Origin of the sequence: Stutzerimonas stutzeri, from assembly GCF_024448715.1 — a bacterium.
In the GTDB taxonomy this organism is placed as follows: domain Bacteria; phylum Pseudomonadota; class Gammaproteobacteria; order Pseudomonadales; family Pseudomonadaceae; genus Stutzerimonas; species Stutzerimonas stutzeri_AR.
In genome coordinates this window covers 1-224288 of sequence record NZ_JAMOHZ010000003.1, presented here as the reverse complement: position 1 = coordinate 224288, position 224288 = coordinate 1, and the positions used below count along the sequence as shown (strand labels likewise).

The following is a 224288-nucleotide window of genomic DNA, read 5'->3' as shown; positions in this document are numbered from 1 at the left end:
CCGGCAGGTCATGCTGCTGCGCCCGGACCGCCTGCATTACTCGATACAGGTCCTTGGCATCGCCAGGGCTGTAGCCTGGGGTGGCGTAGCGCGAGGCGGCGGCGATGAAGTCGAAGCTGGTCGGCGAGGACAGCTGTACCACGTGGTAGCCAGCCCCGTAAAACAATCGCTTCAGCGACTCGGTTTTTGCCGACGCGTAGCTCGCACCAGTGCCGGAAATGATGAACATCAGCGGGGCAGGGCCGGGTTGCCGAGCCAAGCGGTAGGTCAGCCGCGTAACTGCCCAGAAGTTTTCCGGCAGGATGAATTCGCGTTCGGGGCGCAACCGCAGGCTGTAGTCCGCCTGATCGATGTCGTCATCGCTGGGTACGTCGGCGCGCAACGCGGTGGGAGTCGTGGCGATCGTCGCTTCGAATGGGTTGCTCAACGGGTAGCCATACTCCTCGATGCTGATATCCGCAGCGTGGGCAGGCATTACGACCAGCGTGAGCAACGCGGTCAGGCACATCAGCAATCGCATGAAGGGTTTCTCCGGTGACGGCTTTGAGTGGTCGAAAAGCTCGGGATGCTTCGGGTTCAGCCGCTGATTGTACGGGTTGTAGTCGTCGCCGAATCTTGGCGTGGCAGGCTTCGGGCGACGCCATCAGCGTTCTGGTCATTGAGCCCTTGCGATAGCACGCTCGGCGCAAGCGCGCCCATCATTGACCACAATTAAGCCGTCTGGTTGCGCTGAGTGCCAGCCGAGATGGCAAAAAGCCTGTTCACGGTGCGCTACGACTGAGACCGTAGCGATTAACGAAGCTGGAAGGCTAGGGCGCATCTACCCAAGCCGCGTCCTATTTGCCGCCGCTGCGAACCGAATCAGGCCTGATGATGCAGCCAGGCATGGGCGGGAATTGCGCCGCGCGCGCGCTGACGCTTATCCAGGCGCTGCCAGATCTTCTCGTGAAAATAGAAGCCCACCGAATTGCAGAGCGGTTCGATCGCTGCTACCAGACCACCCGCAGCGAGGCTTCCAGTCAAGGCATAGGTCACCGAAAAGGCGATGCAGAAGTGCATCAAGGTGAAGGTTATGGTCTTGGTCATGGGCGGCTCCGAGCAGTAATCGAGAATTGTTCTCTGTTGTTGTGAAGTCTGGCCCCGCCATGCTGCGGTGAGAAATCGTCGCGTTTGATGGCCGGCATAGGCGTGTTCTATGCCGACTCGCAATGCTGCTAGATGCGTCTATTCCGGCTGTTTCGCAAAAGAAAAACCAGACTATGGTCGAGTGGTGTTCGCTCTGTCGGGCTCTAAAGTAGCCACCTGCCCTCATCAGTGGGCGGAGATCGTGTGGAGACAGTCAATTGAATAACGAAAATATCTACCGGCAGATCTATGCCAATCCGCGCTTCCAGGAACTGGTCACAAAGCGCAACCGTTTCGCATGGCTGCTGTCGGCCGTCATGCTCGGTGTCTACCTCGCCTTCATTCTTGTGATCGCGTTCGAACCCGCGATTCTCGGTGTTCCGCTTGCCGCCAATACAGTCACCACCTGGGGCATCCCGGTGGGCGTCGGTGTGATCTTCATGGCGTTCATTCTCACGGGCGTTTACGTCCAGCGCGCCAATGGCGAGTTCGATCGTATCAACCAGGAAATCCTCAACGAGGCTCAGCAATAATGATTGTGCGTCTATTGATGGCAGCCGCTCTGCTGGCTGCCTCGCCCGTGTTGTTCGCCGACGCCCTGACCGGCGACGTGCAGAAGCAGGCGATCAACTACACGGCGATCGCCATGTTCGTTGCGTTCATCGTGTTCACCATGGGTATCACCAAGTGGGCGGCCAAGCGCAACACGTCCACCTCCGACTACTACACCGCTGGTGGCAGCATCACAGGTTTTCAGAACGGTCTGGCGATTGCCGGCGACTTCATGTCCGCGGCGTCCTTCTTGGGTATTTCTGCGCTGGTTTACACCAGTGGCTACGATGGTTTGATCTACTCAATCGGATTCCTGGTCGGCTGGCCGATCATCCTGTTTCTGATGGCCGAACGCCTGCGTAACCTGGGCAAGTTCACCTTCTCGGACGTGGCGTCCTATCGCCTCGGCCAGACCCAGATTCGCATTCTGTCTGCATTCGGCTCCCTGATCGTGGTGGCCTTCTACCTGATCGCGCAGATGGTTGGCGCCGGCAAGCTGATTCAGTTGCTGTTCGGCCTCGACTACTACGTCGCGGTGGTTCTGGTTGGCGTGCTGATGGTCATGTACGTGCTGTTCGGCGGCATGCTGGCAACGACCTGGGTGCAGATCATCAAAGCGGTTCTGCTGCTGTCCGGTGCCAGTTTCATGGCAATCATGGTGATGAAGGCGGTCAACTTCGACTTCGGCAGCCTGTTCGCCGAAGCGGTGAACATCCATGAGAAAGGCGCTGCGATCATGAGCCCTGGCGGCCTGGTTTCCGACCCGATCTCCGCAATCTCTCTCGGTCTGGCGTTGATGTTCGGCACCGCGGGTCTGCCGCACATCCTGATGCGCTTCTTTACCGTTGCCGATGCCAAGGAAGCGCGCAAAAGCGTGTTCTACGCCACCGGCTTCATCGGCTACTTCTACATCCTGACGTTCATCATCGGCTTCGGCGCGATCCTGCTGGTCAGCACCAATCCGGAATTCAAGGACGCAGCGGGCGCCATCGTTGGCGGCACCAATATGGTTGCCATCCACCTGGCCAACGCCGTTGGCGGCAACCTGTTCCTCGGCTTCATCTCCGCGGTGGCCTTCGCAACCATCCTAGCGGTGGTGGCTGGCCTGACCCTGGCGGGCGCCTCGGCGGTTTCCCATGACCTTTACGCCTGCGTGATCAAGAAGGGCAAGGCCAAGGAAGCGGAAGAGATGCGCGTCACCAAGATCACCACGCTGACTCTGGGCGTCGTCGCGATCCTGCTGGGCATCATCTTCGAGAAGCAGAACATCGCGTTCATGGTGGGCCTGGCGTTCTCCATCGCGGCCAGCTGCAACTTCCCGGTGCTGTTCCTTTCCATGTACTGGAAAGGCCTGAGCACTCGCGGTGCGCTGATCGGTGGCTCGCTGGGCTTGGCTACTGCGCTGATCCTGACCATCATCAGCCCGACCGTATGGGTCGACGTGTTCGGTTATGCCGAGGCGATCTTCCCCTATAAGTATCCAGCGCTGTTCTCGATGATCGTCGCGTTCGTGGGGATCTGGTTCTTCTCGGTCACCGACAAGTCCAAGGCGGCGGGTCTCGAACGCGAGCGTTTCTTCGCGCAGTTCGTCCGCTCCCAAACCGGCCTGGGTTCCAGTGGCGCAGTAGCCCACTGATAGCGGGTCGAGCATCGAACGAAAGGCAGCCTGCGGGCTGCCTTTCGTCGTTTTCGGCACTGGCGAAGACGCTCTGGGCTGAATGTCGGTAGCGTCAATCGGGTGCGGAACATGCCTGTCATTCAGCATTTCGATAGAGGCCGGAGCCGGCGTCCGCTTTCGCTAGACTCGGTGCAACCCAACGAACAAAAGGTTACAAACGATGCAAAACCGCATGATGGTCACTGGCGCCGGTTCCGGTCTGGGTCGCGAGATTGCCTTGCGCTGGGCGCGTGAAGGTTGGCAACTGGCGCTTTCCGATGTAAATGAGGCCGGCCTGGCCGAAACCTTGAAAATGGTTCGTGAAGCGGGTGGCGATGGCTTTACCCAGCGCTGCGACGTGCGCGACTACAGCCAACTGACGGCGTTGGCTCAAGCCTGCGAGACCAAGCTCGGCGGTATCGACGTGGTGGTGAACAACGCCGGTGTCGCATCTGGAGGCTTCTTCGAAGAGCTGTCGCTGGAAGACTGGGATTGGCAGATTGCAATCAACCTGATGGGCGTGGTCAAGGGATGCAAGGCCTTCCTGCCACTGGTTCAGAAGAGTCAGGGCAAAATCATCAATATCGCGTCCATGGCGGCGCTGATGCAGGCGCCGGGGATGAGCAACTACAACGTGGCCAAGGCCGGTGTGGTGGCGCTGTCCGAGAGTTTGCTGGTTGAGTTGAAGCAGCAGGACGTCGGCGTCCACGTGGTCTGTCCCTCATTCTTCCAGACCAACCTGATGGACTCCTACCGGGGCCCGACGCCGAACATGAAGGCGCAGATCAGCAAGTTGCTCGAAGCGTCACCGATTACCGCCGCCGACATCGCTGACTACATGTACCGTCAGGTTGCCGAAGGTGTGTTCATGATCCTGCCTCACGAAGAGGGGCGCATGGCCTGGAAAATCAAACAGCAAAACCCGCAGGCAATCTACGATGAGATGGCCGCGCTGGCGCAGAAGAAGCGCAGCAAGAGCAAAACCTGACTGGTGAGTCGATTAGGGTCTGTTGCCGTTTCGTTCGCGGCCGCGCCGGAGCCTGTTTTTTCGCGAGGCAAGGCCGCGCCCGCTCCCGGCGGGCTTGCGGCATTCACTCCATCCATGGAGATCGCACAAGAAGCGAAGTTTGGTCGTTCCAAATAAGCGACGAGAAACGCAGCAACGCGGCTAGCGACGAAACGGCAACAGACCCTAGGCTTGCCCGAGCAGGGGGGCGGGAGTAGGGTTGCCAGTCCGCTCCGCTCCTAACCTCATGGATTAACAGTGAAAAACCCATCCCGCTGGCTGCTCATGCTGGCCTTGGTGCTTGCCGCCATCAATCTTCGTCCCGGCATCACGTCCTTTGCGCCCCTGATCGAGCGCATCGCCGAAGCGCTCGACCTCAGCCGCGGACTGATCAGCCTGACCACGGCCTTGCCAGTGCTGCTGATGGGCTTGCTGGCACCGCTGGCGCCTCGCCTGGCAGTGCGGTTCGGCCTGGAACGGACCATCGCGATGTGCCTCGGTTTGATCGGCGTGGCGCTGACCCTGCGCCTGTTTGGCGATAATGCTGTGGTGTTAATTGGTACCGCGGCCATGGTCGGTGCCGGTATCGCCATCGCCGGGCCGCTGCTGTCGGGCTTCATCAAGCGCCACTTCCTGGAGCGTATGGGCAAGACCGCCGCGTTCTATTCGCTGAGCATGGCGGTGGGCGGCACCATCGGCGTGGTGCTGACCGCACCGGCGACGGAGTTGCTGGACCAACGCTGGACCTGGGGGTTGGCGCTCTGGGCCATCCCGGCCGTGCTGGCGCTGGCAATCTGGTGGCGGTTGCCGAATCAGCCGGAAGCGGCCGTCGAGCATCGCGCCGGATTGCCTTGGGGCGAGCCGCGCGCCTGGCTGGTCAGTATCTACTTCGCGCTGCAGGCCGGTTTGTTCTACGCCCTGGCCACCTGGTTGGTGGCGCGCTACCACGAGGCCGGTTTCAGCTTGCTGCAAAGCAATGCATTTTTCAGTGGCTTCATGTTGATCGGTTTGCCGAGCGCTTTCGCTATGCCCTGGTTGGCCCAGCGCTTCGGCAAGCGGCATCTGTTGATGGCCTGTTGTGGCGTATTGGCGACGGTTTGCTTGTTGGTGATCGCCTGGGTTCCGCAGCTCCAACCACTAGTGGTCTGCATGCTGTTGGGCGTGGCCCTGAACGGCACTTTTTCCATGTCGCTGGTGCTGCCGATGTATGAAGCAAGCACGCCGCTGGCGGTGAGTCGCCTGACCGCCATGATGCTCTGTACCGGCTATTGCCTGGCCTGCTTCACGCCGGTGCTGACCGGGCTGGGGCGGGACATAGCTGGTGATTACCGCTGGCCCTTCCTGGTGTTGGCGATCATGTCGGCGGTAATGTCGATCCTTGCCTTGCGCCTGGCTCCGCGGCACGATCTGGCTGCCGCTACTGCCGCCTGAAGAGACTGACTACAGTTGCGCGGTGTGGCCTGCGTCACTACTGCGCAGCACGAAGGTGGCCATGTCGGCACCGGGTGCTGGAACGCAGCGCGTAATTGTTTGAACATGTTGGGCTTTCGCCTGGAGTGAGTGACCCTGTGGAGCCGGAATCCATTGTCTACGGCAGCATCCGTGACTGGCCATCAACCGACGCAGAGCAGTGCCGGCTGCGCCGCGCGGTCAACCGCCGTGCACTGGACGGCCTGCCGCAAGGGGAGGGCTGGCCCTTCATCGGCCGGGAAATGTTTTCCTGCTGCGCGGACGAGGGCGTGTATCAGACGCAGGTGATCCATTTCGGCGCCAGCTATCGCGCCGTGGAATACGAGTGGGCGCTGTGGGTACGCAATTTCGAGGCGTTGCTCGATGAACTCTACTGGACCAGCGCAGTGGTGCATCTCGAGACCGAACTCAACGGCATCCATACCTTCCGCTGGGAAACCGAAAGCGGCTCGCACAGCCCCCACCAGCGCGATCTGCGCATGCGTTGCGCGTGGGAGCGCGACGGTGGCGTGCTGGGCTGAGGCTCGGTTTTCAGAGACTTAGTCTTCGAGCCACTCCTTCGGCACGTCGCGCCTGAGCGCCAGTTGACATTGCTGGTAATCCGCATCGAAGACGATCACGGCTGTACCCTTGCTCAACGCCTGGCGTACCCGTTCGACACGAGTCTCCAGCGGCGTCTCGTCACCGTTGTCGGTGCCGTCGCGCGTAACGAAGTCTTCGATGAGACGGGTGAGTGTGTCGGGTTCGAGCTGGTCGTGAGGAATGAGCATGAATTCACATCAGGTGGGATGGCGCAAGTCGGGTTCAGTGATCGGAGCGCCGAGAAAACGATCCAGGCAAGCATACAGCTGCTCGCTATCCAGGGGCTTGCCGATGAACTCATTCATCCCTGCATCGCTACCTTGCTGGCGGTGATCTTCCAGGACATGCGCGGTGAGAGCGACGATCGGCACTGGCATGAGCCCCTGCTCAGCTTCGAGGCGGCGAATCTGTCGGCTAGCCTCGAAACCGTCGAGCTCCGGCATTTCGCAGTCCATCAGGATCAGCTGAACGGCTGCAGGATTCTCACTGTAGGCCGCGACGGCCTGACGACCGTTTTCTGCGACCACGACGTCATAGCCTCGCTTGCGCAGCAAGCTCGAAACCACCATCTGGCTGACCGGGTTGTCCTCGGCGGTAAGGATTCTTGGGCAGGACGCCATCTCGTTGCCTTCGAACGCAATCGAATCGGATTGTGCAGTGCGCGGGGGTTGATAGAGCCGATGCAGCGCATCGCGCAGCGGGCCGAGCAGCAATGGCAACGGCAGGCTGGCCAGGCGCAAGGTCGGCGCCAACACCGGATACTCGCTCTGCGGTGGATAGAGAAGCATCACGCGTTGGTTCGGTTCGAGCTGGTTGCTCAGCGCGGTCAGCCAGTCCTGCGGCTTGCCGCGCCATGGCGCCATGACGACTAGCAGCGGAGCTGTGGCGTGGTCGTCGAGGTAGTGCGGCAGTCGTTGCGGCTCTTCGCAGCGCACGACCCGCATGCCCCAGCGTGTCAGCAAATTGCTCATGGCATCCAGCGCGTGGACATCCTGAGAGGCGATCACGGCGGTGCGACCTTCGAGCAGCGCCGTGAGCGGGTCATGGTTGCCGCCCGCACCGCGCAGCGGAATATCGAAGCTGAAGCGGCTGCCTTGACCAGCCGTGCTCTGCACGTCGATTTGTCCGCCCATCATTTCCACCAGTTCCTTGCTGATCACCAGCCCGAGACCGCTGCCACCATAGCGCCGCGTGGTGCTGGAATCGCCCTGAGCGAAGGATACGAACAGCTGAGCGAGCACCTCGGCACGCATGCCGATGCCGCTATCGATAATGGAGAACACCAGACGTCGTGCATCGGCCGGCCCTTGGCGATTGATCTCCAGCATGACGCCGCCGTTCTCGGTGAACTTCAGCGCGTTGCTCAGCAGGTTCAGCACGACCTGCTTGAGCCGGGTCGGATCGCCACGTACCCGCCGCGGCACGCCCGCCGCAAAGCTGACATGCAATCTGAGTTGCTTTTCCAGTGCCTGGGCTGTGAACAGGCTGACCGCCTCGGAAACCAGCGCTTCGAGATCGAACTCGATATCTTCCAACACCAGCTTGCCGGCACCGATTCGTGCGTAGTCGAGGATGTCGTTGATGACCGACATCAGTGAGGAGCTGGAGCTGGAAATGGTGTCGAGGTAAAAGCGTTGATTGCGATCCAGCGGTGTTTCGCGCAGCAGTTGCAGCATGCCCAGAACGCCGTTGAGCGGTGTGCGGATCTCGTGACTCATCTTCGCCAGGAAGCGGCTTTTTGCCTGATTTTCACTTTCCGCCCGCTCGGCTGCCTGGCGCGATCGAAAGCCTTCTTCCTTGAGCAGGTTGATACGGTCGGCAAGGCCGATGGACAGAGTGATCAGCTCGAAGGCGATACCAATCTTCACGATCGAAGCGCCATACAAGCCAAGCAGATTGACGCCCAGGGAGCCGGCCGTGACGATGGCGAAGGTTGCCAGCAGTACGCCCCATGCCAGTGTGTAATAGAGCCCGTAACGAACGCCGCGCCGCCAGACGAAAGCGCCCGTCAGCAATAGCCCGATGGAGGTGCTGATTACCATGACGCTGGCCAGAATGCTCCAAACCTGCAGCTCCAGGACCAGCCCGGACAGCAAGGCGCCGAAAGATGTCAGCAGCGCCACACGCAGCGCGAAATCAAGGCGTGGAAAATATTCGCGGGTGTGCAGGAAGTGGCGGCTGAACTGTATAGAGACCAGGCAGTGGCTCAGCATCAGCGCATAGATGCCCACAGCCACCACGCCGCCGACATCGGTGAGCCACTTGACGAGCATGCCGTCAAAGCTGAGCGCGAATAGCCCGACATTGAGGTTGTAGATCAGATACCAGAAATAAGCCGGTTCACGAAGCGACAGGAACAGGAACAGGTTGTAACAGAACATCGCGAAGAGGACGCCGTAGAAGGCACCCGCGAGACCCATCGAGTCTTCCATGGCGGCAGCGTTCGCCCCGTAGCTGCTGAAGTACAACGGGACATACAGAGTGCTGGTGCTCTTCACCCGCAATAGGAGCGTCGAGGTGCCGGGTTCCAGGTCGACGGGAAACCAGAAATTGCTCACCTTGACCGCGCGTTCATCGAATGGATGGCTGTCGCCGGCTTGCTGCCGGATGAGACGGCCGTCTGGGTGCTGTAGGTACAGCTCGATCTGGTCCAGCAGCGGATAGTTGATTTCGATAAAGCCGCCGACGGGTTTGCTCAGCTGATTATCCAGGTCTACTCGAAACCACCAGACGGCGTTGTTCTTGCCTTTGTTGGCATGCACGCCGGTGACCGGCTCGAAGGTCTTTTCCGGCAGACCGAACACCTCCGCAACGCTCAGCTCGGCGGCAGGATCGCGGAGGAAATAGGTCCAGTTGCCAAGCGATTGGCGAAAATCCTCCGACTTCACCGGTACGGGGTCGAACGCCCAAACTTGCGTGGAAAAGCAGTACAGGAAAATGGCCAGGCAAAGACGCGGCAGCATGTTAGAACCCGGATCGTGCAAAGTCGCAGGCGGATCAAGCGGAACAGCGCTAATCACGGACGATGCGCGGTTTTCAGTTACGCGAAATGGCAAGCCAGGTTCGCCTGATGCCTAGCGTGGCCAGGCAATCCATAGATTTCAGATACTTGCGACTTTGCCTTGATCGAAGCCGCCTCGCAATCGGCAAATGCGTCAACTTGGCGGCACATCATGAAACTCAAAGCTCAACTGGTCGAATCGTCGGCCTGCTTATGAAGAATCGAATCGACTGGCGGCACACGGGTGTCATTTTCCATCTGCGTCTCGTGTTCGAGTTGGTGGCTGAAGCTCTCGAGTGAACCCTTGCCTGCGTGAGCATCGCTGGCAAACACCGGAGGGCTGAGCAGGTAGGCGCAAACCAGGCGGCTCATTGCCGCGAGGCTGTCGATGTGAGTCCGCTCATAGCCATGAGTGGCATCGCAGCCGAACGCCAATAATGCAGTGCGAATATCGTGGCCGGCGGCGATCGCCGATTGCGCGTCGCTGTGGTAGTAGCGGAACAGGTCGCGGCGCACCGGTATCTCGTGATTATCGGCCAGCTTGATCAGATGTCGCGACAGATGGAAATCGTAGGGGCCACCGGAGTCCTGCATCGCGACCGTGACCGCATGCTCGCTGGATTCCTGGCCTTTAGCGGTCGGTGCGATATCGATGCCGACGAATTCGCTGACATCCCATGGCAGCGCGCCCGCCGCGCCGGAGCCGGTCTCTTCGGTAATGGTGAACAATGGGTGGCAGTCGATCGGTAGCTCATGGCCGCTCTCGACTACGGCTTTCAGTGCGGCCAACAGCGCGGCAACGCCGGCTTTGTCATCCAGGTGGCGCGCGCTGATATAGCCGCTATCGGTGAATTCCGGCATGGGGTCGAAGGCGACGACATCACCGACATTGATCCCTAATGCAACCGTATCGGCGCGGCATTTGGTATAGGCATCCAGACGCAGTTCAACGTGGTCCCAGCTGATTGGCATCTCGTCGACTGCCGTATTGAATGCGTGCCCCGAGGCGAGCAGCGGTAACACGCTGCCGCGAATTACGCCGGTATCGGTAAAGACGCTGACACGGCTGCCTTCGGCAAAGCGGCTCGACCAGCAACCGACCGGTGACAGTCCAAGACGACCCGTTTCATGAATTTCGCGCACGCTGGCGCCGATGGTGTCCAAGTGTGCTGCGATCGCGCGATCCGGGCTGTCTTGGCGCCCTTTCAACGTGGCTCGAATGGTACCGCGGCGGGTGAGTTCGAAAGGAATGCCCAGTTCTTTCAGGCGCTCGGCAACGTAACGAACGATGGTATCGGTGAAGCCGGTGGGGCTGGGGATCGCGAGCGTTTCCAGCAGCACGCGTTGCAGATAGTTGAGATCGGGTTCGGGGAGCTTTGCAGACATGGTCACTCCTTGGGACAGGTGATGGCTGCCGCCGTGCGTTCAATGAATGCGAGCTGTGATGCCGCAAGCGGGCTGGCGCAACATGAGGCGACGCAGGGCCGCCTCCGTGATGCGTTCTGCCTAATTGGTGTTATGGCTTAGCGGGAACAGCAGGTCGATGAAGCGCTCCGCGGTGGGTTGCGGATGATGGTTGGCGAGGCCGACGCGCTCGTTAGCCTCGATGAACACGTACTCCGGCTGGTCTGCCGCAGGCACAAGAAGGTCCAGCCCGACCACCGGAATATCCAGCGCACGGGCTGCGCGGACGGCCGCGTCGATCAGCTCCGGATGCAATTGATCGGTCACGTCATCGAGCGTCCCGCCGGTATGCAGATTAGCGGTACGTCTAACCGCCAGATGCTGGCCGCGCGGCAGAATACTGTCGTAATCGAAGCCGGCATCTTCGATGCAGCGCTGGGTTTCTTCATCCATCGGAATTCGGCTCTCGCCGCTAGTGGCGGCCTGGCGCCGACGGCTTTGGGTTTCGATCAATTGGCGAATGCTGTGATTGCCGTCACCGGCGACTTCAGCCGGGCGACGGATAGCAGCGGCGACGACTTCATAGCCGATCACCACGATGCGCAGATCGAGCCCGGGATGGTAGCTTTCGATCAAGACACGCTGGTCGAACTGCCGTGCGCGGGTAATGGCCTGTTCGACGTCTTCGATGCTACGCAAATCCACCGATACGCCATGGCCCTGTTCGCCATCGACCGGTTTGACCACCACGCTGCCATGCTTCGCAAGAAACGCCTCGTTATCTTCGGCGGGTCCCGCCAGTTGCTGGGCGGGTAGCTTGAGGCCGGCGCGCGCAAGGGTGCGGTGGGTCAGGCATTTATCCTGGCACAGGGTCATGCTTACGGCCGAAGTCAAATCCGACAACGACTCACGGCAGCGCACACGGCGACCGCCTTGGGTAAGCGTGAACAGACCGGCCTCGGCATCGTCGATAGTGATCTCGATGCCGCGTCGCCGAGCCTCGTCGACGATGATTTTGGCGTAGGGATTCAGTTCCGCTTCCGGGCCTGGGCCGAGAAACAGCGACTGGTTGATGGTGTTCTTTCGCTTGACCGTGAACGTTTGTAGATCGCGGAAACCGAGCTTGGCGTAGAGCGCCTTGGCCTGCTTGTTGTCGTGCAGTACCGACAAGTCGAGATAGGCCAGACCACGACCCATGTACTGCTCGATCAAATGGCGGACCAGCGCTTCGCCGACACCGGGGCGGGTACAGCTCGGTGCCACCGCCAGACACCATAAGCTGGAGCCGTTCTCGGGATCGTTGAAAGCCTTGTGATGGTTGACGCCCATGACGCTGCCGATGATCTGTCCCGCGTCGTCATCCTCGGCCAGCCAGTAGACCGGCCCGCCTTCATCGCGTGGTGTGCACAGCTCCGGATTGACCGGTAACATGCCGCGTGACTGGTACAGGCAATTGATCGCTTTCCAGTCCGCCTCGCTCTGCGCTCGGCGAATGCCGAAGCCGCGAAAGCTGCGGTGCGCCGGACGGTAGTCGGTGAACCAGATACGCAAGGTATCGGACGGATCGAGAAATAGCTGTTGCGGTGCATACGCAAGCACTTGGTGAGGGGCGGCGACATAAAGGGCGATATCGCGCTCACCAGCCTGCTCGTCGAGCAGGTCGGCGGCCAGATCGGCTGGATCAGAATAGGTGTGGCCGACCAGAATCCGGCCCCACCCACAATGCAGCGTTACCGGACCTCGGGACTCTTCCTGCCCGTCCTCGGCGAGGCGCGCCTGCAGCCGTTCGTAAGTCGGTGTCTGGCCGCGCAACAATCGCTGTCCGTAAGCTTGGGACTTCTGCATGGTGCTTTCCTTGGGGCTTTTCATGGCGCGGCGGATGGCAGGCGGAATGCCAGCCTGCGCACGGAACCGCGCCATCAGGTTCTTATAGGCCTTGTTCGCTCAACCATAGGTTGACTGCCGCCAACTGCCACAGTTTCGAGCCGCGCAACGGCGTCAGCTGACCCTCTGGATCGTTGAGCAGCTTGTCGAGCATCGCTGGGTTGTACAAACCACGATCCTGGCTCGGGTCTGTCAGCAGTTCGCGTACCCAATTCAGGGTGTCGCCCTGCAAATGTTTGAGCCCCGGCACCGGGAAGTACCCTTTCGGCCGATCGATCACTTCCGCGGGTATTACCTTGCGTGCCGCTTCCTTGAGCACGTACTTGCCACCGTCGGGCAGTTTGTACTTGGCCGGAATGCGCGCAGAGAGCTCAGCCACGTTGTGGTCGAGGAACGGCACCCGCGCTTCCAGGCCCCAGGCCATGGTCATGTTGTCGACGCGCTTGACCGGGTCATCCACCAACATCACCGTGCTATCGATCCGCAGGGCTTTGTCGACCGACGCGTCGGCCCCCGGTTGGGCGAAGTGCTGGCGAACGAAGTCGCCGGAGAAATCACCCTTGGCCCACTGCTGCTGCATGGTCTCGGTGTATTCCTCATAGCTGCGATCGCGGAACGCCGCTAGATAGGCCGCGACCGGATCCTCGGCACCGTCGACCTGCGGATACCAGTGATAGCCGGCGAACAGCTCGTCGGCACCCTGACCGCTCTGCACCACTTTGCAGTGCTTCGAAACTTCGCGGGACAGCAGGTAGAAAGCAATACAGTCATGGCTGACCATCGGCTCGCTCATGGCGCGGAATGCGGCCGGCAACTGCTCGAGAATTTCCTTCTCTTGAATGCGCAGCTGGTGGTGGCGCGTCTGGTAATGCTCGGCGATCAGGTCGGAATATTTGAACTCGTCACCGCGTTCACCCCCGGCATCCTCGAAGCCAATTGAGAAGGTCAGCAGATTATCCGCCGCCCCGGCTTCACGCAGCAGGCCGACCAGCAGGCTGGAATCGACGCCGCCCGATAGCAGCACGCCGACGTCGACCGCTGCCCGCTGACGAAGCGCCACGGACTCGCGCAACGTCGTCAAGGTACGTTCCTGCCAGTCCTCGAAGCTGTACTGCTGTTCTTCTTCTGAAGCGCCGAACTTCAGTGTCCACCAGCGGTGTTGGCTGGCCTTACCATTGGCGTCGACGCGCATGAAGGTGCCCGGCGGCAATTTTTCAATGCCAGCGATCAATGTGTCCGGTGCTGGCACCACGGCATGGAAGCTCATGTAGTGATTGAGCGCCACGGGGTTCAGCACGCCAGCAATATCGCCGCCCTTGAGCAGTGCGGGCAATGTCGAGGCGAAGCGCAGGCGCTCGCCGTTTCGCGACAGATACAGCGGCTTGATACCCAGGCGATCACGCGCAATGAATAGCTCCTGCACGTCGCGCTGCCAGATGACGAAGGCGAACATGCCATTCAGCCGGGGCAGCAGAGCTTCCCCCCAGGCATGAAAACCCTTGAGCAAAACTTCGGTGTCGCCACCTGAGAAGAAGCTGTAGCCCAGCGCCTCGAGCTCGGCGCGCAGTTCGGGGTAGTTGTAGATGGCGCCGTTGAAGACCATCGAAAGGCCCAGCGCCGAATCGATCATTGGTTGGCCGGAGGCCTCGCAAAGATCCATGATTTTCAGCCGCCGATGCCCCATGGCCATTGGGCCGGCGCTATGGAACCCGCTCGCATCGGGACCGCGGGCGGTGAGGTGTTGGGTGATGCGTTCAATCGCCGCTAAATCAGCGGGACGGTTATCGAAACGAAGTTCTCCAGCTATGCCACACATAAGATCCTTACCGGTATTGCCGTTGGGGAGTGTGACTGACGCGCGGATTGCGAAGTTCAGGTTTTCGGACCAGCGTGCGCCGCTCTGGAGCGCTGCTCGCCGGTGCGATCCGCGCCGCGCGGATCGCGTCCTGCGGTGTCAGTCGGGCTTTACACCAAAACAGACAAGCGCGCTCAGGTCAAACCAGATCGCTCCTAGGGTGGGCCGGGCGGCGCTCAGGGTAGGGTGGGCTTCAGTTCGTAGGGTGGGCTTCAGCCCACCAAGCCGCAACGATCAGTCCGGCAAATGACAGCCGGCGTGGTGGGCTAAAGCGGAGCGCCGCCCGGCCCACCCTACAGGTGATGCCGCAGCCAAATAGGGTGAGCCTCAGCCCATCGCACTAGGCCTAGATACGAAACCCTTCGACGATATGCTCGGCCAGGGTTTCGCTCACCTGCGATTGGTTATGTTCGCTGCGTAGCAGGACGATGCTGCTCAGCGGCAGCTCCGGCATTCCCTCGGCTTCGCCCAATTGGCGCATATCCGACGACACCAGGCTTTGCAGTTGCGCGGTCACCGCCAGCCCCGCATTGACCACTGCCATCAGCGCCGACAGGCTCGGGCTCGTATAGGCAACTCGATAAGAAATATCCAGGCCGTCCAGAGCATTGCATGCCCAGGCTCGGCAAAAGCAGGTGGTATTGAACATCGCCAGCGGCATCGGCCGTTGCTCATGGGTATTGAAACCCGGAGCTTCGGCCCAGACGAAGCGCTCACGACGCAGCAATTGGCCGATCTCCGTGCCTGGTTCACGAGTGACGATGGTCAAATCCAGATCGCGGCGTTGGAGCAGTTGGTAGGACGGCTCGCAGTGCACCTCCACTTGTACCAGCGGATAGGCCTGGGCGAAGCGCGAAAGAATCCCGGGCAGAAACCGCATCACGTAGTCGTCCGGCGTGCCAATGCGCACCGAGCCGACCATATGCGGCTCGCGCAGCGTGGTGAGCACTTCGCCGTGCAGCTTGAGAATCCGTCGCGCATATCCGAGCAGTATTTGCCCCTCTGCCGTGAGGCGAACCTGACGACCGTCACGCTCGAACACGGCCCGCTGCAGCACATCTTCTTCCAAACGCTTCATCTGCATACTGATCGCGGACTGCGTGCGATTGACGGCATCGGCCGCGCGGGTGAAACCGCCGTAATCGGCAATGGCAACGAAGCTGCGCAGCAGTTCGGCATCGATACTAGGATAGTTGGCCATTGATCAATCTCCGAGATGTATGCCATCAGAAACATTCGTTGGATTGATCTTAAACTCAGCAGGAAACTGGCGCCATCCAGAAGGAGGTGCATCAGATGAAAAGCCATGCTGAGGTTTTGAAAGTTCGCCACCTGCGTTACGCCGATGGCGTCTCGCTTGCCACACTTTTGCACGCGTCCTGGCAACAGGTACGTCGCTGGCAGGCCCTATATCGCCAGAGGCAGCAGCTTGCCTCGCTGAGTGACGGCATGCTCAAGGATATCGGTCTGAGCCGAGCCGATATCGAAACGGAATCGAACCGCCCGTTCTGGGATGATCCATTGCGCCGCGGCTGATATTTGCCGAGCTGTCGCTGCCCACCCGGACCGCGGTTCGTGGTGGGCAGTAACGTCGGCTCAATTGGTTCGGCGGATGACCTTGCGCAGCAGGAATCGATTCGGGTGGCAGGCCTCGGCGATAGCCCGCGGCAGCGGCAGCGGTTCGCCGTCGAGCCAGGCGGCCAGCAGCTCGCCGGCAAGCGGCGTGGTAATCACACCGCGCGAGCCATGAGCTGTATTGACGTAAAGCCCATCGAGCCAAGGGCAGGGCGTGTCGGGCACTTGACGCGCGTCTTTGCCCAACGCCGCGTAATCCCTGGCAAATTGTGCGGCTTCGGCCAGCGGTCCGACGATCGGTAGATAGTCCGGGCTGGTGCAGCGGAAGGCGACGCGGCCGTGCAGGTCGTCAGTCGGTCGCGTATCGGCTCGCAAGCGTTGATACAGATCAGCCGAAATTTCCTCGAGCATGTCTAAGTTGGAGCGGTGTTCTGCTTCGCTAGGCGCCGGGTCGTTAGTGGCAAAATTAAAGCTCGCGCCAAGCGTATGCAGGCCGTCGCGCGCCGGCGCGACATAGCCCTTGGCGCACACTACGGTGCGCAACGCGGCGCTTTGTTCGGTAGCAGAAAGCCCCGTGATCTGGCCGCGAATGCGTTTGAGTGGCAGCCAGGCGCTTTGACTGAAGCGCGAAGCATCCGCTGCGCCTGCCAGAATCACCACGGGCGCTTCGCCCAGAACCTCGTCGCCATCCAATGCCAGCCAGTTGTCACCATCGCGGCGCAACTCGACGGTCTGTTTGTGCCGAATCAGTTCTATGCCGGGATGCTCAACCATCCACCGGCACAGCGCCGGCGGATGCACCCAGCCGGCGTCGGGGTAGAACAGGCCTCCTTCGGCCAGGGCGACACCAGCCAACTGCTCGGCCTGAGTGCGATCCACCGTATGCAGCAAACTGGGAGGAAAGGCACTGGCTACCTCTTCCTGGCGCGCGGCCTCTTTGTAGTCAAATGCAATTTGCAGTACGCCGCAGGCGTCCCAGTCGCGACCTTGTTGCAGGTTGCTCAGCAGTCGGCGGGTATAACCGAAGCCGCTGATCACCAGTTGCGAAAGCGCCGTGCCGTGCGCCGATAGTTTCAGATAAAGCACGCCCTGGGCATTTCCGGAAGCCTCTTGGGCAACATCGCCGTGCCGCTCCAGCACCGTTACGTGCCAGCCGCGCGCCGCCAGACTCGCGGCACTGGCGCAGCCGGCGAGGCCGGCGCCAATCACTAGAGCCTTGCGCTGCGCCGGCTTGAAGGTGGGACGGGCATACCAAGGCTTGGCAGATTGAATCGGTTCGCCGGCAAATCGTCCTTGCAGACTTTCCCATTTATGGCCGAAGCCGGGGATACGCTTGACGACGAACCCGACCTCCTTAAGCCCGCGGCGCACGTCTCCGGCGCTGCTGAAAGTGGCCAGCGTCGCTGCGAGTGCGGACAGCCGCGCCAGTTGAGCGAATAGCTCCGGTTGCCACATCTCCGGGTTCTTCGCCGGGGCGAAGCCATCTAGGAACCAGGCATCGATTTGCGCGTCCAGGCTGCTAAGACAGTCGAGTGCATCGCCTACGAGTAGCGTCAGCACCACGCGTCCGAAACGAAATTGCTGGAAGCCAGGATTTACCGCGACGTACTGCTTGAGCAACTGCTGTGCCTGGTCTTGCAGTTCGGGCCATAGCGCTAGAGCGCGCTGCAGATCTTCGCGCTTCAGCGGATGCTTTTCGACGCTGACGAAATGCAGTGCGGCGTCTGGCGGCGCGGTACGTTCGAACAGCTGCCAGGCGCAGAGAAAATTCAACCCGGTGCCGAATCCCGTCTCGCCGATGACCAATCGCGCTCCCGCCGCCAGAGCCGTGAAGCGCTCGGAAAGTGCGTTCGGTTGCAGGAAGACGTGATGGGTTTCTGCAATGCCCGAGGTGCGGGAAAAGTACACGTCACCGTACTGACGCGATTGCGGCTGACCGTTCGCGTCCCATTCAAGCTCGGCATGCTGGAAACCGGTGGTGGAGTGGGCGGGCATCGTGCGCATCCGAACGAAAAGTCGCGATTCTAACAGCCGCGCGAAACCTGCCGCGGGCAAGCTTTGTCCATCAGCATGCCTGCTAGGTTTAGCATGGTCGACCGGACCAGCACCAAGATCGCCCCTTGGGCGTTGGTTGAGGCCAACGACAAACGCTTGCGCCCTCAACGATGCGCTGGCGGCTGCCATCGGAGAAAAATGACGGAGCGATGGTTGACCATATCCCCGCTGAATGGTCGTCGCCTTTGGCGAATAGCTGGAACTATGCTCAGGCCATCACCAACAGGCAGATCGCTGAGTAGCGAGCGCGGTGGCGTTGCGGTCTGCCCAACAATTCGAGGTATGCCATGCGTGAAGTAGTGATCGTCGACAGCGTACGGACCGGCCTGGCCAAGTCCTTCCGCGGCAAGTTCAACATGACCCGCCCTGATGACATGGCGGCCCATTGCGTCAACGCGCTGCTGTCGCGCAACGATCTGGATCCCCGGTTGGTCGAGGATTGCATCGTCGGGGCCGGCTCCAACGAAGGTGCGCAGGGTTACAACATCGGCCGCAACGTGGCGGTGCTGTCGAATCTCGGTATTCAGTGCGCGGGCATGACGCTCAATCGCTTCTGCTCGTCCGGCCTGCAAGCGATCGCTATTGCGGCGAATCAGATCGCCTCCGGCTGCAGTGATGTCATCGTCGCCGGTGGGGTTGAATCCATCACCCTGACGGCCAAGAGCAAGAACACAGACAATCTGTTCAATCCTGTTTTGCAAGAGCGGGTACCAGGCCTATATCACAGCATGGGCCAGACCGCCGAAATGGTCGCGCGTCGCTACAACGTGACCCGCGAGCAGCAGGACATCTACTCGCTGCAGAGCCAGCAGCGCACCGCGCGCGCGCAGGCCGAAGGGCTGTTCCAGGACGAAATTGTGCCGATGAACGTCCGTTACTTCACCGAAGACAAGGCCACCGGCGAGCGCACCGAGCACGAGGGCGTGGTCGACCGTGACGATTGCAACCGTCCCGACACAACTCTGGAAAGCCTTTCGGGCCTCAAGCCGGTGTTTGCTGACGACGGTTCGGTGACCGCTGGCAACGCCTCGCAACTTTCCGACGGCGCCTCCATGACGCTGGTGATGAGCCTGGACAAGGCCATCGAACTGGGCCTCAAGCCGCGCGCCTTCTTCCGTGGCTTCACCGTGGCCGGTTGCGAGCCGGAAGAAATGGGCATCGGCCCGGTGTTCTCGGTGCCGCGTCTGCTCAAGGCCAAGGGATTACAGGTCAGCGACATCGACCTGTGGGAACTCAACGAGGCCTTCGCCTCGCAGTGTCTTTATTGCCGCGACACGCTGGAAATCGACAACGAGAAATTCAATGTCAACGGCGGTTCGATTTCCATCGGCCACCCGTTCGGCATGACCGGCTCGCGCACCGCCGGCCACCTCATCCGTGAGTTGCAGCGCCGCAATCTGCGTTACGGCGTGGTGACCATGTGCGTTGGCGGCGGCATGGGCGCCTCGGGGTTGTTTGAGGCGGTGCGTTGAAGGCAGCGGGAAGTCGCAAGATGCAAGCTTCAAGTGGATGTGCGTAGTTGAGCCGTCGTTCGTGCTGGACGGTGGCGTATTGGTGGGCTGAAGCCCACCCTACAAAACTACGGCGCCGTAAGGTGGGCCGGGCGGCGTTCCGCTTCAGCCCACCGTCTACTTAGCTGCGGCTGGATTCCAGCATGGTTTCCGGCCGCACCCACTGGTCGAACTCTTCATCGGTGAGGTAGCCAAGCTCCAGCGCCGCTTCACGCAAGGTACGGTTTTCGGCGTAGGCCTTCTTGGCAATCTCCGCAGCTTTGTCATAACCGATATGCGGATTCAGCGCGGTCACCAGCATCAACCCACGTTCCAGATGCTCGGCCATGCGCGCGGCGTCCGGCTCCATGCCGACGATGCAGTGCGTATTGAAATTACGGCAGCCATCGGCCAGCAGCCGGATCGATTGCAGCATGTTGTGCACGATCACCGGTTTGAATACGTTGAGCTGCAGATGCCCCTGACTGGCGGCGAAACCGATCGTCACGTCGTTACCCATCACCTGGCAGGCTAGCATCGACAGCGCCTCGCATTGGGTCGGATTGACCTTGCCCGGCATGATCGAACTGCCTGGCTCATTGGCCGGTAGCCGTACTTCGGCGAAGCCGCCACGTGGCCCCGAGCCCAGCAGACGCAGGTCGTTGGCAATTTTCATCAGCGCCGTGGCCAGGGTTTTCAGTGCGCCGGAGAGGGCGACCAGCGGTTCATGCCCTGACAGCGCCGCGAATTTGTTTGGCGCGGAGACGAAGGGCAGGCCGGACAGTGCGGCGAGCTCGGCGGCAATCGCTTCGGCAAAGCCGTGCGGCGCGTTGAGGCCGGTACCGACCGCGGTGCCGCCCTGCGCCAGTTCAAAGACCGCGGGCAGGGCATGACGGATCGCCTGTTCGGCGATGTCGAGTTGTGCGACGAATGCTGATAGCTCCTGGCCGAAGGTCACTGGCGTGGCGTCCATCATGTGCGTCCGCCCGGTTTTGACCAGTTGCCCGTGCCGCGCGGCTTGCTCGGCGACACCACCGGACAGCTCGGCAATCGCCGGCAGCAGGTCGTCGTGGATCGCTCGCGCGATGGCAATGTGCATGGCTGTTGGAAAGCAGTCGTTGGAACTCTGCGCGCGGTTGACGTGATCGTTGGGGTGCACCGGGTTCTTGCCGCCGCGAGTGCCACCGGCCAGCTCGTTGGCCCGCCCTGCAATCACTTCGTTGACGTTCATGTTGCTCTGGGTGCCGCTGCCGGTCTGCCAGACCACCAGCGGAAACTGGTCGTCATGTTGGCCATGAAGGATCTCGTCGGCGGCTTGTTCGATTAGACGGGCAATGTCTGGAGGCAGATCGCCGATGCGGTCGTTGACCCGGGCGGCGGCTTTCTTGATCAGCGCCAGCGCGTGGCAAACGGCGAGCGGCATGCGTTGATCGCCAATGGCGAAGTTGCTCAGCGAGCGTTGGGTCTGCGCGCCCCAGTAGGCCTGCTCTGGTACTTCCACTGGGCCCAGGCTATCGGTTTCGGTACGTGTCATGCCGTGCTCCATCGATGAGGTCTCCCTGTTAGGTCGCCGGCTGACGATACTGGTTCAATCTGCCGGCCTGCTGTTCCTTGAGCGATTGGAACTCCGCGCGCAGAATGTGTCCATTGAGGCTCACCTATCATTCGACAAGGATTATCCAATGCACACTCTCGGGATAAATGGGCTTCGCACATTCGGGCTTTGTGGTGCCTTGTCGATAGCTCTGCTCAGTGGTCAGGCCAGCGCCGACAGCGCCAGCCATGCGACCCAGGCTGAACGCTTCCTTGAATTGGTCAACGCTGACCGCCTGGCCGTGCCGGTGTATGCCCAGGTGCAGCAAATGTTTGCCGAGCGCTTCGCGCAGACCCAGGCTCCGGAGAGCAAGCGGGCGCTGCTGGAAAGCTATCAGTCCAAGGCGGATGCCGCGCTCGACAAGGCGATCGGCTGGGAAAAGGTCAAGCCTGACCTGGTCGCGCTATACATCGAGGAATTCACCGAGCAGGAGCTCGGTCAATTGAATGAGTTCTACGAGTCTGAATTAGGCAAGAAGATGCTCACAAAGCTGCCGAAACTCAACGCCCGCTCGGCGCAGGTGACCCAGGCCAAGCTGGAAAGCGCTGTGCCGCAGGTGAACAACTTACTGGCCGACATGACGGCTGAACTCGACACTCAGAAGAAGCCCTGACGGAGTCTGCTAGGCATGACCAAACTATTCGCGATTGAAACCGCGCTGCAGGCCGCCCTGCAACCTGTGCATCTGCAAGTGCTGGATGAAAGCCATATGCACAGCCGCGGGCAGGAAACTCACTACAAGGCCGTCGTCGTCAGCGAGCAGTTCGCTGGACTGAATGCGGTCAAGCGCCACCAGAAGGTATATGCCGCGATGGGCGAGCTGATGCAGCAGGTGCATGCCCTCGCGGTGCATACCTATACGCCGGAGGAATGGGTTCAGAAGGGCAGCGCGCCGGCCTCGCCAGTGTGCGCCGGCGGGCACAAGTAACCACCGCCCGATGGCTTGAAGCCTGCCGCTGGTTTATTGATAGAATGCGCGCCGCGCCGGCTCACGCCGGCGTTGTCGTTTTCGCATTCCCGGTCCGCCCTTTACGTGGGCGACCACTGGAGGAAGTACCGCATGACCCAGAACATCGTCGTCGCGGCGCTGTACAAATTCGTCTCCCTGCCGGACTACGTCGCCCTGCGTGAGCCCCTGCTCGAAACTCTCAATGCCAATGGCATCAAAGGCACGTTGCTACTTGCCGAAGAAGGCATCAACGGCACGGTATCCAGCAGCCGCGAAGGCATTGATGCGCTGCTCGCCTGGTTCGGGACTGACGCGCGGCTGGCCGACATCGACCATAAGGAGTCGTATTGTGAGGAGCAGCCGTTCTACCGCACCAAGGTCAAGCTGAAGAAGGAAATCGTCACGCTCGGCGTACCGGGCGTCGATCCTAATCAGCGCGTCGGCACCTATGTCGAGCCGCGTGACTGGAACGCGCTGATCGACGATCCGGAAGTGCTGCTGATCGACACCCGCAACGATTACGAAGTGTCCATCGGCACTTTCGACGGTGCGATCGACCCGCAAACCAAGTCGTTCCGCGAGTTTCCCGAGTACATCAAAGCGCACTACGATCCGGCCAAGCACAAAAAAGTCGCGATGTTCTGCACCGGCGGCATCCGCTGCGAAAAGGCTTCGAGCTACATGCTCGGCGAAGGGTTCGAGGAGGTTTATCACCTCAAAGGCGGCATTCTCAAATACCTCGAAGAAGTCCCGCAGGAAGATACTCGCTGGCGCGGTGACTGCTTCGTCTTCGACAACCGCGTGACCGTGCGCCACGACCTCAGTAAAGGCGATTTCGACCAGTGTCATGCCTGCCGTACGCCGATCTCGCTGGAGGATCGGCAGTCGGAGCACTACGCTCCAGGTATCAGCTGCCCGCATTGCTGGAACACCCTTAGCGAGAAGACCCGCACCAGCGCGCGTGAACGGCAAAAGCAGATCGAATTGGCGCTCAAGCGCAATCAGCCGCACCCGATCGGTCACAACTACCGCAAGCAGGGCGCGTAGCAGCACCTGCATTGCTGAATTACGGTGCGCAACGTGCGCTCCACCCGATAGAACCGGAGCCTCGATGAGCACTCGACTGATCTACGTGATGGACCCGATGTGCTCCTGGTGCTGGGGCTTCGCTCCGGTGGTGCAATCGCTGGTCGCTCAGGCACAGGAGCAGGGAGTCGGCGCTGACCTGGTAGTCGGCGGCCTGCGCCAGGAGCGAACCGCGATGGATCAGGCCGGCCGGGAGCGCACCGCATCGTACTGGCGCGCGGTGCATGAGGCGAGTGGTCAGCCATTCAACTTCGATGGCGGGCTGCCGGAGGGCCTGGTCTACGACACCGAGCCTGCCTGCCGGGCGCTCGTAGCCGCACGCAGTCTCGATGCGAAATTGGCCTGGACATTGGCCGGGCTGATCCAGCACGCGTTTTATGTCGAAAGCCGCAACGTCACGCTGCCGCCGGAACTGGTCGACTTGGCGGAGGCGGCGGGCATCCCGCGTATCGAATTCTCCGACCGTTTCGATTCTCAACCGGTGCGCGACACCACCGCAGCCGATTTCAACTGGGCGCGCAATCTCGGCATCGCTGGCTTCCCCACCTTGCTCGCCGAGCACAACGGTCAGCTGGCGCTGTTGACCAACGGCTTTCAGCCGCTCGACGTGCTGTCGCCCTTGCTGGCACGCTGGTTGGACCACAACGCCCATGCCTGATCAGCTCAGCTGGGCGGAGATCCGCCGTCTTGCGCTGCATCATCGCAAGGCGCTGATCCTCGCCAATCTGGTCGCCGTATTAGCAACGCTGTGCAGCGTGCCGATTCCCTTGCTGTTGCCGCTGCTGGTCGACGAGGTATTGTTGGGGCAGGGCGATACGGCGCTGCAGATCATGGACAGATTTCTGCCGACGGGCTGGCAGACGGCAATTGGCTATATCGGGCTGATGCTCTGCGCAACGCTGCTCCTGCGGGCTTCGGCGTTGATTTTCAACGTCCTGCAGGCGCGCTTGTTCGCTCGGCTGTCGAAGGATCTGGTCTATCGCATCCGTATAAGGCTGATCGAGCGGCTCAAGCGTATCGCCCTCAGCGAATATGAAAGCCTCGGCGGCGGTACGGTCGCCGCGCACCTGGTCACCGATCTGGAAACCATCGATAAATTCATCGGCGAGACGCTTAGTCGTTTCTTGGTGGCGCTGCTTTCAATCGCCGGCACGGCGGCGATTCTGCTCTGGATGCACTGGCAGCTGGCGCTGCTGATCCTGTTGTTCAACCCGCTGGTGATCTACGCCACGGTGCAGCTGGGCAAACGCGTCAAGCATCTGAAGAAGTTGGAAAATGACAGCACTTCGCTGTTTACCCAGGCGCTGACCGAGACCCTGGATGCGATCCAGGAAGTGCGTGCCGGCAATCGCCAAGGGTTCTTTCTGGGGCGCCTCGGCCTGCGCGCCCGCGAGGTACGTGACTATGCCGTGGCCTCGCAGTGGAAGACCGATGCCTCCAACCGCGCCAGTGGACTGCTGTTTCAGTTCGGCATCGATATTTTCCGGGCGGCGGCAATGCTCACGGTGCTGTTATCCGATCTGTCGATCGGCCAGATGCTGGCGGTGTTCAGCTACCTGTGGTTCATGATCGGGCCGGTGGAGCAGCTGCTGAATCTACAGTACGCCTTCTATGCTGCCGGCGGCGCGCTCAGCCGCATCAATCAGTTGCTGGCGCGTGCCGACGAGCCGCAGTACGCCGGCGGGCAGGACCCGTTCGTGGGGCGGGAGACGGTAGATATCGACGTTCGCGGACTGCGATTCTCCTATCAGGATGAACCCGTGTTGGAAGGCCTGGATCTGTCGATCGCGGCGGGTGAAAAAGTTGCCATCGTTGGCGCCAGCGGTGGCGGCAAGAGTACGTTGATCCAGTTGCTGCTGGGCCTGTACCAACCGCAGGCGGGGCAGATTCGCTTTGCAGGGATCGATGTGCAGGATATCGGTTTGGGCACGGTTCGCGACAATGTCGCGGTGGTGCTGCAACACCCCGCATTGTTCAACGACACGGTGCGCGCCAACCTGTTGATGGGGCGGGAGCGGGACGATAAAGCCTGCTGGCAGGCGTTGGAGATCGCCCAGTTGGCCGACACGATTCGGCAATTGCCGGCCGGGCTGGACAGTATCGTCGGACGTTCGGGAGTGCGCCTGTCGGGCGGCCAGCGACAACGCTTGGCGGTTGCGCGGATGGTATTGGCCGAGCCCAAGGTAGTAATTCTCGACGAGGCAACATCCGCCCTGGATGCCGCCACCGAATATGCCCTGCATCAGGGTTTGAACCGTTTCCTTCAGGGCCGCACGACCTTGATCATCGCCCACCGTCTGTCTGCGGTTAAGCAGGCCGATCGGGTATTGGTATTCGACGATGGACGCATCGCCGAACAAGGTGATCATCAGCAGCTGATTGCCGACGGCGGGCTCTACGCCAAGCTTTACGGGCATTTACAGCAATATTGACGCGGCCTTTTTCGCTCTTGATGTGCGCCCCCTCCAACTCTGTAGATTGATCGCTGGCGAACGGCCATCATGCCCTGTTTAATTTGTTCCGCTTTTCGCACTCAACTTTGGTCGCGACCTGCCGACTCCATAAGCGTGCTTACTTTTTTCTAGGAATTCTCTGATGCAGTCCGTCGATATATTCGCCAACCTTTCCGTGGGCAAGAAGCTGCTGCTCGGCTTTGCCATGGTGCTGTTGCTGACCCTGGGAGTCGCCGGAACCGGCTTCTACGCCGTGGATTCGATCGTGAGCCGCTCGTATCAGACGAACCAGCTGTCCAGTATCAACGCCGAGATCCTCAGGGCGCGCGGTCAGGAACGCGATTACGCCCTGACCCGTAGCGAAGACTCTGCAACGGCGTTGCGCGATACGCTCGACAAGCTCAATAAGAAACTGGACGAGCTCGCTGACAATTCTTCCGCCGAGGAGCAGGAGCTCCTGCAGCAGATCCGCAGTGATGCGGCCGTATATGCCGGAGAGTTCACCGAATATGGCCTGCTGATCGGCAGAGGTGCGGAATTGCGTAAGCGCATGGCCGATGCGGCGCAGGCCAGTCGCGAGGAATTTGAATACATCGAATTGGATATGTACGACGCGGTGCGGGTATTGCGGCTGGAAGGTGACCATCTCAAGGGCAGTGATCCGCTGACGATCGCCGAAGCCGCGTCTGGTCTGACCAAGCGCATTCTCGATCTGCGCACGTTCGAAAATATTTTCCTCGGCGACAACACCCAGGCGGCGGTAGACAGCTGGAACGAGGTCTACGGTGACGTGACCACCATCGGCAATAGCTTGAAAACCTGGCTCAACGACGAGCAGAAGACCACGATGGACGGCGCTCTATCTGCTCTTGCCAACTATGAGAAGGCGTTCGCCGAGTTTCGCCACAACCGGACTGAACGGATCACATCGGAACAGACCATGATCGGCCAGGCACAACGTATCCTCGATACCGCCAACCAAGCCTTGGCCGATGCCAACGAGGCGACCGAAAGCCAGCGCAGCAATGCGTACTTGTTGCTCGCAGCCATCACTGCCCTGGCTATCATCGTTGGCCTAGCGGCGGCCACCATGATCTCCCGCATGATCGTCGTTCCCCTGCGCTACACCGTGCAACTGGCGCAGCGGGTTGCCGAAGGCGATCTGACTCAGTCGCAAAAGACCACCCGGCGTGATGAACTGGGGCAGTTACAACAAGCCATGGGCGACATGACCCAGAGCCTGCGTACCTTGATTGGCCGTATCGGTGGCGGCGTCGGGCAAATCGCCACGGCGGCCGAGCAGCTGTCGGCGGTCACCGCGCAGACTAGCGCTGGGGTGCAAAAGCAGCGTGAGGAGACCGACCAGGTCGCCACCGCTATGCATGAAATGGCCGCAACGGTGCAGGAAGTCGCGCAGAACGCCGAGCAGGCATCGCTCGCGGCCCGACAGGCTGACCAACAGGCCCGTCAAGGTGACTTGGTCGTCAAGGAAGCCATCGGCCAGATCGACAGCCTGTCCGGCGAAGTGGAACAGTCGGCCCATGCCATCGAAGAGTTGAACACCGAGAGCGGCCGCATCGGCAGCGTTCTCGAAGTGATTCGTGCGGTTGCCGAGCAGACCAACCTGCTAGCGCTCAACGCTGCGATCGAAGCTGCCCGCGCCGGCGAACAAGGCCGCGGCTTTGCCGTGGTGGCTGACGAGGTCCGCGCACTGGCTCGCCGTACTCATGATTCCACCGAAGAAATCGAAGGGTTGATCAGCAATCTGCAGCGGGTTGCACAGAAAGCCGTCGAGCAGATGCAGACCAGCCGCGATCTGACCCAGCGCACGGTCGATCTGGCTAGCGAAGCGGGTGCCGCGCTTGGCCGCATCACCGATTCGGTGTCCACCATTGAGCAGATGAACCAGCAGATCGCGGCAGCTGCGGAAGAGCAGAGTGCAGTGGCGGAAAATATTTCCGAGAGCGTGACGCGCGTGCGTGACATCGGCGAACAAAGCGCCAGCGGCAGCGAGCAGACCGCGGGTGCGAGTGCTGAGCTTGCACGACTCGGCGTCGAGTTGCAGGGACTGGTCGCCCGTTTCCGCACCTGATTCGCTGCGTGCAACCAAAAGCCCTGGCCCGCGCCGGGGCTTTTGCGTTTCAAAGGCTGAACTCCCTCGGACCGGGCCAATCTAGAACAGGAATGCGGCTGTCGCCGTGCGCCCGGGAGTTCTTCCATTGCAATCGTTGATCGCAACCTCTTTCGCCGAGGCGGGGGAGGGTCATTCATGAAAACTACGGCATTCGTTGCCGGCGAATCTCGTCTTCGGCAGGCAATCACAGGTCCCGCACTGTTTCTCTTCATTCTCGGCGATGTGTTGGGCGCTGGTGTCTACGCCCTGGTGGGCAAGATGGCCGGTGAGGCGGGTGGCGCAGTCTGGGTACCGCTGCTGATCGCCCTGGGTTTCGCCATGCTTACCGCAGCGTCTTACGCGGAGCTGGTAACCAAGTATCCCAAGGCGGGCGGTGCGGCCGTGTTTGCCGAGCGGGCATTCGGCATGCCGCTGGTGTCTTTTCTGGTCGGCTTCTGCATGCTTGCAGCGGGGGTCACCAGCGCGGCCGGATTGTCGCTGGCATTCGCCGGCGACTATCTCGGTGCGTTCCTCGACACACCGGCGGTGCCGACGGCATTGGTGTTTCTGGCAGTGATTGCTCTGCTCAACGCACGAGGCATCAAGGAATCGCTGGGTGCCAATGGGGTGATGACCGTGATCGAAGTGTCCGGTCTGTTGCTGGTGGTGTTGCTGGCTGCATGGTTCGTCATGGATGGCAACGGTGAACCGTCGCGAGTTGTGCAATTCACGCCGGGTGTTTCTCCGGCAGTCGCGGTGCTCGGTGCGGCATTGATCGCCTTCTATTCATTCGTTGGCTTCGAGGTATCGGCCAATGTGGCCGAGGAGGTCAAGAATGTCCGGCGCAACTATCCGCGCGCGCTGTTCGGCGCTTTGCTGGTGGCGGGGCTGGTTTACATGGGCGTGGGAGTCGCCGCTACAGCGGTGCTATCACCGGAGGTGTTGGCTCAATCCTCGGCACCGCTGCTGGATGTCGTTCGCGCAACTGGTTACGCAGTACCGGACTGGTTGTTTGCTGCCGTGGCGCTGGTTGCCGTGGCCAACGGCGCACTTCTCACCATGATCATGTCCAGCCGTCTTGCCTACGGCATGGCAGACGAGGGCCTGTTGCCCACGTCCCTGACGCGGGTCTTGCCGGAGCGGCGTACCCCTTGGATGGCGATCCTGATCACCACGTTGCTGGCGATGATTCTCACCGTCACGGGGACCTTGACCGCGCTCGCCGAAACTGTGGTTCTCCTACTGCTGTTCGTGTTCATGAGCACTAACGTCGCGGTGTTGGTGCTGCGCAAGGATCGGGTCGCCGAACCGCACTTTCGTACGCCGACTTTTCTGCCGGTTCTGGCGATCGGGTCCTGCCTGTTGCTGCTCTCCCAGCAGAGCGGCGGCACCTGGCTGCGTGCCGGTTTGCTGATGGCACTGGGCGCCGTTCTATACGCGCTAGGCCGCTGGCAGAAGCGCCGACGGTCTAGCGCGCGTTGAGATCTGCCGCCCACTCGGCGAGCGGCAGGTCGGGTTGTTGTTGCCAGATGCGTCGCCAGATGAGCTTCAAGCGGCTCATGTCGCCGCGTTCGGCGGGCAACCGCTCGACATACGGAATCAGCCGCCAGTTCTCCCCATCGCGCTCGGCAAGGGCAAAACGAAAGGGGTGGAAGCCGGTCATGCCAAGTCGCAGATCCGTAACCAAAATCTGATCGTCGACTTCGTCGTAGCGCAGTACATCGCCGGTGAACCACTGCAGACGGGCATGCTGCGGTGAGTCAGCGATAATGGAGGCGAGTCGCTCGCCACGCGGGATGCGCACCAGCTGCGGTGGCGTATCATCGAACCAGCTCACCAACGCTTCGTAGTAGACGTCGCCGTCCACCAGAATCACTCGCCACAGAAAACTGTTGAAGGGCGTCGGTGTGCTGAAGATGCGGGCGTGCTCAATACCGCTGTGGGCCATAGCGTCTTCCACCCGTTTCTCGGCCATCTGCTTACCTGTCAGGGTGAAGCCCAGGTATAGCGACGACACCACCAGCGCGACGGAGGGCCAGCGGACGTTGCGTCCCTGCAGGCCGAAGATTGCACCCGCCAATACCGCCAGCAGCAGCGGCACGCTGTACAACGGGTCGATGATGAATACGCTGGACCAAGCCACTGGCGGCGTCGTCAGCGGCCAGAACAATTGAGTGCCGTAACTGGTGAAGGCGTCCAGCACGACGTGCGTCACCAGCACCAGCCAGATCGTGAGAAACAGGCGCATGCCGGTGTAATTCGGATCCGGGCGTATTCGCCTGGCCAGCCATGCCAGCGCAACGGCAAGCACGCTGAGAACGAATAACGAGTGACTGAAGCCCCGGTGATAAGTCATGTCGGCGACCGCATCGCCGTAATCGATCACGACGTCGAGGTCGGGGAGGGTGCCGAGCACCGCGCCATAAAGCAGCGCCTTGCGGCCTTGCCAGCGGCCAAGCAGCGAGGCTTGAACGGTGGCGCCGAGTAGGGCCTGGGTTATCGAGTCCATGCAGGAATCCGCCTGTTGCGAGCGGGCTACAGTAGCCGAACCGACTCGCCTGTAGCGGCTCGAAATCATATAAAAACGTGTCCGCGCTGCCCTGCTCGTGGACAATGCCTGTTCATTTTTGATTCATGAAGGGCCGATGCTCGACATATCCAACAGCGTGCAGCTACCCGACAGCGAGATCGAGCTGACCGCCATCCGCGCCCAGGGTGCCGGCGGCCAGAACGTCAACAAGGTGTCCAGTGCGCTGCATCTGCGCTTCGATATCAATGCCTCCTCTTTGCCGCCGTTCCACAAGGAGCGCCTGCTGACGCTGCGTGACAGCCGCATTACCAGCGACGGCGTAATCGTCATCAAGGCGCAGCAGTATCGTACTCAGGAGCAGAACCGAGCCGATGCGCTCGAGCGGCTGGCCGAGCTGATTCGCAGTGTGGCGAAAGTCGAAAAGGCGCGACGCCCGACCCGACCGACGCTGGGTTCGAAGAAGCGCCGCCTGGAAGGCAAAAGCAAACGCGGCGCGATCAAGGCCGGGCGCGGCAAGGTGGAATTCTAGTGCCTGGGCCAGGGTGACGTGGGCCCGGGCCGGGCGCCCGCCATCCTGCGTTAGCTCTGTATGGCCGTTTTGAGCCAGCGCGCTGGAGCAGGTGTGGACTCAGCAGATGGACTCATGTCACTTCGCTCAGTGCGTTCCCGTGCGCTGTTCGACGATGTCATCGTCGAGCGTGTCGTCGACGCTCTCTGATTCGGTGGTTTCGCCTTCCGGCGTATCGGGCATCAACTCCAGCACGGTATGGCTGGTACGCAGCATCGGCGTGAAATGGCCGTGGGGCTCGGTGACCAGATCGAATACCCGACGAGAGCGAAAGTAGGAATAAATGGCCAGAAATGCCAGCGTAACGGCGAAGAACACCGGCAGGGCCTTGGGCCCGAAAAAGCTCATCAGGCCGCCGGCGACCACCGGGCCGAAGGCGGCACCGAAGCCGTTAGCCAGCAACAGGCCGCTGGAGCCGGAAAGGATTTCGTCCGGGTGCAACTGGTCGACCATCTGCGCCACGGCGATCGAGTAGATCGAAAAAGCCAGTCCGCCCCAGAGAAACATCATTCCGAGCAGGAGCGGGCCGGAGGTCAACGGTGTAATCAGGCCGCCGAGCACCGCTGCGATCGCGACGACCCAGAGCATTACCAGGCGGCGGTCATGCTTGTCGGAAAACAGCCCGATCGGCCATTGCAAAACGGCACCGCCCAAGATGGTGATACTCATCAGCAGACCGACGCCAGACGCATCGAAGCCACTCTGCGAGGCGTAGACCGGCGCCAGTCCCCAGAAACCGCCCAGCGTCAGACCCGATACACCGGCGGCCATCAAGGGTAGCGGCGCGATGCGAGCCAGTTGCAGCAGGTCGGTGGCCGGCATGTCCGGCTGTGCCGGCTGTGCCTGGCGGGTCAGAGTGATGGGCATCAGTGCGGCGCAAATAAGGATGGCAGCGAGCGCGAAGAGCGTGAAATTCATCGGGTTGTCCAGACTCAGCAATTGCTGGGCCGCCGCCAGCGCGCCGAGGTTGACCGCCATGTACAGCGCGAACACCTGGCCGCGTTTTTCGCCGCTGACCTGGGCGTTGAGCCAGCTCTCGATGACCATGTACAGCGTCACCAGTGCAACGCCATAGAGCACTCGCAAAACCAACCATACCCAGGGATTGACGATGAGCACATGCAGCAGCACCGCAACTGCGGCGAGAGCCGCATAGAAGGCAAAGGTACGGATGTGACCAACGCGCCGGATAAGCGACGGAGCGAGCCAGGTGCCGACGAGAAATCCGGCGAAATAACCCGACATTAGCAGGCCGATCATTCCGGTGGAGTAGCTCTCCGCGATGCCGCGGAGCGTCAGCAGAGTGTTCAGCAGGCCGTGGCCGAGCAGTAGTAATGCAACTCCGCCCAGCAGCGAACTGATGGGGGCTAGTAAGGACGTCATGGCAAACAACCTTAAGCAAGTAAATCTGAAATGGCGAGCTGACTTATCAGGGATGCTCGCCGTTAAAGCATGTAAGCAACTGAATTTACTAAGTTATTCTTAGTTGTTGCGCTCAGCACATGCAGCTTGGGCAGCATTTTCCGCTGAGGATTCAAAACCCTGGATAATTTCCAGCGAAGCGTGCTGGACGATTTCGCGCGCCATTCGTGCTGCGGTCCTTACCGGTCACGCCTGACGAATATCACTGCTCATGCGTTCAGCTTGGCTCAGGCTTTCATGTTTGTCCCGGCATGAGCGTTGCGATCAACGCCCTGACACTGCCAGGCAGAGCGTTCAGTTCGCGGACCAGAATGCTGCGTTCACGCACAGCCCAGGGCTCATCCAGCTCGACCATGGCCAGGCGCATGGTGCGGCTATGCCGGCAGGCGGCGGATTCGGGGATGATGCCGATACCGACATCGGCCTCGATCATCCGGCACACGGCTTCGAAACTCGATAGCTGGATACGCAGGGAAAGACTGCCGCCGAGTTTCTCCACCTGATCGCGCAGAAAGGTCAGCAGTGTGCTGCCTTCGTGCAGACCGATATGTTGGTAGTTCAGCGTCTGGCGCAACGTCACGCGTTTTTCCGCGGCCAGCGGATGGCCGACGGGCACCGCCAGCAACAGGCGATCGGTGCTGAAATGGAGGACTTGCAGTCCTTCGGCCTGTACTGGCCCGGCGATGATGCCCATGTCCGTGCTGCCATCCAGCACGCCGCGAACGATGTCACGGCTCAGACGCTCCTGCAGATCGACCGTCACACCAGGGCGCTTTGCGAGAAAGCCTGCCAACACTTCGGGAAGGAATTCGGTCACCGCCGTGGTGTTGGCGAAGATGCGGATATGCCCGGTCGAATCGGTACCGTATTCGGTGAACTCGCTTTTCAAGTAGTCCACTTGGCGCATGATCAGCCGCGCGTGTTGCAGCAGTTTGTGCCCAGCCGGCGTCAGTTCTACGCCACGGCTGTCGCGGTATAGCAGGCGGCTGTCCAGCTGCGTTTCCAGCGCCTTGATTCGTGCGCTCGCGGATGCCGGTGACAAATGCGCACGGCGTGCGCCCTGGGTCAGGCTGGGAGATTCGGCGATATGAATAAACAGGCGCAGATCGGGCAGATCGAAATGCATGGCAGGTTCCATAGGTTTTTGTAGGCGTCAGGGAGACGTTGAGTCCTTGCTGGCGAAGCTTTTGCGTGGCTGCGATTCGCGAGCAAGCTCACTCCTACAGATGGGTGCGAGGTGAGTGAGTGTTCAGAATATCCGAACACTGGTGTAGGTAAATACAAATTCTCAGAACGCTTGCGTCGTTGCATGCTGTGGCGAAACAAAACAGCCGGAAATCCGCCATGACCGACGTATCTGCCTGGATAGGCCGCACCGAAGAAGTTCACGATCAGCTCAGCCGCAATTTGCTGATACGCGTCGCCGCGACGCTGGGCGAGGCAGTTCCGGCCGATGGCGAGGCACTGCCTCCGCTGTGGCAGTGGTGCTTCTTCCAGGAGCCGATCGCCGAAAGCGGTCTTGGTGAAGATGGCCACCCGGCCCGCGGCGGCTTCCTGCCGCCGGCCGATAATCGCAATCGCATGTGGGCAGGCGGGCGTGTCGAGTTTTTCGAGCCGCTCACCGCAGGTGCCGAAGCGACGCGTGTATCGACCATCAAGCACATCGAGGAAAAGCACGGGCGCACCGGCGCGCTGCTGTTCGTCACCGTGCAGCACGACTATCTACAGGACGGCCGCCTGGCCATTCGCGAAGAGCAGGACATCGTCTATCGCGAGCCTAGCCCACCGAAAGCCAGCAGCGGCGAGCCGATGGTCGCCGGTCATTGGCGCGAGGCGGTAACGCCGACTCCGACGCTGCTGTTCCGCTATTCGGCAGTCACCTTCAATGGCCATCGCATTCATTACGACTGGCCCTACGTCACTGAAACCGAAGGCTATTCCGGGTTGGTAGTACACGGCCCGCTGATCGCCACGCTAAATCTGCGCGCCTTCTGTCGCGGTAATCCCGAGGCGCGGGTCAAGCGCTTCGCCTATCGCGGGCTGCGGCCTCTGGCCGCGCCGGAGCCTTTCGAAGTGGGTGGGCGCATCGTCGCTCCCGGCAAGGCAGAACTGTGGGCCGGCGATCACAACGGTTTGGCGCAGAAGGCCGAAGTGGAATTCGAGTAATACCAAGTCTTACAGCGTAGGAGCGAGCTTGCTCGCTAACCAGGCGAACGTGATTCGCGAACAAGCTTGCTCCTACACGCGCATGAATCCGAGGAACCGAGATGAACCCGAGCAAGATTGAAGAACTGAATTTCATCCGCGAAGGCGTGCGCGCCCTCTGCGCCGAATTCCCCGCCGAATACTGGCGCAAGATTGACGAGGAAAAGGGCTTTCCTGAAGCCTTCGTCAAGGCGCTGACCGAAGCCGGCTGGCTGTCGGCTATGATTCCGGAAGAGTACGGCGGCTCCGGCCTGGGTCTGGCGGAGGCCTCGGTGATCCTCGAGGAAGTGAACCGCTGCGGCGGTAACTCCGGCACCGTACACGGGCAGATGTACAACATGTTCACCCTGCTCCGAAACGGCAGCGAGGAGCAGAAGCGCTATTACCTGCCCAAGCTTGCCAGCGGCGAGCTGCGCCTGCAGTCCATGGGCGTGACCGAGCCGACTACCGGCACCGACACCACCAAGATCAAGACAACCGCAGTGAAGCAGGGCGACAAGTACGTCATCAACGGGCAGAAGGTGTGGATCTCGCGTATCCAGCATTCCGACCTGATGATCCTCCTGGCCCGCACCACGCCGCTGGCCGAGGTAAAGAAGAAATCGGAAGGCATGTCGATCTTCCTGGTCGATCTGCGCGAAGCCATCGGCAACGGTCTGACCGTCCAGCCGATCGCCAACATGGTCAACCACGAAACCAACGAGCTGTTCTTCGACAACCTGGAAATTCCCGCCAGCAGCCTGATCGGCGAAGAAGGTAAGGGGTTCCGCTACATCCTCGACGGCCTCAACGCTGAGCGCACATTGATCGCCGCCGAATGCATCGGTGACGGTCGTTGGTTTATCGAAAAGTCCGCACAGTACGCCCGCGACCGCGTGGTGTTCGGCCGCCCGATCGGGCAGAACCAGGGCGTGCAGTTCCCGATTGCCGAGGCGCATATCGAGATCGAGGCGGCGGACCTGATGCGCTGGCGCGCCTGCGAGGAATACGACAGCGGCCGCAACGCCGGCGCGGCGGCCAACATGGCCAAGTACCTCGCGGCCAAGGCCAGCTGGGAAGCGGCCAATGCCTGCCTGCAGACCCATGGCGGCTTCGGCTTCGCCAACGAATACGACGTCGAGCGCAAATTCCGTGAGACGCGTCTGTATCAGGTAGCGCCGATCTCGACCAACCTGATCCTGTCGTACGTGGCAGAGCATCTATTGGAGCTGCCGCGCTCGTTCTAATGGGTCAGAAGCTGTGGGCTGAAACGGAACGCCGTCCGACCCACCCTACAAATTCGACATTCGTAGGGTGGGCTTCAGCCCACCAAAACGGGCGAAACGCCATGCAGATCAACCACCTTGACCATCTCGTCCTGACCGTCGCCGATATCGACGTCACGATTGATTTCTACCGTCGCGTGCTTGGCATGCAGGCGGTGACCTTCGGCGAAGGGCGAAAGGCGCTCGTCTTCGGGCTGCAGAAAATCAACCTGCACCAGGCAGGTCGCGAATTCGAGCCCAAGGCCGAGCGGCCAATGCCCGGATCGGCGGACCTCTGCTTTATCGTCGCCACGCCTCTGGATGAGGTGATTGCTCACCTCGAAACGCAGGGCGTTGCCATTATCGAAGGGCCGGTGAAACGCACTGGCGCCACCGGGGCGATTCGTTCCGTCTATGTGCGTGACCCCGACCTCAATCTAATTGAACTGTCCAACCCGCTGGAGACCACCGTATGAGTCAGCACACCCAGGCCCTTACAGAGTTTCTTGCCGGACTGCGCTATGAGCAGATCCCCGAGCCGGTGCTCGCCCGCACCGAAGACCTTTTTCTCGACTGGCTGGGCTCGGCTTTGGCCAGTACCGGTTCGCATCCGATCCCGCTGTTCGAGCGCTACGCGCAGAAAATGGGGCCAGCCGATGGGCCGGCGCGTGTCTTCGTCAACCGCACGGGTAGCTCGGCTTATTTCGCCGCGTTGGTGAACGGGGCGAGTTCGCACCTGGTTGAGCAGGATGACTTGCACAACAGCTCCGTACTGCATCCGGCTACGGTGGTGTTTCCGGCCGCGCTGGCGGCCGCGCAAGATCTGGGCAAATCCGGTCGCGAGCTGCTGTTGGCTTCGGTTGCCGGCTACGAGGCGGGGATTCGCATAGGCGAATTCCTCGGCCGTTCTCATTACCGCATTTTCCATACCACGGCGACGGTCGGCACTCTGGCCGCTGCGGTCGCAGTGGGCAAGCTGCTCGACTTCAACCAGGCGCAATTCACCGACTTGCTGGGCAGCGCCGGGACTCAGGCTGCCGGGCTCTGGGAGTTCCTGCGCGACGCCGCTGACTCCAAGCAGCTGCATACCGCCAAGGCGGCCGCCGATGGCCTGCTCGCTGCCTACCTGACTGCGGATGGTCTGACTGGCGCGAAGAACATCCTCGAAGGCGAGCAGGGCATGGCTGCTGGCATGTCCAGCGATGCTGATCCGACGAAGCTTTCCGACCGGCTCGGCACGCGCTGGGCGCTGGCGGAAACCTCGTTCAAGTTCCACGCCTCCTGCCGCCATACGCATCCGGCGGCCGATGCGCTGCTCGATCTGATGCAGCGTGAGGGGCTCAAGGCCAACGACATCGCCAGCGTCACCGCTCGTGTGCACCAAGGCGCCATCGACGTGCTCGGCCGCGTGACAGTCCCGCAGACCGTGCACCAGGCGAAGTTCTCCATGGGCACCGTACTCGGGTTGATTGCTGTGCATGGCAAGGCGCAGCTGACTGAGTTCCATGGTGTGGCGTTGACGGATCCGGACGTCTCGGCTTTCCGCGACAAGGTATGCATGCAGCTCGATCCAGAAGTGGACAGCGCCTATCCGGCGCGCTGGCTCGGCCGGGTCGAGGTGAACACGGTCGATGGCCGCCAACTGAGCGCTGCCATCGACGAACCTAAGGGCGATCCGGGCAATACGCTGAGCCGCGATGAGCTGGAGGACAAGTTCCGCCGGCTGGTGGCTTTCTCCAGTGCACGCAGCGCGCATGAGGCGGGCGAGTTGATCGACAAGGTTTGGCGTTTGCGCAAGATGGATCGACTAGACCAATTGGCTTGACGGCATTGCAGTGACTCGGTGGGCTGAAGCCCACCCTACGGAGCTAAGCGCGGAAAGCGGTGGGCTGAAGCGGAGCGCCGCCCGGTGGGCTTCAGCCCACCAAGACGGCGATAGACGAACAAAAGAAAACAACCCGTAGGAGCGACCTTGGTCGCGAATGGGAGCTGAAGCGTTTGCGAACAAGGACTCGGCGTCCCCCTGGCTCCTACAAAAAGCCCGGTGCGTGAAGCACCGTCTGGCCTGAACCGAATTAGCAGGAAACGATATGAATACAACCCAGCAACCCCGCCCGCTAGACGGCATTACAGTGGTCAGTCTCGAACACGCCATCGCCGCGCCGTTCTGCACTCGTCAGTTGGCCGATCTTGGCGCACGCGTGATCAAGATCGAGCGGCCCGGTTCCGGCGATTTCGCCCGCGGCTATGACGAACGCGTCGATGGCCTGGCCTCGCATTTCGTCTGGACCAACCGCTCCAAGGAAAGCCTGACCCTGGATGTAAAGCAGGATTCCGCCACCGAGGTGCTCGACCAATTGCTGGCCAAGGCGGACGTGCTGGTGCAGAACCTCGCACCGGGCGCGGCGGCGCGCATGGGACTGTCGTTCGAGACGCTGCATGAACGCTTCCCGCGGCTGATCGTCTGCGACATCTCCGGCTATGGCGAAGGCGGGCCGTACGAGCAGAAGAAGGCCTACGACTTGCTGATTCAGAGCGAGGGCGGCTTTCTTTCGGTTACCGGCGGGCCCGGCGAGACCGAGATGGCTAAAGCCGGCTGCTCCATTGCCGACATCGCCGCCGGCATGTACGCCTACACCGGCGTGCTTTCGGCACTGATGCTGCGTGACAAAACCGGCGAGGGCAGCCGAGTCGACGTCTCCATGCTGGAAAGCCTGGTGGAGTGGATGGGCTACCCGCTGTATTACGCCTACAACGGTGCGCCGCCGCCGCCGCGTGCTGGCGCCGCGCACGCCACCATCTATCCGTACGGGCCGTTTCCCACTGGCGATGGCGGCACCGTGATGCTCGGCCTGCAGAACGAGCGTGAGTGGCTGCTGTTCTGCGAGAAGGTGTTGCGTCAGCCAGAGCTGGCCAGCGATGAACGCTTCTCGGCCAATTTCAAGCGTTCAGAGAACCGCGACGCGTTGCGCGCGATCATTGTCGAGACCTTCGCCAAATTGAGTGCTGAAGAAGTCATCGCTCGCTTGGACGACGCCCCGATCGCCAACGCCCACGTCAATGATATGGCGGGCGTCTGGGCGCATCCGCAGCTCAAGGCACGCCAGCGCTGGAGCGAAGTGGATAGCCCATCGGGTCGCCTGCCGGCCTTGCTGCCGCCGGGCCGCAACGCAGCCTTCACGCCGCGCATGGACCCGATCCCGGCGCTCGGTCAGCACACCGATATGCTCCTGGCGGAGTTGGGCTACGCATCGGCCGATATCCAGCGATTGCACGAGCAGGGCGCGGTTTAGGCCGCTGCGCTACATTTAATCCGATAGGGTGGACGCGGCTCACCTGAACAGGCCGATGAAATCCAATTGTGAAGCCGAAGCAAGCGTTGTCCGGCTCACCATTAAGAAAAAGAGATAGCCATGATTCCAGGTATTGTCCGCTCCGCATTGTTCGTTCCGGCCACTCGTCCGGAACGGATCCCCAAGGCATTGGCCACCGGGGCCGACGCGGTGATCGTCGATCTTGAGGATGCTGTCGCCGAAAATCTGAAGCGGGACGCGCGTGACCATCTCGACGCCTTTCTCACTGGCGATTCGGCTGCCCGCGTGTTGGTACGCATCAACGCGCCGGGGCATGCGGAGCAAGCCGAAGACCTCAAAGTGTGCGCTGCCCATCCTGGTGTTATCGGTGTGCTGCTGCCTAAGGTCGAAAGTGCGGCTCAGGTGGCGGTCGCGGCTGCATGCGGCAAGCCGGTATGGCCGATCATCGAGAGCGCGCGAGGCCTGGTTGCGCTGGCTGAAATTGCGGCGGCCGAGGGTGTCGAGCGGCTGTCCTTCGGTGCGCTGGATCTGGGCCTCGATTTAGGCTTGACCAGCGGCAGCGCGGCGGCTGAGCGCATACTCGATCAAGCGCGCTATGCACTTTTGCTGCACTCACGGCTGGCGAATCTGGCGCCGCCGCTCGATAGCGTATTTCCTGATATCAAGAACCTGCATGGCCTAGCCCAGATGGTGGCCGATGCCCGCGACATGGGCTTCGGTGGGCTGCTGTGCATTCACCCCAGCCAAGTGGCTGTGGTGCACGAAACGTTGATGCCCAGCGCCGATGAACTGGCCTGGGCGGAACGCGTCCTCGCTGCCGGAGCTTCCGGCGATGGGGTCTTCGTGGTGGACGGACAGATGGTCGATGCCCCAGTGCTAGGCCGTGCCCGCCACCTGTTGCAACGTGCCGGGCAAGCGGTTTCCTGATCGCTGCCATCGCTCATAAAAGCGTACCAACCGACAAAAACAAAAGGGGTGCTACCAAATGTTAAAAATGAATCTCAAGGCGCTCGCCTGCGCGCTTTCCCTGACCATAACCGGCCTCGCTCAGGCCGCCGAGACGGCGTCCGCTCCCATTGTTATCAAGTTCGCTCACGTGGTGGCGGATAACACGCCGAAAGGGCAAGGGGCGTTACTGTTCAAAAAGCTTGCCGAGGAGCGTTTGGGGGATCGGGTCAAGGTCGAGGTCTATCCTAATTCCTCATTATTCGGCGATGGCAAGGAGATGGAGGCACTGCTGCTCGGTGATGTACAGCTGCTGGCGCCTTCTCTGGCCAAGTTCGAGCATTACTCCAAGCCCATTCAGATCTTCGACCTGCCGTTCCTGTTCGACGATATCGCAGCGGTTGACCGCTTTCAGGCAAGCCCGCATGGTCAGGGGCTGCTGAGCAGCATGGAGGACAAGGGCATCACCGGCCTGGCTTACTGGCACAACGGTATGAAGCAGTTGTCATCCAACAAGCCAATGTACGAGCCCAAGGATGCGCGCGGTTTGAAATTCCGTGTGCAAGCCTCCAACGTGCTCGACGAGCAGTTTAAGGCACTGCGCGCTAACCCGCGCAAGATGAGCTTCGCCGAGGTTTACCAGGGACTGCAGACCGGTGTGGTTAACGGTACCGAAAACACCTGGTCGAACTATTTCAGCCAGAAGGTGCATGAAGTGCAGCCGTACTTCACCCACTCCGAGCATGGTGTGATCGACTACATGGTGATCACCAATACCAAGTTCTGGAAAGGGCTACCAGATGACGTTCGTAGCGAGCTGAAAGCGATCATGGAAGAGGTCACCGTCGAGGTGAACCGCCAGGCGGACGACCTGAACCGCGAAGCGCGTGATGCGATCGCGAAGGCAGGCACCAGCGAAATCATCGAACTGACCCCCGAACAGCGCGCCAAGTGGCGCGAAGCGATGCAGCCGGTGTGGAAGAAGTTCGAAGGCGAGATCGGTGCCGATCTGATCAAGGCGGCGCAAGCGGCTAACAAGCCGTAAGGCGAAGAAGGAGCCGCGGTGCATACCGTTGCACTGCGGCTCTGGATGTCGGAACTCCGATAAAAAATTCGTCCGCTCGACGCGGAACCGGCGGTCGATCCGATGTAGCGAAGGGCTTGGCCTAGCCGTTGATCGTGGTTTGACCGCCGTTGCCGCGTAACACCCAGCGCTCTCAGAAAATCGTCACCGCTTTCGCACTTGCGGATTCCTGCGGTGGGTTTTGATATTCCCGTCATCATTTCCAGCAGAGCCTTCAGAGCTCTCGGAGCGGCTTGGACCGCGCCATTAGAACACGCGACGCGGCATGGCTTATGGCTATGGCTTAGTGCCGGGGGCTTTCTTCGGGCATGGTCAGCAGTTGCTTTTCCATATTCCAGTCGAACGGCTCTTCGTTCTGCTCGGCTTCGTAGCGGCGCTCTTCCAGCCTTTGGAATACTTCGATTTCTTCATCTGGCATGAAATGCAGGCAGTCACCCCCAAAGAACCACAGCAGGTCGCGCGGGACGAGGTGAGCGATTTGAGGGTAACGATGGAAAACCTGGCAGATCATGTCCTGGCCCATATGCCTTTCCTCTGGCACATCTTTGAGATTCATGATCAGTTCGTCGAAGCGTTCGAGAAACAGCGCATGGCTCTCTTCGGATACCTGTTCTGTTTCACCCATGGCAAGCAGGATGCCGCGCAGATGGGCCAGTAATGCCAGGTTGTGATCGTGATAGGGGTTGGCCATGGTTCACCTGTGTCGGTTGGGCGCGCGATTATAGAGGCTCGGCGCGTTTGGTTGGATGTCTTTAATTGACCCGCGAGCAGGGCGCGGGGTTCGGTGCGCGTGGGGCGTTGTAGTCGCGGTGTGACCGATGGACGACCGAGGTGCCTGGCTTGCATGCCCACGGGCGTGGGCACAATCAGGCAAGAGCGCGGCATCACCTCGGGGCGAGGCTTTGCTTTCCGAGGCAAGCCGAACAGCTATCGAATCCGGCCGGCTGGTAGTTCAAGCTCCTCCTTGCTGAAATCGTCTACGTCGATGACTCTGCGTCTGGCGGCTTCGGCGCTGCGCAATTGTGCAGCTTCGTCATCGTTGAGTACGCCGGCCGCCACAGCTGCAGCGACCGGGTCTTGCGCCGCAGTCGGTTTGAAATTTCCATCCTTGAGCGCTTTGTGCAGCTTTTTCTGTATTGGCTGTGTGGCGGCTAGCGTGTCGAACGCGTTTCGCAACGCTCCGAAAGCCTCATCGTTGCCTTGCGGGCGGTATACGCCGTCAAGAATTTGCTCCAATGCTGAATCTCCTTCCGGGCGTCCGAGGATGGCGGCAACTTCGGCATCGAGCTCATCGGACGGCCCCTTGTGTCGTGCACCGAAGGGGAACACCAGCACGTGTAATACGCCACCAAGCAACCGGTTAGGGAAGTTGGCCAGCGTGCCGGCCAGCGCTTCCTCGGCTTTGCACAGGCAATCTTCCATAGCCCAGCGCAGCAGCGGCGCTTGCTCCATAGGATGGCCAAGATCGTGGTAGCGCTTGAGTGCCGCGGATGCCAGATACAGGTGGCTGAGTACATCACCGAGACGGGCCGACAGGCGTTCGCGGCGCTTCAGGTCACCGCCCAGGAGCATCATGGAAAGATCCGCCAGCATGGCGAACGCCGCTGCAATCCGATCTAGCGCGCGGAAGTAGGGGCGGGTCAGCTCAGTCCCCGGCGCTTTGCCGAACAGACCGAAGGTCAGCCCGAGCACCAGAGTGCTGGCGGTGTTGCTGACAGCGAAACCGATATGCTGCATCAATAACTCGTCGAATTTCGCCACCGCAGCATCGCGGTCGGGCTCGTGAACCAGCTCCATTTCGCGCAGCACGAACGGATGGCAGCGAATCGCACCCTGGCCGAAAATCATCAGGTTGCGCGAGAGAATGTTCGCGCCCTCGACAGTGATGGAGATCGGCGCAGACAACCACAGGCGGCCAAGGTAGTTGTTCGGGCCCAGGATGATTCCCTTGCCGCCATGAATGTCCATGGCGTCGGTGACGCATTCGCGGCCACGTTCGGTGAGGTGATATTTGAGGATGGCCGAGAGGACCGAGGGTTTCTCGCCCAGATCGACCGCGTTGGCCGTCAGGATTCGAGCGCTGTCCATCAGCCAGGCGTTGCCGCCGATGCGAGCCAGCGGTTCCTGGATACCTTCGAACGCGGCCAGCGGCACGTTGAATTGCTCACGGATCTGCGCATAGCGGCCGCTGACATAGCTGCATGCCTTGGCGGCGCTGACGCCTGTTGCCGGCAGCGAGATGGAGCGGCCAACGGACAGGCAGTTCATCAACATCATCCAGCCTTTGCCAATCATATCGCGGCCGCCAATGATGGCTTCCAGCGGTACGAATACGTCCTTGCCCCAGTTCGGCCCGTTCATGAAGGCGGCACCCAACGGCAGGTGTCGACGTCCGATTTCGACGCCAACGGTATCGGTCGGAATCAACGCAAGGCTGATGCCGAGCTCTTCTTCATCACCGAGCAGATGTTCGGGATCGTAGGTCTTGAAGGCGACGCCCAGCAAGGTCGCGACCGGGCCGAGCGTGATATAGCGTTTTTCCCAGTTCAAACGCAGGCCGATGACTTCCTCGCCTTGCCATTGGCCTTTGCAAATCACGCCGCTGTCATTCATGGCGCCGGCGTCGGAGCCGGCATAGGGGCCAGTCAGGGCGAAACAGGGGATGTCCGTGCCGTTGGCCAGGCGTGGCAAGTAATGGTTGCGTTGTTCATCGGTGCCGTAGTGCATCAGCAATTCGGCCGGGCCGAGCGAGTTGGGCACCATCACGGTGCTGGCGAGATCACCGCTGCGTGTGGCCAGCTTCATCACGATCTGCGAGTGCGCATAGGCTGAGAAACCTCTGCCGCCGTATTCCTTGGGAATGATCAGCGCGAAGAAGCCTTCGGCCTTGATGTAATCCCAAGCTTCCTGCGGAAGGTCCAGGCGCTGGCCGACGTCCCAGTCGTTGACCATGGCGCAAAGCGTCTCGGTCGGGCCATCGATGAATGCCTGTTCTTCTTCGGTAAGTGTTGCTTTCGGGTAGCCGAGGAGGGTGTCCCAGTTCGGTCGGCCGCTGAACAACTCGCCATCCCACCAGACGCTGCCTGCATCGATGGCGTCGCGTTCGGTATCGGAGATGGGTGGCAGGACTTTCTTGAACCAGTCGAACATCGGCCCGCTGAAATATTTGATGCGCAGGTCGGTGAGCAGCAGCGGCACCGCGACGGCGATCAGTGCTAGCCAAAGGATCACCATCAGCCAGGCTGGGGGTTCGTCGGCTGCGCCCATAAGCACCAGATACGCCGCCACCATGGCCAGCGCGGGTACGGGCGACACTCGAAAATGAGCGATCAGGGCGATGCCGAGCAGTAATACGAGCAGCCAGAGCAGGGTCATAAGATTTCCTTGTGAGCGAATGGCGTCCTACTTGAGCATAGGCTTTCGGGGTAAATCGGATAAGAACGGTTGATGCGATTGATTTCAAGTAATGACCGGACCGGCCAAGATGAGTTCTGAAATGACCCGAGGGGTGGGACGATAACTACAGAAGCGAGCGGATCAGAAGCGAGAGGAGTTGCGGCGAAACGGATTTTCCATTGCATTCAGCGACGCAGAGCATCTCGGCTTATTCCGAGAATCAGCAAGTGGCTGTGGGAAATCCAATCTCGGTGGAAGGTTTGGCATGGCTGGGTATTGTCGAAGGGGCATCGTGGTTGCAATCGATCGCTGCAGCCCTTATCTATTCTGAATCTCTCCGCGTTGTGTGTATTTTTCTATGAGTACTGCTCTGTCCATTCGGCAGTTGACCAAGATTTACGGAAATGGCTTCGAGGCCCTCAAGGGTATCGATCTTGATGTGGCCGAAGGCGACTTCTTTGCGTTGCTCGGGCCTAACGGCGCTGGCAAGTCCACCACCATCGGCATCCTTTCTACCCTGGTAAACAAGTCGGGTGGCACAGTGAATGTCTTCGGGCATGACCTTGATCGTGACCCCGGCAAGCTCAAGCGTTGCCTGGGTGTGGTGCCGCAGGAATTCAACTTCAACCAGTTCGAGAAGGCCTTCGATATTCTCGTCACGCAAGCGGGGTACTACGGCATTCCGTCGAAGGTCGCCAAGGAGCGCGCCGAGCAATACCTCAACCAGCTGGGCCTGTGGGACAAGCGCGACGTATCTTCGCGGATGCTCTCCGGCGGTATGAAGCGGCGCTTGATGATCGCGCGCGCGCTGATTCATCGTCCGCGCCTGCTGATCCTCGACGAGCCCACCGCTGGTGTGGATATCGAGCTGCGCCGCTCGATGTGGTCGTTCCTCACCGAACTTAATCGCGAAGGCATCACCATCATTCTCACGACGCACTACCTGGAGGAGGCCGAGCAGTTGTGTCGCAACATAGGCATCATCGACCACGGCCAGATCGTCAAGAACACCAGCATGCGCGAGCTTCTTAAGCAGCTGCATGTCGAGACCTTCCTGCTCGATCTGAAGGAGTCGCAGCTGGTGCCGCCGGAGCTGGGCAATTATCCGGCGAGGCTGGTCGACCATCACACGCTCGAGGTGCAGGTAGACAAGAGCCAGGGCGTGACCGACCTGTTTCGCCTGTTGGCGGCGCAAGGCATCGAGGTACTGAGCCTGCGTAACAAGACCAATCGGCTGGAGGAACTATTCGTGTCGATGGTGGAAAACAATTTGCCCAAGGTGGCCAAATGAACGCTGAATTTCGGCCCAACCTGGTTGCCCTGCAAACCATCGTTCATCGCGAGATCCGTCGTTACACGCGCATCTGGCCGCAAACCCTGCTGCCCCCGGCCATCACCATGGTGCTGTACTTCGTGATCTTCGGGAATCTGATCGGCGAGCGAATCGGCGAGATGGGCGGCTTCACTTACATGGAGTACATCGTGCCCGGGCTGATCATGATGTCAGTGATCACCAACTCATATAGCAACGTGGTCTCCAGCTTTTTCAGCAGCAAGTTCCAGCGTTCCATCGAGGAATTGCTGGTCTCGCCGGTCTCGCCGCATGTGATTCTGATCGGCTTCGCGCTGGGCGGTATCACCCGCGGCCTGGCGGTTGCGCTGATTGTGACCTTACTGTCGATGTTCTTTACCGATCTGCAGGTCCATCATCTCGGCGTCACACTTCTAGTGATTATGCTGACATCGACAATCTTCGCTCTGGGCGGCTTCATCAATGCAGTGTTTGCACAAAATTTCGATGACATCTCCATCATTCCGACCTTCGTATTGACGCCGCTGACCTATCTGGGCGGCGTGTTCTATTCGATCAATCTGCTATCACCTTTCTGGCAGACGTTGTCACTGGCCAACCCGATCCTGCACATGGTCAATGCGTTCCGTTACGGCATTCTGGGCGTGTCGGATATCCGTATCGGTATTGCCATCACCTTCATGGTGGTTGCCACGGTGCTGATGTATCTGTGGTGTATCCGGCTGCTCCAGAGTGGCCGTGGAATGCGCCAATAGCAACGTTGGCTAATGTCATGTTTAGTTGCTAAGGGGCGATGCAATCGTTGCTTCGCCTCACAGCTATGTGCAGCCTTTCGACTGGCTTCGCGGTGATAAACCTGGCGAGAACCGCTACACTTGCGATCGTTTTTCGTACAGGTTCCTGTCATGCAGCACCCCGCCGAACTCTCGCCGCTGGGTAAATCCAGCGCCTATGTCGCGAACTACAGCCCCGAGCAACTGTTCCCCATACCGCGCGCGCCCAAATGGGCCGAACTAGGACTGACAGCCGACACGCTGCCATACCGCGGCGTGGATATCTGGAATTGCTACGAGCTGTCCTGGCTGCTGCCATCAGGCAAGCCGGTCGTTGCCATCGGTGAATTCGCAATTCCGGCCGACTCGCCGAATATCATCGAATCCAAGTCGTTCAAGCTCTATCTCAATTCGCTGAATCAGTCAGTATTCGAGAGCCGCGAGGCCTTGGTTGCGGTGATGACGAACGATCTCTCCGCGGCGGCTGGAAAGCCCGTCGAGGTACGGCTGCGCACGCTGGATGAAGTTGCGGAAGAAGGGATTGCGCGGCTACCTGGACGGTGCATCGATGAGCTGGATGTAGCGATGGATCACTACGACTCGCCAAGAACCGATCTGTTGCGCTGCGATGCCGAGCGTCAGATTGAGGAGTGTCTGCATAGCCATCTGCTCAAATCCAATTGCCCAGTCACCGGGCAACCGGATTGGGGCACAGTTGTGGTCGATTATCGCGGCGCAGCGCTAGAACCGGCGAGTCTGCTTGCTTATCTGGTGAGTTTCCGTCAGCACGCGGATTTCCATGAGCAGTGCGTGGAGCGCATCTTTCTTGATCTTCAGCGTCTGCTGAAGCCGGAGCGGTTGAGCGTTTACGCGCGTTATGTACGACGCGGCGGACTGGACATCAACCCTTACCGTAGCAGCGAGGCTATGTCGCCAAGCAATGGGCGGCTCGTGAGGCAGTAATCAAACGGGAGGCGAGACGATCGCAATAGGCCTTGCGCCATTCCCGTCCGGCTTTCGTGCTTATATCCCCATATTCGCCAGTGTTTGCATGATGTTGCGCAGCGTCATGGCGGTATTGGGGTGGCTGACCTCGAAGCGCTCTACCGCCAGGTTGACGCCATCGACCAGCGAATCGTTCTGGTCTACTACGCCCTGGTTCGCCAGGCGCAGCTCAATGTCCTGGGCAATCGCTTGCAGCGACGCACGTTCCTCTTCTGTCAGTGGTGCGTCCTGGGCCAGTTGACTACGCAACTCTAGAAGCTGCGACTGCAAATCATGTTCCGGCATATTGCTTCCCTCTGGTGGTTTCGGGGCGATTATTCCCCAGCTTTTGATGGAAGAAGGGTAGACCAGCGGTTGGGGCCTGTCTTTTCTTTGAGGGGGCGAGGGGCAATGAAGTTCGTCGACGGTCGGTCCGCGTATCTGCCGGCTGCCGGAAACCTTCGGAATGGATTTATACTGCTGCGCTTTGATGGGCAGACGCCACCATTCGAATAAGGGGAAGGCAGCGATGCAAGTGATCAGCAAGGATTGGATCGGATATTTCAAGGTCACGCTCGTTGCAGCGCTGGCGGTGCTTGGTGCATCGTCGTTGCAGGCTGCCGAGGAAGATCCGTGGGAAGGCGTCAACCGCGTGGTGTTTCGTTTCAACGACAAGCTAGACACCTACACCCTCAAGCCGCTGGCTCAGGGTTACCAGAAAGTAACCCCGAACTTCGTCGAAGACGGCATCGGCAACGTATTCAGCAATCTGGGTGACGTCGTGGTGCTGACCAACGACCTGCTGCAGGGCAAGATCCGCGACGCTGGCATCGACACCAGTCGCATCTTGTTCAACAGCACCTTTGGCGTGCTGGGCTTCTTCGACGTAGCCACCCGTATGGGCCTGCAAAAAAACGACGAGGACTTCGGCCAGACGCTTGGCGCCTGGGGGCTGGGCAGCGGCCCCTACGTCGTGTTACCGCTGCTAGGGCCTAGCACCGTACGCGACGCGACGGGACGTGTGCCTGATTCGTTCCTGCAGCCTTACCCCTACATAGATCACGTGCCGACCCGCAACGTGACGCGAGCGGTGAACGTGGTCGATTTGCGAGCAGGCCTACTCTCGGCCGAGAAGATGATTACTGGAGACAAGTACATCTTTGTCCGCAACGCCTATCTGCAAAACCGCGAGTTCCGCACGCAGGACGGTCAGGTCGAAGACGACTTCTGATCGACACGCCGCCCCCAAACGACTGGTTCACCAGCGCTTTGGGGGCGGGGCACGACTCAAAAACGCCTCGGCGCGGAGTGTTCATTAGCTCATCGACAGGATCGCCAGGCCGAGACTTTGCCGGCCATCGTCATGCGAGCCGACCCGCACGACTTCGGTTTCAGCGTTCAGTCCCTTCAGTTCGTTGTGCTCGGAAGGGATATATACTCGGACCTTGTCCCCCATCTGCAAGCTGGTCGCGGCGATCACCTGCATGCCTGTGCTTGAGAGGTCCAGACAGACCGCATCGTAGCTCTGATCGCCCTGCATAAGGCTAATTGCCGTCTCGATCTGCATACGGATGAAGTCGCGTTTTTCGCTGTAGTCCCGATCACCCTGGGTCATTATTTTTGTCCTTCACGTTTTGGTTTCGCCAGTTCTTATAACGCCCGTTGATTGAGCCTGTAAAGCACAGGCGGAGCGGCGGCGCCTGGCTTGAAACAGATGTCGTATGGGAGTACCGTCTGCGCCTTGAAAAGATCCCATGCCCAGCGCTCGCGCGGGGCCGATGCTTTCGCCAATCATCCTGGCGATACCGCCTGGTAGGAACATGCACAACCCAAGCGCGACGCTACTGATCATAGATGACGACGATGTGGTACGAGCCAGTCTGGCCGCCTATCTGGATGACAGTGGTTTCAAAGTTTTGCAAGCACCCAACGGGCCGCTGGGCATGGAGCTGTTTGACGCCGAGCACCCGGATCTGGTGATTTGCGATCTGCGCATGCCGCAGATGGATGGCCTGGAGCTGATCCGGCTGATTAGTGAACGTCAGGCCGACCTTCCCGTCATTGTAGTGTCCGGCGCCGGCGTCATGAGCGATGCTGTCGAAGCGCTGCGACTCGGCGCGGCCGACTACCTGATCAAACCCCTCGAAGATCTGGCGATGCTCGAACATGCGGTTCGTCGCGCGCTGGATCGTTCACGGCTGCGTCTGGAAAACCGACGCTATCGCGAGCAACTAGAAACGGCCAACCGCGATCTTCAAGCCAGCCTGCATTTATTGCAGGAAGATCAGGATGCCGGTCGGCAGGTTCAAATGAACATGTTGCCGGTCACTCCTTGCAGCCTCGATGATTTCCAGTTCGCCCACCAGATCATTCCATCTCTCTATCTCTCCGGCGATTTCGTCGATTATTTTCGGGTGGACGAGCATCGCATTGGCTTCTATCTGGCCGATGTTTCGGGCCACGGCGCCTCGTCGGCATTCGTTACGGTCCTGCTGAAATTCATGACCACGAGGCTTCTGTACGAGTCTCGTCGGGGCAGGACGCTACGTGAATTCAAACCGTCCGAGGTGCTCGATCACATCAATCGCGGGTTGATCAACTGCAAGCTTGGCAAGCACGTCACCATGCTTGGCGGGGTGATCGATCAGGAGCGCAACGTGCTGCATTACAGCATCGGTGGCCATCTGCCGATGCCGGTGCTGTACACCGGTGATACCGCGAGCTATCTGGAAGGACGGGGATTGCCGGTTGGCCTGTTCGTTGAAGCGACCTACGATAACTATGAGATCGAGCTACCGGGTTGTTTCAGCCTGACCCTGCTATCGGATGGCATTTTGGACCTTTTGCCGGGGGAGGCGCTCAAAGATAAGGAGGCAGGGCTGCCTGGGCTGATTCTTGAAGCAGGCGGTACGTTGGATGGACTTCGGCGGGTGTTTGGCTTGGCCGATCTGGAGGATATGCCCGATGACATCGCGTTGCTGGTATTGAGCAGGAACCTTGCATGAGCACAGGTAAAATCCAGTTCGCCGAGCAGGACGGCACTTTCGTTCTCAAGTTCGTCGGCGAAATCAGGCTGACGCTTTGCTCGGCGTTGGACGCGACAATCGAGAAAATTTTCTCATCGCTGAATTTCTCATCAATCGTTATCGACCTCACCGAAAGCCGTAGCATCGACAGCACGACACTCGGCCTGCTAGCCAAGCTATCGATTCTCTCTCGGCAGAAGGTCGGCCTGCTACCGACCCTGGTCACCACCCACGCGGACATCACCCGCTTGCTGCAGTCGATGGGTTTCGATCAGGTCTTCAATATCGTCGACCAGCCGTTACCGTCGCCCGAGCAATTGGCGGACCTGCCCAGCCAGGATCAGTCGGAAGAGATTGTAAAAAACAAGGTGCTTGAGGCTCACCGTATCCTGATGAGCCTCAATGAATCCAACCGCGAGGCTTTTCGCGACCTCGTGACTGCGCTGGAACGCTCCTGATTTAGCGTTTGGCCTCGAGCAGAGCCTCGAGCTTTTCCTGATCACGAGCGAACTGACGGATACCCTCGGCCAGTTTCTCGGTCGCCATTGGATCTTCATTCAGCCCCCAGCGGAAGCTGCCTTCATCCATTGCAATGCGCGCCTCGGATGGACGGCCTGGCGACAGCTTACGTTCCAGAGGGCCTTCTTCCTGCGCTAACTGCCCGAGTAATTCGGGACTGATCGTCAGACGATCGCAGCCTGCCAGCGCTTCGATCTGCCCCGAATTGCGGAAACTCGCGCCCATCACCACCGTTTTGTAACCGTGCGCCTTGTAATAGTCATAGATGCGGCTGACCGACTGTACGCCCGGATCTTCATCGCCGATGTAATCGCGGCCTTCATGTTTCTTGTACCAATCGTAAATACGACCTACGAACGGCGAGATGAGGAACACGCCAGCTTCGGCGCAGGCTACTGCCTGGGTGAAGGAGAACAGCAGCGTCAGGTTGGTCTGGATGCCTGACTTTTCCAGCTGCTCGGCGGCACGAATACCCTCCCAGGTTGAAGCCAGTTTGATCAAAACCCGATCTCGGGATACGCCAGCCTGCTCATATAGGCCGATCAGGCGTTCGCCGCGCTGCACCATCGCCTGGGAATCGAACGAAAGTCGTGCGTCGACTTCAGTAGAAATTCGTCCAGGAATCAGCTTGAGCACCTCCTGGCCGACCGCGACGGCAAACAGGTCGCAACCTAGGCCGATGTCGCCAGCACAACGAGACATCGCTGCTTGCAGATGTTCGGCGTAACGGGGCAGGGCAGCGGCCTTGAGCAGTAGCGACGGATTGGTGGTGGCGTCGACCGGCTGCAGACGGGCGATGGCATCGAGGTCGCCAGTATCGGCGACGACGGTGGTGAATTGCTTGAGTTGTTCCAGTTTAGACGTCATGGGTGCGCTTCATCCTCTGAGTTGGCATGACCTTAACCCTAGGCGACCGAACCGCTCAACGAGCGGGCGGCCGGGCGGGACAGCAGTTGGATTGAAAATGATCCCGAGTGTTCCTTGGTTGCAAGTTATCAGCGGCCTTCGAGCAAGCTAGTCGCCTGGTCTAGAAGCGCCAGAGGATCCTTGGTCTTGTGAATGTCGACGGAAAGCAATTGGCGAAAACGTCGCGCACCGGGAAAGCCTTGCCCCAGCCCCAATACGTGGCGAGTGATGTGATGCATCGAACCGCCGGCATCCAGATGCCGTTGAATATACGGACGCATCCGTCTTAACGCATCGGCGCGGCTGATGACCGGCTCGTTGTTGCCGAACAGTCTGGCATCCACCTGCGCGAGGAGGTAGGGGTTGTGATACGCCTCGCGTCCGAGCATCACACCATCAAAGTGCTCCAAGTGCGTTTCGCATTCATCCAGGGTTTTGATGCCGCCGTTGAGAATGATCTCCAGATCCGGAAAATCCTCCTTGAGCTTGGCAGCGACGTCATAACGCAGCGGTGGAACCTCACGGTTTTCCTTCGGCGACAATCCTTCGAGAATGGCGATGCGTGCATGCACGGTAAAGCTCCGACAGCCCGCTTCACGCACCTGGCCGACGAAATCGCACAGCTCGGCATAACTGTCGCGCCCGTTGATGCCGATACGGTGTTTGACTGTTACATCGACCTCTACAGCATCGCGCATCGCTTTCACGCAGTCGGCAACCAGTGCCGGATGACCCATGAGGCACGCGCCGATCAGGTTGTTCTGCACCCGGTCGCTGGGACAGCCGACGTTGAGGTTAACCTCGTCGTAGCCGGCGTCTTCGGCCATCTTCGCACACGCTGCGAGATCCGCCGGCACGCTGCCACCGAGCTGCAAGGCGAGGGGATATTCCGTCTCGTCATGACGCAGAAAACGCTCGGCATCGCCATTGATCAGCGCGCCAGTCGTAACCATCTCGGTATAGAGCAAGGCATGCCGGGATAGCTGCCTGAGAAAGAAACGGCAGTGCCTGTCAGTCCAGTCCATCATCGGTGCGACAGAAAACCTCCTATCTACCGCAGGCCGCGCCGTTGCTGGGTTTGAAAGGTATTTCATAAATATTATACTGGTTGAAAATCGGTTGAATTTGCGAGGTTTTTGGTGGAATCAAGTGGGTTTTTTAATTTCGGTGGTACGCTGTACCACTCAACCCCAGATTTGTACCACTCGCTAGGAGGGCATACCGCCGTGGCCACTATCAGACCGCGAAAGAGAGCGGACGGAACGGTAAGTTACACCGTGCAGATACGCATCAAAAAGGACGGTGAACAAGTTTATCAGGAGAGTCAGACGTTCGAACGGAAGAAGGCCGCCGAGGTCTGGGCGAAGCGCCGCGAGACGGAGCTGAATGAGCCAGGTGCAATCGAGCGCTCAGCGCGATCTGGTCACATTCTGGCCGATATAATCGACCGCTATTTGCAGGAAGTCGGAAAAGCTCAGCCTCTCGGTAAGACCAAGGAGGCGACCCTGAATGCGATCCGCCGGAGCTATCTCGGTCAGCTGACGGACAAGCAGGTCACCAGCCAAACCTTAGTCGACTTCGCACTCTGGCGGATGGGACCTGAAGGGGGCGGCGTGAAGCCTCAGACGGCAGGAAATGATCTGGCCCACCTGGGAGCCGTCATGTCGGTGGCCAATGCCGCCTGGGGCTACGAGATCGACCCTGTCGCCATGATGCGGGCACGGCTGGTACTCAAGAAGCTCGGCTACAAGATGAAGAGTCGCGAGCGCGATCGTCGGCCCACCATGGAAGAGTTAGACAGGCTGCTTGGAGCGTTCTTCCGCAGCCATTCTTCACGTCCCACATCCATGCCGATGGCCAAGATCGCCGCGTTCGCTCTGTTCAGCACGCGCCGGCAGGAGGAGATTGTGCGAATCCGCTGGGCCGATCTGGACGAGAAGCGGCGGGCGGTGCTGGTGCGGGATATGAAGAACCCTGGTGACAAGTGGGGTAACGACGTTTGGTGCAATCTACCGGACGAAGCCTGGGGAATCATCCAGAGCATGCCGCGGGTCTACGAAGAGATTTTCCCCTACACCGTCGATGCTATTCAGGGGGCGTGGGCGCGGGCAGTGGAGGCCGAGCAAGTGGTGGACCTGCACTTCCATGATCTTCGCCACGAAGGCATCAGTCGCCTGTTTGAAATGGGCTGGGATATTCCGCGCGTGTCGTCAGTATCCGGGCACCGGAATTGGAATTCGCTTCGCCGCTATACCCACCTGCACGCTCAAGGTGATCGGTACGGCGATTGGGAATGGCTACCTAAAGTCCTTGCTGTGAAGGTGCAGTACGGCGAGTGGGTGGGGCGGAAAAAGGCCAAGTTAACCTAAGCGTCGACCGTTGAGCTGGGCTTCCTCTTTCACTGCGGCGGCATGGCGGTCGTCGATATACTTGGCCAGGTCGGTGAGGAAGATGCCCTTGGCGCTCTTCTGGGTGCCGGCTTCCATTCGGGTGATTGGGATCTGGATAATGCCGGCGTTGGCCTTGCGCTGAAACTGGTCGATAGTGAGGTGGCGGAAATAGTCCTGGCACACTCGATCGAGCGGGATGACAGCGAGCCCGTTGTACTGGGCCATCAGCAAAAATAGCGTATTCATCGACTGCGGAACTCCAAGGCAGCTTTCTTGATGTCTCGCAGTATATTCAACTATAAGTTGAATTGCCAACGCGATATCAACTTGATGGTGGCCGTTCCGCCGACCAGTTCAGCTCACTCTAGACCTTCGTCGCTGAACACAACGCTACCGCTTTTGTTAAAAGTGATGGGGCCGCAGAGATAGCGATCCGGCAGCTCGACACAGACGCGATCCGCCCCTTCCGCTGCCTTCGCGTTGACTGATCCGAACATCATTTCGAACGTACCTGGCATCGTCTCGGACAGCAGGACCTCAATGCCTGTCAGAGCGGTTTCCTGATCGCCGCAGATGAAAAGTACGTCGGCTATGCCGCGGGTAGTTATGGTCATGGCAGTCATTCACCGTTTCGAGGAAACCCAGCTGCTCCCGAAGCAACCCTCAGGATGGACTTCAGCGTCGTCAGCCAACTCTATGGATAAGTCTGTGAGTATGAACCCGTTCACCTTTCCCGCCTCGGTGTGTAATACGATGTCTAAACCAATCGTAGACGGCCACCGACCCGTTTCCTTCTGAAGGCGACGCAGCCGGTCATTGATAAATTCGGCTATGTCTTCGCTGGCCTGTTGAACAGCACTGTTTTCTTCCATTGCTAAATCTCTCAAGTGTCGTGGGTAGCATACCTTCGATCCAGCCGACCCCAGGTTTGGTGATCGGCTTCGGACATGTGGCTGTCGAGCGCGGACGCACGGGCTTCCTCGCGCTGCAACTCCGGGAGGTGCCCCTGGCAGGCACGCTTCGAGAGTGTCAGGCGGTTGGATCTCCAGGTGGCGCGAGCTGTGACCCCATTGGCGTGGCAGTACGTGCAGTTGCGCACGTCCGCCTCCTTCAGCTTTTTCATCCGGGGATACCCTTGTTTGGCGACAACTCCTTCGAAAACGCTCGGCGCTGAAGGTCTAGCATTCGCGCCTTCCTCAGTGCTTTCCGGTTTACGCTACGCTGGCGACCGAGCCCTTGGGCTGGGAAATCCAACTCGTCGAATATCCGATTCTGATCTCGGAGTTTGGCAACACTCTCGTCGTCCAGTATCACCACCTTGTCTGCCATTTCAGGACCAAGCACCTTCACCAACGCTGCCGTGAGCGTGACCTTCCCATGGTCGATGTGACCAATGGTGCCGACGTTCACCTGTTTTGGTTCAGCCACGGTCGACCTCCTTCTGGGCAGCATGCAGGTCGGCTGCAATCTGATCCGCGGCTTCAACGGATTCGTCACTTGCGTAGCCTAGATCGCCGTAACCGCTGACGCTATAGCCGATCAGCTGTGCTAGCTGCATCCGGTCATCTTGGCTGAAGTCCATGCGGGCCAGCTCGTTCAAGCCGCATCCGCGTGGTGCGGCGAAGTCGAGCAGGTGCCTCACCATCCGGTTCTCCCGAAAGCGAATAACGCCTTTCCCGTCGAACTCGATGGGTTGCATTGGGTGACCAGCCTGCTGCGATTTCTGCGCCGGGGATGGCTTGGCTCGCAGCTCGGACTGTTCTGCCACTTCGGTTGCGGCGCGCTCCTTGGCCGGGTCAATCCGTTGTCCCGACTCGGCATGCTGAGGCAGGGCGGTTTCGAGATAATTCGCACTAATGTGCAAGTCATTAGTGCGGCAGATGACTACAGCCTCCCGCACTAATGACTTCGCATGTTCAAGCTGCGTCCAGGTTGTCCGGTTAGCCTCATGCTGGCGCTGAGCATCCGTCTTCAGTTCGGTGATCTGGTCGCGCAGTTTCCCGTTCTCAACCTGCAGGTCACCCATCCGATCTTCGAAAGCCGATGCGTTGCGGCCGGCGTTGTCAGCGCGACCCTCGGCATCCTGCAGCGCGAGTTCCAGATCCTCGATTTCGCCGATCAGCTCTCCGGTGGCCGCTGCCAGAGTCAGGAATGCTCCAACCTTCCGGGCGGGACCTTCGAACTTGAGGCCGTCCATGGCCTGGGTCATCGTGGTCAACACCTTCAGGTCCGCCAGTGTGTTGCCGAAGACCGGGTCGCCGTATCGCTTTGCTGCACTCATCGTTTTGATCCTCGCTCGATGAGGGCGTCGGCAATCCTGTAGCAGTCGCGAGCGATAGCGTCGGGCCAGTTGTCGTCCACCTTACAGTCTCCTTCGCGCTTGCCGTGGCAGAATTCCGAAATCACGGCTGGCAGCGCTTGTCCAGCCAGGTGCTCCCGAAGACTGATTCCACGACTGACCACGGTTGCCTGACGCTTTGCCTCGAACGTATCGAGCCCTGCGACCTTCAGATCGTCGTACAGCCCTCGATCGAAGTATGTGCAGGGGTGGACCAGCTTTACGTTTTCTTCACTCATTCCGATTGCTCCGTGTAGCCCAGCGCAGCAAGTGCTGCCGCGACCTGCTCTGTCGTGTACGGCTTGGAATAGTCGTCCAGCATTCGGCGCAAGCGAGCGTGAAGTGCTAGGCGTCTCTTCTCACCGTGATACGAATCCCAGCTGAGCCAGACCCGCCCCGGTGAGGCATATCCCCGACCGTCAATGACCAATGTTTCCTTGTCAAAGCGGGCATCGATCCACCCTGCGCTCTTGATCTGAACCCACCTGCGACCCGTCTTGCCGATGGTGATTTCGCGGGGTTCGCGTCGACCGTCGGACGGGTCGAAAATCAGCACCTGACCTTCTTTGAATTCGTTGCTCATTCCGTCCGCTCTCCAGTAGCCGAGATCGCGCCGCCGATCGACAGGGTGCCTTCAGCCAAGCCCTTGGTGATGTACTCACGCAGGCCGGGGACGGCAGACAGGGCGGCGAGGTGGTCGTCATAAAGCACCCACTCACCGTCGGGGTGCAGGTGATACTCGCCTTGCTCATGTAGCCATCGTTCCACGGAAACCCCTTCCGCCTCTGCGGGCTGGGCGATAGCTCCACGAACCTCTGCCGCCAGCAGATCCTCCCAGCCATATCCAGCTGAATCAGCGCCCTCCAACTTATCGGCCCACTTCTCCAGCAGCTCCCGATCAACCAATACCTTGCTCATGCATCACCTCGTTTGGCGGGGCTGGGGGTGGCGGACAGGGCGGCGCGGGCACCGTGGCATAGCTCTGCGCAATACCTGCTTCGCTGACCGTTGAACTCTGGATCGCAGCCCGGATTGCATGGCTCCCAGTGCGGTAGCTGCTCCGGCTGCGGGGCGGTCTGAATGGTAGGCGCGACTAAGCGAGCCTCGCGCTCGATTAGCTCTCTCTGTATAGCATCTAACCTGTGCAGGTAGTCGCTGATCTGCTGCATTGATGGTTGCTCGGCCTGCGCGATGGGGGCGGCGTACAAGTTGTGCTTGCCTGAATCAAGCAGCTCAAGCCCGTGGAACTCATACGGGCCTTCGTGGCGATCTTTCACATAGACCCACGCCACAGGCCGCTGCCCGGTCTGCGCGGGGCGAGTGAGTGCTGCGACCAAGGCGTGCTTGTCCGAAAGCCACTTTGCGTTGCAGCCGTAAGGACCGTGAACGCTGTATTCGATGAAGTCGGCAAGCGCCTTGCGCGGAACCTCTGCCTCCTGCTCATCCTGCGCCGGGGCTGGCTCAACCTTTGCGTTGCGGCACGGGCACGGCTCGATAACTGGGAAACCATCGAAGTTGGTGGTCATTCGCGAGCCGTATCCCTCGCATTCGCTGCACGTTGGCTCGGCATCTAACACGGCGCGCAGCTCAAACATCGGGCCTGCAACATCGGTCGATTTGTGCCAGCCGGCATACACCCGTTCCAGCATATCGCGATCCACAACAATCTTGCTCATGCTCTGATCCTTCATGGGTAAGTCCAGGGGAAGCGACCCTCGATCCGCCGGCCGTCCTCCAGTTGGTAAACCATCGCGCGCTCACGGCTGGCGATGAATGCGGTGCGCTCAGCCCGGATCAGCTCACCCTCTACGTGGATCAGAAGAGGGCAGGCAACCGGAGGCAATTGATCAGCGGGGTTCAGGTGGACCGGGTCGACGACGACCAGCTGGTTATCTGGGTCGGCCAGTTCCGCCAGCAGGCTGTTCAACTCCTCGACCCGCTCTTCCGCGGCGATCAGCTTTTCCAGCAGGAACAGCTCCTTCTCGACGGTTGCTTCCTGCCGCTGCTCGTACATTTCGAGCTTGGTCTGCAGCGCCTCGATCTGTTCGGCTGAGGCGGTGAGCAGCGCACGCCACTTGGTCAGATGCGCTTCCGAGAGCTGGGAGGGCGCGGTTTTGGCTTTCGTTTTCACAGGGTTCCCCCGGACTGAAACGGCAGCGAGGCCAGCCAGAACAGCAGCAAGAGAAGACCTGTTACTGTCAGGTCGAGAAGGGTGGGTGTCGCTTCCTTCGGCTCTTGCTTGCTCATCTGACTGGCCCGCTAATGTTGGTGTGCCAGTAGTATATTCAACAAAGAGTTGAATTGTCTAGTGCAACGAAACCCCCTTCGCATCGAGTTTTCGCCAGTCGGATGAGTCGCGTCCAGTGGTTACGATCCAGCCTCCGGCAAGCGTTATTTCGCGTCGACGGTCAGCGGCCAGGCGCGCGATCGATTGCACCTTTTCGGGTACGACCAGGGTGTCGCGGCGCACCCGTACCAGCTGCGGATGCGCTTTCTGGAGCTTCGCCAAAGAGGTCGCCAGGATGTGCAGACTGCCGTCATCCATTAGCGCCTCAACGTATTTCAGCGAAGCCTGATAGCCGGCAACCTTGGTCAGGTCCACCTTGATCGTCTCGCCGTTCTTGAACTCGTACGGCGCCAGCGCGCATAGGTCCTTGCGATCGTCGACTCGGTGGTTCACGGCCGGCACGTCACCCATGACTGAGGAACCCCAGCAGGTACAACGACCAGAACAGAACGAGACCGCGAATAGCCTTCCGCCTGGTCCAGACGGAACCTCGAGTCGTCTTGCCAATATTGGAGAAGCAGGCCATCGCCACGACTGTGAGCAGCAGGATGCCGATGATGCGGATCAGAAGAAGCCCGATATCCATGATGTTTCCTTTTGATTAGCTTTCGAGTGAGGCTTCGTAGCGCTCTTGCTCATCTGCCCTGGCGGAGATTTGCTGCTTGATCGTGAGCACGCGCTGCTCCTTCACCTGCCAAGAGTCGGGGTCGATGTGACTCTCGATATGCATCTCAACCAAATTATTGAGGTACTGAGGCGTCAGCGCATCCAGCTCCCAACTGGACGTTCCGTACTCGCGCCGGTAGCTGGCGAAGCGGGAATCGGTCGACTTGGCCGGGTTCTCCGGCGGCTTCACCTCATCGACTTGGTCCATGGTGAGAGCGATCCGGTCGATGTCCGAGTCGGTAACCATCCCGTAGGTGAACATCGAGATCCGGTCGACGAGGTCGCGGGTCATGTCGATTCCGCTGGGGTCATGGTCACCCAGGTGAAGAACCCTGACGAACTGCCCATTCTTGATCGCTGGCAGCAAATGGCTCTCGGCGAAGTCGCGCAGAACCGTACCGCTGGGGTAGCCGCGGGCGGCGAGCATGGGTACATCAAATTTCCGGCAAGCGCGCTGCAGTACCCCAACCAGTGCTTCCTTTTCGATGATGACGAAAACCCGCGACTCTTGGTTATCCCACATATCTTCGCCGTAGGAATTTGCTGCAGTACGGATGATTTCGCCGCCGCTCGACCAGTGCGGGTTCACTAAGAACTCACGGGTGCGGTCTTCAATCGCGTCCCAGTCAATTAGCCCTGCCAGCTTGGCGTCGTTGATCAGGCCGGCAACGCGCTTATATGACTGCAGCGTGTTCTCGACCACAGCTTGGGCCACCAGCTGGTAATAAAGCTGGCGAACCGTGAGCACGTAGCCCTGTTTTTGATAGTCAGCAATAAGATGGTTCATGAACTGGATCAGCAGATCGTTCTGCCGATTGAATTTCTTCTCGACGTAGCATTCTCGGCTCACGTTCGATCCCTCGATGCGATGGAGCAGCCGTCGACACGGCGTGCATAGGATTTGAGGTTGGCTCCGACGCCGTGGAGGGTATGGGGCGCAGGGCAGGTGTGCTGTATGACGGGAGGCTTGATCGGGCCGGCAACCACGGGCGCCAGAAGCGCCCAGGTCAGGAATGCCGTGCAGAGAGCAGCTATGTCGCCGGCAATCCGCTTGGCGAGGCTCATTGGCCAGCAGCCTCGGTCGATGCGCTGGTCCGTAGGTCGACATCCGGCAGTAGGGCTTCTGGCTTGAAGATCACCCGATAGCGATAGACGCTCACATCGGCAGCCCCGAGCTGTTCGGCGAAGTAGGTGACGTTGTCACTGAGGCCAAGGAAGTGCTTCTTATATTCGCTCGGACCCGTCTTGCAGGTGACATCGAGCTTCCCGCCGTTGGGCGTGATGGAGCAGCGCCCCTCGTTCGTCAACATGTAGTCGCCCGTGATGCCGTTGTAGAACACGATGCGTCGGTCAATCTCGAACATGTCGGCGGCCTTCGACAGATTGCGCGAAGCCACAGAAGCGTCGGTATCACAACCGGAGATTGCGAGCAGGCTGGCGGCCAACACCGCGATCCGGAGCATCACAGCACCCCCGTGGAGCCGAGCCCACCAGTACCCCGAGCGCTATCGCTTAGCTCATCGGCTTCGATCAGCTCCACCTGCTGAACCGGGATGATCATGCCCTGAGCGATACGCTCGTTGTGGTCGACCCAGAGGCTGTCGGAGTCGTCACGGGTCAGCTTGACCATTAGCTCGCCGCGGTAGTCCGAGTCGATGACTCCCACGCAATTGGCGAGACGGGTGTTGTTCTTGAATCCGTGTCCCGAGCGGCTGAAGACCAGCATTACGTGATCGGCTGGAACCTCGAACGCCAGGCCCGTCGGGACTGTCACGGATGGATGGTGCATTGTGGAGAAGGCCGCCTCGCCCGGGATGCAGGCGCGGATGTCGAAACAGGCCGCGCCATCGGTCCCATAAGTCGGTAGCTGGGCAGCTTCGTTAAGACGCTTTACCTTGAGTTGCATATTCATGCTCCAGTTGAATCATAGGTCGTAAGAATTTCAGCGAGGACGCTTTTCATCTCCGCCGCGTAGTGCTGCTGCCCGGTCTGCAGCCAGAGGCCGAGTCCGATAATCACCGCCGTTTCCATCACCGACATCCGGTTCTCCCGGCAATATTCCTCTGGCGTGATGGGCCAGTCCGTCACTTGGTGCCCGACGCCCCCGAGCATGGACCGCAGCTCGATGAAATGGAGCGCCTTCTGCACATCTACGCGCCCGTTCTTCTGGCGGTGCCGCGACACATACTTGAGGATCGAATACGCACAGGCATCGAGCCGGTTGACCATGCCGAAATGAACCGGCTGGATGGGCATCTGGCTGTAGTGCTTGCCGTCGACCTGACCCTTGGATATCTCTGAACCCTTGATCACTTCATACCCTCGCTCAGGCTCTACCGGGCTGAACTTGCCCGTTAAAGTTCACCGCCTTCAGGTCAGCCAGCAGCTTCTCCAGATTCAGCGAAGCCTCCTTGGTGTCGACGTGCAGGGTTATCTGGCTAACAGCAGCTTCGGCTGGCTGCCGCAGGCGGTGGATGATCTCGCCGTTCATCGAGCGGTTGTTTTGGCGCGCGGTTTCCTTAATCTCTTCGTGCAGATCATCGGGCAGGCGGGCTACGAACTTGGTGATGTCGTGGTTCATACCAGGTCCTCCTCTTCTTCTTCGTCATCAACGAGCGTGGCGTTATGCTCTTCGAGGTATGCGGCCAGCGGATGTTCGCCCGGCACTTCTTCACCACCCAGCGCGTGTAGCAGGCTGCTCAGCAGGCCGTTGAACAGGCTGGAGATCAGCAGCAGGCTGGCGCGCGCTTCGGTCACCTTGTCGTCGTCTTCACCCATGTCGTCCTTGATCTGCTGGTGCAGGTCTTCGGGCCACTGAATACCCTTGATGCCCAGCATCTCGTTGACGGTGTAGGTGACATCGATCCGCTCGCCACCAGATTCGGTGTGCCAGATCAGTTCGAGCTGGTTGATACGGCGGCCGGCTTCGATCAGCTGCACGATGTCGTCTTCGCTCAGGTCGACGTTCTTTCCGCTCAGGGTCGAGGATTCCTCGGAAGCACCTCGGGATTGGAACGATTCACCCAGGGAGAAGCCGTCCGGGACGCTCAGCTTTCCGTTCTGCACCCAATGGGTGAAGGTTGCGATGGGTGAGACTTTGGCGATGACCGGGCGGACCGGTAAGCTACCGATGGCATGGCGCAGCAGGGACAGCAGTTCATCCGCCTTCTTCGCGCTGCTGGTCTCGACGAAAATGTAGGTGGGGGTGATCAGCGCGTTGATTCGGCTGTGAGTCACGAAGGCGTGGGGCAGCATGGCCTGGACGACTTCGTCTTTGATCCGTGCCTTCTCTTTCGCATAGACCTTACGATCTTGTTCCTTCTCGATCTCGTTGACCTTGGCTTCCACGCTCTGCTTGACCACGATCCCGGGCAGCAGGCGCTCGGACTTGCGCGCGCTGATGAAGACGGAGCCGGCGCCGATACGCTCAGCGAACTCACCCTCAACGCCCAACGGCTCGACGAAGCCCATGGTCGAGAGTTCCTGACTGCCTATCTGCCGGGCAGCCTTGGTTTCCAGTGCATCGGACAACACCTGGATGTCGCGGAGTGGAATGGGTTGTGTGAGCCGGTAGCTCAGCACCTGGTTGAACAGCTTCATCGACATGGAACACCCCCTGGTGGTTAGCAAACTGATTTCGACGTGATACTAATTCAACCAACAGTTGAATATCAATAGATAAGTTGCGGTGAAAGTTGGCGTGAGGTCTCGCTGGCTCGGCAAAGTAGTGGGTTGAGCTGAGGTCTCGCTGGCCCGGCAAAGTACCGGTGAGAAAGCCTGACGCGGATTAAGCTGCTGCGAATGGCCGGAAGGTTGATCGAGCCGTCGCCCGGCAAACTTCGCTTTAGGTCGAGCGCGTTTCGTTGCTGGCTCGGTCGGTGCCGCCAGAGGTCTCGCTGGGCCGGCAAAGTAGGTCTCGCCAGGGTGGCAAAGTAAGGTCCAGATCGGTACAGCGTCCCAGCTGTACAGAGCGCCGCGGTGAGTGGTTCACAGCTTGCGATGTCAACGCCGTGCTCCGTTTGACCGTAGCCGGTGCCGGGGCTATCGTGCGGCCATCATTGGGGGAGGGCTTAACCATGCCGGGCAACTTGCTTGGAATGTTCATATTCACGGGCGCCGGGCTGGCTGCTGTGCTGGGCTATATGGTGTGGCGGCACGTATCGGAAGCCAGGAAGGCTAGCCGCGCGCAAGCCGGGAATAGGGGAGGCGCTGCAGTTACCGGGACGCCAGCGCCTGCAGGTGCGAACCCGTGGCGACCGGTTGCCGTGCTTTGCGGTGCGCTTGTTTTAGGAGGGCTGGCGCTATGGTGGAACCTGACCGGGCGTGATAATGCGGAGCCCGTGCCGGCTGCAGCGGCTGTCGTTGCCGAACGATTCCCGGGGCCATGGCGGAGCGACTACCGCGCGGACCTGCAACGGGCGTTATCGGCGGCCGGCGCTGGTGAATGTAAATACCACTACCGGGAAGGCTCAGAGCGTGGCGAATATCTCGCCTATTGTCCGGGCGCTGCTGCTGATGACTGGCGCGCATATCTGGTGTGGCTGCCGTCCGGGCGGACCATGGGACCGCTGGCGCCGTCTCCAGATATCCCACGCCCGGAATAACAGGCACAAAAAAGCCCGGTAGTAGCCGGGCTTGGTTTGGATCGGTTGCGACTACGCAAAGCCGCCTAGCATCTTGATGGCTGCGACGGTTGCAGCGGAGACAGCGGTAATCAGCCCGGTCGATATCAGGACCGGATACCAAAAGGTTTCGCGTCCCATCTTCCCCGCTTCCGCGTTTAGCTTCCGCGTTTCCGCCATAAGCTTGGATATCTCGACGTGAATACGTTCAAGCTCCGCGTGGCTAAAAATTGCTTGGTCTTGTGTGGCCATTGTTTCGTTCTCGCGTTTGTTCGCGCCGTTGCCGGCAATGGTAGCTCAATTGGTGGCGATTTTGATCGTTTCCGACTAGCCGTGCCGTTCGAAGTCTTCCGCGTAGCTTTTCGTTCTTATCGCGCTGCCGATTATTAGCATCAGGATTGCAGCGAGCACGCTTCCGCCCGGCTTCAGCGCAACCCATGCAGCGGCCAGGAAGATGACCACGCGCGCCGTTTGTACGATCAAATTAAAGCCGGCGTAAACGTACGCTATCGGCCATACGGGTTCTTTTTCGTTGTCGTCTGTCATTGGGTCACCTCAAAACTATCGGCCGGACCTGCGATGACTTCACCATCTAGGTAAGCAGCCCAGTCCCAGTTCAGCGCCTGACTGATCTCCCTTAACAAGGCATATACGCCCCGGTCCCAGTGGGACGGCAGGAACTCAACACCCTCGGTTTTGCCAGTCCGTAGGTTGGTCACGTCGATGGTGGACATACCCATGCCGGCACAAACGACCACGCGGTGAGTCGATATCCGGTACGGCTTCAACAGCTCGCGGTAGAAGGCAAGGAACTTGGCCGCGGTGGCTTCACGCGCAGCCTCGATAGCCGCCTCCAGTTCTTCTTCCAATGCCACGGTCTGAGCTGCGTACTCCACTGGGTTGAAGCGTCTGGACCCGGTCCCGGAGTAGGAGCCGAAAACCACTTCTCGGTCATCGACTGCGCCGCGTGGCCGTTCAACGCCGTCGTGCTGGGGTATCGGAAGTAGTTTCATTGGGTCACCGCTCCGTTCAGTTCAGCATTGATATCGGCCAAGCGCTTCGCGGCATGGTCTTCCACAAGCTGCCAGGCGTGACTAGGGCCGGCATCTGAGCCGATGAATTCACCACAAAACCGCGCCACATAGACGGCGGTCGGCTGGCCGATGAATTCCAGTTCCACGCTATAACGGCGGTCCAAGACTGGAACCTTTTGCGCTCGCTTGATCATTGGTCGCGCTCCGTAACCGATTGGAAAGGCTCAGCGCCGGCCGGTACGGTTGCCCATGGCAGCGGCCAATAGCGAACGCGTCCGACAGGGTGAAGAAAAGCCGCGCCAACCATGGTCGGCAAATCATCGGCAAACTTTCGAAGCGTGGCGGCTTCCTCGGTCGCCTCGGTTCCGCTGGCATCTTCAAAGGGGGTCGTATCGGGATTCGTGGCATTGTCCGCACAGTTGCGCAATTCGTGCGCCAGGGCTTCGACGTCTGAGACCAGACCTGACGACGCGGCAGCGTAAAGAACGGAATCTTGGCCGCCGTGCCATTCGTACATAAGGGCGCGTAGCTTTTCCGGCTCGCTGCAATCTTCGAAATAATCCTTTTCCAGCGAGTACGAACCAAATTCGCAATACGGGACTTTGAAGAAATCTCGCACGGCATAACCGAACGACTCAAGCCCGACGCCCGTGCCCATCGCCTGCGTTGCGCAATAATGCCCGAACAGCTCTGGCGTCAATTCACGGTCCGCGCCGTCTGCCGATAGGCTTTCGGCCTTCCGGTAAATCAGTTCTAGGCCACGGTCTACGGTCAGTTCCGGGCGGCTGGCTATTTCCGGGCGCCAGTTGCTAGAAATCATCCCCATAGCCAGGGTATCGGCGGCATGGGTTGCGGCTGGATCGATATCGGCTGGCAGCTGTTCGGTAATTTCACCGCGTAACGGCTGGCCGCATTCGTCGGCTTGGTCGGCATAGGCTGAAGAAAAGAACGCGATCGCCATGCCGCGCCGTATTTGTTGGGCGATGGTCATCACGCGACACTCATTTGGGTGTAGCCGTAGGATGTTTTCGATACTTGGTCCCACGAAACGCCATAGCCGCCTAACAGTTCATCGGCCAGAGTGCGCGCTTGAACTTCGTGGTAGTCGCCAAACGTTTCGACGCACCACAGCGAATCCGAAACCTCGGTTTTCTCGCCCCCATCGTCTAGCAGCGTGACGACTACACCCACATAGCGCCATTCGTCGTTACACCATCCCCTCAGATATTCGAAGTCAGAGCGGGCGGCCTTGGCGGCTTGCTGGCGCTTGGTTTCGTCGCCTTCGTTGTACGGGTGCGCGTCCCAACCGTCGCGCAATGCCAGGCGGCACGATGCGGCGAAGTCGTAGAACCTATATCGGCCGTCACGGTTGCAGCGGTCGGACTTGGCTAGAATCAACTCGCCAGGATGCTTGCCGCCTTTGTAATGGTCCCGACGTTCCCAGCCGGTGACCACGCCATGGCAATCGCTGTTGTCCCAAGGGGCGCCCGCGTCTTGGTCATCGATAAATTCCACAGCGAAAACGAAGTCACGCCCGCCAATGTTCAGTTCTATGCGGTTCATGGTTGCAAATTCCTCTGAAAGTTGAATAAACGGGCGCAGTTATTTCGCGTCTGTAGCGCTTGGCGTGAAACTGCGACTTCCGAAGTTCGAAGCCGAATATTTAACGGTGCGGATACTCTCGACACATTCGGCGATAGCGCCGGCCAGTTGTTCGGCTTGGTCCGCGTCGAGATAAACGGTTTCACCATCGGCGCCGATGAATGCCAGGGCGACCGAATCGCCGAACCGGTGAATATGCGCGTTAACGGGCTTTTTCATTGGTCGGACTCCGTTATTCGCAGTCGAGGCTGACGATTACTTCGCCGCACAAGTTGCCGTTGATATCGCGGACGGTTTGCGGAAAATCGCCGTTTTCGAACTGATCGGCTAGCTTGCGGAGAATGCGCGCCACTTCCGTGGCAGGTTCATCCTCAAAGGCGGAATTGCCGGTTTCGATATTGATTCGAATGTGTTCCATGATTAGTAATCCTCCAGCAATTCGGCCAGCTGTTCGCGTTCGTCTACCGTGAAGAATTTGGAAAGCTTGCCGGCTTCCTCTTGGCACGCCAGATAGTTGGCAAGGGCCTTGCGGCTATCCGTGTCGTAACCGAGGTTTGCGCACCAATCGGCAAACGACTCATCAGCCGCTGAACTGTCGAGAATCACGGAATGGATAACGCCCGCTGCCTCTGGCTTGTGCGGCTTAACGTGCTGCTTCATCCAATCGGCGGTTGCGATGCTTCGCGGGTTGATTCGTACGAAATCCGGCGCGGGTTGACTGGCTACGCGGTGACCGATGCCGGTGAAGTAGTCGAGCACTAGGTCATCACGGCCGGGACGGTGGAAAACTACGCGCCAAGCATCGGCGGTCCAGTCGTCGCGCTTCGTCTCCCCAAGGCATACGGCGGCATATTCCACGCCAGCCGACGCCAGGTAAGCGTTAAAGGCGGTTTCTTGCTCGGACGGCTTCGCGTCTTTTGCCAGTCTGAAATAATTCATGCTGCGACATTCCTTTGAGCTGAATTCAAAACTATCAGTTGAAACGAAGGACGAACGGTTACGCACCAGAGGCCGTCGGACTTCTGCAGGCGGACAATTCGCCCCGCCTTTGCCTGTTGATACGCGAACGAGAAAGCGAACTGGGCGGAGTTCATTGCGCGGCCTCTGGACTGCCGTACTGGCGCAGCGCTTGAATAACTTCGTCCGTAACGTCACGGTCCGAGGAATCGAAGAATTCGAACGGGGCGGACAGTCCGCGCCGGTACACAACACGAACAGCCGGGGCGCCGTGGCGATTGGTTGCTGTGGCCAGGCCGATGTTCAAGCGGTTAACCGAGGCGTTCACCGCGCCGCGCATGGCGTAGCCAACCTTTGCCAGGAACGACGGGTTTTTAAGGGCGGTTTTATTCAGCATTGCAGCGACTCCTTTTCAGCGGGTGGCGGCTTCAATTTGAGCGTGGCGACCTTCGATCTGGCCGGCCATCGGTGCGGCGCTATTCCAAGCCAGGAAAGCGACGGTTGCGGCAACTACTAGTGACTTGAACATTCGGGTTACTCCGTTTCAGTTCGTCTAACCATGGGCGGGATAATATCGCCTTGATGTTGCGTATTCAACCATTAGTTGAAAAGAAAACAAAAATAGTTGAACGGGACAAACCGTCACCACCACAGCGACCCGGCATGCACCCACCTGGGAAGGTCACCACCACAGCAACCCGGCATGCACCAACCTGGGAAGCATGGGGAGTCTATATCCGGGGATTAGTGGGCAACGATGGGGAAGGGGGCGAATCCGTGTTTATGGGAATTCGTGAATCAGTTGTTTGTGGTGAATCAGCGAATCCGGGAATTGCTGAATCCGTGAATCCGCCGTTTCCCGACTTCCTGGCCTGCAGGTACGGACGGCACCCGGGGGTCGCTCTGGGTCCCATCTGGGCGAAACGGTGTACCGGGGGCGGCGCCGAGCCCGGAATTCGAGAACTTTGAGACCCTTCAATAGACGTCTCGGGAGCAAATTGTTGATCTGCAAAGGGTTTCAGCGAGTTCGGTTTTTCGGGAATTCGCCATTAGGCACCTCTCGTCACGAAATCCGATTTTTCCAGATTCGCGTTGAAGGAATCCCGGGCAAAAGAAAACCCGCCGGAGCGGGTCTCTTGTGTTGCGGTTGGATCAGACGCCAGCGGGCTGAGCTACTGCGCGAACCAGAGCCATGATGCCGGTCTGGATATCGGTTTTGCCGATTGCGGCCCAACGCTGGGGCTCGGCTGCTTCGAAGCGCGCAAGTTCCTCGACCTGACCGCTGTCGTGATGGCTACCGTTCTCGACTAGGTCGGCCGCCCATTTCTTATCACTCTGTTGCTTGGACAGCGATTCCACTAGCTTCGCCTGCAGCTCCAGCAGCTCGGCACCCTTGGTCTTGATCGCGTTCATCAGGTCGACTTCTTCCTGACTTAGCTCGCGGTAACCCTTGATCTTGCGATGCTGGTTATCCATCAGTTCACCGCTTCGAGTAGCTTGCTGCCGGCCTTGAACTTCACGACCACCTTGGCGGGGACGTTGATCTGACCCCCGGTCTGCGGGCTGCGCACCTGACGGGCGGGGCGGGTGACCGGGGTGAACGAGCCAAAGCCGACAATACGGACTTCGTTGCCAGCGGCCAGCTCGGACTTCAGGCCATGGAGGACCGCGTCAACCATGCGGCCAGCTTCGGCTTTGCTGGTGTTGGTCTCTAAGGCGATGGTATCGATCAGGTTTTGCTTGGACATGGTGTAGCTCCTTTACGTTTCTGTGGTTGGTAAGTTGTTGTAAATACAACGAAAAGTTGAATCAACGGGCAATAAAAAGCGGATCGAGGCTGAACGTGTTGCTGGCCATTTGGTGAGCGGCGTTTTTGCGATGAGATATGTAAAGATATCGGTCACGTAACCACTCTTTACGGTCCCGTTTCCCCGCCGCGGCCTGAATGCGAGCCTGCTGAATCGGATCTTTCGGGTTGCGCAGCGCCTTTCCGGACGGACGACCATAGCTATAACGGCTGTATAGGCTCGGCACCTTGGGTGCGGACATCGTACCGGTCAGCAGTGTTGCCATCATCTTCGCGATACCGGAGAAGCGTTTCCCATCAGCGATCCGCATTGTGAAGCTCCTTGTCGTTGGTAATTCGTTAGATCAGCGGGTCTAGCCAGCCTTCCGGTCGGTGGACACCATCCTCGAACGCTCGCATCTCATGCCCCTCGATTCCGGTTACTGGAGAGACTTCGCCGTCCCCCTGATAATCATCATCGGTCGGGTTTTCCACCCAAAAGTAGCAGTCGGATGTAGCGTGCCAGAACAGTACCCATTCACCCATGCAGGTCGCTCTCAGTCGACCTTCGGCGCGTGTTCACGGCTGTATCGCTCACCGCAGAACATGCAGAAATTGCCGGTCAGCATCATTTTCTGCTTCTTGGTCTTCATCTCCGCTACGCCGGACTTAGCAGGCACCTGGTACGAGATGGTGATCTCCGCCTGGTTCTTGTGCTCCAACTGACGGTCAGCGCCAACCAGCAGGCCGAAGCCACCTAGCTGCACATTCAAACCTTCAGCGCCTACTGGCAGTGAGCCCATTATTTGTCCGGCAAGCATCTCTTCCATCTCAGCCTTGCAATTGCACATGCCCCTAATCCCTCGGTGTTGGTCAGATCAATTCGTCAAGGTCATCCGGGGCGTCCTGCTTGCCCCAGAATCCGCCCGTAGAAGGGGCGGTGACCCAATAGCCGGCAGCGTTATGGTCCATGCCTGCCGTTCTCATTTCTTCAGCCGTTCTGCATCGACGGTTTGCCCCAAAGTCTCCAATCCGGTGCTTGTCGAAGGCCGCAAGCGAGTTGAAGAACTCGTTGCATCCCGTGCACTGGCATCGGCTGTTGGAGACGGATAGGGCTTTCATCGATCGGCTCTCTCAGGTTTCTGATTTGGTCAGCTCGGAGGTCGCTTCCTGATAGCGCGCCAAGCTCGAACATCCAGCGTAGATTCAACGATCGCCATACAACCTTGACGTAGGTACGGCTTAATCCACAACTGTCAACAAAGCGCTTACGTGTGCGCCGCTTTACGTACGACTTAGAACCAGGCTTGCATTCTTCGCCGGACGACGAACCACAACGGTTGGTACGAAAACAGCCGCCTCTGCGGGCTGCGAACGCGGCATCAAACGATCTATTTCGGCAGCAACCCCCATTGCTGCAAGCCGGTCGTCGGTCCGTCCTCCCCCAGGAAGAGCCCAGCCGCCATCGGCGTGTTCGACCACAGTCGCTTTCCCAACACGAACATCCTGCAGCTGCATTTGAAACTCCCCTCGTTTCAACACCCAGTGCGCGGTTATCGTGCCCAGGTGACTGTTTGAGGATTCTGATGGCGTCTCGCCTACGTTGTCAACAAACAGTTGAATATTCCTTGATGAGTGGTAGGAAGGTTGATTGGAGGTGTGAAATGGGTTGGTTTTATGGGGTGTTGGGAGCGTTGGGGATTGCAGTGCTCGCGCTGTCCTGGCAGCTGAAAGAGGCGTGGCAGGACGCGACAGTGGCACGGGGTGAAGCGATCGCCGCGGCTCAGGTCGCTGGGGAACAACGGCAGCAGGCCGCGCTAATCCTGAGCCGCCTGGAATCGCTGGACGGCACTCTCGGGCAACTGGCTGACCGGACCGAGGCGAACGATCGCAAGCTGGACGATGCCCTGACAGGTATCGAGAACATCACCAAGACCGAAGGAGATAGCGATGAAAGTATTGCGTGCCTGGGCGTGCCTGTGCCTGCTCAGCTTGACAGCATCCTGCGCTGACCAGCCCGTCGTCACCAAGACCGAGTATCGGTACACATACCTGCCGGGGCGCTTTCTGCGGAGCTGTCCAGTGCCGCAATGGACTGGCGGGGATTTCCGAGAGGTCGGCGCCCATGCGGAGCGGATCAAGGCTGCCCTGGAGAACTGCAACCTGCAGCTGGAGAGCGGGCGGCAGTACCAGACCGGGGTTAGAGCCGGTACGGTGCCGTTATCGGACAAAAATTAACCCCGATAAGAAAGTCCGATAAGTGAGCATCCAGCAAAACCGGGGCCTACAGCTCCCCTTATCGGACTTATCTGACTTATCTGTATTAAATAAAGTCTTATATGTAAGGGATGATGAGAGGGTGATGATGATGTCACGGTGAGGTGATGACGCATGATGTGTGTTACGCACATATAAGAAAGTAAGAAAAACCCCGATAAGTCATTAACACCTGACTGAAATCCTGAAGGCCGCGTGGCACTAAGGTTCCAGCTTATCCGCCATTCCCGGCAGGCTAAAAATTAATGCCGATACAAGGGGGTGAATCTCCGATACGGGTACGAATTCCGATTTTTCGGACTTCCGATTTTCGGCGATTCGAGGTGAACACCTGGTATGTGAATTCCGATTTTTCCGATTTCAGCCGAATCCGGATTTTTCCGATTTCGAGGCGGCACAAAAAAGCCGCCCGGAGGCGGCCTGTTAATCGAGAATCATTGTCACCTTCTGCCGCGCATTCGTACCACGTTGTCCGCGAGCGATTCGAGATCATCCAACTCTTCGTGGGCAATGACGGCCTTACGCACCAACTCCATGCCCTCCTGAGTCAGTCGGTCCTCCTTTCCCAGCAGCTGAGTGTTCCTCGTCCACACGGTTAGCGTACGACGCTCCCCATCGAAGCTCAGGCAGGTCTCCCGCGCCTTCACGAAGCCCATCGGCTTGAGGAAGCTGCTGATACCGCGCCCCTTCAGCGATGCGCCCATGCCGCGGCGATCCAGCTCGGTGCGGAAACTCGACCAAACCAGGGTGTCGTCGCTAATGGACGGGTCGTTGGCGTCGCTCAGCATCTGCTCCAACAGCAGGCGCTCATCAGACTTGGAGTCCTCGGCCATCACCGCTTTGAAGCAGGTGTCCGGCGCGCGTCCGCCGGCCGTGTAGTAGTGCTTGCTGAACTCGTAGTCGTGGAAAAAGCTGAGGAACTGGTGGGGGCGCTCGTTGATGTGGTCATAGAGCACGCTCACATAATCATCACCTTCCTCGGCGATTCGCTTGGCTCGCCAATCTTTGACCTCCTGGTTGGTGCGGAACTGGGTGAACAGCACGCAATAGCGACTGTTGTCCTCATCCAACGGCAGGCAGTCCTCGTAGTTGGTCGTCAGGTAAACATTGCAGAAGTTGTCCTCGGTGGTGGCATCCTTCTGCATACGGCGAATGTTGACTTCCTCGTTCGAGATCATGTTCTTGATCTTGTTCAGCACCTCATGGGCCTCGCGCCCGCTGATCTTGATTTCCTCGACCACGCAGAACAGTTTTTCGTAGGCCCAGCCGTTGAATTTTTCCTTCAACTGCTCCGGGCCGACGATGCCGAAGTTCTGGCGCCCCAGCAGCTTGCGCATCAGGTGAGCCAGCAACGACTTACCCTCGTTCTCCGAGCCCTTGATCAACAGGGCGTAGCGCAATTTCTTCTCCGGGTGACGAACGCAGTGTGCAAAGAAGTCCAACACCATCGACTGGTGCTCCGGATCTGGAAACAGGTCGGCGATCAGGCGCTTGAGCAACTTCACACCCAGGTGACCCTTGTAGCCGCCGCTGTCGACGATGGCTGAACGGTAGGTGTTGGCGTAGAACACGCCCTCGTCGACGAACACCTCGGGCTTACCCGGGTGGAACTTGGTGCAGTAGGGCATCGGTACGCAAAAAATCTGAGTGGCAGCATCGAACGCGGTGAGCTTCGCCAGGCCCATGTCGCTGGAGCCGAACTGATCGCCGGTTTCCTTGTTGAACCGTCCGTTGAAGCCCTCTTTGCTGAGGTATTCCTTGGTGTCCAGGTTGAGAAACTTGTTCTCGCTGGTCACGTAAACCCAGTCCTTCAGCCAATCTGGCAGCGGTGCGTCCGCCATCTGATCGCGCAGGTTCTCGACCGTCGGCGTCAGCATCTTCCGAGCGGTGGACTTGGTGATGTTCTGATCCGCCAGCTCGGCGAACTTGCGCTGAATGTCCGGTGCGACTAGGTCCCGATGCAGGTCCCTGAAATCGGTGGTCGGGAACGCGCGGATGATCTCTAGTCGGCGCTCAAGGTCGTCCAGGCTTTTGGCTTTCTCGATGCTGCGACGAACCTTGCGAAGCACGTCCTCGATCGTGGCAACCTTCTTCTCGACAGGCGGTGCCCCGATCAGATCGTCGAAGTCCTCATCCGGCTCAGCTGAAGGCTCATCGTCCTCGTCATCATCCAGCTCGCCGAGCAGATCCAGCATGCCGGCGTTGCGTGCCACTTCGACTTCCGCCTCGATTTTCACCAGCGCATCGCGCACGGCCGGCTGCTCCAGCATGAACTCAGCCATCCGCTTGTAGGACGGCCAATCAACGGGCGACAGGTTGACCGTGTCGTAATCATCATCCAGCTCGCGGAAGAGGTGGATTCGCCCAAGGTCGAAGGTATTGTGCTGGCCAACCGCAGGGTCGGACCCGTGGTCGGACTGAATGAAGGCGTCGTCGTAGATGCGAACGCTCGGCGCACCTGTGGCACCGACGTAGGAATAGCGATCCCCGCTGGGGATGTACTTGTCCGGCAGGAATTCGGCGATGAATGTCCACGGATCGAATGCGCGGTGGACCGCTGCGATGATCGGCGCCTGGGCCTTCTTTTCTTCCGGGTGCGTCATGCGCCGGCCGGCTACGTATTCGCTGACCTTTTCCTTAATCTTCTTCGGCCAGCTGGCGGCGTCATCCGCAGGGAACTTCGCCAGAGCCTTGTCCGGATCGAAGAAAGCGCCCTCCGCTAGGGAAAAATGATATTCCTGGTCGCTACTGACGGATGGGAAATACATACCCTGAGCCGGTGTATAGCTCTCGCGCGCCACCGCCTCCATCTTCACATCCAGCATCTGCGCAAGTGCGCGAGAAACCGGCTCGTATTCGGCAGGCGTCACATCGCGACTGAGCGGGATGAGGATGCGCAACTTGGGCGCGGCGTCTGAGTGCGACCGGGTGGTGTGGACGAGGTGAGCTATTCCGTCGAGCGCTGAGAGGCTGCCGATAAGACTGAACTCTTCCCAAATTGCATCGCAATGGTCGTCAAGGTCCAGATTGACCACTGAACGCGACACCAGGCTGCTGTCACTGCGCTTACCGTTGTTGCATAAGCCGCCGAAGAACAACCCCGTGTTTTTGCTTCGCGCGCGATCCTTCGGACTCATCGCGTGATATTGGGACGTGCTGATCCTGCGGCGAACCGGCTCGCGGAAGAGTTCTGCCACCTCTTCCCAGCGGGCTTCCTGGGTGATCATCTCGCCGCGTTCAGCTGCCGTAGTGCGGCCATAGCTGAGCAAGCGTTTTGTGGTGCTCATGCGACTTTCTCCCCAGCGCGTTGGCTCAGCTTCAGCTCTAGTAGCTCAAGCAATTCGTCTGGGATGGAGGGTTCGTTCTTGCTGCGCCACATGCGAACGGTCTTTTCGCTGCGGTTGACGAGCGCGGACACGTCGGGAATTCCAACATTGTGCTGCGCCATCAGGTTTATGAGGCGCTGAGTCTTCGGATTGAGCGTCACGCGCACACCTCGGTTGTCCTAGTTTTAGGACAGGATACGGCTGCGTAGGTGAGGATTCAACTATAAGTTGAGAAATAAACGATCAGAATACGAACTTGTGGAAATCGCTGAAGCTGACCTGTTCGTCGGAAATTTCAACCAGCTTGGTCACATACTTGGGCGGAACGGACTTTTCCTCAATCCAGCGGTAAACGTACTGGTTGCTGACGCCCAGGTGTTTGGCCAAAACCGGGATGCTGCGCTTACCCGTGCTGTCTGGGGGGCAGGCCCGCAGGAGTAGGTCTTGCAGCTCGCCAAGATTCTTATAACGACTCACGTCGCCCCGCTCTTCACCCCGGCCCATGCTCACGCTCACCATTCATCAGATTGTGGAATTCTCACCATTCTAGGTAGCGCTCGGAGACCAGTGCAAGGCGATATTGCCTAAGCGGTAACCGATCCACATGGATGAATATTCAACTGACAGTTGACAAGCTTGAAATTGATGGTGTGTAATTCGTCCCACTGAAGCGACAACGCCGAAGCCGACTCAACATCCGGGAGCAAGAGATGAACATGCAGGTCACCCTCGATATCAGCGAAAAGTTTGCAGCCGCCATCAACGGCCTTTCTGAAGCCATCCGCGCTATCAGCGGTGCTCAAGCGGATCTGCCGGCGGCAGCATCGGCCCCGGTCGAGAAGGCTGCTGATAAAACTCCGAAAGGCAGCAAGGCCGACACCAAGTCGACCAGCAAATCCGAATCGAAAGCCGCCACCGGCCCAATCTTCTGGGCTGACAATTCCACTGGCTTCTTCGGAAAAGTCGACTCTGAAGCTGAATACGCAGCCAAGAAGGCTGAGGCAGACGGCGTCTACAAGACCACCGAGTCAATCTACGAAGAGAAACTGGCGGCGCTGAAGGCCAAAGACGCCGCTGATGCCAAGGCTGAAAAAGAAGCCAAGGCTGCCGAGAAAAAGCCGACTGAAAGCAAGAAAACTGCCACCGAGCATCCGTCCCTGGAAGAACTGGTTGCGGTGTTCGCAAGCTATCTGCCAAAGGACCTCCCGAAGGAAGAGCGCGCTGAGCGTCACGCTTTCGTGAAGCCTCTGCTCCAGCGCTTCGGTGCCGCCAAAGCCACCGAGCTGCTGCCTGAGCACCGCGCCCTGGCGATGAACCTGGTCGAGCGCAAGATCGCCGGCGAAGACATCGATCCCGAAAGCGGCGAATTCGCTGAGATTGCTGCCGAGTCCGAAGACGATCTGGTCTGAACCAACCGGTGAGGGGGCCTTCGGGCCTCCTTTGGAGAGCTAGGTGACTGTACATCAACCCATAGATCGCACCCCGATCGCCGAGGCTGTCGCCCAGCATCACCGGCTGAGCCCGTCCGATGCTGAAGGGTGGATGGTTTGCCCGGGTAAGCCCCGGATGGAAGAGCGATTTCCCGAGGAAACCAGCGAATTCTCCAGTGAAGGCACCGCGGCCCATGAGGTTCGCGAGCGCTGCCTGAACGAGGGGAAGGATGTTGCCGACCTGGTAGGGGAAAGGATCAAGGCGGACGACCGGCTCTTCGAGGTGACAGACGAGTGGTCCCGCTGGCTGCAGCCGGGCATCGACCGTATCCGCGAAGCCAAGGCTGAGTGGGTGTTCGAATACCGGGTTGAGATGGACCCGTGGATTGAAGGTGGTTTCGGGACGCTGGATGCCGGGGGCATCTCGGACGACCTGATCATCATCGACGATCTGAAGTTTGGCCGTGGCGTGACCGTCGATGCTGAGCGCAACAAGCAGATGATGATCTACGCGCTCGGCTTCTGGATGAATTACGCCAGACACCGGACGAAGGCCACGCGCTTCCTGTTGCGGGTCGATCAGCCCCGCGTCTCCGGTGGTGGTAGCGAGTGGTACACCACGCTCGATGAACTGCTGGTGTTCGCCGAGGAGGTTGCCGCTGCGGCTATCGCAACGCTGGACCCGGACGCGCCGCTGAACCCCAGCCCGAAAGGATGCAGATTCTGCCGGGCAGCCAGGAATACGGCCTGTTCCGCCCTGGACCAATTCGTTCTGGACCTGCTGGGTATCGACCTGGAGAGCCTGGACGCCGACCGCAGGAGTAAACCTGAATTGACCGCCCACGCGACCTTGACACCGGAGCGCCGCAGCTACGTTATCGAGCACAAGTCGCTCATCACCAGCTGGATCAATAACCTCCATGCCGCAGCGCTCGACGATGCGCTGAAGGGATTGCCGACTCCAGGCTTCAAGGCAGTGGCGACCCAGGGTGACCGCAGCTGGGTCAGCGAGGAGCAGGCCGAGGAGTTCTGGAAAAGCAAAATGCCGGCTCGCGCCATTTACACGCAGAAGCTGAAGAGCCCAGCGCAGATGGAGAAGGGGGCCGGTACGCGCAACTGGAAGGCTGCTCAGGATCTGATTCACCGCCCCGACGGCAAGCCTGCCCTGGTGCCGGAGAGCGACCGCCGAGAGGCGCTGATTCCGATAATCAACCTACTGGATGACCTCGATGACGATCTGGATGACCTGATCGCCGGGGCCGAAATTGAAACCGAAGTCGATGAACTCGACGACCTGATCTGACCGAGGAACTACAACATGGCATCTGCACGTCCTGATATCGCTGTACTCAAGAATGTCCGCCTGTCCTTCCCGAAGCTGTTCAAGGCGGAGAAGTCCACGGATACGTCTGCACCGAAGTTCAGCGCAGCTTTCCTGATCGACCCATCGACCGCTGAAGGTAAGGCCAACATCAAGGCCATGAACTCGGCAATCGAGCACGCCAAAACCAAGCAATGGGGCGATAAGGCTGACAAAATTTTCGACAACATCGACTGGGACCGTAAGCCGCTGCGCCAGGGCGACAAAGCGACCAATGATGAGGGCGATATCTACAAGGGCTACGAGGACATGATGTTCGTCCAAGCCAGCTCCCCAGAGAAACGCCGTCCGCAGGTGTTGAACCGCGACAAGCGTCCGCTGGTTGAAGAAGACAACGTGATCTATGGCGGCTGCTACGTCGATGCCGTGGTCAGCGTTTACCCGATCGCCGACAAGGACAAGGGTGGCAACGGCGTGTTCGCTTCCATCGAGCTGGTCCGCTTCCGTAAGGACGGCGAGCCATTCGGCGCCGGCCCGATCGATGCCGACGATTACCTCGACGATCTGGACGACGAAGACGACGACATGATCTGACCCAACCCCTGCAGAAAGGGCGCCGAGGCGCCCTTTTTTTCCACTAACGGATGAGCATGCAACTGATGAGAGAGAAGAAACGGGTCGTCCTGGACGTTGAGTGCTACAAGGATTACTTCGAGGTCGGCGTCCGGAACATCGATACCGGCAACACGCTGGTCATCGAGCTGTACGAGGGTCACCCGCTAGATCGCGAATTGCTCGGCAGGGTGATGAGGGTTTGCCAGATATTCACGTTCAATGGCAACAGCTACGACATCCCGATGGTGTACTACGCACTGACCGGCGCGAGCAACATCCAGCTCAAGCGCGCCAGTGACGCCATCATCCAACAGAATCTGAAACCTTGGGAATTCGAGCGGGCTTTCTCCATTCGCATCCCCAAGATCGACCACATCGACCTGATCGAAGTGGCGCCCGGGCAGGCCAGCCTGAAAATCTACGGTGGCCGCGTCCACACGCAACGCATGCAGGATCTTCCAGTGGAGCCGGACGCCTCGATTACACCGGAGCTGCGCCCTCAGCTGGTCTCGTATAACGGTAATGATCTAAACGCCACCAGCGACTTACGCGCGAAACTGATTAAGCAACTTGAGCTGCGCGAGCGGATGTCCGCAGAGTACGGCATGGACCTTCGATCGAAGTCTGATGCTCAGATTGCAGAGGCGGTGATCAAGGCACAGATAGAGGCGCTAACCGGTTTCAGACCGGAGCGACCAAAGTTCCCGGCCGGCACCGCGTTCAATTACCAGATTCCGGACTTCATTCGCTACACCACGCCCGTGATGCTCGACGTCCTGGAGATGGTGCGCGAGGCCCGCTTCGTGGTTGAAAGCAACGGCAGCGTGGCGATGCCAGATGAGCTGACCGGCGCCGACGTGTCGATTGGCAATTCGATCTACCGCATGGGTATCGGCGGCCTGCACTCCAGCGAGAGTTCGGTCACCCACATTGCAGATGACGACACCCTGCTGATCGATCGCGACGTTCGTAGCTACTACCCCGAAATAATTCTAGGTCAGAGCCTTTTTCCCAAACACCTCGGTCCCGTGTTCCTGAAAGTATATCGGACGATCGTTGAGCGCCGCTTGAAGGCTAAGGATGCCGGTGACAAGGTCACGGCGGACTCGCTGAAGATCACCATCAACGGGTCGTTCGGCAAGTTCGGCTCCAAGTGGTCCTGCCTGTATTCGCCCCACCTGATGATCCAGGTGACGATCACCGGCCAGCTCGCGCTGCTGATGCTGATCGAGATGCTGGAAGTCGCTGGCATTCCCGTTGTGAGTGCCAACACCGACGGCGTGGTCATCAAGTGCCCTAAGGCCCGCCAGGACGACCTCAACGCGATCGTCGCCGACTGGGAGGCTCGTACCAACTTCGAGACCGAGGAAACTCAGTACAGCGCCCTCTTTAGCCGTGACGTGAACAACTACATCGCCGTGAAGACCGACGGTTCAGTCAAGCTGAAGGGCGCCTTCGCTGAGCCCGGGCTGCAGAAGAACCCCGCCAACCAGATCGCCATTGCGGCAGCCGTGGATGCGCTCACGAAGGGTGTGCCGGTTGAAGAAACGCTGGCGGCATGCAAGGACATCACCAAATTCGTCACGGTGCGTCAGGTCAACGGCGGGGCGGTTTACGGCCATTGCGAGTTCGACCCCAAGGCCAGAGTGGGTGAAAAGAAGGCGTTGCTGGAGCGTGAGGGATGGTGCGAGTGGCCAGAGCCTGGCGTCTGGACCAACGAGGACTACACCCTCTCGATGAGCCGCGACGAAGCCTACAAGCACGTCACTCAGGCTCAGCTGAAGCACGCGCGTTATCTGGGCAAGGCGGTGCGCTGGTACTACGGCGTCGGTGAAACCCGTGACATCCGCTACAAAACCAACAGCAACACGGTCTCTCGCTCCCGCGGCGCGGTTCCGCTAATGGACCTCCCTGAAGAATTTCCCAATGACGTGGACCTCACCTGGTACGCCCGCGAAGCCGTGTCGATCCTGCGTGACGTAGGGCACCCCGCGTACCAGTGGGACGCCAAGCTCGACCATCTGATTTAACTGATATTTCAACTGCTTGAGGAGGGATCAACTGATGATCGAAAGCCCGATTGAAGACTGGGTATGCGAGAAGGCTGAAGCCGACGGCTGGATCGTGCGCAAATTGAAGTGGGCGGGCCGGCGCAACGGGATGGACCGCTTCTTTCTCAAGGCCGGACGTATCGTGCTGATCGAGTTCAAGCGCCCAGACGGCAAGCCGCGTGCCACTCAGCAGCGTGAGATCGACCTGTTCCGCGAGGCAGGTGCCGAAGTGCACGTCATCGATAACCCTCTAGCCGGGCTGCGCGTGTTGGGGATCGAATATGCGTGACTATGAGGATATGCGCCGCATCCAGAAGGTGGGCGTCAAGTTCATCTGCGATCATCCAGCAGCGATGCTGGGCCTGGGGATGGGCTTCGGTAAGACCGCGATCTGCCTGACCGCAATTCGCCAACTGCTCGACAGCTTTATCGTCACCCGCGTGCTAATCATTGCACCGCTGCTGGTGGCCGAGGAAACGTGGCCCGAGGAAATCGATGCCTGGAAGCAAACCAACGTACTCGACTACGAGGTTCTGACGGGACCTGCCGAGCGGCGAGAAAACCGCGCACGCCTGTTGCCCGAGGTCACCATCATCAACACGGAGAACATCGGCTGGCTGGTGGCGCTCTGGGGGGATGACTGGCCGTACGACATGGTGATCATCGACGAGATATCGCGCTTCAAGAACCCATCGAAGAAAACCAAGCCGACTAAGGTGGCCATCCAGAAGGTCATTGACGCCACGATGAAGGAATTGCCGAAGGGACTCACGCCAGAGCAGATCGAAGCCGCGGTGAAGAAAGCCGTGAAGCGCCTCAAGGGTAATCTCACCCGCTTCGGTGCCCTGTGTAGCGTGCGCAAGCGGATCGATCGGGTTGTGGGCCTGACCGGAACCATGGCACCGAACGGCATGGAAGATATCTGGAGCCAGTATTACCTGCTGGACATGGGCGAGCGGCTGTTCTCCAGCTACAACCAGTACCGCACGCGCTGGTTCGACAGCGATTACATGGGCTTCAAGTACACCCTGCGGCCGGGCGCTTTCGAACAGATCGTCGAGCGCATCCAGGACATCACGCTCAGCATGAAGACCGAGGATTACGTCGACATGCCGCCGGTCATCCACAACACCATTCGCGTGCGGCTGCCGAAAAAGGTAATGGATCAGTACCGCAAGTTCGAGAAAACCATGCTGCTCGAAGAGCATGACATTGAAGCGGTGAATAATGGCGTTTTGACAGGCAAGCTGCTGCAGCTGGCGAACGGCTCGGTCTATGACGAAGACGGCAACGTCATCGAGATCCATTCCCTGAAGCTCGATGCCCTGGACAGCGTTATTGAGGAGGCCAACGGGGCGCCAGTGCTCGTCGCGTATTCCTACCAATTCGATCTGGTGAAGCTGCGCAAGCGATACCCGAAGGCTGAGGTGGTCGGCGAAGCGCCGAATCTGCAGAAGCGCTGGAACGCTGGGGAAATCTCGATCCTACTGGCCCATCCGCAGTCAGCAGGTCACGGACTCAATCTCCAATATGGCGGCAGCATCACAGTCTGGTACGGCCTGTGCTGGAGTCTGGAATATTACCAGCAGCTGAATAAGCGACTCCACCGACCCGGCCAGAAGGAGACGGTAGTTTTTCACCATATCGTTGCTGACGGGACTGTCGACGAGCGCGTAATGGCGGTCATTCCCGAAAAAGATGCCACCCAAAACGCCTTGGTTGAGGCGACCAAATATCGGGAATACCAATAATATCGCGAAAAATCCTATCTGACCGACCAGTCACTCACCTATCTGTTGAATATCTGTCAATATATGCAAAAAAGAATTGACTCTGCCGTTGAATCGTTCAACATCATGTCAACAGATAGTTGAATTATGTGGCCCGGCTGCTGAGGGCGTACCAAGAGGGTGGTATGCACCACCTGGTGTCTAATTATAGTTAGATAGCGAGGACGAGATAGAAAATGGCAGACAAAGGATTTGCGAACCGGTTGGAGATAGCCTGCGATGGTCATCCCGACATCCCTGCCTATGGAAAGGGCCGCCAGACATGGGTCAAGGAAAAGATGAAAGTCAGCCATGAGGCTGTGCGTAAGTGGTTTGCGGGCGAGTCTCGCCCGCGTCCAGCGAAGATGAGCGAACTGGCTACGCTACTGCTGGTGGATGAACCCTGGCTTTCCCTGGGCATTACGCCTGAAATGGCGCCGAAGCAGCGAAAGGCGCAGAACGCCCGAGCGGGTGGGGCTGTAAACGTGTTTATGGGTCTGCTGCAACTCAGCGGTGGACACTGTGCATTCCCTGCCGAGGACGATGCTTCGGCCGAAGCGGTTAGCTTCCATGCCATTCGCGAGGGCACCCAGACCTCCTATCTCGTCGCCCTGGCTCAGCCGATCGAGGAGGGTGGCCTTCGCATCATTCTTCCAAAATCATACGAACGATGTGCAGTTGTTGGCGCGATCCAAACCTCGCCAGTCGATGTAGATTTCATTCGCATGCCCCATGATCTGATCGATAAATACGCGGACCGGAAAGGCGGATACGTCGTCATCGATTTGGTGGATCACGGTGGGAGCGGAGGCTACGGCACCAAGGAAGACCGCTGGCCGGACATCGAAAAATTCAACTAACAAAAGTTGAAAATCGCGTCGACAGCTGAAACTGGCAACGATACTTTGGTAAAAACGAGTCGCCAAATAGTGTCATGCCATGCCGGAATCAGCCCAAGAAAACACGATTAACGCCATTATTGCCGCGATAATAAAGGCCGAAGGCGGCTACTCGAACAACAAGAAGGATCGCGGCGGCGAGACTATGTATGGCATCACTGCAGCAGTAGCTCGCGCCAACGGCTATCTCGGTCCTATGGCCGATCTACCAAGATCGCTCGCGGAGTTCATTTACCGCAAGCGCTACTACACCGAGCCCAACTTCCACCTCGTTCTGGCATTGTCCGAACGGATCGCTGAGGAGTTGGTTGATACCGGCGTGAATATGGGACCGCACCGTGCTGGCGAATTCCTGCAGCGTTGGCTGAACGGTTTCAATTCCGCCGATAGCGGGTACGACGATCTATTCGTCGACGGCCGGATCGGCCCTGTCTCGATTGAGGCCTTGTCTCGATTCTTGCGCAAGCGCGGCGTGGAGGGGGAGAGCGTAATGCTTCGTGCGCTCAACTGTACCCAGGGCAACCGCTACCTGGAAATCACCGAGAATAATCTCTCCCAGCGGACATTCCTCTACGGCTGGGTTCGCGCTCGGGTTGCGATCTTGGATTCAACCAACAGTTGACAATACATCCTAAGGTGAACAACAATCCCCTCTGCCGGCCATAAGGTCCGGCATAACCCCACGTAACGCGTTGGGTAGGGCTTGAATGCTCCTGTGAGGCACGCTGCAGAAACGCTTGGAAGTTTGCTCTTGAAGGCCATCGGCCCCAGCAGGGCGCGACCAAGTGAAGCGATCGGCCGAATGCGCCCTGTCGAAAGGCCGGGGTCGTGTTGCAGTCGGTATCCGCGCCGATGGCGAGAGAGCGGCCGATCCACCTCGTAAGAGGCTGCATCGGGGATTGATTTGACGGTGAATACGAAAGGCTGTGCACGGCTGGACAGTAACCGGAAGCTAACTAGAGCCAAGTGACCACCGGGAAGGTTTTCGCGACCAGGCCGCGGCAGCAACTCAAACGGCGCAAATCAATCCCCAATGCCGCCAGTTCCGGAGTAACCCATGGCCCCGAAAGAGGCGCCCAAGAAACGTGGCCGCCCGCCGAAGGCCAAGCCGCCGGTTGCAGCTGAAGAGATCGATGACCTGATCGGCGACACCGACGAACCGCTAGACCCGGTCGTCACCGCGTTGGCCGATGTGTACGGCGGCGTTAGCGCCAGCTGGCTTGCCCAGGTCTTTGGTCACGACAAAAACACTATCGCAAAGAAGCTGGCCTCGGCCGGCTGTGAAGTAGTCGGTCGCCGCAACGGTGGACCGCTGTACCGCATTCCTGATGCCGCAGCCTATCTGGTCAAGCCCAAGGTCGACCTCGTCTCGTACATCAAGACGCTGCGCCCGAACGATCTGCCGCCAATGCTCAACGATGCCTACTGGGGCGCGATGCTCAAGCGGCAGAAGTTTGAGGAGAACGCCCGTGATCTGTGGCGCACGGAGAGCGTGCTGAAGGTGTTCGGCAATCTGGCCATCTCGTTCAAGACGACGGCAAATCTCTGGGTTGAGGAGGTCGAGCGGATCGAGGGTCTGACCCCCGAGCAGCGCGTGCTGATCACGCAGCTCACTGACCGGCTGCTGGAAAACGTCTACCAGCTGATGGTCGAGGCGCCCAAGAACGGAAACACCCTTTCGTCGCTGATGGATGACGGCGCGGAACCCGAGGATGACGGCGCGGAACCCGAGGATGCTCAAGGGGCAACGGATTGATCTTCACCTCCCTTGAGCAGATGATCGCAGCCTCGGCCGGAGGCATACGCCCACCGGAACGGCTGACAGTAGCGGAGGCGGCTGAGAAGTCGCGCTACTTGAACAACCCGGGCAGCTACGTCGGCTACTGGGACAACAGCATTGCTCCGTATTTGGTCGAACCCATGGAGGTGCTGACCAGCCTGGACTACCTCGGGATGATCTTCGCCGGTCCCGCGCGTACCGGTAAGTCCGATATGTTCTTCAACTGGCTCGGGCACACCGCGATCTACGATCCGGCGGACATGATGCACGTCCTGATGACCCAGGCCACGGCTCGCGACTGGAGTCAGAAGGATCTGCGCCGGGCGTTCCGTCATTCCAAGAAACTGGGTGCGACCGTTGCCCCGGGTCGCGATGCCCGTTCGACTCACTCGATTCGCTTCCTCAGCGGCATGCACCTGCTCGTCAAGTGGCCGACCATTACCGAGCTGTCGGGTAAGACAGTCGGGCGCAACTGGCTGTCGGACTATGACCGCATGCCGCAATCTGTGGACGGCGAAGGTAATGCTTACGATCTGACGGCCAAGCGTGGACAGACCTTCCGGCGCAACGCCATGACCGTGGCGGAATCGAGCCCGGGCTATGAAATCGAGGACCCCAAGTGGGTGCCGAAGAGTCCCCACGAAGCCCCGCCGACCAAGGGCATCTTGGCGCTGTACAACCGGGGTGATCGTCGTCGCTGGAATTGGAAATGCCCGCATTGCCGGAACGCTTTCGAGCCCGACTTTAAGCTGCTGGTGATCCCGAACAGCAAGGATCACGTCGAGGCCGCCGAGGCGACTGTGATGCGCTGCCCACACTGCGCGGGCGTGATCTGGCACGACGGACGGGACGGTGTGCCCGGTAAGAATGAGCTGAACCAGGTTACCGAGGGCAACGCAAGATGGGTACGCGACGGTGAGATTTGGCTGCCGCGCGAGAACAGGGTCGAAGGTGTACCGTTCCGCTCGGACATCGCCAGTTTCTGGATGAAGGGGCCTGCGGCTGCATTCACCACTTGGCGCGACCTGGCGCTTAAGCACCTCAAGGCCGAGGAAGAATACGAGCGCACGGGAAGCCAGGAAGCCCTAAAGACGACAGTTAACACTGACCAAGGTTTGCCGTTCCGGCCACGCGGTGTCGACGAGGGTCGCCTGTGGGAAGACGTGAAGGCCATGGCTCGCGACCTCGGTGAGAAGGTCGTTCCCGAAGGCGTCCGCTTCCTCTTGGCTACGGTTGACGTACAGGGTGCCAGCTTTCAGGTTCAGGTGATGGGCATGGGGGAGGGCGGCGACATCACGGTGATCGACCGCTTCGCCATCAAAAAATCGACGCGCCTGGACGAGGACGGTGAGCGCGAGCGGCTGAACCCAGCCTCCTACCTGGAAGACTGGAAGCTGCTGATCGATCAGGTGATCCTCAAGACCTACCCCCTGGCCGATGGCTCGGGGCGTGTCATGTCGATCAAGGTCACCGGTTGTGACTCGGGCGGTAAGGGTGACAAGAAGCACGACAGCTCGACCACCAAGAACGCCTACGGCTTCTGGCGCATGCTGCGTGACTCTGAAGGCGAAGAATTCCCGGCTGGCCTACACAACAGGTTCCGACTGCTCAAGGGCGGCTCGAACAAGACCGCGCCGAGAGTGCAGATCAGCTATCCGGATTCCGAGCGTAAAGACCGGAGTGCCGGTGCGCGCGGCGAAATCCCAGTGCTGATGATCAACACGCTGACCCTCAAGGATCAGCTGAACGTTATGCTCGATCGTTCGATCCCCGGCGGCGGCAGGATCAACATGCCTGACTGGTTGCCCGACTGGTGGTTCGCTGAAATGGTCGCTGAGGTCCGCGGCACCGACGGCTGGGTAAAGCAGTCACCTCGCAACGAGGCGTGGGACCTGCTGGTTTACTGCATCGCGCTGTCGCTGTATCGGCCGATCAAGATTGAGCAGCTGAACTGGAACGACCCACCGGGGTGGGCGGCCGAATGGGATGAGAACGATCTGGTGTTCCGTCCGGAGTCGCGAAAGTCTGGGCAACCGGTCAAGCCTAAAACGCAGAGTCTCGAAGAACTCGCAGCATTGCTTGCTTAGCGATTCAACTTTCGGTTTCTCTTGCAACAGTTGGTTGGTAGGATTCCGCCGAACAATACTGTTTCCGCCACCGGGTGTCGAATGGCCGTAGACCTGCAAACTCAACTGCAAGAAGCCGAGCAGGCGTACCACAACCTGATGGTCGGCCAGTCTGTGGCTGAGTTTCGCGATCAAAACGGTGAGCTGGTTCGGTACACACCCGCTAACGCCACCAGGCTGCTCGCCTACATCACCTCGCTGAAGATGCAACTAGGCGGTTGCCCGGTCGGCCCTGCGAGGGTCTGGTTCTGATGCAAATCTCGGTCACCGAAGCCCAGTATGACCCGCTGATCGGCGAGATGCCGACGCGGGACCTGGCCATGCGTGGAGCCTACGACGCCTCCAGTCAAAGCATGCGGGAAATGTCCCTATGGACGTCCCCGCTACAGTCGGCTGATATGGACATCCTGCCAGACAAACTGGTGATGGATTCCCGGGTTCGCGACACGCTGCGCAACGATTCCTATGTGCAGAACGGCGCCACCATCCAGAAAGATTCCATCGTTGGCGAGCTGTTCTTGCTCAACGCCAAGCCGAATCACAAGGTGCTCGGGCTGGACGAGGTCTGGGCCGAGGAGTTTCAGGAAGAGGTCGAAGCCAAGTTCACCCTTTACGCCGAGTCGATCCGGAACTTCCCCGATGCCGCGCGCAAGCTGACCCTCACCGGCATGGTTCGCCTGGCAGTCGGTGTGCACGCTATGGCCGGCGAAGTTCTGGCTTCCGTCGAGTGGATGCGCAACGGTTACCGCCCGTACCGCACCGCTCTGCAGATGCTCGACGTTGATCGTCTGGGTAATCCAAACGGCGAGATGGACAGCCCCATCCTTCGCGGAGGTGTGCAGCGTGACCGCTTTGGCGCACCGCTAGGCTACTGGATTCGCGAGGCACATCCTGGCGACTGGATGAACCCCGACGGTTACACCTGGAAGTACGTGCCAGCCACGCGCGGTCAGGTCACAGGTAACGCCGGTTGGGATCGTCCGCAGATGATCCACATCGTCGATCAGTGGCGGCCTGACCAGAGCCGCGGCATCGCCGCCATGGTCTCCGCCCTGAAAGAAATGCGGATGACCAAGAAGTTCCGCGACGTGGTGTTGCAGTCGGCCGTGCTGAACGCCAGCTACGCGGCCAGCATTGAATCCGATCTACCCAGCGATGTGGCCCTTGCTCAAGCTGGCGGCGGCGACCGTGCTGCGCTGGCCGATTACGCCAGCACCTACCTGGGTGAGGTGGCCAAGTACGTCGGCGGCTCGCGCAACATCCACCTCGACGGCGTGAAGATCCCGGTGTTCTACCCCGGCACCAAGATGAAGCTGCAGAGCGCAGGCACCCCTGGTGGCGTCGGCTCGGACTTCGAAGCGTCGATGCTGCGCTATATCTCGGCGTCCCTGGGCGTCAGCTACTCCCAGCTTTCGAAAGACTACAGCGCGGCGAACTATTCGAGCCTGCGTGCTGACCTTGCCGAAGTCGGCAAGCGCATGCGGGTCCAGAAGCGCCAGGTGGCGGATCGCTTCGCCAGCACCTTCTATCGGCTGTGGCTGGAAGAGGCGCTGAACAAGGGCGACATCACCGCCATGCCGCGCAAGGCGCCGAACTGGTACGACGGTCTCAATCAGGAGGCGTACTGCGTTGCCGAGTGGATCGGCGCCAGCACCGGCCAGATCGATGAGCTGAAGGAAACCCAGGCTGCCGTGCTACGGGTCAACAATGGTCTCAGCACCCGCGAGGACGAGCTTGCGAAGCTCGGCAAGGACTGGCGCGTGGTGTTCCAGCAGCTGTCTCGCGAGAAGAAGGCTGCCGAGAAGCATGAGCTTGAATTCGGCGCTGACAAGTCCAGCCAGAATCAGATGAACGCCGCCAGCGGCACCCCGAGCAGCACGGGTGACGGACCACGCAGCGCAGATAAAGAGGAAGACACTGATGAGTAACCTGCTGGCTGCACGCTTCGCCAACACGCCTGTGATGGTCTGCGGTGACCGGGCCGATTGGATGAGCAACTGCCTGGCGTCCGTGTCGGCCGAGCTGAAGACGATCGAGTCCCGCGCTTCCGCCGAACCAGTGGCGATGGCCTATGACGACTTCTGGCCAGCCGCTGACAGCTGGATGGCGCGCTACCGGCCGTACGTTGTCCAGGACGGCACACTGCTGATCCCCATCAAGGGGATGCTGCTGCACGACTTCGGTTACCAGCTGTACGACTGGGCCACCGGCTACGTTTACATCCAGAAGGCATTCGAACGTGGCTTGGCCGACGGCAGCGTCCAGCGCATCGCCATGATCGTCAGCTCCGGCGGCGGTGAAGTCGCAGGCTGCTTTGACGCGGTTGATCGCGTCTTCGCCATGCGCGGGCAGAAGCCCATCCACGCCTTCGTCAATGAGCACGCCTATTCGGCCGCTTACGCTTGGGCGTCAGTGGCCGACAAGATCAGCATCACCCGAACTGGCGGCGTCGGTAGCGTGGGTGTCGTGACGTCCCATATGGACGTGTCCGGCTGGAACGAGAAGATGGGGGTCAAGATCACCTTCATCCACGCCGGAGAGCACAAGGTCGACGGCAACCCGCATGAGCCGCTACCCGAGGCAGTCAAAAACCGGATGCAGGCCCGGATCGACGGCCTATACAATATTTTCGTATCGACAACGGCACGGAATCTCGCGCTCGATGAGCAGGTTGTCCGCGACACCCAAGCACTGACTTACAGTGCCGAGGAAGCGGTCAGCCTGGGCTTCGCACATGAGATCCGGGCCTTCGATGAAGCGCTGGCCGCCTTCTCTGGCGGACTGTCACCAACCGCAGGAGAAGAGACAATGAGCACACCGGAACAAGCCGCTGCACCCGCACAGGCTGATCTGGATGCGGCTCGCGCCGAGGGCCGGAAAGAAGGTGCTACGGCCGAGCGCGAACGTATTCAGAGCATCCTCGGTTGCGACGAAGCTGCAAATCGTCGCGACCTCGCTTTCCACCTTTCGATGAATACCGACCAATCGGTTGAATCAGCAAAGGGCATTTTGGCTGCATCCCCCGAGCAGGCCGCCAAGCCTGAGAAGGTCGAGGCTGCTGACAAACCAAACGCTTTCGAGCAGGCCATGGATAAGGGTAACCCCGAGCTTGGCGCTGACGGCGGCGGCAACGATGAACTGGCAACCGGTGAGGCCCTGCTGAAGGACTTCCGCGCAGCCAACGGCTTTGGGAGCAAATAAGCATGTACACACCCGATTACACCAACGCCGGTATTGCCGGCTTCCAGAATGACTCCGTTGCCGGCGCCGTCGAGCTGTTTGCAGGCGACACGCCCGCGCCCGTGACCGTATCGGCCAAGGTGCCTGCGGATCTCGCCACGGCCGGTATTCCCGCCTGGACGCCCGTCTCGGTGGACTTCGAAACCGACACCATTGCGCTGGTCGACGGCACCACCGTCACCAAGGCCAACGCGATCACCGTCGCGCCCGTTGCCGCAGGCAGCCCGGCCACCACCAGCGTCCCGGTTTACAAGGCCGGTATGTTCAACATCAACGCTCCGAAGTGGCCAGCTACATTCGCCACCGAGGCTGCCAAGCTCGCGGCGTTCGATCTGGCGGCCTGCCAGATTTACGTCAAGAAGCCGTACTACGCCTAAGGAGCGATAGGAACCATGACTATCCAAATCAGTCCGCTGGACACCTCGACGCTGCTGGGCTTCTACCGAGAAGTCCCCGCGCCGAGCAACTACTTCCGCAACCTGCTGGTGTCCTCGGTCATCAACTCGGACGATGAATTTATCGACTTCGAGAAGCTGGTGGAAGGCCGCAAACTCGCGCCGCTGGTGGTGCCGACATCCCAGGGTCGTGCGATGTACAGCGAGGCATCTCGCATGTCACGCGTCAAGCCCGCCTACCTGAAGCCGAAGGACCCGGTCAGCCCAGGTCGCGCCATTAAGCGTCGTCCGGGCGAAAGCATGTTCAGCCCCAACTCGCTGTCCCCGCAGGGTCGCTTCCTGGCGATCATCGGCGACATCCTGCGATGCCACCGCAGCGGCATCGAGCGTCGTCTGGAGTGGATGTGTGCTGAAGCCGCGATCTACGGCAAGGTGACCCTCGAAGGTCCAGACTATCCGACAACCATCGTCGACTTCGGCCGTGCCCCTGAGCACACCGTTGTGCTGACCGGTCTGGCCACCTGGGACAACGAAGACGCCGACATCGTCGCCGACCTGAACACCTGGGTCGAGCGTGTCCGTCGCGCCGAGTTCGGCGGTCCGGTCAACCGCGTAACCCTCGGCAAGGATGTTGTTGGCCCGTTCCTCAAGAACGCCAGCGTCCGCGAGCACCTGGACACGCAGATCCGCGGCACCAATGCTGAGCTGAACATCGGCATCCGCTCCGGTGAGTACAGCGAGCGCCTGGGTAAGATCGGGAACCTGGAAATCTGGACCACCAGTGACTTCTACGAGCTACCGGAAGGCGGCACCAAGGAGTTCATGCCGGCGAAGGGCGTGCTGTTGTCCGGCCCGAACATCAACATGGTCGAAGCCTACGGCGCGATCCTGGATGACAAGGCCAACTTCAACGCGCTGCCGGTGTTCCCGAAACAGTGGACCAACCAGGACCCGGCCGTCACCTACGTGATGACTCAGTCCTCGCCGATCGAGGTGCCGGTCAACCCGAACTGCACCCTGTTCGCGACCGTGCTGGCCTAAGCCAGAGCCATAGGGAAGGCGGCTAAGGCCGCCTTTTCTTTCAACTAGAAGGTGATAAAACATGAAACAGTTGATCGCAATTCACGAAGTCGTCCGGATGGGTGCTGATAAGACCCGGGAAGTCATCGCTCCTAAGAAATCATTCACGGCAACCGAGAAGGACGCCGAGTACCTGGTGCGCGTGGGTGCCGCCCGGATGGGCGCTGCGGTAACGGAAGAGCCGGCAATTGCCGTGCCTGCATCCGGCTCCACCGACGATACGGACCCCAAGCGAGACCTGACCAAGCTGCTCAAGCCCGAGCTGCAGGAAATCGCCAAGGGGCTGGAAATCGAAGGCTACGAGGCCATGACCGTTGCTCAGCTGCGCGAAGCCATCGAGGCTGAAGAAGCGGCCGAAGAAGACGAGTCGATGATCTGATGGCCAGTCTCCGCGAGATCAAGCGTAAGGCGCGCATGCAGTTGCATGCCTTGGCCGCTGAGCCAGCTCTTTATCTCGCGGAGCCTACCGCTGTGCCTGTTGGGGTCACGGTTCGCCTACACCTCTCGTTCAACGAGCTAGGGGAGCTGCTGCGCGGAGGCTTCGCTGACCGGCAGGAAATGACACCTCGCATTATTTTCATGGGCAGCCAGGTTCAACCCTTGCACCGCGGCATCGTGGTGACGAAGGACCTGGGTGCCTATCTGGTCGATAACGACCTGCCGCCGGATGACATCACCATCACGGCTGAAGTCAGCAAGCTCAGCCGCAACCAGACCATCAGCTTCGGCTGGGACCCGGACCTCCAGTTCATGGGGCTCGCCGCTGAGCAGCCGGGCAGCAACCCGGGCTTCCTGCCTACAACCGTCATCGTCACCAAAGGGGAGCCTGGCAAATCGGCATTCGAGCTATGGCGCGAGCAGCCCGGCAACGAAGACAAAACAGAAGACGAATTCATCGAATCGCTCGGCAGTGGCAGCTCCACTTCGTGGGGCGAGAAGGGCTGGTAAAACAGGGGAATCGAAATGGCACTGGTCAAATTTAACAAGGTCACCACTCTGCCGGGCACTCTCGACGCGGATACGTTCTACTTCGTCGAGAACGGCACGTTTGCTGAGTCCTACATTACCGACAGTAGCGGGGAGGCTCGTTCAGTCGGCAATAGCGCGATGATCAATTCGCTTATCCAGGCAGCTCTGGCCAACTTTTCAGCCGAGGGCAATGCGCTGGAGATCGTCCCGGACATCGCAGCCCGCGACAGCCTGACCGCATCGACAGCTGGCACCGCAATGATCCTAGTTGTCGATGCTTCCGGTGACGCCACAGTCGCCAGCGGCTCTGCACTCTACGCCTGGGATGGCGGCAGCTCGACGCTCTACAAGGTCGCCGAATACGAGTCGATGGACGTGATCGTTCAATGGTCGTCGATTCAGGGCGGCCCCGCCTCATCTCCAGCCCAAATCGACGGTGCCGTTACAGCCTCGCACAACCATTCCAACAAGGCCGACTTGGACAAGATCGGCTCGGATGCAGACGGACTGCTGTTTGACGGTTTACCGGTCAGCACCCGCTGGTCCACAAACACCTGGTGATCTGAATGGCAAAGCTGCTAATCCACAAGGTCGTCAGCAGCCTGCCCGCTGAGCTTGAGGCGGATTCCGTCTACTTCGTTCGAGTTGGCGCTGGCTTCGAGATCTACGTTACCAACGGCAGCGGGACCATCGTGCCGTACCCGAGCAACTATATCTCGCTCGATAGCCCCGCTTTCACCGGTAACCCGACGGCGCCGACGGCTGATGCTGACGCCAACGACATGTCGATTGCGAACATGGCGGCTGTGCGGGCGGCGATGGCGTTGTTTGGGCTGGGCACCACTGGAGTGTTACCCACTTCCAGTGCCTCTGCCAACGACCTCAAAACGTCTGGTTGGGTATGGCTGAACACGGGAGCCACCGATAAGCCTCTCGGCTCATCCTCGGGGATTTTATTCACCCAGCCTGCCCCCAATCTCAACACGCTAAACCAGCTGTTCTTTGACTCACAGAACAAGCAGCTATCGTGGCGCCAGCAGAACACCGCCACGGGCGAGTGGGAGGACTGGGATAGCTTTTGGCACAGCGGCAATCTCACCCCCACGGGCGTGACGGCCCCTGGCCCCTGGCAATACCCGACCTTGCTTAACGGCTGGATAAACTACGGTGTCGCTGCTGGCTTCACCTACCGTAGTGCACGGTTCCGCAAGCACAACGATGGATTGGTAGTGGTTGAGGGCCTCATAAAGGGTGGTGGCATCGGTTCCGTAGCATTCACCCTACCTTCGAGTTTTCGCCCAAGCCAGCGTCTGATCTGCGCAGGCTACTCCAACGGCACGGTTTCACGGATTGACATCACCCCTGAAGGGGAGGTCATTGCCTACGCCGGTAGCAACGTCTACTTCCCAATCCATTTTGCGTTCGCGGCGGGCTGACATGGGCAAATTCATACGACTGACCGAGGGCAACGTGTTCGCTGAGGACCTGTTCGCTGAAGCAACGCCCACCGGGGTGCGCTGGACGAGCGACTTATGCCCGCACGGCCTGTATGCAGCGGTGTACGAAGGCGGTACGGCCGATGAAGTAACTGGGGAAGTTACGGGTGGGACCTGGGTAGAGACCGGTGGGCCAGACAGCGAGGCGCTGAAAAACGGCCGGATGACGCTGAACAACGACGCTTACAGCACTGCTACGCGAGCCCTCACAGCCGATTACCCACAGCTGGAGAAAGACACGTGGCCGACGCAAGACAAGGAGAGCACGGCGTGGGTGGCCGACCCCGAGGGTGCAATCACCCCGTTCCTTAATCGTGCCGCCTCGGAGCGAGGTATCGGGCGTGAAGAATACATTCGGCGCACGCTGATCAAAGCTAAGCAGTTCGTGATCATGTCGTCGTTCTTGACAGGTCGTCGCCAGAAGTATGAAGACCAGATCAAGTCCGGCGTTGCTCCGGTAATCGATTTCACCCTGACGCCCGATGTCATTGCCGAATTGCAGGCCGTGCAGGCGTATTACTCAGATACTCCAGCCAGCCAGTTGAAGGATGCAACGATATGACGGTAATTCTCGCGCTACGCAAGAACGATACCCGGATATCAGCAGAGGCTATTCAATGGTGGACCAACAGCCCGTACAGCCACTGTGAGCTGGTGGTCGACGGTCTGTGCTATTCAAGCTCGGTGATGGACAAAGGCGTGCGTTGCAAGGCCATCGAGCTGGACCCCGAGAAATGGGATCTGGTGCCGATCCCCTGGGCAGACGGTCAGGCGATTGTCGAATATTTCGAAGCCACCGATCACCACCTTTATGGCTGGCCATCGCTGATCACCTCACAGCTGCTCAACCTGAACCGACCGGTGAACGGTGCTCAGTTCTGCTCTGAATGGTGTGCAGCCGCTCTGTACCTGCCCAGCCCGGCCAGCTACAGCCCAGCCTCTTTGCATCAGATGATCGTATACCTGAACGCCATGAGAACCCTGCTGGTCCCGGCGGTCGCATGAACAATTACGTCGTCGCGGTTGAAGGGCTGTCCTCGCTCAGCGACATCCAGAACCTGGACGAGAAAATCCTGCTACGTGCCCGGCAGGCGATCAACCGGACCACTGACCGTACCCGTACCCGTAGCGACCGTGAGATACGCAAGCAGGTTGCCTTTCCCGCGCGCTATCTCAGCAGCCGGCTGACGGTCAGCAAGAAGGCGTCGGGCCGGAGCCTGGAGGCAGTGATCACCGGTCGTGATCGACCAACATCGCTGGCCCGGTTCGCCAAGAACAAGGATATCGGAGCCGCTCGCCGGAAAGGCGGCGTGTCAGTGTCAGTCGGCCCAGGGCAAACGCGCTTCATGTCCGGTGCGTTCCTGATGCAATTGCGCGGCGGCAACCTCGGTCTCGCTATCCGCCTGAAGGAAGGGGAGTCGATGCGCAACAAGCGGAAGATGACCCGAGTGGGTAAGGGGCTCTATCTGCTGTATGGCCCATCGGTCGATCAGGTGTTCCGCTCGGTCGCCGATGAGCATGCGGCCCCGGAGGCTGCTGATTACCTTGAGCGTGAATTCATTCGTCTGATGGAGTTGTGATATGGCTGACCCGTTTCGCTTGAGGCTGCTGAAAGCCCTGACTGCCGTGCTGGAAGAGATCACGCCGGACAACGGTTACGAGTTCGATCTGACCGGTAAGGTGTTCCGCGGCAGGGACACCTTCGGCGAGAGTGAGCCGCTACCTCTGGTCAGCATTCTGGAGGCGATCGAGGAGCAGCCGCAGCTGTCGTCACCGCAGGCCGGTAAGCACTCGACGGGTCCATGGGAGCTCCTGCTGCAGGGTTTCGTTGAGGATGACTTCAATAACCCGACCGACCCGGCGCACCGGCTGATGGCTGAGGTGAAGAAGCGTCTGATCAAGGAGCGCACCCGTGACCGCGGCGAGGACATTTTCGGCATGGATGGGCTGGTGACAGAGCTGCGGATGAGTCACGGCGTGGTTCGCCCGCCTGACGATATTTCGGGTAAAGCCTATTTCTGGTTGAGAGTGACCCCGGTGGTAGTGGAGAATCTGGAGGACCCCTACGTCTGAGCGGGGTTTCAACTAAACGTTGCCTGTTCAACAAAGAGGTGAAAACAGATGAAGCAGAATTACACCCTCGGCCGGGGCCAGATTCAGTTCGGCCAGTTCAAGCCGGGAACGCAGATCCCACGCGGCGAGCGCTACTTCGGCAACACGCCCGAGTTCGGTATTTCCGCCGAGCAGGAAAACCTCGACCACTATTCCAGTGACGAAGGCGTGCGCAAGAAGGACGAGTCCGTGCTGCTGCAGCTGGACTACACCGGCAGCCTTACCACCGACCACATTTCGCCGGAGAACATGGCGATCTTCTTCCTCGGTGAAGCCTCCAAGGTCACCACCGTGGCAGCCACCGCTGTGGAGTTCAGCTTCGACGAAATCGAGCAGGGCCTGAGCTACCAGCTGGGCACTTCGGACGCTACGCCGAGCGGTGTGCGCAAGGTAGCTAACGTCACCTTCACCGGAACCGGCGCGACTGCTGAAGCGGGCGTGGACTACACCGTTGACCTGGAGCTGGGCCGCATCACTGTGCTCGAAGGCAGTGAAGTGCTTACCAATGGCACGACTCTGGCTGGCACCTACGATGTCGAGGGCAGCACGCGCGACCGCGTGGTGAGTAAGGCGACCACCGTCGAAGGCGCGCTCCGCTTCATCGCGAAGAACCCTGCCGGTGATCAGCGCGACTACTACATGCCTTGGGTGAAGATCACGCCAAACGGCGACTTCGCGCTCAAGAGCGATGAGTGGCAGACCCTGCCGTACACGCTGGAAATCCTCAAGAAGGGTGACCTGGAGGCCATCTACGTAGACGGTCGCCCCTACACCCCGGCTGCGTAAGGAGCCGACCTGATGGGACTTCTGGATATCAAAATCCCGACGACCCAGGTTGAGACCCAGGGCGGCAACTTTGCCGTCCGTGGGCTCTCTCTTGAGGACTTCGTCAACCTGCACAACGAGCACACCGATGAATTCGGTGGCGTGTTCGACCAATTCCGCACCTGGGCATCGACCGAAGGGGATGAGCTACCTCCCTTGGAAGGCTTCTGCGCCAAGTTGCTGCATCAGGCCCCGATCCTCGCTGCGCGTGTGATCGCCAAGGCCGCCAACGAGGACAGCCCCGCCGGGTTGGCCATGGCTCGTCAATTGTCACCCCTCGTTCAGGCAGAGGCACTGCAGGCCATTGGCCGGCTGACCTTCCGCTCGGAGGAAGACGTAAAAAAGATGCTGGCGCTGGTGATCGCTCAGGTGAAAGCCCTGACGCAAGCCCTGCTGACCGCCTCGCAATCCCTGCCGATGTCCGAAGCTGGCTCTGGTCTTTTCGACCCGGCGTGAGCCTGCTGCTGGCCAACGGACACCCGGACGCCAGGCGCTATCCGCTAGGGATGTTGATGGATGAGGTGGGGCTGGTTCGCCAGCGCATGAATGACGAAAGCGCGCGGTTACTGGAACACACGCAATTGGCCGTATCGGCGGTGATCGACAAGGACGCTGCCAAGACCCTTAACGCAAAGATCAAAGAGCTGACCAATGGCCAAGCGCGACGTTGAGCTGATCATCCGGGCGAAGAACGAGGCGTCCAGCACCGTCGACGCAGTGTCCAAGTCCCTCGCTGAACTGGAAGAGCGGCAAAACACGCTCGGCGTCAGCGCGAAGAAGACCGACGGGTTGCTCGGTGAGCTGGCGTCCGAATTCGACAAACTGAAGGCCGTCAGCGGTAGCGTTCAGGCCCTGACCAAGCTGCAACAGACCGCTGAGCGCGCCGGTGAGGCATTCGCCCGTCAGTCCGCAGAATTGGCCAAGTCCCGCGACAGCTATGCCGATTTGACCCGCACCCAGCAGATGGTCGCCCGTGCCGGCGATAGCCTGCAGAAAGAAGTCGAGCAGTCCGCTGCTGCGTTGGCCAAGGAGGCTCAGGCTGCCGCTGCCACCAAGGCTCAACTGAACGAATACGCCGCTGCCCAGCGCAAGGCAACCAAGGCGTCGATCGCAGCAGAAGCGGCTCTGGCCAAGGCCCGCAACAATTATCAGGAGAAGCCGACCCCAGCTCGGGAGACGAAACTGGTCGATGCTTCCCTGCGCACCCAACAGACGAAGAAAGCGGCTCAGGAAGCGGCACTTGCCGAAGCCCAGCTGACCGCTGCCTATCGCACGCAGAACGCTGCCCTGCAGAGCAACCGGCAGGCACATTCCGTTCTGACCAAATCGCTGTCGGAAATGGAACGCGCTGAGACCAAGCTGGCGTCCGAAGTTCGTAAAACCGAGAACGCTATCGCCCAGCAGACGGCCGAAATCTCCGAGGCCAAGGGTGAATACGCAGCGCTGGAAAACGTTGTCGAGCGGGCTGAGCAGACCTTCCGCGGCGCGGCTGCGGCTCAAGGTGTACTGGGCAAATCGTCGCAAGAGGTCGCCACCCAGCTGACGGTGCTCCGCGCCCGTATGCAGGAGCTGCAGGCCAGCCAGCGCACCCAAACTCAGGCCAAGCCCCTGATCGACCCTGTGGCCCTGCGTGAGGCCAACATCGGTCTGCGCGATGCGATGACCACCATTCGCACGGCGACCAACGAGGCGACTCGCGGATCGGTGAGCTTGCGTGAACTCGGCAATGCGGTCGATCAGGTATCGCGCTCCGGTCAGCAGCTCGACGGGTTGCTCCGTGCCGTCCAGAAACAGGAAGCGGCGGTAACCGGTGCACGTCAGGAATGGGCTGCGGCTCAGGCTGAGGTGAAGCGTCTAGCGGGGGCTGTTCGTTCAGCCGCTCAGCCTTCGGAGCAACTGGCCTCGGCCCTCGGCCGTGCGCAGGGTCAGGCCCGGGCTGCGAAGGATGCGTTCATTCAGGAAAGCTCGGCCGCCACTCAGCTGGGCGACAGCTTGCGCCGGGCTGGTCTGCAAAACGACGGGTTGGCCGACGCGCAAGGTCGCCTCAAGAGCCGCATCGCCGATAACAACGGAATCCTGCTGCGTGGTCGTGCCGCGCTGATCGGATTCGAGGGGGCCAGCAAGCGTGCGGGGACCGGCGCCAAGCAGGCTGCCAACGGCATCGGTCAGATCAAGACTCCAGCTGCCGGAGCGGCTACGTCCCTGCGTGACCTGGTCAAGTCGCTCGGCGAGGTGAACAGCAGCGGTCGGACCACCCTGTCGCTGATGCAGCGTCTTCGCGGGCAGATGCTCTCGATGGCGGCTGCGACTGGTGGTCTATACGGCATTCAGGATGCACTCGGTGGCGTGGTCCGGGCGCAGCTGGAAATGGACGCAGTTCAGTCTCGGCTGTCGGTCGCCTTCGAAGGTGATCAGGCGAAAGTCCAGCGCGCCCTGAAGTTTACCGAACAGACCGCTGACGAACTGGGGCTCTCGTTCCGCACTCTGTCGCTGCAGTATTCCAAGCTGGCGGCCGCATCGCTCGGCACCAATCTCGAAGGCGAGAAAACAGAGGCGATCTTCCGCTCGATGGCTGAGGCGGCTCGGGTGCTGCGCCTGACGGACGATGAGGTTGCCGGCTCGTTCAAGGCCATGACCGACATCATGTCCAAGGGCACGATTCAGGCTGAAGAACTCAAGGGTCAGCTGGGCGATCGATTCCCGGGTGCCGTGCAGATCATGGCCAAGGCGCTGGGCGTCGGCACGGCCGAGCTGGCGAAGATGATGGAGCAGGGTCAGCTGACCAGCGACAAGCTCTACGAATTCTCGCAGGAGATGGCCAAGCGGGTTGCCCCGGCACTCGCGGAGGCCATGGAATCCGCTTCGGCGAAGATCGCTCGCCTGCAGAACGCAGTGTTCGAAACTCAGTTGGCCATCGCCAAATCGGGCTTTCTGGATGAGTTGACTGAAGGTGTCGAGTACCTGACGGATTCGCTGAATGATCCGGCGGTGCAGGAAGGCTTCAAGAAGCTCGGCTATTACCTCGGTGAGCTGATCAAGCTGGGTGTCGTACTGGTTGAAAACATCGACGCCGTTGTGGCCGTGCTCGGCACGCTGCTGGCGCTGAAAATTGCCGGGACTCTCGCATCCAGCCTGATCGGAATGGGGAAGGCAGCCACCACCCTATATGGGGCGCTCAAGCTCGTCTCCGTGCAGCTCGGCGTTATGCGCGCAGCATCCATTGCTGCCACTGGCGGTGTGTCTGGGATGGCCGCTGTGCTGGCCGCTGGAGCCGCCAAGGCAGGTCTGTACGGACTGATCGCCGCCGAGATCTACCTGATCGCTGATGCTGCCTATGAGGCTTACAAGGCCAACGAGCAGCTGAACCGCCAGACCGAAAAAGCCCGGGCGGCGCAGGTTACCGCTGCGAAGGAATTGTCTGAGGCCGAGGCGAAGCTGAACCGGCTGCAGCAGGAGGGTAAAGGCAGCCTGATCGTTACGCAGGAGAAGATTGCACTGGGTGCCGAGTCGATCGCCGACAAGACGCGCCAGGCAGCAGCCGCATACAAGGCTGGGACGACCGCTCAGAACGGATACATCCGATCCTCGGAAGAGTTGATCAAGATGACCGACGAGCAGGTGGATGCCTACCAGGAAGTGCTGCTCGCGCGCATGAAGGTGCTTACCGCGGTGCAGCAGCAGGGAATCCTGAACCCGGACGACGAGGACGCCGTGGACATGGCTGCCAAGGCGGAGAAGGAATGGCACAAGCTGCGAGTCGTCCTGCACGAAACCGTAGCGGTGGAGAAGGAGCGTAAGGCTGCTTTGGGCGAGACGGCCGGTGCCATGGCCGAGGTGGCGGAAACCACTGAGCAGGCGACCCAGAAGGCCGATGATCTGAAGCGCCGGTTCGACGCCGTTGCGAAGATGAACTTCGACAACACGGTACTCGCGCTGGAGAAGGTGCACGACGCGAAGATGGCCGCGCTGGTGCTCAGCGGAGCGGACGAGCAAGCGTTGCTCACCGCCACGACCCAGTACGAAAGCGAGCGGCTGGCCATCGTGCGCAAGTTCGCCCAGACGCAACTGGATCTGGTCGAGCAGGACACCGAGAAACGCCGGCAAATCCTCGATCGCCAGAAGCTGACCGATGAGGCTCGGGCAAAGGAGTTGCGCTCGATCGAGCAGGAGGCATCGAAAGCCCGTATCGAGATCGTCCAGCAGGAAGTCCAGGCCGTTTCCTCGGCGCGCGACCAAGCGCTGAACCGCTATATGTCGTCGCTGCAGAAGGTGGCAGACCTCGATCGCCGGATCGCCGATCTCCGCATGCAGGGTGAGTTCCAGATCGCCGATATTCGCCGCAGCGCGATGACCGACGTCGAGTCGTATCAGAACCGCCAGCGCGAGATCACCCAGCTGAACAGCCGCATCGCTCAGGAGGCGGCCAAGGGTAACTACGAGGCGGCCGAAGCCTTGGCGCAACGGCAGATGAGCTTGGCTCAGTCTCTCAACGAGGAAGTTAAGGATGGCGAACGCGTCGTGGTCAGCAAGGAGCGTGCGTCCGCCAACGCAGTGCAGGCCACCAAGCTAGCTAACGAAAATCTGATCAAGGTGCTGCAGCAGCGCAAGGACCTCGAACATGCTACAGCCGAGCAGCAGCGCAAGCTCTACGAGTCACTGACCACGGCGCTGGAGAAGTTGAACAAGACGCTGGCTCAGCTCAGCGGTGCCAAGGAAATCGACATTCCCCTGACCATCGACGAGGCCCGAGCCAAGGCTGAGATGGAGCGCGCTGCCGCCGCTATGAAGGCGTCCGCTCTGAAGGAGAAGATCGGGGTTCCGGTTATCGCTGACACCCGCGAATACGTGGCCCAATTCAAATCGAACGTGCTGTCGGAAGATGGCACCCAGATCACGGTCGGCGTTTTCCTTGAGGACGGTGCCTACAAGCTCAAGGTCAACGAGATTCTGGACGACACGATTGTGGCCACCGCTCACGTCGAAATGTCCGGTCCTGATCTGCAGACCGCGATTGCCCGTGCGCGAGAAATCATCCAGGGCGACCTGCCGAAGATGCAGTTGGCCTTCGATAGCGCGAAAACCTATGCGGAATACCAGTCGCTGACCGGTGAGATGCAGCGCGAGATCGCCCAGGACAGCTTCGTCGTTACCAGCCAGTTCGAGGCCGAGACGACGGAAATCGATGCGACCGTGCAGCGCTACTCATCGCAAGTCACTGCCGCACCTGTTCAGTTCAATCCGGACGCCTCCCTGATCAACGAGGCACGGGTAGCGATTGCTCAGCCGATCACGGTGCCGGTGATTTTCAAATCTGCCGGCGGCGACAGCTTCAGCCAGTTCCCGACAGCCGACGCGAGCGCTGCAACGGGATTCGCTTATGGCGGTTACACCGGACCTGGTGGCAAGTGGAAGCCTGCTGGTGTGGTTCACGCCGGGGAGCACGTACAGCCGCAAGAGGTCGTTCGGGAGCCCGGCGCGCTGGAATTCCTTGAGCGCATCCGGCGAGACGGCTTTCAGGAAACCATGCAGGACATGCAGCGGCGAATGCGCGGCTACGCCATGGGCGGAGTGGTTGCCCAGCCTAAGCCGGCCGGTCTCAGCCCACTCGCTCCGGCGTCTCCGGCGTGGGCCACACCAGTCGATCGCGGGACCCTCAGTTTCCACCTACCGGGTGGCGAGTCCTTCTCGCTACAGACATCAGGTGGAAACTGGGACGAACTTAGCCGGGCAGCGCTGAAATACAGCCGCCCACACCGGTCCTAAAGGAGCAACACATGGCTATCCCCCGCGTAACTCTGAATGGCGTTTCAATCGCTGCTGCGGCAGGCTCCCCGGTGCACAACTACTCGCCTCTGGGCGGTGCCAGCACGGTCCGGATGCACGGCGGTGCCGGTGTGAAGGTGAAGCACTGGCGCAAAACACTCATCTCGATCAGCGGCAGTGGCTCGCTGAACCCAGGCATCGATCACTTGGACTACGACAGCGTAATGACGCTGCATTGCTCATCGCCGATGGCGGCCAGTTCGGTCGGCACCGAGACCGTAATCGAGATGCGCGGCAAGGCACGGCCGGACTTCGCCCCGTGGGGCCTATATCGTATCGGCACAGGCTGGCGTAAGACCTCTTGCACGGTGACCGACGGCTTCGCGCATCTCACGCCAGTCGAGGGTGCCGAGCAGTACCAGGTGCTGTGGTATCCGACCTATCAGGTATTTGCCGAACCTCCGCAGCACAGCCGTGACGCCAGTACGGGCGCGGTGGGCTGGTCCTTCGTGGCGGAGGAAGCCTGATGATCAATGGTTCAACGATCAACTCCGGCCTCATCAACGGTTCGGGTGACGCCGGGAAGCCTCCACGGGTCGTCCTCCTTGGCCCGGACAGCGAATTGCCTGACCCAGACCCTACCGGGCTCGTTGTGTACGAGCAGGCCGCGCGGTCGTACGTCTGGTGGCTCTCGCTGCTGGTGGGTGGCGAGGACCTGACCGGTCGGCTGGTTGGGGTGGTGGAAGTGGACCGCGAAGAAGGCGCGGCCGGCATTGCCAAGTTCCGACTGCACATCCCCGAAGCGACCGACCCCGCCAGTTGGACAGGTAAGACCGTCACCCTCGACTTTCAGGTGGGTGCGGCAATCCGCCCGCGATTCACCGGTCGGGTCGTGCGGCCCACCTGGGAGCCGCGGCGACGCATCCTGACCTGTGAGTGCACCGATCAGCTGCAGCAGGTAGTCGAGGGGATGGGCGTCGAGCAAATCAACAGGCTGATACCCAGCTACTGGTGCGAAGACGTGTTCTCACCCGTGCTCGGCCGCAGCCACTGGGACTATGCGCTGGAGCGTCTTTCCACCGTCCCGGCGAGCATCGACTGTGATGCTATGGGCGTGCCGCGTGTGACTCGCTGGCAGGCGGGCGCCCCCGACTTCGTGTTCGGCGAGGGTTCGATCATCGATGATTCGTTGTCGGTCGACATTGCCGATCTCTCTTCGCTGGTGAACGTCTACGAGATCGAGTACAGCTTCCGCTATTCCCGCCTTTGGCAGGCCGATCAGAGCTACAACTGGCAGCACCCGGATATGGGTGGTCTCGGAGGCGTTCAAGGCTGGTGCGTGCTCTCGCAGCAGCCGAGCACTGAGTTGCCTGATCGGGACATGGTTCAGAGCGCCATTTCGTCTGCCGGGCAAACGATGCTATCCAAATCGGTGTTTTATCCGGTTCCGCCAAGCGGTTCCGGTGTTTATTGCGACCCCCCTTTCTTTTGGAAGAACGACTACTACCCCAGCATTCTGATGGGATTCAATGCCGTTGGTTCTCAGCGCTGGGCTCAGCCGATCACCGAGAAATACAAGCTCAGGCTGGAGGCGACCAGCAGCATCTCGCAGACCGGCCGGCAGGTCACCCGGACCGCCCTCGGCTTCTCTGTTGAGTCGGAGGATGCCGATGCCTGGGAATCAACGCCATACGGTGTCGACGCGGTTAAAGCCAAAGCCGACGGGATTTACTTCGGGCAGGACGAAGACGAAGCGACTGGGTCCGAGCGAACCGAAGATCGGGTGATTGGAAGCAGCGATGACGGCACGCCAGGATTCACTGACAAGGTCGACGCAACCCGTCGTCAGGAAGCGGGCGTGTGCTTGCTCAATCGGGGGAAGGTGGAAATCCTGGCTACCCATCGGCGGTCGACCGTCAAGTTCTCAGGGCTGACACCCATGTGCGATGAGGTCGACCTTGTCCACACCGTCGAGCTGGACGTTCGCGGCTCACGCGCGCGTGGGAAGGTGCAGCGCATCGTCGACACTTTCGACATGGACAGCGGAATTCCGACGACCCAGATCAGCCTAGCGATATCCCGAGCGGGCGGCTCGCAGGTAGTCAATCAAACTCCGCTCACCCTTCCTACGTTGAATGCGGCGCCGTTGCCTGAGCCGGTCGAAGGTGAGGAAGGCCCAGATTTATCGGGTGTCGCGAGGTTATTCAGATCGCAGTTGCCGACCTACATCGGGGGTGGCGCAGACAGTCCTCCGTTCGACGAAAGCTGGATCGGCGTGACCCTGAATTATGCCGATGCGGTCGCGGATAGCGAAATGTATTCTAGGGATGTCCGCTTGGCCACGAACGAAATCTCAGCTGAAAAGCGAGACGAGCAAGTTGTTGAAGCACAGTACGATCCCGCGCAAACAGTAGATGACCAGGCGGTTCTCTACGAGATCGCAATCCCTGACGACATATTGGAATTGTAGTCATGTCAGAACAATTGACACTCCAGCAACAGCGTCGGGCGATCCATGACGGGATGGTCAAAAGTCGCGGTACGGGTTCACAGGCCCAGGCCCAACGCCGAGCCGGTGGGGACGCTATGGTCGAGCGTCGAACCGGTAAAAAGCTGGTGGATGACGTTAATGCCATCACCAAGTCTGAGTCGGCGCCGAAGCTGCTGCCGAGTGTGCCTTCAAGGGGAGGGCTACCGACCTCGGTGGGAGTCGGGACTTTCAAGGGCGGCGGTGCTCAACAGTCGGGCGGCGCTGCTGGCCCATTCACCGAGGAGGATTACACCAAGCGTGAATGGTGGGCGTCGGGTCTGCCGAGTAGCGACGGCTTGCTGGTATTCCCCGCCGAGAAGAAAGTGCTAATGACTGACGGCAACGGGGCCGAGGTGGTCTTCAACTATGCTGAGCCTGTCCAATGACGCCGGTATGGGGCTGCCCGTGGCACGGGCTGGTCAAAGGCGGCCAACTCACCCTGCCGAACGAGCAAGTCATGTCCCACCCGCAACCATCAGGTGAGCCTTGGCAATGCGGCAGTACGGCCCTGATTAAGCACCCATTCGCGCCCGAGATCGTACGCAACGATGACGAGCAGGCAATGGATGCTGCGAACGGTTGGCAGTGGTGGGATCGCGCCATCCTTTCTGGAATTCAGCTTTACGGCAAGAACATGGAGGGTTGGATTTATATCGACCCGGTAGGGGACTGCTGGAATGTCCGCACCTCGCTTTCGACAGCCCATCTGAACGGAGGTACTTGCACGGTTACGCTGACACGGTTCGGCACTGTGCCCAAGGAGCCTGATTCCTACAGCTACGACGTCATTGTCCCGAGCATGGGGCAGAGCACGCCTACCATCACCGGCGGCAACGATATCCGCGTGTTGCGATTTCATACGAGCCCCACCGGAAATGGTGCGATGTTCGAGGTCTCAGTTGAGTTTCGTGAAGACTATGACCGCTACTGGACATGGCGGCCGGTCGGCTGGGTCGAGGTGACACTGAGCGGCCAAGGCGCTGACTGCACTGCTGAGGTCGTGGTACGCAAAACAAGGGCGCAAACGCTCGGCTCGACCAGCTATGTCGACCAAGACGGTGTGGCGGACAACTACTACCTTGAGAATCTTCCGGACGGAACATCGCGGGTGGTGCGCGAGGTGCCCACGTCAGGCAACAACTACGGGGCCCTTGCAATCCACAACACGTCAGTTTTCGTCTATGAAGGCAGCTATTCGGACTATGTGGTTGCGATGCTCTACGACGAGGCGGGAGCTCTTCACGAATTAACGCTGAACGGCCACGGGGTGACTGATTACAACGACCCGCCTCTGGTGCACACCGGTCCAACTTCATTCGGAGTAAATGAGCCGGTAACAGGCACGTGGACTTCTAACCGCACTGCAACTTCAACCCTCACCGTGACCTACAAGCTTGATGGGGTCGCGCTCTGCAGCTATGAGTACAGCGTGACCGAAGCCATCACCGAGTCGTTGATAAGGCGTCTCAAGGATGGAGGCGGAACAGAAAGGATCAATGAAACAGCCGTGAGCAGTGCGTTCACGCCAGGCGGTGAGTTCAACCAGTCGTACTCCTCGGTACCGACCAGCGCAAACATTGGCGGGTCATTCTGGCTCCCATGGTTCGACTCGACAGTGCCGCCCGAGCCCCGTTACACGCCGTCGCGCGCCGGGACCAGTCCGCTCTGGTTCAGCGAAGACAACGTAGAGGGTCGGCTGAGCATGTACCCGGTGCGGCACAGCAATCAGATTTTCGGTTTCTTGTTGTGGGAGCTCCCGGACGAGGGTGCCAACTACCGCGTCCGCTATGAGGCGGAGGTGGCAACCCCCGCTGGCGCAGCAACGCTCCCGACCTTGGACGTCGACCAGGGTAACGCCAACTTCTACTTCGAAAAACACGCCTACGCCAGCTATTGCCCCGTTACCCAACAAGTGACGCGCGATATCGAACCCATCTGTTACGTCTGAGGAAACCCGATGCAGAAGTTCATCAACAACTGGTCAACCGTTCTCACGGGGGTTGCGCAGGCGGCTGACGGCATCATCAACGTCGAGCCGCTTGTTGCAGATCGACTTGTGAGCCTCAGCTCGGGGGACCACTACGTCCTTACGCTGGAAGCCGAAGGGCAGACGGAAATCGTGAAGGTGACTGCTCAGTCGGCTGGGGCTTTGACGGTTCAACGTGCGCAGGAAGACACCGTTGCGCGTAGCTGGCCAGCCGGCACTCCGGTTTACATGCGGATCACCGCGGGCACCCTGGACGCGCTTCGCAGCAGTGGCGGCACCGGCTCGACAGCTTGGGGCTCGATCGGCGGCTCGATCGGCGATCAGGTGGACCTGGCCGAGCTGCTGGCTAACTTCGTGCCTCGCCAGGACTACGAAGAGCTGCTAGCACGGGTGGTCCGTTTGGAGGAGCAGGCCGTGGACCCCAACGCACTGACTGACGCGGATGGAAATCTGCTGGTCGACGCTGAAAACACCGTACTCACAACAGGAGCAACTGCATGAGCGTTCAACACATCGTTACTGGCTACGGGGCACCCTCGGAGGCACCACCAAGCCTATGCGCGCATTACCTAGATCTGGACACTGAAACCGAATATCGAGCCAAAGGGACGGCCAGCTCAGATGACTGGGTTCAAATTCCAACAGGCGCTAGCTCAGGTGGAGGGGATGGGCTGACGAAGGAGAATTTCGTAGAGCTAGTTCCAAAAGGATATCTCGGAAACGCGGCGAACTCGGACAAAGGTGGCCTGCAGCTTTTCAATCGCAAGGACATTGGTTGCCTATTTTACGGGTCTCTAAGCAATTACCTGGCCGTAGCACCGGTATACCAGGTTGGTACCGGGCCGCTTATTTCGTTCGGTGAATATCAAAACTGGTCGCTCGGCATTGCAACGTGCAACCACGTATACACCGTCACCGAAACCGGTAAGGACGCGATCCTCGGCATCGCTCCGCCAGCAGGTCAGTTCGGCAGCCTGAATCTCGACGCCGAGTCGTTCGGTGAGATGTACAACGAGATCCCTGCCGCGGGTTTCCGCTTCGACTTGGAGATTCTTGCCCCAACGATGGCGACAGGAGATAGCCTGACCATTGAGTTCAAGATTGCAGGTCACAACACTATTTCGCTATCCATGGACCCCGTCACCCGCATGTGGTCAGTTAACGGGACCGACATCGAAGTGCAGCCTGAGTATCTGTCGTCGTTCAACGTGCAGGCCGGTGCATTGAACGGCAGCGGCTACCCGGAAACTGCGCTTATCAACCTCGACGGCAGCCAGGTGGAAGTGCCGCTTTCAACGAGCGGCTATTCGGGTCAAAGCGGCATGTCCATCTCGGCAAGGGTCGCGTCAGGCGCAGCGGTGCAAATTGGGCGGACCGCTGCGCACGTTGTATACGGTGAGTACAGCTAACTAGACGGGTATTTCGCTGCCTTTTAATTCAACCAAGAGTTGACAAAGCAATAATAGGATGAATCATCTTCGCGGCTCCGGTAATCTTCGGGCAACTGAAGCGTGAGCCGCGAGAGATCACCCTATGGAGCGAACCACCCAAGTCACTAACGCCGTGGTGGCCACCTCCATCACCCTCTGGGGGATTGCCACCGGCCTCAGCTATGAGGTGCTGCTAGCGGGGTTTGCCGGCGGCCTGGTCTCCCTCTCGTTCCTTCCGCCCATGGGCATCTGGCGCCGCATCTGGACGCCTGTCACCGCAACGCTCACCGCAGGCTATACCGCTCCAATCGCAGCGCATTATCTGTCCTCGTTGCTGTCTGATGTGGACATGCTCGCGTTGCTGGTCTTCTCGGCGTTTTGCCTGGGCGTAGTTACCCAATTCGTCATTCCAGTGGTCATCAAGCGAGCGCAGAAGAAAGCCGAAACTCTGGGGGAGCCGCAACTATGAGCTGGGCCACCGTAGTCGTCGTGATGAATTCTGTCGCAGCTATCGTGGCGCTCTGGTCGTCCATCTGCGCCACCAACCACATGAGCAAAAAGACGCCGCTGGTGATCCGTGCGGCGTTCATTCTGATCGGGGTAGGGGCTGCAGCGGCGCTGCTGTCTCCCGGCTACCTGGGTCGCGCTCCAACGAACGCTGAGCTGCTTCTGGTCACCGGGGTGGCCTTGCTCGCCGTCACCGACCGTCGTCGTCGGTTCAGCCGCAAGCTGTCGAGAGAAGCTGCGGTACGGGGATAAACCGGTCCCCGGATGCCCGGCATACCACACCCCACATGCCCGGTAGCCAGCGGGCAATAAAAAGCCCACCGGGCGGCAGGCGTGTGTGGGGGCCTATTTACCAATCTCGCCGTTATGCGTAGGCGCCGGGGGTTACGCCGTTTCGGTTGGCTCGTCTTTTACGGTGGTCTTGTAGCTGATCTTCAAGCCGCGACCTAAGTAGCCATCGGCCCGCATCGCTTCGCGAGCGTTACGCTCAGCAGCGCGCGCACCGGGCGCTAGGAACTCCATGTGCTCGGTGCCCATGCCTTCGACCGTTACCTCCACGTCATACAGGCGTATCTCTCTCGTCGGGTAGGGCTGGCGGGGCTTCGTCTCACTCATAACTAGGGTTCCTTTCTGTTCGTTACGCGTAGCGGGCCTGCACTTTGGCGGCGGCGGCGGCGAGGCGCGCAATCGTCACTGGTCGCAAGCTGCTGCGCCCGAACGCTCGGTCGCGGGTCGCCCACTCTTCGGCCATGTGCGATTTCGAGCACCCGCGCCAATCGGTGCCAGGGGTCAGGCCGTTTAGTGCATAGGCCACGCGATACGCGGGCACGCCCTTGGTGGCGGCCATGAATTCGGCAGCGTCTTCGCGCTCGGCTGCATTCAGCTCAGTCATTTGCAGGGTTCCTTTCTGTTGGTCCAGTCAAACACTTCGCTTGGACCCAGCGCCGGCCCGTAAGCCCAGTCGCTAATGTCCAGGTAATCGGGGTCCTCAGCCAACGGGCGGTGCCAGCCGGTGACCATCTCTTCTTCCGTAGCGAGCGGAATGCCAAACCGGTGATCAGCCTGCCGGTTTAGGCACTCCAAGCAGTTCTCAGGCTCGACCGGCACGCTGTGGCCAAGGTCGATGTACACATGCTCCTGATCAGTTTCACCCTTACACCAGGGACAGGTGCCCGCCTTCACAGCACACCTCGTTCTGACTTCTTTAGGTTCGAGATGGCGTTCTTGTGAGCGCGTCGATCACTGGGCGATCCGCCGAAGAAGACGGGTCGGCGATCTGGCTTGGAAAACTTCAGGTGACCAGCACCGGTCCATTGCGGCTGGAAACCCAGGGTTGCGGCAAACTCAACGACCCGCTTCACGCTTTCGTTGCGGCGAAGGTTACACACGGGCCACCTCCGATCCGGCGCTCATTGCTTCCTGGTTGGCTGACCACCAGCTGCGGAACTCACTGAACCGGTAATAGTTCTTCCGGCCGGCGCCCGACGTGAGCGCTGGCTTCGGTATTTCCACTTTCGAAGCGGAGAGGTGACCCTGCAACTGAAGGCGGTTCATCCCCAACGCCGCGGCGATCTCACAGAAAGTGCGTAGTGGTTCCCGATCTTTGGCCAGATTGGACCGACTGACGTACAGCGATTGCAGCTTCATCCTCGCCTCCAAGTCCTAAATTCAATATCAACCTGATAGCTATGTTATTCAACCAACAGTTGAATAGTCAAGCGCAGAGGGTCGTGCGTCGACTTTCAGGATTCGACGCATTTTGCTGAGTTCGCGATCCGCTACCGCACGGGTTTGAATTCGCGGTTCCTCCGAGCAAACCGGCGCCTCGTCCCATAATTCCCAGCTTCTGCTGCAAGCGGGGCATTCCAGATCACCAAGACGGTTCCGCTTGGGCGATGGGCATGGCATGGGCAATTCCTCCAGCTTGATATTCAACTGATAGCAATAAGTACAACATATAGTTGAAATTCGGCGTAGGCGCAAACAGTTCCTTTAAGGAAGCGCTCATGAACGCGTGGATTTCTGGGTGGTACAAAATTGGTACGCGAAGCGTCTCGTTCCGCCACAGGCCCCGTATTTCGGGCCATTTAAGAATTAGCGGCACAATCCATCATGGGCGCAACGGAAAAGCGGCGAGAGGGCGAAAGGCGCATGGTTGCTGGATTTAAAGCTGGATTCTCTGGCATTCTGGCTGTTCGATTTACCACTGTTTCGTCTGTTTTTACCATTTTACGTACATCGTAGAACGTGAAATTTCAGCCCCGAGGGGAGGCAGAGACGATACAGCGCGCGGCCACGGAGTGGCGGGGTTGGGTATACCGCGCAGGTCATTATCAAGCGCGAAGGCACGGTAGTTTATCAAGAAAGCTAGACCTTCGATCGCAAGCAAGCCGCACGTGTCTATCAAGCGTCGCAAGGCGCTAGCCGGCAGCCTGACGCCCAAAGGACGATCGAAAAGTCATGCAGATGACAAGCATTTGTATTTGACAATCATTCTCATCGAAACTAGCCTCTTCGAACCTTGATAGACAGGCAAGAGGGTGCAGCGCCGATGACCGATTCGCCATACGATTTCATCGCCATAGGCGTCGGGCCGTGCAATCTGGGGCTGGCTTGTTTGGCTGCTCCGCTGGAAGGCGTGCGCAGCCTGTTTCTTGAGAAGAAGCGAAATTTCAGCTGGCACCAGGGCATGTTGCTCGACGGCACGACACTGCAGAATCCTTTTCTTGCCGATCTGGTGTCGATGGCCGATCCCACCAGTCCCTTGAGTTACCTCAACTACTGCAAGCAGCAAGGGCGGCTCTATAGCTATTACATTCGGGAAAACTGGTACCTCGGGCGGCAGGAATTCGACCGTTACTGTAAATGGGCGGCCGCACAGTTGGACAACCTGCGCTTCGGACATGAGGTGCTGGAGGTCTATTACGACCCGGGCCAGCCGGGCTACGTGGTTTCCGGGGTGGCGGACGGTGCGGCGTTCCAGTATCGCTGCAAAAAGCTGGTCATCGGCATCGGTGGTGTGCCTCACCTTCCGCCGTGCTGCGACTCGGATGATGCCAGGCAGCTGGTGCATACATCCGCTTATCTCGCTAACAAAGCTGCGCTCCAGCGTTGCCGGAACATTACGGTAGTCGGAAGCGGGCAGAGCGGTGCGGAGGTCTACCACGATTTATTGCAGGCCTCCGAGCAGCACGGCTACAGCCTCAACTGGGTGACTCGCGCATCACGTTTCTTCCAGATGGAAAGCGCGAAGCTAACTCTTGAACTCATCACCCCCGACTACGGCGATTACTTTTATGACCTTGCGTCCGAGGTCAAGGCGCAGGTTATCGATGACCATCGCACCATCTACAACGGCATCAACCAGTCGTTGATCGAAAGCCTGTACGGCCTGCTCGATGAGCGTCGTCACCGCCAGGCGCCGGCCACGCGGTTGTTGACCAACCTGGCGCTCGAGCGCTGTGCACCGCTACCGGATGGTCAGTGGGAACTGCACTTCACACATACACAACTTGGTCGCCGTTACCGTCACGTCACCGACGGGCTGGTGTTCGCCACCGGCTACCGTTATCAGGTGCCGCGTTTTGTCGAGGGCATACGCGAGCGCATTCGCTGGGACGAGGCGGGCCGCTACGCGCCGTCACGGCACTGGGCGGTCGATCATGAAAATCGCGAAATCTATGTGCAGAACGTCGGCCTGCACAGCCACGGGCTCGTCAACCCAGACCTCGGCCTAGCGTGTTTCCGTAATAGCCGTCTGTTGCTGGAACTGACCGGCAAGGACGTTTATCCCTGCGAGCCGCAGACCGCCTTCCAGGACTTCATCCCACGCGATGACAGCGGTTTCCTTCCACTGGAGTCGCAGGTGGCAAGGTCATGAAGCTGCGTACCACCATTCTGATCATGTCTGCGTTCGGCGTGATCAGCGATTCGATCCTGATCGCCTTCTATCCGCAGTTCTTCGAACTGCGTTACGGCCTAACCAGCAAGGTGCACGTCGGCGCTTATATCGCGGCCATCTCCATCGCGGTGATGTGCATGCTGCCGATCTGGGCGCGTGTGGCACGGCGTGTGGAAACCATGCACCTGCTGCTGTACACCCAATTCGCAGCCGCGGTGTTCTGTGTGTTCGCGGCCTGGGCGCCGAACGCCCCGACGTACTGGCTGCTGACCATGCTGATGTTCATGACCAAGGCCAGCTACCTGCTGATGTTCCCCTACCTGATGCGCCTGGAACCGCCGGAGAACCACAGCGTCACCATCGGGCTGCTGTCGGTGGTCATCCATATCGGTGCGATCTTCGGGGCCGCGGTTGGCGGGCTGGCATTGCAAGCCTATGGACCGCAGTTTTGCGTGCTGCTGATGGCGGCGGGCGACTTTGCGCAAATGGGGTTGTGCCTGTACCTGATCCGAACCGGCAAGGTGGTCAGGGTTCTCTCTGCGGACGAGAACGCCAGCGCGCCGGCTCCTCGGCGAACTCCAGAGGCCTTGTCGGCCCTGCTCAAGCTCTGCCTGTTGATGTTTTTGTTCGACTTCAGCGCGTATCTGGTGCGCCCGTTCTTTACCGTTTATTGGGAGGGGCGGACCGGTTTGCAGGAGCAGATGCTGACCGGCGTCGTCTTCGCCATTCCTGGCATCGTGGCGCTGGTGGCTCTGGTCATCAAGTATCTGGTCAAGAGCCCGCCGCGCCTGCTCGACCACACGCTGTTCAACCTGTTGCTCGGTGCCGTGGGCTTGGCGTTGCAGGCCAGTCCCTCGATGGTGCTGATCATCATAGGCCGCTGCCTCTATGGCTGGGCTCTGTACCAGGTGATCGTCAAGCTCGAAGTGACCCTGTTCAAAGTCAGCACACCCGACGTCTATGCCCGAGATTTCGGGGTAACCAACTTCTTTCAGAACCTGGGCGTGCTGCTGTCCTCGTTCAGCGCTGGCTATCTGGTCAGCCTGGTCGGCGTGCCTCTGACCTTCATCATTGCCGCGGCCGGCATGGTGCTGACTGCCGCAATCGACCGCGGCTGGTTCGGTGTCGACCGGCGCCACGCCCCAGTCCAGGAGCCTTGCCATGCAACCTGAACTCATCGCGCCGGCAAACAGGCGTCCCCAGACCCATCGCGACTTCGCCATTCGCCCGCTGCGCCTCGAGGAGGACGTGGCAGTGATTCAGCCCTGGTATCAGATGGATTATGCGCATTACTGGAACATGCAGAACATGAGCGTGGCGGCGACCCGCGACTTCTACATAGAGGCCGCCGCCAGCCACGGTCTGCAGGCGTATATGGGCCTGTATCAGGACGCGCCGGCGTTCGTCATGGAATGTTATGACCCGCGTCGCGATCCGCTTGGCGAACGTTACACGGTGGAGCCCGGTGACATCGGCATGCATTTTTTCGTCGGCCCCGCCCGTCAACCCGTCCGACATTTCACCCGCGACGTGCTGCGCACCGTCATGGCGTTTCTTTTCGACGACCTGGGTGCCCACCGCGTGGTGGTCGAGCCGGACGTGCGCAACACCAAGGTTCATCGCCTCAACCATCTGGTCGGCTTCGTTGACGCCGGACTCATCGAATTGCCCGGCAAGACCGCTCAGCTGGCGTTTTGTACACCCGTAGACTTCGCTCACTCACTGGAAGGACAAACCCCATGATTCCGACCCCGTGCCTGGAAAGCCCCGCCTCAGCCGTCACCCATCTGAATCCTCAGGTGTGGCGCAAGGTCAACCGCCTGCTGGTGCGTAAAGCCATCGCCGAGTTCGCCCATGAGCAGGTATTCAGTCCTCGTCGAGTCGCGGCGTCCACACGTGCAGGCTGGGCTTGCTATGAGCTGCAGGCCGACACCCAGGGCTGCCTGTATCGTTTCGAGGCGCGCACGTTGGCGTTGCGTCACTGGCATGTGGATCCCGCGAGCATTGAATGTCGCTGCGAGGGGCAGGTGCGTGAGAACCTCGATGCGCTGACCTTCGTCAACGACTTCAAGCACACCCTTGGCATCCCGGCCGACAAACTGCCGGTCTACTTGGACGAGATCAGCAGCACACTATTCGGCGCAGCCTACAAGCACGGGCGCTCGGCCCTGAGCAGCGCCGAACTGGCGGACGCCGATTACCAGACGCTCGAGGCGGCCATGATCGAAGGGCATCCCGGTTTCGTCGCAAACAATGGCAGGCTGGGCTTCGATGCCATCGACTATCACAGCTACGCGCCAGAAACCGGCGCGCGGTTCACCATTGTCTGGCTGGCCGTACACAAGGATAACGCCCACTTCGCTTCCGTCCCGGAGCTGGATCACGAGGCGCTTTTGCGAGAGGAGCTGGGTGATCGGCAGCTCATTGCCTTTCACGGTCAGCTCGCCGAACAAGGGCTGGATCCGGCGGACTACCTGTTCATGCCGGCCCATCCCTGGCAGTGGTTCAACAAGCTCAGCATCATGTTCTCCGCTGACATCGCCATGCGGAAAATCGTCGCGCTCGGTACCAGTGAGGACCAGTACGTCGCGCAGCAATCGGTCCGGACCTACTTCAACCAGTCCCAGCCGCACCGCTGCTACGTTAAAACGTCGTTGTCGGTACTGAACATGGGCTTCATGCGGGGACTGTCGCCTTACTACATGGCTGGCACCCCGGCGATCAACGCTTATCTGGACCGACTCATCTCCGGCGACCCGGTGCTGCGTGACTATGGCTTCGGCATCCTGCGTGAAGTGGCCTCGGTGGGTTATCGCAACCGCTATTACGAAGCGGCGCTGGAGCAGGACAGTCCCTACAAGAAGATGCTGTCCGTGCTGTGGCGTGAAAGCCCAATGAGTCGCCTGCGTTCTGGCGAGCGGCTGATGACCATGGCCGCGCTGCTGCATGTCGATCCCGAGGGCAGCGCCCTGCTGCCCGAGCTGATGCGACGCTCGGGGCTGGCCCCCGTTCAGTGGCTGCAGCAGTACCTCAAAGCATTCCTGCAGCCATTGATCCACTGCTTTTACGCCCATCATCTGGTGTTCATGCCGCACGGCGAAAACCTCATTCTGGTACTCGAGGGGCACGTGCCGACGCGGGTATTCATGAAGGACATCGCCGAGGAATCGGCCATCCTCGACAAGGATGCCCAAATGCCCCAGGGCCTCGAACGGCTCGCGGTGGACGTCCCGGAGGATTACAAGATTCTCGGCATCTTCATCGATGTGTTCGACGGAGTGTTCCGTCACATGAGCCAGATCCTCGATGAGAACGGTTGCATGACCGAGACGGAGTTCTGGCGCACCGTCGCCGAGTCGGTCATCGACTACCAACACGCGCACCCCGAATTGCAGCATCGCTTCGATCGCTACGACTTCTTCGCGCCGACTTTCCTGCATTCGTGCCTCAACCGTCTGCAGCTGAAAAACAACCTACAGATGGTGGACCTGGCCAACCCCGCAGGCAGCCTGATCATGGCCGAGCCGCTGGAAAACCCGGTGGCGCCTTTCGCGCCATCCCGCCAACGAGCCGCGCAAAGCGGCGAGGGCGTGCTTCAGCACTAGCACTTTTGATGTACCGGCCCCCATCGGGGCCAACAGTTGAACCCCATGGCGTCGCCAGGCGGGGAAGGGGCTCGCATGCCTTGCGAAACCTCCCGGCGACTGTCCCGGATTGCCTCGAAGATGCCGGACGGCCCGGCGTAAGGAGCATCTGCATGTCCAATCCCAATCGGACCGGTCGGCTGGACGAGGGCTCGCCTGCCGAGCTGGCGCCCGCGCCGCAGCTACCGATCCGCGGTTACTGTGATCCAGCCATTTATGAGCGGGAGCAGGCGCTGATCTTCCGTCGCAGTGCCCGCTACATCGGTCACGAGAAAATGGTGCCTGAGCCAGGCGACTGGTACGCCCTGCCTCATGAAGACCATGCCCGCATTCTCGTGCGCAACGAGCACGGAGTGGAGCTGATTTCCAATGTCTGCCGTCATCGTCAGGCGCTGATGCTTGGCGACTTCAGTGCCGGCACGCCCGAAACGGCTATCCGTCGCGGCAATCTGCGCGCCACTGGCAACCGAATTCTCTGCCCGCTGCACGCCTGGACCTACGACAGCCAAGGGCTGATCGTCGGCGCTCCGAAATTCCCCGAACGGCCCTGCCGCAATCTGCCGCGCTACCCGCTTTTCAACGTGGGAGGCTTTCTTTTCGAAGGCGAGCGCGATCCCGCCGTCGATATCGGAGGCCTTTTCGATCGGCCGGAAATGGATTTCCGCGATTACGAGCTCGACCACGTCGAGATGCATTCCTGCAAATGCAATTGGAAGACCTTCATCGAGATCTACAACGACGACTACCACATCGCCTCTTTCCACCCCGGGCTACGCCGCTACGTGAACAGCGGTGGGCTGAGTTGGAGCTACGGCGATTGGTACAGCCTGCAGCGGATCAATGTGAGCTCGAATCTGGCGCGCGCCGGCACCGATGCGTATCGGACTTGGCACGAGGGCCTGATGGCCTATCACGGCGGTAGTTCGCCGGCCTTCGGTGCGATATGGGCCAGCTATTACCCCACCCACATGATCGAGGTATTTCCGCACGCGCTTGTGCTGTCCACGGTTTACCCCAAGGGCGTGCACGAGACGCTCAACGTCATCGAGTTCTATTACCCCGCCGCCCTGCGCGAATCCAACCGCGAACTCGTCGAGGCGCACCGCGCCGCCTACATGGAAACCGCGCTCGAGGATGACGAAATCGCCGAGCGCACCGATGCCGGCCGCCGGGCGCTGTATCAGCGCGGGATCGATGACAGCGGCCCCTACCAGATTCCCCTCGAAGAAGGCATGCAGCACTTCCATGGCTGGTACCGCTCGGTCATGGGGCCGGCGCTCGATGCGAAACCGGCGTGACCAATCGCTAACACCCACCACAACCACAGGAACGGAATCCATGAACTGAGTCTTTTCGATCGCTGACCTCAACCGACCCCCTTTTTAACAACAAGACGTCAATCCAATGAACGACACTCACGGCATTGCGCCGGTGCGCCACCGAAACGCGCGCCCGGTATCACCCTCTTTTTCCACGTTGACTTTGGCCCTCTGCCTCGCGCCTGTTGCCTGGCTGACGGCGCCGCTGGCGCTGGCCGCCGAGCGCACGCAAATCAATGAAAATGACCAGTTGGTACTCGAGCCGGTGGACATCACCGCCGAGCGCGAAGCGGTTCCTCGCGTTACCGAGCAGGGCGACTCCTACACCATCGGCGCCACCAGCACCGCAACCAAGCTGGACTTGTCTCCACGCGAGACCCCTCAAACATCGGTCACCGTAACGCGGCAGCAAATCGATGATTTCAACCTCAACAGCACCACCGACTTGCTACAGGCTGGCGGGGTGAACGTTCAGCGTGTGGAGACCGACCGTACGTACTACTCGGTGCGCGGCTTCGATGTGTCCAACTTCCAGATCGATGGCCTGGGGCAGCCGTTCACCTCTCAAGAGCAGATGGGCGATATCGACACCTTTCTGTACGACCACGTAGAGGTACTCAAGGGCGCCAATGGCCTGACCGCCAATCCGGGCAACCCGGCGGCGACCATCAACTTCGTGCGCAAGCGACCGACACGCGATTTCCAGGCCGAAACGTCGCTCAGCTACGGTTCGTGGGACACCGGCCGCGCCGAGCTGGACGTCTCCGGGCCGCTGAATGATGCCGGCAACGTGCGGGGCCGGGCACTGGTGGCGAAGCAGGATGGCAATTCCTACCTGGACCGCTATTCGCTGAACAAGACGGTGTTTTCCGGCATGCTCGAGGCGGACCTGAACGCCAACAACACGGCCATCATCGGTTACTCCGAGCAGCGCAACCGGGCGGATGGAATTATGTGGGGCGCGCTGTCGCTGTACGACAGCGAAGGAGGGGAGATCGACTACAGTCGCTCGCATAGCAGCGCACCGGACTGGGCTTACTGGGATACCGACGACAAGCAGGTCTTCGCCGAACTGAACACCTGGTGGGGTGGCGGCTGGCAGAGCAAGGTGTCGCTTAACTACCGCGAAATCAGTGGCGACGCCGAGCAGTTCCTCGCCACCGGCGTGCCCGATGCGCAGACCGGGCTGGGCCTGACCACCTACGCTTCGAAGTACGATCGCATGGAGCGCCAGCTACTTGGCGACGCCTATCTCAAGGGTCCGTTCGCACTGTTCGGGCGCACGCATGAGGTAGTGGTTGGCGCTAACTGGTCACGCAGCAACACCCGCTGGACTTCGTACGACGATGCTTTCGGTATTCCCCTGCCGCCAGTTGGCGTGTTCGACGGCGACTTCCCACGCCCAGCGTTCGACAACGGCCTGACCAGCGAAAGCGACTACACCACTTATCGCCGCAGCGTTTATAGCGCCGGGCATTTCAGCGTGACCGACCGGCTCAAGCTGATTGCTGGCGCCAGCCATACCCGACTGGACAGCGACGGCTATCAGCTCAGCGATCCGCACGAGTTCAGCGAATCGAAGACCACACCCTATGTCGGCGCCACATACGACTTCAACGATCACTACTCGACTTATGCCAGCTATACGCAGATCTTCAGTCCGCAGTATCTGGTCGGCTCGTCCCTGCAACTGCTGGATCCGATCGAGGGCGACAGCGTCGAGGGCGGCGTGAAGGGCGAGTGGTTCGACGGACGCTTGAACGCAAGCTTCGCGGTATTCCGAACGGAACAGGAGAACACGCCTGAATATGGGGGCTTCGATTCTTCGGTAGGCGTTTCCTACTACGTCCCGGTGGATACGATCTCCAAGGGCTACGAGTTGAACATTGCCGGACAGCTGACGCCCAATTGGGAGATCAGTTCTGGCCTGACGCACTTGTTCTCCCTTGAGGACGCCGAGGGGCGCAAAGCGCGCACTTACACGCCTCGTAACTTCCTTTTCCTGAGCACCACCTACCAAGTGCCACAGGTGCAGGGCCTGAAGGTTGGCGGCAGCATGATCTGGCAGGACGACATTTTCCGCGAGCAGGGCACCACCGCTGCCGGTGAGACGATCGTTAGCCGCCAGGATGCCTATGCGGTGGTCAACGCCGTGGCCAGCTACGACATCGACCGGCACTTCAATGTCGCGCTCAACGTCAACAACCTGTTCGACAAGAAGTACCTGACCAGCCTCTATTGGGAACAGTCCTATTACGCCGCGCCGCGCAATGCGACCGTGACGCTAAGCTGGAAGTACTGACGGGTCGCCCGTCCACCGTTTGCAAGTGTGGACGGGCCTCCTCTCAGCTGGAGGAGGGCAGGCTGAGCAGCGCCTCGGTGATGGACTCAGCCAGGTACTCGACGCAGAACACGCCGCCGTGGGTCCAGGTCGACCGCATGTCGGCGAAGCGTTGCTGCCGGACGAAGGGCATCGCTTGCCACAACCGACTGTCGAACAGACGATCCTGACGGGGAAAGGGCTCTATGTGCAAAACCGCCCCGTCCTCGATCTGGCCCAGCACCATAACGGGTAACTGCACGCTGCCCCAGCGACTAACCGGCACCGAATGGGCCGGCCGCAGGCCGAGCATTTGCATCGCATGCTGCGGCATGGAGTTCGGGCCGAATATGAGGACCGTCGTTGGCGAAGAAAACCGGACGACCGATAGGTCGGGCAGCGCGCCGTCGAAGTGAGCGAGCAGTCGCCCACGCATCTCGGCAATATGCGTCTCCATCGCTGCCAGCTGTGCCTGTGCATGGGCCGTGCGGCCCAGCAAATGCGCGAGCTCCAGGTAGTTTTCCCGCTGCATTACGAGGTTGTCTCGCTCCTGGGTGAAGTCACCGAACGACACCACCGGCGCGATGCGCTCAAGTTTGGGTCGCAAGTCTTCGAGCAGCGGCGTGATCAGAATCAGATCCAGATTCAGCTGCGCCAGCAGCTCCAGGTTCGGCTCGGTGCGCGTACCGACGTCAATCGCCGAGGCGGGCAGTTTCGGTCGCACCACCCAGGCGCGGTAATCGTCGGCATCGGCCACCGCGACCGGCTCGACGCCGAGCTTGAGCAGGTGCTCTACCGGCTCCCAGCTCAGCGCCGCGATACGTGGTTCTGCCGCCTGAGCGGTAGGTAGGCCGCCGAGCAGGAATATCAGCATCATTAGCGCGCGGCGAAAGAACTTCACGACGAACGCTGCCGTGTCAGCAGAAAGATGAAATAGCTGCCGCACACCACCGAGGCGACGATGCCCACCGGAATTTCCAGGGGGAACATGAGCGTGCGGCCTAGCCAATCGGCGACCAGCATCAGCATGGCGCCGAGTATGGCCGAGAGCAGCACCTGCGGCAGAACCCGGCGCGCACCCAGCATTGCCGCCATATGCGGCGCCAGCAGACCGAGGAAGGCGACCGGCCCTAGCAGGCTGGTTACAAGCGCGCATAGCAGCGACACTAGCAACAAGAGCGCCACACGGGTAACTGAGACGTCGAGGCCGCGACTGAGTGCGACCCCGTCACCGATCGAGATCAGCGTCAGTGCTCGATGGAACAACAGGCTCAAGCCGGCCAGTATTGCGATCCCCAGGCTCATCATCAACGCTTGCCAGGCCGAGACCCGGTAGGTCGATCCGGCCAGCCAGCCGAGCAGTGCTAGGGCATCCGCCGAGCCGCGAGTCAGGCCGATCTGCAAGGCGGTATTAAGCAACGCCGCCAGCGAGACCCCAACCAGCACCATGACTGCCGGGGAATAACGGTGACGTCGTCCGAGCAACAACAGCAGTATGAGGACAAGCAGGCTACCGACGAAGGCGGCCAGCGGCGCGATCAGCCAGAACAGCGCGCTACCAAACATCATCAGCGCCACCATGACCGCGAGCGTCGCGCCTGCCGTCAGGCCAAGGATGTCGGGGCTGGCCAGCGGGTTGCGCAGCAGGCGTTGCAGCATCATTCCGGCGACCGCAAGCCCGCAGCCTGCTGTCACTGCCGTGAGCATCCTCGGCCAGCGCAACGACCAGACCAGAGTGGAAGGCCAGCCCAGAGCCCAGCCGTCGGGGCCACGATTCAGGCACAGACTGGCCAGGACGATCACGACGGCCGCCAGCCCCAATATCCAGCCGCGTCGCCGGGTCAGGCGCGCGGCGCCGGGCGGCAGCGCCAAGGCATGCCGGTCTTCAGCCGAGAGCTGCCTGCGTGACAGCCATAGGAGGGCCGGCGCGCCGATGAGCGCCGCCGCCGCGCCGCTCGGGATCAGCTCGGCGGTCCAGCGATTCACCAGCAGTGCCAGCACATCGGCACCCAATAACAGCAACATGCCCAGTAGCGTGCTGTAGAACAGCTCATCGCGCGAGGTTCGCGCCCCGCACAGTCGAGCAAGATTAGGAGTGATCAGGCCGATGAAGCCGATCAGGCCCACCGCAGTAATTGATGCGGCGGTCAACCAGAGCGAGGCGACGAACAGCGCCAGCATCACCGGCCCCAACGTCAGACCACGCGCCTGCGCGCCTGTACTGCCGAGTTGGAGCAGGGTGAGCGGGCGCGGGGCGAAGGCGACAATAAACAGCCCGACCAGCAGTTTCGGCCATAGCCAGGCCACCCATTGCCAGTCGATCTGGCCCAGATCGCCAGCGCCCCAGATGAACAGACCCCGCGTTTGCTGGTTGTGGACCAGCAGGATGCCGGTGGCGAGCGCGCCCAGTAGCAGATTCAGCGCCATGCCGGCGAGGATCACCGGCAGACCGGCAATGCCGTGACGACCGGCGATCAGCAGTGCGAGACCGACCGCTCCCAGGGCACCGACGAGCGCCGCCCACTCGCCATGGCTGGCAGCGAAGGCGGGAAACAGCAGCGTAGCGCCGGTCAAACCAAGCCAGGCGCCGGAGGCCGCACCGAGAGTCATCGGGGAGGCCAGGCGATTCTGCGTCAACTGTTGCAGCACACTGCCGGCGAGTCCCATGGCCGCCCCTACCAGCAAGGCCATGACCAACCGCGGCAGTACCGATAGATGAAATTCCAAGGCGGCGAAACCATCGCCAACGGGCGGCAGCAAGGTCCAGCGATGAAGCGGCCACTGGGTCATACCGAGGTTCAGGTGCAATGCACCCACCGCCAGCAGCGCCAACAATGTCAGCAAGTAGCGCGCCTGGGGCCGGCCCAGCTGCGCCCAGGCAGGAATGGTGCGGGCCAGTGATATTTCCACTCAGCTCACCACTGCAATCTTGCGCCCCTGGCCGGGCTGATCGATCAGCTCGATATCGATCTCGTACAGCGCACTGAGGCGTTCGCCGGACAGCAGCTGCTCGGCGGTGCCGTCGAAGAACAGCCGCCCTCCTTTCAGCGCGACGATGCGATCGGCATAGCGCGTCGCCAGGTTGACGTCGTGCAGGATTGCGATGATGCCGCGGCCGGTTTCCCGATTGAGCTCGCGCAACAGCGCCATCAGCTGGTACTGGTGCGCGAGATCCAGGGCCGAGGTTGGCTCGTCGAGCAGCAAGAGTGGTGATTCCTGAGCCAGCAGCATCGCGATCCAGGCCCGCTGCCGCTCGCCGCCGGACAGGCTGTCGGCCAGGTGATCGGCAAAGTGGGCGATGTCAGTCTGCCGCAGCGCTCGTTCAATCACCTGGCTGTCCTCGGCCTGCCAGCGCCCGAGCAACCCTCGCCAGGGAAAACGTCCCAGGCGAACCAGTTCGCGAACGGTTAAACCGGCCACCTCCGGCAGGTGTTGCGGCAGGAAGGCGACACGCCGGGCGAATTCACGTTGGCTGTAAGCTCCGAGCGGCTTGCCTTCCAAGGCTATACGCCCTGTATCGGGTGTGAATTGACGCGCGATGAGGTTCATCAGCGTCGACTTGCCCGATCCGTTGTGTCCAAGGATGACCGTGAACTGGCCTTCGGCGAGCTGCAGGTGATCCAGCGCCAGGATTATTCGGCCATCGCGGCGTACCTGAATGTCGTGCAGGCTCAGCATGCGACGATCAGCTCTTCGCGCAGGCGCCGTGTTCGCTCCTCCGGCTTGAGTTTCGGGCAATTGCTGCAGGGCTCGCCATCGGCACGTCGAAAATGCTGGCAGCAAACCTTACGGCCGAGTGCCAGGCATTGGCGACTATCTTTGAGGCATATCTCAACCAGCGAGCCACCACCAGGCAAGGCCATGGCCTCCAGCCAGCGCGCCTCGATCTCGCGCAAGGCCTCGTTGGTCACCGATGCGCGCGGCTGCACCAGCAACAACGCTGCGCGCAAGCAATCGGCGACCAGCAATTTCGCCATTTTCGGGTGGATCGAGGACACTTCGTTGAATTCAACGAGCTGGTCGTCGACGAACCGGCGCAGATGATTGGCGGCACAGGCGATCAGATCGGATTGGGCGCCACGGCATGGGCGGTGTTCCGGCAGGCGAAAACCGCAAACGAAGCCATCGCGCATCGATTGTCCCATCTGCGCCAGAGACGGCGCCCGAGCACAAAGATGAACCGCAAGCAGGCTGAGATAGATTGGTTGCCAGACCAGCAGCGACCAACTGCGTGCCGACCAGTAATGGGCGCCAGCCTCTGGATGGGCGTGTTGCCAGTGGGCATGAAGAGCGGCTACCCGCGCCTGATTGCCAGCGCTGCCGCACTGTAGTTGATCACTATTCGCCGGCCCGACCTCGCCCGTTAGTCCGGGGAGCGCTCTGGCGGCGACATGTAGTAGTTCGATGAGGTCGTGACAGTTCTGGGGCATCGTGTCGAACCCGACAGCGTCGACTGGCAGCGTATGGCCGCCGAGCCGATCATTGGAGACACGATCAGTTTACGCCTGTAATTGAGAATGATTCAAATCTGCGCTGATGTTGATTTACACTGTCGCAGTTACGGAGATCGGCCAGCGCCTTTGGATAAGTCAATCGGGCTGCCGTCCCGTTGATACCTCCCTCTGCTTTTCACGCGCCGACTTTGCGGCTACGGCAGCTGTTGGACAACGAAGCCGGCAAGGATGGCAATTACGAGGCCGACGAGCAGACCCAGGCGCAAGGAGGGCCTTTCGGTGGCACTCGGCGGCGCCGCTTTGGCGCTAGCGCCGGGCGTAGCGGTGGCACGTAGCGGGTTTGGAGTGGCCGGTCGAGGTGTGGCAGGTTTTGCTTTGACGGCAACAGGCAGGTCGGCGGCGCGTATGAACAAAGTGGCATCTTCGTCGATCGTTTCCGGTACGGCGACTTTTGGCCCAATGACTAACAGCGTGGTGCTGCCCAGCTGTATTTGGTCGCCGGGTTGCAGCACGGTGGTTGCGACCGCCTGATGATTCACTTTCAAGCCATTGGCCGAAGCCAGATCCTTCACCTCGAGGATGTCGCCTTTGAGATAGAACTCCGCGTGCCGGCGCGACAATTCCGGGTCACTGAAGCAGAGCTCGCACTTGGCCGAACGGCCAAAAGTCATCGATCCGGTGACATGGTACTTGTGGCCCTGGTTCTCGCCCTGCACCACTTGCAGCAGCCAGCGCGGTGCTGCACCTGCTTTGGCACCGGCTTTGGCCGGGTCGACGATCTGCAGTTCCAGTGTGCCCAGGCGCACAAGGTCGCCGGAGCGGACCTGGTAGCGCTCGCCAATTTTCTCTTCGTTGACGTAGGTGCCGCCTGGCGTGCCAAGGTCGGTCAAGTAATAGAAGCGGTTCTCTTGGTATAGCTCCGCGTGAAAGGCGCCGACGCCCGTGTCGTCGAGCACAAGGTCGTTGCCAGGGGCCGCACCGAAGGTGAAGCGTTCATCAGCGAGCCAGACGGGGGCCTGACGATTGTCAACGAAGTGAATTCTGAGCATGTTTACGTTTACCTTGCACTGAAAGGCTTCTTCGGCTCGCGGGGTAACGCCCGCGCCTTGGGTCACTGCTTGAATATTCGATTCCACAGACGCTTGATCGGATTGTTCGGCGCCTGGGGAGGCTGACTTGAAACCCGTGCGCTGTTCGATGAACGCGGGGCGGGAGCTCGTGCCGCCAGTTGAGTCGCGCGCGCTTTGGCGACCCGTTGCGGATGGCCGTCACGCAGCGCGACCAGCGTGTCGTTGCCCGGATCGGCTTCGAGCCCCTGCTGGATATATTCGAGCGCCTGGGCATAGTTGCGAGCACTGTATGCCGTTTCGCTGAGGTCGATATAACGCCGGGCGACCTGGTGCAGGCCTTCACGCGCAAATGTATTGTCCGGCGCCCAGCCGATCACCTGGCGGTAGTAGTGGGTGGCGCTGTCCTCGGCTGGCTCTAGCAACTGGTCATTGGCCAGGCGCTGCGCTGCCAGTTCCAGGTACTCGGCGATGCGTGCCTCGAGGATTCGTTTCAAACCGTCGAGAGCCTGGGCATTGTCAGCATCCAGGCGCAAGGCCTCGCGGAAGTAGTAGTCGGCGTTATCAAACGCGGGCGTCAGCAGTTTGCCGTTGGCCAGCCGCTGCTCAGCGCGGACCAGGTAGTCGCTGATCTGGCTGTGCCGATACCACTGAAAACCACCGACGCCCATCGCGACCGTCAATAGCAGCACTGCAACTGCGGCTACCCAGCGGCGTGCATGTCCACCGTGGACGCGCCGCTTGGTCGGTCGGTTAATCGTCATGGCCGGCGCGATGCGGGTCAGGTCCATATCCGGCTCGGTGAGGGTATCTATGGCGGCCAGCAGTTCACGGCAGTTGGCGAAGCGAGCATTCGACTGCTTGGCTAGCATGCGCTCAAGCAGCGATTGATAAGAGGCCAGTGCCGGCGGCAGTTGCGGTGGCGGCATCTGCACATGGTTGAGGACGGTCTGCGGATAGCTGGCAGCGCGAAACGGGTTGGTGCCGGTGAGCATCTCGGCAAGGATTACACCGAGGCTGTAGATGTCGCTACGTGCATCGAGCGGCTCGCAGCGCGCCTGCTCTGGGCTGCTGTAAGCCGGGCTGCCGACGGCAATGCCGAAGTGGGTGAGTTCATTATCCAGCTCGACTGCCTTGGCCACACCGAAATCGGTGAGCACTACGCTGCCGTCGTCGCGAAAGAGGATATTGGCGGGTTTCACGTCGCGGTGAACCAGTCCGCTGTCGTGTACCACTGCCAAGCCACCAGCCAGTTGGTGGATGATGTCCAGTGCGCGCGACGGCGACAGTACGGTGCCGCGGTACTGCGCCAAGTCGCCGCCACCGAGGTATTCCATCGCCAGGTAATGACGACCGTCGGCGATCTGGCCGATGTCGTGGATGGTTATGATCGCGGGGTGGCGCAGTGAGGCGACAATGTGTCCTTCCTGGATGAAACGTTCGGTGAAGGCTTCGTCCTCGGTGTGCAGCAGCACTTTGAGCGCTACCTCCCGATCCAGCGATAGCTGGGTCGCCAGATAGACTTCGGCCATCCCGCCTTTGCCCAAGCGCTTGTGCAGCCGATAGCCGGGTACCGCTAGCATCCGTTCCGTCATGAATTTCGGCTCTACTTCTACGACTTAAGAGGTTTAAAAAGCTTGTTGAGGAGCCGCCGACCACGCGATTCGGCTGACGACGACATCGCATGTCCGAGCACGATGCAGGAGATATTGTCGCGCCCACCTTTAGCGTTCGCTTGCTCGATCAGTTGCTCGACCATGGCTTCGAGCGTATCGGCGGCGGTGCACTGGGCATGGATCTGAGTATCGGTGAGCTCATTGGTCAGGCCGTCGCTGCACAGCAGCAACAGCTCGTTGGCGTATAGCATGCCGTTCGCAGCGCCGACCGCAAGGGCCTCGTCGCGGCCCAGACACTGCAAAATGATGTTTTTCCAGCGGTGGTTTTGTGCATCGGCGGGGTCCAGTTCACCGGCATCGACCATCGCCTGCACCCAGCTGTGGTCGCGGCTCAGCGGCACGATATCGTCTGCGGTGACACGATAGGCGCGGCTGTCGCCGACCCAGGCGAGCTCAAAGCTGGTGCCATTGAAGTGCGCTGCGACGATTGTCGTACCCATGCCGTCTTGCGCTGCGGCTTCGAGCACGGCGCGGTTGGCAACATGAACAGCCGCCTCCAGCGAGTCACCTCCGGCCACTGCCTGTTCCAAGACCTGCAAAGCCAGGGTGCTGGCGATTTCGCCGTACTGGTGGCCTCCCATACCGTCGGCCACCGCCCAAAGACCAAGTGCCGGGCAGCAGAGGAGGGCGTCTTCATTGTGGTCGCGCGTCCTGCCAGGCGAGGTAAGCCCGGCGAAGTCCAGCAACGAGGCAGATGCGATACGAAGCATGCGAAGGCCAGTTCCTTGTTCCTGCGGCACAACTATCGGAAAGTCATGCCCAGCATGATGCTTCGGGCATACGCCACTGTCACCGCTTGCACGCCAGCGATACGGCAAACTGTTAACCAATCGGCCTCTTGGTGCTGCTGCGAAGGGAGGGCGCTCGTATGATCCGGTAGGTAAGCGTTCACTCAGCTTTGTTGCAGCATTGATTTGCAAGCTACGAAACCGTTTCTCCTAAAAGTCAGCTGTCTCCCGTGGGAATAATCGATATTCGACCATTTTTCTCTAAAATCGCGAACTTGATTTGGTCGAGGCGTGTAAGTCCATGCGAGTTACGAGCTGCCTCTAGAATATCGGACTCATCAAGGCGCGCCTTCTCGATCCGCCTTTTCAGTACTTCGCCATCCTGAACAATGATGATGGGATTGCCATCCATTACTTTGGCGATCCGGGGTGAACGGCGCTTGATTAAAGATAATATTATGTCCATTACAACCAGCGAGACTATGACCACGATGGCATTGGTCACGGAGAAGTCATCGCCCAGCAACGCCTGCTGCGTCGCTTCGCCAATAACAAGAAGCAGCACGAAATCGAATGTTGTGATTTCAGAAAGTGTACGCCGACCGGCGATTCGAAAAATGACGAGAAGGGCCAGATATATCACTGCAGCACGAAGGACTGAATCCATTTTTGCCGACCCTTTATGGATAGATGAACTGGCCAACCTCGACGCTCTGGTCACCAGAGCGGATGTTTGTTTTCACGAGACCTATCCCCGTCGCGCGCAACGCGAAATAGGCGGTTGCCCAGCCTTCGGAATCAGGTTTGAGCTCAAGTCTCATTCCGTCACCGAACCCCCCTGCATTGGCTGGTTCTGGTTGTATGCCTTCGACTGTAAAGCGCTGAAGTAGCGCGCCGTCGATAATGAGCCAGACCTTTCCTTGTTCATCCGCTTTCGCTTTCACGACCATCTCGTTGGACGCGCCGTTCCGATCGAATCGATCGTATTGAACCCTCAGCTCTCCATTGGACGAGACGGCTTCCGTCTTGCTCAACGGGCCTGTTCCGAACAAGCCCAGCAATGCCACGAGCACGACCAGAAAGAGCAGGCACCAGCCAATACGTTCGACCCGCCACAGCTTGACCTGCAAAGGCATATCTTCCTGGACAGGGAAGCTCCTACTGCTCAAGTCATCGTTTTGGCTAATCATTGTTTGGCTCGGTAGTTGATTATTGTCGGTAGAGCATGTGAGACGAGACGAAGTTCAGCCCTATGGAAGCTGCGTAAAGCATTGGCTACCGTTACGCTGCTTTACGGCTGACCAAGCCTAAAACCCGCATGACCTTTACGTATTGCTCTGCTAACCCAATATTAATTGGTGAGCGACGCTATCGTTTTTGATGACGAGCCGGCTGCTGGACGTGGAAATTTTCATAGAGTTCGGCTTCACTGTCGCTGAGGGGCAGGACCGCGGATCTTCGACCGAACCTCGGATGAAACAGCGTTTATATAAGAAATACCAATTCAGATAATTATAAAGCGATGGAGAATTTATGAGCGATGCGTTGAAGTTTGAAGATGCCTGCCGAATACTCGAAGCATCCTTTGCGCCCTTGCGATGTTCATGCAGAAGAGATGAGGCCGGTAAGGTTGCGATAAGGATATTTGACGTTTCAGATATAACCAGATACTCAATAAGTGACATTGAAGCTAAGCGCTTAGCTTCAATAAGAGGCGTTGCGCAAATGGCGCTTGAATTGAGGCAAGCACTATCCGCGAAAGAAGTCAGCCAAAGACATAAGAAACTAAAAGCTTAGAGAGTCTTTCAGGCCAGAAAAGCGGCGGTAATTTTGCCAATGGCCGCGAAAAAGCATCCGAGCCAGCAAGAAAAGGTGGCCAAACAATCATGGCGGTGGCCGCAACTCATAGCGTCGCTTAGCCGCACGAATGGAGAGCCCACCGCCTCTTTGGCTGAAGGCGGTAGCCGATTACGCTCAGCGGCTCATGCCGCACCTAGCCGCTAATAGCAGCTAATACGCCGACAACGCTGAACAGGCCACCAAGGGGCATCACCCAGCGTTCCCGCCATGCGAGTGTCAGGCTCACCACCAGCCCAGCGAACATCAGTTGTCCGAAGCAGACGACCAGACCGATCGATATCCCTAACGATTTCGAATCCAGGAGGAATGAGCCGAGCAACGGTCCCATCGCCAACACACGCAGCCAGTTCTGCCGATTGGGTGTCGGGGCGGCATTGAAAAGCACGCGGTGATGCCGCGTCATTGCAAGGCAGAGCATCAACATTCCTAGATAGGCCAGGGCGAAAGCCAGCGTGGTCATCGTGTCAGCTCCTGCTCTGGAGTCACCGAGCGCATTCGTGCGGGGTTTCGCCCGTGCCGGCGACGAAGCGAGCTCCAAGCGCACAGCGCACCCACCATCAACAACACCATATCAACACCAGCTAGCATCAGATCGCCGCGGGCGAGGCTCGCCAGCAGATGTCCCTCCGGTGCGGTCAGGCCATTGAGCAACGGTAAACCCAGCGCAAGTGCCGCCAGCAGAGCCAACATCTGTCGCGACAATCTAAGCGAATGCCGGCGCCCAAGGTAGGCGACGACAGCCACGGCTAGCCAGCTCAGCGAGAAGCACCAGGCCTCGGCGGAACCACGCGCGGTCATTGCATCGGGCAATAGACGATTCGCCCAGAGCAATGTGAGCGAGGCGATTGGCAAGCCGAAGAAGACCGCACCGTTGAGCGCCCGGACGACGTTCAGCCCTCGAATCTGGTGCCCCTCTCGCTTACGCAGCCATACGCCGGTGCCGGCAATCAGCATGGCGCAGCCCGCCAGCCCTAACAGCCCGTACAGCACCCGCACGATTTGCCCACCGAACTGCGCCATATGCAGTCCGATCAGCCATGTATGAGCTCGATAGCCGGCCGGTGCCTGCTGTTGGTGGAGGAGCTCGCCGGTGGTCGCGTCGTAATTCAACGTATCTTGCGGCGAGCCGATGCGCGACGGATCGCGGCGATAGATGCTGACCACTGCGGACGCATCTGCCGGATGCTCGACGATAATCCAGCCGGGCTCACCATTTCCCCAGTGCTGACGCGCATTGGTGATCAGTTCGTTCAACGGAACCATTTTCCCAGCGGGCTGGTGTAGTTCATTACGGTGGTAGCCGCCTTGTACCTCTTCGAAGAAGGCGAGTGGATCACCTCCATACGCCACCAGCGCGCTGGCGGGCATGTAGGACGCAACGAACACCGCCACGCCGGTGTAGGCAAGTATCAAATGGAACGGTAGGCCAATGACGCCGAACAGGTTATGGGCGTCGAGCCAGGCGCGCTGGCCGTTGGCTTGCGGGCGCAGGGTAAAGAAGTCCTTGAAGATTCTTCGATGAATGATAATTCCCGATACTAATGCCACCAGCATGAACATGCCGGCCAAGCCAACGATGTACATGCCGATCGAACCGGCTTGCAGGTTGTAGTGCAGCGTAAAAAAGAATTCGCCGCCCACTGTTTCGGGCATCGGCTCGCCGCTTCGGGGATCGAATGCGACGCGGCCGCGGGCGCCGGATGCATCTTCCTCCCAGCCTAGCTTCCAATAAGGTTCACGCTCGGTCGGGCCGTGCAACCAATAGGCGTGCAGCGGTTCGTGAACATTCGCCTGGACCCAGGCATTGACGTGATCGGCTGTGATTGCCGTCGCCGTCGGGGTGTGCAGGGCAGGGCGCATCCAGCGTTCGATCTCCTTATCGAAACAGGCGAGCGTGCCGGCGAAAATAATCACGAACAACAGCCAACTAGGCAGCAGTCCGCCCCAGGTATGCAGTCCCGCCATCGACTGACGCAGGGTCATGGCCGGCTCCTCCATTCGACAGGGAGATAGGCCGCCAGGCAGAAAACCGCGGCCAGCCCCGCAAACAACACCCAGGCGCGCATGGCGCTGCGGGCCGCGAACGCATAGATCGCCGCGGCTACCCAGACCGCGAAGCACAGCAAGCTGGCGGTTACCACTCGATCCGGCCTGGACATCGGTAGATACACGGAAAAGAACGCCGTGAAACCATAGGCCAATGCATAGCCGCCCAGGAGGGCCGCCGAGATGCGCCCAGCCAGGCTGGCGCGGCGGGAAGATACGAATATATTCATCGGTCTTGTCTCCCGTTCCGGCCCATCAGAAGCTGTAGCTTGCAGTGCCGACTACCGTGCGGCGACTGCCGAGTAAGCAATCGCCACGCGACAGGCAGGTGGTGTAGTAGGACTCGTCTTCCAGGTTGGTGGCGTTGAGCATGAATGTCCGGTCCTGATAGCGGTAGCCGAGCATGGCGTCGAAGAGAGTAGTTGAGGGTGTTTTAAGCGTGTCGGTACCGCCCCAGCTTGCGCCGACGTAGCGCACGCCTGCGCCCGCACTGAAGCCCGGGATACCGAACAGTTCGAAGCGATGCTGCGACCAGAGCGAGACCATGTCTTCTGGAATTGTCGCCAGGGGGCGGAACATGGGTATCTCCAAGTCCATTTATTGTTAGGGATGCGGATATTAATGCGAATACGTTGTATTTGTAACTATGAATTCAGATAAACCCGGTTATCTGATTACGCTCCACCAGCCGTGCAGAAGAAGGAGAACCTCATTCCTGCCGCTGTGCTTTGCTGTTCCGACTGGCGGCTTTGCACCAATCGAGGCTTTGTAGCTCGAACCTGAAGAGGCCATTGGGGGCCTCACTGCGAGGTGAAGCATGCGAGGTGAAACCATGGATTTTCCAGCTCGGCTGCAGGCGGCAAACGATTCTGGCGCGGATGCGCCTCTGCCTGGGGATCCTGATGGTGCAAGCATCAACGATGCTCCGATGTCCGATCCCGATGAGACGGAAGTCACGGATGAGGACATCGACATGTTCGAAGACGACCCGACTATTCCAACCGAGTAGCCAGCTAAAAGCCCCGAGGTTAAACGGGGCTTGTTTACAGCGCGGGTGGCTGAGACCGAAGCCGGAATATGTAGCGGCCCACGCGGTTTGGCAGGCTTATCATTCGCTTCCAGGCTCGATGATTGTTATATGCAAAAAAAACCGCAGCCGCCCGAAGGCTGACCGCGGTTTAGCGAGACCAGGCCGTTCGTCCTGATCTCTATAGCGTCATTAACGGCTGAAAGCTGCACCTGTGCCGACAACCGAAGCGGACGGCAGCAGCTGGCTGATGAAGCGGTTCCAGCGAGTGATGCCGGCTGGACCAACGAACACTACGTCCTGCGGTTGGAGCGGAAAGCTCTTGGCCAGGGCGAAGGCGGTTGGGGATTTGGCATCAAGCTGGAAAACCTTGGCCTGCTCGGTCGCGATGCTTTCGGCACCGCGGATCACATAGACCGCTTCGCCATCCGCCGTTTCCTGGCGAATACCGCCAGCAGTACCGATCGCGTCCATCAGGTTGAAGTTCGATGCCTTGAAGCTGAGCGCCTGCGGCTGCGTGACTTCGCCCAGCACGTAGATCTTCTTCTGATCGTTGTACGGCAGGTGCAGCTGGTCGCCGTCCTTCAGGTAAACCTGATGCAGCCAGGAATCCGGGCGGTTCAGATCGTCGAGGTTCAGCATGTATTCACGACCGTCCCGCTTGAGCATCAGGCTGGAAAGGTCAGCGGTTTCGGTATCGACGCCTGCCTGACCGATGGCCTGGACGATAGTCATCGGTGCGGTGGTCACGGGTACCTCGCCCGCGGTATTGAATGCGCCTGATAACACGACGCGCTGGCTACCGTAGCGAAGCAGGCTGACGTCTACTTGCGGACTGTCGATGTAGTTGGCGAGGCGGCGCGAGATTTCGGCGCGCAACTCTTCGATGGTGCGACCCGCGGCGTTGACATTGCCGATATAGGGGTAGAAGAGAGTGCCATCCGGGCGGACCAGACGGCCATTGGCATCGAGCTGTTGCTGCGCTCCGGACGGCGCGGTCAGTTCAGGGTGATCCCAGACGGTGATAAAGAGTAGATCGTTGGCACCAATGCGATACGCCTCGGGCTTGTAATCAAGCAATTCCTGCTTGCTGGAAGTGCCCATGTCGGAAGACAACTCGCCCTGGAGCATATCGGGGGTGATGCGGATCAGCTGTACGGTACCGTTCTCCGCTTCCGCGCCATTCTTGAATTCATCCGGATCAAGATATTGACCAGGCGAAAACACACATCCCTGGAGCGCCAGTGCAGAAGAAAAAGCGAGAGCAAATAATGGTTTCATGATCTTCATCCTTGACGGAATAGTTGTTTTTACAAAGTGAAACGGCTGGATCACTTTTACTGAAGGAATGAGCGGAAATTGAACGTCTATCGCCAACCGACAATGACATCTGTGAAAGCGTATAAAAACGAACTCAATATCTGCTTCTCCTGTGTCGCTACCGCAAGCTTGTCGAGGAGCTATCCTCGGCTCACTAAGGGTGAGACCTGTTTCGGGCAAGCTACTGGTATTTTTCTGCTCACCCTTGCGTAACGCCTTTCACGAACGACAGAAACAAGTGCGTACTGCTCACAGTAGCCATAGACCGCTGCGTCTCTCTTGGGTTCAAGACGACAGCACAAATGAATGGCCGGTGCGTCGTGGCGCTAACACAAGAAAGACTCGAGTATCGAGAAGAGATAAAGGATTAAGCTGTGTTTAGCGGCGAGAGTTAATTGCGCATTGAGTTGCGCATTCCATGCCAGTCGCCATTCGGTGCCGGGACGCCTTGCCAAGATCGGTCTGGCCCGCTTCCGTTGTCATACTTGGAAAACTGACGAGGCTTAATTAGATGAAGTCGCTTCTATCATCCAGCGCAGCGTGTCGCGCAGCTCGATCTGAGGAAGCTCACCAATAAGCGAGTTCAGCTTGGCTTTGCAGCCGGATAACTTCTTGACATCGGCACTGCGAACGAAGGCTGGATTGACCCGGACTTCAAGATGGTGACCGGATATGATGCCAGCCTGCTCGAGAACGTACTGCAGCGTGTATGCCGAGCCAGAGCAGATATTGACGGTTTCGCCAATCGAAGCGGGAGTCTCAAGAAGTTGCCGATAGGCTTTTACCACCTGGCGCACATCACAGAAGTCTCGTGCGATATCCAAATTTCCCAACTCGATAACTTCCGCGCGGTGACGTATGTGCGCGACGATTTTCGGAATTAGGAATTGTTCGGCCTGGCCAATACCGGTGTAGTTAAACGGTCTGCTAATGATCAACGGCAAGTGCCCGTAATACAGCCTCGCCATGAATTCCATTGCAGCTTTGCTGACTGCGTAATCATTGGCCGGAGCCAGCACAGCTGATTCGTCCAACACGCCCTCGGTGGCGTTTCCGTAGACGTTCGCGCTACTGGCCAGGAGAACTCCTTCCAGATCTGTCGCAATTGTGCGTAATGCTTCAAGTAGATGGCGAGTGCCGAGCAAGTTGGCGTTGTATATCGCGTCAGCATCGCTATGCGCAACGAAGGACACTGCAGCCAGATGCACGACATAGGTTGGCCGGATTTCCGTCAGTAGGTTTCGCAGCGCTTGTGAGTCGTTCAGCGAGCAGCAGTGGATGGCTGAAATACACGCAGGCAATTCGCCTTTGGGTTGCCGATAGCTGAGGCCATGAACCTCGTAGCCCCGTGCCGCGAGTTCTTCTGCCATATAGCGGCCAGTGAAACCGGTGATGCCCGTAATCAGCACTTTACGCATGATTTTCTCGATAGGATGAAATCCGCCCCAACGGAGTGGTTATTCCCGGTCTATGCATGGAATGTTGCGCCCGGTTAGGGTCGGCTAGGATGACGATACTGGCTTGTCCAAGCGGCATATTTTTCACCTAATACCAGCTCCGCCTGGGTATTCAGCTGATCGAGCAAGCTGAAGATAGGCGTAACGGAGCATCTGGTACTGGGCTGAAGTGAAGCGAATGCACAGGGCAAAGGTGCCGGTTGCTCTGTGCTGTTCGCTGTCAAAAACTTCAGCGCACCAGCTGTATTCGCCTATGACGACGTTAGTCGTTCAGGTCGCTCGCTATCAAAACGAAAAGCCTTGCTGATTGCGACGTAGGTCGGCATCTACCATCATGCGGCACAATTGTTCCAGCGAGGTTTTAGGTTCCCAGCCCAGCACATCCTTGGCCTTCTGGGGATCGCCAATCAGCAGATCGACTTCTGCAGGACGATAGAATTTCGGATTTACTCGCACAACGACTTTGCCGGTCGCCATGTCGATCGCCAGCTCCTGTTCGCCGGAGCCTTCCCATTGCAATTCGATATCGACTGCCTTGAAGGCCAAGGTCACGAAGTCGCGTACGGTTTCGGTACGGTTGGTTGCCAGCACGAACACATCGGGCTCATCGGCTTGCAGCATGCGCCACATCCCTTCGACATACTCCTTGGCAAAGCCCCAATCGCGCTTTGCGTCGATGTTGCCCAGTTCGAGCACATCCAGCTGACCCAGTTTGATCTTGGCTACCGAATCGGTGATTTTGCGGGTCACGAATTCACGGCCGCGAAGAGGCGATTCGTGATTGAACAAGATGCCGCTGCAACCGAAGATTCCGTAAGACTCCCGGTAATTGATGGTCATCCAATGCGCATAAAGCTTGGCGACGCCATAGGGACTACGAGGGTAAAACGGGGTGGTTTCCGCTTGCGGAATTGCCTGGACCTTGCCGAACATTTCCGAGGTGGACGCCTGGTAAAAGCGAATCTTGGGATTGACGATACGAATGGCTTCCAGAAGGTTCACCGCGCCTGCACCGGTAATATCCAGCGTCGTCAACGGCTGCTCGAACGAAACACCAACGAAGCTTTGTGCGGCGAGGTTGTATACCTCGGTTGCGCCTGTGGTTTGTAGCAGACGGATACTGGACGAAAGGTCGGTAAGATCGTATTCGATGAGATGCAGGCTGGGATGCTTGTCGATACCCAACTCTTCGATTCGCCAGAAGTTAACCGAGCTGGTACGACGAAATGTGCCGTATACGGTGTAACCTTTTTCCAGCAGAAGCTCTGCGAGGTAAGCACCGTCTTGTCCTGTAATGCCCGTGATGATTGCTTTCATTTTCTTCCCTGCTATTAGATGACTTTCAAAGTGGTGTCGCACCGCTCTAATGCCGGCGCGTTTGCGCTGGAAGAGTCGGACGCAATGATCGAAAAGCTTGCAGCGGCTACTTGGCTTCGCCATTGCAACTGCAATCGATCAAGCTATTTTAAAAATATTGTGTTCGTAGCTGATCAAGACTCCTGCTTGGCGGGGCTGGCCTTTTGCTTAGAGCTTCTTTCACGCAAATAAGCGGGCAAAATGTATATCGCGTCGATGAAGTACCGCTTGGCCAGCCTGCGCGGTTCGAGACACATCCGATGAAGCCATTCGAGTCTGTACTCGCGCATCCAACGCGGAGCGCGTTTGATGGTGCCGGTAGCAAAGGAAATCGAGGCGCCAATGCAAAAACCCATTCCTGATCGTTCTTGGGGTTGGGTCAATCCCGCCAGAACTTCTCCGCGGGGCGTTCCAACTGCATAAAGCACCAAGTCGGATGGATTATTTCGAACGAACTGCAAGCAACGTTGCACTTCTTCCGGCTTTTTGATGAAGCCCATCGGTGGGTTGTAGTGATAAAGATCGATGCCAGGATAGATTTCCCGAAGCCTGTCGGCTTCTGCTGTCGCAGAGCCGATGAGCACGACGCGCAAGCGATCCTGGTCGGCCCACTTAAGCAGATCAAGGGTCAGGTCACTGCCAGGAATAGCTTCGTCTATATGTACGCCCAGACGACTTACCAGCGATAGCAAGATGCGACTGTCGCAAAGCCTCCAGCGCGCTTTTGCATAGGCATTACGCAATTCTTCGTCGCTTTCCAGTTGAACGAGGTGGTCAACGTTGGGCGTTACCACAAACGAGTAAGGCTGCTTGATGCCCTCCCGAATGCAGGTCAATAAAGCTTTCTTATTGCCGGAATAAAAGTCGATTCCGAACGCTGTAGTATCACTTGACACTCATTGCTACTCCCTTGAAGGCGCCTTTGATGCCCGACCAGACGAGGGTTGGGTTTCTGAATTCCTTTATCGTCGTAACTGCCGAGAGGAGAAATGCGGAAGTAAGGGCGAAGACCGGTCCGTAGAAACGTTTGTTAAAACGAGTGGCTGCGCGGTTGCGATAGTAATGATAAAACGCTGAGCGGCTACCCAGGCTGAGTGAGCCATAATGAAACAGACGGCTTTCAGGGATTACTTTTATCGAAACGCCAAAACGCCTAGCGCGATATTGCCAATCAACTTCTTCGAAATACATGAAATACGTTTCGTCCATCAGGCCGATTTCTTCGGTCAGTGCAGCTGAAAACGCAAGGCTGCAACCCATTAAATAATCTGGGTTGTGCTTAGTGTCCTGGAGCTGCACCGCTTCGATGCTCTGGTCCTTTCCGAGCAGGCGGGCTTTGCCCAGGATTGGATATAATTTTCCGCCGCCATAGCATTCCAGGCGCCCGGTGTCGGCACTCAGCACTACCGAGCCGACGAATTGCCTATCGTCTCGCTGTAATGCCTCAAGTAGCGGCGAGAATGCGTCGCTATCGACATAAGTGTCGTTATTGACGACCCAAAAATATGTGGGCTGCAAATTTTCCATCGCCCAGCGCAGGCCGTAGTTGTTGCCCCCTGCATAGCCGCTATTTTCTGGATTGCTTAGCAGCGTTACCTTCCGGTACTTCTTTTCATCCAGCCATTGCTGAAAGGCGAGGGCGGATCCGTCCTGTGAGTCGTTGTCGACAATGACAATGTGGTCGACTGTCGAACAATGAGCGAGCAGGCTTTCAGCGCAGCTGATGGTTTCAGTAGCAGCTTTGTAGTTGAGAATAAGTGCGACGTTCATGTACTCGTTCCTTGCTGCGAAGATGGCGTGCTCTTAGAGCGTGTATCACGAAAAGCATGACAATGACCGGTTGCAGGTATTCAAATAGTCCGTTGAGTGGCCAAATAACAAAGAAAGCGAGCATCACGGAATAGCTGAAACTCATATCAGGATGTATGTTGCGAGCGATACGCTGGTAAATATAGAGAGTCAGCGGCACCACCAGGAAGGTCAATAGCCCGAAGCGAAACAGTGTGCCTAATATCCCAACATCTGACAGGAAAAAATGTTCGCCAAAGTAGGGAATGAAGCCGTCCTGCCACATCAGCGAAAGCGATCCACTAGGAAGCCAGTTGACGAGATCCAAATGGCTAAATATCGATGCGATCGTATTGGAGCGCACGCTGTCTTCGATATCGCCATCTAGACTGCTTTCGTAGAAATCGAGATTCAAACCAAAATGTTCTAACAATTCGGGATAGAAAAAAACCGGCGATAATAACAAGCAGAGGGATGCAGCCCACACAATGGCTTTGGCCCTAAGACAGAAAAGCGTAAAGGCCAGGCAGAGTACGATGAGCTGGCGAGTCTGTGTCGCGAAAACCAGCGTCAATAGTAAAATCACTGCCATTAATAGATAAAAGTTTTTTTGCCGTTGTTCGCCGTTTATGGGCGATACGCCTTTTGACCACACCTGAATGCAATAGAAATAGGAAAAGCAAATTAAGAAAGGACCGATTGACGAGCGATCGGGACGATCCCACGATGTTTGTTCTTCACGCCAATCAGGTAACAGGCCAAACTTGAAACACCACGAAAGGAATACGGCGATGAGTGCGGCATAAAGGATTGAGCGCTCGAACTGTAGAGTACTCAAGTGCTTTGCAAGCAATAACAAAGGCACGAAACCAAAGGCGAACAAGATTCGCCGTTCCTCGATCAGACCATAGGTTATCGGTTGGCCGTAGGTATAAAAAGAAAATATCGCCGGCAACACGGTAAACACCAGAACACTGTAGAAGGCGTAATACATCAGGACGCGGAATTCTCTGGAGGCGTCCTCGGTGCTGGCAAGAATTAACAGCAGCGATGCCCCTAAGCAAACGGCTAGATAAGCTTCGTTGAGAAATTTGATACCGATAGGGTTGTGCGTGCTGTCGCCAAACACAGAGAAATGCAGAACGACTACGAGAACCATCAATGGCAAGTAAAAGAGTTTTGAGCTGATGTTTGTCATCACCTGAGTCCTTAGGTGCTTTTCCATGATCCAAACTAACTTCACCGCAACAAACTAAAGCTTTTTTAACATTGCCATGCTGATGCCTTCGATGCGTCGGTCACTACGAGTCGTGCGGGTGGGTCAATAAATCCCCGACTCCTGCGTGCGCTTGTGAGCGAAGCGTTCATAGCCGCCGGGTTCGAATTCCGCTCGGATTAACCCCGCTATGGCTCGTTCGCAATGTTGGACAACCAGCCTCATGGTTGGGTTGCGTAGAATGTTCAGGATTTTTAGGCTTTTCCCAAGTTTTTTGACTGGTTTCGCATCGTTGTCCTAACCAAAGGTTATTGACTGGAAGATGCGAAACGGCATTGGATGCTAGCGCCGAGCCGGCATATCGCGTATCGAGGAATCCTGCGTTCAGGTACATGTCACGAACGCGGTGTCGGCCCGAATTCCGAACACTTGTTGGGAATATTCTTCAATAGAATCTCCATCTGCGGTCGGTCCTTGCCACCGATGGGCTCGACCGCCAGCACATATTTGCCCCAGCCGGGGCCGCCAGCCCAATAGGCACTGGGAATACAGTTTTCGTTGAGGTAGGCGAGCAGGTTGTCCATGGCAGCAAGCATCGATTCGGAATGTCCGGGTACACCGTATTCGCCTAGGAAGCCTTTCAAATCATGTTCTTTCAGCCACTCTACGAAAGGTCGGGCACGTTCCACGCCTAGCATTGGATCGATGGTTTCGTCGGCTGCATAGCGACCGGAAAAATCCTTGTCGAAGTACAAATGACCCTCATAGACGATCTTGTTCGCCGGGTCGTCGATCAGAAAGTCTTCATTTACGTTTCGCCAGTGAAAAGTACTGGCCCATCGGTCGCCTTCGACAAATATCAGCGTTTCCATGTCCACCTCGCGGATCGCGTCGACCGCAGCCTGCGCGGCGGCGGGCCATAGTCCCTTGGTGGAATGTGGCTCATTCATTATGTCGTAGCCCAGCAACGCTGGATGGTCCTTGAACGTCTCGGCGAGCGTGCGCCATACATTGGCGTAGGCCTTGTAAGGTACGTCGGGAGAGCCAATCAACTCGCCTTTGTATCGAGCATAGTTATGCATATCCAGAATGATTTTCTGATCATGCTGTGCTGCAAAATCAAGCGTTCTTTTTAACAGGCGGATCTGATCGAAGTTAACACCCTTGTCCAGGTCGTGCTGCAACCGTTCCCAAATGAAAGGAAAGCGGATCAGGCGAATATTCTTGTCTGCGTAATACTTGAAATACTTTTTTTCTGGATAGAAGTAGTTGGTGCCGAGTTTTCCTGGCGTTATATGTGGCGCAAAGTTGGCGCCCGACATATTGATGCCGACCAGATCGATCCCCTTTTTTTCTCCGCTGGGTTGAGCCTGCGCGCATACCGCACAGCTAATCAGTGTCAGGCCAGTAACGAGTCGTATTGCACTGAACAAAGGGGAAAGAAAGTTACGTTCCATACTTACCTTGATCTCCAATGAATTCGTAGCGGCTCGGCTAGCACTCGGATTGTGCAAATAAAAAACCGACGCAAGCAATTCCTGCGACGAAAGCGTCTGAATGAATGGTCGTTACGGATCAATGACAGCAGACATGCTGTTGCCCGACATGCAGAGCATGCCGGGCCCACGCATCACTTGCTTTGATATTCGTACTGGTAGTAACCGTATTCGCTATAGTTCGACGCCTTGCGAATCACGGCGTTGAAGATCACGCCCTTGACCAGCAGGCCGTTCTGCTCGAGACGGCGCTTTGCAAACTCGATTTCCTTGACCCCGTTCAGGCCGTAGCGAGTCACCATTAACGTGGTCCCTGCCTGGCTGCCGACGAGGGCGGCATCGGTAACGGCGAGGATCGGTGGGGTGTCGAAAATCACCAGGTCATACATGCTGCTGATTTCCTTGACGAAGCGAGAGAAATTCTCGTGCATCAACAGCTCTGACGGGTTTGGCGGCACCTGGCCGTGAGCAATCACGTGCAGGTTGTTCAATTGAGTTTTCTGGATGGCGTCGAACAGAGTGATGCGGCCCGACAGGATATCCGAAAGCCCTTTTTCACCTTGGCAGCGCATGACCTTGTGCAGGTAACCCTTACGCATGTCGGCGTCTACCAGAAGAACCTTCTTGCCGGACTGCGCAATCACCGCAGCGAGGTTGCTAGTCACGAATGACTTACCCACTGCCGGGCTGGGTCCGGTGATCATTAGGATGTTGTTCTTCGCCTCGATCATGGCGAAGTGCAGGCTGGTGCGCAGGCTGCGCATGGCTTCAGTCGCCAGATCAGCCGGATCATTGATCGACAGCAAATACGAGGCGTTGCTCTTGTCACGCTTGAAGTTGGCCAGTCGCTTTTCCAGCAGGCCCTGTTTCTCGCTGAAGGGGATTGCCGCGTAAACGGGGATGCCGACGCGCTCGATTTCTTCCGGGTTCTCCACGCCGCGCTTGAGCGCTTCGCGGATGTAGACGAACGCTACCGCAAGTATCCCGCCGAGCAGGGTGGCGACGATCACGATCAACGGCTTGTTCGGCTTCACTGGATCGTCGATGTCCGCAGCCGCGTGGTCGACGATATGGACGTTGCCCACGGTGCCGGCACGGATGATGTCCAGTTCCTGAGTCTTATTCAGCAACATGGCATAGGTTTCGGACGACACCTCGACGTCACGGTTCAGGCGCAGCAGCTCCTGCTGGGTCGAGGGCAGGGTGCCGATCTGCTTCTCCAGTTCAGCCTTCTGCGTCTGCAGTTGATTGATCTGGTTCATCAACGCCTGGAAGTTCGGATGCTGCCGGGTGAAGCGTCGCTCCATCTCTGTGCGCTTGAGGTTCTGCTCGGAAATTTGCTTTTCCAGATCGACAATCCGATCAAGTACCGACTGGGTCTCGGCTGAAATGTCCACGGAACGATTGCCGGTCTGGTATTTGTTCAGCGCCGTCTGTGCGGCATCGAGCTTTCTGCGAACTTCCGGTACTTGCTCGCTGAGGAATTCCAGGCTCTGGGTCGCTTCCGCGGCATTGCGTGCGACGTTCTGGTCAACATAGCGCTGGGCTACTTCTTCCAGTACCAGAATGGCCTTTTCTGGATCGGCATCCTCCAGCGTCACGTTGACAATACCGGACTGCTTACCTCGTTCACCCGCTGCGAGGCGCTCCTGATAACTTTCGGTAGTGGCGTAGGTGCGGTTCTTAGTCACGCTGAACGTTGTACCCGGACGGGCATTGAGCTCGGCGACGGTGATGCCGTATTCCGGTGTTTCAACCGGCTCGCCAACCACGCCCTGAGCAACCACCTCACCGTCGGGATCACGCAGGATGAAGCCATTGTTCTCCGCGGCTTCCAGCGTAAGTTCTTCGCCATGCATCTGGTCCGGCACGATCAGTTGAGTGACGCGCAGGGACTCGCCGCCCCAGGCGTAAGATTCGAAACCGTCCGGGAACCAGCCCAGCTCACCTTCCTCTGTTGGTTCGAAGCGGCGATAGACATAGCCACCTATCAATGGGAAGTGGTGAGGCTCAATGATGATGTCGAGATTCAGTGCTTCCACCGCGCCGCCGACAACGGAGCGCGATTTGAGCAGCGCAATTTCTGTTTGCGCCGGGGAAACTGCCGGAGCAGCGCCCACCACATCGGTAAGGCTCGGCAGACCGTTTTTGGGCTCGATCTGGATCATTGCGCTGGCCAGATACACCGGGGTGGCGAGGAGTGCATAGGCAACGCCCAACGCCGCGAAGAAACCGGTTATGGTGAGAATCAGGGCCCGATTATTGAGGAATGTGTCAAAGAGGTGGGCCAGATCAATGTCCTTATCCTCTTTGGTTTCATAGATGGGTCGGGGCATGGTTGTCATTGAAGTTCCTTCTTCTTATTTCAGGTAAGGAAGCCAGCTTTCGACGGACTGTGTCAGAAGGCTGTGAACGTGTTCGAATGCGGGCTTGGATTGACGAAACGGATCGGGTATTTCCATGTCGTCCAGCCATTTGCCCATCAGAAAGGTCTTGCCGTGTACTTCGGGCGCTATCTGGCGGATGTGCTGGATATGGCTCTGCTCCATGGCGAGAATCAGATCCGCCCGGTGCAGCATGTCGCTATCGACCTGCCGGGCACGATGGGCCGTGTGTGCCAACCCGTGGTCCTGTAGCACCTCATGTGCGTTCTTATCCATTGGATTGCCTACTAATGCACCTATGCCTGCCGAACTGATCGCCAAGCCTTTTCCCTGAAGTCTGTGGATCAACAATGCTTCGGCCGCTGGGCTTCTGCAGACGTTGCCGACACAGACGATCAATATGTTCTGGAACATGTCGCTCAGCCTCGCAGCACGGAATGCGTGGGCGGGTTGGCGTGCTTAACGCAGAACGCAAATCTGATATTGGCTCGCTTCATTAGTTCAATCTTCCTGCTGCGCTCACGCATGAGTTTGTTTGTCGCTGTGATGGGGCTGGTCAATGCGTGCGGCAGTCAGTAGACGTCCCTGTTGAACAGCAGAGCGGGGATGGTCCGAGCGAGGATGTAAATGTCGAACCAGACCGACCAGCGCTCGATGTAGTCCAGATCGAACTCGACGCGCTTCTCGATCTTTTCGAGAGTGTCGGTCTCGCCGCGGTAACCATTGATCTGTGCCCAGCCGGTGATGCCCGGCTTGACGCGATGGCGCGCGGAGTATTCTGAAACGGCATCTTCGAACAGCACGCCAGCGGCTTTGGTGGCGGTCGCATGGGGGCGCGGGCCGACCATCGACATGCTGCCGAGGAACACGTTTAACAATTGTGGCAACTCGTCGAGGCTGGTTTTGCGGATGAAACGGCCAACACGGGTGATGCGATCGTCGCCTCGGGTTGTCTGGCGTTCGGCATTGGCGTCGGACTTGGCGTGATACATCGAACGGAACTTGAAGACCTCGATCAGCCTGTTGTTGTAGCCGTAGCGCTTCTGCTTGAACAGCACAGGGCCGGGCGAGTCGAGCTTGATCGCCAGTGCCAATAGAAGCATCACCGGAGCGGCGGCGAGCAAGGCCAAGCTGGAAAGAATGATGTCTTCGATACGCTGGAACATCGGCGACCAGCCACGCAAGGGCAGGTCGGAAGCGATGAGCGTAGGCAGGCCGCCAACTTCAGTGATGCGCTTGTTGGCATGACGGAAGGCGACCATGTCCGGAACCAGCAGTACGTTGACTGGCAGCTTGCGCAGCTCATTGATCACCTGGCCGATACGGCTGTCGGCGAACCAGGGCAGGGCGACCAGCACCTGAGTGACCTTTTCTTCACGGATCATCTGTTCCAGGTCGCGTGTATTGCCAAGCAGCGGCAGGTCGGCGAGCGTCTTTGGCAGGCGCTCCAGGCGATCATCGATGAAGCCGAGCACGCCCGTGCGAATGTCGCGGTGATGGGCCAGGTACTCGGCGACACGCACGCCATTATCAGTGCCACCAAGTATGACGGCGTTCTGCAAATACACGCCTTTCGCCATCAGGCGGCGAAACAGGGCAAGCATCATCAGGCGCTCGGCGCCGAACAGGACGATGCTAGTGACGAACCAGAAGGTCAGATGCTTGGCTTCCAGATAGCTGAACATCCCCAAGCCCTGATGCATGAAAATCAGCAGGCTGAACGCCGCGGCCCAGGCCACCAGCATGGTGCGAAAGCGCAGCAGCGTGCTGAACACTTCCTCGCTATAGATACCGACCGATTGGAAAATGACTACGCTGATGACGCCAAAGAACATTAGGAACGTGCTGAATGTCCCACCTCCAACAGGCAGGCCGAGCGGCAAAAACAGCAACAGTAAAACCCCTGGCAATACCGCAGTCAGCCCATGAATCAGGCGAACACTGGCAAGAAAATAATCAACGAAACTGGGGTGGGCGTATTCAAGGGTTCCAACGGACTGTAAGCGCATACAAGGCTCCTTCCTTCGGCTATTGCTAGCTCATACTCGTTTTGTCGCCGCGATCCGCGGTTCTGATGGCAGGCCGCTATCGCAACCTTCAACTGGACAACTGCTCCGACCGCCTGCCAAGGAATGAGTTCATCGATAGGAAGCAAAGTGGCAACTAGCCGACAAGGATTAAATTGACTGGATAACCTGCTGATTTAGCTAAATAAAAACTATTCGTAAACATTGGATCGGGCCTTTTTGGCTGCGCGCCTCTGACAGGTGGTCGATACGCCTATGGCTTTGGCTTAAGCCGTCTTGGCGTCTGGCCCACAACTTTCCTGGGCATAGGCAGGTCTATTGCCGGATACCGAAATGGAAGCGATTGGCATGAAAGAATCCAAAGCGTTGCTGGTCCTTCACGGGAAGCAGGCGCTCAACGATGAAGTGCGTTCGGCTGTCAGCGAATGGCGCCGGATTGGAAAAGAGCTGGCCGTGCGGGTGACATGGGAACCTGGCGACGCCGGGCGTCTGGTACAGGAGGCATTAGCGGCTGGATATCGGACGCTGGTTGCCGGCGGTGGCGACGGCACGCTGCGCGAAGTCGCGTTGGCGCTACTGGAGAGCGGCGTCGATGCGAGCCTGGCATTGCTGCCGCTTGGTACCGCCAATGACTTCGCGCATGCCGCCGAGATCCCGCTGGAACCCTTCGATGCTCTGACGCTGCTCGATCGGGACCCTGTGCTGGTCGATGTCGGCGAAATGAACGGTGAGCCTTTTCTCAACATGGCGACCGGTGGCTTTGGCTCTAAAGTGACGGCCACCACATCGGAGGAGTTGAAAAAGGTTCTGGGGGGGGGCGCTTACCTGCTGACCGGCTTGTCCCGGTTCAGCGAATTGCACGCTGCTTGGGGACGCTTTGTCGGGCCTGACTTCGCCTGGGAGGGCGATTTCCTTGCATTGGGTATCGGCAATGGGCGTCAGTCGGGCGGCGGGCAGCTACTGTGCCCACAAGCTTCGGTCGATGACGGACTGCTCGATTTATGCATCGTCCCGGCACCGGCCGATACCGTGGGAACCTTGGGGACTTTGCTGAGCGGCGGCCTTCTGGGGATCGACACCGTTTCGGTCAAGGCGCGTGTGCCATGGCTCGAAGTCGAGGCGCCGCGTGAGATCGACATCAATCTTGACGGTGAGCCCACTGCAGCGAAGCGCATGCGTTTTTCGGTGCGGCCCAAGGCGCTACGGCTGCATCTTCCCCCAGACAGTCCGTTGCTGCGTGGCGAGCCACTGATTGCAAAATGATGCGACAACCCGGTAAGACGCAGGGCCGGCCGGGATTGTGTCGCACCGCTGATCGACCGGGTTGCTTGGTCCCATAAATAATTGTGCTGCCGGATAAAGCGTAGGGCCTTGCGGCCGATAGCCACCTTAGTCGTTTAGACCCGTAGTCCCGTAATCACCAAGGAGCCCGCAATGGCCGGCATTCTAGAATCAGTCGATCAACGCACCCGATTGGTGGGGCAGAATCGCCTGGAAATCCTCATGTTCAGGCTCTCCGGCCGTCAGCAATTCGCAATCAACGTCTTCAAGGTGCAGGAGGTGGTGCAGCTGCCAAAGATGACGTTAATGCCGCACCGCCACGGTTCGGTCTGCGGTGTGATCAATCTGCGTGGGCAGACGCTGCCGGTTATCGACTTGTCGCGTGCCATCGGGCTGCGTCCGTTGGTTCCGGATGAGCGCAGCACCATCATCGTGACCGAGTACAACCGATCGATTCAGGCTTTTCTGGTCGGCGGCGTCGACCGCATCCTCAACCTCAACTGGGAAGAGGTATTGCCTCCGCCAGTGACAGCGGGACGCCAGCATTACTTGACGGCGATCACCAAGGTTGACAATCAACTGGTCGAAGTCATCGACGTGGAAAAAGTGCTCGCTGAGATCGTTCCATACAACACCAGTATCGCGCCAGAACGCTTGACGGACCCGGTGCTCGAACGCGCCAGAGGTCGCGAAGTGCTCTGTGTCGACGATTCAACGGTCGCGTTGGCACAACTGCGCGAGACCCTGAGCCAACTCGGCATCGCAGTGCATTCAGCCAGCGACGGCATGAAGGGCTTGAACAAGCTCAAGGCCTGGGCCGATGCCGGTGAGGTGGTCACCGACCGCCTGCTGATGGTATTCACCGATGCCGAAATGCCGGAAATGGACGGCTACCGGCTCACCACCGAAATCCGTAACGACCCGCGTCTGCGTGATCTTTATGTGGTGTTGCATACCTCTCTTTCCGGTAGCTTCAATCTGGCAATGGTGCAAAAAGTCGGCTGCGATAACTTTCTTTCTAAGTTTCAGCCAGAGAAACTGGTGGACGTCATTCGCGAGCGTCTGTTGCTGGACGAAACTCGCTGACCCAGCCCATCCGATCGAGGCACCTGCATGCACCTTTCCTCGTTGTATCGTTTTCCACTCAAATCCGGTTCCGCTGAATTGCTTGATGAGGGAAGGTGCGACGAGCTCGGTCTGAGTGGCGACCGCCGCTGGATGGTGGTGGAAGCTGCAACCGGAAAATTTCTGACGCAGCGGGCATTGCCGCAGATGACGCTGCTGCATGCCCGCTGGCAGGGAGAAACGGCATTGTTGTTGAGTGCGTCCGGCATGGACGATCTGCTGGTCCCGGTTCCCGACTCGGCGAGCATTGCTCGTGGGGTGCTGGTCTGGCGTGAAAGCCTGCAGGTTCCTGATGCTGGCGACGCGGCGGCCGCTTGGCTGACTCGCATGCTCGACCGCCCGTGTCGGCTGGTATACCTACCGGCTAACCAGGGTATTCAAGTCGATCAGGACTATGCTCGTCTTGGCGAGCGGACGACGTTCAGTGATGGCTTCCCATTTCTACTGATCGGTCAGGCATCGCTCGATGATCTTTCCGCCCGGGTAGGGCGGTTGTTCGACATGCGCCGGTTTCGGCCAAATCTAGTGATCTCCGATGCTGCGCCATACGCGGAGGATGGCTGGCGTCGTATCCGCATAGGCGAGATTGAATTTCGGGTGGTCAAGCCTTGCTCGCGCTGCATCATCCCGACCATCGATCCGCTCAATGCAGAGCGCAGTCCGGACCGTGAGCCGCTGGCCACGTTGATGAGCTACCGCAAGGGTGAGGGCGGTGTGTTCTTTGGCCAGAACCTGATCGCCGAGGGCATCGGCGAGTTGAAGGTCGGTATGCCGGTAGAGGTGCTCGAATAGCGCCGGTCGCTCAGCAGAACTGACTGTACCAAGCGTGACCCGACGGCGGAGCTGCTAGCTTCCGCCCCGTAAAGCGTTAGGCCTGGGCCAGCCATCCGATCAATTCATGGAACGGGGCGGGCGGTGCAGGGGTTCGACGCATCATTGACCATCGAAGTAGCGCTCGTGCCACTCGACCAATGACTGTGGTGCGTTGAGCTTCTGCCCGTAAATGACCGCATAGGTCAGTACGTTCTGCACGTACTGGCGGGTTTCATCGAACGGGATGTTTTCGACCCAGACGTCGAAGGGCAAATGCTCGGCGTTTTTCAACCATTGCCGGACGCGGCCAGGCCCGGCGTTATAGGCAGCCGAGGCCAACACCCGATTGCCATTGAACTGACCGTAAATTTGGCTGAGGTAGGCCGCACCCAACTGGATGTTGACGTTAGGATTGAGCACCTGCCGCGGTGATGACAGCGGGATGTCGAAGCGCTTGGCGGTCTCCTTTGCAGTGGCCGGCATTAATTGCATCAGCCCTGTGGCGCCGACAGGGGATCGTGCATCAGCCATGAACCCGCTTTCCTGACGGGTGATGGCAAATACCCAGCTCGGATGAATCTCCCGCGCTTTTGCGGCATTTACTATGCTGCTGCGATGGGCCATGGGAAAGCGGATATCCAGATCGTCCCAGTATTTCGCCTGGCTGATGGTACGGATTGCCGGGAAGAACCACTCCATCTCATAGGCCAGGCGCGCCTGGGCGACCAGTTCGTCGCGGCTGAACAAACGGCTGACGTGATACCACTCGCGACGACCGTCGACGATTTGCCCGCGGGCATGAAATTCCATGGCGCGACGAATGCCCGCGGTATTGCGGACCTTCTGCACCAGCTTCGGACCGAGCGCCAGTGGCTGGTGGTTAAGCTTGTAGGGTGCCTGAATGCGGTCCGCAGCAAGGAATCCGTAAAAGTCCCGCTCGCTGGCAACCGGCTGGTATAGCTGGGCAGCCTGCTTGCTGTTGGGCTGCGCCAGCTCCAGGCTTCGCGCCTTCCAGTAGCGCCAACGGTTGCTGCTGGCGAGTTCTTCGGGGAATCGCTGAGTCAGCGCGTAGACATCATCCCAGCGTCCCAAACGTAACAGCAGGCGAGCACGCCATTCACTGACGGTGTTGTCGCGTAGCTCCGGGTCATACTCAGCCATTACTTTCAGCGCGCGCGCGTCGAAGCGTTTGGCCAGGGTGAGGCCGATCTGTCGGGCGATCGCGACTTTCTCGTCCGCCGAAAACGACATGCGTCTGGCATAACTGTCGAGCAGTTCGAGCGCCTGTTCCGGATCCTTGCGCGCCAGCCGGCGCAGACCAATCGAGACGATATCGCCCATGGCTGGGGTGGCCGGCGTGAAACGATCCGGGTGACTGAGCATTTGCGGCTTCTGCGCGACACCGATGAGCAATTCGCCCTGCTTTTTCAGTGTCGGCAGGTTTTTCACCAGGAAGTTGGCCAGGCCGTAATTACCGCTCTCGACCGCAAGCTTGGCGCGTTTCCAGCGCAATTCCTCGGTGAGCTGTCCCGCGTCCGCCCAGCGTTCGAATAGAGCATCGCAGGCGTTGTGCTGCGACTTGCCGACCAGCCAGAGCCGCTCGGCCGTCTCATAGCCCTGCTGTGTTTGGCCGCTGCTTAGTTGGTACTGGCCGAACAGGCAATCGAGCTCAGCGAAATTCATTTTCGGATCGTAATGCGCGACGAATGGACGCCAATCACCGCGAGCAGCCAGTAGTCGCAGCCAGCGCAGCTTCATCCAGCTGGCCTGAGGCAGGTCGCCATGTTCGGCGAGAAATTTCTCGACTTCGTCATTGCTGGCGGTCTTGAGACGTGCCGTCAACTCGTCGTAAGCCAGGTAAGGTTCGAGCGGATAATCCCGAAGCGCGCTGGCGTAGCGACGGTACGGCCCACTGTCGCCCTTGGCCAAGGCCCGCTTGGCCTCGTCGTAGTATTGACGTTGCTGTTGGAGGCTGGCGGCTTGAGTGGTTTCGAGAGTGAGAGCAGTGAACAGCAGGTAAAAACAAATACAGGAGAGTCGACCGCGCATGAGACTTCCGAAGACGGGGACAGGGGGATTTCGGCTAGCTTAGCGCGGCCCATCGGGCAGTTAAAATGCGGATTAAGCTCTTGAGCCAAACAAAGGGAGACTTCCGACGAACGTACATCAGAACAGGCGCAACAGCTCTGGATGGCGCCCTGAACAGCGACGAACGGTCGTGTTCGAAACGTACAAACTGGCCGGCCTCAGGCGTTCGGTAGCGCCCGGCTGATAGGCGCCTTCTGCTAGACTGCGCGCCCTGTTTTCCGGAGGTAATCATGACCCTGCTCAAGTTGACCGATGTGTCCCTCGCCTATGGCAACAATCCATTGCTCGATGGAGTGTCCTGGCAGATTGCGCGGGGTGAGCGGGTTTGCATCATCGGCCGCAACGGGACCGGTAAATCCAGCATGCTGAGCCTGGTCAAGGGTAGCCAGTTGCCGGACGATGGCGAGATCTGGCGCGCGCCGGGTCTGAAGATCGGCGAGCTACCCCAGGAGCTCCCACTTGCCGACGCGCGCACCGTATTCGACGTGGTGGCCGAAGGGCTGTCTGGGGTCGGACAATTGCTTGCTGATTACCATCACCTGAGCCAGAACATCCAGAACGAAGCCGATCTGGACAAGCTCATGCATGTCCAACAGGAACTCGAAGCGAAGGACGGTTGGCGCCTGCAGCAGTTAGTCGACAGTACCCTGAGCCGCTTGCAGCTACCGGCCGATAAAACCCTGGCCGAGCTTTCCGGCGGATGGCGCCGACGCGTCCTGCTCGCTCAGGCGCTGGTATCCGAGCCCGATCTGCTGTTGCTGGACGAGCCGACCAACCATCTGGATATCGGCGCCATCGCCTGGCTGGAAGAGGCGCTGACCGGCTTCAATGGCGCTGTACTGTTCATTACTCACGATCGCGCGTTCTTGCAGAATCTGGCGACCCGCATTCTTGAGCTGGATCGTGGCCACATGATCGACTGGAATGGCGATTACGCCAGCTTCCTGGTGCACAAGGAGCAGCAGATGGCGGCCGAAGAGACCGCCAATGCGCTATTTGACAAGAAGCTTGCCCAGGAGGAAGTGTGGATTCGCCAGGGCATCAAGGCCCGCCGCACCCGCAACGAAGGACGCGTCCGCGCGCTGAAAGCATTGCGTGCTGAGCGTAGCGAGCGCCGTGAACATCAGGGCAAGGCCAATATCCAGATCGATGCGGCGGAGAAGTCCGGCAAACAGGTAATCGTCGTCGAGCATGCGAGCTTCGGTCATCCCGGTGGGGAGCTGCTCATCCGGGACTTCTCAATGGTGCTGCAGCGCGGCGACCGTATCGGTTTGCTTGGTGCCAACGGAACCGGCAAGACAACGTTGCTCAAACTATTGCTCGGCGATCTGCAGCCTACCAGCGGTACAGTCGAGGCCGGCACCAAGCTTGAAGTGGCGTATTTCGACCAATTGCGTCACCAACTGGAGCTGGAAAAGACCGTCATCGATAACGTTGCCGAGGGCCGCGACTTCATCACCATCGATGGTCAGAATCGCCATGTTCTCAGTTATCTCGGTGACTTCCTGTTCAGCCCGCAACGTGCGCGCACCCCAGTCAAGGCGCTGTCTGGCGGCGAACGGGCACGGCTCTTGCTCGCCAAGCTGTTCAGCAAGCCTGCCAACCTGCTGGTGCTCGACGAACCGACCAACGATCTCGACGTGGAAACCCTCGAACTTCTGGAAGAGGTACTGCTCGGTTTCCAGGGTACGGTGTTGATGGTCAGTCACGACCGGGCATTCCTCGATAACGTGGTCACCAGCACCTTGGTGTTCGAAGGTGGCGGGCTTGTCCGTGAGTATGTGGGCGGGTATCAGGACTGGCTGCGCCAGGGCGGTACGGCAAAGCTGCTCGGCGTAGCGGAGACGAAGGAAGCGAAAGCCGAAACGCCGAAAAGCAAACCGGCGACGCAAGCGATCGCCGAACCCGCACCGGCAAAGAAGAAGCTCAGCTACAAAGTGCAGCGCGAATTGGAGGCGCTCCCAGGAAAAATAGACGCAGTCGAAAAAAACATTGCCGCCTTGCAAGCGGAAATTGCGCAACCGACGTTCTATCAGCAGACTGCCGAGCGTACTGGCGAAACGGTAGCTCGCCTTGAAGCACTGCAGAAGGAGCTCGACGAATTTCTAGAGCGCTGGGCCGAGCTGGAAGAATGAACGAGCAACCGTGGCCTGGCTCGCCACGGTTCAGCGCCGCACCTGCCTCTTGGTGCAGCGCGTAAAGTAACTCCGCAGCATCTACGCAGCGTGACGCGGGACCGTCACGAAAACCCCAACTACATCTGTCAGCACTCTACGATGGAGCATAGATGGCAATTGATTACCGCATCGTCCTCGACGACGAGCACGAGTTCAGCTACCGGATCGAGCTGGACCGCGCCTACGATCACGAGGCAGCCATGCAGGCGCCCAGATGGACGCGCCTCGATCACCAGCAGTGCAACAACTGTCCGCTGAGCCGGGACAACTTCACCCATTGCCCCGCTGCGGTAGATCTACACCGTGTAATCGAGGATTTCCAAGGTCTGCCAGCCGTTAAGAAAGCGCAGGTGCGTGTACGCACGCCGGAGCGCGAGTACAACAAGCTGGTGGGGCTGGAGGAAGGGTTACGAGCGTTGCTCGGCGTAATCATGGCTACCAGTGCCTGTCCGGTCCTGGGCAAGCTCAAGCCAATGGCGCATCAGCATCTGCCGTTCGCCAGCAATCAGGAATTCGTGCTGCGGGCGGTATCGCTTTACCTGGCCCGGCAGTACTTCAACCTGCGCGAAGGACGGCATGCCGATTGGGAGCTGCGCGGATTGGTACGTTCGTTCCAGCAACTGCAACTGGTTAATCAGGCGTTCTGGCAGCGTATTCACGATACTTGCCATGGCGACTCGAATCTGAAGGCCTTTCTGACCTTCTTCTCCATGGCATCGAGCCTGACCTATTCGCTGGAAACCCAGCTGCAAAAAATCAGGCCATTGGTGATGAGCGCTGGCGAGGGCGCGGAAATGGCCTGAGCCGCTCAGGCTCAGGCGCTCGTATCGGGCTATTCGGGTTTCTTCAAGCGTACCGCGAGAACGTCACATGGCGCTCCGTGGAGAATGTCGTTGGCGGTGGAGCCGAGCAGCAATGACAACCCGTGGCGGCCGTGGCTGCCGACCACGACCAGATCGCAACCCTGCTCCTTGGCCAGGCGGTGAATTTCCTGACGCGGTTGGCCATATGCGAGGTGCCGTTGTTCTGCGGTCAGGCTGGGATAGCGATCGGCGAAATCAGTCAAGCGCTCCCGGGCTTGATCGAATTGCTGTTGCTGGAGCATCGACAGATCCATCGGAACATCGCCGCCAAACGCCATGGCCATGGGTTCGATGACATGGACCAGCGCCAGTTTCGCACCGCTGGCTGTCGCCAGCGCCTGAGCGCGCGCTACGACCGGATGGCATTCGTCGTTCAAGTCAGTGGCGACCAGAATATGCTGGTAGGTCATGATTGCTCTCCTAAATGTGTCAGATGCGACAAGTATGGCTTCTTGACGCGCAATTGGGGGCTGATGGCCCTTTTTGTTTTCAGCGTTTATACGGCGTTGAATGCATCATGACCAGCGTGTCATCACATCGCTTGCTGGCAGTCAGCAGGCTCGTGGCTGTTATCATGCGCGGCGTCAAGCGCCGGTGTGCGCGTCCGGCCTATACAAGAGATCGTCATGTTCCTACTCGCTAATGAATACCTGCTCGCCTGGACAGCCTATGGGGTTGCCGCGCTGGGTTGTTTGCTGGTGTGGTTCCGCATTACCCGACCCATGTGGCGGTGGCTGCGCGAGCCGCTGCGATTGCTTGTTGCCGTGCTGCTGTTGACGCCGACTATCGTCGACCCTGCGAAAGAGCTGTTCGCCCCGGCAGTGGCAGTTACCGCACTTGATGTGCTGTTCAATGTCGGCAATAACGCTTGGCGCGCGGTGGCTGATCTGGCGCTCTATGGTCTGATCGCATTCGCACTATACGCAGCGCTGGTGGCAGTGCGCTGGCCAATCGAGCGGCGGCGCAAACAGCGACGTGCGGAGTCGGCGTCCGGTAAGGATCCGCGTACCCTACGCGAGCGACTGGAGGACGACGAGGACGACGATTACCGTCCCGTAGGCCGCTACCAGACGCGGACCGAACCCAGGCTGTGATGTGAAACCATGGTCTGAATGCCATAAGACGCTGCGGAGATCGCGCATGTGTGAACTGCTCGGCATGAGCGCCAACGTACCCACTGATATCCATTTCAGCTTCACCGGACTGATGCAGCGCGGCGGTCGCACCGGGCCGCATAAGGATGGCTGGGGTATCGCGTTCTACGAAGGCCGCGGTTTGCGCTTGTTTCAGGACCCTGTAGCCAGTTGCGAATCGGAAGTGGCGAAGATGGTCCAGCATTATCTGATCAAGAGCCAGGTCGTGATCGGTCATATCCGTCATGCCAACGTCGGCAAGGTTGCGCTGGTCAATACCCATCCATTCGTACGCGAACTGTGGGGGCAGCACTGGTGCTTCGCGCACAACGGTCAGCTCGCAGATTTCAACCCGGCGCTTGGGTTTTACCGACCGGTCGGCGACACGGACAGCGAAGCGGCGTTCTGTGATCTGCTCAACCGTGTACGCACCGATTTCCCCGAGCGTGTCAGCGCCGAAGACCTGCTGCCTCGTTTGCTCGATGCCTGCTCCGGCTATCGTGCGAAAGGGGTTTTCAATTGTCTGCTGAGCAACGGGGAATGGTTATTCAGCTTCTGCACCACCAAACTCGCACAAATAACACGCCGTGCGCCTTTCGGCCCAGCGCAGCTGAAGGACGCCGAGTTGACCGTTGATTTCACCGCCGAGACCACGCCGAACGACGTGGTGACCGTACTGGCTACCGAGCCTTTGACCGATAACGAGCAGTGGGACGTCCATCAGCCAGGCGAATGGACGCTCTGGCGACTTGGCGAATGCGTCGCGCGCGGGCAGGTGCAGTGATGCTGAGAAGCTATCTGCGATTGACCCTGTTTGCCCTTGGCTTGCTGGTCGGTATCCAGGTGCCGGGGTTCATCGATGCATACGGGAACCACGTTGAGGCTCGTCGGCTCGAGGCTCAGCAAGGTCTGGTAGGTTTCCAGGACACCGCCGGGCGTTTCTTCGAGGGCAATTTGAATGCGTTGGTGGAGCACTATCGCGGCAGTGACGATCCGGTTATACAAAGTGATGCGCGCAGTGTTGCGGCGCTCGTCGAGCGAGCACGGTTACTCGATCGCGAATGGCGGATCATGCAAGGACCTTGGTATGCGCGCGCCTGGCATGTGCTGATTGGTGCCGATCAAAGCTTGAGAGGGCAGGTCTGGAGCAGCTATCGCTTCCAGGTGATGTTGGCGCCGGAGGCGATCACCTGGGGCCTGAGCTGCGCTCTTCTTCTGGCCTGGATTGCCGAAAGTATCTTCGTACTGACTCGCCGGACGTTGTTTCCGCAGCGCCGCCGACGCCAGCGGCGCACCGCTCAGGTAGTTTCGTCCAGCAAGCGACCCGAGTAGGTCTCTGTTCGGGCAGGTCGGCGATCTGCTGCAGTACGCCCATAAGATCAATCCAGCCCAGGTGATCTGACTGGCAGCCAGCCACCGAATACCTCTCGGCAAGCTGTAACCACGGCCGAGGGGTAAGTCGTAGAAGCGCCCAGCGGTTCAGTCGGGCTTGCAGCTATTTAGCTAGAAACTTCATCCCTTCTTCCAGCCCGCTCAATGTCAGGGGATACATGCGGTCCTCAACCAGCTCACGGATGATTCCGGTGGATGAGGTGTAGCCCCAAGTGTCTTTCGGGTAAGGGTTGATCCAGATGAGCTTTTTGTACTTTTCCATAAAGCGCTGCATCCAGACGTAGCCTGCTTCCTCATTCCAGTGTTCGACACTGCCGCCGGGCTGGGTAACTTCGTATGGGGCCATCGCGGCGTCGCCTACGAACACCACCTTGTAGTCGGCGCCGTACTTGTGCAGTAGGTCGAGCGTTGAGGTGCGCTCGGAGGTACGGCGGAAGTTGTTCTTCCAGACCGACTCGTAGATGAAATTATGGAAATAGAAATACTCCAGATGCTTGAACTCGGTCTTGCAGGCCGAGAACAGCTCTTCGCATACCTTGACGTGAGCGTCCATGGAGCCGCCGATATCGAACAGGATCAGCAGCTTCACCGCGTTGCGCCGCTCTGGGCGCATCTGAATATTCAGCAAGCCGCCGTCGCGGGCGGTGTGGTCGATGGTGCCGTCAAGGTCCAGCTCGTCCTGCGCGCCCTGGCGGGCGAACTTGCGTAGGCGGCGTAGGGCGACCTTGATATTGCGTGTGCCCAGTTCGACCTGATCGTCGAGGTTCTTGTACTCGCGCTGGTCCCAGACCTTCACCGCCTTGCCCTGGCGCTTGCCGGCGTCACCGATGCGGATACCTTCGGGATTGTAACCGCCCGAGCCGAAGGGGCTGGTGCCGCCGGTGCCGATCCACTTGTTGCCACCGGCATGCTTTTCCTTCTGTTCTTCCAGGCGCTTCTTGAACTCCTCGATCAGCTTGTCGAGCCCGCCGAGGGACTCGATCTTGGCGCGCTCCTCGTCGCTCAACGAACGCTCAAATTCCTTGCGCAGCCACTCCTCCGGAATCAGCGCCTCAATGTGCTGATTGAGGTTTTCCAGCCCTTTGAAGTAGGCGCCGAATGCCCGGTCGAACTTATCGAAGTGGCGCTCATCCTTGACCAGGATAGCCCTCGACAAATAGTAGAACTCGTCCATGTCGGCAAAAATCACGTTGTGTTTCAACGCGTTGATCAGATCGAGCAACTCGCGTACCGACACCGGCACCTTTGCAGCGCGCATCTCATTGAACAGCCCAAGCAGCATGGCAAAACCTCAGGAGGTGCCGTCGTGGCAGCACCATTACGTTTGATAATCAGCGGTCTTCGTCGTGTTCGGCGAGCCCATCGCGGATCTCATACCAGTCAGCCTTGGAGCCGACGAAGATATGTTCCTGCGGCGGAACCGGCAGCGGCGAGTCGAGCGTACCGGCCGCGACGCCGACCTCGTGCTCGCGATTGTCGACGAACTGCAGATTGGAGCCGCAGCGAATACAGAACGTCCGCGTCACATGTTCAGAAGAGTGATAGACGCCCAACTGGTCCTTGCCTGAGAGAAAGTGAAACGCATCCAGCGGCACGCTTGCATAGGTGGCGAATGCTGCGCCGTGTGCCTTGCGGCACATCTTGCAGTGGCAGTGAGTCAATTCGTCTATCGGGGCATCGATGCGATACCGCACGACACCGCAGAGGCAACTACCGGTATGCGTTTGCATGGCTCTTCTCCAGTAATGTGACGCAGCGGCTCCGTCTGAAGCCGCCGCCGTTCAGCGACTGGCGCGACGACTCATGAACGCCAGACGTTCAAGCAATTGCACGTCCTGCTCGTTCTTCACCAATGCTCCGGCCAGCGGCGGGATGGCCTTGGTCGGATCGCGTTCGCGCAGTACGGCTTCGCCGATATTGTCGGCCATCAGCAGCTTCAGCCAGTCGACCAGCTCACTGGTGGATGGCTTCTTCTTCAAGCCCGGCACCTTGCGGACATCGAAGAACACATCGAGGGCTTCGGCCACCAAATCCTTCTTGATGTTCGGGTAATGCACGTCGACGATCTTCTGCAGCGTTTCACGATCCGGGAATGCGATGTAGTGGAAGAAGCAACGGCGCAGGAAAGCGTCAGGCAGTTCCTTCTCGTTGTTCGAGGTGATGATGATGATCGGCCGCTGCTTGGCCTTGATGGTTTCGTTGGTCTCGTAGACATAGAACTCCATCTTGTCGAGTTCCTGAAGCAGGTCGTTAGGGAACTCGATGTCGGCCTTATCGATTTCATCGATCAGCAGGATGACGCGCTGCTCGGATTCGAAGGCCTCCCACAACTTGCCTTTCTTGATGTAGTTGCGCACGTCATGTACGCGGTCCGAATCCAGCTGCGAATCTCGCAGCCGGCTCACCGCATCGTATTCATATAGCCCTTGATGCGCCTTGGTGGTGGACTTGATGTGCCAGGTGATCAATTTTGCGCCGAAGGACTCGGCCAATTGCTCGGCAAGCATGGTCTTGCCGGTGCCCGGCTCACCCTTGACCAGCAGAGGGCGCTCCAGCGTGATGGCGGCATTGACGGCAAGTTTCAAGTCGTCGGTGGCGACGTAGGACTGGGTGCCTTCGAACTTCATCGGGATTTCCTTGATCGGGCCTGGCACGCAGGCGCTTCATGTTTTGGTGAGATGACCGACTATAAGTGATGGGCGCTTCACTGTGAACGCGAGTGGATCATTCAGTCACTGAATGTGCGCGGCCGCATCTACTGTTCGGTTTTACTCGTCCTCTTCGCTCAGCGAGCGCTCGAAGCGCGCCGAGAAGGCTTCGACGAAGGCGTTTCGCAGGATCGCGACAAATGCTTGGAACGGACTGACGTCGGTGTTTTTTGTGCTGCCGGAAAGCTCTACGCGTGTCGCGAACTGATCCTTGCGCTGGTTCTGCAACACTTCCTCACCGGCACCGACCACGGCTTCCCAAATACCACGAAAGAAGCCTTTGTCCTCACTTTCGACGTCCTGCTCGAAGTTGAAGACTTCCACATTGTGCAGCAGCGGTTTGATATAGCCGTCCAACTGACCGTTGTTGGCTTCGACTTCCATGACCAAGTCGCCAGTGCCACTAGCGAAATCGAAGTTGCCATAGGCATTGCTGAAGTCGTTCAGCTTGGTCAGATTCAGGCCGGTCATCCGTAAGTCCAGATCGAAATCTTCCCAGTTGGTGAAAGGGTCGAAGTGCGCGGTGGCTTCCATGGGAGCCTGATTGAAGAACTTCGCCGTGCCCTCGAAGGTGGCGACACGTCCTTGCTCACGGTTGGCCGTATTGGTCAGGTTGTACAGGCTCGCGTTGATCGCGTTGGCATAGACATGTACCGGCGGGTCGGCCTCGAAATTACGAAACGACAGCTGGCCGTCGACCACACGTAGCTCATTCAGAGTGAATGGTATCAACGCTTCGACGCGCTCACGCCAATCGACGCCTTCACCTGTTTGTGAGTCCTCGGCTTCTTCGCCATCGACGAAATTCAGCTGCGGTTGTTCCAGAATTACCTCACCAACCAGCGCCTGATCCTGCCAGAGCGCGCGCCAGCTCACGCCGATATCGATCGAGGGAGCCGTGAATAGCGGAGCTTGGACCTGCTCGTTCTTTTTCTCGATAACGAGCCCATCGACTTTGTAAGCGCCGCGCCACCAGGCCAAGTCGACATCTTCGACATGACCCTTGTATTCGCCCATGTCGGCGAGCTTGTCGTTCAGGAAGTTGAGCACCAGATGAGGCAGCGCGAGGTGAGCGATCAGCAATAGCAGGGCAAGCGACAGGAATATCCACAACGGAAGTTGGTAGCGTTTTTTCATGACAGGCCTGGTTTGGTCGAGGATTCATCATGGAACTGCTTACCTGTTGGTGGACCCCGGCACGCATCGGTGAGTTCGGCTGGACGAGCCCTGAGACTGCGCTTAGGCTCACCAGTCTGTTTTTCTTCTCGCAGGACACAGTCATGAGCCGCATCTTTGCTGACAATGCACAGGCCATCGGTAACACACCGCTGGTCATGATCAATCGGCTGGGGCCCAAGGGCGTCAGCATCATGGCCAAGATCGAAGGCCGCAACCCGGCCCACTCGGTCAAATGCCGGATCGGCGCGGCGATGATCTGGGATGCCGAGGAAAGTGGCCGCCTCAAGCCGGGCATGACGCTCATCGAGCCGACTTCCGGAAATACCGGAATCGGTCTGGCTTTCGTCGCGGCGGCGCGCGGCTACAAATTGATGTTGACCATGCCGGCGTCGATGAGCCTGGAGCGGCGCAAGGTGCTGAAGGCGCTCGGTGCGGAACTGGTGCTCACCGAACCGGCGAAGGGCATGAAGGGCGCTATCGAGAAAGCAACTGTAATCGCCGCGTCGGATCCCGAGCGCTATTACCTCCCGCAGCAGTTCGAGAACCCATCGAACCCGGCGATCCATGAAAAAACCACCGGGCCGGAAATCTGGAACGACACCGAAGGCAATATCGATGTGCTGGTTGCAGGTGTTGGCACCGGAGGAACCATCACCGGGGTTTCACGCTATATCAAGAACACCAAAGGCAAGAAGATTCTTAGCGTGGCGGTCGAACCAACCAGCTCTCCGGTGATCAGCCAGACCCTCGCCGGCCAAGAGGTCAAACCCAGCCCTCACAAGATTCAGGGAATCGGTGCCGGTTTCGTGCCGAAAAATCTCGATTTGACAATGGTCGACCAAGTCGAGCTCGTTGATGACGAAGAGTCCAAGGCGATGGCGCTGCGATTGATGCGTGGAGAGGGCATCCTTTGCGGTATTTCCTGCGGCGCTGCCATGGCTGCGGCGGTGCGTCTGGCCGAGCGTCCTGAAATGCAGGGCAAGAATATCGTGGTGATTCTCCCTGATTCCGGCGAGCGTTATCTGTCCACCATGCTGTTTGCCGATATGTTCGGCGAACAGGAACTGCAACAGTAAGAGGTTGCTACGCCGGATCGTTCGCTCGATTCGGCGCCGCCCGGCTATAGCCAGGCATGCTGTTGATCGTACTCGGGCTCGTTCTTGTGTTTCGGCATTCGTCCGGCCAGCGCTAGCTGCGCTGGATTTCTGGCGCTGCCACGGTTGTGGTCGGCGCCTGTTTCAGCACCAGCCAGAGCGCCACCGCAATCAGCGCACCACCATAGAGGTAGGCCCAGGACAGCGGCTCGTTGAGCAGTAGGGCGCCCCAGAGTACGCCAAAGGGCGGAATGATGAAGGTCACCGTCAGCGTGCGGACTGGGCCGATATCAGCCAACAGCCGGAAATAAAGGATATAGGCGAAGGCGGTGCAGACGACACCGAGCCCGACAAGGCTGAGCCAGACCGTACCGCCGCCCCAGGATATTGGCGGGGCCGCCAGCAGCGATATCAGGAACAGCGGTAACAGGCACAATGCCGCGCCCATCTGGCTACCAAAGGCTACTAGCTCGCTTTTCAGCCCGCCGTGCTGGTTGATCCAGCGGCGTGTCAGGAAACCGCCGAAACCGTAGCAGGCGGTTGCACCCAGGCATGCAAGCGCACCAATCAGCAGGCTCGCGTCGAATGCCACGGGGCCGGTACGCGTCAATAGCGCTACGCCGCTCAGGCCGCAGATCACGCCGATCACCTTCGTCGTTGTCAGCTCCTCGGCGAAAAACAAGGCGCCGATGATCACACCCATCATTGGAGTGGTGGCGTTGAATATGGCTGAGTAGCCCGTCGGCAAAAACTGCGCGGCCAGCGCATAAAGCGCGAAAGGAACGCCGGAATTGATCATCCCTAGGATAAAACACAGCTTCAGTTTGCCGTGAAAGTCCCAGCGAATCCGCATCATCGCCAGTATCCCCAGCAAGCCGATACAGGCGAACAGTACACGGAGAAATGCGGTGGGAAAGGTTCCGAGTTCCGGCGCGATGATGCGCATGAACAGGAAGCTGGCGCCCCAGATTGCAGCGAGGCTGAGCAGACGCAGAAAGTCTAAAGGGCGCATGACTGGCTCCGGTGAGGGGACGACAAAGTGTTGGTGAGACTTGCTCATCTCGCAACTCGAAACACGCTTTCAAACTTTTCCGATCTCGTTGCGGCGCTTTCATTGCCATCGGCCGCTGGATAAGCTCGGGTTTTCGTTGCTGCAGAGATAGCCGACATGGTGCAGACATCGTCCGACGCCGAGATTGCGCGGCAGATCCTGCTGGGCTTCGATGATTATCGTGAGCACTTCAGGCGGATCACCGCGGGCGCAAGGTCTCGCTTCGAGCAGGCGCAGTGGCAGGACGCCCAGCGTGCCTCGGCGGCACGTATCAATCTGTACGAGCAAAAAGTCGGTGAAACCGCTGCGGCCCTGCGTGCGGCATTCCAGCGTGAGGTTCTGCTGGAAGTGCAGCGCTGGCCACAAATCAAAAGCGCTTATATCGACCAGATCAACCCGCGCTTCGATGATGAGTTATCCGAGACCTGGTACAACTCGATCTTCTGTGCGCTGTTCAGCCACGATTGCATCAGCGACGGCACCATGTTCATCCATACCACCCGGCCATCGAGCCGTATCCATGAGCGGATGGCACAGACGCGTCGGTACAGGCCTGAAGGTGACCTTCATAGTGCGCTCGTGCAAATCCTCGATGACTTCGCCTTCGCTGTGCCCTATGGCGACCTGAGCGGCGACCTACGGCGCCTCGATGCGCAGCTGCAAATGTCTTTGCCAGACTGGGTATGCAAAGACTCTGAACTTACCGTCGAGCTCTTTTCCTCGGTGCTCTACCGCAACAAGGGCGCCTATCTGCTCGGACGAATTTTTACGCGCGATGAGCAGTGGCCGCTGGTAATACCATTGCTGCACCGCGAGGGCATGGGCATCGTCGCCGATGCGCTGATCACGGATGAGGCGGAAGTCTCGATTATCTTTTCCTTCACCCGTTCGTACTTCATGGTCGAGGTGCCGATTCCGGCAGAATTCATCGGCTTTCTCCAACGCATCATGCCGGGCAAGCACATTGCCGAACTCTATACCTCCATCGGTTTTTACAAACATGGCAAATCGGAGTTCTACCGCGCGCTGATCAATCATCTGGCAACCACCGATGATCGCTTCATCATGGCGCCGGGCGTGCGTGGAATGGTGATGAGCGTGTTCACGCTGCCGGGTTTCAATACGGTATTCAAGATCATCAAGGACCGGTTCTCGCCAACCAAGAACGTCAACCGCGCAACCGTCATTGAAAAGTATCGGCTGGTAAAAAGAGTCGACCGGGTAGGGCGCATGGCCGATACCCAGGAGTTCGCTGATTTCCGTTTTCCTCTGTCGAAGTTCGCCCCTGACTGCCTGGCCGAGCTGTTAGAAGTTGCGCCGTCAACGGTCGAGGTGCAGGGCGATACGGTGCTGGTGCGTCACTGCTGGACCGAGCGGCGCATGACGCCGTTGAATATTTACGTGGAAAACGCCAGCGAGCAGCAGGTCCAGGAGGCATTGGAAGATTATGGCTTGGCGATCAAGCAACTCGCTGCTGCCAATATCTTTCCCGGCGATATGCTGCTGAAGAATTTCGGCGTGACTCGTCATGGTCGGGTGGTGTTCTACGACTACGACGAGATCTGCTTTCTCACCGAGGTGAATTTCCGCTACATCCCCGAGCCCCGCTATCCGGAGGATGAAATGTCTTCCGAGCCCTGGTATTCGGTCGGTCCGAATGATGTCTTCCCGGAAGAATTTCCGCGCTTTCTATTTGCCGATATCAAGCAGCGCCGGTTATTCGCCAAGCTGCATGGCGAACTGTATGACGCCGACTACTGGAAAGGTCTGCAGCAAGCGATAACCGATGGCAAGGTCATCGATGTTTTTCCGTACCGGCGAAAAGAGGAACCTGCTTAATAAGCGACCGCCAGGTGATAAACGCTGAACGCTCAGCTTTTGTTCCGGTCGCAATTTATAGAGCCGGGTGAAGGTACTCCGCATGAATAAACTGCAACATCTGCCGCAGGCGGCTATGCAGTTCTTGGGTTATGCTCATATCGAAGCCCCAAGGCTCCACCAAGACCCGTTACAAGCAGGAGGGTTAGACCATGAAAGCATGGCTCAGTAGTGAGTGCTGGAATCTGGCAGTGGCGCTTGGCTTTATCGAACCGCCTCGCCTGCAACCCATTCCGGTTCGCGCCCAGCGAAGCAAATCAGCGACGCCGCGCCGCTGATTCGATGACCGATCGACCCGGGGGGCTGAATTCTTCAGCGCCCTGGCATAACTGAACCACCTCGTTCTACGGCTCGTTGATAAGCGGGGCGGTCATGTATTTGTTGTAAGAACGCCGTCAGCCGAGGACGGCTTGCATCCAGTCCGGCGCGGGCTCGGGCGGCTTCCAGCGGAAAGCTCATCTGAATATCCGCAACGCTGAATTCCTCTCCCGCGAACCATTGATTTTGCTCCAGCTCGCTTTCCATATAGTCCAGATGCAGCTTTAGTTGCGGGCCGATGAATGCCCTGTCGGCACCCTTGGCGATTGCCCGCGCTACAGGGCGGATAAAAAATGGCATCGGCCCCTTGGCGACGCGGTCGAATACAAGTTTGAGCAATAGCGGCGGCATGGCCGAGCCCTCCGCATAATGCATCCAGTAGCGAAAGCGGAGATATTCCGGAGAGCCTTTTGGTGGGGTCAGTCGGCCGTCGCCGTAGCGCTCTACAAGGTATTCGAGAATCGCAGCTGACTCGGCCAACGTCAGTTCACCGTCGGTGATAACGGGTGACTTGCCCAGCGGGTGCACTTTTTTCAATTCAGCTGGCGCCAGCATTGTTTTCGGGTCCCGCGCGTAGCGTTTGATCTCGTAAGGCAGCTGCAACTCTTCCAAAAGCCAGAGCACGCGTTGCGAGCGGGAATTTTCCAGATGGTGCAGCGTAATCATCGGTACGTGCCTTCTCGTTATCATGAAGCGACCAGCATAGCCTGCCGCCACGTTTTCACTCGATGTGGCAGACTTTGCCTCCCTGCAGGAGCCGTCATGTCCCGTCCGCAATGCCCGCGCTGTCAGCGTCCGCTGAGCCACTGTCTGTGCTTGCTGATCCCTTCGCTTGCCAGCAGAACGCAAGTACTGATCTTGCAGCACCCGAGCGAAACCGGACATGCGTTGAATACAGCTCGTCTGGCGGCGCTTGGCCTGACCAATGCCGAGTTGCGCGTGGGGGAATCGTTCGAGGATCTGCCTGTCGATGATGGCACGGACAGCTTCCTGTTATTTCCTGGCGTTGATGCCGTGCCGCTCGAGCAACTGGCGAAGAGGGTCGAGCCGTTGCGATTGATCGTGCCAGACGGCACCTGGCGCAAGGCCCGCAAATTGTTGCACCTCAATCCAAGTCTCGCCGCTCTGCCACGCGTCGCGTTGCCGGCGGGGCTGGTGTCTCGCTATCGACTGCGCAAGGCGCCGATGTCCGGTGCGCTGTCGACGCTCGAAGCGATAGTGACGGCATTGAATACGCTGGAAGGAGCCGGACGCTTTGATCCCTTGCTGCGGCCATTCGAGGCCTTGATCGAGGCGCAGATCGACGCTATGGGGGCAGAGATCTATCAGCGTCATCATGGGAACCGCCAGCAAAGCTGAGCGCTCAGCGTGGTGGAAGGGTTTTCAGACGGAGGACATACAGCGTCACCAATGTTGCACTGATAAGCATGCCGAGCCGCGCCCAGAACAGCGGCACCAGCCCGCAGGACAAGCCGATGCTGAACCACATCGTCGAGATCGTGTAAATTTTCGCCTTCAGCGGAATGCCGTTGCCCTCCAGGTAATCCCGGAACCAGGGCCCGAGCCGTGGATGCATCACCAGCCATTCGTAGAAACGCCGCGAGCTGCGTACGAAACAGGCAGCCGCGAGCAGGAGAAACGGCGTGGTGGGTAGGACCGGCAGGAAAATACCGATGACGCCGAGGGCGACGCTCAGCCAGCCGACTACCAGTAGCGCGTAACGCGCTACCGGGTTGCGATACGTCGGGATATCGCGGTGGGCCAAGAGGCTATCCGCGTATCAGTGCCGGCGCGGCTTGAGTAGCGCTGGCTTTTCTTCGGGGGCGTGGCAGATCAGATAAAGCGCTGTGAGGATCTCGGGAATCTGCGAGACCATCTCATCGACCAAGTCCGGGTCTGCGGCGATGTCGCTGAACTCGGGTTGCTCATCGAACAGCCCGGAGCCGACCATGATCGGCAACAGCAGCTCGCTGACTTCTTCCTCGGACTCTTCGAACCACACTGCTTCACGCATGAACACGCCTTCCATGAAGCCGATGCACCAGCCGCGCATATCGGATTCGTCCGGCTCGTCACCCATTTCCAGTTCGCAGGGCAGCTCCATGTCTTCATCGCTGGCCAACTGCCGGGCGATATGCGCCTTGAGTTGGATGAGTGTCGCCTCGATGGCTTCGCGCTCGGTGTCGTCAGCGTACTTCGGTGGCTCGGCGAACAGCGCGTCGATCCATTCACGCTCGGGCACCTGCTCCGAGCAGATGCACAGGGCGGTCAGGTAGCCGTGCGCGGCGATGTAGTCCAGCGCCTCTTCATGCAGGTCATCTGCATCTAGAAACACTTGCAGGCGGGCGAGTTGCTCGGCGAATGACATCGATGACTACCTTGGATTGGAAACAGCGGTGATTCTAGACGAGCCGTGGACCTCCGGCTACCGCGGGCTATCCGCGCCGTAGCGGCCTCGTCAGTTTTTTTCAGCCCTACGCCTTCGACAGATGGAAATATCGTTCCGGAGTTCCGCCGCAACGGACCTAACAGTCTTGCACGTCCGACCATCGCGTCGTGAGGGTGTTCCGCCTGAACGCCGCGCTGGTGTCGCGTATACTCGCGCGTCTTGTTTCGGAGACCGGCATGCTCGATCAGGCACAGCGCATTCTCAAAGATGTTTTCGGCTACGACGCGTTTCGTGGCAACCAGGGTGCGATCATCGAGCGCGTGGCCAATGGCGGCGACGCCCTGGTGTTGATGCCGACCGGTGGTGGTAAGTCGCTTTGCTTTCAGGTGCCGGCGTTGCTTCGTGATGGCCTGGCCGTAGTGGTGTCGCCGTTGATTGCGTTGATGGACGATCAAGTGGCTACGCTCGAGGAGCTTGGCGTCGCGGCCGTGGCGCTCAATTCCACACAGAGCCCGGAGCAGCAGCGCGAGATCGCCGATCGCTTGCGACGCAACGAAATCAAGATGCTCTATCTCGCGCCCGAACGGCTGGTCCAGCCGCGTATGCTGGCTTTTCTGCAGCGCTTGCAGATCGGTTTGTTTGCCATCGACGAGGCCCATTGCGTCTCGCAATGGGGCCATGATTTCCGCCCCGAGTATCTTCAGCTCGGACAGCTTGCCGAGTTCTTCCCCAGCGTGCCGCGGCTTGCCCTGACGGCGACAGCGGACAAGCGAACACGGGAAGAGATCGTCCAGCGGCTGCATTTGGAAAACGCAGAACGCTATCTATCCAGTTTCGATCGACCGAACATCTTCTATCGCATCGTGCCGAAGGAGCAGCCGCGCAAGCAGTTGATGGCCTTTCTCAGCGAGCGCCGTGGAGATGCAGGCATCGTCTATTGCCTGTCGCGCAAGAAGGTCGATGAAACCGCGGCGTTTCTGAGCGAACAGGGCTTTCCCGCGTTGCCTTATCACGCCGGGTTGCCAAACGATCTTCGAGCTTTTCACCAGAAGCGCTTCCTCAATGAGGAAGGTCTGATCATGGTTGCGACCATCGCTTTCGGCATGGGCATCGACAAGCCCAACGTGCGCTTCGTCGCGCATCTGGACTTGCCCAAGTCGTTGGAGGCTTACTATCAGGAAACCGGTCGTGCGGGTCGTGATGGCCTACCTGCCGATGCCTGGATGGCGTACGGCCTGCAGGACGTCATCTTCCTCAAGCAGATGCTCAACAATTCCGAAGGCGACGAGCGACACAAGCGCATCGAGCAGCACAAACTCGACGCCATGCTGGCGCTGTGCGAGGAAACCCGCTGTCGCCGTCAGGTGTTGCTGGCGTATTTCGACGAGCAGATGCCGGAGCCTTGCGGCCATTGCGACAACTGTGTCGATGGCGTGCAGACCTGGAATGCCACCGAGCCCGCGCGTCAGGCGCTGTCTGCGATCTACCGCAGCGGTCAGCGTTACGGTGTCGGGCATCTGGTCGATATCCTGCTCGGTCGCGACAATGAAAAAATTCGCAGCCTTGGCCATCAGCACTTATCGGTGTTCGGTGTCGGTAAGGCGTTGTCGGAAGGGGAATGGCGCTCGCTGTTCCGCCAGCTGGTCGCGCGCGGTTTGGCCGATGTGGACCTGGACGGTTTCGGCGGACTGCGGCTCAGTGACAGCTGCCGCGCATTGCTGCGTGGGGAAGTCACGTTGGAGCTGCGTCGCGAGTTGGCTACCAAGACGCCGAAGTCAGCTACCAGCGCGGCGAGTCAGCTGGTGCGCAGCGAAGAGCGCGAAACCTGGGAGGCGTTGCGCACCTTGCGTCGCAAACTGGCCGAAGAGCATGGCGTGCCGCCTTACGTGATCTTCCCGGATGCGACCTTGCTGGAGATGCTCCGCAGCCAGCCAGGCGCTCTCAGTGACATGGCGCGCATCAGCGGCGTCGGCGCGCGCAAGTTGGAGCGGTATGGCCAGGCTTTTCTTGAGGTGCTGCAAGGCACAGCAAGCGTGGTCAGATCGCCGGCCGATGTTCGTCACGAGCTGATTACACTGGCTCGCGCGGGCATGACCCCGGCACAGATCGCTCGCCAGCTCGATTGCAGCGAGAAGAACGTCTACGCCATGCTCGCTGAGGCGATCGGCCAGCAGCAGCTCAGCCTGGAGCAGGCCCTCGACCTGCCTGAAGAGTTGCTCGGTGAGATCCAGGAGGCCTTTCTCGATGGCGAGGGTGAACTACCGCCCGTTGCGGCGATAGCCGAGCTGTTTGCCGGGCGGGTACCCGAGGCCGTTTTGTTCTGCGTGCGAGCCTCTCTCCAAGCCGAGTTCGAGCTCTAGCGCAGTACCTTCTTTAGTGCGGCGTATTGCCGCTGCGCTTGTTGGTCACAAGGTCTGGAGCGGGCCTCGTGCAATCCACGGTTACGTTCTCGGCTGATGGTAGCCTTGCCAGTATTTTGGGGCTGTGGTTAGCTCACTAATAATTAGTTTTTCCAGGAAACCCGCGCCATGTACCCCGACCAACATCGCTTCGCCATGCAGCTGGCGCAACTTTCGCGTAGCTGGCGCGCCGAGCTGGATCGCCGGTTGGCGGATCTCGGCCTCTCACAGGCACGGTGGCTGGTTCTGCTTCATCTGGCCCGTTTCGATCACGATCCTACCCAGCGCGAGCTTGCACAGAGCGTTGCAGTCGAGGGGCCGACATTGGCGCGGTTACTGGACGGCCTCGAAGCGCAGGGGCTCGTGCACCGCAAGCCTGCGCCCGAAGACCGCCGGGCGAAGCTGATCACCCTCGGCGCTCCGGCCCGTCCTCTTATTCAAAAGATCGAAGCGATCTCGAACCAGGTCCGGCAAGAACTCTTCGATGGCATCGACGAGGACGACTTGCGCAAGTGTCAGCAGGTGCATGCACGCATCCTGGCCAACTTGATCAAGCGATAAAACACGCCTCAGCCGGGCGTTCAGGGGCGCCCCGACGCATCTTCCCGCCCGGCCCTATCTTGGCGCGTGAACTCACATGCCACTCCGAGCACTCGGCGTTAAGTCCCGCTCTGCGCTGCATCGCGTCCGTATCCAAGTAATTCAGTATCCAAGCGACCATATCTAGCGCCTTAGGTGAGAGACGGCGAAGCGTAGCCGTCTGTCTTTTGACGTTAGGCTCAAATTCGTCAATGATGGCACAATGCCTTTAGCGCATAGCCGACGGGCTGCATACATCTTTTCTTGTTTCCGTCGATAACCGTGTCACAGGTTGAGCGTTCAAACAGGCGAGCCGGCGATCAATCGCGCCGAGCGATGCCTTTATCGCGGAGGTCACATGGCCCTTGGTCGTCGAGTTTTATTGTTGGTAGCCTCCGGTTCGCTGCTCTATTCCAGCGTGGTGTCGGCGCTGGGAATGGGCGATATCACGCTTCATTCGGCGTTGAACCAGCCGCTGAGTGCTGAAATTGATTTGCTGGATGTGGGCGAACTCTCGGCAGAGGACATTCGCGTGGTGCTGGCCTCCAGCAGTGACTTCGAACGCATCGGTGTCGAACGCCTGGCATTCTTGCAGAACTTGACCTTTACACCAGTGATCGAAGGGAATCGCAGCCGTATTCGTGTCGCTTCCAACAAGCCGGTCCGCGAGCCCTACCTGAATTTTCTGGTACAAATCACGCGTGCCAAAAGCCGACTGTTGCGCGAATACACGGTACTGCTCGACCCGATGCCTAGCGCGCCGCAGTTAGAGACCCGTGCGATTATCAGCGTCCCGCAAGCTGTGGTTTCGCCAGTGCATACCGCGTCGTCGAGTTTCGTGCCGCCGGCCGCTTTGCCGCAGGCGTCCCTAGGCAAGCGTCATCTCGTAGCGGGCGGAGAGAATCTGTGGACGGTTGCCAATGCGTATATGGCAGAAGGCAGTCAGAGCTCGTTGTCGCAATTCATGCACGACATCCAGGTACTGAATCCAAACGCTTTTGCCGATGGCGACCCGAGTCGACTCAATGCGGGTGCACATCTGCTGCTGCCAGACGTTGCTGTGCAGCCTGCCATTGCGCAGGTGAAACAAGCCGTTGAGCCAGTGTCGATCGACGCGTTGACTCCCATGCCTCAGTTAACCGAGATGACCGCGGCCGAAGACCAGGTCGCTGTTTTGCGCCGGCAGCTGTTCGACGAATTGGCTGCCAGCCGCGACGAAAATCAGCAGCTGAAACAGATGCTGGTTGAACTGCAGCTTCAGCTCGAACGCGTCAATGCCCAACTTCAGAACCAGCGCAGCCTACCGGAGGCGGCTATTGAGCAGCCGTCGACAATAGAGCCGTCAGCGCCCGTTGCCACAACGCCGTCAATCGTTGAGCCGCAAAGCGCGACAGAGCGGCCTGATAGCGCCCCGTCGATTGCGCAGCCAGCCGTGATGAGCACGGCACGCGACGACGGGTGGCGTGATTGGACGATGCCTGGCGCAGGTGTGCTGGTTTCGCTGTTGTTCGGGGGCTTGTGGTTCAACCGTCGTAACAAGTCCGCGACCAAGGCACTCGAGGCCGTACCAAATAGTCCAATTCTGTCGAAGCGGCTGCCGCCGTCGACGCTCACGGCAGGCTTGGACATGCCACGCCAGCCGGCACATGCCTCGGTAAGCGAAACCGACGTGTTAGAAGCCGCCGATATCTATCTCACCTATGGCCGCCGCGCTGAGGCATTTGACGTGCTGCAGCGGGGCATCGAGCGGGCACCGGACCAGCTGGATCTTCGTCTGCGCCTGCTCGGATTGGTGGCGGAGTCAGGCGACGTAGAAGCGTACAACGGTGCCGCAGCTGCCTACCTAGAGGCAGGTGGCGATTTGGCACAATTGAATCAGTTGGTGGCGTTGCATCCGGCACTGGCCGCGGCCGTGGCACCGATAGCATCGTCGCAGGGCCCTGCGGAGACGATAGCTGCCGAAGCGGAGTTCACTCTTACGCTGAACGAGCCCATGGCGGCGCCGTCCGTTTCGGCGGAGGATCGTTCCGTGATGGACGACCGGTCTGAGGACAGTGTCGAATCATCTACAGCCTCGCAGCTTTGGCTGAACGACTTCGACGAGGTGCTGACGCTGGGTGAGTTGCCAGCATTGCTGGAAGGCGCTGACTCGTTCGCGTCGATGCCTTTAACGGAGGAAATCCGCCAGCTGGAGCCGAACCCCGAACATCTGGTTCGCCTCAATCAAGCAGTGGCCTATATAAAGCAGGGAGACATGGAGAGTGCTTGCACGATCCTGGAGAGTCTCGCTACCGAGGGCGACGAGCAACAGCGACGACAGGTCAACGAGCTGCTCGCTCAGATCGCCTGAAACATCACCTCGGCGGGCTAGCGCCTCTGGGCCTCAACCTCTGGCACACCGGATCAGAAACTGCGCCCAAGGTTCATGTACAGGGCGCGCTCGGCTTCATCGTTGAGGCCGTAGCTGAAATTCAGTGGCCCCAGCGGCGTTTCGTAGCCGATAAAGACACTGCCCGCATTGATGTACCCGCTATCGAACTCGTTATCGTTGTTCCACGCCCGGCCACGTTCCAGTGATGCACCCAGGTACAGTGGAAAATCCAGCGGCAAGAATGAGCGCGGCGTCATTCGCCGGAAATAAATCACGCGCGCCAAGCTGATGTTCTGCCCAGAAAGAGCGTCCTGGCGAAAGCCCGATAATTGCCTCGCTCCACCGAGCAAGAAGCTCGACGTAACGACCTCCGCATCGTCCAGCGTACGTCCATAGCGGCCACCGAAAACCAGCGTATCCACACCGTGGCTAACCGCCTTATCCAAGCTGAACTCCCATTGTCTGTAGCGTTCATCCGAGCCCAGGCCGGGATCATACTGGCGCAGCGTCAGCCCGATATCCTCACCTTCACGAGGGAAGTCGACGTTGTCCACCGTGTCGAACGAATACTGAAGCTGGTAGTAGCCTTCCTCGAAACTGAATTCCGGCAGTTGCTGATCGCCAACTCGGACATCCGCCTCGCCCCATGCCTGGCCAATACCAAAACGGATCTCGCCGTTGTTGGCGATCTGTCGGCCAAGGTTGAGCCCATAACCGTAGCGCTGCAGGCGGTACTCGGCGATGGGGTCGTTATCCGTTATTGATTCCACGTTCTGGGTCTCGGCAAACAGGTTCGGTGCGACGAACCAGCGTGAGCCGGCATCCAGCGGCTGATAGAACTCGCTAAAGAGTTCCTGGTGATCACCCAGCTGTAGGCGCGTCAGCCATTCGGCGCCTAGCTCATTGATGCCGTTCTTGCGATAGCTCGCGCCGATGTTGAAGGCGCTGTCACCACCAAAATCATCCGAAAGATTGATACCGAGGCGCAGATAGTCGGTCCCGGAGCGCTTTTCGCGGGTGGTGATGACCAGCGTATTGCCTGGATCGCCATGGACGACCCGATATTCGACCTGCTCGAAGTAGTCCAGTCCATACAGGGTGCCCATGTCCTTCTGCAGGTCCTGCAGATCCAGCCGTTTGCCGACTTGCTGGCGGATGTGTCGACGAATGACCGCATCGCCGACTTTCGAGTCGTTCTCGATGCGTACTTCGGTAATCAGTGGCGTGCGTGGGTCGGCTGAACGGGCGAGGCTCAACGCCAGATTGCCACCGCTGTCGCTGCGCATCGCCGCGAGGCGGCCATCCAGTGCGCTGGCTGCGCGATATCCGGCGTCGATGAGCTGTTCCGCACGACCGAAATCGGTCGAGCCGAATCCCGCCAGCATCGGCTGCACCAGCAGATCTTCTGTACGCAGGGTTGCCAACTGCTCTTCGGAATTGCGTCGCGTCATCATGGTGATCGACTGATTGAGCACATCGACGACCGTCAGCAATTGCTCGCGCGACTGCAATGGCGAACCGATATCCACCACGATCAGCCGATCCACACCCATGTCCCGGGCGACGTCCATCGGAATGTTGTCGACCATGCCGCCATCCACGAGCAGACGGCCGTCTATTTCGACGGGAGCGAAGACCGCGGGAATCGACATGCTGGCGCGGATCGCCTGGGGCAGGTGGCCGCTGCGAAAGATCACCTTCTTGTCGTTGGCGATGTCGGTTGCCACTGCGCGAAAGGGGATCGGCAGACGGTCGAAGTCACGGGTGTCGCTGGTATGCACCAAGAGACGCTCGAGCAGTAGGGCGAGGTTTTGGCCCTGAATGACGCCGAGCGGTAGCCCGAGGCTGCCATCGTCGCGGAAGCTGAGTTTGCGTTTGACCAGAAAGTCTCGATCGTCCTGCTTGCGTCGGAACGGCACGTCCTGCCGCGGCGGATCGTCCGACAGCACCTGCTGCCAATCGAGACTGAGTGCCAGCTTCTCCAGTTCTTCAACGCTATAGCCCGCTGCGTAAAGCCCGCCAATTACCGCGCCCATACTGGTGCCGGCAATCGCGTCGATTTGCACGCCATGTTCTTCCAACGCTTTCAGCACACCAATATGCGCCAACCCGCGCGCCGCGCCGCCGGAAAGCACCAGACCGGTTTTGGGTTGGGATTCGGCGAATCCTGCCAGCGGCATCAGAAGGATCAGCATGAGCAATAGACGAGACATGGCAACACCGGCGGAGGAACGCGAAAATGGCGGCTATTATAGGCGTCCCGCCAGCCGCCCGAGCGCCTCGTCATGCCTGATACCAAGCCGGAAATCGTCATTACCTATTGCACTCAATGCCAGTGGTTGCTGCGTGCGGCCTGGCTGGCGCAGGAGCTGCTGTCCACGTTCGCCGATGACCTTGGCAAGGTGTCGTTAGTACCGGCCTTCGGCGGCACCTTCCATATCACCTGTGACGGGACACAAATTTGGGAGCGCAAGCTCGATGGTGGCTTCCCTGAAGCCAAGGAGCTGAAGCAGCGGGTGCGTGATCAAATCGATCCGCAACGGGACCTAGGGCATAACGACAGAAATTGATTGCAGGTGCCGCCCGGTGCCTGCGGCCGCTGCACGGATGCTGTCAGCTTGGCAGCTGCTCGGCCTGCATTTCCTCTAGCAGGAGCCGCGCGGCGGACGAGAGGCTGCTGCCGTGACGGACGATAACGCCGTAGGGCTCGCTACGCGACTGCAGGCTCAGCGGCAATTGGCGGATCATGCCGAAGCCTTCACTGAACTGTGCTACCGCCAACGGCATCACGGCCACCAGTTCAGGATCTTCCTGCAGCAGGCTGAGCATGGTGAAGGTGGAGGCGGTTTCTACTGGATAGCGCGGAAATTCCAGGCCGGCCTGGCTGAACTCGCGCTCGAGTAACAAGCGCATGGGCATGTTCGCCGGGTAAACCACCCAACGGTAATTGCTGAGGTCGGCCAATTGCAGGGTCTGGGCTCCGCTGGCCGGATGTGCCGGGTGCGCGACAACGGCCAACTGTTCTGGATGCAGGGTCAGGCAGTCATAGGCGTCCGGTCGACGGCTGACACTGCTGCGACAGATCGCCAGATCGAGTCGACCCTGATCGATGAGTCCGAGCAGACGGGCGCTTGTGTCCTCGACGATCTCCACGGAAAGCTCCGGCTGTCTGCGCCGCAAGCGGCCCAACGCGCGCATTAGCAGTGGCACAGCGCCCATGATCACGCCGACCGACAAACGTCCGCCTTGGCCTTGGATAATCCCGACCATCTCTTCACGCAGGTGTGCCAGATCGCTCTGGATCAGTCGTGCGTAGCGAATTACGCAGCGGCCGAGGTCGTTCGGCTGCAAACCCTGGCTGGTGCGGATAAACAACTCGGCGCCAAAGGTGTTTTCGATCTCGTGCAGGGCCTTGGTTGCGCCGGGCTGATTGATCGATACCTGTTCGGCGGCGCGGTGCAGCGAACCCTGTTCGTCCAAGGCTATCAGCAACCGCAGCTGCTTGAGCCGCAGGCGGGAAACAATGGTGGGAAGGGCGGCGATCATGGGGATGACTGAAAGTTATCGCTTAATCAGAAGCTTTCATTAGGCACCAGTCAGGGTGGTTTTTAAAGTGATCGCAGCAAACGCCTGGGGTGTCGGGCGCCATTACAACAAGAGGAAGCGCGCATGCGGTTGATTCAATTCGAGAATAGGCAAGGCCAACGGCAGGTAGGCGTTGTCAACGGCGAGCGCATCGAAGTGCTTTCGGATGTGCACAGCACCCGAGCGCTGGCGTTGGCGGCGATCCGAGCGCGGCGCAGTCTGGCGGCCCAGATCGAAAATCAGGCGCGAGAAAGCGGCCCGCTTTATTGCGATCTGCTCGATGACGGACGCGTACTGCCTCCTCTGGATCATGATGACCCTGCGCACTGCCTGATTAGCGGCACCGGCCTTACGCATCTTGGCAGCGCCTCGACACGCGACAAGATGCATCAACAGGTCGAACAAGAGGAAAGCAAGCTCACCGACAGCATGCAGATGTTTCGCTGGGGCATGCAGGGCGGCCGTCCGCAGCCGGGCACCATCGGAGCCCAACCTGAGTGGTTCTACAAGGGTGATGGCAGCATTGTGGTGCGCCCGGGCGCGGATTTCCAGGCGCCGGATTTCGCCGAGGATTATGGTGAGGAACCGGAACTGACCGGGCTCTACGTCATCGGTGATGACGGACTGCCTTACCGTCTAGGCTTTGCTCTTGGCAATGAGTTTTCCGATCATGTGGTCGAACGCAAGAACTACCTGTACCTGGCACACTCGAAACTGCGTTTCTGTTCGTTCGGCCCCGAGCTGCGGGTCGGTGAGCTGCCTGCGCATCTGGCGGGTATCAGCCGCATCCGTCGCGGCGAGCAGCTGTTATGGGAGAAAGAATTTCTTTCCGGTGAGGAGAATATGTGTCATAGCCTGGAGAACCTTGAATACCACCATTTCAAGTACACGCAATTTTTGCGTCCAGGCGATGTGCATGTACATTTCTTCGGCACGGCAACGCTGTCCTTCGCCGATGGCATCAAGGCGCAGCCGGGTGATCGATTCGAAGTCAGCCTGGATGCGTTCGGCGAGCCGCTGTGCAACGGCATAAGCATTCGTCAGCCGATGATCACTCCAGGCGGCGTCAAGCAGCTCTGAACAATGGCCGGCCCGTCTTTGCCCGGTTCCGCAACAGCCCGCAGGTCTGCGCGAGAATTGGCGGGCTTTGCTTCATTCGCGGGCCGACGGCCCACCTCCGCGCAGCGCGCGGGGTTCTGAACCCAGCAGGTCAAGGAGATACCCATGTCTACTATTCGCGGTCACAACTACATCGGCGGCGGCCGCAGCGCCGCTGGTTCGGTCACAGTACAGAGCCTCGATGCCAGCTCAGGGGAGGCGCTGCCGTACGAGTTCCATCAGGCCACGCAGGACGAGGTGAATGCCGCGGCCGAGGCTGCCGCTGCGGCCTATCCCGAGTACCGATCGCTTTCGGCGAGCAAGCGCGCCGAGTTTCTCGAGGCCATTGCCGATGAGCTGGACGCCCTGGGCGATGGTTTCATCGAACTGGTTTGCCGCGAGACGGCGTTGCCGGCCGGGCGAATTCAAGGCGAGCGCGGGCGTACCAGCGGCCAGATGCGCCTGTTCGCCAAGGTACTGCGACGCGGCGACTTTCATGGGGCGCGCATCGATCGTGCATTGCCGGAGCGCAAACCACTGCCACGTCCGGATCTTCGTCAGTGCCGCATGGGGCTGGGACCGGTAGCGGTTTTTGGTGCAAGCAATTTCCCGTTGGCGTTCTCCACGGCCGGTGGCGATACCGCCTCGGCGCTGGCAGCTGGTTGCCCGGTGGTGTTCAAGGCTCATAGCGGACACATGGTGACGGCCGAGTGCGTGGCCGATGCGGTGATCCGTGCGGCAGAGAAAACCGGCATGCCCAAAGGCGTGTTCAACATGATCTACGGCGGTGGGGTTGGCGAATGGCTGGTCAAACATCCGGCGATTCAGGCGGTCGGCTTTACCGGTTCGCTGCGCGGTGGCCGTGCTCTGTGTGACATGGCGGCTGCACGCCCGCAGCCCATACCGGTATTTGCGGAGATGTCCAGCATCAACCCGGTGTTGGTCCTGCCCGAGGCGCTCAAAGCGCGCGGGGATGCCATCGCCAACGAGCTTACCGCCTCGGTGGTGATGGGTTGTGGTCAGTTCTGTACCAACCCCGGCATGGTGATCGGTATCCGATCACCGGAATTCAGCGCATTCGTGGATCGGCTCGCTGCGTTCATGAGCGAGCAGCCGGCACAGACCATGCTCAACGCCGGGACGTTGAGCAGCTACGGCAAAGGGTTGCAGCATCTTCAGGCTCATCCTGGCATTACCCATCTGGCCGGCGAGCCGCAGCAGGGCAATCAGGGCCAGCCGCAACTGTTCAAGGCTGATGCCAACCTGCTGATCAAGGGGGACGAGCTGCTACAGGAGGAGGTTTTCGGTCCGACTACGGTCGTTGTGGAAGTGGCTGACAAGGCGGAGCTGCTGCGTGCGCTGCAAGGCCTGCGCGGTCAGCTCACCGCTACGCTGATTGCCGATCGGGCCGATCTCGCGGCATCCGCCGACCTGGTGGCGCTGCTTGAACAGAAGGTCGGACGGCTGTTGCTCAACGGCTATCCGACGGGTGTCGAAGTGTGCGATTCGATGGTGCATGGCGGGCCGTACCCGGCAACGTCCGATGCCCGCGGCACCTCGGTAGGAACCTTGGCGATCGACCGATTCCTGCGGCCGGTGTGCTACCAGAACTTCCCCGACGAGCTGCTACCGGATGCCCTGAAGAATGCCAACCCGCTGGGCATCACTCGCCTGGTTGATGGCGAAACCACTCACGCCTCGCTCTGAGGCCGAGGCTGGCAGGGAGCGATGAGCAATCCTTGCCGGCCTAAACCATCACTCGGGGTTTACCTGTATCAGATGACCCCCTTTTTGACCTGTCGGGCTAATCCCGACAGGTTTTGCGCCATGCCTACACGCACTGAACCGTCTAGCCTAACGACATTTTCCGGGCGGTAGCACGTAGCAGGTCCAGCACGTTGCGCGCCGCGGGAGAGAGCAACTGCTGATTTTTTGTAATGATGCCGTAGGCCATCAGGCCCTGATTCAGTTCGGCCTCAATGCTGGGGTCGACATCGATCTCTGCAAGCATGCCGTAGCGCGCATAGTGCGCCAGTACGTCACGCGGCAGCACGGTGAGTACGTCGTTCTTTTCCACCAGCGTGGTAACCATCAGCAAGTTTTCCGCGTTGACCACCTTGGTTGGCGGACGCATACCGACGCGCTGGAACAGCGCATCGAACTCCTGACGTAGCACGCTACCTGCCGGCGGCAGAACCCAGTCGGCGGCGTTCAATTCGGCGCGCGACAGCGGCCCTTGAACAAGCCCGGCACGCGCGCAAATCCGCAGCGGTTCCTCGGCCAGCGGCTCGAAGTTCAGGTCGTGCTGCTGGCCGCCTGCAAAAAAGCGCGCTACCAGGAAATCCAGCTCGCCGTCGTCGAGGATCGCCATCAAATCACGGCTCGAACCCGTGCGAATGCTCAGCTCCAATCCTGGAAACCGCTGCTTGGTGAGGCCGATCACTTCTGGCAACAACTCGGCGCATGGGGTGAGTATGGTGCCGATGCGAACATGGCCCTGTTGCCCTTGGCGCAGCGCATCGACCTCGCTATAGACGCTTTCCAGAGTGTTCTGCAGGCGTCTGGCGTGACGAATCATCGTCTCGCCGTAAAGGGTCGGCACCACCCCGCGCGCATGTCTTTCAAACAGCGCCACGCCAAGGCCGTCTTCCAAATCCTTCAACAGCTTGGAGATGGCTGGTTGAGAAATCCCCAACCCCTCGGCCGCACGGTTGAGATTGCCGGTATCGCCCAGCGCCACCAACAGAGGGATATGGCGGTTCTTCAGGCGGGCTCGAACGAACCAATTGCTGTTGATCGGCTTCATGTCAGTTATATCCGTTTGAGTATCGGTCTGGCTTGATTTTGTATTTGTTGATGATGGCTGCGCCCTCTAGTCTTTTCAACGGCAGGACAGGCTTGCGTGTACAGGCTCTGTCATTGCGATACGAAGATGCCGAATAACAATTGGAGCCGCTGATCAAACGCGCGCTCTACAGGAACTGACGATGACTGGCAAACGCCCCCTGCGCTCTGCTCAATGGTTCGGCACCACGGACAAGAACGGTTTCATGTACCGCAGCTGGATGAAGAACCAGGGCATCCCGGACCACGAGTTTCAGGGCAAGCCGATCATCGGCATCTGCAACACCTGGTCGGAGCTGACGCCGTGCAATGCACACTTCCGCAAGATCGCCGAGCATGTGAAGAAGGGAGTACTGGAGGCGGGCGGGTTTCCGGTGGAATTTCCGGTCTTTTCCAATGGTGAATCGAACCTGCGACCGACCGCCATGCTGACCCGCAACCTGGCGAGCATGGATGTTGAAGAGTCGATTCGCGGTAACCCCATCGATGCGGTGGTGCTACTCACCGGCTGCGATAAGACCACTCCGGCGCTGCTGATGGGCGCGGCCAGCTGCGACGTGCCGGCCATTGTGGTAACCGGTGGGCCGATGCTCAACGGCAAGCACAACGGCCGCGACATTGGCGCTGGAACCATCGTCTGGCAGATGCATGAGGCCTATAAGGGCGGTCTGATCAGCCTCGACGAGTTCCTGTCCGCCGAGGCCGGCATGTCGCGTTCGGCCGGTACCTGCAACACCATGGGGACCGCCTCGACCATGGCTTGTATGGCCGAAGCGTTGGGCACTTCATTGCCGCACAACGCGGCGATTCCAGCCGTTGATTCGCGTCGCTATGTGCTTGCGCATTTGTCCGGCATGCGCATCGTCGACATGGTCGAGGAAGACCTGCGGCTCTCCAAGGTGCTGACCAAGCAGGCATTCGAGAATGCCATCAGGGTCAACGCTGCCATCGGCGGCTCGACCAATGCAGTAATCCACCTCAAGGCGATCGCCGGGCGGATTGGTGTAGCCCTCGATCTGGACGACTGGACGCGCATCGGCCGCGGCATGCCTACCATCGTCGATCTGCAACCCTCCGGGCGCTTCCTGATGGAAGAGTTCTACTACGCCGGAGGACTGCCCGCCGTGATCCGTCGACTAGGGGAAAACCAGCTATTGCCAAACCCTGATGCGCTGACGGTCAACGGCAAGTCGCTGTGGGACAACTGCGCCCAGGCACCCATCTATGGGCAGGACGAGGTCATTCGTGCGCTGGACAATCCGCTGCGCGATGACGGCGGCATCTGCGTCCTGCGCGGCAACCTTGCGCCCAGCGGGGCGGTGTTGAAACCCTCCGCGGCGACACCGGAACTGATGAAGCACCGAGGGCGTGCGGTGGTCTTCGAGGACTTCGACGACTACAAGGCACGCATCGCCGACCCGGACTTGGACGTCGATGAAAGCTGCGTGCTGGTAATGAAGAACTGCGGCCCCAAGGGTTATCCGGGCATGGCCGAGGTCGGCAACATGGGCCTACCGCCCAAGGTGCTGGCCAAAGGGATTACCGACATGGTGCGCATCTCCGATGCGCGCATGAGCGGCACCGCTTACGGCACCGTGGTGCTGCATGTTGCCCCAGAAGCCGCTGCCGGCGGACCGCTGGCGGTAGTGCGCAACGGTGATTTCATTGAACTGGACTGCGTTGCGGGCCGCCTGCACTTGGACGTTTCGGATGCCGAGCTGCAAGAACGTCTGGCTTCCTGGCAGGCGCCGCAGGGCTTGTTATGGGATGGCGGCTACCGCCGGCTGTTCGTCGAACATGTGCTGCAGGCGGACGAGGGGTGCGACTTCGACTTCTTGGTTGGGTGCCGCGGCGCCGAAGTCCCGCGCCATTCGCATTGATCGGCAATGGCCGCCTGGCGTCGGCGGCCATGTTGTCACTGCTGTCCTGGCGCCTACGGCGCCTTCGCGAGCGGCGAGGCAGCGTTCGTCACGGCTGGTATTTTCAGGCGGCTGGTAATGACCGTGGCGAGGATGATCAACGTGCCGCCGAGCAGCATGCGCAAGGTGGGCTGTTCACTGAAAAGCCACCAGGCGAACGCGATGCCGTAAACCGGCTCGAGGGCGAAGATCACCGAGGTAGTTCGCGCTTTCAAAACCTTCAGGCTCGCTACGAACAGGCTGTGCGCGAGTCCCGTGCAGAACACGCCGAGCAATGCCAGCCATAGCCAATCCAGCACCGGTACTGCCGGGAGCGACATCCAGGTAAACGGCAGCAGACAGAGCAGGATGGTGCCGTTCTGCCACAAAGCGGCCTGTACCGGATCGACACCGCGAGTAACAGCGCGATTGAGCAGTGACAGCAGCGCGAACATCAGCCCGGACAGAATGCCGTAGAGCAGGCCCACTGTACTTTCGCTCGCCAGATCGAAGTGCGGCGTGACCAATAGCAGGCCCGCGCAAACCAGGCCCACCATGGCGAACTCGACGGGGCGTGTCCGTTCGCGAAACAGCAGACCTTCGAACAGCACGGTAAAGGCCGGAAAACTGGCGAAGCCCAGCGTAGCGATACCGACCCCGGCGACCTTTACCGCGACGAAGAAGGTGAGCCAGTGTCCGCCCAGCAGCAACCCGCCGAGCAACAAGCCGCCGCGCTGACGCCAGCTTGGCTTTCCACCGCCGCTACGCAGGAACTGCGCCGCCGACAGCAGGGCGATGACCGCAAACAATGCGCGACCAAAAGTGATCACCAGTGGCGTGCTTTCGGCCAGCTTGCCGAATACGCCGGACAGGCCAAACATCAGCGCGCCGAAGTGGATCGCCAATAGCGCATTGCGATGCGTCATGGTCGAACGCTCGGTATCGAGCGTGAACATTCGATGGGAAAAAATACGCAATCGATATGGATCATGGGGCCTCGCGATGCTGCGGTGACTGGCGCTGCCAGAAGCTTGATGCGCCTATGGTACGACCCGCGCTGCGGCCCGTCTGTCGCGTCAGTATCGCGAGTTGTCGAGCGACTCGCGGCGCAGCGCCCGCGGCGTGGCGCCGTATTCGCGCCTGAGGGCTGCGGTAAACGCGCTTTGAGAGGCATATCCGACCCGAGCGGCGATCTCGCCGACGGCTAATCGCGTGCTGATCAACAATTCTCGACCCTGCTGCAAGCGACGGCACCGGACGAACTCCAGCGGTGTCAGGCCGGTTTCGCTGACAAAGCGAACATGGAATCGTGGAACCGAGAGCCCGGCCAGTCGCGCAAGATCTTGAACCGCGAGCGGGTGCGCCAGATGCCGGTCGACATGGGCGTAAAGCGCCGCGAGCGGTAGCGGACCGTTCTGGCTGACCGGCTCGCAGCCAGCGGAGAGACTGGCCAAGAGGAGGGCGGCGCCCTGTTCGCTAATGATCGGATCATTGATCGGGCTGGCCGCCAGCCAGCCGACCAGTTGGCTTTGCGTTGGGGTCAGACGCAGCGCCGCAGGCTGTTCCAGGATGCGGCGCGCCGGATCGGCATGATGAGCGAGACGTTGCCGCAGCCAGTTGTCGTCCGGGATATCCAGAATCAGGCATTGGCTACCAGCCGGGCTGCCACAGGCGTGACGAGTATCGCTCGGGACCACGGCGAGCAGTTGCTGCTGAATCCGGCTACCGCGCCCGTCAATTTCGAAGTCCAGCTGCCCATGAAGGCCAAACACCAGTTGGGTGTGCTGGTGGTTGTGGACGATCTGGTCGTGGTTGTAGTGGCGTAGGGAAAGGATGGGCGGCATTGATGACCTCGACTGCATCCCGACGGACGCCGGCTGCGAGTGGCGCTATTCATTCGGGTCGGCCCGGCCTCACAGCATCCGGACCGCGACCGGCGCCGCCGATGCTTACATGATGACCTTGTCACGCAACTTGTCGGCGGCCTGGTTGAGCGCCTGGATCACTCGCTCCTTATCGAAATTCTGTACGCCGTTGGTGTCCAGGTACATCGAGAAGCCCGGCAGTTCATGCTCGACGAAGCTGTTGGTCGCGCCCAGATCGCGTCTGAAATCCACCACTTGGTAAATCTGCACCGGACGGGTAAAGCCCTTGACGGTGATCTGGCCTTTGTCGCGGCACATGATCACGTCTTTGACCAGCGAATAGGTCTCGTGAGAGATCAGAATCTCGCCGGCTTCGGCGGAGCTCTCAAGGCGACTGGCCAGGTTCACTTCGCGTCCGATGATGGTGTAGTCCATGCGGGTGTCGGCGCCGAAGTTGCCGACCGTGCAGTAACCGGTGTTGATCCCCATGCGGATTTCCATCGGCTTGGTGATGCCTTGAGCGCGCCATTGCTGGCGCAGTACTTTCATGTGCTTACGCATGGCGATGGCCATGGATACTGCGGCTACGGCATCTTTTTTTGCGCCTTGGCTGGCGGGGTCGCCGAAAAACACCATTACGCAGTCACCCACGAATTTGTCGATGGTGCCACCGTATTTAAGGGTGATCTTCGACATCTCGTTGAGGTAGTTGTTGAGCAGGTCGGTGAGGGCTTCGGCTTCCAGCTCCTCGGCGAGCTCGGTGAAGCCCTTGATATCGGAGAAGAACACCGTGAGCTTCTTGCGCTGGGTTTCAAGCCGAACGCTGCGCTTGCCGGAGAAAATCGATTCCCAGACCTGTGGTGACAGGTACTTGGCCAGATTTCGCGCTAGGCGTGCGGCTTTGGCCTGCTGGGCTTCCACTTCGCTACGCGCCTGTGCCAGGCGAATCCCCTGCTGATGCACGTAGTAAGCCGTGATGCAGACGTACAGGGTGGTGAACAGAATGCTGATCGTCGATACCAGGGTCGGGGTCGCTCCGTTGAAGTGCAGAGGGACCACCATGGTAGTCAGCCCGATACCCACCGTGACCATCAACAGGGTCATCAGCAGGTGACGCAGGCTGCCGATCACCAACGCGCTGAAACCCAGCGTCAAAAGGAACATCAGGCTTGGCACGAGAGCGCAGCCGAGCAGCACGATGCCGGCGCCGGCATTTAACGCGTCAAGGCAGAGCAGGGTCTGCGATGTCCGTTCCGGATGTTCGCGCTTGAAGCGATAGCTCACGTGATAGGCGAAATGGGGATAGAGCAAGGTGTAAGGCACCATCCACAATAGGCCGATTGCAAAATGTTGGGTATAGACGCCGGCGGCGAGCGTCGCGGCGCAGGTCAGGTATCCGAGAACCCGGGCGTAGTACTCGCGCAGCGGGCGAGTGGCAAGGCCATTACGCCGTTCACCGATCACGGTTGACATGTATGGTTACTGTCCCTGAAAGATTCCGGCGCTCTAGCATGCGCCATTGGAGGTGCGCAGCGCATCGGCCGGCGCTGCTCCGGGCGATCATAACCAAGTCGCCATCATTGCGCCAAACCACCCGTCCAATCCGTGACGGATGGCCGCTGCGGGTCGGGGGCGACCGCGTTCCTCAGAAGCGAATCTTGCCGGTCAGCATGTCCTTGAGCATCACCCAGTCGCCGAGAAAGCTGTACAGCGGGTACTGAAAGGTCGCCGGCCGGTTCTTTTCGAAAATGAAATGCCCGACCCAGGCAAACCCGTATCCGGCCAGTGGCATCGCCAGCAGCCACAACCATTGTTGAGTGATCAGGGCGTAGGCGAGTATTCCCAGCACCAGGAAGCTGCCGATGTAATGCAGCCGTCGGCAAGTGGGGTTGCTGTGCTCAGCCAGGTAGAACGGGTAGAAATCAGCAAAGCGGGTGAAACGCTCGGCGGTTTGCGTGCTCATGTCGCACCTCCTGTCATTGCGGTAGTGCAAGTCTAGATCCCTAGCGCTTCACGGCCATTGGCCGCAGGTGCCAGTTTAGTACCCTTGTGTACCGCGAGCCTGCGGTTGAAACTGCCGGATGGCGCCAAGTTCGTCCGTGGAAGCCATAACCAAGCCTGATCCGAGCAGATCGATTGATGACAGAACGCACCACTTCCTCAAGCTGGGCCTTGAGTATCGTTCAGGCACTGGAGCTGGACGGTGTCGATTGCCGAGCACTGTTTGCCGAACTGGGCCTCGATTACGCGGCCCTGAGCGATGCCGATGCACGCTTTGCCCAGGACGGCATGACCCGGCTCTGGCAACGCGCGGTGGATATGACGGGTAATGCCGCGATAGGCCTGAATCTGGCGAAGGTGATGCGTCCCGGTGCGATGCATGTCGTTGGCTACGCATTGATGTCCAGCAGCACGTTGAAGGAGAGCTTTCTACGGCTGGTGCGCTATCAGCGGATCATTGCTGAGGGTGCGGATGTGCGGTTCTTCCCGACCGAGCAGGGCTACCTGTTGACTCTGTCGATTCACGGTGACCAGCTGCCACCTGCGCGGCAAAGTGCCGAAGGCTCCCTGGCGAGCACGCTTGCGTTCTGTCGCTGGCTCACCGGCAAGCCGCTGGTGCCGTTGGAGGTATGTTTGCAAGGACCAACTCCGACCAACATCGAGCCCTATCGAGCGGTCTTTCAGGCGCCGCTGCGCTTCCACGCCGAATGTGATGGGCTGCTGATGCGTCACGCCGACATGGATATTCCGCTGCCTACAGCCAACGCCGAGCTCGCACAACTGCATGACCGTTTCGCTGGTGAATACCTGGTGCGGTTCTCCGATAGTCGGGTTACCCATCAGGCGCGTCAGGTCTTGTGTCGCCTATTGCCACAAGGCGAGCCACGGCGCGAGACAGTTGCTCAAATGCTACATCTATCCGAGCGCACCTTGCAGCGGCGTCTGGGTGAAGAAGGTACGAGTTTTCAACAGTTACTTGACGACACCCGACGGGCACTGGCTGAGCAATACCTTGCGCAGCCGGACCTGGCTTTGCTGGAGATTGCTTACCTGCTGGGCTTCGCTGATCCGAGCAACTTCTTTCGGGCCTTTAGACGTTGGTTCGCCATGACTCCCGGCGAATACCGGGCAAGGCGCTGAGGCTGCCGCGCTGGAACTTGTTCTCCGCCACGATGGCCTTATCTTCTAATCGGATGAGGCGGGTACCCACCTCGCATCCCTTGCGATTGCACCTACTTAAAGGAACGCCCAGCATTGGCCAGTAGCCTTCTTGCCCTGATCGACGATATCGCGTCGGTTTTGGATGATGTTTCACTGATGACCAAGGTCGCCGCGAAGAAAACCGCCGGTGTACTTGGCGACGATTTGGCGCTCAACGCCCAGCAGGTCACGGGAGTCAAGGCCGACCGCGAACTGCCCGTCGTCTGGGCCGTTGCCAAGGGATCGATGCGCAACAAGCTGATCCTGGTGCCGGCGGCGTTGCTGATCAGCGCATTCATTCCTTGGGCGATAACACCGCTGCTGATGCTCGGCGGTGCGTTCCTATGCTTCGAAGGTTTCGAGAAGCTTGCGCATCGGTTTTTGCATCGGGACGACAATCATCATGCGCAGCAGATCGAGGCGCTGGCCAATCCGCAAGTCGATATGGTCGCGTTTGAGCGGGACAAGATCAGCGGCGCGGTGCGCACCGATTTCATCCTCTCGGCCGAAATCATCGCCATCACCCTTGGTACCGTGGCGGCAGCTTCCTTCACCGAGCAGGTCGCGGTGCTCGCCGGGATCGCAATCATCATGACGATTGGTGTGTACGGGCTGGTTGCTGGCATCGTGAAGCTGGACGATGCCGGTCTGGCTCTGAGCAAGAGCGCCAGCGGCGCTGCGCAGGCGCTGGGGCGGGGCATTCTGTCGGTCGCGCCGTGGCTGATGAAGTCGCTATCGGTGATCGGCACTGCAGCAATGTTCATGGTCGGCGGCGGCATTCTTACCCATGGCATAAAAGCGGTACATCATTTCATCGTGGACAGCGCAGAACATACGGTTGCGTTGCCTTATATCGGCTCTGTACTGGCCGGGCTGCTGCCGACGTTGCTGGACGCGGCGTTCGGCATTCTTGTCGGCGGTCTGGTATTTGCGGCCGTTACGCTGGGTGGCCGGCTATTCAAAGGCAGCTCCGACGCCGCCTGATCGACACATAGAGCGGATTGCGCACACGGCGCCAACCATGTTTGAACGTTACGGGAGCGAAACGGATGGACGAATTCATGCAGGCAGCTATCGACGAAGCACGGAAGGGCCTTGCCGAGGGTGGCATCCCTATCGGCTCGGTGATCGTCCATCGCGGTCGGATCATCGGCCGAGGGCACAACCGACGGGTTCAGTCGGGCAGTGCGGTGCTGCACGGGGAAATGGATGCGTTCGAAAATGCCGGACGACAGCCGGCCAGCGTCTATGCCGAGTCGGTGATCTATACCACGTTGTCGCCGTGCTCCATGTGCAGCGGGGCCATCTTGCTCTACGGCATTCCAAAAGTCGTGATCGGTGAAAACCAGACCTTCATGGGCGAGGAGTTGCTGCTGCGCGGCCGTGGGGTCGATGTCGAAGTGCTGCAGGATGCGAGTTGTGTCGAGATGATGCGCAACTTCATCGCCAACAGCCCCGAGCTGTGGAACGAGGACATCGGCGAGAAGTAACGTCGGTCAATGACGCCAGAACGACGGGGTCAGCATGACCAGCACAGTGATGATCTCCAGACGCCCAAGCAGCATTCCGACCGACAGCAACCACTTCGCCGCATCCGGCAGGGTCGAGAAATTGCCCACCGGACCGATGATCGGCCCTAGGCCAGGGCCGACGTTGCAGACCGCCGAAGCCGCTCCAGTGAGCGCAGTGATCGGGTCCAGGCCCAGCAGCGCCAGGCACAGCGCCAGTACACCGATTGTCATGGTGATAAAGAACGAAAACGTCAGGATGGAGCGGACGATTTCTTCGTCGAGGTTGTGTCCGTTGTATTGCTGACGGATCACCGCGCGCGGGTGGACCAGTTGCTTGAGGTTCGAACGCAACAACGCATAGGCGACCTGAAAGCGGAACATTTTCAATCCGCCAGACGTGGAACCCGAGCAACCGCCGAGAAATGTCAGGTAGAAGAACACCATGACTGCGAAGCCGCCCCATTGGGTGTAGTCGCTCACCGCGTATCCGGTGGTTGTGATTACCGACACCACACTGAAAGTCACGATACGCAGCGAGTCGAGCAAGCTGTCGTTGTGGTTGAGCCAGTACCAGCCGCTGAATAGCAAGCTGGTTACGGTCAGCATGAGTAGGAAGCCCCGAACCTGCTGATCGCGGAATAGGGCGCCGCGATTTCCTCGTGCGGTGGCGACATACAGGGTGAACGGCAAACTGCCCAGCACCATGAAAAAGATCGCAACCCAGTGTGATGCCGGGCTGAACTTGCCAAGCGAAGCATCTGAGGTTGAAAAGCCACCTGTTGATACGGTCGACATTGCGTGGTTGATGGCATCGAAGGCAGTCATGCCCGCGAGCCAGAATGCGATGAAGGCGGCCAAAGTGAAGCTGAGATAGATCGCGATCAGATACTTCCCGGCCATGTGCGAGCGCGGCATTACTTTTTCCGACCAGTCTGATGACTCGGTCTGGAACAACCGCATGCCACCGACTCGCAGCAGCGGCAGGATCGCCACGGCCATGCCGATGAAGCCGATACCGCCGAGCCAATGAAGCAGTGAACGCCACATCAACAGACCGGGTGATGCACTGTCCAAACCTGAAAGCACGGTCGCGCCTGTGGTGGTGATGCCGGACATGGTTTCGAAGAACGCATCGGTATAGCTGATGTGCTGGATCAGCATCAGCGGTAGAGCGGCGAAACAGCAGACAGTCAACCAGCTCACGGTAGTCAGCAAATACATGTCGCGGGGGCGCAGATTGGTGTTGGCCGGTCTGCCGGGGGCAGCAAGGGCGAAACCGCATCCGAAGGTGATCAGGCTCGCCCAGATAAAGGCGTGAAGATCGTCGGTGCGATCAAATGCCAACAACGCGATCATCGGAACGACCATGCTGACAGCGAGCGTGATCAGAAAAATGCCGAGAATAAAACCAATGATGCGCAGGGTCGGCAAGGCCATTTGTCGTTGGTGCTCGGCTCGAAATGAGGCCCGCCATTCTACGCGTGTAGCGGCGGCAGTAAACCGGCTATCGGTTCGTCGAAAATCTTTACGTTACGCTCTGGGAGGCTCTTCCCAAGTTCGTTGCGATGAATAGAATAGTCGCTCGGGCGCCGGCCCTTTCCCGGTTTCTGGGTGTTCACCTTTCATGTCGATCGACAATCCTTGTCTCACGTGCGGCGCTTGCTGTGCGTATTTTCGTGTGTCTTTCTTCTGGGGCGAATGCGCCTCTTCCGGCGGAACCGTGCCTGATAGCGTGACGGTGCAAGTCAGCCCGTTCCACGTCGCGATGCTCGGGACAGAGTCCAAGCCGGCGCGTTGCGTCGGGCTGATGGGTGACGTCGGTTGCGGCGTGCGCTGCACCATGTATGAGCAGCGCTCAAGCACCTGCCGTGAATTCGAGGCGTCCTGGGCCGATGGTCAACACAACGCTCATTGCGATACGGCTCGAGCAGCCCATGGCCTGCCGCCACTGACACCGCCTCTGGAGCCGCAACTGTCACCCGATCGAGTTGCCTGACCAAGCTCGCACGCATTACTCACTGCAATCGGCTGCCAAACGAACGCGTCGGACCTCTAGAATGTCCGATTCGTTTTTGGAGGTAGTTGGATGGACGCTCTCGATCTGTTGCTCAATCGTGTTTCCGTTACACGACTTGCTGATCCCGCGCCGACCGCGGCTCAGCTGGATGTGATGTTTCGTGCGGCGCTGCGTGCGCCAGATCATGGGCAGCTTCGCCCGTGGCGCTTTCTGACTGTTCAAGGAGAGGCCCGAGAGCGGTTGGGCGAGTTGTTAGCCGAGTCGTTGCGCCTGCGCCAGCCGGAGGCCGCCGAGGAGGCGCTTCAGAAAGCGCGCAAGATGCCGCTGCGTGCGCCGCTGTTGGTGGTCGTTATCGCCCGCGTATTGCCACATCCGAAGATTCCAGAGTCCGAGCAGGTGCTCGCGGTCGGCTGTGCAGCGCACGGTTTGTTGCTGGCGGCGCACGCGCAGGGCCTGGGGGCAGTCTGGCGTACCGGCGAGTTTTCCTATGATCGGCACGTGGCTCAGGAGTTGGGGCTGGCAACTAACGAACAGCTGCTCGGTTTTATCTACCTTGGAACGCCGGAGGGTAACCTGCGGACGCCTCCGGAGCTGGAGCCTGGACATTTCGTCGGTCAGTGGGACCGGGTGCAGTAGCAGTCAGTCCAGGCGCTGCAGATTTTCCGCGGGTGATTCCATCGGTAGTTTCAGGCTGGCGATGAATCCGCCGTCGGGATGATTGCCCAGCAGTAGCTCACCGCCATGCCGCTCGGCGGCGCGACGTGCAATTGCCAGGCCCAGCCCATGACCGGCCGAGGTCTGTCCCGGAGCGCGGAAGAACGGCTCGCTCAGCTGCGCGAGATGCGTTTCATCCACGCCTGGCCCATGATCGCGAATGCTCAGCGTCAGCCACTCGGCGTCGGTGCTGGCACGTAGCTCGATCGGCGCACCCTCGGGATTGAAGCGAAGGGCATTACGCAGCAGGTTATCCAGCGCGCGCTCGAGCATATCCGGCCAGCCGTGCAGGACGATGTCGGTTTCCACCCGGCTATCGATGCGCTGAGCGGGCGATACGATGCGTGCGTTCTCTTCCAACTGCTGGAATATCGACGAAAGATCGACAGCGCTCGTCGCGCCTGGCTCCGCGTCCAATCTTGCCAATTCCAGAATCTCGCTGATCAGTGCTTCCAATCGATCGCATTCCTTGGCCAGCCGCGGCCAGATGAGTTCACGCTCCGTCGGGGTGGCCCTTTCGGCGAGCGCCAAGGCGATACGTAGACGCGCGAGCGGCGAGCGCAACTCATGGGAAACGTCACGCAAAAGCTGCCGCTGGCTGCCAATCAGGCTTTGTAGCCGGGCGCCCATGCGGTTGAAGTCTTTAGCCAGCACGCCGAGTTCGTCGCGCCTGGTTGCCAGTCGGGCTAGGGAGTTCTGCTGGTAAGCGGTTTGTCCAAGGTCATGTACGGCTCCACGCAGGCGGTCGAGCGGACGGGTGATCGAAAGGGTGAGCAACAGGCTGAATCCGGTCAGCACGACCAGCGCGATGGCGATTGCACTGAGTGGCCAGAACAGACTGCCACGATGCCAGGCCTGCAGTTCCTGATTCGGGATGCGATAAATGAACAGGTACGTGTTGCCGCTCTCGGGGCTGGTGTAGTCGGTGGTCAGTCGGCGCCAGGGCAAGCGTCCATCGCGACGTGCCTGGCGAGCTTCGAAAGCGGCGGCGCGAGCCGGGAAGGTACCGCGAATGATGGGTTGTCCATTTTCCGCCAGCACTTGCACATCAACACCGAAGCGGTTGCGGTGCCGTTCGAGCAGAAACTGTGCGGTGATTGGGCCCTGGCGCTCATAGACCTTGGTCCACACCTCGGCCAGCCCGTTTACGCCGGGATGGCGATTGAGGATCCAGGTGTCCTGGTTCAATGCGTGGCCGAGTAGCATGGCCAGGCCCGCCACCAGTGCGATGGCCAACCAGAATGTCGCGAGAATGCGCCAGAAAAGTGATCGCACTGGTTAAATACTCCACGGCAAAGCCCGGCGCGCACGGCTCTTTTCAGAGCGTGGGCCGGGCAGGCTGTCTTTCAATCGGAGATCAGTTCTTCTGGTCGCGCTCGGCTTTCCACTGTTCGAACTCGGCGCGTTCGGCGCGCTTGGCTTCCATTTTTTCGTGCAGCTCGTCGAACTTCTTCTGCTGTTCTGGTTTGAGCAGTTCGCGCATTTGCTTGTGAGTGTTTTCCTTGCTGGACTTCAGCTCGTCCTGCATGGCTTTGCGCTCGGATTCGGGCAGTTTGTCTAGGTAGCGCTGGGTAATTTCGCGACGGCTTTTCATCTGCTCGCCCATCAGCTTGCGCATTTCGCTCTTCTGTTCCTTGGTCAGATCGAGTTGCTCGAACGGGGCATGCTTGCCGCCATGATGGCGCTGGCCTGCGTCGGGCATCGCCATGGCGATGGCCGGTAGGGTAGAAGCGAAAAGCACGGCGATAAGGGTCTTGCGCATCATGAGATTTCTCCTGTGTATGGATACCGATCACCAATTGCGCGTGTCGATTGCGCGTCTCAGCTGGCTTCGATCGGATGAGCTCAGTCTAGGGCGCGCAAGGTCAACGGCGGTCAGGGCAGGGTAAAGGCTCGGTAAAGCCAGTCATGATGCGTAAAGGTAGCCGCGGCTGCGCAGCGCGACGATGCGCTGGCGGCCGTCCGGGTGCGGGCCGAGTTTGCGCCGCAGGTTGCTGACGTGCATGTCCAGGCTGCGATCGTAGAGCGTCAGCTTTCGACCCAGCGCGAGCTGCGCCAGGGCCTGTTTGTCCAGCGGTTCGCCCGGTTGGCTGAGCAGCGCTTCGAGGATGCGGCCTTCGGAAAGGGTCAGGGTAACGTCATGCTCACCTACGCTGGCGACGCCACGGGCCGGGCTGTAGCACAGGTCGCCCAGTTCAAGCTGAGTCGGTGTGCTCGCCGGCTGACTGCGACGCAACACGGCGCGCAGTCGTGCGGTGAGCTCGCGAGGATCGCATGGTTTGGCCAGGTAATCGTCGGCGCCAAGCTCCAGACCAAGGATGCGATCCAGCGGCTCGCCACGGCCGGAGAGCATCAACACCGGCAAGTCGGGATATTCGCTACGCAGTTGCTTGAGCAATTCAAGGCCGCTACCGTCGGGCAGCATCACATCGAGTACCACCGCGGCGGGCTGATGTTCGGTCAGTGCCGCACGTGCGCTTTGGCCGTCATGGCAGGCGTGGGCGACGAAGCCTTCCTGGGCCAGCCAGCTGACCAGCAACTCGCAGAGTTCCTGGTCGTCATCTATCAGCAGCAGTTCGCTCATGCGTTCGCTCGTTCGCTTCAGTTCAGCCATTGCCGGCGACGACGGCCACGTGTGGTCAGGACGCCAAGCAGAAACCCCAGCACGCCGACGCCCCCGCCAACCGCGAACCATTGTTGCTGGTCATTAAGCAGTTGCGGTTGCGCTTTTGACTGCTCTTGCTGCAGCTGCATGCGAAGATGGCGGTTTTCCTGGATCAGCTGTGCCAGCTGAGCCTGTTCGGCATCGGTCGCTGCGGTATCGAGATTATCGTTCAGCTCTTCGCGCTGCCGTTCGTCCTCGATCAGAGGTTGCTCCAACTCGGCCTGCCGCTCGGTGAGCGGGTCGGCCGCGCCTTCTTCGGCATGGAGCAATGGTGTGAAAAGACTCAGGGCAAGCAGCAGGGACAGCGAACCTTGGCGCATCGGAACTCCTATTTCCTCAACGGGCCGTGGAAATCCTACGACCTGACAGATACCTGACGGCGTCAGCCGATCGACTCAGGGATAGACTTGCTTGAACGGTTTGACCACCACTTCGCCATAGACGCCGGCAGCCTTGTACGGATCAGCCGCGGCCCATTCTTCGGCAGCCTGCAGAGATGCGAATTCGGCGACCACCAGGCTGCCGGTAAAGCCGACGGTGCCGGGATCGTTGCTGTCGACCGCCGGATGCGGGCCGGCCAGAACCAGGCGGCCTTCGCTCTTGAGTTGATCGAGACGGGCCAGGTGAGCCGGGCGCGAAGCCAGGCGGTTCTGCAACGAATCGGGTACATCGGTGGCGATGATGGCGTAGAGCATGTTTACTCCTATGATTCTTCAGATGTGGGTTGCATGTGGCGGACCAGATACACAGCCTGACCCGCCATGAACAGCAGCGTCAGGCCGAGGCTACCAAAGACCTTGAAGTCGACCCAGATGGCAGGGTAGACGAAGGCAACGAACAGATTGGCGAAGCCACAGACAAGAAAGAACAGGATCCAGGCGACATTTAGTTGCGTCCATTGTGCTGGTGGCAGTTGGACAGCGTGGCCCATCATGCGCTGGATAAGGGTTTTTTCGCCAATGAAATGGCTACCGATAAACGCCAGCGCGAACAGCCAGTTCAGTACCGGCGCCTTCCATTTGAGAATGGCTTCGCTGTGCAAGGCGAGGGTCAGGCCGCCGAACAACAGGCAGGCAACCAATGTCAGCCACTGGCTCTTTTCCAGTCGGCGCTGGTAAATGAACAGGCCGGCATAAACGATGATCGAGCTGGCGATAAGCATCGCTGTGGCGCTGAAAATACCGCCGACAGCAACGCTTAGGTCTGCCACTTCGACGGTTCTGGGCTCTAGTTTGTAGACAATGAAGAACAGCAGCAGCGGAATGAAATCGACGATTTGTTTCACGGAGAGAGCCAGCAGCGGTATGTGGCCGGCATAATAACAAACCGCGCTTTTGGCGGAACGCTGTACGCCGGCCATTTCCACGACCGGCGCAAGCTTTGGCGAATTTGATGACGGCACGAGCACCGGCCGTGGCGGTCAGAACAGTGTGCCGCCAAGCCCTGGAGAGTATGTCCCGAATGATTGTTGATCTGCATTGCCACAGCACCGCCTCGGACGGTGTGCTGGCGCCTGCGGCGCTGGTGGAACGAGCCCATGCGCGTGGCGTCGGGCTGCTTGCGCTGACCGATCACGACACCTTGGAAGGTCTCGATGCCGCCCGCGCTGCGGCGGATTCGCTGGGCGTTCGGCTGGTCAACGGTATCGAGCTGTCATGCGTATGGAGTGGTGCGACCATTCACATCCTCGGCTATGCCTTTCGCCGTGATGCGGCCGCATTGCAGAAAGCCATCGCCGAGCTGCACGACGGGCGATGGCGGCGGGCGGAACTGATCGCTCAACGCCTTGAGGCGAAGGGCATGCCGGGGGCGCTCGAAGGCGCGCGCGCGGTGCAGCAGGAACTGGGTGGCAGCGGTAATGCTCCGGCTCGCCCACATTTCGCTGAATTCCTGGTGCGTGCCGGTCATGTTCGCGACCGCGCCGAAGCGTTTCGCAAGTGGCTCGGCTCGGGCAAGCTCGGCGACGTCAAGCAGCACTGGCCGAGCCTCGAGCAAACCGTGGCGACGCTACTCGAGGCAGGTGCGTGGGTCAGCCTGGCGCATCCGTGGCAGTACGACTTCACTCGTAGCAAGCGCCGCCGGCTGGTCATTGAGTTCGCCCAGGCGGGCGGGCATGCGTTGGAGGTCGTCAATGGCATGCAGCCGCTGGAGCAGGTCGGCGGTTTGTCGATTCTCGCGCGTGAATTTGGCCTGATGGCCAGTATCGGCAGTGATTTCCATGCGCCCGGTGACTGGTCGGAATTGGGCCAGTATCGGGCCTTACCGGAAGACCTGCGGCCATTGTGGAGGCATTTCGATGATCAATCAGGCGAGTCTGTTGCCGGCTGAACAGGGGGTTTCCATGAGTCAGTTTTTTCAGATACATCCGGAAAATCCTCAGGCTAGGCTGATCAAGCAGGCCGTGGAGATCATTCGTGACGGCGGTGTGGTGGTCTATCCCACCGACTCGTCCTACGCCATTGGCTGCTCGATGGGCAACAAGGCTGGCATCGAGCGCATCCGCCGCCTGCGCCAGCTCGATGACAAACACAACTTCACTCTGGTTTGCCGCGATCTGTCCCAGCTCGGCTTGTTTGCCAAAGTGGATACAGCGGCCTTCCGCCTGCTCAAGACTCACTTGCCGGGGCCATACACGATCATTCTCAGCGCTACGCGCGAAGTGCCGCGCATGCTGTTGCATCCCAAGCGCCGCACCATCGGGCTGCGGGTACCGGCGCAGCCGATCGCACAGGCCTTGCTTGCCGAACTGGGCGAGCCGCTGATGAGCGTCAGCTTGATTCTGCCCGGCGAAACCGAGCCGATGAGTGATCCCTATGAAATGCGCAATGCGCTGGAACACCAGGTAGACCTGATCATCGATGGCGGTTACGGTGGCGTCGAAGCCTCCACAGTGATCAGTCTGGTGGACGGTGATCCGGAAGTGGTGCGTGTCGGTTGCGGCGATCCCGCGCCTTTCGCTGCCTGATCCGGTCGCTTTCACTTCAACGAAGGAAACCCTTTTGAGCTCCATGGATTCGCAGCGACGTGTGGTCTCCGGGATGCGGCCCAATGGCCGTCTTCACCTCGGCCACTATCACGGCGTACTGAAGAACTGGGTCAAGTTGCAGCATGAATATCAGTGCTTCTTCTGCATCGTCGACTGGCACGCCTTGACCACCGACTACGTTGCGGGCGGTGATATAGCGCGCAACGTGCAGGAAATGACGGTCGACTGGTTGGCTGCGGGCGTCAGCCCGAGCTCGGCGACTCTGTTCATCCAGTCCCAGGTGCCCGAGCACGCCGAGCTGCACCTATTGCTATCGATGATCTGCCCGTTGGCCTGGCTGGAGCGCGTGCCATCCTATAAAGAGCTGCAGCTCGATTCGCAGCAAAAAGATCTCGGCACCTATGGTTTTCTCGGTTATCCGCTGCTGCAAGCCGCCGACATCCTGGCCTATCGCGCCGGCGTCGTGCCGGTGGGAGCCGATCAGCTGCCGCACATCGAGTTCGCGCGTGATGTGGCTCGACGTTTCAATCATCTCTATGGCAGCGAAGAGGATTTCGAGGCGAAGGCCGAAGCGGCGATACGCAAGCTCGGCAAGAAGAGTTCAAAGCTTTATGCAAGCCTGCGCAAAAGCTATCAGGAACAGGGCGATCTCGAGGCGCTGAATACCGCCCGTGCGCTACTCAAGGATCAGCAGACCATCACCATCGGCGACCAAGAGCGTCTGTTCGGCTACTTGGAAGGCGGTGGCAAGCTGCTGCTACCTGAGCCGCAGGCGTTACTCAGCGACTCGCCGAAACTGTCGGGTCTCGATGGCGGCAAGATGTCCAAATCCAGCAGCAACTCGATCTTTTTGCGCGACACGCCTGGCGAAATCGAAGAGAAGATCAAGCGCATGCCCACCGATCCCGCACGCGTGCATCGCCACGATCCAGGCGAGCCCACTCGTTGCCCGGTTTGGCAGATGCACCTCTCCCATTCGGGCGAGGAGGTCTGTCAATGGGCGGAACAGGGCTGCCGAAGTGCCGGCATCGGATGCTTGGAATGCAAGGCGCCATTGATCGAGGCGATCAAGCTCGAACTGGCGCCGCTGCAGGAGCGGGCCCAGGACTACGAGCAGAATCCAGATCTGGTGCGCAGCATCCTTGCCGAAGGCGCCGAGCAGGCCCGCGACGAAGTCCGCGAGACGCTTGTGGTGGTGCGTCAGGCCATGGGCTTGAATTATCGCTAGCAAGCCGTAGAAACCAGCAGCGTTGAGCCCGTGCGAAAGCCGGCATAAGCTGTCGCGCTACCATTATTCGTTCCAGTGGAGAAAGCATGCAGGAACTCCCGACCGAGGCGGTCGTCACTCCGCCCGGCGAGCAGCTGCGGCTGGCGTTGGTCTACGGCGAGGCCTTCAACAGTCTGCCGCAGGATCTCTACATCCCGCCGGACGCGCTGGAGGTATTTCTCGAGGCATTCGAGGGTCCGCTGGATTTGCTGCTTTACCTCATTCGTAAGCAGAACATCGACATCCTCGATATTCCCGTGGCGGAAATTACTCGCCAATACATGGGCTACGTCGAGCTGATGAAGGCCGTGCGCCTAGAGCTTGCCGCCGAATACCTGGTGATGGCGGCAATGCTGGCGGAAATTAAGTCGCGCATGTTGCTGCCGCGTTCGGCCGAGGTCGAGGAGGATGAGCTCGACCCGCGCGCCGAGCTGATTCGGCGACTACAGGAATACGAACGTTTCAAGGCTGCCTCGGAGGATCTCGACCAACTGCCGCGGGTCGGACGCGATCTGCAGGTGCCACGGCTGGACGCGCCGGAAGCGCGGGCGCGCAAGCTGTTACCCGAGGTCAGTCTGGAAGAATTGCTGACTTCCATGGCGGAGGTGCTGCGCCGAGCCGACATGTTCGAAAGTCATCAGGTTACACGCGAGACGTTGTCGACCCGCGAGCGCATGAGCGATGTTCTGGAGCGTCTGAAGGGCGGCGCTTTCGTTCCCTTTGCGACATTGTTCACCCTCGAAGAGGGCCGGCTCGGCGTGGTAGTGACGTTCATGGCAGTGCTGGAGCTGATAAAGGAATCGTTGGTCGAGCTGGTGCAGAACGAGCCCTTCGCGCCGATTCATGTTCGAGCCCGTATCGACGAGCGTGCGGTGGTGTCCTCCGCGCAATCTATGGAAGAACCGAGGTAGTCAAGGCCGTGAATCTTTCCGATCCCAAGGATCTTGCTTCGTTGCTCGAAGCCCTTTTACTGGCCTCGGGCAAGCCGATGTCGCTCGAGCGGATGGCCGAGCTGTTCGATGAAACCGAGCGGCCCACGCCAGCCTTGTTGCGCAAGGCGCTGGAGGCGCTCGGCAAGTCATGCAAGGGCCGCGCGTTCGAGCTGAAGGAAGTCGCCAGTGGCTATCGCCTGCAAGTCTGCGAGCGCTTTTCACCCTGGGTAGGCAGGCTCTGGGAAGAACGGCCGCAGCGCTATTCGCGAGCGCTATTGGAAACCCTGGTTCTGATCGCCTATCGCCAGCCGATCACTCGCGGCGAGATCGAGGATATTCGTGGCGTTGCGGTCAACAGTCAGATCGTAAAGACCCTGCTCGAGCGCGAGTGGGTGCGTGTGGTGGGCCATCGCGACGTACCGGGCCGGCCAGCGATGTTCGCGACCACCAAGCAGTTTCTCGATCACTTCAACCTGAAGAACCTGGACGAGTTGCCGCCGTTGGCAGTGCTGCGTGAGATGGAGCCCGAACCCTTGCCGGTGGACGTAGAAGAAGCGCCGGTGCCCGAGGCGTTGCAGGCCCGCGCGGATCTTGAACTGGAGCCGGAGGTGCCACGTGAGCAGACCAGTTTCCGCAGTCTCTTGGCAGAGTTGGACAGCATGGAAACCGGGCTCAAGACCGACTTCGAAGATTTGCGCGACGAGGCAGAGGCGCAAAGCGAAAGCGTCCCCGACGAAGATCGCCGCGATTATTGATCGCCGGGTTTGTCCGTCTCCCGACCCGCCAGGTACGTGCTGTAGTCAGGGATTCGGAGCGAGTGAGCCTGGTCCAGTAGCGGACTCGAAAGCAGATAGTCAGCACTGCTCTCGTTGGCCGCCAGCGGAATATTCCACACCGCCGCGACTCGTAGCAGGGCTTTGACGTCCGGGTCATGCGGCTGCGGTTCGAAAGGATCCCAGAAGAACACCAACAGGTCTATGCGCTGTTCGGCGATGCGTGCGCCGATCTGCTGATCCCCACCCAGCGGGCCACTGATCATGCATTCCACTGGCAGCGCCAGACGCCGCCCAAGCAGCAGCCCGGTGGTGCCGGTGGCGATCAGTTCATGCTGCGCCAGCTGTGCTTTGTGTCGGTCCGCCCACTCCAGCAAGCGCTCCTTGCAGTGATCGTGCGCGACCAGGGCTATGCGCTTGCGTGCCGGCAGTGTTGCGGTAACGAAATCGATGCGGTTCATCGTCTTCCTTGCGTTTCGCGTGGGTGGGCTGGATCCGAATTGCTGGTTACGGCGCTTCGTGTAGGGCGCGGCAGGTGTCCAGCATGCGATTGGAGAAACCCCACTCGTTGTCATACCAGGCCATCACTTTCAGCAGCCGTCCGCTAACCTTGGTGTGGTTGGTGTCGAATATCGAAGACATCGGGTTGTGGTTGAAGTCGCAGGAAACCAGCGGCAATGAGTTACAGGCCAGTATGGGAGAGCCCTGGCTGGCGTCCAGCATCAGCGCGTTAACCTCGTCAGCGCTGGTTTCACGGCTCAGCTCCAGCGTCAGATCGACCAGCGACACGTTGATTACCGGGACCCGCACCGCCATGCCGGTTAGCTTTCCGGCCAGTTCGGGTAGAACCAGACCCACGGCCTCGGCCGCACCGGTCTTGGTTGGAATCATCGATTGCGTGGCCGAACGCGCGCGGTAAGGATCGCTGTGATAAACGTCGGACAGGTTCTGGTCGTTGGTGTAGGCGTGAATGGTGGTCATCAGGCCATGTTCGATGCCGTATTGGCGCGACAGCACCTGGGCGACCGGTGCCAGGCAGTTGGTCGTGCAGGACGCGTTGGAAATGATCTGATGTGACTGGCGCAATATGTCGTGATTGACGCCATAGACGATGGTGGCGTCGGCGCCGGAGGCTGGAGCGGAGATGATCACCTTGCTGGCGCCGGCTTCCAAGTGAGCGCTGGCCTTATCGCGAGAAGTGAACAGGCCAGTACACTCGAATACCACATCGACCTTGTGCTGGCGCCAGGGCAGGTCGGCCGGGTTGCGAATCGCGGTCACGGCGATCGGATCGCCATTGACTACCAGTTGGTCATCGCCGACTTCGATCTTTGCGTCGAAATGGCCGTGGACGCTGTCGTACTGCAAGAGATGGGCGTTCATTGCTGAGCTGCCGAGATCGTTGATCGCCACGACCTGCAGATGTTCGCGATAGCTCTGGCTGTAAAGGGCACGGAGGACATTGCGTCCGATACGGCCGAAGCCGTTGATGGCGATGCGAATAGTCATAGGGAAGAGATCCTGGGCGGAATTTGTTGTGGGAATTACAAGATTATTCCTGTCAAAATAGAAATCAAGCCCAAATACACGACGTTTTGTTTGTAATACTACAGATTTAGAGCAGGAGTGATGGCATGCACCCGCGGATTCAAGAAGTTACCGAACGTTTGATCGAACGCAGCCGGCCGACGCGGCAGCGCTACCTTGCACAGATGGCCGCCGCGGCGAGCGACGGGCCACAGCGAGGCAAACTGCAATGTGCCAACTTCGCTCACGGTGTGGCGGGTTGCGCTTCTTCCAGCGACAAGCAGAAGCTGCGCCTGATGAACGAGGCCAACGTGGCGATCGTTTCGGCCTACAACGATATGTTGTCGGCGCACCAGCCGTACGAGCATTTCCCGGAAATCATCAAGCAGGCGTTGCGTGATGTCGGTTCTATCGGGCAGTTCGCCGGTGGCGTGCCGGCGATGTGCGACGGCGTAACGCAGGGCGAGGCGGGGATGGAGCTGAGCCTGGCCAGTCGTGAAGTGATCGCCATGGCGACCGCCGTCGCGCTGTCACACAACATGTTCGACGGGGCGCTGTATCTAGGTATCTGCGACAAGATCATTCCGGGCTTGATGATCGGCTCCTTGCGCTTCGGTCATCTGCCGTCGGTATTCGTGCCGGGTGGTCCAATGCCGTCGGGTATCCCAAACAAGCAGAAAGCCGAGGTCCGTCAGCGTTACGCCGAAGGCAAGGCCAGTCGCGAGGAGTTGCTGGAGTCGGAAATGCTTTCTTATCACAGCCCCGGCACGTGCACTTTCTATGGCACGGCGAACACCAACCAGGTCGTGATGGAAATAATGGGGCTGCACCTACCGGGCTCTTCGTTCGTCAATCCTTATACGCCGCTGCGCGATGAACTCACCCGCGAGGCGGCGCGCCAGGTTACCCGTCTGACGCCGCAATCCGGCAATTACCTGCCGCTGTGCAAGATCGTCGATGAGAAGGCGATCATCAATTCGGTGGTGGCGCTGAACGCTACAGGCGGGTCGACCAATCACACCCTGCACATCCCGGCGTTCGCCCAGGCAGCGGGTATTCAGCTGACTTGGCAGGACATGGCCGATATTTCCGCGGTGACGCCGACGTTGGCGAAGGTCTATCCCAACGGGCAGGCTGACGTGAACCATTTCCATGCCTGTGGTGGCGTGCCATTCATGGTACGGACGCTGCTCGACGCGGGCCTGTTGCATGAGGATGTTTACACCGTCATGGGGCAGGGGTTGAAGCGCTACACCCAGGAACCGTTCCTTGAGGGTGATGCGCTGGTTTGGAAAGAAGGTCCGGCCAACAGCCTCGACGAAGCGATCCTGCGACCGGTTGAGCGTGCCTTTTCTCCTGAGGGCGGGCTGCGCGTGCTGGAAGGTAACCTCGGTCGTGGTGTAACCAAGATTTCCGCGGTCGCACCGGAGCACCGCGTGGTCGAGGCGCCGGCGCGGGTCTTCAGCGACCAGGCCGAGCTGGCTCAGGCGTTCAAGAAGGGCGAGCTGGAAAAAGATTTCGTTGCCGTGGTGCGTTTTCAGGGACCCAAGGCCAACGGCATGCCCGAACTGCACAAACTGACGCCATTTCTCGGTGTGTTGCAGGATCGCGGCTACAAGGTGGCGTTGGTCACCGACGGGCGCATGTCCGGCGCATCCGGCAAGGTGCCGGCCGCGATTCACGTTAGTCCCGAGGCGCTTGACGGCGGCCCGCTGTGTCGAGTGCGTGACGGCGACATCATTCGTGTCGACGGCGAAACCGGGGAGTTGCGCGTTCTGGTCGATCAGGCCGAGTTCGACCGTCGCGAGCGGGTGATGGCGCCGAGTGATCTTGGCATCGGCTGCGGTCGCGAGCTGTTCGGCTTTATGCGCGCGGCGTTCAGCCCGGCGGAGCAGGGTGCGAGCGTATTTACCGAGGGTCTGAGGGCACTCAAGTGACGGCATTAGTTGGTGATATCGGTGGGACCAATGCACGTTTCGCGCTGTGGCGCGGTCAGCAAATCGAGTCGGTGCGGGTGTTGCCGACGATCGATTATCCGCGTCCGGAAGATGCCATTCGTGCATATCTGCAAAGCGTAGGACAGGGCGTCGACGACTTGCATGCAGTTTGCCTCGCCTGTGCCGGACCGGTTTCCGGCGATGAATTCATATTCACTAACAATCACTGGCGCCTGAGCCGCAAAGCGTTCTGCGAGAACCTTGGGCTGAGCGATCTTTTGCTGATCAATGATTTCTCCGCCATGGCGCTGGGCATGACGCGTCTGCGCGACGGTGAATTAATCGAGATCTGCGAAGGGCAATCCGACGCCGGCCGGGCGCGCTTGGTCATCGGCCCTGGCACCGGACTGGGAGTCGCTACGCTGCTGCCTTCTCAAGACGGCGGCTGGCGGGCCCTGCCGGGCGAGGGCGGCCATATATGCCTGCCGATCGGGACGGCACGCGAGGCGGCATTGTGGGCTCGGTTGCATGAAAAGTTAGGGCATGTAAATGCCGAAGCGATCCTTAGCGGCGGTGGGCTGTTGGAACTCTATCGAACCAGCTGCGCATTGGATGGCGAGCCGTTGAAACTGACCACGCCGGCCGAAGTGACCGCGGCGGCACTGGCGGGTGATGCCTATGCAGCGGCCGTATTGGAACAATTCTGCGTTTGGCTCGGTCGGACTGCTGGCGACAACGTACTGACCACAGGCGCGCAAGGAGGGGTCTACATTGCCGGCGGGATCGTGCCGCGCTTTGTCGAATTCTTCATGCGCAGCGGGTTTCGCCAGAGTTTTCGCGACAAGGGCGGGATGAGCCGGTATTTTGACAAGGTTCCGGTCTGGGTGGTGACAGCCGAGTACCCTGGGCTGGAAGGCGCGGGCGTTGCGCTGCAGCAATTGCTGGAGGGAACCTCCAGCGGGTACTGACCCGCTTCGAGACATCAGAACAAGAGAAAGGACGCCAGGTGAGCCAGGCTGGAAGATCGATTCTGCTGGTCGACGATGACCAGGAAATTCGCGAACTGCTAGAAACCTACCTCAGCCGATCCGGCTTTCAGGTGCGCACCGTTGCCGACGGCGCGCAGTTTCGCGAGGCCATGGCCAGCGATCCGGCGGACTTGGTAATCCTTGACGTGATGTTGCCTGACGAGGATGGCTTCAGTCTTTGTCGTTGGGTGCGAGGCCATCAGCGCTTGGCGCAGATGCCAATCATCATGCTCACCGCTAGTTCGGACGAGGCGGATCGCGTCATCGGGCTCGAGCTGGGCGCGGACGATTACCTGGGCAAGCCGTTCAGTCCCCGTGAATTGCTGGCGCGGATCAAGGCGCTGCTGCGCCGGGTGAATTTTGGCCAGGAGCGCAGCAGCGATGTGCTCGCATTCGACGAGTGGCGCCTGGACATGGTCAGTCACCGGTTGTTTCACCAGGACGGCGAGGAAGTACTGCTGTCCGGCGCCGACTTCGCCCTGCTCAAGCTGTTTCTCGATCATCCGCAACAGATCCTCGATCGCGACACTATTGGCAACGCCACCCGTGGTCGGGAGGTTATGCCGCTCGAGCGTATTGTCGACATGGCTGTCAGTCGCCTGCGCCAGCGGCTGCGCGACACAGGGAAATGTCCGCGGCTGATCCGTACCGTGCGTGGCAGCGGTTATCTGCTCGCTGCCCAAGTCGTGCCGCATCATGACACGATCGGTTAAGCGCCGTTGGCTACCCGTGCCGCGCTCGCTGCTCGGCCGGATGTTGTTTCTGACTTTGCTGGTCGTGCTGCTGGCGCAGGCCTTGTCGAGTTTCATCTGGGTGTCGCAGCTGCGCGCGAGCCAGATGGAAGGTCTGTTGACCAGTGCTCGTAGCCTGGCGCATTCGATGTCCGCCAGCGTCAGCTACTTCCGATCCTTACCGCTGGGCTATCGGCCGCTGGTGCTCGATCAGCTGCGCAGCATGGGTGGCACGCGCTTTTTCGTGTCGCTGAACGACAAACCCCTGGAAATGCAGATCCTTCCTCCAACCGAGCGCAAGCAGGCGGTGCTGGCGGAAGTTGACGAGGTGCTGCGTGATCGCCTTGGCAAGAATGTCGATATATCGGTGCGCTTCGTCAGTCCCGACGACCTGCGGATTTTCAACGGTGGGCTGAAACTCGATGAACTGCCGCGCTCCTGGGCGCATTACGCGCTGAGCCTGGAACCGCTGAATCCACCCGTGCTGGTGACGCAGATCCAGATCGCCCCAGGCGAGTGGCTCTATCTTGCTTCGCTGATGCCGGCGCCCTACGTCAGTCTTGAGGATCAAGGGATCCCCAATCAGCAACTCTGGTTCATCTTTCTCACCACCAGTTTTCTGTTGTTGTTCATCGGCATCCTCGTTCACTGGCAGAGTCGTCCACTCAAGCAGTTGGCGCGCGCGGCGCGAGAAATGTCGCTGGGTAGCGAGGTGGAATTGTTTCCAGAGGCGGGCGGTAGCGAGGTGGTCGAAGTCAGTCGCGCATTCAACAGCATGCGTGAACGCATCGGTCGCTATTTGACCGAGCGTAGCCAGTTGTTCAGCGCAATCTCCCATGATTTGCGCACGCCGATCACACGGCTGCGGTTGCGGGTGGAGCTGCTGGAGGACGAAACGTTGCAGCGCAAATTCAGCCGTGACCTCGATGAATTGGAGTTGCTGGTCAAGGGAGCCCTGCAGTGCGTCAAAGACACCGACATTCACGAGAATATTGAGCCACTAGATCTCAACCTTCTGCTTGATTGCGTCACCGAACCGTATCTGGCGCCCTCTGGTAACGGTCGCGTCACGGTGAAAGGCAGAGCGCTCGCACCGTATGCCGGCAAGCCACTGGCGCTCAAACGCTGCATCGGCAATCTTCTGGACAACGCGTTGAAATATGGCGAGCGGGCACATCTGTTGATCGAAGACGATAAAGACATTTTTGTCCTGCACGTTGACGATGAAGGCCCAGGCGTGCCGGAAACGTGGCTGAAGCAGGTGTTCGAGCCGAACTTCCGCTTGGCGGCCAAGCAACCTGGCTACGGCCTCGGGCTCGGGATCGCACGCAATATCGCCCACAGCCATGGTGGTGAGATCAGTCTGTGTAACCTGCAAGAGGGCGGGCTGCGTGTGACCTTGCGCCTGCCCCGCAAGCCTGAGTGAATGTCACAGGACCGTGACAAAAGCGGGCGCTTTCGTTACCTGACGCGATCCGGGCGGCCGCTAGACTCCGGCAACGGTACGCTTGATGACAACCGCCCAGTGACACGCAAATCACCTGTGCAACACGCTTCTGCCTTTGAACCGCCCGAACTCATTCTGGTGCTCACTGTCGCCACGCTGCCCGCTCATGGCGTTGGTGGAGTCGGCGACGAGATACCCGCCCGCATGGAACAAGAACAATGACAACACCTGCATTGAACCCCGACAGCTGGCTGCAGAAGCCTGCTCATCTGGCTTGGCTGGTTGGCGAAGGCATGCGCCTGCTGCCGTTTGCCCGGGCTTCGCGAGTGGACCAGGGGTTCGCCGCGCTCGATGCGAACGGGCAACTCCCGGCGCAGGCCTGCGCTGAGTTGATCCACACCACTCGCATGACCCATTGTTTCGCCTTGGCACATATCCAAGGTGTCCCCGGACACGCCGAGCTGGTCGACCATGGCGTCGCTGCGCTGCAAGGCGCCTTGCGCGATGCCGAATACGGCGGCTGGTTTGCCGACGCAACGGGCAAGGGTGAAAAGACGGCTTACTTGCATGCGTTCGTCGCTTTGGCAGCCAGTTCTGCGGCGGTTGCGGACCGGCCTGCGGCTCCGGCGCTGCTGGACGACGCGATAGCTGTCCTCGAGACGCACTTCTGGAGCGAAGAGGAGGGCGCTTTGCGTGAAAGCCTGAGCCGCGACTGGAAGCAGGAGGAGGCGTACCGGGGTGCCAACAGTAATATGCACGGCACTGAGGCATTTCTCGCCCTGGCCGATGCCACCGGCGACACGGTGTGGCTGCAACGTGCTCTGCGCATCGCTGAGCGTTTGATCCATGGACATGCGGCGGCACGCGGTCATGTGGTGGTTGAACATTTCGACTGCGACTGGAAGGCGTTGCCCGATTACAACGACGACAACCGCGCCGACCTATTTCGCCCCTACGGCAGCACGCCGGGCCATAGCTTCGAGTGGGCGCGTCTGCTGCTGCACCTCGAAGCAGCGTTGCAGCATGCCGGGCTCGCCGCGCCAGGATGGTTGCTCCAAGACGCTTGCGGGCTGTTCGCCAGTGCCAGCCGCGACGCCTGGCAGGCGGACGGAGCCCCTGGCCTGGTTTACACCCTCGACTGGGCGAGCCGGCCGGTAGTCCGTGCGCGCTTGCACTGGGTGCATGCCGAAGCCAGTGCAGCGGCTGCGGCACTGCTCAGGCGAACGGGAGAGCGGATTTATGAGGACTGGTACCGGCGCATCTGGGAGTTCTCTGCGAGTCATCTCATCGATCTTCAGAGCGGTAGCTGGCACCATGAACTCGACAGCGACAACCAGCCGGCAAGCAGCATCTGGCCGGGCAAACCCGATCTCTATCACGCCTACCAGGCCGTGCTTTTGCCGCGCCTGCCTCTGACACCGAGTCTGGCGACAGCCCTGACGGCTGTGTAACGAAGCGGTGACACATGCGCATCCCTTCGTTACGTCTGCAGGTATCCACCCGACTTAGAATCCAATGCAGCTCAAGCATTAGGCTTGTATGCATAACAACAAGAAAAGGTATTCAAATGAACGCGATCACTCGCCTAGCCACTGTTGTTTCTCTTGCCTCTTTATTTCCTCTCTCTGCGTTGGCAGCTGACTCCAAGGGCACTGTCGAAGTCGTCCACTGGTGGACGTCCGGTGGCGAAGCCGCCGCGGTGAACGTGCTGCGCGATCTGGTCGACAAGGCCGGTTTCACCTGGAAGGACAGCGCCGTCGCTGGTGGCGCGGGTTCTGCGGCCATGACCGTACTGAAGACCCGCGTGGTATCCGGTAATCCACCGGGCGCGGCGCAGATCAAGGGCCCTGACTTGCAGGAATGGGGCGCTTTGGACCTGTTGAGCCCGCTCGATGAAGTGGCCGAGGCCAACAACTGGGATGACCTGCTGTCGAAGACCGTATCCGACACCATGAAATACGATGGCCACTACGTGGCGGTGCCGGTGAATATTCACCGCGTCAACTGGTTGTGGATCAACCCGAAAGTATTTGAGAAGGCCGGTGTCGAGAAGGTACCCACCACCCTGGAAGAACTCTATGCCGCTGGCGACAAGCTCAAGGCGGCGGGCTTCGTGCCGCTGGCCCATGGTGGTCAGCCTTGGCAGGACAGTACCGTCTTCGAAGGCCTCGTGCTGGGCATCATGGGGGCTGACGGCTTTCACAAAGCATTCGTAGAGCATGATGAGGCGACCCTCACCAGTCCGCAGATGACGGAAGTGTTTACCGCGCTGAAGAAACTCGAGAGCTACATGGACGACAACCGTGCCGGCCGCGACTGGAACCTCGCCACCGCCGAAGTAATTAACGGCAAGGCGGGAATGCAGATCATGGGTGACTGGGCGAAGAGCGAATGGACCGCCGCCGGCAAAGTGGCAGGCAAAGATTACAAGTGCGTTCCGATGCCCGGAACTGCTGGCAGCTACACCTACAACATCGATTCCATCGCCATGTTCAAGCTCAAGGACGAGGGCGACATCGCGGCGCAGCATGCCTTGGCCAGGATCGCCCTGGAGCCCGAATTCCAGTATGTGTTCAACCAGAACAAGGGTTCGATTCCAGTGCGCCCCGACCTGGACATGAGCAAGTTCGACAGCTGCGCCCAAGCGTCGATGGAAGACTTCAAGGAGGCCGACAAGAATGGTCAACTGGAGCCGAGCATGGCGCACAGCATGGCCACCAACCTGGCGGTACAGGGCGCCATCTTCGATGTGGTGACCAACTTCATGAGCGAGAAGAGCGCAGACCCAAGCAAGGCTGGCGCTCAACTCTACGCAGCGATCAAATCCGCACAATAGGTTGACGCGGGCCGGCACCCGGCCCGTCTCCTTCGGCAATGCCCCGCGGCAGTACTTCATTTCTGCCGGAGGGGGCGTTCGGCCCGGATTTCACATCTCTGACTGGTAACGCCCGATGAGTGTCACGATGGTATTCCCCAAGGCCTCACCCTTGGATGCGCTGCAGCGCTGGCTTCCTAAATTGGTGGTGGCGCCGACCATGTTGGTGGTCCTGGTCGGCTTCTATGGCTACATCCTCTGGACGCTGGTGCTGTCCTTCACCAACTCCAGCTTTATGCCCAGCTACAAGTGGGTCGGCTTGCAACAATACGCCCGCCTGATGGAAAACGACCGCTGGTGGGTGGCGAGCCAAAACCTGCTGGTGTTTGGCGGCCTGTTTATCGGCATCAGTCTGGTGATCGGCGTGTTTCTCGCGGTGTTGCTGGATCAGCGCATCCGCCGTGAAGGTTTTATCCGGACTGTCTATTTGTACCCGATGGCACTGTCTATGATCGTCACCGGGACCGCGTGGCAGTGGCTGCTCAACCCTGGTCTCGGTATCGACAAGATGCTGCGTGACTGGGGCTGGGAAGGTTTTCGCTTTGACTGGCTGGTCGACCCGGACCGTGTCGTTTATTGCCTTGTGATCGCGGCGGTGTGGCAAGCCTCCGGCTTCGTCATGGCGCTCTTTCTCGCTGGCCTGCGCGGTGTCGACCAATCCATCGTGCGTGCTGCGCAGATCGACGGCGCCAGCCTGCCGAGTATTTACATGCGCATCATCCTGCCGAGCCTTCGGCCGGTGTTCTTCAGCGCGGTGATGATCCTCGCGCACATTGCGATCAAGAGTTTCGATCTGGTGGCGGCTATGACCGGGGGAGGGCCCGGTTACGCCTCCGACCTGCCTGCGATGTTCATGTATAACTTCACGTTCAGCCGTGGCCAGATGGGCATCGGCTCGGCCAGCGCGATGATGATGCTGGGCGCGATCCTGGCGATTCTGGTGCCGTACCTCTACTCGGAACTGCGGGGCAAGCGCCATGAATAGAGCATTCAGCCCGAGCCGGCTGGTTATCCATGCCACGTTGCTGCTGGCGGTCGCGTTGTATCTGGTGCCGCTGGTGGTGATGCTGCTGACCAGCTTCAAGACCCCCGACGATATCCGCACTGGCAACCTGTTGTCCTGGCCCGAGGTGTTCACCGTGATCGGCTGGGTCAAGGCCTGGGGCGTGGTCGACGGCTTCTTCTGGAACTCGGTGAAAATCGCCGTACCTGCCGTGCTGATCTCGACGGCAATCGGCGCACTGAATGGCTACGTGTTGTCGATGTGGCGCTTCCGTGGCTCACAGTTGTTTTTCGGACTGCTGCTGTTCGGCTGCTTCCTGCCGTTCCAGACCGTGCTGCTGCCAGCCTCGTTCACCCTTGGCAAGTTCGGTCTGGCCAACACCACGGCCGGCTTGGTGCTGGTGCATGTGGTCTATGGCATCGCCTTCACCACGTTGTTCTTCCGCAACTATTACGTGAGCGTGCCAAATGCGCTGGTCCGTGCAGCGCGCCTGGACGGTGCAGGTTTCTTCACTATCTTCGGGCGAATCCTGCTGCCCATGTCGACACCGATCATCATGGTCTGCCTGATTTGGCAGTTCACCCAGATCTGGAACGACTTCCTTTTCGGCGTGGTGTTCGCCAGCGGCGACGCCCAGCCCATCACCGTGGCGCTGAACAACCTGGTCAACACCAGCACGGGCGCCAAGGAATACAACGTCGATATGGCTGCCGCGATGATCGCGGGGCTGCCAACGCTGGTGGTGTACATCCTCGCCGGCAAGTATTTCCTGCGCGGGCTTACGGCCGGCGCGGTCAAGGGTTAGGAGAACGACCATGGCTGCACTTGAACTCTGCAATGTCCGCAAGAGCTATCCTGGAAGCGCCCACGACACGCTGAAAGACATTGATCTGAAAATTGACGACGGTGAATTTCTGATCCTCGTCGGTCCGTCCGGCTGCGGAAAATCCACGTTGATGAACTGCATTGCCGGTCTGGAGGACATCACCGGCGGCGAAATTCGCGTCGACGGCGCTGACATCAGTTCCGCCAGCCCGAAGGATCGTGACATCGCAATGGTGTTTCAGTCCTACGCGCTGTACCCGACCATGACCGTGCATGAAAACATCGCCTTCGGCCTGAAGATGCGCAAGGTCCCGGCGGTGAAGATCGAGGAAGAAGTATCGAGAGTGGCCAAGCTGCTGCAGATCGAACACCTGCTTGGACGAAAGCCCTCGCAGTTGTCAGGAGGCCAGCAGCAGCGCGTGGCGATGGGGCGTGCCCTTGCGCGGCGCCCGAAGATCTATCTGTTCGATGAACCGCTGTCGAACCTCGATGCCAAGTTGCGTGTGGAGATGCGTACCGAGATCAAGCTGATGCACCAGCGCCTGAAGACCACCACGGTGTATGTCACCCATGACCAGATCGAGGCGATGACGCTTGGCGACAAGGTAGCGGTGATGAAGGATGGCATCGTCCAGCAGTTCGGCACGCCAAAAGAGATCTACAACAGCCCGGCCAATTTGTTCGTCGCAAGCTTTATCGGGTCCCCGCCGATGAACTTCATCCCGCTGCGCCTGAGCCGTGATCCCGGTGGCTGGCGAGCACTGCTTGAGAGCGGTCAGGATCGCTGCGAGCTGCCGCTGAACCTGGTCGATGCCGACTCGCTGGAAGGGCGCGAAGTGCTGCTCGGTATCCGGCCCGAGCAAATCAGCACCGGTGCACAGAGCAGCTTGCCATCGTTGCGAGCTGAAGTGCAGGTCATTGAGCCGACCGGCCCGGATACGATGATTTTTATCAGCCTCAATCAGACCAAGGTTTGCTGCCGCCTGGCACCGGACGTTGCGCCAAGCCCCGGCGAAAGCCTGACGTTGCAGTTCGAGCCCGACAAGGTGCTGCTCTTCGATGCCCAGACCGGCGAGCGGTTGGGCGTAGCGCCCGGCAATGGCTCGACGGGCCGCAACGGAACGGTTACGCGGCTGGTTGCCCGCTGAATGCGGTCATCGATTCGGTGTGGGAAAAAAGCTTGGTCGCGGGATATCAGCGTACCGGCGCAGAACCTGTCTGAATGCTATTGATGGTCCTGGTTTTTCAGCGGCCCGAGGCGAGTGCCCTGGGGCCGTAAAAGTCGAACCGCAGCACGCATGATGCGGGCTTGCGGATCGGAAGGAGAGCCTATCCCGGCTCGATCCAACGGCAGTAACAACAATAAGAGCTAATTGGAGCGGATATGAAAAAAACCACACGCCTGGGCCTTGCGGTGTCGCTGGCCAGTCTCGCCATGCCGTTTGCTGCGCAGGCACTGGACTTCAACGGCTATGTAAGAAGCGGTATCGGCGAATCGAGCGCTAGCGAATCGCAAGCCTGTTTTCAGCTGCCAGGCGCACCGTCCAAGTTCCGACTGGGCAACGAGTGCGAACAGTATGCGGAGTTGGGTTTGCGGCAGGACCTGTTCACGCTCGACGACGGTTCGGTGCTAAGTGTCGAGGGCATGGCTGCGCTGTACAACGAATACGATCACACGCCTAAATTCACTGGTGATCATGGCTGGGCCCGGTTAGTTCAGGCCTACGCTGAGTGGAGCAAGGTGCCGGCGCTGAATAACGGCTCGTTTTGGGCAGGGCGGCGCTTCTACAAGCGGAACGACATTCATATTTCTGACTTTTACTACTGGAACCAGAGCGCAACCGGTGCCGGTATCGAAGATATGGAAATTGGCGGCTTGAAATACAGCTATGCCTTTTCCCGCAAGGACAACGTGTTCCAAGAAAATTACATCAATCGTCACGACTTCAACGTTGGCGGCTTCGACAGTAACCCTGGCGGAGAGCTTGAGTTCGGTGTCAGTTATATCGACGAACCGGACCGCGATGATGCCAACAGCGGCTGGTCGGTTACTGCTCAGCACAAACAAATCGGCTTTCTTGGTGGCAGCAACACTTTCGCCCTGCAATACGGCGAGGGTCCGGGTACCGGGCTTGGCTATACCGGTGACGTCACGTTAGACAGCAGCGCCAAGAGCTGGCGAGTGGTGGAATACTTTGATTGGCAGGTCACGCCGCGTTTCGGTGGCCAGTTTCAGGCGGTCTATCAGAAGGACAAGCGTCAGGATGGCGGAGATCAGGACTGGATTTCCGTTGGCGTCCGTCCAGTTTATGCGTTGACTGAGCAATTCAAGCTGGTTGCAGAGGTCGGTCATGATCAGATCGATGCGCCGGAGGGCACGCGCAAACTGACCAAATTTACCGTTGCACCGACCTGGTCGCCGGCGGGGCCGGATTTTTGGGCTCGCCCGGAATTCCGCCTGTACTACACCTACGCTCAGTGGAACGACGCTGCGCAGGAAGCGGCGAATCTGATGGCGGCCGGGAGCGCGTTGTCCGATACCGGCGCGTTCGATAACGCCCAGCACGGCTCCAATTTCGGTGTACAGGTCGAATACTGGTGGGATTGATCGAGCCGATAGCCTAATTCCGTTAGAACCTCCAGACGGCGGGGGCCTCTACTGAGCGGTAAGCGGTAGGGCCCCAGCTAAACCGGAGGTGGTTTTTGGGCGACAAGGCGAAGAATCCATGCGTCAGCGTTTGCAAACTCAAAGACGATATCTGCATCGGCTGCGGTCGGAGCCGGGACGAGATGAAAGCCTGGAAGGGTATGAAGAACAAGGAGCGCAAGGCGGTCAACGAAGTGGCCGCCAGCCGGCTCAAGGCGTTGGGCAAGGCAAAAAAGAAAAAGAAGTGATCAGCTGTCCTCGGTCGGATAGCGGGTCGCCATCAGACTTTCCTTTATCTTGCGCAAATGCGGTTGAAAATCGACGCCGCGCCGCAGCGTCACGCCAGCGGCCAATGCGTCGAGTACCGTTAATTGGATGATTCGCGAGGTCATCGGCATATAGATGTCGGTATCTTCCGGCAGCGGAATATCCAGGCTCAGCGTGCAGACCCTGGCGAGTGGTGAATCCGCTGCGGTCAGCCCCAGTACGGAAGCACCGTTGTCACGGGCAATCGTCGCTGCTTCCACCAATTCTCGGGTCCGACCGGTGTAGGAAATGATCACGAACAGGTCACCGGTATGGGCCACCGATGCGAGCATTCGCTGCATCAATACATCCACATGCGCGGTCACTGGCAGGTTGAATCGGAAAAACTTGTGCTGAGCATCCAGTGCCACGGATGCCGATGCGCCCAGTCCGAAGAAATGAATCTGGCGGGCCTGAATCATCAGGTCCACCGCATGGCTCACCACCAGTGGATCGATTGCGCGGCAGGCACTGTCGAGGGACGCGATGGCGCTGCCGAAGATTTTTCTCGTATATGCCTCAGGCCCGTCATTTGCTTCGACCGCGCGGCTGACGTAAGCGGCACCGCTGGCCAGACTTTGCGCCAATTGAAGCTTCAGCGCCGGATAGCCTGCAGCACCAAACGATCGGCAGAAACGATTTACCGTTGGTTCGCTGACCTTTGCCGCCTGCGCCAGCGCTGCAATGCTGTAGCGGGTCGCTTCCTGGGGATCACGCAGGATCACTTCTGCAACCTTTCGCTCCGCCTTGTTCAGCTCATCGAGCCTATTTTTTATCTGTTCCAAGAGATTTTTCATGCGATCCATGTCTCTTCCTTCAGGGGCTCGCGTCCGTGCCGCTGATAATAGCGAGCTCGATGTGCGAAAAAATCGTTTGATGTTGTTTTAATAACAACATTTTGTGCTTAAACTGCGCAGATAAACCTGTCACGCAGCTTAATTTGGTTAATATAAAAATCATGCCTGCTATTACTGTTGACGCGACCAACTTTGCTTTGTTCGGCGCCTTGGGCGATCTGGCGCTGCGCAAGCTGTTTCCGGCACTTTACCAGCTCGAGCGTGCGGGACTGCTCAATAGTGACACACGCATCCTGGCGCTCTCACGCGACCAAGGTGAGCCGTCGACTCATCTCGAGCGAATCGACCAAGCCTTGCGTCGCTATGCTCCGGCTGCGCAGCTGGACGAAACAGCGCTCACCCGGTTTCAGGCGCGGCTGCAGTACCTGACCATCGATTTCCGCAACGCTGAGGATTATGCAGCGCTGGCGCAAATGGTCTCCCCTGACATGCCGCTGATCGCCTATTTCGCCACGCCTGCGTCGGTTTACGGATCGATCTGTGAGCACCTCGCAGCGGCCGGATTGGCCGAGCAGACGCGCGTCGTGCTGGAAAAGCCGATCGGTCACGACCTCGAGTCTTCGCGGGTAGTTAACGATGCGGTGGCGCAATATTTTCCCGAGACGCGCATTTACCGGATCGACCACTATCTTGGCAAGGAAACAGTGCAGAACCTGATCGCGCTGCGCTTTGCTAACAGCCTGTTCGAGACGCAGTGGAATCAGCATCACATCTCCCATGTGGAGATCACCGTCGCGGAGACCGTTGGCATCGAAGGGCGATGGGGCTATTTCGACCAGGCCGGACAGCTGCGCGACATGATCCAGAATCACCTGCTTCAGCTGCTGTGCCTGATCGCGATGGACCCGCCAAGCGATCTCACGGCCGACAGTATCCGCGATGAGAAGGTCAAGGTACTAAAGGCGTTGGCGCCGATCACGCCGGAGCGGCTAAGCAAGCAAGTAGTGCGCGGCCAGTACGTCGCCGGTTCGGTCGCGGGTAAGGCGGTTCCTGGTTATCTGGAGGAAGAAAACTCCAACGCCGAAAGCAGCACGGAGACCTTTGTCGCGCTGCGCGCCGATATCTGTAATTGGCGCTGGTCTGGTGTGCCTTTCTATCTGCGGACCGGCAAGCGCATGGGCGAAAAGGTTTCGCAGATCGTTATCCATTTCAAGGAGCCGCCGTTTTATATCTTTGCGCCGGAACAGCGTTCGTTGATCAGCAACCGGCTGATTATTCGTCTGCAGCCGGACGAGGGCATCTCGCTGCAAGTGATGACGAAGGAGCAGGGGCTCGATAAAGGCATGCATCTTCGCAGCGGCCCTTTGCAACTGAACTTCTCCGAGACCTATAAGAGCTCGCGCATTCCTGATGCCTACGAGCGTTTGCTGCTTGAGGTCATGCAAGGTAATCAGAACCTGTTCGTGCGTAAGGACGAGATCGAATACGCCTGGAAATGGTGCGATCAGCTGATCGATGGCTGGTCACGTATTGGTGATGCGCCGAAGGCTTACCCAGCCGGATCCTGGGGGCCCGTCGCATCCATTGCCTTGATCACGCGTGATGGGAGGTCCTGGTATGGCGATCTCTGAGCTGGAGCTACCGTCGGATGTAGTCGCGCATAGCCTTGCCGGTCCTGAACAGCTGGCACAGGCGCTGGCCGAGCGGGTCGCGAAAGCGCTGGATTACGCCGTGAATTCCCATGGCAGCGCCAGTCTGGTGGTGTCGGGTGGACGCAGCCCTACCGCGTTCCTTGAGGCGCTCTCGACCCGTGAGCTGGACTGGGCGAAGGTGCAGGTCAGTCTCGCGGATGAGCGCTGGGTCGACGTAGCCGATCCAGATAGCAACGAAGGCTTACTGCGGCGCCACTTGTTGCAGAACGAGGCCGCCGACGCGCAACTGCTCGGCCTTTATCAGCCGGCCGATACGCTGGAGCAGGCGGCCAAGTTGGCAAGTGACCGGTTGGAAAGCTTCAAGCAGCCTATCGACGTACTGGTGCTCGGCATGGGCAACGACGGTCATACCGCCTCGTTGTTTCCAAATAGCCCGCTGCTTGCGCAGGGGCTCGATGTCGACGGAACCGACCATTGCCTGCCAATGCTGGCGCCTACCAGCCCGGAGCAGCGCATCACCATGACCTATTCGCTATTGGCGTCTGCCCGGGTCCAGTGTCTGGCGATCCAGGGGTCGTCCAAGCTCGAGACGTTGCGTCAGGCCATGCGGCTCGAAACCTTGCAGATGCCGATCCGCGCATTCCTGCATTCCCCCTTAGAGATCTACTGGTGCCCGTAAGGCCCGAGGACTTTTCCATGACTATGGACCAGAAAAACGCGCTGATCGAGAAGATATGTACCGAAGCCCGCATCCTTCCGGTAATCACCATCGGCAGCGAGGATCAGATCCTGCCGTTGGCCGACGCCCTTGCCGCAGGCGGGCTGAAGGCGCTGGAGATTACCCTGCGCTCGAAGCACGGGCTCACCGCCATCCAGCGTTTGCGCCAAGAGCGACCCGAACTCTGTGTAGGCGCCGGGACGGTGCTCGACAAGCGCATGATGGATGAGGTCGAGGCGGCTGGAGCTCAGTTCATCGTCTCGCCCGGTTCCACGGATGAGCTGCTACAAGCCGGGGTGAACTGTTCGGTGCCGCTGCTGGCCGGCATTAGCAACGCATCGGACATCATGCGCGGCTATGCGCTCGGTTATCGCCGCTTCAAGCTGTTCCCGGCCGAGGTGTGTGGTGGCGTCGCTGCGATCAAGGCGCTCGGCGGACCTTTCGCTGATGTGCGCTTTTGCCCAACCGGAGGAGTCAGTGCCGCTAACGCATCGCAGTACCTGGCGCTCCCCAACGTAATGTGCGTTGGCGGTACCTGGATGATTGATGCCGCTGCACTGAAGAACAACGACTGGGCAAGCATTCAGCAGGCCACAGCGGAAGCTCTGGCTGCGCTGGACAAAGCCTGAGAAAAGCAGACATCGCCGCGCGTGGAAGCTGGCCGCGCGAGGCTTGTCTGGGCTGCTAACCTCTCTAGTGCTTCACTGACCCGTTACGCGTATAGTGCGCGACCTTTCTATCGGAACTGCCACACCGGGAGGTGCCCAGATGACCGAACACGAAGATTCAACCCCTCATATTGCCCACGGCGAAAAGCTGCAGAAGGTCCTTGCCCGCATCGGCCTGGCTTCGCGGCGCGACGTGGAAAATTGGATTGCCGCTGGCCGGGTCAAGGTCAACGGTGCCATCGCGACTCTCGGCCAGCGTGTCGATTTGCATGACGCCATCGCGGTAGATGGGCGCCTACTCAAACGAGAAGAAGCCGCTGAAGTGGTCCGCCGCGTGCTGATCTACAACAAGCCCGATGGCGAGATTTGTACCCGTGACGATCCCGAAGGCCGCCCGACTGTATTCGATCGCCTGCCTCGTCCGAAGGAAGGTCGTTGGATCAATATCGGACGGCTCGATATCAATACCACCGGTCTGCTGCTGTTCACCACGGATGGCGAGCTGGCCAATCGCCTGATGCATCCTTCGTACGAGATGGATCGGGAGTATGCGGTGCGGGTACGTGGTGAGGTTGATGACGAAATGATTGAGCGTCTGAAGACCGGCGTTATGCTCGAAGACGGTCCAGCGCGCTTTACCGATATTCAGGAAGCACCTGGGGGGGAAGGCTTTAACCATTGGTACCACTGCGTGGTGATGGAAGGCCGTAACCGTGAGGTTCGCCGTCTCTGGGAATCCCAGGGGTTGGTAGTCAGCCGTCTGAAACGCGTGCGGTTCGGCCCGGTATTCATGACATCCGATCTACCGATGGGGCGCTGGCGCGAGATGTCCCAAAGCGAAGTCGACATTCTCAGCGAGGAGGTCGGCCTCAAGCCGATGGCTCTGCCGGGGATGAAGGCAAAGGCCAAGGACAAACTTGATCGTATGCAGCGCAAGGTGGCCAAGCCCATCGGACGCGGCGACCGTCGCCCTAGGGTGCTTCGCTCGGCCCATGATGCTGATGTGTCCAGTGATGGCGGCAAGGGCCGCGGTGCCCGCGGCGATCAGCCGGCACGCAAGCCGCGTGATTCCGACGAGCGCAACAAGCCAAGCCGCGGCACGCCAGTGGCGGAGCGACCGAACGCCGCAGGCCCTGGTAAACATCCTGGGCGTGTAGGCGGCAAGCCATCGTCGACCAAGCGCAGTGGCCCGCCGGCCAGCGAGGGACAACGCCCTGGCTTCGGTCGTGGCGATCGCTCCAAGCGTCCATGATGACCAAAGCGTAATGCATAGAAAAGGGCGAGGCCGGTGGTGGCCTCGCCCTTTTTCGTTTTGTTGTTGTTTGGGTTACTGGGCGTCTAGTGCCTGTCCATTTACGCCAATACTATCCGCTCCCATGAGATACAGATAAGCCGGCAGGATGTCCTGCGGCAGCGGATTTAAGACCGGATTTTCGCCCGGATAGGCCTTTGCACGCATATCCGTGCGGGTCGCGCCTGGGTTGATGCTATTGCTACGCACGGAACTTACCCCGTCGAGCTCGTCCGCCAATACTTGCATTAGCCCTTCCGTGGCGAACTTCGATACTGCATAGCCGCCCCAGTAGGCTCGGCCTTTTCGTCCAACGCTGCTCGACGTGAATATCACCGAAGCATCAGTCGACAATTTGAGCAGAGGCAGCAGTGTGCTGGTGAGCATAAAGGCTGCGTTGACATTCACCTGCATCACTCGCATGAAGTTTTCGCCGGACAGTTGTTCGATCGGCGTGCGCGGGCCGACAATTCCTGCATTGTGTAACAGGCCGTCCAGCCGTCCGAATTCACGCTCGATCATTGCTGCGAGCTCGTCGTATTGATGCGGCAGCGCGGTTTCCAAATTGAGCGGTATTACGGCTGGTTGCGGCCAGCCGGCGGCCTCGATCTCGTCGTAGACCTTGTTGAGGTTTTCTTCATTCTTGCCCAACAGCAGAACGGTAGCCCCATGGGCTGCGTAGGCTTTTGCTACGGCTTCGCCAATTCCGCGACCAGCGCCGGTCACTACGATGATCCGATCCTTTAGCAGGTCGGGGCGGGCTGAGTACTCGAACATCTAAAGCCTCATTTATTCAGAACTAGGGCGATTACCCAGCGGTTGTTAACAAAAAAAGGGAGGTATGGGCAGTCAGCTGCTGCCAAGCGCATTAGCCAACACGGCACGCAGTTCGAGCGGGTGATCGACGACTACGTCCGCGCCCCAGGTGTCCGGGTTGTCTTCGGGGTGAATATATCCATAGCGTACCGCAGCCGTTCGGCTGCCAGCTGCACGTCCCGATTCGATGTCGCGCAGGTCGTCACCCACGAACAGAACCGTCAGTGGGTCGAGACCCAGTTGGCTACATGCCAGCAGCATCGGCTCCGGATCTGGTTTACTTCTGCTGACATGATCGGGACAGACCAGCACTGCGGAGCGGGATGCAAGGCCCAAGTGTTGCATGATTGGCTCGGCGAAGCGCAACGGCTTGTTAGTCACGACGCCCCATAGCAGGCCCGCCCGCTCGATATCGGCCAGCAGTTCCGCCATGCCGTCATAGAGCTGGCTTTCAACCGCGCAATGGTCTTGATAGCGGTCCAGAAACTCCAGGCGTAGGGTTTCGAACTCGTCTGATAGCGGGTCGATATCGAAAGCACTGAGCACCATCGCTCGGGCTCCTCCAGAGACGACGTCACGAACCTGCTGATCTGGAATACGATCAAGGCCGCGGGCGAATCGCATGGCCTGGGCGACAGCAATAAAATCGGGCGCGGTATCGAGTAGCGTTCCGTCCATATCGAATAAAACAGCGTGCAGACGCATTAGGCCTCCCGTAGCGTCTGGACCATGTAGTTCACATCTACGTCCGATGAGAGTTTGTAGTGTTTGGTTAACGGGTTGTAAGTCAGGCCAATGATGTTCTTGACTGCAAGCCCGACTTCACGGCTCCAAACGCCGAGTTCTGAAGGGCGAATGAACTTCCGGTAATCATGGGTACCGCGCGGCAGAAGTTGTAGCAGATATTCTGCCCCGATGATGGCGAAAGCATAGGCCTTAGGGTTGCGGTTGATCGTGGAGAAAAATACTTGCCCGCCAGGTTTCACCATCTTATAGCAAGCGCGGATCACCGAAGCTGGATCGGGTACGTGCTCTAACATCTCCAGACATGTCACTACATCGAACTGTTCCGGACGCTCTTCGGCAAGCTCTTCTGCGGTGATCTGCTGGTAATCGATTTCGAGGCCTGATTCGAGCAGATGTAGCCGGGCAACCGATAGAGGGGCTTCGCCCATGTCGATGCCGGTCACCGTAGCGCCGCGCTGGGCCATGGCTTCACTGAGAATCCCGCCACCGCAGCCCACGTCTAGAACCTTCTTGCCAGCCAATGGAAAATGTTCGTCGATCCAGTTCACCCGAAGCGGATTGATCTCGTGCAGTGGCTTGAACTCACTTTCACGGTCCCACCAGCGGTGAGCAAGGGCTTCGAATTTGGCGATTTCGGCATGGTCGACGTTGCTCATGATCTATTCCGTTTGAAAGCTTGAAGGAGAAGCTTGAGCTGCAAATGCTCATGTTGCCAGCTTCCATCAGACGAAGGGGCTATGGTGAGGTGCATTGTGTACGTCAATTTGTCACGGGGCGCCGGTCCTCTTTGGGCTCAGCGCTTGGAACCAATCTTCTTTCCCCACTCTTGGGCTGTTGCTATAAGACGATCTTCGTCCATGCGCGTCAGCTGACGATCATCCAATAGTTGCTTGCCGCCCACCCATACATGGCGTACACAGTCTCGGCCGCTGGAGTAGATCAGCTGGGATACCGGATCATAAATAGGCTGTTGCGCAAGGCGCGACAAATCGAACGCTACCATGTCGGCAAACTTTCCGATCTCTAGCGAACCAGTATGCTCGTCCAGCCCAAGCGCGCGAGCGCCATTGAGCGTAGCCATGCGGAGTGCTCTGTGAGCGTCGAGCGCTGTAGCCGAGCCCGCGACGGCTTTTGCTAACAGCGCGGCGGTGCGTGTTTCACCCAGCAGATCGAGATCATTGTTGCTGGCGGCACCATCGGTGCCGATTGCGACGTTGATGCCAGCCTCCCACAAGCGCTCCACTGGGCAGAAGCCGCTTGCCAGCTTTAGATTGGACTCGGGGCAGTGGATCACGCTGCAGTTGTTTTCAACCAGCAGGGCAATATCGCCGTCATCGATCTGGGTCATATGAACCGCTTGGAAGCGCGGGCCCAGGAGCTGCAGGCGGGCCAGTCGCGCGAGTGGCCGCTCGCCATGCTTGCTGAGAGCCTCTTCCACCTCGTGTGCAGTTTCGTGGACATGCATATGAATGCCGATGTCCATTTCCGCCACGAGCGTGCGGATGCTTTCTAGCTTATCGTCCGCGACTGAATACGGTGCATGTGGGCCAAAGGCGATGCTCAGTCTGGGATGATGTTTGAGATCATCAAACAGCGCTACGCCCTTGCGTAGCGCCTCATTGGCGTCTCGCGCGCCAGGGATTGGGAAGTCCAATACCGGAATGGTTATCTGTGCCCTGATTCCGTTGTCATGAACGAGTTGACTGACGACTTCTGGAAAGAAGTACATGTCGGAAAAACAGGTAATGCCGCTCTGTAGCTGCTCGGCTATCGCTAGCTCGCTACCCGCATGCACAAACGCTTCGTCGACCCACCTGCTTTCCGCCGGCCAAATATGCTCACGCAACCATGTCATCAGAGGTAGGTCGTCAGCCAGCCCGCGGAACAAAGTCATCGCCGCATGGCCATGCGCATTGACAAGCCCGGGCGCTAAAAGCATTCCTGCAAGATCACGTGTCTCCTTTGTTGCGTACTTCGTGGCGGCCTCGCGCGGTGCGATCAATACGATGCGTCCGTCGCGGATACCCAGCGCATGGTTTTCTAAAACGACACCAGCCGGCTCGACTGATACGAGCCAGCTAGGAAGCAGAAGTAGGTCAAGCGGGCCGGCGAGGGTATACGACATGTGGACCAACAAGCTGAGCAGGGGAGGCTGCCAGTGTAAAGCCTGTGGAACACAGTTTGAAGGTAACAGAGGAAACTCTAAGGATTGGACTGCCGTTATCAAACGTGCTGCCTATATGTGGATGAGCCTTAGCCTTGCGGCACTATTCTCCAATAAGTCCCCAAATACTGATTGACGCC

At 59.5% G+C, this 224288-nt stretch carries 230 protein-coding genes and 2 pseudogenes (1 of these 232 running past the window's edge); 119 read left to right on the top strand and 113 right to left on the bottom strand.

The annotated features are described in order from the left end of the window. Positions 1–520 carry the start of a serine/threonine protein kinase gene (locus tag NAV33_RS07790; RefSeq protein WP_423836652.1) on the bottom strand. 773 nt of this gene lie to the left of the window's left edge, so 520 of the gene's 1293 nt are visible here — the first part of the coding sequence; the start codon lies at positions 518–520; its stop codon lies off the left edge, out of view. Positions 521–861: 341 nt separating this feature from the next. Beyond that, a complete protein-coding gene (locus tag NAV33_RS07785; RefSeq protein ID WP_255978614.1) occupies positions 862–1086 on the bottom strand; it encodes a DUF2061 domain-containing protein in 225 nt (74 codons plus the stop codon). Between the two features lie 257 nt (positions 1087–1343). Between NAV33_RS07785 and NAV33_RS07780 the strand changes: the two genes are divergently transcribed. The 5 genes from NAV33_RS07780 to NAV33_RS07760 all read left to right on the top strand — a co-directional run bounded on the left by NAV33_RS07780 (position 1344) and on the right by NAV33_RS07760 (position 6331). Next, the gene (locus NAV33_RS07780; protein WP_255978611.1) at positions 1344–1658 is read left to right on the top strand and encodes a DUF485 domain-containing protein; all 315 of its coding nucleotides are present in this window, start codon (positions 1344–1346) and stop codon (positions 1656–1658) included. Beyond that, the gene (locus NAV33_RS07775) at positions 1658–3313 is read left to right on the top strand and encodes a cation acetate symporter (RefSeq protein WP_255978608.1); all 1656 of its coding nucleotides are present in this window, start codon (positions 1658–1660) and stop codon (positions 3311–3313) included. The genes NAV33_RS07780 and NAV33_RS07775 overlap by 1 nt, the downstream gene beginning before the upstream one ends. Positions 3314–3515: 202 nt before the next feature. Beyond that, complete coding sequence (locus NAV33_RS07770; RefSeq protein WP_255978606.1) at positions 3516–4322, top strand: SDR family oxidoreductase; 807 nt, start codon at positions 3516–3518, stop codon at positions 4320–4322. Positions 4323–4625: 303 nt separating this feature from the next. Beyond that, positions 4626–5771, top strand: coding sequence for a CynX/NimT family MFS transporter (locus NAV33_RS07765; RefSeq protein ID WP_255979300.1), 1146 nt, complete (start codon positions 4626–4628; stop codon positions 5769–5771). A 137-nt stretch (positions 5772–5908) separates the two neighbouring features. Next, entirely contained in the window at positions 5909–6331 is a 423-nt protein-coding gene (locus NAV33_RS07760) for a hypothetical protein (protein ID WP_255979298.1), read from the top strand. An 18-nt stretch (positions 6332–6349) separates the two neighbouring features. On the opposite strand, the gene NAV33_RS07755 is transcribed toward NAV33_RS07760, so the two are convergent. The 6 genes from NAV33_RS07755 to NAV33_RS07730 form a co-directional block, all read right to left on the bottom strand. Beyond that, positions 6350–6580, bottom strand: coding sequence for a YheU family protein (locus tag NAV33_RS07755; RefSeq protein ID WP_255978604.1), 231 nt, complete (start codon positions 6578–6580; stop codon positions 6350–6352). A 9-nt stretch (positions 6581–6589) separates the two neighbouring features. Further along, the gene (locus NAV33_RS07750) at positions 6590–9355 is read right to left on the bottom strand and encodes a hybrid sensor histidine kinase/response regulator (RefSeq protein ID WP_255978602.1); all 2766 of its coding nucleotides are present in this window, start codon (positions 9353–9355) and stop codon (positions 6590–6592) included. A gap of 224 nt (positions 9356–9579) precedes the next feature. Beyond that, positions 9580–10779: an osmoprotectant NAGGN system M42 family peptidase gene (locus NAV33_RS07745; protein ID WP_255978600.1), complete on the bottom strand. Its 1200-nt coding sequence runs from the start codon at positions 10777–10779 to the stop codon at positions 9580–9582. 120 nt (positions 10780–10899) lie between these two features. Further along, positions 10900–12642: an N-acetylglutaminylglutamine synthetase gene (gene ngg / locus NAV33_RS07740; RefSeq protein WP_255978598.1), complete on the bottom strand. Its 1743-nt coding sequence runs from the start codon at positions 12640–12642 to the stop codon at positions 10900–10902. A gap of 82 nt (positions 12643–12724) precedes the next feature. Further along, the gene (locus NAV33_RS07735; protein WP_255978596.1) at positions 12725–14497 is read right to left on the bottom strand and encodes an N-acetylglutaminylglutamine amidotransferase; all 1773 of its coding nucleotides are present in this window, start codon (positions 14495–14497) and stop codon (positions 12725–12727) included. A gap of 385 nt (positions 14498–14882) precedes the next feature. Further along, positions 14883–15737 carry a LysR substrate-binding domain-containing protein gene (locus NAV33_RS07730; protein ID WP_255978594.1) on the bottom strand — a complete coding sequence of 285 codons (855 nt, stop codon included), beginning with the start codon at positions 15735–15737 and terminating at the stop codon, positions 14883–14885. A gap of 95 nt (positions 15738–15832) precedes the next feature. On the opposite strand from NAV33_RS07730, the gene NAV33_RS07725 reads away from it, so the two are divergent. Further along, on the top strand, positions 15833–16072 hold the full coding sequence (locus tag NAV33_RS07725) for a DUF1127 domain-containing protein (protein WP_255978591.1): 240 nt from the start codon (positions 15833–15835) through the stop codon (positions 16070–16072). A 60-nt stretch (positions 16073–16132) separates the two neighbouring features. On the opposite strand, the gene mnmC is transcribed toward NAV33_RS07725, so the two are convergent. Beyond that, positions 16133–18106 carry a bifunctional tRNA (5-methylaminomethyl-2-thiouridine)(34)-methyltransferase MnmD/FAD-dependent 5-carboxymethylaminomethyl-2-thiouridine(34) oxidoreductase MnmC gene (gene mnmC, locus NAV33_RS07720; protein WP_255978588.1) on the bottom strand — a complete coding sequence of 658 codons (1974 nt, stop codon included), beginning with the start codon at positions 18104–18106 and terminating at the stop codon, positions 16133–16135. 347 nt (positions 18107–18453) lie between these two features. On the opposite strand from mnmC, the gene NAV33_RS07715 reads away from it, so the two are divergent. Next, positions 18454–19638 carry a thiolase family protein gene (locus tag NAV33_RS07715; RefSeq protein WP_255978585.1) on the top strand — a complete coding sequence of 395 codons (1185 nt, stop codon included), beginning with the start codon at positions 18454–18456 and terminating at the stop codon, positions 19636–19638. Between the two features lie 160 nt (positions 19639–19798). Here NAV33_RS07715 and NAV33_RS07710 read toward each other — a convergent pair whose 3' ends face one another. Next, the gene (locus NAV33_RS07710; protein ID WP_255978582.1) at positions 19799–21190 is read right to left on the bottom strand and encodes a class II fumarate hydratase; all 1392 of its coding nucleotides are present in this window, start codon (positions 21188–21190) and stop codon (positions 19799–19801) included. Positions 21191–21353: 163 nt separating this feature from the next. Here NAV33_RS07710 and NAV33_RS07705 point away from each other — a divergent pair, with 163 nt between their 5' ends. The 7 genes from NAV33_RS07705 to NAV33_RS07675 all read left to right on the top strand — a co-directional run bounded on the left by NAV33_RS07705 (position 21354) and on the right by NAV33_RS07675 (position 29333). Continuing rightward, positions 21354–21863 (top strand): DUF2059 domain-containing protein, encoded by a 510-nt coding sequence (locus NAV33_RS07705; protein WP_255979296.1) that lies wholly within the window; start codon positions 21354–21356, stop codon positions 21861–21863. A 15-nt stretch (positions 21864–21878) separates the two neighbouring features. Beyond that, positions 21879–22178 (top strand): BolA family protein, encoded by a 300-nt coding sequence (locus NAV33_RS07700; protein ID WP_255978579.1) that lies wholly within the window; start codon positions 21879–21881, stop codon positions 22176–22178. 132 nt (positions 22179–22310) lie between these two features. Then, positions 22311–23246, top strand: a complete 936-nt coding sequence (locus tag NAV33_RS07695) for a rhodanese-related sulfurtransferase (protein ID WP_255978577.1) — start codon at positions 22311–22313, stop codon at positions 23244–23246. Positions 23247–23310: 64 nt separating this feature from the next. After that, positions 23311–23943 carry a DsbA family protein gene (locus tag NAV33_RS07690; protein ID WP_255978576.1) on the top strand — a complete coding sequence of 211 codons (633 nt, stop codon included), beginning with the start codon at positions 23311–23313 and terminating at the stop codon, positions 23941–23943. Beyond that, on the top strand, positions 23936–25717 hold the full coding sequence (locus NAV33_RS07685) for an ABC transporter ATP-binding protein (protein WP_255978574.1): 1782 nt from the start codon (positions 23936–23938) through the stop codon (positions 25715–25717). The genes NAV33_RS07690 and NAV33_RS07685 overlap by 8 nt, the downstream gene beginning before the upstream one ends. A gap of 163 nt (positions 25718–25880) precedes the next feature. Beyond that, the gene (locus tag NAV33_RS07680; protein WP_255978572.1) at positions 25881–27830 is read left to right on the top strand and encodes a HAMP domain-containing methyl-accepting chemotaxis protein; all 1950 of its coding nucleotides are present in this window, start codon (positions 25881–25883) and stop codon (positions 27828–27830) included. 177 nt (positions 27831–28007) lie between these two features. Further along, complete coding sequence (locus NAV33_RS07675; RefSeq protein ID WP_255978570.1) at positions 28008–29333, top strand: APC family permease; 1326 nt, start codon at positions 28008–28010, stop codon at positions 29331–29333. Here NAV33_RS07675 and NAV33_RS07670 read toward each other — a convergent pair. Continuing rightward, positions 29320–30360 carry a metal-dependent hydrolase gene (locus NAV33_RS07670; RefSeq protein ID WP_255978569.1) on the bottom strand — a complete coding sequence of 347 codons (1041 nt, stop codon included), beginning with the start codon at positions 30358–30360 and terminating at the stop codon, positions 29320–29322. The genes NAV33_RS07675 and NAV33_RS07670 overlap by 14 nt on opposite strands. Before the next feature lie 136 nt (positions 30361–30496). Between NAV33_RS07670 and arfB the strand changes: the two genes are divergently transcribed. Next, positions 30497–30910 carry an alternative ribosome rescue aminoacyl-tRNA hydrolase ArfB gene (gene arfB / locus NAV33_RS07665; RefSeq protein ID WP_255978567.1) on the top strand — a complete coding sequence of 138 codons (414 nt, stop codon included), beginning with the start codon at positions 30497–30499 and terminating at the stop codon, positions 30908–30910. Between the two features lie 126 nt (positions 30911–31036). Here arfB and NAV33_RS07660 read toward each other — a convergent pair whose 3' ends face one another. Together NAV33_RS07660 and NAV33_RS07655 are read right to left on the bottom strand one after the other, a co-directional pair. Then, positions 31037–32332, bottom strand: coding sequence for an MFS transporter (locus tag NAV33_RS07660; RefSeq protein WP_255978565.1), 1296 nt, complete (start codon positions 32330–32332; stop codon positions 31037–31039). Between the two features lie 274 nt (positions 32333–32606). After that, the gene (locus NAV33_RS07655; protein WP_255978563.1) at positions 32607–33497 is read right to left on the bottom strand and encodes a LysR substrate-binding domain-containing protein; all 891 of its coding nucleotides are present in this window, start codon (positions 33495–33497) and stop codon (positions 32607–32609) included. Positions 33498–33715: 218 nt separating this feature from the next. Here NAV33_RS07655 and NAV33_RS07650 point away from each other — a divergent pair, with 218 nt between their 5' ends. From NAV33_RS07650 to NAV33_RS07620, 7 genes are all read left to right on the top strand, one after another. Further along, a complete protein-coding gene (locus NAV33_RS07650; protein ID WP_255978561.1) occupies positions 33716–34537 on the top strand; it encodes an FAS1-like dehydratase domain-containing protein in 822 nt (273 codons plus the stop codon). 101 nt (positions 34538–34638) lie between these two features. Beyond that, complete coding sequence (locus NAV33_RS07645; RefSeq protein WP_255978559.1) at positions 34639–35802, top strand: acyl-CoA dehydrogenase family protein; 1164 nt, start codon at positions 34639–34641, stop codon at positions 35800–35802. Between the two features lie 101 nt (positions 35803–35903). After that, entirely contained in the window at positions 35904–36296 is a 393-nt protein-coding gene (locus NAV33_RS07640) for a VOC family protein (protein ID WP_255978557.1), read from the top strand. After that, positions 36293–37645, top strand: a complete 1353-nt coding sequence (locus tag NAV33_RS07635; RefSeq protein WP_255978555.1) for an MmgE/PrpD family protein — start codon at positions 36293–36295, stop codon at positions 37643–37645. Before NAV33_RS07640 ends, NAV33_RS07635 begins: the two co-directional genes overlap by 4 nt. A gap of 265 nt (positions 37646–37910) precedes the next feature. Then, a complete protein-coding gene (locus NAV33_RS07630) occupies positions 37911–39113 on the top strand; it encodes a CaiB/BaiF CoA transferase family protein (protein WP_255978553.1) in 1203 nt (400 codons plus the stop codon). Between the two features lie 120 nt (positions 39114–39233). Continuing rightward, entirely contained in the window at positions 39234–40061 is an 828-nt protein-coding gene (locus tag NAV33_RS07625; RefSeq protein ID WP_255978551.1) for an HpcH/HpaI aldolase/citrate lyase family protein, read from the top strand. A gap of 58 nt (positions 40062–40119) precedes the next feature. Further along, positions 40120–41124: a TRAP transporter substrate-binding protein gene (locus tag NAV33_RS07620; protein ID WP_255978549.1), complete on the top strand. Its 1005-nt coding sequence runs from the start codon at positions 40120–40122 to the stop codon at positions 41122–41124. A gap of 322 nt (positions 41125–41446) precedes the next feature. Here the strand turns inward: NAV33_RS07620 and NAV33_RS07615 are convergent, their stop codons facing one another. After that, the gene (locus NAV33_RS07615) at positions 41447–41854 is read right to left on the bottom strand and encodes a PA2817 family protein (RefSeq protein WP_255978547.1); all 408 of its coding nucleotides are present in this window, start codon (positions 41852–41854) and stop codon (positions 41447–41449) included. A 236-nt stretch (positions 41855–42090) separates the two neighbouring features. Continuing rightward, a complete protein-coding gene (locus NAV33_RS07610; protein ID WP_255978545.1) occupies positions 42091–44538 on the bottom strand; it encodes an acyl-CoA dehydrogenase in 2448 nt (815 codons plus the stop codon). Between the two features lie 379 nt (positions 44539–44917). On the opposite strand from NAV33_RS07610, the gene NAV33_RS07605 reads away from it, so the two are divergent. From NAV33_RS07605 to queF, 3 genes are all read left to right on the top strand, one after another. After that, a complete protein-coding gene (locus NAV33_RS07605; RefSeq protein WP_255978543.1) occupies positions 44918–45850 on the top strand; it encodes an ABC transporter ATP-binding protein in 933 nt (310 codons plus the stop codon). Then, on the top strand, positions 45847–46626 hold the full coding sequence (locus NAV33_RS07600; RefSeq protein WP_255978541.1) for an ABC transporter permease: 780 nt from the start codon (positions 45847–45849) through the stop codon (positions 46624–46626). The genes NAV33_RS07605 and NAV33_RS07600 overlap by 4 nt, the downstream gene beginning before the upstream one ends. Before the next feature lie 150 nt (positions 46627–46776). Continuing rightward, a complete protein-coding gene (queF, locus tag NAV33_RS07595) occupies positions 46777–47607 on the top strand; it encodes an NADPH-dependent 7-cyano-7-deazaguanine reductase QueF (RefSeq protein ID WP_255978539.1) in 831 nt (276 codons plus the stop codon). Between the two features lie 60 nt (positions 47608–47667). On the opposite strand, the gene NAV33_RS07590 is transcribed toward queF, so the two are convergent. Beyond that, complete coding sequence (locus tag NAV33_RS07590; protein WP_255979294.1) at positions 47668–47934, bottom strand: DUF4404 family protein; 267 nt, start codon at positions 47932–47934, stop codon at positions 47668–47670. Between the two features lie 223 nt (positions 47935–48157). On the opposite strand from NAV33_RS07590, the gene NAV33_RS07585 reads away from it, so the two are divergent. Next, a complete protein-coding gene (locus NAV33_RS07585; RefSeq protein WP_255978537.1) occupies positions 48158–48859 on the top strand; it encodes an MlaA family lipoprotein in 702 nt (233 codons plus the stop codon). Positions 48860–48943: 84 nt separating this feature from the next. On the opposite strand, the gene NAV33_RS07580 is transcribed toward NAV33_RS07585, so the two are convergent. Then, positions 48944–49243 (bottom strand): PilZ domain-containing protein, encoded by a 300-nt coding sequence (locus NAV33_RS07580; protein WP_255978535.1) that lies wholly within the window; start codon positions 49241–49243, stop codon positions 48944–48946. 205 nt (positions 49244–49448) lie between these two features. Here NAV33_RS07580 and rssB point away from each other — a divergent pair, with 205 nt between their 5' ends. Then, complete coding sequence (gene rssB, locus NAV33_RS07575; RefSeq protein WP_255978532.1) at positions 49449–50633, top strand: two-component system response regulator RssB; 1185 nt, start codon at positions 49449–49451, stop codon at positions 50631–50633. Next, a complete protein-coding gene (gene rssC, locus NAV33_RS07570) occupies positions 50630–51112 on the top strand; it encodes an anti-sigma factor antagonist RssC (protein WP_255978529.1) in 483 nt (160 codons plus the stop codon). The genes rssB and rssC overlap by 4 nt, the downstream gene beginning before the upstream one ends. 1 nt (position 51113) lies before the next feature. Here the strand turns inward: rssC and tal are convergent, their stop codons facing one another. Further along, complete coding sequence (gene tal, locus NAV33_RS07565; protein WP_255978527.1) at positions 51114–52040, bottom strand: transaldolase; 927 nt, start codon at positions 52038–52040, stop codon at positions 51114–51116. Between the two features lie 128 nt (positions 52041–52168). Beyond that, on the bottom strand, positions 52169–53173 hold the full coding sequence (gene dusA / locus NAV33_RS07560) for a tRNA dihydrouridine(20/20a) synthase DusA (protein WP_255978524.1): 1005 nt from the start codon (positions 53171–53173) through the stop codon (positions 52169–52171). Positions 53174–53305: 132 nt separating this feature from the next. Here dusA and NAV33_RS07555 point away from each other — a divergent pair, with 132 nt between their 5' ends. Continuing rightward, positions 53306–54448: a tyrosine-type recombinase/integrase gene (locus tag NAV33_RS07555; RefSeq protein WP_255978521.1), complete on the top strand. Its 1143-nt coding sequence runs from the start codon at positions 53306–53308 to the stop codon at positions 54446–54448. On the opposite strand, the gene NAV33_RS07550 is transcribed toward NAV33_RS07555, so the two are convergent. From NAV33_RS07550 to NAV33_RS21515, 33 genes and pseudogenes are all read right to left on the bottom strand, one after another. After that, the gene (locus NAV33_RS07550; RefSeq protein WP_255978519.1) at positions 54440–54715 is read right to left on the bottom strand and encodes a pyocin activator PrtN family protein; all 276 of its coding nucleotides are present in this window, start codon (positions 54713–54715) and stop codon (positions 54440–54442) included. The genes NAV33_RS07555 and NAV33_RS07550 overlap by 9 nt on opposite strands. 113 nt (positions 54716–54828) lie before the next feature. Then, complete coding sequence (locus NAV33_RS07545) at positions 54829–55092, bottom strand: hypothetical protein (RefSeq protein ID WP_255978517.1); 264 nt, start codon at positions 55090–55092, stop codon at positions 54829–54831. A 496-nt stretch (positions 55093–55588) separates the two neighbouring features. Beyond that, complete coding sequence (locus NAV33_RS07540) at positions 55589–55897, bottom strand: GTP-binding protein (RefSeq protein WP_423836650.1); 309 nt, start codon at positions 55895–55897, stop codon at positions 55589–55591. Continuing rightward, positions 55890–56750, bottom strand: coding sequence for a hypothetical protein (locus NAV33_RS07535; RefSeq protein ID WP_255978513.1), 861 nt, complete (start codon positions 56748–56750; stop codon positions 55890–55892). Before NAV33_RS07535 ends, NAV33_RS07540 begins: the two co-directional genes overlap by 8 nt. Further along, on the bottom strand, positions 56747–57046 hold the full coding sequence (locus NAV33_RS07530; protein ID WP_255978511.1) for a hypothetical protein: 300 nt from the start codon (positions 57044–57046) through the stop codon (positions 56747–56749). The genes NAV33_RS07535 and NAV33_RS07530 overlap by 4 nt, the downstream gene beginning before the upstream one ends. Continuing rightward, positions 57043–57390 (bottom strand): hypothetical protein, encoded by a 348-nt coding sequence (locus tag NAV33_RS07525; protein ID WP_255978509.1) that lies wholly within the window; start codon positions 57388–57390, stop codon positions 57043–57045. Before NAV33_RS07525 ends, NAV33_RS07530 begins: the two co-directional genes overlap by 4 nt. After that, positions 57387–57725: a hypothetical protein gene (locus NAV33_RS07520; protein ID WP_255978507.1), complete on the bottom strand. Its 339-nt coding sequence runs from the start codon at positions 57723–57725 to the stop codon at positions 57387–57389. Before NAV33_RS07520 ends, NAV33_RS07525 begins: the two co-directional genes overlap by 4 nt. After that, positions 57722–58483, bottom strand: coding sequence for a hypothetical protein (locus NAV33_RS07515; protein WP_255978506.1), 762 nt, complete (start codon positions 58481–58483; stop codon positions 57722–57724). The genes NAV33_RS07520 and NAV33_RS07515 overlap by 4 nt, the downstream gene beginning before the upstream one ends. Before the next feature lie 11 nt (positions 58484–58494). Continuing rightward, positions 58495–58938, bottom strand: coding sequence for a hypothetical protein (locus tag NAV33_RS07510; protein ID WP_255978505.1), 444 nt, complete (start codon positions 58936–58938; stop codon positions 58495–58497). 174 nt (positions 58939–59112) lie between these two features. Further along, a complete protein-coding gene (locus NAV33_RS07505) occupies positions 59113–59487 on the bottom strand; it encodes a LytTR family transcriptional regulator DNA-binding domain-containing protein (RefSeq protein ID WP_255978504.1) in 375 nt (124 codons plus the stop codon). 10 nt (positions 59488–59497) lie between these two features. Beyond that, complete coding sequence (locus NAV33_RS07500; RefSeq protein ID WP_255978503.1) at positions 59498–59680, bottom strand: hypothetical protein; 183 nt, start codon at positions 59678–59680, stop codon at positions 59498–59500. A gap of 15 nt (positions 59681–59695) precedes the next feature. After that, the gene (locus NAV33_RS07495; protein WP_255978502.1) at positions 59696–60610 is read right to left on the bottom strand and encodes a hypothetical protein; all 915 of its coding nucleotides are present in this window, start codon (positions 60608–60610) and stop codon (positions 59696–59698) included. A gap of 211 nt (positions 60611–60821) precedes the next feature. Beyond that, entirely contained in the window at positions 60822–61205 is a 384-nt protein-coding gene (locus NAV33_RS07490) for a hypothetical protein (protein WP_255978501.1), read from the bottom strand. A gap of 17 nt (positions 61206–61222) precedes the next feature. After that, complete coding sequence (dut, locus tag NAV33_RS07485) at positions 61223–61666, bottom strand: dUTP diphosphatase (protein WP_255978500.1); 444 nt, start codon at positions 61664–61666, stop codon at positions 61223–61225. A 2-nt stretch (positions 61667–61668) separates the two neighbouring features. Continuing rightward, positions 61669–62073, bottom strand: a complete 405-nt coding sequence (locus NAV33_RS07480; RefSeq protein WP_255978499.1) for a DUF3310 domain-containing protein — start codon at positions 62071–62073, stop codon at positions 61669–61671. Between the two features lie 13 nt (positions 62074–62086). Next, on the bottom strand, positions 62087–62341 hold the full coding sequence (locus NAV33_RS07475; RefSeq protein ID WP_255978498.1) for an Arc family DNA-binding protein: 255 nt from the start codon (positions 62339–62341) through the stop codon (positions 62087–62089). Next, positions 62338–63366, bottom strand: coding sequence for a recombination-associated protein RdgC (gene rdgC / locus NAV33_RS07470; protein WP_255978497.1), 1029 nt, complete (start codon positions 63364–63366; stop codon positions 62338–62340). The genes NAV33_RS07475 and rdgC overlap by 4 nt, the downstream gene beginning before the upstream one ends. Positions 63367–64415: 1049 nt before the next feature. Beyond that, a complete protein-coding gene (locus NAV33_RS07465) occupies positions 64416–64634 on the bottom strand; it encodes a hypothetical protein (protein ID WP_255978495.1) in 219 nt (72 codons plus the stop codon). Between the two features lie 75 nt (positions 64635–64709). After that, positions 64710–64928, bottom strand: coding sequence for a hypothetical protein (locus NAV33_RS07460; RefSeq protein ID WP_255978493.1), 219 nt, complete (start codon positions 64926–64928; stop codon positions 64710–64712). Further along, a complete protein-coding gene (locus tag NAV33_RS07455) occupies positions 64925–65395 on the bottom strand; it encodes a hypothetical protein (protein WP_255978491.1) in 471 nt (156 codons plus the stop codon). The genes NAV33_RS07460 and NAV33_RS07455 overlap by 4 nt, the downstream gene beginning before the upstream one ends. Next, positions 65392–65610, bottom strand: coding sequence for a hypothetical protein (locus NAV33_RS07450; protein ID WP_255978490.1), 219 nt, complete (start codon positions 65608–65610; stop codon positions 65392–65394). Before NAV33_RS07450 ends, NAV33_RS07455 begins: the two co-directional genes overlap by 4 nt. Next, a complete protein-coding gene (locus NAV33_RS07445) occupies positions 65607–66407 on the bottom strand; it encodes a hypothetical protein (RefSeq protein WP_255978489.1) in 801 nt (266 codons plus the stop codon). The genes NAV33_RS07450 and NAV33_RS07445 overlap by 4 nt, the downstream gene beginning before the upstream one ends. Further along, a complete protein-coding gene (locus tag NAV33_RS07440) occupies positions 66407–66979 on the bottom strand; it encodes a hypothetical protein (protein WP_255978488.1) in 573 nt (190 codons plus the stop codon). The genes NAV33_RS07445 and NAV33_RS07440 overlap by 1 nt, the downstream gene beginning before the upstream one ends. Before the next feature lie 39 nt (positions 66980–67018). Then, positions 67019–67237 (bottom strand): hypothetical protein, encoded by a 219-nt coding sequence (locus tag NAV33_RS07435; RefSeq protein WP_255978487.1) that lies wholly within the window; start codon positions 67235–67237, stop codon positions 67019–67021. Positions 67238–67250: 13 nt separating this feature from the next. Continuing rightward, positions 67251–67436, bottom strand: a complete 186-nt coding sequence (locus NAV33_RS07430; RefSeq protein ID WP_255978486.1) for a hypothetical protein — start codon at positions 67434–67436, stop codon at positions 67251–67253. 2 nt (positions 67437–67438) lie between these two features. Further along, a complete protein-coding gene (locus NAV33_RS07425) occupies positions 67439–68023 on the bottom strand; it encodes a hypothetical protein (protein WP_255978485.1) in 585 nt (194 codons plus the stop codon). Positions 68024–68108: 85 nt separating this feature from the next. Continuing rightward, positions 68109–68372: a hypothetical protein gene (locus NAV33_RS07420; RefSeq protein WP_255978483.1), complete on the bottom strand. Its 264-nt coding sequence runs from the start codon at positions 68370–68372 to the stop codon at positions 68109–68111. 755 nt (positions 68373–69127) lie between these two features. Next, on the bottom strand, positions 69128–69451 hold the full coding sequence (locus NAV33_RS07415) for a DUF7681 family protein (RefSeq protein ID WP_255978482.1): 324 nt from the start codon (positions 69449–69451) through the stop codon (positions 69128–69130). Beyond that, the gene (locus NAV33_RS07410; protein ID WP_255978480.1) at positions 69451–69723 is read right to left on the bottom strand and encodes an HU family DNA-binding protein; all 273 of its coding nucleotides are present in this window, start codon (positions 69721–69723) and stop codon (positions 69451–69453) included. Before NAV33_RS07410 ends, NAV33_RS07415 begins: the two co-directional genes overlap by 1 nt. A gap of 61 nt (positions 69724–69784) precedes the next feature. Next, positions 69785–70093: a hypothetical protein gene (locus tag NAV33_RS07405; protein ID WP_255978478.1), complete on the bottom strand. Its 309-nt coding sequence runs from the start codon at positions 70091–70093 to the stop codon at positions 69785–69787. 28 nt (positions 70094–70121) lie between these two features. Next, positions 70122–70307 carry a hypothetical protein gene (locus NAV33_RS07400; protein WP_255978475.1) on the bottom strand — a complete coding sequence of 62 codons (186 nt, stop codon included), beginning with the start codon at positions 70305–70307 and terminating at the stop codon, positions 70122–70124. Positions 70308–70318: 11 nt separating this feature from the next. Then, a complete protein-coding gene (locus NAV33_RS07395) occupies positions 70319–70612 on the bottom strand; it encodes a hypothetical protein (protein ID WP_255978474.1) in 294 nt (97 codons plus the stop codon). A gap of 148 nt (positions 70613–70760) precedes the next feature. Continuing rightward, positions 70761–70883, bottom strand: a pseudogene (locus tag NAV33_RS21515) (hypothetical protein); the annotation flags it as partial. A gap of 542 nt (positions 70884–71425) precedes the next feature. Between NAV33_RS21515 and NAV33_RS07390 the strand changes: the two are divergent. Together NAV33_RS07390 and lysC are read left to right on the top strand one after the other, a co-directional pair. Then, a complete protein-coding gene (locus NAV33_RS07390; RefSeq protein WP_255978472.1) occupies positions 71426–71773 on the top strand; it encodes a hypothetical protein in 348 nt (115 codons plus the stop codon). Further along, positions 71712–71999 carry an Rz1-like lysis system protein LysC gene (gene lysC / locus NAV33_RS21510; RefSeq protein ID WP_423836649.1) on the top strand — a complete coding sequence of 96 codons (288 nt, stop codon included), beginning with the start codon at positions 71712–71714 and terminating at the stop codon, positions 71997–71999. The genes NAV33_RS07390 and lysC overlap by 62 nt, the downstream gene beginning before the upstream one ends. A gap of 479 nt (positions 72000–72478) precedes the next feature. Here the strand turns inward: lysC and NAV33_RS07380 are convergent, their stop codons facing one another. From NAV33_RS07380 to NAV33_RS07370, 3 genes are all read right to left on the bottom strand, one after another. After that, on the bottom strand, positions 72479–75325 hold the full coding sequence (locus NAV33_RS07380) for a primase-helicase family protein (protein WP_255978468.1): 2847 nt from the start codon (positions 75323–75325) through the stop codon (positions 72479–72481). Then, positions 75322–75531, bottom strand: a complete 210-nt coding sequence (locus NAV33_RS07375; protein ID WP_255978466.1) for a hypothetical protein — start codon at positions 75529–75531, stop codon at positions 75322–75324. Before NAV33_RS07375 ends, NAV33_RS07380 begins: the two co-directional genes overlap by 4 nt. Positions 75532–75607: 76 nt before the next feature. Beyond that, positions 75608–75841 carry a YdaS family helix-turn-helix protein gene (locus tag NAV33_RS07370; protein WP_255978464.1) on the bottom strand — a complete coding sequence of 78 codons (234 nt, stop codon included), beginning with the start codon at positions 75839–75841 and terminating at the stop codon, positions 75608–75610. Positions 75842–76074: 233 nt separating this feature from the next. On the opposite strand from NAV33_RS07370, the gene NAV33_RS07365 reads away from it, so the two are divergent. The 35 genes from NAV33_RS07365 to NAV33_RS07195 all read left to right on the top strand — a co-directional run bounded on the left by NAV33_RS07365 (position 76075) and on the right by NAV33_RS07195 (position 109941). After that, positions 76075–76773 (top strand): hypothetical protein, encoded by a 699-nt coding sequence (locus NAV33_RS07365; RefSeq protein WP_255978462.1) that lies wholly within the window; start codon positions 76075–76077, stop codon positions 76771–76773. Between the two features lie 43 nt (positions 76774–76816). Next, positions 76817–78097 (top strand): DUF2800 domain-containing protein, encoded by a 1281-nt coding sequence (locus NAV33_RS07360; protein WP_255978460.1) that lies wholly within the window; start codon positions 76817–76819, stop codon positions 78095–78097. Positions 78098–78112: 15 nt separating this feature from the next. After that, complete coding sequence (locus tag NAV33_RS07355; protein ID WP_255978458.1) at positions 78113–78709, top strand: ssDNA-binding protein; 597 nt, start codon at positions 78113–78115, stop codon at positions 78707–78709. 65 nt (positions 78710–78774) lie between these two features. Further along, positions 78775–80760 (top strand): hypothetical protein, encoded by a 1986-nt coding sequence (locus NAV33_RS07350; protein WP_255978456.1) that lies wholly within the window; start codon positions 78775–78777, stop codon positions 80758–80760. A 34-nt stretch (positions 80761–80794) separates the two neighbouring features. Then, the gene (locus NAV33_RS07345) at positions 80795–81070 is read left to right on the top strand and encodes a hypothetical protein (protein ID WP_255978454.1); all 276 of its coding nucleotides are present in this window, start codon (positions 80795–80797) and stop codon (positions 81068–81070) included. Next, positions 81063–82532 (top strand): DEAD/DEAH box helicase, encoded by a 1470-nt coding sequence (locus NAV33_RS07340; protein ID WP_255978452.1) that lies wholly within the window; start codon positions 81063–81065, stop codon positions 82530–82532. Before NAV33_RS07345 ends, NAV33_RS07340 begins: the two co-directional genes overlap by 8 nt. 215 nt (positions 82533–82747) lie before the next feature. Then, a complete protein-coding gene (locus NAV33_RS07335; protein WP_255978450.1) occupies positions 82748–83410 on the top strand; it encodes a hypothetical protein in 663 nt (220 codons plus the stop codon). 79 nt (positions 83411–83489) lie between these two features. Further along, on the top strand, positions 83490–84071 hold the full coding sequence (locus tag NAV33_RS07330) for a glycoside hydrolase family 108 protein (protein ID WP_255978448.1): 582 nt from the start codon (positions 83490–83492) through the stop codon (positions 84069–84071). Positions 84072–84506: 435 nt separating this feature from the next. After that, positions 84507–85205: a DUF1441 family protein gene (locus NAV33_RS07325; RefSeq protein WP_255978446.1), complete on the top strand. Its 699-nt coding sequence runs from the start codon at positions 84507–84509 to the stop codon at positions 85203–85205. After that, entirely contained in the window at positions 85202–87316 is a 2115-nt protein-coding gene (locus NAV33_RS07320) for a phage terminase large subunit family protein (protein WP_255978444.1), read from the top strand. Before NAV33_RS07325 ends, NAV33_RS07320 begins: the two co-directional genes overlap by 4 nt. An 81-nt stretch (positions 87317–87397) precedes the next feature. Further along, on the top strand, positions 87398–87607 hold the full coding sequence (gpW, locus tag NAV33_RS07315; RefSeq protein WP_255978442.1) for a gpW family protein: 210 nt from the start codon (positions 87398–87400) through the stop codon (positions 87605–87607). Beyond that, on the top strand, positions 87607–89283 hold the full coding sequence (locus tag NAV33_RS07310) for a phage portal protein (RefSeq protein WP_255978440.1): 1677 nt from the start codon (positions 87607–87609) through the stop codon (positions 89281–89283). The genes gpW and NAV33_RS07310 overlap by 1 nt, the downstream gene beginning before the upstream one ends. Then, complete coding sequence (locus NAV33_RS07305; RefSeq protein WP_255978438.1) at positions 89276–90556, top strand: S49 family peptidase; 1281 nt, start codon at positions 89276–89278, stop codon at positions 90554–90556. Before NAV33_RS07310 ends, NAV33_RS07305 begins: the two co-directional genes overlap by 8 nt. A gap of 2 nt (positions 90557–90558) precedes the next feature. Then, positions 90559–90972, top strand: coding sequence for a hypothetical protein (locus NAV33_RS07300; protein WP_255978436.1), 414 nt, complete (start codon positions 90559–90561; stop codon positions 90970–90972). Positions 90973–90987: 15 nt separating this feature from the next. Next, on the top strand, positions 90988–92031 hold the full coding sequence (locus tag NAV33_RS07295) for a major capsid protein (RefSeq protein ID WP_255978433.1): 1044 nt from the start codon (positions 90988–90990) through the stop codon (positions 92029–92031). A 61-nt stretch (positions 92032–92092) separates the two neighbouring features. Next, on the top strand, positions 92093–92449 hold the full coding sequence (locus tag NAV33_RS07290; RefSeq protein ID WP_255978431.1) for a hypothetical protein: 357 nt from the start codon (positions 92093–92095) through the stop codon (positions 92447–92449). Next, positions 92449–93018 carry a hypothetical protein gene (locus NAV33_RS07285; RefSeq protein WP_255978429.1) on the top strand — a complete coding sequence of 190 codons (570 nt, stop codon included), beginning with the start codon at positions 92449–92451 and terminating at the stop codon, positions 93016–93018. The genes NAV33_RS07290 and NAV33_RS07285 overlap by 1 nt, the downstream gene beginning before the upstream one ends. A gap of 15 nt (positions 93019–93033) precedes the next feature. Continuing rightward, positions 93034–93600 carry a hypothetical protein gene (locus tag NAV33_RS07280; protein WP_255978427.1) on the top strand — a complete coding sequence of 189 codons (567 nt, stop codon included), beginning with the start codon at positions 93034–93036 and terminating at the stop codon, positions 93598–93600. A gap of 5 nt (positions 93601–93605) precedes the next feature. Next, positions 93606–94475 (top strand): hypothetical protein, encoded by an 870-nt coding sequence (locus tag NAV33_RS07275; RefSeq protein ID WP_255978425.1) that lies wholly within the window; start codon positions 93606–93608, stop codon positions 94473–94475. Between the two features lies 1 nt (position 94476). Continuing rightward, positions 94477–95097, top strand: a complete 621-nt coding sequence (locus NAV33_RS07270; RefSeq protein ID WP_255978423.1) for a hypothetical protein — start codon at positions 94477–94479, stop codon at positions 95095–95097. After that, entirely contained in the window at positions 95094–95540 is a 447-nt protein-coding gene (locus NAV33_RS07265) for a hypothetical protein (RefSeq protein ID WP_255978421.1), read from the top strand. The genes NAV33_RS07270 and NAV33_RS07265 overlap by 4 nt, the downstream gene beginning before the upstream one ends. Next, positions 95537–96115 carry a phage tail protein gene (locus NAV33_RS07260; protein WP_255978419.1) on the top strand — a complete coding sequence of 193 codons (579 nt, stop codon included), beginning with the start codon at positions 95537–95539 and terminating at the stop codon, positions 96113–96115. The genes NAV33_RS07265 and NAV33_RS07260 overlap by 4 nt, the downstream gene beginning before the upstream one ends. 1 nt (position 96116) lies before the next feature. After that, positions 96117–96608 (top strand): hypothetical protein, encoded by a 492-nt coding sequence (locus NAV33_RS07255; RefSeq protein ID WP_255978417.1) that lies wholly within the window; start codon positions 96117–96119, stop codon positions 96606–96608. Positions 96609–96656: 48 nt separating this feature from the next. Next, on the top strand, positions 96657–97433 hold the full coding sequence (locus NAV33_RS07250; RefSeq protein WP_255978415.1) for a hypothetical protein: 777 nt from the start codon (positions 96657–96659) through the stop codon (positions 97431–97433). A 12-nt stretch (positions 97434–97445) separates the two neighbouring features. Beyond that, positions 97446–97928 carry a phage pre-tape measure protein gene (locus tag NAV33_RS07245; RefSeq protein ID WP_255978413.1) on the top strand — a complete coding sequence of 161 codons (483 nt, stop codon included), beginning with the start codon at positions 97446–97448 and terminating at the stop codon, positions 97926–97928. Beyond that, a complete protein-coding gene (locus NAV33_RS07240; RefSeq protein ID WP_255978411.1) occupies positions 97925–98143 on the top strand; it encodes a hypothetical protein in 219 nt (72 codons plus the stop codon). The genes NAV33_RS07245 and NAV33_RS07240 overlap by 4 nt, the downstream gene beginning before the upstream one ends. Beyond that, a complete protein-coding gene (locus NAV33_RS07235; protein ID WP_255978409.1) occupies positions 98124–103235 on the top strand; it encodes a tape measure protein in 5112 nt (1703 codons plus the stop codon). The genes NAV33_RS07240 and NAV33_RS07235 overlap by 20 nt, the downstream gene beginning before the upstream one ends. An 11-nt stretch (positions 103236–103246) precedes the next feature. Beyond that, on the top strand, positions 103247–103762 hold the full coding sequence (locus NAV33_RS07230; RefSeq protein WP_255978407.1) for a hypothetical protein: 516 nt from the start codon (positions 103247–103249) through the stop codon (positions 103760–103762). Next, the gene (locus NAV33_RS07225; protein WP_255978405.1) at positions 103762–105705 is read left to right on the top strand and encodes a hypothetical protein; all 1944 of its coding nucleotides are present in this window, start codon (positions 103762–103764) and stop codon (positions 105703–105705) included. Before NAV33_RS07230 ends, NAV33_RS07225 begins: the two co-directional genes overlap by 1 nt. A gap of 2 nt (positions 105706–105707) precedes the next feature. Continuing rightward, complete coding sequence (locus NAV33_RS07220; RefSeq protein WP_255978403.1) at positions 105708–106151, top strand: hypothetical protein; 444 nt, start codon at positions 105708–105710, stop codon at positions 106149–106151. Then, positions 106148–107713 carry a hypothetical protein gene (locus tag NAV33_RS07215; RefSeq protein ID WP_255978401.1) on the top strand — a complete coding sequence of 522 codons (1566 nt, stop codon included), beginning with the start codon at positions 106148–106150 and terminating at the stop codon, positions 107711–107713. The genes NAV33_RS07220 and NAV33_RS07215 overlap by 4 nt, the downstream gene beginning before the upstream one ends. A 9-nt stretch (positions 107714–107722) precedes the next feature. Beyond that, complete coding sequence (locus tag NAV33_RS07210; protein WP_255978400.1) at positions 107723–108253, top strand: hypothetical protein; 531 nt, start codon at positions 107723–107725, stop codon at positions 108251–108253. After that, a complete protein-coding gene (locus tag NAV33_RS07205) occupies positions 108250–109161 on the top strand; it encodes a hypothetical protein (protein WP_255978398.1) in 912 nt (303 codons plus the stop codon). Before NAV33_RS07210 ends, NAV33_RS07205 begins: the two co-directional genes overlap by 4 nt. A 124-nt stretch (positions 109162–109285) precedes the next feature. After that, the gene (locus NAV33_RS07200; protein WP_255978396.1) at positions 109286–109651 is read left to right on the top strand and encodes a hypothetical protein; all 366 of its coding nucleotides are present in this window, start codon (positions 109286–109288) and stop codon (positions 109649–109651) included. After that, on the top strand, positions 109648–109941 hold the full coding sequence (locus tag NAV33_RS07195; RefSeq protein ID WP_255978394.1) for a hypothetical protein: 294 nt from the start codon (positions 109648–109650) through the stop codon (positions 109939–109941). Before NAV33_RS07200 ends, NAV33_RS07195 begins: the two co-directional genes overlap by 4 nt. A gap of 132 nt (positions 109942–110073) precedes the next feature. On the opposite strand, the gene NAV33_RS07190 is transcribed toward NAV33_RS07195, so the two are convergent. The 4 genes from NAV33_RS07190 to NAV33_RS07175 all read right to left on the bottom strand — a co-directional run bounded on the left by NAV33_RS07190 (position 110074) and on the right by NAV33_RS07175 (position 111336). Further along, positions 110074–110304 carry a hypothetical protein gene (locus NAV33_RS07190; protein WP_255978392.1) on the bottom strand — a complete coding sequence of 77 codons (231 nt, stop codon included), beginning with the start codon at positions 110302–110304 and terminating at the stop codon, positions 110074–110076. A 22-nt stretch (positions 110305–110326) separates the two neighbouring features. Beyond that, complete coding sequence (locus tag NAV33_RS07185; protein ID WP_255978390.1) at positions 110327–110581, bottom strand: hypothetical protein; 255 nt, start codon at positions 110579–110581, stop codon at positions 110327–110329. Continuing rightward, a complete protein-coding gene (locus NAV33_RS07180; protein WP_255978388.1) occupies positions 110578–110820 on the bottom strand; it encodes a hypothetical protein in 243 nt (80 codons plus the stop codon). The genes NAV33_RS07185 and NAV33_RS07180 overlap by 4 nt, the downstream gene beginning before the upstream one ends. A 249-nt stretch (positions 110821–111069) precedes the next feature. After that, complete coding sequence (locus tag NAV33_RS07175) at positions 111070–111336, bottom strand: hypothetical protein (protein ID WP_255978386.1); 267 nt, start codon at positions 111334–111336, stop codon at positions 111070–111072. A 904-nt stretch (positions 111337–112240) separates the two neighbouring features. Between NAV33_RS07175 and NAV33_RS07170 the strand changes: the two genes are divergently transcribed. The 6 genes from NAV33_RS07170 (at position 112241) to NAV33_RS07145 (ending at position 120855) form a co-directional block, all read left to right on the top strand. Continuing rightward, a complete protein-coding gene (locus NAV33_RS07170) occupies positions 112241–113569 on the top strand; it encodes a lysine N(6)-hydroxylase/L-ornithine N(5)-oxygenase family protein (protein ID WP_255978384.1) in 1329 nt (442 codons plus the stop codon). Next, positions 113566–114762 carry an MFS transporter gene (locus tag NAV33_RS07165; RefSeq protein WP_255978382.1) on the top strand — a complete coding sequence of 399 codons (1197 nt, stop codon included), beginning with the start codon at positions 113566–113568 and terminating at the stop codon, positions 114760–114762. Before NAV33_RS07170 ends, NAV33_RS07165 begins: the two co-directional genes overlap by 4 nt. Then, positions 114752–115333, top strand: a complete 582-nt coding sequence (locus NAV33_RS07160; protein ID WP_255978379.1) for a GNAT family N-acetyltransferase — start codon at positions 114752–114754, stop codon at positions 115331–115333. The genes NAV33_RS07165 and NAV33_RS07160 overlap by 11 nt, the downstream gene beginning before the upstream one ends. After that, the gene (locus NAV33_RS07155) at positions 115330–117195 is read left to right on the top strand and encodes an IucA/IucC family protein (RefSeq protein WP_255978377.1); all 1866 of its coding nucleotides are present in this window, start codon (positions 115330–115332) and stop codon (positions 117193–117195) included. Before NAV33_RS07160 ends, NAV33_RS07155 begins: the two co-directional genes overlap by 4 nt. Before the next feature lie 152 nt (positions 117196–117347). Continuing rightward, positions 117348–118532, top strand: a complete 1185-nt coding sequence (locus NAV33_RS07150; protein ID WP_272887266.1) for an aromatic ring-hydroxylating oxygenase subunit alpha — start codon at positions 117348–117350, stop codon at positions 118530–118532. A 106-nt stretch (positions 118533–118638) separates the two neighbouring features. Then, positions 118639–120855: a TonB-dependent siderophore receptor gene (locus NAV33_RS07145; protein WP_255978376.1), complete on the top strand. Its 2217-nt coding sequence runs from the start codon at positions 118639–118641 to the stop codon at positions 120853–120855. A gap of 43 nt (positions 120856–120898) precedes the next feature. Here the strand turns inward: NAV33_RS07145 and NAV33_RS07140 are convergent, their stop codons facing one another. The 9 genes from NAV33_RS07140 to NAV33_RS07100 all read right to left on the bottom strand — a co-directional run bounded on the left by NAV33_RS07140 (position 120899) and on the right by NAV33_RS07100 (position 129928). After that, complete coding sequence (locus tag NAV33_RS07140; RefSeq protein WP_255978374.1) at positions 120899–121774, bottom strand: ABC transporter substrate-binding protein; 876 nt, start codon at positions 121772–121774, stop codon at positions 120899–120901. Next, positions 121771–123783 (bottom strand): Fe(3+)-hydroxamate ABC transporter permease FhuB, encoded by a 2013-nt coding sequence (gene fhuB, locus NAV33_RS07135; RefSeq protein ID WP_255978372.1) that lies wholly within the window; start codon positions 123781–123783, stop codon positions 121771–121773. The genes NAV33_RS07140 and fhuB overlap by 4 nt, the downstream gene beginning before the upstream one ends. Next, positions 123784–124551 carry an ABC transporter ATP-binding protein gene (locus NAV33_RS07130; RefSeq protein WP_255978370.1) on the bottom strand — a complete coding sequence of 256 codons (768 nt, stop codon included), beginning with the start codon at positions 124549–124551 and terminating at the stop codon, positions 123784–123786. Further along, a complete protein-coding gene (locus tag NAV33_RS07125) occupies positions 124545–125303 on the bottom strand; it encodes a siderophore ferric iron reductase (protein WP_255978368.1) in 759 nt (252 codons plus the stop codon). The genes NAV33_RS07130 and NAV33_RS07125 overlap by 7 nt, the downstream gene beginning before the upstream one ends. A gap of 218 nt (positions 125304–125521) precedes the next feature. Next, entirely contained in the window at positions 125522–126376 is an 855-nt protein-coding gene (locus NAV33_RS07120) for an FHA domain-containing protein (protein ID WP_255978366.1), read from the bottom strand. Between the two features lie 62 nt (positions 126377–126438). After that, positions 126439–127989, bottom strand: a complete 1551-nt coding sequence (locus NAV33_RS07115; protein ID WP_255978364.1) for a serine/threonine-protein kinase — start codon at positions 127987–127989, stop codon at positions 126439–126441. A gap of 17 nt (positions 127990–128006) precedes the next feature. Next, positions 128007–128780: a PP2C family protein-serine/threonine phosphatase gene (locus NAV33_RS07110; RefSeq protein WP_255979292.1), complete on the bottom strand. Its 774-nt coding sequence runs from the start codon at positions 128778–128780 to the stop codon at positions 128007–128009. A 235-nt stretch (positions 128781–129015) separates the two neighbouring features. Then, entirely contained in the window at positions 129016–129465 is a 450-nt protein-coding gene (locus NAV33_RS07105) for a DUF421 domain-containing protein (protein WP_255978362.1), read from the bottom strand. A gap of 13 nt (positions 129466–129478) precedes the next feature. After that, positions 129479–129928 (bottom strand): hypothetical protein, encoded by a 450-nt coding sequence (locus NAV33_RS07100; protein WP_255978360.1) that lies wholly within the window; start codon positions 129926–129928, stop codon positions 129479–129481. Positions 129929–130331: 403 nt separating this feature from the next. Between NAV33_RS07100 and NAV33_RS07095 the strand changes: the two genes are divergently transcribed. Beyond that, positions 130332–130595 (top strand): DUF1652 domain-containing protein, encoded by a 264-nt coding sequence (locus NAV33_RS07095; RefSeq protein ID WP_255978358.1) that lies wholly within the window; start codon positions 130332–130334, stop codon positions 130593–130595. Between the two features lie 11 nt (positions 130596–130606). Further along, a pseudogene (locus tag NAV33_RS07090) lies at positions 130607–130707 on the top strand (general stress protein); the annotation flags it as partial. A gap of 84 nt (positions 130708–130791) precedes the next feature. On the opposite strand, the gene NAV33_RS07085 reads toward NAV33_RS07090, so the two are convergent. From NAV33_RS07085 to NAV33_RS07070, 4 genes are read right to left on the bottom strand one after another with little or no spacing between them, the layout of a single operon-like run. After that, the gene (locus NAV33_RS07085; protein WP_255978356.1) at positions 130792–131118 is read right to left on the bottom strand and encodes a DUF3325 domain-containing protein; all 327 of its coding nucleotides are present in this window, start codon (positions 131116–131118) and stop codon (positions 130792–130794) included. After that, complete coding sequence (locus NAV33_RS07080; protein ID WP_255978354.1) at positions 131115–132641, bottom strand: PepSY-associated TM helix domain-containing protein; 1527 nt, start codon at positions 132639–132641, stop codon at positions 131115–131117. The genes NAV33_RS07085 and NAV33_RS07080 overlap by 4 nt, the downstream gene beginning before the upstream one ends. After that, on the bottom strand, positions 132638–132934 hold the full coding sequence (locus tag NAV33_RS07075; RefSeq protein ID WP_255978352.1) for a DUF3649 domain-containing protein: 297 nt from the start codon (positions 132932–132934) through the stop codon (positions 132638–132640). The genes NAV33_RS07080 and NAV33_RS07075 overlap by 4 nt, the downstream gene beginning before the upstream one ends. A 25-nt stretch (positions 132935–132959) precedes the next feature. Then, positions 132960–133283 carry a TonB-dependent receptor domain-containing protein gene (locus tag NAV33_RS07070; RefSeq protein WP_255978350.1) on the bottom strand — a complete coding sequence of 108 codons (324 nt, stop codon included), beginning with the start codon at positions 133281–133283 and terminating at the stop codon, positions 132960–132962. A gap of 253 nt (positions 133284–133536) precedes the next feature. Between NAV33_RS07070 and NAV33_RS07065 the strand changes: the two genes are divergently transcribed. Then, positions 133537–133713, top strand: coding sequence for a hypothetical protein (locus NAV33_RS07065; RefSeq protein ID WP_255978348.1), 177 nt, complete (start codon positions 133537–133539; stop codon positions 133711–133713). Between the two features lie 210 nt (positions 133714–133923). Here NAV33_RS07065 and NAV33_RS07060 read toward each other — a convergent pair whose 3' ends face one another. The 10 genes from NAV33_RS07060 to NAV33_RS07015 form a co-directional block, all read right to left on the bottom strand. Beyond that, positions 133924–135012: a polysaccharide biosynthesis/export family protein gene (locus tag NAV33_RS07060; protein ID WP_255978346.1), complete on the bottom strand. Its 1089-nt coding sequence runs from the start codon at positions 135010–135012 to the stop codon at positions 133924–133926. A 542-nt stretch (positions 135013–135554) separates the two neighbouring features. Next, on the bottom strand, positions 135555–136469 hold the full coding sequence (locus NAV33_RS07055; protein WP_255978344.1) for a GDP-mannose 4,6-dehydratase: 915 nt from the start codon (positions 136467–136469) through the stop codon (positions 135555–135557). A gap of 324 nt (positions 136470–136793) precedes the next feature. After that, positions 136794–137825 carry a GDP-mannose 4,6-dehydratase gene (gene gmd, locus NAV33_RS07050; RefSeq protein WP_255978342.1) on the bottom strand — a complete coding sequence of 344 codons (1032 nt, stop codon included), beginning with the start codon at positions 137823–137825 and terminating at the stop codon, positions 136794–136796. Between the two features lie 173 nt (positions 137826–137998). Then, positions 137999–138760, bottom strand: a complete 762-nt coding sequence (locus NAV33_RS07045) for a WecB/TagA/CpsF family glycosyltransferase (RefSeq protein ID WP_255978340.1) — start codon at positions 138758–138760, stop codon at positions 137999–138001. Next, positions 138750–139634 carry a glycosyltransferase family 2 protein gene (locus NAV33_RS07040; protein ID WP_255978338.1) on the bottom strand — a complete coding sequence of 295 codons (885 nt, stop codon included), beginning with the start codon at positions 139632–139634 and terminating at the stop codon, positions 138750–138752. The genes NAV33_RS07045 and NAV33_RS07040 overlap by 11 nt, the downstream gene beginning before the upstream one ends. After that, on the bottom strand, positions 139594–140850 hold the full coding sequence (locus tag NAV33_RS07035) for a hypothetical protein (RefSeq protein ID WP_255978336.1): 1257 nt from the start codon (positions 140848–140850) through the stop codon (positions 139594–139596). The genes NAV33_RS07040 and NAV33_RS07035 overlap by 41 nt, the downstream gene beginning before the upstream one ends. Before the next feature lie 413 nt (positions 140851–141263). Continuing rightward, the gene (locus NAV33_RS07030) at positions 141264–142325 is read right to left on the bottom strand and encodes a glycoside hydrolase family 5 protein (RefSeq protein WP_255979290.1); all 1062 of its coding nucleotides are present in this window, start codon (positions 142323–142325) and stop codon (positions 141264–141266) included. A gap of 173 nt (positions 142326–142498) precedes the next feature. Continuing rightward, positions 142499–144709, bottom strand: a complete 2211-nt coding sequence (locus tag NAV33_RS07025) for a polysaccharide biosynthesis tyrosine autokinase (RefSeq protein WP_255978334.1) — start codon at positions 144707–144709, stop codon at positions 142499–142501. Positions 144710–144724: 15 nt separating this feature from the next. Continuing rightward, positions 144725–145162, bottom strand: coding sequence for a low molecular weight protein-tyrosine-phosphatase (locus NAV33_RS07020; RefSeq protein ID WP_255978332.1), 438 nt, complete (start codon positions 145160–145162; stop codon positions 144725–144727). A 158-nt stretch (positions 145163–145320) separates the two neighbouring features. Then, positions 145321–146757, bottom strand: a complete 1437-nt coding sequence (locus tag NAV33_RS07015; RefSeq protein WP_255978330.1) for an undecaprenyl-phosphate glucose phosphotransferase — start codon at positions 146755–146757, stop codon at positions 145321–145323. A gap of 366 nt (positions 146758–147123) precedes the next feature. Here NAV33_RS07015 and yegS point away from each other — a divergent pair, with 366 nt between their 5' ends. The 3 genes from yegS to NAV33_RS07000 all read left to right on the top strand — a co-directional run bounded on the left by yegS (position 147124) and on the right by NAV33_RS07000 (position 149973). Next, the gene (yegS, locus tag NAV33_RS07010; protein ID WP_255978328.1) at positions 147124–148038 is read left to right on the top strand and encodes a lipid kinase YegS; all 915 of its coding nucleotides are present in this window, start codon (positions 147124–147126) and stop codon (positions 148036–148038) included. Positions 148039–148209: 171 nt separating this feature from the next. After that, positions 148210–149142 (top strand): chemotaxis protein CheV, encoded by a 933-nt coding sequence (locus tag NAV33_RS07005; RefSeq protein WP_255978326.1) that lies wholly within the window; start codon positions 148210–148212, stop codon positions 149140–149142. Between the two features lie 27 nt (positions 149143–149169). Beyond that, positions 149170–149973: an MOSC domain-containing protein gene (locus tag NAV33_RS07000; RefSeq protein ID WP_255978324.1), complete on the top strand. Its 804-nt coding sequence runs from the start codon at positions 149170–149172 to the stop codon at positions 149971–149973. Positions 149974–150114: 141 nt separating this feature from the next. On the opposite strand, the gene NAV33_RS06995 is transcribed toward NAV33_RS07000, so the two are convergent. Then, positions 150115–152043 (bottom strand): transglycosylase SLT domain-containing protein, encoded by a 1929-nt coding sequence (locus tag NAV33_RS06995; protein ID WP_255978322.1) that lies wholly within the window; start codon positions 152041–152043, stop codon positions 150115–150117. A gap of 269 nt (positions 152044–152312) precedes the next feature. On the opposite strand from NAV33_RS06995, the gene NAV33_RS06990 reads away from it, so the two are divergent. Together NAV33_RS06990 and NAV33_RS06985 are read left to right on the top strand one after the other, a co-directional pair. Continuing rightward, positions 152313–154217: an ATP-binding cassette domain-containing protein gene (locus tag NAV33_RS06990; protein ID WP_255978319.1), complete on the top strand. Its 1905-nt coding sequence runs from the start codon at positions 152313–152315 to the stop codon at positions 154215–154217. Positions 154218–154369: 152 nt separating this feature from the next. Further along, the gene (locus tag NAV33_RS06985) at positions 154370–155062 is read left to right on the top strand and encodes a DUF6901 family protein (RefSeq protein WP_255978317.1); all 693 of its coding nucleotides are present in this window, start codon (positions 154370–154372) and stop codon (positions 155060–155062) included. Positions 155063–155091: 29 nt separating this feature from the next. Here the strand turns inward: NAV33_RS06985 and NAV33_RS06980 are convergent, their stop codons facing one another. Beyond that, on the bottom strand, positions 155092–155532 hold the full coding sequence (locus NAV33_RS06980) for a universal stress protein (RefSeq protein ID WP_255978315.1): 441 nt from the start codon (positions 155530–155532) through the stop codon (positions 155092–155094). Between the two features lie 216 nt (positions 155533–155748). On the opposite strand from NAV33_RS06980, the gene NAV33_RS06975 reads away from it, so the two are divergent. Genes NAV33_RS06975 through NAV33_RS06965 form a run of 3 tightly spaced genes read left to right on the top strand, consistent with a single transcriptional unit; the run spans position 155749 to position 157587 of the window. After that, positions 155749–156216 carry an MFS transporter gene (locus tag NAV33_RS06975; protein ID WP_255978312.1) on the top strand — a complete coding sequence of 156 codons (468 nt, stop codon included), beginning with the start codon at positions 155749–155751 and terminating at the stop codon, positions 156214–156216. Positions 156217–156262: 46 nt separating this feature from the next. Then, the gene (locus NAV33_RS06970; protein WP_255978310.1) at positions 156263–157039 is read left to right on the top strand and encodes a class II glutamine amidotransferase; all 777 of its coding nucleotides are present in this window, start codon (positions 156263–156265) and stop codon (positions 157037–157039) included. Then, a complete protein-coding gene (locus tag NAV33_RS06965; RefSeq protein WP_255978308.1) occupies positions 157039–157587 on the top strand; it encodes a DUF2937 family protein in 549 nt (182 codons plus the stop codon). The genes NAV33_RS06970 and NAV33_RS06965 overlap by 1 nt, the downstream gene beginning before the upstream one ends. Before the next feature lie 163 nt (positions 157588–157750). Here NAV33_RS06965 and NAV33_RS06960 read toward each other — a convergent pair whose 3' ends face one another. From NAV33_RS06960 to NAV33_RS06945, 4 genes are all read right to left on the bottom strand, one after another. Further along, the gene (locus tag NAV33_RS06960) at positions 157751–158929 is read right to left on the bottom strand and encodes a vWA domain-containing protein (protein WP_255978306.1); all 1179 of its coding nucleotides are present in this window, start codon (positions 158927–158929) and stop codon (positions 157751–157753) included. 49 nt (positions 158930–158978) lie between these two features. Continuing rightward, entirely contained in the window at positions 158979–159377 is a 399-nt protein-coding gene (locus NAV33_RS06955; protein ID WP_255978304.1) for a GFA family protein, read from the bottom strand. A 51-nt stretch (positions 159378–159428) separates the two neighbouring features. Next, positions 159429–160274 carry an AAA family ATPase gene (locus NAV33_RS06950; RefSeq protein ID WP_255978301.1) on the bottom strand — a complete coding sequence of 282 codons (846 nt, stop codon included), beginning with the start codon at positions 160272–160274 and terminating at the stop codon, positions 159429–159431. 141 nt (positions 160275–160415) lie between these two features. Next, on the bottom strand, positions 160416–161492 hold the full coding sequence (locus tag NAV33_RS06945; RefSeq protein ID WP_255978299.1) for a DUF748 domain-containing protein: 1077 nt from the start codon (positions 161490–161492) through the stop codon (positions 160416–160418). 143 nt (positions 161493–161635) lie between these two features. Here NAV33_RS06945 and cysK point away from each other — a divergent pair, with 143 nt between their 5' ends. Beyond that, positions 161636–162610, top strand: coding sequence for a cysteine synthase A (gene cysK, locus NAV33_RS06940; protein WP_255979288.1), 975 nt, complete (start codon positions 161636–161638; stop codon positions 162608–162610). A gap of 112 nt (positions 162611–162722) precedes the next feature. Here the strand turns inward: cysK and NAV33_RS06935 are convergent, their stop codons facing one another. Then, positions 162723–163640: a DMT family transporter gene (locus NAV33_RS06935; RefSeq protein WP_255978297.1), complete on the bottom strand. Its 918-nt coding sequence runs from the start codon at positions 163638–163640 to the stop codon at positions 162723–162725. A 156-nt stretch (positions 163641–163796) separates the two neighbouring features. On the opposite strand from NAV33_RS06935, the gene aceK reads away from it, so the two are divergent. Together aceK and NAV33_RS06925 are read left to right on the top strand one after the other, a co-directional pair. Beyond that, a complete protein-coding gene (gene aceK, locus NAV33_RS06930) occupies positions 163797–165518 on the top strand; it encodes a bifunctional isocitrate dehydrogenase kinase/phosphatase (RefSeq protein ID WP_255978295.1) in 1722 nt (573 codons plus the stop codon). Between the two features lie 191 nt (positions 165519–165709). Further along, on the top strand, positions 165710–165835 hold the full coding sequence (locus NAV33_RS06925) for a PA1414 family protein (protein WP_255978293.1): 126 nt from the start codon (positions 165710–165712) through the stop codon (positions 165833–165835). Positions 165836–165869: 34 nt separating this feature from the next. On the opposite strand, the gene NAV33_RS06920 is transcribed toward NAV33_RS06925, so the two are convergent. After that, positions 165870–166541, bottom strand: coding sequence for a glutathione S-transferase (locus NAV33_RS06920; RefSeq protein ID WP_255979286.1), 672 nt, complete (start codon positions 166539–166541; stop codon positions 165870–165872). A 96-nt stretch (positions 166542–166637) separates the two neighbouring features. Here NAV33_RS06920 and NAV33_RS06915 point away from each other — a divergent pair, with 96 nt between their 5' ends. Continuing rightward, positions 166638–167234 carry a tRNA-uridine aminocarboxypropyltransferase gene (locus NAV33_RS06915; protein ID WP_255978291.1) on the top strand — a complete coding sequence of 199 codons (597 nt, stop codon included), beginning with the start codon at positions 166638–166640 and terminating at the stop codon, positions 167232–167234. Positions 167235–167238: 4 nt separating this feature from the next. Here the strand turns inward: NAV33_RS06915 and NAV33_RS06910 are convergent, their stop codons facing one another. Both NAV33_RS06910 and NAV33_RS06905 read right to left on the bottom strand, forming a co-directional pair. Continuing rightward, positions 167239–167640, bottom strand: coding sequence for a YbaN family protein (locus NAV33_RS06910; protein WP_255978289.1), 402 nt, complete (start codon positions 167638–167640; stop codon positions 167239–167241). Between the two features lie 15 nt (positions 167641–167655). Beyond that, entirely contained in the window at positions 167656–168243 is a 588-nt protein-coding gene (locus tag NAV33_RS06905; RefSeq protein ID WP_255978287.1) for a YecA family protein, read from the bottom strand. A 257-nt stretch (positions 168244–168500) separates the two neighbouring features. Here NAV33_RS06905 and recQ point away from each other — a divergent pair, with 257 nt between their 5' ends. The 3 genes from recQ (at position 168501) to NAV33_RS06890 (ending at position 173592) form a co-directional block, all read left to right on the top strand. Further along, positions 168501–170624: a DNA helicase RecQ gene (gene recQ, locus NAV33_RS06900; RefSeq protein WP_255978285.1), complete on the top strand. Its 2124-nt coding sequence runs from the start codon at positions 168501–168503 to the stop codon at positions 170622–170624. Positions 170625–170792: 168 nt separating this feature from the next. Continuing rightward, the gene (locus NAV33_RS06895; protein ID WP_255978283.1) at positions 170793–171224 is read left to right on the top strand and encodes a MarR family transcriptional regulator; all 432 of its coding nucleotides are present in this window, start codon (positions 170793–170795) and stop codon (positions 171222–171224) included. Between the two features lie 376 nt (positions 171225–171600). Next, on the top strand, positions 171601–173592 hold the full coding sequence (locus tag NAV33_RS06890) for a FimV/HubP family polar landmark protein (protein ID WP_255978280.1): 1992 nt from the start codon (positions 171601–171603) through the stop codon (positions 173590–173592). A 53-nt stretch (positions 173593–173645) separates the two neighbouring features. On the opposite strand, the gene NAV33_RS06885 is transcribed toward NAV33_RS06890, so the two are convergent. Continuing rightward, complete coding sequence (locus NAV33_RS06885) at positions 173646–175826, bottom strand: patatin-like phospholipase family protein (RefSeq protein WP_255978278.1); 2181 nt, start codon at positions 175824–175826, stop codon at positions 173646–173648. Between the two features lie 72 nt (positions 175827–175898). Between NAV33_RS06885 and NAV33_RS06880 the strand changes: the two genes are divergently transcribed. Continuing rightward, positions 175899–176183 carry a SelT/SelW/SelH family protein gene (locus NAV33_RS06880; RefSeq protein WP_255978276.1) on the top strand — a complete coding sequence of 95 codons (285 nt, stop codon included), beginning with the start codon at positions 175899–175901 and terminating at the stop codon, positions 176181–176183. 43 nt (positions 176184–176226) lie between these two features. Here NAV33_RS06880 and NAV33_RS06875 read toward each other — a convergent pair whose 3' ends face one another. Next, positions 176227–177159 (bottom strand): LysR family transcriptional regulator, encoded by a 933-nt coding sequence (locus tag NAV33_RS06875; protein WP_255978274.1) that lies wholly within the window; start codon positions 177157–177159, stop codon positions 176227–176229. 123 nt (positions 177160–177282) lie between these two features. On the opposite strand from NAV33_RS06875, the gene araD1 reads away from it, so the two are divergent. Both araD1 and NAV33_RS06865 read left to right on the top strand, forming a co-directional pair. Further along, a complete protein-coding gene (gene araD1, locus NAV33_RS06870; RefSeq protein WP_255978272.1) occupies positions 177283–178278 on the top strand; it encodes an AraD1 family protein in 996 nt (331 codons plus the stop codon). A 144-nt stretch (positions 178279–178422) separates the two neighbouring features. Then, on the top strand, positions 178423–180003 hold the full coding sequence (locus NAV33_RS06865; RefSeq protein WP_255978270.1) for an aldehyde dehydrogenase (NADP(+)): 1581 nt from the start codon (positions 178423–178425) through the stop codon (positions 180001–180003). 142 nt (positions 180004–180145) lie between these two features. On the opposite strand, the gene NAV33_RS06860 is transcribed toward NAV33_RS06865, so the two are convergent. Beyond that, positions 180146–181102: a LysR family transcriptional regulator gene (locus tag NAV33_RS06860; protein ID WP_255978268.1), complete on the bottom strand. Its 957-nt coding sequence runs from the start codon at positions 181100–181102 to the stop codon at positions 180146–180148. Positions 181103–181283: 181 nt separating this feature from the next. On the opposite strand from NAV33_RS06860, the gene NAV33_RS06855 reads away from it, so the two are divergent. Beyond that, a complete protein-coding gene (locus NAV33_RS06855; RefSeq protein ID WP_423836646.1) occupies positions 181284–183020 on the top strand; it encodes an IlvD/Edd family dehydratase in 1737 nt (578 codons plus the stop codon). A 53-nt stretch (positions 183021–183073) separates the two neighbouring features. Here the strand turns inward: NAV33_RS06855 and NAV33_RS06850 are convergent, their stop codons facing one another. The 4 genes from NAV33_RS06850 to NAV33_RS06835 form a co-directional block, all read right to left on the bottom strand. Then, positions 183074–183964, bottom strand: a complete 891-nt coding sequence (locus NAV33_RS06850) for a DMT family transporter (RefSeq protein ID WP_255978266.1) — start codon at positions 183962–183964, stop codon at positions 183074–183076. A gap of 150 nt (positions 183965–184114) precedes the next feature. Beyond that, positions 184115–184882, bottom strand: coding sequence for an AraC family transcriptional regulator (locus tag NAV33_RS06845; RefSeq protein ID WP_255978264.1), 768 nt, complete (start codon positions 184880–184882; stop codon positions 184115–184117). 105 nt (positions 184883–184987) lie between these two features. Then, complete coding sequence (locus NAV33_RS06840) at positions 184988–186376, bottom strand: adenylate/guanylate cyclase domain-containing protein (protein WP_255978261.1); 1389 nt, start codon at positions 186374–186376, stop codon at positions 184988–184990. Positions 186377–186548: 172 nt separating this feature from the next. Then, entirely contained in the window at positions 186549–186866 is a 318-nt protein-coding gene (locus NAV33_RS06835) for an Mpo1-like protein (protein WP_255978259.1), read from the bottom strand. Between the two features lie 176 nt (positions 186867–187042). On the opposite strand from NAV33_RS06835, the gene NAV33_RS06830 reads away from it, so the two are divergent. The 3 genes from NAV33_RS06830 (at position 187043) to NAV33_RS06820 (ending at position 189594) form a co-directional block, all read left to right on the top strand. After that, positions 187043–188044: an AraC family transcriptional regulator gene (locus tag NAV33_RS06830; protein ID WP_255978256.1), complete on the top strand. Its 1002-nt coding sequence runs from the start codon at positions 187043–187045 to the stop codon at positions 188042–188044. Positions 188045–188158: 114 nt separating this feature from the next. Continuing rightward, entirely contained in the window at positions 188159–189088 is a 930-nt protein-coding gene (locus NAV33_RS06825; RefSeq protein WP_255978254.1) for a DUF808 domain-containing protein, read from the top strand. A gap of 65 nt (positions 189089–189153) precedes the next feature. After that, a complete protein-coding gene (locus NAV33_RS06820; RefSeq protein ID WP_255978252.1) occupies positions 189154–189594 on the top strand; it encodes a nucleoside deaminase in 441 nt (146 codons plus the stop codon). A 6-nt stretch (positions 189595–189600) separates the two neighbouring features. Here the strand turns inward: NAV33_RS06820 and NAV33_RS06815 are convergent, their stop codons facing one another. Then, on the bottom strand, positions 189601–191052 hold the full coding sequence (locus NAV33_RS06815) for a TrkH family potassium uptake protein (protein WP_255978250.1): 1452 nt from the start codon (positions 191050–191052) through the stop codon (positions 189601–189603). A 187-nt stretch (positions 191053–191239) separates the two neighbouring features. Here NAV33_RS06815 and NAV33_RS06810 point away from each other — a divergent pair, with 187 nt between their 5' ends. Next, positions 191240–191611 carry a YkgJ family cysteine cluster protein gene (locus tag NAV33_RS06810; protein WP_255978247.1) on the top strand — a complete coding sequence of 124 codons (372 nt, stop codon included), beginning with the start codon at positions 191240–191242 and terminating at the stop codon, positions 191609–191611. A gap of 90 nt (positions 191612–191701) precedes the next feature. Next, positions 191702–192268 carry an NAD(P)H nitroreductase gene (locus tag NAV33_RS06805; protein ID WP_255978245.1) on the top strand — a complete coding sequence of 189 codons (567 nt, stop codon included), beginning with the start codon at positions 191702–191704 and terminating at the stop codon, positions 192266–192268. Positions 192269–192271: 3 nt separating this feature from the next. Here NAV33_RS06805 and NAV33_RS06800 read toward each other — a convergent pair whose 3' ends face one another. The 6 genes from NAV33_RS06800 to ispZ all read right to left on the bottom strand — a co-directional run bounded on the left by NAV33_RS06800 (position 192272) and on the right by ispZ (position 196296). Continuing rightward, the gene (locus NAV33_RS06800) at positions 192272–193621 is read right to left on the bottom strand and encodes a sensor histidine kinase (RefSeq protein ID WP_255978243.1); all 1350 of its coding nucleotides are present in this window, start codon (positions 193619–193621) and stop codon (positions 192272–192274) included. An 82-nt stretch (positions 193622–193703) separates the two neighbouring features. Then, on the bottom strand, positions 193704–194108 hold the full coding sequence (locus NAV33_RS06795) for a Spy/CpxP family protein refolding chaperone (RefSeq protein WP_255979282.1): 405 nt from the start codon (positions 194106–194108) through the stop codon (positions 193704–193706). A gap of 144 nt (positions 194109–194252) precedes the next feature. Then, on the bottom strand, positions 194253–194930 hold the full coding sequence (locus NAV33_RS06790) for a response regulator transcription factor (RefSeq protein WP_255978241.1): 678 nt from the start codon (positions 194928–194930) through the stop codon (positions 194253–194255). A 17-nt stretch (positions 194931–194947) separates the two neighbouring features. Continuing rightward, positions 194948–195331: a hypothetical protein gene (locus tag NAV33_RS06785; RefSeq protein WP_255978239.1), complete on the bottom strand. Its 384-nt coding sequence runs from the start codon at positions 195329–195331 to the stop codon at positions 194948–194950. 75 nt (positions 195332–195406) lie between these two features. Continuing rightward, entirely contained in the window at positions 195407–195706 is a 300-nt protein-coding gene (locus NAV33_RS06780; RefSeq protein ID WP_255978237.1) for a YciI family protein, read from the bottom strand. Positions 195707–195714: 8 nt separating this feature from the next. Beyond that, positions 195715–196296 carry a septation protein IspZ gene (gene ispZ, locus NAV33_RS06775; protein ID WP_255978235.1) on the bottom strand — a complete coding sequence of 194 codons (582 nt, stop codon included), beginning with the start codon at positions 196294–196296 and terminating at the stop codon, positions 195715–195717. Positions 196297–196472: 176 nt separating this feature from the next. Between ispZ and NAV33_RS06770 the strand changes: the two genes are divergently transcribed. The 5 genes from NAV33_RS06770 to scpB all read left to right on the top strand — a co-directional run bounded on the left by NAV33_RS06770 (position 196473) and on the right by scpB (position 200951). Further along, complete coding sequence (locus NAV33_RS06770) at positions 196473–197339, top strand: PHP domain-containing protein (RefSeq protein ID WP_255979280.1); 867 nt, start codon at positions 196473–196475, stop codon at positions 197337–197339. Between the two features lie 13 nt (positions 197340–197352). Then, entirely contained in the window at positions 197353–197976 is a 624-nt protein-coding gene (locus tag NAV33_RS06765) for an L-threonylcarbamoyladenylate synthase (protein WP_255978233.1), read from the top strand. Positions 197977–198019: 43 nt separating this feature from the next. Continuing rightward, positions 198020–199225: a tryptophan--tRNA ligase gene (locus tag NAV33_RS06760; protein WP_255979278.1), complete on the top strand. Its 1206-nt coding sequence runs from the start codon at positions 198020–198022 to the stop codon at positions 199223–199225. Between the two features lie 86 nt (positions 199226–199311). Further along, a complete protein-coding gene (locus NAV33_RS06755; RefSeq protein ID WP_272887265.1) occupies positions 199312–200175 on the top strand; it encodes a segregation and condensation protein A in 864 nt (287 codons plus the stop codon). 8 nt (positions 200176–200183) lie between these two features. Beyond that, positions 200184–200951 (top strand): SMC-Scp complex subunit ScpB, encoded by a 768-nt coding sequence (gene scpB, locus NAV33_RS06750; protein ID WP_255978231.1) that lies wholly within the window; start codon positions 200184–200186, stop codon positions 200949–200951. Here scpB and NAV33_RS06745 read toward each other — a convergent pair. Together NAV33_RS06745 and gap are read right to left on the bottom strand one after the other, a co-directional pair. After that, positions 200945–201430 (bottom strand): methylglyoxal synthase, encoded by a 486-nt coding sequence (locus NAV33_RS06745; RefSeq protein ID WP_255978229.1) that lies wholly within the window; start codon positions 201428–201430, stop codon positions 200945–200947. The genes scpB and NAV33_RS06745 overlap by 7 nt on opposite strands. 46 nt (positions 201431–201476) lie before the next feature. After that, positions 201477–202478, bottom strand: coding sequence for a type I glyceraldehyde-3-phosphate dehydrogenase (gene gap, locus NAV33_RS06740; RefSeq protein WP_255978227.1), 1002 nt, complete (start codon positions 202476–202478; stop codon positions 201477–201479). A 125-nt stretch (positions 202479–202603) separates the two neighbouring features. Between gap and edd the strand changes: the two genes are divergently transcribed. From edd to NAV33_RS06685, 11 genes are all read left to right on the top strand, one after another. After that, positions 202604–204433, top strand: a complete 1830-nt coding sequence (gene edd / locus NAV33_RS06735; RefSeq protein WP_255978225.1) for a phosphogluconate dehydratase — start codon at positions 202604–202606, stop codon at positions 204431–204433. Beyond that, positions 204430–205401 (top strand): glucokinase, encoded by a 972-nt coding sequence (locus tag NAV33_RS06730; RefSeq protein ID WP_255978223.1) that lies wholly within the window; start codon positions 204430–204432, stop codon positions 205399–205401. The genes edd and NAV33_RS06730 overlap by 4 nt, the downstream gene beginning before the upstream one ends. Positions 205402–205439: 38 nt before the next feature. After that, positions 205440–206174, top strand: coding sequence for a response regulator (locus tag NAV33_RS06725; RefSeq protein ID WP_255978221.1), 735 nt, complete (start codon positions 205440–205442; stop codon positions 206172–206174). Next, positions 206158–207618 carry an ATP-binding protein gene (locus NAV33_RS06720; RefSeq protein ID WP_272887264.1) on the top strand — a complete coding sequence of 487 codons (1461 nt, stop codon included), beginning with the start codon at positions 206158–206160 and terminating at the stop codon, positions 207616–207618. Before NAV33_RS06725 ends, NAV33_RS06720 begins: the two co-directional genes overlap by 17 nt. 239 nt (positions 207619–207857) lie before the next feature. Continuing rightward, positions 207858–209090, top strand: a complete 1233-nt coding sequence (locus NAV33_RS06715) for an AGE family epimerase/isomerase (protein ID WP_255978219.1) — start codon at positions 207858–207860, stop codon at positions 209088–209090. A 116-nt stretch (positions 209091–209206) separates the two neighbouring features. Next, a complete protein-coding gene (locus NAV33_RS06710) occupies positions 209207–210475 on the top strand; it encodes an ABC transporter substrate-binding protein (RefSeq protein WP_255978217.1) in 1269 nt (422 codons plus the stop codon). Between the two features lie 115 nt (positions 210476–210590). Continuing rightward, positions 210591–211499 (top strand): carbohydrate ABC transporter permease, encoded by a 909-nt coding sequence (locus tag NAV33_RS06705; protein ID WP_255978215.1) that lies wholly within the window; start codon positions 210591–210593, stop codon positions 211497–211499. Then, positions 211492–212322, top strand: a complete 831-nt coding sequence (locus tag NAV33_RS06700) for a carbohydrate ABC transporter permease (protein WP_255978213.1) — start codon at positions 211492–211494, stop codon at positions 212320–212322. The genes NAV33_RS06705 and NAV33_RS06700 overlap by 8 nt, the downstream gene beginning before the upstream one ends. Positions 212323–212332: 10 nt before the next feature. Next, positions 212333–213490 (top strand): ABC transporter ATP-binding protein, encoded by a 1158-nt coding sequence (locus NAV33_RS06695; RefSeq protein WP_255978211.1) that lies wholly within the window; start codon positions 212333–212335, stop codon positions 213488–213490. A 236-nt stretch (positions 213491–213726) separates the two neighbouring features. Further along, positions 213727–214950: a maltoporin gene (locus tag NAV33_RS06690; protein ID WP_255978209.1), complete on the top strand. Its 1224-nt coding sequence runs from the start codon at positions 213727–213729 to the stop codon at positions 214948–214950. A gap of 95 nt (positions 214951–215045) precedes the next feature. Continuing rightward, positions 215046–215237, top strand: coding sequence for a DUF1289 domain-containing protein (locus NAV33_RS06685; protein WP_255978207.1), 192 nt, complete (start codon positions 215046–215048; stop codon positions 215235–215237). Here the strand turns inward: NAV33_RS06685 and NAV33_RS06680 are convergent, their stop codons facing one another. Further along, positions 215238–216101: a MurR/RpiR family transcriptional regulator gene (locus NAV33_RS06680; RefSeq protein WP_272887263.1), complete on the bottom strand. Its 864-nt coding sequence runs from the start codon at positions 216099–216101 to the stop codon at positions 215238–215240. 152 nt (positions 216102–216253) lie between these two features. Here NAV33_RS06680 and zwf point away from each other — a divergent pair, with 152 nt between their 5' ends. The 4 genes from zwf to rluB all read left to right on the top strand — a co-directional run bounded on the left by zwf (position 216254) and on the right by rluB (position 220382). Then, on the top strand, positions 216254–217723 hold the full coding sequence (zwf, locus tag NAV33_RS06675) for a glucose-6-phosphate dehydrogenase (RefSeq protein WP_255978205.1): 1470 nt from the start codon (positions 216254–216256) through the stop codon (positions 217721–217723). After that, entirely contained in the window at positions 217710–218423 is a 714-nt protein-coding gene (gene pgl, locus NAV33_RS06670; protein WP_255978203.1) for a 6-phosphogluconolactonase, read from the top strand. The genes zwf and pgl overlap by 14 nt, the downstream gene beginning before the upstream one ends. A 17-nt stretch (positions 218424–218440) precedes the next feature. Next, positions 218441–219091 (top strand): bifunctional 4-hydroxy-2-oxoglutarate aldolase/2-dehydro-3-deoxy-phosphogluconate aldolase, encoded by a 651-nt coding sequence (locus NAV33_RS06665; RefSeq protein WP_255978201.1) that lies wholly within the window; start codon positions 218441–218443, stop codon positions 219089–219091. Positions 219092–219230: 139 nt separating this feature from the next. After that, on the top strand, positions 219231–220382 hold the full coding sequence (gene rluB, locus NAV33_RS06660; RefSeq protein ID WP_255978199.1) for a 23S rRNA pseudouridine(2605) synthase RluB: 1152 nt from the start codon (positions 219231–219233) through the stop codon (positions 220380–220382). A gap of 75 nt (positions 220383–220457) precedes the next feature. Here rluB and NAV33_RS06655 read toward each other — a convergent pair whose 3' ends face one another. From NAV33_RS06655 to NAV33_RS06640, 4 genes are all read right to left on the bottom strand, one after another. Beyond that, a complete protein-coding gene (locus NAV33_RS06655; protein WP_255978197.1) occupies positions 220458–221198 on the bottom strand; it encodes a YciK family oxidoreductase in 741 nt (246 codons plus the stop codon). 72 nt (positions 221199–221270) lie between these two features. Next, positions 221271–221942, bottom strand: coding sequence for an N-acetylmuramic acid 6-phosphate phosphatase MupP (mupP, locus tag NAV33_RS06650; protein WP_255978195.1), 672 nt, complete (start codon positions 221940–221942; stop codon positions 221271–221273). After that, positions 221942–222640: a bifunctional 2-polyprenyl-6-hydroxyphenol methylase/3-demethylubiquinol 3-O-methyltransferase UbiG gene (gene ubiG, locus NAV33_RS06645; protein ID WP_255978193.1), complete on the bottom strand. Its 699-nt coding sequence runs from the start codon at positions 222638–222640 to the stop codon at positions 221942–221944. The genes mupP and ubiG overlap by 1 nt, the downstream gene beginning before the upstream one ends. A 137-nt stretch (positions 222641–222777) precedes the next feature. Then, positions 222778–224109 (bottom strand): TRZ/ATZ family hydrolase, encoded by a 1332-nt coding sequence (locus NAV33_RS06640; protein ID WP_255978191.1) that lies wholly within the window; start codon positions 224107–224109, stop codon positions 222778–222780. Between the last annotated feature and the right edge of the window lie 179 nt (positions 224110–224288).

What these genes read in the sequence shown, in the direction of transcription:
- NAV33_RS07785 (WP_255978614.1), bottom strand. Translation starts at nt 1,086, where the DNA reads ATGACCAAGACCATAACCTTCACCTTGATGCACTTCTGCATCGCCTTT.
- NAV33_RS07775 (WP_255978608.1), top strand. Translation starts at nt 1,658, where the DNA reads ATGATTGTGCGTCTATTGATGGCAGCCGCTCTGCTGGCTGCCTCGCCC.
- NAV33_RS07770 (WP_255978606.1), top strand. Translation starts at nt 3,516, where the DNA reads ATGCAAAACCGCATGATGGTCACTGGCGCCGGTTCCGGTCTGGGTCGC.
- NAV33_RS07765 (WP_255979300.1), top strand. Translation starts at nt 4,626, where the DNA reads ATGCTGGCCTTGGTGCTTGCCGCCATCAATCTTCGTCCCGGCATCACG.
- NAV33_RS07755 (WP_255978604.1), bottom strand. Translation starts at nt 6,580, where the DNA reads ATGCTCATTCCTCACGACCAGCTCGAACCCGACACACTCACCCGTCTC.
- NAV33_RS07750 (WP_255978602.1), bottom strand. Translation starts at nt 9,355, where the DNA reads ATGCTGCCGCGTCTTTGCCTGGCCATTTTCCTGTACTGCTTTTCCACG.
- NAV33_RS07745 (WP_255978600.1), bottom strand. Translation starts at nt 10,779, where the DNA reads ATGTCTGCAAAGCTCCCCGAACCCGATCTCAACTATCTGCAACGCGTG.
- ngg (WP_255978598.1), bottom strand. Translation starts at nt 12,642, where the DNA reads ATGCAGAAGTCCCAAGCTTACGGACAGCGATTGTTGCGCGGCCAGACA.
- NAV33_RS07735 (WP_255978596.1), bottom strand. Translation starts at nt 14,497, where the DNA reads ATGTGTGGCATAGCTGGAGAACTTCGTTTCGATAACCGTCCCGCTGAT.
- NAV33_RS07730 (WP_255978594.1), bottom strand. Translation starts at nt 15,737, where the DNA reads ATGGCCAACTATCCTAGTATCGATGCCGAACTGCTGCGCAGCTTCGTT.
- NAV33_RS07725 (WP_255978591.1), top strand. Translation starts at nt 15,833, where the DNA reads ATGAAAAGCCATGCTGAGGTTTTGAAAGTTCGCCACCTGCGTTACGCC.
- mnmC (WP_255978588.1), bottom strand. Translation starts at nt 18,106, where the DNA reads ATGCCCGCCCACTCCACCACCGGTTTCCAGCATGCCGAGCTTGAATGG.
- NAV33_RS07715 (WP_255978585.1), top strand. Translation starts at nt 18,454, where the DNA reads ATGCGTGAAGTAGTGATCGTCGACAGCGTACGGACCGGCCTGGCCAAG.
- NAV33_RS07710 (WP_255978582.1), bottom strand. Translation starts at nt 21,190, where the DNA reads ATGACACGTACCGAAACCGATAGCCTGGGCCCAGTGGAAGTACCAGAG.
- NAV33_RS07700 (WP_255978579.1), top strand. Translation starts at nt 21,879, where the DNA reads ATGACCAAACTATTCGCGATTGAAACCGCGCTGCAGGCCGCCCTGCAA.
- NAV33_RS07695 (WP_255978577.1), top strand. Translation starts at nt 22,311, where the DNA reads ATGACCCAGAACATCGTCGTCGCGGCGCTGTACAAATTCGTCTCCCTG.
- NAV33_RS07690 (WP_255978576.1), top strand. Translation starts at nt 23,311, where the DNA reads ATGAGCACTCGACTGATCTACGTGATGGACCCGATGTGCTCCTGGTGC.
- NAV33_RS07685 (WP_255978574.1), top strand. Translation starts at nt 23,936, where the DNA reads ATGCCTGATCAGCTCAGCTGGGCGGAGATCCGCCGTCTTGCGCTGCAT.
- NAV33_RS07680 (WP_255978572.1), top strand. Translation starts at nt 25,881, where the DNA reads ATGCAGTCCGTCGATATATTCGCCAACCTTTCCGTGGGCAAGAAGCTG.
- NAV33_RS07675 (WP_255978570.1), top strand. Translation starts at nt 28,008, where the DNA reads ATGAAAACTACGGCATTCGTTGCCGGCGAATCTCGTCTTCGGCAGGCA.
- NAV33_RS07670 (WP_255978569.1), bottom strand. Translation starts at nt 30,360, where the DNA reads ATGGACTCGATAACCCAGGCCCTACTCGGCGCCACCGTTCAAGCCTCG.
- arfB (WP_255978567.1), top strand. Translation starts at nt 30,497, where the DNA reads ATGCTCGACATATCCAACAGCGTGCAGCTACCCGACAGCGAGATCGAG.
- NAV33_RS07660 (WP_255978565.1), bottom strand. Translation starts at nt 32,332, where the DNA reads ATGACGTCCTTACTAGCCCCCATCAGTTCGCTGCTGGGCGGAGTTGCA.
- NAV33_RS07655 (WP_255978563.1), bottom strand. Translation starts at nt 33,497, where the DNA reads ATGCATTTCGATCTGCCCGATCTGCGCCTGTTTATTCATATCGCCGAA.
- NAV33_RS07650 (WP_255978561.1), top strand. Translation starts at nt 33,716, where the DNA reads ATGACCGACGTATCTGCCTGGATAGGCCGCACCGAAGAAGTTCACGAT.
- NAV33_RS07645 (WP_255978559.1), top strand. Translation starts at nt 34,639, where the DNA reads ATGAACCCGAGCAAGATTGAAGAACTGAATTTCATCCGCGAAGGCGTG.
- NAV33_RS07640 (WP_255978557.1), top strand. Translation starts at nt 35,904, where the DNA reads ATGCAGATCAACCACCTTGACCATCTCGTCCTGACCGTCGCCGATATC.
- NAV33_RS07635 (WP_255978555.1), top strand. Translation starts at nt 36,293, where the DNA reads ATGAGTCAGCACACCCAGGCCCTTACAGAGTTTCTTGCCGGACTGCGC.
- NAV33_RS07630 (WP_255978553.1), top strand. Translation starts at nt 37,911, where the DNA reads ATGAATACAACCCAGCAACCCCGCCCGCTAGACGGCATTACAGTGGTC.
- NAV33_RS07625 (WP_255978551.1), top strand. Translation starts at nt 39,234, where the DNA reads ATGATTCCAGGTATTGTCCGCTCCGCATTGTTCGTTCCGGCCACTCGT.
- NAV33_RS07620 (WP_255978549.1), top strand. Translation starts at nt 40,120, where the DNA reads ATGTTAAAAATGAATCTCAAGGCGCTCGCCTGCGCGCTTTCCCTGACC.
- NAV33_RS07615 (WP_255978547.1), bottom strand. Translation starts at nt 41,854, where the DNA reads ATGGCCAACCCCTATCACGATCACAACCTGGCATTACTGGCCCATCTG.
- NAV33_RS07610 (WP_255978545.1), bottom strand. Translation starts at nt 44,538, where the DNA reads ATGACCCTGCTCTGGCTGCTCGTATTACTGCTCGGCATCGCCCTGATC.
- NAV33_RS07605 (WP_255978543.1), top strand. Translation starts at nt 44,918, where the DNA reads ATGAGTACTGCTCTGTCCATTCGGCAGTTGACCAAGATTTACGGAAAT.
- NAV33_RS07600 (WP_255978541.1), top strand. Translation starts at nt 45,847, where the DNA reads ATGAACGCTGAATTTCGGCCCAACCTGGTTGCCCTGCAAACCATCGTT.
- queF (WP_255978539.1), top strand. Translation starts at nt 46,777, where the DNA reads ATGCAGCACCCCGCCGAACTCTCGCCGCTGGGTAAATCCAGCGCCTAT.
- NAV33_RS07590 (WP_255979294.1), bottom strand. Translation starts at nt 47,934, where the DNA reads ATGCCGGAACATGATTTGCAGTCGCAGCTTCTAGAGTTGCGTAGTCAA.
- NAV33_RS07585 (WP_255978537.1), top strand. Translation starts at nt 48,158, where the DNA reads ATGCAAGTGATCAGCAAGGATTGGATCGGATATTTCAAGGTCACGCTC.
- NAV33_RS07580 (WP_255978535.1), bottom strand. Translation starts at nt 49,243, where the DNA reads ATGACCCAGGGTGATCGGGACTACAGCGAAAAACGCGACTTCATCCGT.
- rssB (WP_255978532.1), top strand. Translation starts at nt 49,449, where the DNA reads ATGCACAACCCAAGCGCGACGCTACTGATCATAGATGACGACGATGTG.
- rssC (WP_255978529.1), top strand. Translation starts at nt 50,630, where the DNA reads ATGAGCACAGGTAAAATCCAGTTCGCCGAGCAGGACGGCACTTTCGTT.
- tal (WP_255978527.1), bottom strand. Translation starts at nt 52,040, where the DNA reads ATGACGTCTAAACTGGAACAACTCAAGCAATTCACCACCGTCGTCGCC.
- dusA (WP_255978524.1), bottom strand. Translation starts at nt 53,173, where the DNA reads ATGAAATACCTTTCAAACCCAGCAACGGCGCGGCCTGCGGTAGATAGG.
- NAV33_RS07550 (WP_255978519.1), bottom strand. Translation starts at nt 54,715, where the DNA reads ATGAATACGCTATTTTTGCTGATGGCCCAGTACAACGGGCTCGCTGTC.
- NAV33_RS07545 (WP_255978517.1), bottom strand. Translation starts at nt 55,092, where the DNA reads ATGACTGCCATGACCATAACTACCCGCGGCATAGCCGACGTACTTTTC.
- NAV33_RS07535 (WP_255978513.1), bottom strand. Translation starts at nt 56,750, where the DNA reads ATGAGTGCAGCAAAGCGATACGGCGACCCGGTCTTCGGCAACACACTG.
- NAV33_RS07530 (WP_255978511.1), bottom strand. Translation starts at nt 57,046, where the DNA reads ATGAGTGAAGAAAACGTAAAGCTGGTCCACCCCTGCACATACTTCGAT.
- NAV33_RS07525 (WP_255978509.1), bottom strand. Translation starts at nt 57,390, where the DNA reads ATGAGCAACGAATTCAAAGAAGGTCAGGTGCTGATTTTCGACCCGTCC.
- NAV33_RS07520 (WP_255978507.1), bottom strand. Translation starts at nt 57,725, where the DNA reads ATGAGCAAGGTATTGGTTGATCGGGAGCTGCTGGAGAAGTGGGCCGAT.
- NAV33_RS07515 (WP_255978506.1), bottom strand. Translation starts at nt 58,483, where the DNA reads ATGAGCAAGATTGTTGTGGATCGCGATATGCTGGAACGGGTGTATGCC.
- NAV33_RS07500 (WP_255978503.1), bottom strand. Translation starts at nt 59,680, where the DNA reads ATGGATATCGGGCTTCTTCTGATCCGCATCATCGGCATCCTGCTGCTC.
- dut (WP_255978500.1), bottom strand. Translation starts at nt 61,666, where the DNA reads ATGCAACTCAAGGTAAAGCGTCTTAACGAAGCTGCCCAGCTACCGACT.
- NAV33_RS07475 (WP_255978498.1), bottom strand. Translation starts at nt 62,341, where the DNA reads ATGAACCACGACATCACCAAGTTCGTAGCCCGCCTGCCCGATGATCTG.
- rdgC (WP_255978497.1), bottom strand. Translation starts at nt 63,366, where the DNA reads ATGTCGATGAAGCTGTTCAACCAGGTGCTGAGCTACCGGCTCACACAA.
- NAV33_RS07465 (WP_255978495.1), bottom strand. Translation starts at nt 64,634, where the DNA reads ATGGCCACACAAGACCAAGCAATTTTTAGCCACGCGGAGCTTGAACGT.
- NAV33_RS07460 (WP_255978493.1), bottom strand. Translation starts at nt 64,928, where the DNA reads ATGACAGACGACAACGAAAAAGAACCCGTATGGCCGATAGCGTACGTT.
- NAV33_RS07455 (WP_255978491.1), bottom strand. Translation starts at nt 65,395, where the DNA reads ATGAAACTACTTCCGATACCCCAGCACGACGGCGTTGAACGGCCACGC.
- NAV33_RS07450 (WP_255978490.1), bottom strand. Translation starts at nt 65,610, where the DNA reads ATGATCAAGCGAGCGCAAAAGGTTCCAGTCTTGGACCGCCGTTATAGC.
- NAV33_RS07445 (WP_255978489.1), bottom strand. Translation starts at nt 66,407, where the DNA reads ATGACCATCGCCCAACAAATACGGCGCGGCATGGCGATCGCGTTCTTT.
- NAV33_RS07440 (WP_255978488.1), bottom strand. Translation starts at nt 66,979, where the DNA reads ATGAACCGCATAGAACTGAACATTGGCGGGCGTGACTTCGTTTTCGCT.
- NAV33_RS07435 (WP_255978487.1), bottom strand. Translation starts at nt 67,237, where the DNA reads ATGAAAAAGCCCGTTAACGCGCATATTCACCGGTTCGGCGATTCGGTC.
- NAV33_RS07430 (WP_255978486.1), bottom strand. Translation starts at nt 67,436, where the DNA reads ATGGAACACATTCGAATCAATATCGAAACCGGCAATTCCGCCTTTGAG.
- NAV33_RS07420 (WP_255978483.1), bottom strand. Translation starts at nt 68,372, where the DNA reads ATGCTGAATAAAACCGCCCTTAAAAACCCGTCGTTCCTGGCAAAGGTT.
- NAV33_RS07415 (WP_255978482.1), bottom strand. Translation starts at nt 69,451, where the DNA reads ATGGATAACCAGCATCGCAAGATCAAGGGTTACCGCGAGCTAAGTCAG.
- NAV33_RS07410 (WP_255978480.1), bottom strand. Translation starts at nt 69,723, where the DNA reads ATGTCCAAGCAAAACCTGATCGATACCATCGCCTTAGAGACCAACACC.
- NAV33_RS07405 (WP_255978478.1), bottom strand. Translation starts at nt 70,093, where the DNA reads ATGCGGATCGCTGATGGGAAACGCTTCTCCGGTATCGCGAAGATGATG.
- NAV33_RS07400 (WP_255978475.1), bottom strand. Translation starts at nt 70,307, where the DNA reads ATGGGTGAATGGGTACTGTTCTGGCACGCTACATCCGACTGCTACTTT.
- NAV33_RS07395 (WP_255978474.1), bottom strand. Translation starts at nt 70,612, where the DNA reads ATGTGCAATTGCAAGGCTGAGATGGAAGAGATGCTTGCCGGACAAATA.
- NAV33_RS07390 (WP_255978472.1), top strand. Translation starts at nt 71,426, where the DNA reads ATGGGTTGGTTTTATGGGGTGTTGGGAGCGTTGGGGATTGCAGTGCTC.
- lysC (WP_423836649.1), top strand. Translation starts at nt 71,712, where the DNA reads ATGAAAGTATTGCGTGCCTGGGCGTGCCTGTGCCTGCTCAGCTTGACA.
- NAV33_RS07380 (WP_255978468.1), bottom strand. Translation starts at nt 75,325, where the DNA reads ATGAGCACCACAAAACGCTTGCTCAGCTATGGCCGCACTACGGCAGCT.
- NAV33_RS07365 (WP_255978462.1), top strand. Translation starts at nt 76,075, where the DNA reads ATGAACATGCAGGTCACCCTCGATATCAGCGAAAAGTTTGCAGCCGCC.
- NAV33_RS07355 (WP_255978458.1), top strand. Translation starts at nt 78,113, where the DNA reads ATGGCATCTGCACGTCCTGATATCGCTGTACTCAAGAATGTCCGCCTG.
- NAV33_RS07350 (WP_255978456.1), top strand. Translation starts at nt 78,775, where the DNA reads ATGAGAGAGAAGAAACGGGTCGTCCTGGACGTTGAGTGCTACAAGGAT.
- NAV33_RS07345 (WP_255978454.1), top strand. Translation starts at nt 80,795, where the DNA reads ATGATCGAAAGCCCGATTGAAGACTGGGTATGCGAGAAGGCTGAAGCC.
- NAV33_RS07340 (WP_255978452.1), top strand. Translation starts at nt 81,063, where the DNA reads ATGCGTGACTATGAGGATATGCGCCGCATCCAGAAGGTGGGCGTCAAG.
- NAV33_RS07335 (WP_255978450.1), top strand. Translation starts at nt 82,748, where the DNA reads ATGGCAGACAAAGGATTTGCGAACCGGTTGGAGATAGCCTGCGATGGT.
- NAV33_RS07330 (WP_255978448.1), top strand. Translation starts at nt 83,490, where the DNA reads ATGCCGGAATCAGCCCAAGAAAACACGATTAACGCCATTATTGCCGCG.
- NAV33_RS07325 (WP_255978446.1), top strand. Translation starts at nt 84,507, where the DNA reads ATGGCCCCGAAAGAGGCGCCCAAGAAACGTGGCCGCCCGCCGAAGGCC.
- gpW (WP_255978442.1), top strand. Translation starts at nt 87,398, where the DNA reads ATGGCCGTAGACCTGCAAACTCAACTGCAAGAAGCCGAGCAGGCGTAC.
- NAV33_RS07310 (WP_255978440.1), top strand. Translation starts at nt 87,607, where the DNA reads ATGCAAATCTCGGTCACCGAAGCCCAGTATGACCCGCTGATCGGCGAG.
- NAV33_RS07305 (WP_255978438.1), top strand. Translation starts at nt 89,276, where the DNA reads ATGAGTAACCTGCTGGCTGCACGCTTCGCCAACACGCCTGTGATGGTC.
- NAV33_RS07300 (WP_255978436.1), top strand. Translation starts at nt 90,559, where the DNA reads ATGTACACACCCGATTACACCAACGCCGGTATTGCCGGCTTCCAGAAT.
- NAV33_RS07295 (WP_255978433.1), top strand. Translation starts at nt 90,988, where the DNA reads ATGACTATCCAAATCAGTCCGCTGGACACCTCGACGCTGCTGGGCTTC.
- NAV33_RS07290 (WP_255978431.1), top strand. Translation starts at nt 92,093, where the DNA reads ATGAAACAGTTGATCGCAATTCACGAAGTCGTCCGGATGGGTGCTGAT.
- NAV33_RS07285 (WP_255978429.1), top strand. Translation starts at nt 92,449, where the DNA reads ATGGCCAGTCTCCGCGAGATCAAGCGTAAGGCGCGCATGCAGTTGCAT.
- NAV33_RS07280 (WP_255978427.1), top strand. Translation starts at nt 93,034, where the DNA reads ATGGCACTGGTCAAATTTAACAAGGTCACCACTCTGCCGGGCACTCTC.
- NAV33_RS07275 (WP_255978425.1), top strand. Translation starts at nt 93,606, where the DNA reads ATGGCAAAGCTGCTAATCCACAAGGTCGTCAGCAGCCTGCCCGCTGAG.
- NAV33_RS07270 (WP_255978423.1), top strand. Translation starts at nt 94,477, where the DNA reads ATGGGCAAATTCATACGACTGACCGAGGGCAACGTGTTCGCTGAGGAC.
- NAV33_RS07265 (WP_255978421.1), top strand. Translation starts at nt 95,094, where the DNA reads ATGACGGTAATTCTCGCGCTACGCAAGAACGATACCCGGATATCAGCA.
- NAV33_RS07260 (WP_255978419.1), top strand. Translation starts at nt 95,537, where the DNA reads ATGAACAATTACGTCGTCGCGGTTGAAGGGCTGTCCTCGCTCAGCGAC.
- NAV33_RS07255 (WP_255978417.1), top strand. Translation starts at nt 96,117, where the DNA reads ATGGCTGACCCGTTTCGCTTGAGGCTGCTGAAAGCCCTGACTGCCGTG.
- NAV33_RS07250 (WP_255978415.1), top strand. Translation starts at nt 96,657, where the DNA reads ATGAAGCAGAATTACACCCTCGGCCGGGGCCAGATTCAGTTCGGCCAG.
- NAV33_RS07245 (WP_255978413.1), top strand. Translation starts at nt 97,446, where the DNA reads ATGGGACTTCTGGATATCAAAATCCCGACGACCCAGGTTGAGACCCAG.
- NAV33_RS07235 (WP_255978409.1), top strand. Translation starts at nt 98,124, where the DNA reads ATGGCCAAGCGCGACGTTGAGCTGATCATCCGGGCGAAGAACGAGGCG.
- NAV33_RS07230 (WP_255978407.1), top strand. Translation starts at nt 103,247, where the DNA reads ATGGCTATCCCCCGCGTAACTCTGAATGGCGTTTCAATCGCTGCTGCG.
- NAV33_RS07225 (WP_255978405.1), top strand. Translation starts at nt 103,762, where the DNA reads ATGATCAATGGTTCAACGATCAACTCCGGCCTCATCAACGGTTCGGGT.
- NAV33_RS07220 (WP_255978403.1), top strand. Translation starts at nt 105,708, where the DNA reads ATGTCAGAACAATTGACACTCCAGCAACAGCGTCGGGCGATCCATGAC.
- NAV33_RS07215 (WP_255978401.1), top strand. Translation starts at nt 106,148, where the DNA reads ATGACGCCGGTATGGGGCTGCCCGTGGCACGGGCTGGTCAAAGGCGGC.
- NAV33_RS07210 (WP_255978400.1), top strand. Translation starts at nt 107,723, where the DNA reads ATGCAGAAGTTCATCAACAACTGGTCAACCGTTCTCACGGGGGTTGCG.
- NAV33_RS07205 (WP_255978398.1), top strand. Translation starts at nt 108,250, where the DNA reads ATGAGCGTTCAACACATCGTTACTGGCTACGGGGCACCCTCGGAGGCA.
- NAV33_RS07200 (WP_255978396.1), top strand. Translation starts at nt 109,286, where the DNA reads ATGGAGCGAACCACCCAAGTCACTAACGCCGTGGTGGCCACCTCCATC.
- NAV33_RS07195 (WP_255978394.1), top strand. Translation starts at nt 109,648, where the DNA reads ATGAGCTGGGCCACCGTAGTCGTCGTGATGAATTCTGTCGCAGCTATC.
- NAV33_RS07190 (WP_255978392.1), bottom strand. Translation starts at nt 110,304, where the DNA reads ATGAGTGAGACGAAGCCCCGCCAGCCCTACCCGACGAGAGAGATACGC.
- NAV33_RS07185 (WP_255978390.1), bottom strand. Translation starts at nt 110,581, where the DNA reads ATGACTGAGCTGAATGCAGCCGAGCGCGAAGACGCTGCCGAATTCATG.
- NAV33_RS07175 (WP_255978386.1), bottom strand. Translation starts at nt 111,336, where the DNA reads ATGAAGCTGCAATCGCTGTACGTCAGTCGGTCCAATCTGGCCAAAGAT.
- NAV33_RS07170 (WP_255978384.1), top strand. Translation starts at nt 112,241, where the DNA reads ATGACCGATTCGCCATACGATTTCATCGCCATAGGCGTCGGGCCGTGC.
- NAV33_RS07165 (WP_255978382.1), top strand. Translation starts at nt 113,566, where the DNA reads ATGAAGCTGCGTACCACCATTCTGATCATGTCTGCGTTCGGCGTGATC.
- NAV33_RS07160 (WP_255978379.1), top strand. Translation starts at nt 114,752, where the DNA reads ATGCAACCTGAACTCATCGCGCCGGCAAACAGGCGTCCCCAGACCCAT.
- NAV33_RS07155 (WP_255978377.1), top strand. Translation starts at nt 115,330, where the DNA reads ATGATTCCGACCCCGTGCCTGGAAAGCCCCGCCTCAGCCGTCACCCAT.
- NAV33_RS07150 (WP_272887266.1), top strand. Translation starts at nt 117,348, where the DNA reads ATGTCCAATCCCAATCGGACCGGTCGGCTGGACGAGGGCTCGCCTGCC.
- NAV33_RS07145 (WP_255978376.1), top strand. Translation starts at nt 118,639, where the DNA reads ATGAACGACACTCACGGCATTGCGCCGGTGCGCCACCGAAACGCGCGC.
- NAV33_RS07130 (WP_255978370.1), bottom strand. Translation starts at nt 124,551, where the DNA reads ATGCTGAGCCTGCACGACATTCAGGTACGCCGCGATGGCCGAATAATC.
- NAV33_RS07125 (WP_255978368.1), bottom strand. Translation starts at nt 125,303, where the DNA reads ATGCCCCAGAACTGTCACGACCTCATCGAACTACTACATGTCGCCGCC.
- NAV33_RS07120 (WP_255978366.1), bottom strand. Translation starts at nt 126,376, where the DNA reads ATGCTCAGAATTCACTTCGTTGACAATCGTCAGGCCCCCGTCTGGCTC.
- NAV33_RS07115 (WP_255978364.1), bottom strand. Translation starts at nt 127,989, where the DNA reads ATGACGGAACGGATGCTAGCGGTACCCGGCTATCGGCTGCACAAGCGC.
- NAV33_RS07110 (WP_255979292.1), bottom strand. Translation starts at nt 128,780, where the DNA reads ATGCTTCGTATCGCATCTGCCTCGTTGCTGGACTTCGCCGGGCTTACC.
- NAV33_RS07105 (WP_255978362.1), bottom strand. Translation starts at nt 129,465, where the DNA reads ATGGATTCAGTCCTTCGTGCTGCAGTGATATATCTGGCCCTTCTCGTC.
- NAV33_RS07095 (WP_255978358.1), top strand. Translation starts at nt 130,332, where the DNA reads ATGAGCGATGCGTTGAAGTTTGAAGATGCCTGCCGAATACTCGAAGCA.
- NAV33_RS07085 (WP_255978356.1), bottom strand. Translation starts at nt 131,118, where the DNA reads ATGACCACGCTGGCTTTCGCCCTGGCCTATCTAGGAATGTTGATGCTC.
- NAV33_RS07080 (WP_255978354.1), bottom strand. Translation starts at nt 132,641, where the DNA reads ATGACCCTGCGTCAGTCGATGGCGGGACTGCATACCTGGGGCGGACTG.
- NAV33_RS07075 (WP_255978352.1), bottom strand. Translation starts at nt 132,934, where the DNA reads ATGAATATATTCGTATCTTCCCGCCGCGCCAGCCTGGCTGGGCGCATC.
- NAV33_RS07070 (WP_255978350.1), bottom strand. Translation starts at nt 133,283, where the DNA reads ATGTTCCGCCCCCTGGCGACAATTCCAGAAGACATGGTCTCGCTCTGG.
- NAV33_RS07065 (WP_255978348.1), top strand. Translation starts at nt 133,537, where the DNA reads ATGGATTTTCCAGCTCGGCTGCAGGCGGCAAACGATTCTGGCGCGGAT.
- NAV33_RS07060 (WP_255978346.1), bottom strand. Translation starts at nt 135,012, where the DNA reads ATGAAACCATTATTTGCTCTCGCTTTTTCTTCTGCACTGGCGCTCCAG.
- NAV33_RS07055 (WP_255978344.1), bottom strand. Translation starts at nt 136,469, where the DNA reads ATGCGTAAAGTGCTGATTACGGGCATCACCGGTTTCACTGGCCGCTAT.
- gmd (WP_255978342.1), bottom strand. Translation starts at nt 137,825, where the DNA reads ATGAAAGCAATCATCACGGGCATTACAGGACAAGACGGTGCTTACCTC.
- NAV33_RS07040 (WP_255978338.1), bottom strand. Translation starts at nt 139,634, where the DNA reads ATGAACGTCGCACTTATTCTCAACTACAAAGCTGCTACTGAAACCATC.
- NAV33_RS07035 (WP_255978336.1), bottom strand. Translation starts at nt 140,850, where the DNA reads ATGACAAACATCAGCTCAAAACTCTTTTACTTGCCATTGATGGTTCTC.
- NAV33_RS07030 (WP_255979290.1), bottom strand. Translation starts at nt 142,325, where the DNA reads ATGGAACGTAACTTTCTTTCCCCTTTGTTCAGTGCAATACGACTCGTT.
- NAV33_RS07025 (WP_255978334.1), bottom strand. Translation starts at nt 144,709, where the DNA reads ATGACAACCATGCCCCGACCCATCTATGAAACCAAAGAGGATAAGGAC.
- NAV33_RS07020 (WP_255978332.1), bottom strand. Translation starts at nt 145,162, where the DNA reads ATGTTCCAGAACATATTGATCGTCTGTGTCGGCAACGTCTGCAGAAGC.
- NAV33_RS07015 (WP_255978330.1), bottom strand. Translation starts at nt 146,757, where the DNA reads ATGCGCTTACAGTCCGTTGGAACCCTTGAATACGCCCACCCCAGTTTC.
- yegS (WP_255978328.1), top strand. Translation starts at nt 147,124, where the DNA reads ATGAAAGAATCCAAAGCGTTGCTGGTCCTTCACGGGAAGCAGGCGCTC.
- NAV33_RS07005 (WP_255978326.1), top strand. Translation starts at nt 148,210, where the DNA reads ATGGCCGGCATTCTAGAATCAGTCGATCAACGCACCCGATTGGTGGGG.
- NAV33_RS07000 (WP_255978324.1), top strand. Translation starts at nt 149,170, where the DNA reads ATGCACCTTTCCTCGTTGTATCGTTTTCCACTCAAATCCGGTTCCGCT.
- NAV33_RS06995 (WP_255978322.1), bottom strand. Translation starts at nt 152,043, where the DNA reads ATGCGCGGTCGACTCTCCTGTATTTGTTTTTACCTGCTGTTCACTGCT.
- NAV33_RS06990 (WP_255978319.1), top strand. Translation starts at nt 152,313, where the DNA reads ATGACCCTGCTCAAGTTGACCGATGTGTCCCTCGCCTATGGCAACAAT.
- NAV33_RS06985 (WP_255978317.1), top strand. Translation starts at nt 154,370, where the DNA reads ATGGCAATTGATTACCGCATCGTCCTCGACGACGAGCACGAGTTCAGC.
- NAV33_RS06980 (WP_255978315.1), bottom strand. Translation starts at nt 155,532, where the DNA reads ATGACCTACCAGCATATTCTGGTCGCCACTGACTTGAACGACGAATGC.
- NAV33_RS06975 (WP_255978312.1), top strand. Translation starts at nt 155,749, where the DNA reads ATGTTCCTACTCGCTAATGAATACCTGCTCGCCTGGACAGCCTATGGG.
- NAV33_RS06970 (WP_255978310.1), top strand. Translation starts at nt 156,263, where the DNA reads ATGTGTGAACTGCTCGGCATGAGCGCCAACGTACCCACTGATATCCAT.
- NAV33_RS06965 (WP_255978308.1), top strand. Translation starts at nt 157,039, where the DNA reads ATGCTGAGAAGCTATCTGCGATTGACCCTGTTTGCCCTTGGCTTGCTG.
- NAV33_RS06960 (WP_255978306.1), bottom strand. Translation starts at nt 158,929, where the DNA reads ATGCTGCTTGGGCTGTTCAATGAGATGCGCGCTGCAAAGGTGCCGGTG.
- NAV33_RS06955 (WP_255978304.1), bottom strand. Translation starts at nt 159,377, where the DNA reads ATGCAAACGCATACCGGTAGTTGCCTCTGCGGTGTCGTGCGGTATCGC.
- NAV33_RS06950 (WP_255978301.1), bottom strand. Translation starts at nt 160,274, where the DNA reads ATGAAGTTCGAAGGCACCCAGTCCTACGTCGCCACCGACGACTTGAAA.
- NAV33_RS06945 (WP_255978299.1), bottom strand. Translation starts at nt 161,492, where the DNA reads ATGAAAAAACGCTACCAACTTCCGTTGTGGATATTCCTGTCGCTTGCC.
- cysK (WP_255979288.1), top strand. Translation starts at nt 161,636, where the DNA reads ATGAGCCGCATCTTTGCTGACAATGCACAGGCCATCGGTAACACACCG.
- NAV33_RS06935 (WP_255978297.1), bottom strand. Translation starts at nt 163,640, where the DNA reads ATGCGCCCTTTAGACTTTCTGCGTCTGCTCAGCCTCGCTGCAATCTGG.
- aceK (WP_255978295.1), top strand. Translation starts at nt 163,797, where the DNA reads ATGGTGCAGACATCGTCCGACGCCGAGATTGCGCGGCAGATCCTGCTG.
- NAV33_RS06925 (WP_255978293.1), top strand. Translation starts at nt 165,710, where the DNA reads ATGAAAGCATGGCTCAGTAGTGAGTGCTGGAATCTGGCAGTGGCGCTT.
- NAV33_RS06920 (WP_255979286.1), bottom strand. Translation starts at nt 166,541, where the DNA reads ATGATTACGCTGCACCATCTGGAAAATTCCCGCTCGCAACGCGTGCTC.
- NAV33_RS06915 (WP_255978291.1), top strand. Translation starts at nt 166,638, where the DNA reads ATGTCCCGTCCGCAATGCCCGCGCTGTCAGCGTCCGCTGAGCCACTGT.
- NAV33_RS06905 (WP_255978287.1), bottom strand. Translation starts at nt 168,243, where the DNA reads ATGTCATTCGCCGAGCAACTCGCCCGCCTGCAAGTGTTTCTAGATGCA.
- recQ (WP_255978285.1), top strand. Translation starts at nt 168,501, where the DNA reads ATGCTCGATCAGGCACAGCGCATTCTCAAAGATGTTTTCGGCTACGAC.
- NAV33_RS06895 (WP_255978283.1), top strand. Translation starts at nt 170,793, where the DNA reads ATGTACCCCGACCAACATCGCTTCGCCATGCAGCTGGCGCAACTTTCG.
- NAV33_RS06890 (WP_255978280.1), top strand. Translation starts at nt 171,601, where the DNA reads ATGGCCCTTGGTCGTCGAGTTTTATTGTTGGTAGCCTCCGGTTCGCTG.
- NAV33_RS06885 (WP_255978278.1), bottom strand. Translation starts at nt 175,826, where the DNA reads ATGTCTCGTCTATTGCTCATGCTGATCCTTCTGATGCCGCTGGCAGGA.
- NAV33_RS06880 (WP_255978276.1), top strand. Translation starts at nt 175,899, where the DNA reads ATGCCTGATACCAAGCCGGAAATCGTCATTACCTATTGCACTCAATGC.
- NAV33_RS06875 (WP_255978274.1), bottom strand. Translation starts at nt 177,159, where the DNA reads ATGATCGCCGCCCTTCCCACCATTGTTTCCCGCCTGCGGCTCAAGCAG.
- araD1 (WP_255978272.1), top strand. Translation starts at nt 177,283, where the DNA reads ATGCGGTTGATTCAATTCGAGAATAGGCAAGGCCAACGGCAGGTAGGC.
- NAV33_RS06865 (WP_255978270.1), top strand. Translation starts at nt 178,423, where the DNA reads ATGTCTACTATTCGCGGTCACAACTACATCGGCGGCGGCCGCAGCGCC.
- NAV33_RS06860 (WP_255978268.1), bottom strand. Translation starts at nt 181,102, where the DNA reads ATGAAGCCGATCAACAGCAATTGGTTCGTTCGAGCCCGCCTGAAGAAC.
- NAV33_RS06855 (WP_423836646.1), top strand. Translation starts at nt 181,284, where the DNA reads ATGACTGGCAAACGCCCCCTGCGCTCTGCTCAATGGTTCGGCACCACG.
- NAV33_RS06850 (WP_255978266.1), bottom strand. Translation starts at nt 183,964, where the DNA reads ATGACGCATCGCAATGCGCTATTGGCGATCCACTTCGGCGCGCTGATG.
- NAV33_RS06845 (WP_255978264.1), bottom strand. Translation starts at nt 184,882, where the DNA reads ATGCCGCCCATCCTTTCCCTACGCCACTACAACCACGACCAGATCGTC.
- NAV33_RS06840 (WP_255978261.1), bottom strand. Translation starts at nt 186,376, where the DNA reads ATGTCAACCGTGATCGGTGAACGGCGTAATGGCCTTGCCACTCGCCCG.
- NAV33_RS06835 (WP_255978259.1), bottom strand. Translation starts at nt 186,866, where the DNA reads ATGAGCACGCAAACCGCCGAGCGTTTCACCCGCTTTGCTGATTTCTAC.
- NAV33_RS06830 (WP_255978256.1), top strand. Translation starts at nt 187,043, where the DNA reads ATGACAGAACGCACCACTTCCTCAAGCTGGGCCTTGAGTATCGTTCAG.
- NAV33_RS06820 (WP_255978252.1), top strand. Translation starts at nt 189,154, where the DNA reads ATGGACGAATTCATGCAGGCAGCTATCGACGAAGCACGGAAGGGCCTT.
- NAV33_RS06815 (WP_255978250.1), bottom strand. Translation starts at nt 191,052, where the DNA reads ATGGCCTTGCCGACCCTGCGCATCATTGGTTTTATTCTCGGCATTTTT.
- NAV33_RS06810 (WP_255978247.1), top strand. Translation starts at nt 191,240, where the DNA reads ATGTCGATCGACAATCCTTGTCTCACGTGCGGCGCTTGCTGTGCGTAT.
- NAV33_RS06805 (WP_255978245.1), top strand. Translation starts at nt 191,702, where the DNA reads ATGGACGCTCTCGATCTGTTGCTCAATCGTGTTTCCGTTACACGACTT.
- NAV33_RS06795 (WP_255979282.1), bottom strand. Translation starts at nt 194,108, where the DNA reads ATGCGCAAGACCCTTATCGCCGTGCTTTTCGCTTCTACCCTACCGGCC.
- NAV33_RS06790 (WP_255978241.1), bottom strand. Translation starts at nt 194,930, where the DNA reads ATGAGCGAACTGCTGCTGATAGATGACGACCAGGAACTCTGCGAGTTG.
- NAV33_RS06785 (WP_255978239.1), bottom strand. Translation starts at nt 195,331, where the DNA reads ATGCGCCAAGGTTCGCTGTCCCTGCTGCTTGCCCTGAGTCTTTTCACA.
- NAV33_RS06780 (WP_255978237.1), bottom strand. Translation starts at nt 195,706, where the DNA reads ATGCTCTACGCCATCATCGCCACCGATGTACCCGATTCGTTGCAGAAC.
- NAV33_RS06770 (WP_255979280.1), top strand. Translation starts at nt 196,473, where the DNA reads ATGATTGTTGATCTGCATTGCCACAGCACCGCCTCGGACGGTGTGCTG.
- NAV33_RS06765 (WP_255978233.1), top strand. Translation starts at nt 197,353, where the DNA reads ATGAGTCAGTTTTTTCAGATACATCCGGAAAATCCTCAGGCTAGGCTG.
- NAV33_RS06760 (WP_255979278.1), top strand. Translation starts at nt 198,020, where the DNA reads ATGGATTCGCAGCGACGTGTGGTCTCCGGGATGCGGCCCAATGGCCGT.
- NAV33_RS06755 (WP_272887265.1), top strand. Translation starts at nt 199,312, where the DNA reads ATGCAGGAACTCCCGACCGAGGCGGTCGTCACTCCGCCCGGCGAGCAG.
- NAV33_RS06745 (WP_255978229.1), bottom strand. Translation starts at nt 201,430, where the DNA reads ATGAACCGCATCGATTTCGTTACCGCAACACTGCCGGCACGCAAGCGC.
- gap (WP_255978227.1), bottom strand. Translation starts at nt 202,478, where the DNA reads ATGACTATTCGCATCGCCATCAACGGCTTCGGCCGTATCGGACGCAAT.
- edd (WP_255978225.1), top strand. Translation starts at nt 202,604, where the DNA reads ATGCACCCGCGGATTCAAGAAGTTACCGAACGTTTGATCGAACGCAGC.
- NAV33_RS06720 (WP_272887264.1), top strand. Translation starts at nt 206,158, where the DNA reads ATGACACGATCGGTTAAGCGCCGTTGGCTACCCGTGCCGCGCTCGCTG.
- NAV33_RS06715 (WP_255978219.1), top strand. Translation starts at nt 207,858, where the DNA reads ATGACAACACCTGCATTGAACCCCGACAGCTGGCTGCAGAAGCCTGCT.
- NAV33_RS06710 (WP_255978217.1), top strand. Translation starts at nt 209,207, where the DNA reads ATGAACGCGATCACTCGCCTAGCCACTGTTGTTTCTCTTGCCTCTTTA.
- NAV33_RS06705 (WP_255978215.1), top strand. Translation starts at nt 210,591, where the DNA reads ATGAGTGTCACGATGGTATTCCCCAAGGCCTCACCCTTGGATGCGCTG.
- NAV33_RS06700 (WP_255978213.1), top strand. Translation starts at nt 211,492, where the DNA reads ATGAATAGAGCATTCAGCCCGAGCCGGCTGGTTATCCATGCCACGTTG.
- NAV33_RS06695 (WP_255978211.1), top strand. Translation starts at nt 212,333, where the DNA reads ATGGCTGCACTTGAACTCTGCAATGTCCGCAAGAGCTATCCTGGAAGC.
- NAV33_RS06690 (WP_255978209.1), top strand. Translation starts at nt 213,727, where the DNA reads ATGAAAAAAACCACACGCCTGGGCCTTGCGGTGTCGCTGGCCAGTCTC.
- NAV33_RS06680 (WP_272887263.1), bottom strand. Translation starts at nt 216,101, where the DNA reads ATGGATCGCATGAAAAATCTCTTGGAACAGATAAAAAATAGGCTCGAT.
- zwf (WP_255978205.1), top strand. Translation starts at nt 216,254, where the DNA reads ATGCCTGCTATTACTGTTGACGCGACCAACTTTGCTTTGTTCGGCGCC.
- pgl (WP_255978203.1), top strand. Translation starts at nt 217,710, where the DNA reads ATGGCGATCTCTGAGCTGGAGCTACCGTCGGATGTAGTCGCGCATAGC.
- NAV33_RS06665 (WP_255978201.1), top strand. Translation starts at nt 218,441, where the DNA reads ATGACTATGGACCAGAAAAACGCGCTGATCGAGAAGATATGTACCGAA.
- rluB (WP_255978199.1), top strand. Translation starts at nt 219,231, where the DNA reads ATGACCGAACACGAAGATTCAACCCCTCATATTGCCCACGGCGAAAAG.
- NAV33_RS06655 (WP_255978197.1), bottom strand. Translation starts at nt 221,198, where the DNA reads ATGTTCGAGTACTCAGCCCGCCCCGACCTGCTAAAGGATCGGATCATC.
- mupP (WP_255978195.1), bottom strand. Translation starts at nt 221,942, where the DNA reads ATGCGTCTGCACGCTGTTTTATTCGATATGGACGGAACGCTACTCGAT.
- ubiG (WP_255978193.1), bottom strand. Translation starts at nt 222,640, where the DNA reads ATGAGCAACGTCGACCATGCCGAAATCGCCAAATTCGAAGCCCTTGCT.
- NAV33_RS06640 (WP_255978191.1), bottom strand. Translation starts at nt 224,109, where the DNA reads ATGTCGTATACCCTCGCCGGCCCGCTTGACCTACTTCTGCTTCCTAGC.